Genomic DNA, 230,686 nt, shown 5'->3' with positions numbered 1-230,686 from the left:
GGTCTTGAATACAATGAAACCTTAAGCTGTGACGTTAAAGCGCATAAAGAGCGGGAATATGACAAATTGGCAGATGAGCTCCGCAAATCTCTCGATATGAAGTATATTTATAAAATTATTGATGAAGGTGTTACTCTATGAACGGGTTGATTCATATTTATTGCGGCGACGGGAAAGGGAAAACGACAGCAGCGTTGGGACTTGCATTGCGTGCCTGCGGCAGCGGCTATAAGGTAATTCTGGCTCAGTTTTTAAAGTCATGGAATACAAGTGAATTGAACATTTTGGATAAAATGGAAAATGTATTAATTTTAAGAAGTAAAAAACCGGGCAAATTTACTTGGCAATTAAACGATGAGGAGAAAGCGGCACTTAAAATAGAAAATAACAGAATCTTTGAAAAAGCTATTGAAGTTATATCATGTGATAAAAAAATCCTTATCATATTCTACGAGCTTATTGGAGCAATAGAAAAAAACCTTATTGACAAAGAAGCAGTAGTGGACTTTCTGAAGACCAAGCCGCTCCATGCCGAAGTAGTTCTTACAGGGAGAAATCCTGATGGGGAATTGCTTGGTTTGGCCGATTATATCTCTGAAATTAAAAAAATCAGGCATCCATTTGATAGTGGTGTTAAAGCACGAGAGGGGATTGAATATTGATGAAATTGTATAGACCCGATGAAATTGAAAAGAGAAGCTTTAAAATAATAACTCAGGAAATTGGAGATATTGAACTGGACGCGAAGGTTGCGCCTATTGTTAAGAGAGTAATTCATACTACTGCGGATTTTGATTATCTTCATAATCTTTGCTTTTCCGAAAATGTAATAAATATTGCGCTTGAAGCCATTAAGAAAGGGGTTGACATTGTAACAGACACCAAAATGGCTTTATCCGGTATCAACAAGGCTGCTTTGGCAAAAGCCGGCGGCAAGGCATATTGCTATATGGCAGATGAAGATGTTGCAAGAAAGGCGAAAGAGCAAAATTCAACCCGTGCGAGTGTATCTATGGAAAAGGCGGCAGAATTGGACAAGCCTCTTATTTTTGCTATAGGCAATGCGCCCACAGCCCTTATCAAGCTGGATGAATTGATAAAAAGCAATAAAATAAAACCTGTTTTAATTATTGGTGTACCAGTAGGCTTTGTGAATGTCGTCGAGTCAAAGGAGCTTATTATGAAAAGCGGTGTTCCTTATATCGTTGCAAGAGGGCGAAAAGGCGGCAGTAATGTGGCGGCGGCAATTGTAAATGCTCTCTTGTATATGGCATATCCACGTGAAAGCTAAAGTGTTAGGAGGAACTATGCAATGAAATAGACAAAACAGCTATTATTGGTGCATCAAAAGAAAGAACTAATTAAAAATCTATTAGTAAATATTGACTTTCAATTTATGGCATAGTAAAATACTGTCAATGACGTTTCGATTTTATAATTTTATAGCGTTTAAATTTTGCTGTTTTATGGCAAAAAAATTATTCCTTAGTCTTAAATAATGTATTTACCATTGTGGTACTTCCTGTCATCATCTCCTTTCGTTCCTTTAGACGATAACTTTCACCTTTAATACTTACAACTTGACAATGATGTAGAATTCTGTCAAGAATAGCGGAGGCAATAGTTATATCTGAGAATACTTCATTCCATGCTGAAAAAGCTTTATTTGAAGTAAATATGGTTGTATTTCTTTCATATCGTTTGGCTATTAATTGAAAAAATAAGTTTGCACCTTGAATATCCATTGGAAGATATCCAATTTCATCAATGATTAGTACCTTGTATTTGGCAAAGTTCTTCAATCGTTCCTGAAGTCTATTTTCATAATGGGCTTTATTCAACTGCGTAATTAAGTTATGGCAGTTAATATAATAAGTGGAATATCTATGCTCTGCAGCAATCATTCCAAGTGCTACAGCAAGATGTGTTTTGCCAACACCAGGAGTACCTAGAAAAACAACATTTTCTTTATTTTCCACAAAGCGCATGGTCGCAAGTTCCATGATCTGCTCTCTGTTAATGCTAGGTTGAAAATCAAAGTCAAACATGTCAAGTGTCTTTTTATATGGAAATCCTGACATTTTAATTTGATTTTCCACAGCTCTTGATTTCTTTGACTTGGCTTCTTCTGTGAAAATATGATCTAAGATATCGACGATATTTCTCTTTTCATGAATGGCTTGCTCTAAGTAATTATCAATAATCGTAAGTGTATTTCTCATTCCTAATGTTTCAAGGTTGTTCTTGATTCTTTCGTAAGCTAGTTCACTCAAAATGTTACTCCTCCCATCAGCTCATCATACTGTTTAAGAGAATGTTTTGGAGATGGAAAATCTACAATATCTGGATTATGTAGAAGTGTGTTTTCTATATCAAAACTCTGTTTAACCAACATTGTTTTATAGTGTTCTTTGTTGACGTTTAAGGTGTTTTTACTGTATGATAATTTATGAATTGATATTTGTTTTCCTTGAAAATATGCAGCTAACATATTTTGAAGGACAATGACTGCCACATCTTTGCCTACATATTCTGCTGGTACAGAATACTTATTACCGGCATAGCTGATAAGGCAGTCTTTTTCAACTCTTCGAAGATTAATTTTGTCTATTATGTATTCTCTTTTTAATGGAGATAACATCTCATCTCTCAATCGATCAATAGGACGTTCATTGGTAGTTCCATGAACCTTGCTGTTAACCTTATTACACCATGCATACGCCTGTCCATTTAAGTCATCGAGAGAAGCGTATTTTATACCTGTCATAAAGTTGTCTCTAACATACGCAACGGTTCGTTCTACTTTTCCTTTTGTCTGTCCGCGATATGGTCTACATAGAACAGGCTTATATCCATAAAATCCTGCAAAATCTTCAAACTGTCTATTGAGTTCACTGTCAGCTTGTTTTAATAATCGCTTTACAACAACTTGTTTCATATTGTCGTATAATATTTCTTCAGGATATCCTCCAAAATATCGAAAAGCATTTACATGACAACGTATTAGTGTTGAAGTACTCATATCTGTTACAAATTCAATATATCTCATTCTAGAATACCCTAAAACCATGAGAAAACAGTAAAGCTTTTTATATTCTCCATTTTCCAGTACCTTATAGTTTTCAAAGAATCCCCAGTCAACCTGTCCCTGAAGTCCAGGCATCGTTTCAAATCGGACAGTGGCTTTTTGATTTAAGTCCTGTTTTTTTGATGAAACATACTCACGGACTATGGTATATTTGCAGTTACAGCCTTGTTCTAGAAGCTTTTCATGAATTCTTACTGCACTAAATGGTGCTTCTTCTAGCCATAAATCGATCTGGTGCTTGTAAGAGTCTAATTTAGAAGGTTTGGGACCAGTAAGCTGATAGACAGGTTTTATATCTGATTCTGCATATTTCTTTGCAGTACGTGGATCCATATGATATTTCCTTGCAATCTCTGTGTAAGATAATCCTTTCTTGCGATCATTTCGTATTTCCATCCAGTAGTTTCCTTTCATTCTTTGTACACCCCAAGTTTTATTTGAAGTGTATCACAAGTTATTTTGTTACCACCATATACATACAAAATTTAACCGCTGTTTTCTTACATTTTATCACCGTCATTGACACATTTTTAAAGAGACTGAGCCATTAGAACAGTTTGACATTGAGTTGTATTTTAATCTGGTGGAGAAGATAACAGTCTATGAGGATTCCAGATTGATTGTTAGTTTGCTGGATGGAACGGAAGTTGAGTGTGGAATTTAAAAACACCCAAGAACACCCCTTCTGTGCCTAAGGGAATAATTTTATGTGCTAGATCTCAGTTCTATTGATACCATAAAATTTCAAAAACAGGCTAGATAATCTCCAAATTTTACAATATAATTTACAAGTATGTAAATTAATGGTAGCATAGTAATAGAATTACACATATTATACTTTGGAAAAGGGGTCTAACTAGATGAACAAAAGCAATTTTAGAGTTAGTAAGAAAGCTAGCATTGTGGTACTTGTGGTAATTATTACGTTAACTTTTAATTCGTTAGCATTTGCTACGACAGCAACGAATTATAGTCAGAGTGCTCAACTGTGGGGAATTGGTGAATATGAAGAAGGAGGATCGGCAATAATTGCATGCACTGCAAATTGTTTGGTAAGAGTTACATGTGAATATGTAAAACCACAATCAACAATGTACAGTATAAGCAGGCAATCAGTCTTTGCATGTGCTCAAAATTGGAATGGTGAATCTCCTTATTATTCTTACGATTTAAACGTTACTGCTAGTCCCAAAATTACTTATAGTAGTGGTAGTACTAGCCTTGGATACCAATCTTTATCGTATGATGGCAATGTATTAGTTGATCCTGATTGGATTTGGGATTGCCAATCAAAAAATACAACCGTGACATTCCCATATTCACCTATGACTGCTTCATCATATGGAACCTTTTGGGCTCCAGATGCAGTTATTTTACCGCCACTTTATTTGCAACCTAGCACAAGAACAATTAATGTGTCAGTAAATTTTTAGTACAGTACTTATTATATAATGTTTGGAGGAGTGTCTATTATGAAAAGTAATAATAATAAAAAAGTGGTAATTAGCATAGTGGTTACAGCAGGTATTTTAATATGCGGTGTAGTCGGGTATACATCTGCAAAAAGTGAGAGTGTTGCGAAACTCTTTGGAATAGAACAATCACAGGCTTTATCTAATGCTGGTAAAGACGTAGTTGCAACTATTGATGGGGAAAAAATAACAAAAAAAGGGTTTGACTCGTACAAATTAATAATAGATTATGAAAATAAACTATCAGATGAGGAAATATTGAATAAAATAGTTGATCGCCAAATAGTTTATAAGCAAGCTATTAAGGAGGGGTTTCTTGTATCTGACCAACAGGTTGAAGCTGCTATAAAATCAGCTCAGGAACAAATAAAGATGGACAGTAAACAATATGAAGCATTTAAGGAATACTTTAGCGGGTTAAATATGAGTGAGGATGAATACTGGGAAAGTGTCAAACCTGCTTATAAAAAGGCTTTGACATGCGGAGCATATAAAAATGCATTAAAGCAAAAGTTTAAAAAGGATAATAAGATAGAAGATCAAAATGAGCTTAATTCTAAATTCTCTGAATTTTATAATCAGAAAGTAAAAGACATAAAAAGCAAGACTAAAGTACAGTCATTCTTAAAATAATTAAACAATAAGAAATGCTTGTGATTATCGTAAATGAAAATCCTTCAGTTTAACTTCAACTGAAGGATTATTTTTGTACATATTAAGGTAACTAGGACAATATTAACATCGAACGAATTTTAAATCCCTTTGCCATGTAAAGACGTGACATCGATAGCAGAATATCCTTATATGCTTCAGCACGCACATCTAAAATTAATGCGAATTGAATTTAATTAGATAACCATAAATATCACACTTGAATTCCTCAAATTAGTACGGTAACATAGCACTACTTTTTAAAAGAAGAGGAGGAGAGAGTAGTGAAGAAAGTCTGTTATTGAAGCAAGCAATTGTGAGAGCGAAGCGGCTGATAATAGGAAAATACGAGTTTATGCATATTACAGAGTCAGTTCCATGCATAAGGAACAGCAAAATTCATTTGAAGCACAGTCAAGCCATTACACGAAATATATTAAAAACAACGACCAATGGGAGTTTTTTAGAATTTACTCAGATGAGGGGATTAGTGGAACCAAAAAGGAAATAAGACCTGAATTCATGGACGCTGTAAATAATTTTGTGTATGAAACATAGGAAATACTCTTTTATGGTTAAGAATTTAAGTATTAACCAGAAAGGAGTATTTTTTATGAGCGTATTATCAAAAGAGTTAGTACAGGAAATAATTGCGGAGAATGATTTTAAAAATCCCGGAGAAATAATCTCCTTTTTAAAGGAGGCATTTAAAGATGTTCTTCAGGAAATGCTTGAAGCCGAAATGGATGTTTCTCTTGGGTATTCCCGAGATGAGTCAAGACATAAAATTACCGACAACAGTAGAAACGGTTACTCAACAAAAAAACTAAAGAGTGAATTCGGCCCTGTACAGATTGATATTCCAAGGGACAGAAAAGGTGAGTTTGAGCCTAAAATAGTTCCCAAGTACAAAAGGGATGTATCAGGAATTGAGGATAAGGTGATTTCTCTTTATGCCCGAGGCATGTCTACCAGAGATATTCACGATCAGGTTAAAGAGCTTTATGGAATAGATATTTCTGCTGAAATGGTTAGTAAAATAACTGAAAGAATCCTTCCTGAAATAAAAGAATGGCAAGGTAGGCCCCTTGAGGCTATCTATCCTTTTGTATTTATGGATGCTATCCATTACAAGGTAAGAACTGATGGACAAATAGTAAATAGAGCTGCTTATGTTGTTATGGGTGTAGATATTTCAGGTAAGAAAGATATCCTTGGAATATGGATTGGAGAGAACGAATCCTCCAAGTTCTGGTTAGGTGTGTTAAATGACCTTAAAAACAGAGGTATAGAAGATGTACTCATATTCTGTGTGGACGGACTTACAGGGCTCAAAGAAGCTATTGCAGCTGCTTTTCCAAAGTCAGAAATTCAAAGGTGTATAATTCATCAACTAAGAAACTCATTTAAATATGTTTCATATAAGGATTTGAAGGCTTTTTCAAAGGATTTTAAAACTGTCTACACAAGCCCCAGTGAAGAAATAGCATTAAACCGGTTTGAGTACCTGAAAAACAAATGGGGCAAGGATTATCCATATGCATTTAAAAGTTGGGAAAACAATTGGGAAGTTTTATCACCATATTACAAGTTCCCAGAGCAGATAAGAAAAATAATATATACAACCAATATAATTGAAGGATTGCATCGGCAGTTCAGAAAAGTTACTAAGACAAAATCCGTTTTTCCTTCTGATACTTCTCTTGAAAAGATGCTTTATTTGGCATCAATGAATGTAATAAAAAAATGGACTCAACGATACCGGAATTGGGATCAGGTCATGAGTCAATTAATGATTATGTACGATGGGAGACTGGATAACTATATTTAAAACATAGAGCAAAGCCCCCACCGCCCTGAAGGGCTCGTCCTCATTGCCGGACGGGCTAGACCTTCAAAATACAGGTATAAGCATAGAAATACCATTATTAAATAATTATTGCCAGATTTAATCTAAATAATGCATAAAAATAGAATAATCTGGCAATAATTTGAAATATAGTATTAAATTTTTGAGAGTAAATACTTTGGAAATACTTAGCCATCATTGAGTTTGAAAGGCTTCATACACAAAATTATTTACAGTCCCGTTCAAATTGTTAAGTATATCTGTTACCAAATTTGTGAACCATGCGAACACGTCCTCTCAATAAAGATTTTAATGTGTCATACTTTTGGTGTCCACTTTATGTTGCTAATTTTAGATTGACGGGCATTATTTGGGCCCAGTATCTATTGGACTAACTATTCCAGTTGGAATTTTCTTTATTGCTTGAGTTGATTGAATAATTGATTTAGTTTTCACTTGTTTCATTCCAGTAACGGTATTACAATACTCATCTTTAATTGTAGTTTCTTGAGCAAATTCTGGGGAATTTGTTATCTACTTTAAATAAAAAAAGATGAGATATTTATTGATTAACTATAATGAAATGTTGTAAATCATATCAAGGATTAGTTGACAAGAAGTAAGTAATATAGGATAATATTGGAAGTTGACCAATATGTATACTTTTACAATAAAAGGTAAACATTGCTAAAATTTAAGTTTAATTGTCGACAGATTAGGCTAAAAAACAGGAGGTCAGTTATGATACTGAAAAAGAAAATAGCTACTCTTGCAGTAGCAGCAACATTACTGGTAAGTAGTCTTTCAGTTTACGCAGAGACACAATCAGAGAGTCCTACACATGATGGGCAAACAGTAACATGTAGACTCAGTTGTGACTTTGATCTTGGTGGTACAGATACAGCACAAGCTTCTACAAGTTGGAGTGGAAGAACTGCTCATAAAATTGGAGTATACCTTTTCCAATGTCAGAACATTACTGACAGCTATCACACGGTTGATAGCACTACAGGTGATACGTCTGCTTCTGTAAGAGGAGCGGTAATAGGCGTGTGGAAATATAAGTCAGACCACAGGGTTTATCATATGGATGGTACTAAGATTACATCTACAATTAGTGTCTGTGAAATGACTGATTGGTAAGGAGTTTGTACATAAAATTTACGAGGGCGGTTTATTACCGCCCTTTCAAATGCAATAAGGGGTATATTTGGTATGTATGGAATCATGATAACAACTTTTAAGCGTATAAAAGGAGCACCTGTAACAGCGTGTTTCTTACTATTTGGTCTTATAATATCTATGCTAATGATATCAATAGGTACAAGTTTTGTGTCGGAAATTGTTAATATTCAATCGGATAAAATGGAAAGTGCACCTCCGAACGCACTTATGTTTATTTTAAATTTGAATAGTGAAGATATAGTTTCAATAAAAGACACCACGAATATATTAGGAAGTTTAGAAAAAGGTACTGGTGCTTTTATGAATAGCATGTTATTTAATATTGACAATGCAGGAGTTGATAATTATTTTGAAGTAAGTGCTGAATGGTTTCGTGGAGATACAGGATGGCATTACCCACTCTCCCAAGGAAGATATTACACTCCTGAAGAAGTACAAAGGGGGTCGAAGGTAGTACTCATAGGTAAACAGATAAAAAAATATGTACAAAAAATAAACGGACAAAGTTTTGTGCAAATTTATGGAGATAAATATAAGGTAATAGGTACTGTGGGGTTTAAAGATAAAAAGTCGTTATGGGATTCAAGAGTTTTTATGCCTTTGGCTTCACTACCAAAGCTTGCAAGCAGCAAATATATAGAAAGTGGGAATGGTTCATTTGTTATTTATAATAGCAAAAAAGATACACAAGATGAAGTCAATAATATTCTTTTAAAAGCCAAAAGTATTTACCCCAATGCAGAAATATTAGATGTAAAGAGATTAGGCAGTGAGAATATGATTTACCAAATGGCTCTAAATCCTGATATTCTTCTTATTATTAGTATATTAGGATATATTGTTTCGGTAGTATATGCTATAAATATGGTTTCTTTTTGGGTTGAACAAAGGCGTTATGAAATTGGTGTTAGAAAAGCTTTTGGACATTCGAACTTCACCATCGCTTTGCTTATATTTCAGGAAATGATAGGAATATCCTCACTTGCATTTATAATTGGACTTATCATTCAGGCAATACTAAATCTCTACATAAATCAAATTATGGGTTATACAATAATTTTGTATATACAAAATATAATAGTGGGTTTAGTCGCCATAGTTTTAACAGCAATTTTAACATCGGTTTGGCCTGTGCTAAAATCTCTGAAGATCCAACCGGTAGAGGCAATGAAGCTCTAGGAGGCAGGAAATGAATAATATTAAATTGGTCATAAAAAGTCTATCGAAAAGAAAACTTTCAGTACTATTTGTGTCTTTACAAGTGGTTACCTCTATATTATTTCTAATAAGTATTGCGTGTACTTTTCAAAAAATATTTTATTTTGACATAACAGTTCACAAAAACATAAAACCGAATGCAAGCCAAATTATACATGTGAAAATTAATGCTGACTCAGCTACTCCTGAAAAATACTTTTCATTCAGAGGGCAAATATTAAAACAATCAGGTATTGATTCAATGGGGTATTTCAATACTAATAATACAGTAATTTTTAGTACTCTTGCCAACAGCCCTGAATTAAAAAAGATGAAGAGTGAGCAAAAAGATATTCTTGGTATTCCGGAAGAATTTTCAGCAGTTAAGATAGAAAAGGGATTACAAGAGTTAAAATCATTACAAATAGTCGAGGGACGAAACTTTGAGAATACTGACTTTTCATCGGATAACTTGATTGTACCTATTCTTGTTGGGTACAATTTTATAAAGTATAATGTAGTAAATATTGGGGATGAATTATATGATAGCAACAATAAAAAGAAATATAAAGTAATTGGTGCTCTGAAAGAACGTAGTACTTGGTTCATGTCTTCTCTATCAGATGGAGTGTTAGAATACTTGGATAATAAAATTGTTATTGCTTCAAACGATGGTGACTACTTCCCATTTATACAGGGGATGATGAAATCCAGTTATTATTGCATTGTAAAAAGTTCAAAAACAGTTCCAAAGATTATGACAAATATGATTGAGATTGCAAATAAGGAAGGACTCTCAGTTGAAGTTAGGACTATTAGCGATGAACTTAAAAAGTACCAACAGGAAATTATTAACGAAAATATAAAGTGGCTTATATTTTCACTATTTTTTATATTAATGACTTCACTATGTATAGCTTCTGTTATGATGTCATCATTAGTTTCAAGATTGAAGGAAATTGGAATAAGGATTGCAGTTGGATATTCAATTAATCAAATACAAAAACTTTTCATCACCGAAGTATTATTTATTATTATAATGTCATCTTTGCTGGCTTCAATATTTGCAGTATGTACAATTAATCTATCATCCTCACTTTTGTCAGATTTGGCTCCAGATGGATATTATGTATCATTTCCTATTATTGTAGGAGTTTTAGGTATTTCACTTCTAATGAGTTTGCCACCTGTTACAGCGATTGTTTATAGACTAAAAAGATTACAGCCACGAGAATTGATTGGAGGTAAGGAGTAAATGTCAATTATTGAATTAAGAAATGTTGTAAAAATATATGGTAAAGGTGAAAATTCAACAATAGCTTTAGACAACATTAACCTAAAAATTGAAAATGGAGAATTTATATCAATAATGGGGCCATCCGGCTCAGGTAAATCAACGTTACTTAATATTGTTGGATGTATGGATATTCTAAGTAGCGGTGAATATTTGCTTAAAGAAAAGACTTTAAAGAATTTATCTAATAAGGACTTAAGCAAAATAAGGAATCAAACTGTCAGTTTTGTATTTCAGCATTTTGCTTTACTCAAGGACTATAATGTATATGAAAACATTGACCTACCTCTCACTTGCAGAAAAATGTCTGGAAAAGCAAGAAAAGAAAAAATAAACTATTATATGTCAAGATTAGGTATAGAAAAACTTGCAAAGAAAAAACCTGCCCAAATATCTGGTGGCCAGCAACAAAGAGTCGCTATAGCAAGAGCACTTGTAAGTGATGCAGATATTATTCTGGCTGATGAGCCAACAGGTGCACTTGACCAAAAAACTGGTAAAGACCTGTTGGGGCTTCTTGGCGAAATAAATAAAGAAGGTAAAACTGTAATAATAGTTACACATGACCCGGATATTGCTGATTACACTAACCGTAGGATAGATATAAATGATGGGAAAGTAGTTAATGATGTTTTGATAAGAGGATAGAAGTAATATGACCCTTACCCAATTTGATGGACACAAAAAACTCGTGTTATACTAAATACAAAGAAAGGGAGATAGTAAACATGAGTAAGCGACAATATAGTTCAGATTTTAAAATTGAAGCAGTAAAAAGATATCTTAAATCTGGGGAGCCTTTAACAAGGGTAGCAGCAGAATTAGGAATAAAGCCTACAACATTTAATGGTTGGGTAAGCAAGTACAAAGAATCACCAGATTCAGCATTTCCAGGTAGTGGGCATCTTAAGCCAGAAGATGAAAAATTGAGGAAATTAGAAAAAGAAATTAAGGATCTAAAAGAGGAAAATGAAATACTAAAAAAAGCGGCAGCCTACTTCGCCAGAAATCAAAAATAAAAAGATTTCAGTTTATCAAGGCTAATTGTTATAAATATAATGTTGCGAAGCTGTGCAAGGTACTTTGTGTTTCAAGAAGTAGCTACTATGCATGGGATAAAAGACCCGAAAGTCAAAGGGCAATAGAGAATAAAAAGCTGTTAGCGGAAATTCAAGCTATCCACAATAAAAGCGGACAAGTATATGGTTCTATTAAGATTGCCCAAAAGCTTAATTACAAAAGTCCTAAACCTGTTAACCATAAGAGAGTAGAACGTATTATGCGTGAAAACGGAATAAAATCAAGGGTTTCAAAGAAATTTAAGGCTACTACTAATTCCAATCACAGGCTTCCAGTAGCAGAAAACATTCTTAATCGTGATTTTACTGTGGATAAGCCTAATGAAAAAATGGTAAGCGATATTACATATCTGTGGACAGATGAAGGATGGCTATATATAGCAGGAATAATGGATTTATGTGGGCAAAAGTTAGTTGGACTGTCAATGAGTGAAAGAATGACAAAGGAATTAGTAATTAACGCATTAAATGATGCATATCAACGTGCTGGAAGACCAACAGGTGTCATCTTACATTCTGATAGAGGGTCGCAGTACTGCTCACACGATTACCAGTTATTGCTTAAAAAGTATGGTTTTATATGCAGCATGTCTCGCAAGGGAAACTGCTGGGACAATGCTCCAATGGAATCATTTTGGGGAAAAATGAAATGCGAATGGCTTTATGGGAAGCATTTCACAACCCGCCAAGAAGCACGAGCAGCTGTGTTTGAGTATGTTGAGATATTTTATAATAGGCAGAGAATACATGCCTCCAATAACTATTTGACACCTGAAGAATATTATAATAATACATTGCAAAAAGCAAAAGTAGCATAAAAAATGAAATATTACGATACCCTATGAAAAAAGAAGAAATAACGAGTTTCAGGTGTCTAGTTTATTGGGGAAAGGGCAATATTAAGGTTCTAGTAGATACCTCTTATATTTATCCTAAACCTCCAAATTGTAAGATCTATACCATTTTGGAGGTGTTTTCATTTGTAATAAGCCTTTCTGACAAAATAGAAGTCAGATAATAATTGTAAGCGTTATATAAATTGTTTTCATTTGTATTAATATCAATGTATTGATGAAAAGCACCCCTTTGTAAAAACTATTTTATAAAGGGGTGTAGTTCCCAAAAATGTTTAAAAACAAAAATTTTTTCGACGTAAATTCATGTACTCTACAAGACTTCTAATACCGCATTTAGGTTTCTTTATGTAAATATCTTTATAATGATTACGGTCCCGCATTTTTGGTAATTACTTTCCACCAATCAGTTAAATCGTTTATTTTTCTCTATCAAGTATGAATCTATAGAGTAATCCCGCAGCAGCCATTTGAGTAGTTGCTAACATGGCTTTGGTAGGTGCGAAAGCACTTGAGCTGTCAAAAGAAAATATTCCTTTATTACATGCATCAATGTTTGCTCTAGCCGCACTAGACCAGTCATCAGCCATTTTTTTAAGCGTACTGTTATTGACATAATCGTAATAGGACGATGATGATTTCGATATTAAAAAACTACTAATGTTTTGATCAACCCAATCTTCATACTGTGTATGCTTGGATAATACTGCAATTTTATTGGCAGCGTGGTGAGGTGCGTTTAAGTCACTTAAATAATGTAAAGCCATTCCTAATTCACGATACGCTGTTAGTTTATCCCCTGACTTGTATTTTGTAACTGCATTATAGTAGTGATTATTGAATCTCTCGTATGCAGTGGGGGATGAATTACCTAGATAGTTTACTCCGCCCTCTCCATAGAAGTGACCTAAATAGGAGGATGAATCATTCTCAAGATCATCGGTAAACCAACTATAATACAGTATCTCATCAGTGCCAAGATAATAAATTCCTTCACCGGGGCAGTACTCCTCTAATTTACTTCCAAAAGTTGAACCTTTATCATTTTTAAGTATTGTTAATGCTTGTTCTACTATATTCCTATGTGTATTATTGCCAGATGTTCCCCACACAAGTTTAATTTCTGTTTTATGAGTGTTCAATTTTTTGGATTCAGTGTGAAGCTTGACACCAGCCGATAACAACTTATCAACATATGTCTGCGTAATTTCAATGGTTCTAATTGGCTGAATTCGCTTCGTAAAGTTACTTGCAAATATGTTGGAGGTTAAAGAGAGTGTAATGCACGCAATTAAAATCGATGAAACTAAGCATCTTGATTTAAAAGAAATTTTTTTCATAATTAACATTGTTCCCTTCTTTTTTTACATTTTCTAAATTCTTCACAACCAAAACCTTTAAGAAAATAGAAAACTAATTTTTATACTTATATTTAAAGTACTTTAACATAGTAGTATAGGGCCCTTAATACTAACTATGCTATTTCCAATAAAGCTAGTTTTATGAAACTATTTTTGATTCCTTAACGAATTCTAAGTTTGTCTTTATTAACAAATTAGAGTTATTCAAAATGTTTATTAATCTCTGTTAAAATAAATACTTCTTACTATTACTTTTATTAAATTAAAACTGCATTTATCAAGCAGCTTCCTTCTATACTTATTTATGGTAATTTATTACATATTATAACACTCATGTTTGTAAAAGTATAGCAAATAATTACATAAAATTACATTTGCTGAGTAACAAATATCGAGTAGGTCAGAATGAATTTAAAAGAAAGTGAGTCATAATTAGGATATACTGGAGAGCACTCTTTAAGCAGCATCAGAAATATGTTGGTAAACTATAAGTATAGGTAGCTGCCTTACTTCATTTGACTATAAAATTATTTTCTATGGAAATCGTATAAACTAACTTGTGAATATTGCGGAGCAGAATTCAAATCATTAGGAGCAAATAGCCGAAAGTACTGTAGTCAGAAGTGCTATATCAGGGATAGATTCTGGCGGGAAGAGGATGCAGCAGAAGTGATAAATAAAATTCAGGAGTATAAAAAAGTGAGCTGCTTGGCGAGATGGCTCAAGGATTTACTATTGTCGGGTACTTGATTTTACGGTGGGTATGCACTAATTGGAAACGCGCGGGAAAAAGTCAGAGAGGGTATGCGCGAATCAATTTTTGGAGAGTATAGGTTTTATATAAAACCGTAAAACTCTCTAAAACAAATAGTTACAGAAAATATAAGAAATTTTACGGTATAATAAAATTATCAGAATTTCGACCCCCGGGGGTCGTTTTCTTAAAAAAAGAAAGCATTTCGCGTTTTATTATCATCAACGACGTCTCAAGGCAAGAGGAAAGTCTTTCCATAAGTGTAAATTCTAAGTGGGGCATTAGGAGGCGCTTTGAGCAAGGTAAGGTCATAGTAAACCATAAAAAATTCGTGGGCTATGACAAGGATGAAAACGGAAACCTCGTTATAAATGAGAAACAAGCCAAAATCGTCAGAAGGATATATACTGATTACCTAAATGGAAAAGGACCAAACAGGATAGTCAAAGAGCTTGAGAGGGAAGGCGTACCCAACTGGAACGGCTTGGCAAAGTGGTACGAAAGCAGCATACGAAAGATGCTGTCAAATGAGAAGTACAAAGGGGATGCTTTGCTACAGAAGACCTATACAGTTGACTTTCTGTCAAAGAAAAGAGTCGTAAACAACGGAGAAGTTCCACAGTACTATGTGGAAGAAAGCCATCCTGCGATAATTGAGAAGGAAACGTGGGAAGCAGTGCAGCTTGAGAAGGAGAGAAGGCGAGCCTTTGCCGAAAAATATGGCTTGAAGAGGGGTGACTATGCTACAACCGATAATCCTTTCGGTGGAAGAATAATATGCGGCTGCTGTGGAAGCGTTTATGGCAGAAAGGTATGGAACTCAACAAATGAAAGACTAAGAAGGATAGTGTGGCAGTGTAATAATAAGTATGCAACTAAAGGAAGAAGGGGCTGTGATAACAGGCATATTAATGACGAGGTTCTTTATATTGCATTTGTCAGTGCTTTTAATGCAGTACTGGAAAACAGTGAATACTTTATGGACAAATGGGGGGAACAGGTTAACAGGGGCGATATTCTTAAAAGAGTCACCGCCAAAAGATTAGTTGACATTTTTAAAGATGCTGAGCCATTGGAACAGTTTGATATTGAGTTGTATTTTAAGCTGGTGGAGAAGATAACAGTTTATGAGGATTCCAGGTTAATGGTTGGTTTGCTGGATGGGTCGGAAATTGAGTGTGGAATTGAATAAAACCTTTTAACAATACTATTTATTTGCAACAATTTTTATTGAGGAGAAAAGATGCCCGAAAAACTTATTACTTTTTTCTACTGAAATATGTATCTATCTATATGAATTATTATTTTCGTTTATAATTCTAGGTGTTGGTTCTTGAACGATTGACATATTGATGAATGATAGTGTACAATTATAAATAACAAAAATATGAATAAAAGTAAAATACTAGAAAGGGTAAATACATATGAAAAAAGTAATTGCTACGTTTACGTTATTGTTATGCTTGTTATTGATATCTTTAAACACTATTGCTGCTAATGATAATTTAGAAGTAAAGGACAAGAATGGAACGACGGTTAATATCGAAGAATTAAAGAAATCACTAAATTATCAAACTACAATAGATAGATACTCTATTGATAAGCTCCTTGATTATGCAAATATACAACAAATGGACAAAAAGTTAATAGATTTTGTTAAACCATGGAACGATTTAATTTCACTTAGTGCAACTGCAACAACATACGGTTGTGCTTGGCCTTATTCTGCAATTAACACTGCATCTCCTAATTGCTATGGTTACGCTATGGCATTTAATTTTGCGCTTAATCCTGGGGATCTTTCAAACCCCAATGGAGCATTACCGCCAGGCTACACTCAATCTCAGATAAGAAGTTACTTTGACGTAAACAATATAGCAAATAATGTTGTTGCTGATTTACAAAAGCTTTATAGAACTGCCAGATTTATCACTAGTGCTACTTCAACAATAAGTTCTTCTGAACGAAGGATAGCTGTTAGAACTGGCATGCATGATTTCGATGGTGATGGGAGTATATTACAAGAATATGGTGAAGCAGATTATCACTTTATGTTACAGCACAGTAATGGAGATTGGTCAGAAAAACACGGCTCTAACCCATCGATAAATGATGGACAAATAAATCCAAGCACATTTAGTTGGAATGCTGCGGGTTACTCAAATTATTATAATAGTGCAACTGTTTATATTGCTGTATCAAATTAAGTATATCTTTTGAACCCCAAATATTTGAGGGAGGTTTTAAATTGATATGAAAATTAATAGAATTATAATTTTTGCAGTGGTAATAAGTTTAGCCCTTTGCGGATGTGGTGTTAATAAGCATACAAGTCAAAGTACTAATGATATTAAAGAAAACACAGATAATTCTGAACAATACATGAAAGATGCGGAGAAGAAAATACCTGACAAGATAAACCTCCCATATGAGATAAGACGAAGTTTATCTTTTGTTAACAAAAAAGATTCGATACAACATTTATATGGTAATCCTGACATTGTACGATCTGCCGATGATTATTCATATGAAATTAGGAATATGGATGATGAAAGTAAATTGTTTGTTTTTTATGATAAGGATGGTATTGTCAGAAACATATGGAGATTAAAAAAGCTTTTTAACCGTGAAGAATTTAATAAAATAAACATAGGAAAAAGTACTGGCGATGATGTTAAAAATATTGATCCTTATTGTGTAATTGCAAATGGATCGAAAAAAGATGCAATTAGTGAACACAAATTGCAAAATAATCAAATTGTTAAAATTAAGTACACTAAAGATAACGATAAGTGGATTGTCAATGGTATTGAATACATAGAAAAAGATCCGTCAGAATTTGCGTCGATGCTTTTACCTGAAGATTTAAAAAGTTTGCAAAAATAGTATATCAAATGTAATTAGGATAATATTTCTACCTGATAGGTATTAAGTTTTATTAATTAGCAATGCCAATTTCAACTGCACCCCAAAGTCAGAGACTATTATAAAATAGTTTACTAAGGGGTGCTTCTCTATGTCAATCCTATAACTAATCGGATTTTTTTTACCTCAGTAGACCATACAAGTCAAATTGCAGATCATTCGGCAACTTCTCGTAGATAAGCAAATCGTTTCCCCAAATTTTCCATTCCATACTCAGCAGTAATTTTAGCAAATTGCATTAACTAAATAGAGGCATATATATTTAACTTGAATTCCCCAAATTAGTACGGTAACATAGCACTACTTCTTAAAAGAAGAGGAGGAGAGAGTAGTGAAGAAGGTTACTGTTATTGAAGCAAGCAGTAGGGAGAGTGAAAAGGCTGATAATAGGAAAATACGAGTTTGTGCGTACTGCAGAGTTAGTTCCATGCATAAGGAACAGCAAAATTCATTTGAAGCACAGGTAAGCCATTATACAAAATATATTCAAAGCAACTCTCAATGGGAGTTTACTGGTATTTACTCTGATGAAGGGATTAGTGGAACCAAAAAGGAAATAAGACCTGAATTCATGAGACTAATTAATGATTGTGAAAACGGCAGAATAGATATGGTGATTACAAAGTCCATCTCAAGGTTTGCGCGAAATACCGCTGATTGTATAGAGACTATAAGAAAGCTAAAGTCTTTAGGGGTTACTGTATATTTCGAGAAGGAGAATATCAACTCTATGTCGCAAGAGAGTGAACTCATCCTTTCTGTCCTCAGCTCCTTGGCGCAGGAAGAGTCAGCTTCAATGTCATCAAATATAAGGTGGGCTAACCAGAGAAGGTACAAGCAAGGAAAGTTTCAATTAGCAACTGCAAAATTCATGGGCTATGACAAGGATGGAAATGGGGATCTGATTATTAATCAAGCTGAAGCAGAAATTGTAAAAAGAATATTTAGAGAATATATTGGAGGTAAGGGAAGCGCTGGGATTGCTAGGACTCTAAATGAAGAATATATACCAACTATTACTGGTACGAAATGGTATGGCTCAACAATTAGGAGGATGTTGGGTAATGAAAAGTACTGCGGGGATGCTTTGCTTCAAAAAACAATCACAGCAGATAGTGTTACATTTAAAAGAAAACGCAATAATGGGGAACTGCCTAAATACTACATAAAAAACAACCATGAGCCAATTATATCAAGAGAGGACTTTGAACGAGTAAAGGAACTAATTGAAATAAGAAAAAAGGAACAAGGTATAGATGGGGAAGTAATAAAAAAGATGAGAAAACGTTATCCGTTGACTGGAAAGATTATATGCGGAAACTGCGGAAACCATTACAAAAGATCTTTAAACAACCCCTCAAAGAAATATCAAAGTGTGGCATATGTTTGTGCATCCACTGAAGCAGAGAAGATACTAGAATGCAACTCAAGACCAATCATGCAAAAAGGACTTCATCAAGCCTTTATAAATATGAACAACAAACTGTATTCAAATTGGAGAACACTTCTATTACCACATAGGACATATCTAAAAACACTTGTACAATCTACAGCAGACCGGACAGAAATAAATAATATAGATAATCAGATAATTGAGTTGGCAGAGCAAGAAAGTATGCAACAAGTACTTCTGTCAAAGGGATGTATTGAGTCTGCTCTTTTTAACCAGAATATCAATGGGATTACTACAAAAATTAATGAACTTAAGGCAAGAAAGCAGGCCATTTCAACGAATATGGTTAACCAAGATATAGCACTTATGGAAACAGAGAAAAGTATAGAATTCATCCAAAATCATGGTCTTATAGATAAATTTGATGAAGCTTGCTTTAATGCTATAGTTAAAGACATAGTTGTAAAATCAAAGAACAACTTGTGCTTTAGACTAAAAAACGGTATGGAGCTTGATGAATTTATGGGGGGTGAAGACGATGTTCTGTAAGAACCTACCGTTTGGATATACTCGTGGGAATAATGGACTACCAGTTATTGATGAAGAAAAAGGAGTATATATTAAAAAGATATTTGAAATGGCTAGCGAAGGGATAAGTGAAAGTGGAATCATATCATGGTTAAACCAAGAAGGTGTTAAAACCGCCACAAACAAATCAAAGTGGGGGAGAGGTGTAATATATAGTATTTTGGAGAACAAAAAATATGCAGGTGACGAAATTTTTCCTGCGATAGTATCAAATGAAACCTTAGAAAAATTGAATAAAATAAAAAGGGAAAAATATATCCGATATAAAAAGAATAGTATAGCAAATTGTACAGAGCAAAGAGCAAATTATTCACTTAGTGGAAAAGTTATATGTGAGGTATGTGGAGGTACATTTACAAGAAAAAATCGGAAAACCAAAACTGCTATATTTCACTTATGGAGGTGCCGGAACTATATCAAAGGAGGAAAGGTTTATTGCAGGAGTATAGAAATTGAAGAAAGTGAGTTAGAACAAAAATTTATCGAAGTATTAAATCAGCTTAAAAAGAATTTTAATAAATATGTAAAAGACATGTCAAATCCTTTCAAACCTGCGAAAAACGAAACGATAACCGAACTGGACAAGGAGATACAAGGAAAACTCGATGACTTCCATAAAGCACAAAGTAACCAGTCGGATGCAATGAGGGTGGGAGAAAAAATCCATGAATTATTGAAAAAAAGAACTAAGGAGATATGGAAGGCTTCAGATATAGATGATTTTGATTATTGGAATGAAAAACTTCAAAAAGAGCTGATGACATACAAAAAACAGCAGGTAGAATTCGACGGAGAATTATTTAAAAGAGTAGTAAAACAGATTACCTTTACAAGTCATAATACTTTACTGTTCCAATTTATAAACGGAATTAAAATTGAAAAAGAAATAATGATATATGAACCAATGAAAAAGAAGAACTAATCAAATAATATTTGCTTGGTGTTATTAACAAACTTCACATGTAAAAAGTAAGGGCTATACATAACTAAATAGCAAACTAATGGACAACTGATCCTTCAACCGAAGCTACTTCAATTGGGGGATTTTTATTGTACTTTACTTAAACGCTTCAAAAATGTACCTTCAAAAAACATGAATATATCTAATTTAAAAGAAACATAAATGTCATACTTGAATTCGCAAAATTAGTACGGTAACATAGCAGCACTACTTTAGAAGAAGGGGAGGAAATAGTAGTGAAAAATGTTACTGTTATTGAAAAAAGTAATACTGAGAGCGATGCATCTAGTAACAGAAAAACTAGAGTTTGCGCGTACTGCCGAGTCAGTTCCATGCATAAGGAACAGGAAAATTCATTCGAGGCACAGGTTAGCCATTACAAAAAATATATTAAAAGCAACGACCAATGGGAGTTAGCCGGGATTTACGCAGACGAAGGTATAAGTGGTACCAAAAAAGAAATAAGGCCTGAATTCATGAGACTAATTAATGATTGTGAAAATGGCAGAATAGATATGGTGATTACAAAGTCCATCTCAAGGTTTGCGCGAAATACCGCTGATTGTATAGAAACCGTAAGAAAGCTAAAATCTTTAGGAGTTACTGTATATTTCGAGAAGGAGAATATAAACACCGTATCGCAGGAGAGCGAATTGATCCTTTCTGTCCTCAGCTCCTTAGCGCAAGAAGAGGCAGCTTCAATATCATCAAATATAAGGTGGTCCAACCAGAAAAGATACAAGCAAGGCAAGTTTCAAATATCACGTATAAAATTCATGGGCTATGACATGGATGAAAACGGAGATCTGGTTATTAATCAAGCTGAAGCAGAAATTGTAAAAAGGGTATTTAGAGAATATCTTGGTGGTAAAGGAACAGGTAGCATTGCAAGGAGTTTAAATGAAGAAAATATAACAACTATAACAGGAGTGAAATGGCGTTCGTCAACAATTGGAAGAATGGTAACCAATGAAAAATACTGTGGTGATGTTTTACTTCAAAAAACAATCACCGCAGATAGTGTTACATTCAAAAGGAAACGTAACAAAGGTGAACTGCCTCAATACTACATAAAAAACAACCACGAGCCAATCATATCAAGAGAGGATTTTGAACGTGTAAAGGAACTGCTTGAAATAAGGAGAAAAGAAAAAGGTATAGATGAGGAAGCAATCAAAAAGATGGCAAACCGCTATCCGTTAACTGGAAAGGTTATCTGCGGAAATTGCGGGAGAACCTTTATAAGAATGACTTGCCAATCAACAAAACAATATAAGTATATAGCATTGATTTGCAAAAGCAAGTACAGTGAGTATTTAGAATCTTGTGAGATGAGTGCAGTAAGAGAGGATAGAGTTATTCTAGCATTTATAGACATGTATAATAAACTATATTCAAATTGGAGAACACTTCTATTGCCTCATAAGACATATCTAAAAACACTTGTACAATCTACCGCAGACAGGACAAAAATATATGACATAGATAATCAGATAATTGAGTTGTCAGAGAAAGAAAGTATGCTACAAATGTTGCTGGCAAAGGGACATCTTGAGCCTGTTCTATTTACTCGGAAAATCAATGAAATCAAAACAAAACTTAATGAGCTTAAGACAAGAAAGCAGACAATTTCAATGGATATGGTTAACAAAGACATATCACTTGTGGAAACGGATAAAAGTATAGAATTCATCAAAAACCATAGTCTTATAGATGAGTTTGATGAAGCTTGTTTTAACGCAATTGTTAAAGATATAGTTGTTAAATCAAGAAATAACTTATGCTTTAGACTTAAAAATGGTATGGAGCTAGACGGGTTTATAGGCGGTGGGACGATAAACAATAGGCACCTGCCATATGGATATACTTTAGGGAATAATGGACTACCAGTTATTGATGAAGAAAAAAGCGTATATATTAAAAAGATATTTGAAATGGCATGCGAAGGAGTAAATGAAGATGGAATCCTATCATGGCTAAACCAAGAAGCCGTTAAACCTTCCGAAAACAAAACAAAGTGGACAAAAGGTCCATTATTCGGTATTGTGGGTAATGCAAAATATATTGGTGATGAAACTTTTCCTGCAATAATCTCAAAAGAAACCCTTGAAAAAGCAAACCAAATAATAACGGGGAAAAATATTAGATATAAAAAGTATAGTTTAGCAAATCGTGCAGAGCAAAGAGCACAGTATCCATTCAGTGGCAAAGTTATATGTGAGGTGTGTGGAGGTATATTTAAAAGACAAACCAGTAAAAGCAAAACAAGTATACGACACTTATGGAGGTGCACGAGCTATGTAAAAGGCGGGAAGGTTTATTGCAGGAGTATAGCGCTAGAAGAAAAGCAGTTAGAACAAAAATTTATCGAAGTATTAAATCAAGTCAAAAAGAATTTTGATATATATGCAAAAGACATATCGAATTCTTTCAAACTGGTGATAAACGAAAAGATAACCCAACTGGATAAGGAGATACAAATAACACTCCGTGTCTTCCAGAAAGCACAAAGTAACCAATCGGAGGCAATGAAGGCGGAAGAAAAAATCCGAGAGCTATTGAAAAAAAGAGTTGATGAGGTATGGAGAGCTGCAGCTATAGATGATTTTGATTACTGGAACGAAAAGCTTCAAACAGAACTGACGATATACGAAAAGAAGAATCAACTAGAGTTCGATGGACAATTATTTAGAAGAGTGATAAAACAGATTACCGTTACAAAACATAATACTTTATTATTTCAGTTTATAAACGGAATTGTAATAGAAAAAGAGCCTAAGTAAATTATATAAATACTCGGGGGAGGTACTGAGCCTATGCCACTTTATTTACTGGCATGGGCATAACAATGAAACAGAAGAAGCTACGAGTTTGTGCATATTGTAGAGTAAGTACAGAGCATGAGGAACAGCAAACAAGCATTGAAGCACAAGTATCATATTATACTGAATATATAAAGGAAAATGACAAGTGGGAATTTGCCGGGGTTTATGAAGAAAAAGGAATAAGCGGAACAAATGCAAAAAACAGACCGGAATTCAATAGAATGATCAAAAACTGTATGGATGGCAAAATAGACATGATCATAACAAAATCAATTTCTAGGTTTATGCGTAATACACTTGAATGTATCAAGTATATCAGGTTATTAAAAGAAAAAGGAGTATCAGTATACTTTGAAAAAGAGAACTTGGATACCAAGGATTCAAAAGGAGAATTCATAATAACATTACTTGGGGGAATCGCACAGGAGGAATCGAGGACTTTAAGTTCAAATACAAAATGGGGTATAATTCACCGTTTCCAGCAGGGAAAAATAAAAGTAAACCATACCCGTTTCCTCGGATATACGAAAAACAGATTTGGAGAGTTGGTAATAATACCAGAGGAGGCAAAGATAGTAGAAAGAATATTCAAAGAGTATCTTGAAGGCAAAGGATCAAAAAAAATAGCCGACGGTTTGACTGCTGATAATATCTTAACTCCTGCAGACTGTACGAAATGGTATCCTTCAACAATAATAAAGATACTTGGAAATGAAAAATATATGGGGAACGCACTCCTCCAAAAAACAATTACGTTAGATTTCCTGACAAAGAAACGAATAAAGAATACCGGGCAGGAACGACAGTATTATGTAGAAAATAATCATGAGCCTATAATCACAAAAGAAGTATACATAAAAGTACAGCAAGAAAAGCTGAATAGAAGAAGTACTATGGGACTAAAAAAGAAAGATCAAGGAGTCTATAAATCTGAGTATGCTTTAAGCGGTAAAATAAAATGCAGCCAATGTGGGAAAACGTATCACAGGTGTCATTGGACTATTAAGAAAGAAAGGATAATAGTTTGGCGGTGTGGTAATCGACAGCACAATGGGCCGAAAGCATGTCAAGCACCAACAATTTATGAAAAGGATCTTCTTGAAGCAATTGGTATAATATTCGATACACTAATCAGAAAAAAAGAGCTCCTAATAAAGGAGATGGAAGACACTCTCACAAAAGAAAAAGAATTAACAGACCTTAGCCAGAAGACGAAGGAAGTTTGTAATTTAAAGGATCTGGAATGGGATAATAAGAAGCAAAGGTTAAAAGAAATGGAAGAGATATTTGAAACATCAAAACAAGAGCTTACAGAATACAACGATTTTTATTGCAGACAGCTTATAGAGAAAATATTGGTTATATCAGAAAAAGAAATACAAATAGAATTTAAATCAGGAATTGTACTAAATGGAAGCATTACCACAAAGAATTAGCTAGCACATTTGACTTTATTGGAACGAGTTTCTTCATTATAATATACCTAAATTATCTCTACAGAAAAAGTGAATAAAAGTACAACTATAAATCGAAGTATTGAGTTAGACCGCTCTTACTTCGGTTTTGTTTATTTTATAAGGATTTCAGGGTGGGGGTCGGAAATGTAACAGGGGGGTCGTTTTCTTCAAAAAAGAAAGCATTTCGCGTTTTATTATCATCAGCGACGCCTCAAGGCAGGATGAGTCCAGATCTGTTTCAGAGAACAGCACATGGGGAATCAGGAGAAGATTCGAACAGGGTAAAGTAACAGTAAACCATAAAAAATTCGTGGGCTATGACAAGGATGAAAACGGAAACCTCGTTATAAATGAGAAACAAGCCAAAATCGTCAGAAGGATATATACTGATTACCTAAATGGAAAAGGACCAAACAGGATAGTCAAAGAGCTTGAGAGGGAAGGCGTACCCAACTGGAACGGCTTGGCAAAGTGGTACGAAAGCAGCATACGAAAGATGCTGTCAAATGAGAAGTACAAAGGGGATGCTTTGCTACAGAAGACCTATACAGTTGACTTTCTGTCAAAGAAAAGAGTCGTAAACAACGGAGAAGTTCCACAGTACTATGTGGAAGAAAGCCATCCTGCGATAATTGAGAAGGAAACGTGGGAAGCAGTGCAGCTTGAGAAGGAGAGAAGGCGAGCCTTTGCCGAAAAATATGGCTTGAAGAGGGGTGACTATGCTACAACCGATAATCCTTTCGGTGGAAGAATAATATGCGGCTGCTGTGGAAGCGTTTATGGCAGAAAGGTATGGAACTCAACAAATGAAAGACTAAGAAGGATAGTGTGGCAGTGTAATAATAAGTATGCAACTAAAGGAAGAAGGGGCTGTGATAACAGGCATATTAATGACGAGGTTCTTTATATTGCATTTGTCAGTGCTTTTAATGCAGTACTGGAAAACAGTGAATACTTTATGGACAAATGGGGGGAACAGGTTAACAGGGGCGATATTCTTAAAAGAGTCACCGCCAAAAGATTAGTTGACATTTTTAAAGATGCTGAGCCATTGGAACAGTTTGATATTGAGTTGTATTTTAAGCTGGTGGAGAAGATAACAGTTTATGAGGATTCCAGGTTAATGGTTGGTTTGCTTGATGGAAACCAGATAGGAGTATAAATTCAATGGGGATATTCGATAAAATTTAACAAAACCGTACACAGTAAGAATAAATCAACCATATTTTATTATAATATTAAAAAAATGTAAATTTTTACAATAATTATTAGAAACTAAAACAGTAAATGGTAAAATATATAAGTCGTGAAAATATACGTATATTAGTACATGGACAGATACAATAATTTAAATTTTTAAGGAGGTATACTATGAGCGAACAGGAAAAGCAACACATCGCAGAATTTGAGCTAGCTGCAGAAGAAACTGAAGCAGCGGACTGGGCAGCAACAGCAGACTGGGCAGCAACAGCAAACTGGGCAGCAACTTCAGATTGGGCAGAATAAAGATAGGTATGGTAAAATCTGCACTTGTTATCAAGTGCAGATTTTATCCTAATTTATGAAAAAAACAAGAATACATATGAGGTGCAATATGAATTTTGCAAATTTATTTAGTATTAAGAATAGGAAGGTCATTATTACAGGAGGAACTCGAGGAATAGGAAAAGCAATTGTTCAGGATTTAATTGCAGACGGGGCAGAGGTTACAGTCGTGGCATCAAATGAAGAGGGTCTTCATAATCTAAAGGATGAATATCCTGGGGTTGATACATATAGGTGTAATTTGCAAAATGAAAATGATATAGATGGTTTTTGTAAAAATTATTTGAATAAAAATGAGTATTGTGACATCTTGATTAATAACGCAGGGATTGACTATAAGACACAGGTAGATAATATAAGTAATGAGGATTTTTATAAAGTATATCAAGTAAATCTGTTTGCACCATTTCTACTTATTAAGCAATTTCTTCCGTCAATGAAGAAACGCAGGGCGGGAACTATATTGAATATAGCAAGTACCTTGGGAACGCGTGCCGCTCCCGGCGTAGCAGCCTACTCTTCTTCAAAAGCGGCACTGATACATTTTACAAGATGTCTTTCAATAGAAGTAGCACCTTTTAACATAAGAGCAAATTGTATATCACCGGGTTTTTGTAAAACAGGATTAAATTATGAATTCTTTGAAAACGAAAGTGGTTCCAATTTTATTAAGAGTAAAATACCTATGCAGAGACTCCTGCAGGAGGATGAAATAATCCCTATAATCAGGCTCGCTATCAGTGATGCAGGAAGCTACATGACTGGAGCCAATGTTATTGTGGACGGGGGCGTTGGTAATTGGTGAATTTGAGACTGGATGAAACTGTTGTCTTAATAACAGGTGGGGGAACAGGTTTAGGGCTTAGTATTGCACATGGTCTTTTTTCTTGTGGTGCAAAAATTGCATGTATATCAATGGAATACGAAGTAAAATATCCGGAAAACTGCTTGACTTTTAAAGGGGATATTTTTGATGATAAGTTGGTGGATGATTCTATAAATACAATTATTAAAAAGTTTGGGAAAATAGATATATTAATAAACAATATCGGATTCGGGATGAATGAGAAATGTGAAAACCTTGAACTTGAGGACTTTTCAAAAATGTTCAAGCTTAATCTGTATAGTCAGAATATGATGATAAATAAAATAAAAAAGTATAAAAATAACGGTCTTAAAAAAGTAATAAATATAAGCTCAACTTTTTCTAAAGCTGCAATCCCCACACTGGCAGGATATGCAAGTACAAAAAGAGGTGTTCTGGAGTTAACAAAACAATTAGCACTAACAGATGATTCTATTTCCTATGCTTGTGTTTGTCCCGGTTATTTTCAGCATAAAAAGCACGTTGAATACTTCTCAAGAGATGCAGGAAAAAGGTTTCTTGCCACTAGAATTCCTTTGATACGTTTAGGCATTCCATATAAGGAATTGGTACCGGCAATTATAACTTTATGTTTGCCTATGACACGTAATATTAAGTATACAGAGCTGATTATTGATGGGGGATTATCATCATATGACGGAAAGGAGTAGTTTTAATTTTGAATAATAGTGTAGTTGAATTAAACAATGTTTACATAACGAAAAGACTTGACAGATTTCTGGTGGTATCGTCGGAATTCGGTACATGGATTACGTGCAACGAAGACACTGTAAACATATTAGAGACTTTTAGAAACAAAAAAACTTTTAATGCAGTATTTGAAAAAGCCAATATTCCAAGAGAGATTCTTATTTCAAGAATAAAGGAATATTTCGAAAAGGGCCTGCTAAAGATAGATGGTCGTAACAGATTTAATAGTATAGATGTAAATTCCATGGTATTAAAAGCTAATCCTTCACCACAGTTATGTATATTACATGTTAGTAATATATGTAATTTATCGTGTAAGTATTGCTATGCCCACACGGATAAAAGTGAGAAAAGTACAATGAGTCTGGATGTAATGCAGAAGAGCATTGACAGATTTATGGAATTACCGACTAATAGCTTAACAATTGAGTTCCATGGAGGAGAACCGTTAATGCAATATAGAAAGATTGCATTGGCTTGTGAGTATGCAAATAATTTAAAAAACAAATATAATAAGTCCGTTACTTTTGCTATGCAATCCAACATGACATTTCTCAATGACGAAATCTTGGACATGCTTAAAAAGTATAAAATATTGATAAGAATCAGTCTTGATGGATTAAAGGATATGAATGATAACTATAGAGTAGATAAGGAAGGTAGGGGCTCATTTGATAAAATAGTTAACAACACACAGACACTTGTAAAGAATGGAATACGCCCCGAGGTGGTTTCAGTTGTTACAAAAAAGAATGTCGATTATTTGAGGGAAATATTCGAGTTTTTCAGCAGTATAAATTTAAAGAGAGTGAGACTTATGCCATTTTGGGTACAGGGAATGGGAAAAGAGATTGATGATGATGTAGTTGAACCTGAGTACCTGGCAGATAAGTATCTTGAACTGATAGCTTGGATAGCTGACCACAATAGGAAAATTGAAGATAGAAATGACCACATTAAAATGTTGGTTCTATCTAAAGAGTTAGAAGCATTACATACCTTTAAAAGGAGCTTTATGTGCTTGCGTTGTCCCTGCGGGGCCGGAATAAACATGGTGGATGTAAGTATTAATGGCGATATTTATCCATGTGAAGAAATGAACGAAATTGCTGAATTTAAGATTGGTAATATTAGAACACATTCGATTATGGATGTATTGAATAATTCAAAAGTAGTTAAGGAATTGTCGGAAAGAAATCCCGATAACATAGAAGATTGCAGTGTATGTGCATGGAAACGCCATTGCCAATCAGGGTGTGCAAATAAAAATTATCAGAATTTTGGCAGTTTTGAAACAAAGTCTGAAAAGTGCCAATTTTATAAAAAATACTTTGAAAATCTAATCTGGTACTTGGATAGTAACAGGGATGCATTGAAATATTTGGTGTAACTTATGAATATATGGGATGAAATATCAAAGGTACATAATGAAATAGAAAACTGTAAAGAAAAGAATTTAAAGATAGTAAACATAACTGACAGTGATACTGAACATGAGGTATATGGTTACAAGTGGGATAATAAATCAGCTCCGGATTACCTTACCATAATAGGTTGTTCACATGGTAACGAACCAATTGGCATATGGTTTTGTATTCATTTACTAAAACAGATTTTAAATAGTAACAATGCTTTTCTGGATAACATTAATATGAGTTTATTTATTATCCCTGTTCTGGATGTGGAAATTGCACAGAAGAATAGGCACTGGTTTAATCATGAGTTTAACTATAAGGAATATTTTAGTTATAGTTACTTGAATCCTGTTTTTGAACAGTTGGAGTTTTCATATCCAAGTAATAAGGAAATGATACAAAATATTGTTATACGTAAATTAGATGAAGAGTTGAAGAAAACTAATACCCCAATTATACTATCCTGTCACCAAACACCTTCAATATATGGGGGATACTATTATACAAATATTGGCGATGAGAAAATGCATAAAGAAATGCAGTACTTGTATCTTTCTAAGGGAATACCTATTGAGATACTACCACAAGGGATTGGCGTACAGTCATATGCAAATGGTGTATTTGGTAAATTCAGCAGTTTGAATTTGGGGCAATTTCATAACGAGTTTAAGCCACTTGAATGTAGTCAGACTTATTTTGATGATACCTTAAAAGTCCCATATTTAGTGCCGGAAATTCCTTTTGGCTATTCTTTATTTCTATACAATAAAACAGAAATTGGCATAAAAGAGTATCTGACGGATATAAACGCTATCTTGGATGCCAGTAGCAGACTTATTGATTATTTAGATAATAAATTCATAAATGAAGATTTTAATTTAGAAGAACAAAGAAAGATATATAGGGATAATAGCGGATATTATTGGCTGAAATCATTTCAGGCCTCTGACAGGTATATGAGCAGGATTTTAGAAGCAGAAAGAAATATAAGAAAACACGATTTCTGCCAGATTGTCAGGCAGATATTCTATAAAGCTCAATTCGTGGGAATGCTAACGAGAAATCCAGATAGTAAAGTAAAGCTTAAAGCACAGTCCCTGTTGGAGCAAATGATGAATTTTTTATCAGTTGCATTAAATGTTATTGATATTAAGTGGATAAACCCCAAGCTGGGAATACAATTATTGTATAATTGTCTGGGGTTATTAATAAAAAACAAGGATGATTTATATGGAGCTTCAGGAACATATATTCAAGGAAAAAAGTAGAGAAGAAAAAGTAATTTTTGTAAATGGCCGATACATAAAGCAAATGGAGAGAAATAGTGTTGGTTCTTCAAAATATAGTGCTGTTGGTGGCATTAATACTTATTCAATTTCTCATGAATATGATGAAAAGCTTGAATTCTCACATAAAGACAACAGGCTGTTAAAAGAGTATTGTACAGATTTATCAAACAAGGTAAAGCGATTATCCAAAAGTATATTTTTTTACAGATTAACATCACGACACTAAACCGTAATATTACTACAAAACTTCCAACGGGGGATATAGTTAACTCTGGCAGGTATCACGGAAGGGTTTTTTTTGAAATAGGTTTTAAAAGTAACGATAATATATTTGTAACGGTTTACGATAAGGGATACTCTCAATTAGATACACCTTTAGGAGAAAAATGGTGGGAAGATGTTCCGGAAGATATTATTCTCAATAAATTCAGTGATTTGGAACGGCATCTGTACAGAGAGAACTTCGAAAGCGGAAGCTATAATGTCGTACTGTCGCCTTATGTAGCCGGGCAACTGGCGCATGAGGTTTTTGGACATATTTTTGAAGAGGATAATCGTTACTATAACGAGAATATTGTTAATCAACTTTCTAAGGAGCAATATAATCAGGAGTTAACGATAGTAGATGATCCGCAAGTTTCGAGAGGATGGGGCTCTTTAAGGGTTGATGACAGCGGACGGGAACAACATAAGTTAAGTATTGTTGAAAATGGAGAATTATCAGAACAGATAAAAAGCGGTGAACGCATTAATAGATTAATAAGGCAGGATTATAAACATAACTTATTAAGTAGGGTATCTAATACTTTAATTTTATCTGGAAGTAAATCAGTTCAAGAATTATTATGGGAAAGTGACAATGGTATTTATATTGAAAATGCCGGGAAGTGTTATTGTGATCCGATAACAGGAGAAATAATAATACCTGTATATGAAGCATATAAAATAAGAGGGCATAAAAAGGTAAGCTGTCTTAACAATTTTATTCTCTATGCCAATGCTAATAAAATTTTGCAATCTATTCATGGAATTGGTAGTGACTTTGAGCTTAATGGTGTGATTTGCGGAAAAATGGGACAGAAGATACCTGTCGGCATTGGAGCTCCTTCACTATTATTAAAGGACATAGATTTATATTTGTGAGGGTGCTGATATGTTTGAAAATACTGATACAAAGGTTATATGTGAAAAGAATAAAATTTGTCAAATAAATGCAAGTCAACAATTAAATATGGTGAAAGATAATGAAGTATTTCAATTTGGGAGTAATTTCGAAAGAAAAAAGATTGATGTAAATGAGCAGCTTTTTATAAAACATGCAAGTTTCTTTAAGCAGATAAAGGTGAATGAAAATGGTGGCAATAGCTTTATAATTGATATTGAGAAAATTTGTTTTGACTATTTTAATACAAATATTATCCAGTCAAAAATTATCCATGACCAAGTTTGTCTTACAGAATCTTCTGAAACAGCCATTAGATATATATACGATGAATGGTCAACATTGTCGTTTAGAAATTATATAAAAAACAATGATAGTTACATTATCTGTCAGGATTTATTTATCACAGCTTTTATGCCTGTGGAAGAGGATATAAAAAGAGCAATTTCCAGACGTTGGTGCTGGGTTGATAAAATAGGGTCAAAGACCATTAAGTTCCACAATATTGCTAAGTTAAAGCCAAATACAATATTAACCTTTAATCCTTATATGACGTCATTAATATTGAGTATTTTCGATCAGTGGGCATCTATAAATCACAAAGATAATAGATTTAATATATATAGAAGCCTAAAACTTCGCTATAAAGAGTTTCAATTTAAATTCATAGACGATGTCATGAGCGATGATAGCTCCACTAATAAAAATGGTAATATTAAGTATACTTTAGACAGTCGGAGTAAGGCCCATTGTGAAACGTTATTTAAAAATGTGGGATATCAAAGGAGAGAATTGGTTGCCGAGAATACTAAATATAATGAACTAAACTTTAATAATACTGCTTTAATATATTATTCTGAAGGAAACCATACATTTGACACGAAAACCGGGAATTGCTCCTTTGTATTTCATGCTGTGCAATTTATAAACTCTGTACCTGCTTCCATTTACAGAATACCATTGACTTATAATATACAAAGCATTTTTACAAACAGTTTTGAGTTTATATATTACAATGATGAATTATGGCTTGTAGCCAATGGGTTTTATTAAAACTAATAATTACATATTAAGGATGTGGAAGTATTATGAATTTAAAAACAATTAAACATTTTTATGTATATAATTTCTTTTCCTCATTTCTCTTGTTTTTGCCAGTACTACTGATGATATATAATGAGAGAAAGATAACAGCCAGTGATATGTTGCTTATAGAGGCTTTTTATTATTTTACGATTTTTCTATTTGAAGTACCTACAGGCTTTTTGGGCGATAAAATAGGGCATGACAGACTTGTTATAATAGGACTTGTTGGAACCATATTGTCATATGTGATGTTTGCAGTATCCTTCAATTTGGTAATGATAATTCTTTCACAGGTTCTTCTCGGAATATTTGGCTCTTGTATTAGCGGTTCCGACCATAGCAGTTTATATGGTTATTTTGAAAAGTATGGAGAAAAGAATAGTGCTATATATCAGGATAAAATTTATAGGCTTTCAATTATAAGCATGCTAACAAGCTATATTTTATCAGGTGTTGTGTTGAAGCTGGATGCAAGTGGTACATTAACCTTTTTACTTACAGCTGCAACATACTTAATAGCTGCAGTTTTTTATGTGTTATTTGTTTTTAGTAAGAATGATGAAGTCAATGACAAAAAAGAAGTGGTTGATAGCCAAAAAATAAAGCTCGAATTGAAGTCCAGCATTTATATTGACAAAGATGTAATCATATGTGGTACATTGATTGGTATTATGTCAGGTAGCTATGTAATTTCACAAATTTTTTATAATAATTTAAAGATTGATCCTTATATGATAGGAATATTGTATTGTGCTGGTAATATATCAACACTTATACTAAACAAATTGAAGTTTAAATTTAATAAAGTTCTGATGTTTTTAATGCCTTTAATATACTTAATAACAATAATTGAGAATAAAGTTGCTGTAATTTTATTTATCTTTATAGTTTCTTTAATTAACTCCAAAGTTAGACCGTTTATAAATAATTATGTGTTGACTAATTCAAATGATAATAAAGCATATAATATGTCATTAATGAGTTTAGTTTATAACATAATCAATGTCATTTTAATGGTTTCATTATCGAGAATCATCAATATGTTTGGTTATAATAATGCGATCATTCTTATTACAATAATTACTTCAATACTTCTTTTATACATTTATTTTAAAAGTAGCGATAAGTATAAATTAGAGATTAATGGATAAAAGTTTATAGTTTATTTACAAAGACTAATAGCTTTGAACAGATATATTAGTTACAGAAAATATAAAAAATTTTACGGTATAATAAAACTATCAGAATTTCGGCCCCTGGGGGTCGTTCTCTTCAAAAAGGAAAGCATTTCGCGTATTTCTATCATCTTACAGCCTCAAGGCAGGAAGAAAGCCGCGCGATCAGTTCTAACAGCACATGGGGCATCAGAAGACGCTTTGAGCAGGGTAAAGTAACAGTAAACCATAAAAAATTCGTGGGCTATGACAAGGATGAAAGCGGCAACCTTATTATAAATGAGAAACAAGCCAAAATCGTCAGAAGGATATATACTGATTACCTAAATGGAAAAGGACCAAACAGGATAGTCAAAGAGCTTGAGAAGGAAGGCGTCCCAAACTGGAATGGATTGGCGAAGTGGTATGAAAGCAGTATCAGGAAAATGCTGAGTAATGAGAAATATAAAGGAGACGCTTTGCTTCAGAAGACCTATACAGTTGACTTTCTGTCAAAGAAAAGAGTCGTAAACAACGGAGAAGTTCCACAGTACTATGTGGAAGAAAGTCATCCTGCGATAATTGAGAAGGAAACGTGGGAAGCAGTGCAGCTTGAGAAGGAGAGAAGGCGAGCCTTTGCCGAAAAATATGGCTTGAAGAGAGGCGACTATGCTACAACAGAAAACCCTTTCGCCGGAAGAGTAATATGTGGCTGCTGTGGCGGAGTCTATGGAAGGAAGGTATGGAACTCAACAAATGAAAGACTCAGAAGGATAGTGTGGCAGTGTAATAATAAGTATGCTACTAAAGGGAAAAAAGGCTGTGACAATAGGCATATTAATGACGAGGTCCTTTACATGGCATTTGTGAGTGCTTTCAATACAGTACTGGAAAACAGGGAGCACTTTATGAGCAAGTGGAATGAACAGATTAACAGTCAGGATATTCTTAAAAGAGTTACTGCAAAGAGATTTATTGACATTTTTAAAGATGTTGAGCCATTACAACAGTTTGACGCTGAGTTGTATTTTAAGATGGTGGAGAAGATAACAGTTTATGAGGATTCCAGATTGATTGTTAGTTTGCTTGATGGATCGGAGGTTGAGTGTGGAATTCGATAAAAACCAAGAATAATATTATACTAATCGGCAATTAGCTCGATATTCCTCTGGAAAATATTAAATTTAGTTTATTCGGTACTGCCAATGTGGTGTCTCTCTATGTCAAACGTACGCCTCTCTTTAATCACCCCTGGGAGGGGTAGACCCTAAAATTAGCTCACAGGATCATTCGGGAGTTAATTTTTATAAAGTGCTAATCACTTATTAACGAGATTGGTACTTTTTTTAAAATTATGGGCTTTAGCCTGTTCAGCATGAGTTAGTTTCTCAATAGAGAAATGAGTCATGCAAAACAATTAAACACCTTCACATTTTACGGGTGGTCTTGACTTTCATTGTACGGTTTTACCCCAATAGTGGAAATAAAACCGTACGATATGTAACTTTCTAAAGTCTTTAAAGTAATTATTAATTATTCGAATGAAATATCAAAATTACCACCATTTCCACCGGGGAGCCTGTGAAGAAAAGTCTGTAAAATCAGCTTTCTATGATAAAATCATATTATCATAGGAGGCTATTTTTTATGGCAAGAAGAAAGAATTCGATGAGCGAAGGAAAAAAGAACATTATTGCATCCCTACTTCAAGAGTATGACATCAAGACTGCAGAAGACATCCAGGAAGCACTTAAAGACTTGTTAGGGGGTACCATTCAGAGCATGTTGGAAGCCGAGATGGATCAGCATTTAGGCTATGAGCCATACGAACGTTCCAATAACACCAATTACAGGAACGGAAAAAAATCCAAATCAATACAAAGTACATATGGTAAGATGGAAATTGACGTTCCACAAGATCGAGAATGTTCCTTTGAGCCACAAATCGTGAAGAAGCGTCAAAAGGATATCTCAAGCATTGACCAAAAGATCATTGCTATGTATGCAAGAGGTTTGACAACTCGCCAGATCTCTGACCAGATCGAAGAAATCTACGGATTTGAAGTTAGTGAAGGCATGGTATCCGATATCACAAACAAACTGCTTCCAGAAATTGAGGAATGGCAACAACGTCCACTATCCAGCGTTTACCCAATTGTATTCATAGATGCTGTGCACTTTTCTGTTAGGGACAACAATGTCATCAAGAAGCTGGCTGCATACATCATTCTTGGAATCAATGAAGAAGGCCAAAAGGAAGTGTTAAGCATTCAGATAGGCCAAAATGAAAGCAGTAAATATTGGCTTAGTGTCCTAAATGAACTGAAGAACCGTGGAGTCAAGGATATTCTTATACTTTGTGCAGATGGCCTGAGTGGCATCAAGGAATCCATTGCTGTAGCTTTTCCGGAAACAGAGTATCAACGCTGCATAGTCCATCAGGTAAGAAACACACTAAAATATGTTGCAGACAAAGATAAGAAGGAGTTTGCTAATGACCTGAAGACAATCTACCATGCCCCTACAGAGGAGACCGGATATGAGCGTATGATGCAAATTACGGACAAGTGGCAGGACCGTTATCCTAACGCCATGAAGAGTTGGTCTACGAACTGGGATATCCTAAGCCCGATTTTCAAGTTTTCTACGGATGTTCGCAAGGTAATCTACACAACCAATGCTATAGAAAGCCTGAACAGCACATATCGTCGTCTGAATCGTCAAAGAAGCGTATTTCCAAGTGACACAGCCCTCTTAAAGGCCCTATATCTAGCAACCTTTGAGGCAACCAAGAAGTGGACTATGACTCTCCGTAACTGGGGTAAAGTCTACGGTGAGTTGTCCATCATGTATGAGGGCAGGCTTCAGCAATAAAATCAGGACAATCAAAAACACCCTTTTGGAAGGGTGCTATTGACATGCCATTAATTTACTATTATATTGTAGACAAGTTATGAAAGCCAGCATCTGGCCTTCACAACTCTAATAAAATTATCATAGAAAGCTATTTACAGAGATTATTTCACACACTCCCACCGGGCAATAAAAATCTAAAATTTGCTGTTGAGCTAGTTCCTATACTTTTTAACCAACAAGCACCGTTATAAATAGTTGTGCCAACTGTCCATGGACCATTATTAATACTGTATACAATGCTTGCTCCGGGCCTGATACCATCCCAGCGTGGAGTGATTTTAATATTTTTTCCCGCAGCGTTGGTAACTGAGATATTATATATAACACCAAAATTACCAGCATTTACAGCTAAACCACCGTCTTTGTAGGATATAACCCCGGCATATTCATTAGTATTATAGGTTATTCCATGTGGAGCCCATTCACAAAAAGTTGTTGTATTACCAGAAGTTGCACTAAGTGTCGTATTTTTCTGAGTATAACTTAATTCACCGCAAAAAAATGATCCACTTACAGCAGCTGGTGTTGCTACATCAAAAATTTGATCAGCTGTCTTGGATTGGCCAGCTGCAAAAATCCTCATCCATACGCCTGATGAAAGGCTGGATTTGAATTGAGCTCTTCCATATACAAACTTACATGAATCCGATTTGAATTGCCAGTCTTTAGACCAGACAATTCTTTTCTCCCCTGGTTGAAGTGTTATCGTACTATAAGATGAATCAAGAAAATTCTTTAAAACAGATGGACAATTATTTATAGCTCCTATCGTAGAACCATCGTCTATAGCAATACTATTGCCTTTATATGTTATTGTTGCTGTACTACTACTTTGGTTCCATAATGCTACACCAGTTCTACATAAACCTGTTCCAAGATATGCATTCCAATAACGGTTATAGATTTCAACGTCCTTATAGGAAGTACTTAAACTTGCACCATAAAGCCATACCAAAGAGTCAGGACTAAGATTGAAGGATTCGGGATTATCAGCATATATGAAATTATTACCACTGGATGTAAAAGTTGTTCCGGTTATAGCGAATGCTGGAGTACAAAACATCATACTTAAACAGAGAACAATTGAAACTATACTTAATTTTTTTGCAGTTTTCATAAGACCTCCACAATAATTTTTTTAGTATAATAAAAATTACGATTTATATAATCTTTTCCTAGCAGACCCTTGCAAGGTGATTGAGTACTCATAGTCAAGCTATTAAAAAATTATAGCTATAGTGAAAATAAAAAATTAAACAAATAATACCAGAAAATTACATTTAGAACAAATTCAGTTTATTACCAGCAACATACAAAAGTCAATATATATACCATTATTGTAATAAAATAGTAATATTAAGCTATTAAATGTAAAAAAGTGTTTTATCTCTAGATATTAAATATTACTTAGTCCATTTGAGAAAATAATACATTTTTGCAATTATTTAATGAACTACAATTGATTTACTATTTTTTTATGGTATAATTTTGGAAGCTAAGATAGAAAGTTAAGGTGAAACGTAATGAAAACTAGAAAATTATTATCTGTAGTAGTTCCCGTTTATAATGAACAAGAAGTGATAACTGAAACCTATAGAAGACTAAAAGCATCATTAAGTAATTTGGATATGGATATTGAATACATATTTATTAATGATGGTAGCACAGATAATACATATTTAAAACTTAAGGAACTAATAGTAAATACTGATGTAAAATTGATAAACTTTTCAAGAAATTTTGGACATCAGATAGCTATTTCAGCAGGAATGGATTACGCAAAAGGTGATGCAGTTGTGGTAATTGATGCTGATTTACAAGATCCGCCTGAAATTATATCAGAAATGATTGAAAAGTGGAAAGAAGGCTATGAAGTAGTGTATGGAAAAAGACTACATAGAGAAGGTGAAACTTTATTTAAGAAGCTTACAGCAAAACTTTTTTATAGGGTAATTGATAATATAACAGATATTAAATTACCGGTGGATGTAGGTGATTTTAGATTAATCGATAAAAAAGTATGCAATTCTATGAAGAGTTTACCTGAGCGAGCCAGATATGTAAGAGGTTTAGTAAGTTGGGTAGGGTTTAATCAGACGAGCATTGAGTATAAGAGGGAGAAACGATTTGCTGGTAAAACCAAATACCCATTAAGGAAGATGATTAAGCTTGCGACTGATGGGATTATCTCTTTTTCTTATAGACCATTAAAATTAGCAACTTTTTTGGGAATGACTGTTTCAGCCTTAAGTTTTATATATTTGATTGTTATTTTACTTCAAAAATTTTTTACTAATTCAACTGTAGAAGGCTGGGCATCAACAATGGTGGTATCACTTTTTTTTAATGGTGTAATGCTAGTTGTAATTGGTATTATGGGTGAGTATGTTGGTAGAATTTATGAAGAAGTCAAGTCTAGACCATTATATGTTATAGGCGAGCTAATAAACTTTGATGAGGGAAATAAAACTAATGAGTATACAAAAAGATAAGATACAGATTGGTGAAATAATACCTCAAAAACTTGATATGTTAACAAAATTGGTTCTCTTGATTTTCACGGCGTACATTATGTTTTTAACATTATTAAATATTTGTTATGTATCTCATCTCAAAGGGACTTTTAAATACATAATTATAGTTGCACCTGTTTTTGTCGCTTGTATATTTATTGCAAATAAATTAAGGATATCACCAAAGGCATTCTTAATATGCATTTTTATATTAGCATTTTGTACTAAAGCATTGATAGCTATAACTGCTAGTACGCGTCCAGTATCAGATTTCAAAACATTTTATGATTGTGCTGTAGCTTTACAAAGTGGGAATAAAAGTTGGAGTAAATGGGCATATTTTAGTGATTGGGCTTACCAGACCGGTCCAATTACTTATTATGCAATATTAATCAAGATATTTGGAACTGGATTGCTTCCATTAAAGTTATGTAATTGTGCTTTTATGGCTGGAACGAATACATTAATTTATCTTATTGCAAGAAAAATAACAAATGAGTATGCTGCTCGTTCAGTAGCACTTCTTTATGTGTTTTATCCGGCTCCATATTTTCTTGCATCAGTTTTGACTAATCAACATTTTGCTGCATTTATGTTTTATGCAGCTATTTATGTTTTAATGATAAGTAAATTCAATTTTTTGGTTAGAGCTTTATTGGGTGGAATAATCGCAGCATTAGGCAATGCAGTCAGACCACTTGGGACAGTTGTTATTGCAGCGGCAATAGTCTGGTGTATTATTGAATTGATAAGGACTAAAAAAGTTGTAACATTAGGTTTAGTCTTAATAATGATAATAACTTACTCCACAGCTTTATGGGGTATTTCATCGTACCTTATACATGAAGATATAAGTCCCTATGGCTTATCAAATAATTTTCCATTGTGGAAGTTTGTTGTTGGCCTAAACGAAAAAACTTCCGGGCAATACTCTTTAGAAGATCAAAGTAACATATTTTATATTGATGATAAGGATAAGAGAGATACAATAGCGAAAGCTACAATAAAGGAACGAATAAATATTGGCCCTAAAAGAATGCTAAAATTCATGGTTAAAAAGCAGGAAGTAATGTGGGGAAGTATGGACACCCTTAGATGGGGATTTTATATTTACAAGAATAAGCAATTAGTACCGCCAGCAGATTTGAAAATAATTGAAAATAGACTGTTAAAAACTGAGAAAGTATACTATTTATTTGCGTTATTAGTCTTGGCATTAGGTACGATCAGTTTGATACGACAAAAGAAAAATATTAATTCAGTCGCACTATACGTTATATTACTTTTGATGGGATACTTTTTTGTGCATATGTTAATTGAGGTTCAAGTCAGATACCGATATTTTGCAATGATTTCTGTATTTATATTGTTAGCTTATGGGGTGCAATATCTTGTAGATAAATATGCAGTACTCAAAAACAAGAAGTAAACTATTAAGGCTTCTAAATTATTACTTGTACAATTCGAAAGGATAAAAAATGGTTAAAAGAATTACTTATGTAGATGTATTAAAAACTCTTGCAATATTTGGTGTTATTGTAATACATATTTCTGCAGGGATGCTAGCAAATATAAAAATAGCTTCTACTAATTGGTATTTTTATGTATTTTGGGCTTCGATTGTAAGGTGGAGTGTGCCGGTTTTCTTTATGTGTAGTGGGGTATTATTTCTAAATCCAAATAAAGAAATTTCGTTAAAACTGGTTTATACAAAGTATTTATTGAGAATTGTCCTTGCTCTAATTTTTTGGGGTTGTATGTATGAAGTGTTTGATATTTTTAAGGTATTTGTTAGTACTGGTAGTATAAATACCAGCATAATTAAGAGTTCAATAAAACATATAATTACCTGTAACACGCATTTCCATTTATATTATTTGTATATTATTGCACTGATATATGTTGTAGTACCAATAATAAAGGGAGTTACAACCAATGACAATAAACAGTTAATTGAATATACTTTAGTAGTGTGGATTTCTTTGGGGCTATTATTCCCATTTACTATAAAGTTTTATCCGTTTAACTTATTAAGAGGAATGGTTCTACAATATGCAATTAATATGGCTTATTCATCAATCGGATATTTTATTATGGGGTATTATCTTCATAGATATTCTTTATCAAGACGAACAACCTATTTTATTTATATACTTGGTACCAGTGGCTTTATATTAACGGTATTTGGTACGATTAAATCGTCTTCGCATACTATAAATACATTGTTCTTAGAAGGAATGTCGCCTAATGTTGCATCGATGGCCATAGCACTATTCTTATTAATAAAGAATCTGTGTTTACATAAAATTAATGACAAGACTAGTAATCTTATAAAAGCAACTAAATATATATCAAAAGCTAGTTTTTGCATCTACCTTATACATGACTTTTTTAATATTACTTTTAGATCCTTTGGTTTAGATAAAATAATATCAAGTGTTTTCATAACTATACCTCTTTTATCGTTATTAAATCTTATTTTGAGTTTTCTTGTGTACTTAGTACTGTCAAAAGTACCTTATGTAAAAAAGTATCTGATATAAAATTTTTTTGTTCTTGATTGTCTGTGTAGTGTGTTAGTGATTTTCCAAATTAATTATTGTAACCGCTTTCTGGTTACTGTTTTTCATAATAAGGAAATCTTGACGTTTATTAGTAAAGCCGAAAAGTGATTAGTTTTAATCATCTTTCCGGCTTTTAAATGCACATTATTATTTGACACTTATGAATAATAAAATACAACCATAATGTAAAACAATTTTTTACACAACAGAGTAAATCATTCTATTTTAAAATTGATGTTACAACAATTCCCACCGGGTAAAATAAATTTGAAAGCACCATTGCTAGGTATACTTTTATATACGTAGCATCCACTTGAGGTGTTAGTAAGGGATATTTTTTCCCAACTAGACCCATTATAAAAAGAAATAGCTTCTAAGTCCACGGCACTAGAACCATGAGATGCATAATCATATGTAATTTTTATTTTATTTTTTGTACCGTAATTTGTTAATTGAACATCATACCTTACACCATAATTACCAGCTAATTGTGATGGACCTCTTCCAATAGTTCCAACGTCACCATAAGGATTAATATAGTCTGAAAGTTCATTAGTATTTGTAGAACTATTATAAGCAGCTAAATAAAATGAATTGGTTGTTGAATTACCAACATCAAAACTTACTGATCTTGAATCTTTAGCAAATAATCCTGTTGTGTGCGTGGTATCATTATTTTGACTACATCTTGCACAGCTTTGTATAGTGCTTTGAGAGGCTGAAGAATTTGCAAGATATATTTTAAGACCTAAACTAGAACTATTGGCTTGTACTTTCACTTTGCCATTTCCAACATTATTAGCAGGAATTGAAGTTTCTACATAATCTATTATTCTGGATTCTCCTGGCTGTAAAACATAGGTTTGATTATTTGTACTATTTTGATAGCTATTTTGCATATAGGCATGAGTTGCTCGGTCGCCATTAGGAACCCTAGTTGTTTTTGCATAATTTTTAACTGTGAATTGGGCAGTAGTAGAACCGTTATTAATTACGATGACACCTGCACGTAAAGTACTACCAGTATAATTAATATGGTAATACTCTACATCGTAAGTATTTCCACTTGTTAATGTGGTATTTATTGTATATGTAGCACCAGTACTTCCCAAAACACTTGAATTTACAGATTCAGGACAGTTAGAGTATATGTAATAGTGACCTCCTGGAGTCATTGTCAATGAATCATATGGAAGTGTAGTAGCGTAAGAGCAAAATAAAAAACACATTACCATTGTTATTACTAAAACAAATGAAATTATTCTTTTTGAAATTTTCATAAAACCTCCATCAAGATTAAAATGTAATTTAATAGTTAAAGATGCAGTTTTATATATAAAACTATAATTAATACAATATTCGAATAGTACAAATATTAACATATATTTAATAAAATGGGAATTTCTAAAAAAATACATAAGTAGATAAATATTTACAATTAATTACAATATAAATATAAAAAAGATTTTATTAGATAAATTGGAACAATTTTAAGTCTATTTTTAATACACCTTTTAATACTAAAGAAAATTATTTTTGGCACATTTTTTTGTAAAAGCTGCTAAGATATCTATGTTATGACATAACATAAAGATAACCTTACAAAAAGTATGATAAAAACTGTTAGCACTATTTGTGGCATTTACGTATTATTTTATCATTAAAGGATTTGAAGTTTCTACACAGAATGATTGTCATAAATCAGAGGAAAGAGCCAGAAGTACCATCCATGATTGCAAACATTATATTCATTTGACTTTGTACCTACTAGTACAGTTACATTTGGGCTTTTTCGGTATTTTTAACAGAAATAGATGAAATTGCAAGAGAATTTGTTGTATTCAAAGTCATAAATAATTAATTTTTGGACTAACCTTAAAGTAGTATATAGAGGTAATGTCAGTTTCATTTTATAGGGGGCACATCTTTACACAAAATCAATATTAACGCATAATAATATCATCCTACTGTCGCAACACACGTTGAAGCGATAATTCTGATGACAAGATGTGGTTCGGAGGATAAAAATTAGGGTTTGACCACAAGATGTAGTGGTTTTGGAGTGAAAATTGAGCAAAAATCGGGGCAAAAAAAGTGCCGTTTTTGAGCCTGAAAAAAGGGCAAAAATATAGATGACATAGATAAAAAGTGGGGAAATCCGGGAGTTGAGGGGAGGATTAAATATTTTGTGTGAGGTACGATATGACTAAAAAACAGATTGAAAATTCAATAGCCTATTGTGGATTGGTATGTGGACTATGTAGACCAGATGGTGGTTGTAATTGTAAATCTAATAATCATTGTGGGAAAAGGTTGTCACCGAAAGGCTGTTATCAATACAATTGCTGTAAATCAAAAGGATTAAATGGATGTTGGGAATGTGTAGAAGCTCCATGTGGAGTGGATATGCTTGCGCCTGAAAAAATTAAACTAAGAGCTTATATAAGATGCATAAAAGAGAATGGTATTGAACAGTTTTCCGAATACATAATAAAAAATGCAGAGAACGGTATTATTTATCATCGTAGTGGTATCATTGGAGACTATGACTTGGGTTCGGAAGAGGCTACATTAAATTTGCTTAGAAACCAGGCAAATAGTAAGGAATACAAGAAGATCAACTCTAAGAGATGAGGAAGGTGCTTTTAAATAAGTAAATGATTTTACTTATTTAAAATGTAAAGGAATATACGTTGGCGTGGACATGCTTTGAGCTATTAAATGTATCAAATTACCAAGCAAGATTATTTTACCAACAAGAATCCATCAATTCAAATTGGTCTGTACGTGAACTGAGAAGGCATTTTTTACACTTACAAAGCATTCTAAAAAGTAAGCACATAAACGAAAAGTGCGATGCAGAGATGGTATGTATGACCCTTACCCAATTTGATGGACACAAAAAACTCGTGTTATACTAAATACAAAGAAAGGGAGATAGTAAACATGAGTAAGCGACAATATAGTTCAGATTTTAAAATTGAAGCAGTAAAAAGATATCTTAAATCTGGGGAGCCTTTAACAAGGGTAGCAGCAGAATTAGGAATAAAGCCTACAACATTTAATGGTTGGGTAAGCAAGTACAAAGAATCACCAGATTCAGCATTTCCAGGTAGTGGGCATCTTAAGCCAGAAGATGAAAAATTGAGGAAATTAGAAAAAGAAATTAAGGATCTAAAAGAGGAAAATGAAATACTAAAAAAAGCGGCAGCCTACTTCGCCAGAAATCAAAAATAAAAAGATTTCAGTTTATCAAGGCTAATTGTTATAAATATAATGTTGCGAAGCTGTGCAAGGTACTTTGTGTTTCAAGAAGTAGCTACTATGCATGGGATAAAAGACCCGAAAGTCAAAGGGCAATAGAGAATAAAAAGCTGTTAGCGGAAATTCAAGCTATCCACAATAAAAGCGGACAAGTATATGGTTCTATTAAGATTGCCCAAAAGCTTAATTACAAAAGTCCTAAACCTGTTAACCATAAGAGAGTAGAACGTATTATGCGTGAAAACGGAATAAAATCAAGGGTTTCAAAGAAATTTAAGGCTACTACTAATTCCAATCACAGGCTTCCAGTAGCAGAAAACATTCTTAATCGTGATTTTACTGTGGATAAGCCTAATGAAAAAATGGTAAGCGATATTACATATCTGTGGACAGATGAAGGATGGCTATATATAGCAGGAATAATGGATTTATGTGGGCAAAAGTTAGTTGGACTGTCAATGAGTGAAAGAATGACAAAGGAATTAGTAATTAACGCATTAAATGATGCATATCAACGTGCTGGAAGACCAACAGGTGTCATCTTACATTCTGATAGAGGGTCGCAGTACTGCTCACACGATTACCAGTTATTGCTTAAAAAGTATGGTTTTATATGCAGCATGTCTCGCAAGGGAAACTGCTGGGACAATGCTCCAATGGAATCATTTTGGGGAAAAATGAAATGCGAATGGCTTTATGGGAAGCATTTCACAACCCGCCAAGAAGCACGAGCAGCTGTGTTTGAGTATGTTGAGATATTTTATAATAGGCAGAGAATACATGCCTCCAATAACTATTTGACACCTGAAGAATATTATAATAATACATTGCAAAAAGCAAAAGTAGCATAAAAAATGAAATATTACGATACCCTATGAAAAAAGAAGAAATAACGAGTTTCAGGTGTCTAGTTTATTGGGGAAAGGGCAGTAATCCTTTGAGCCATAATATGAATTACTGTCTTACTATTTGTAACCAGTATGATATAATTGTCATAACGTTAGTGTGTAGAATTTTACTATGAAATGAGGTGCAATCTTGGATTTTAAAAGAATATTAGAAAAACAAAAATTGTATGAAGCGGGAAAAGATACACTTCATGAAGTTACAATCGAATCTTATAATAATGCGTTTGAAGTTGAATTTACTCATAACTCTACTGCAATAGAGGGAAATACCCTTACGCTTATGGAAACTAAAGTGGTATTGGAAGACGGTATTTCTGTTGGCGGAAAAGCACTTAGAGAAATATACGAAGTAGTAAATCATAAAAAAGCCTTCCGTTATGTGAAGCAATGTATCAATGAAGGGCTTCCTTTGAGTGAAAAAATAGTAAAAGACATTCATGCACTTGTCACGGAGAATATCATAATCGGTGGTATATATAGAAATGAAGAGGTTGTTATTAGTGGTGCCAGCCATATACCACCTGCAAGAAATGAAATGTATATTCAGATAAAGAATTTCTTTGCAGATTTAATGTATAAGAAAGATTTGAATCCAATTGAACTAGCAGCATGGACACATGCAGAGTTTGTTAGAATTCATCCGTTTCAGGATGGTAATGGTAGGACATCAAGACTGATTATGAACTATCAACTGATGAGCTATGGTTTTTTACCGATTTCTATAGCTAAAGAAAACCGATTGGATTATTATAATGCATTAGACAAATATGCAGCTCAAGGTATTCTAGATGATTTTGAAAATATGATTGCAGAATTGGAAGAAGCACAGCTTGATAAATATATCTCTATAATACCGGAACAGAACCAATCACATCAAATACAGCAAATTTAAAAAGTATGATAGCAGAAAGTATCAGGCGTATAGGTTTGGTACTTTTTATGATTCTGGTGAAAAAACAACGGATTACTACCTACCGTAAGAAGAAAAGGGTAGACTTCAAAGCCATAATATTGAGATAGTGTTATTAAGAGAAGCGATGAAAAGAAATTGGCTTTAAATAATCAAAAATTACCAATTATTGTTGAAATTATACGACACAGCAATGTAATAATACAGAGAATACCAATACTGATATTAGTAACATTAATACCATCCTTTTATTCAGAAGGAATGAAGAATGATAGATAGAAATCAAGATGGAGGTGCAGGCATGAATATAGAGGCTTATGACCTTGACTCGCTTAGAAAAATAGTGCGAACTCTTCAAAAAGAAAATGAAGCCTTGAAATCTCAGCTGAAAATGACGCTGTAAATAATTTTGTGTATGAAACATAGGAAATACTCTTTTATGGTTAAGAATTTAAGTATTAACCAGAGAGGAGTATTTTTTATGAGCATTTTGTCAAAAGAGTTGGTTCAGGAAATAATTGAGGAGAACGATTTTAAAAATCCCGGAGAAATTATCTCCTTCTTGAAAGAGGCATTTAAAGATGTTCTTCAGGAGATGCTTGAAGCCGAAATGGATGTTTCTCTTGGATATTCTCGGGATGATTCAAGACAGAAAATTTCAGACAATAGCAGAAACGGTTACTCGACTAAAAAACTTAAGAGTGAATTTGGTCCTGTGCAGATTGATATCCCAAGGGACAGAAAAGGTGAATTTGAGCCTAAAATAGTTCCCAAGTACAAGAGAGATGTATCAGGAATTGAGGATAAGGTGATTTCTCTGGTTCTGTTGCAAATAATACTTGGACAGGAATGATTTTTGTAATAGACGAAATGACTTTTATTTCACTAATATTTTATGCAATACCCAAAAGCTGGTTAATCAATATAACTTCATCTGTTATATTTGATGTGCCAGCTTGTCCTTTATGTATCATGTGAAGGGTTTCAACTCCAGCAATAATCGAACAGGCGGAGCTGAAGTTCTTAAAACCAAGCATAGAATTGGTGACTCGTTTGATGTGCCTGTGATCCTGTTCGATTATATTGTTTAGGTATTTGACCATGCGATGCTCTACTTTGCAGGATAAGTTACCAGAATATTGTTCTTCTATAATAGCAACTTCTGTGGCAACATATTTATCTGTTGTGATAACTCTTGGCATGGAGTTATGAGGAGAGGAAAGAGCTCTTTTTAGGAACTTTTTGGCCGATTTTTTATCGCGGTTCATAGACAACCAAAAATCTATAGTATTACCAGAGGAGTCTACAGCACGATAAAGATACATATCTTTACCACGGATTTTTAAATAAGTTTCATCTAGACGCCATGAATCATTGCTAGGTTTCAGGTACTTTCTAATATTTTTGATCAAAATAGGGGAATATTGAAGAACCCAGCGATAGATAGTGGAAGGATGTATCATTAGGCCTCTTTCTTGCATTATTTCAGCTAAATCTCGAAATGAGAGACTGTATTTCAAATACCAACGAACGCACAAAATAATGATGCTCGATTCGTAGTGTTTCCATTTAAATAGATTTGATTTCATAAAGCATTTACTCCTTACCAAATAATAGGATATGATTTTAACATAGGTGTTGTAGAAGAGTCAAAAGTTTTTGCAACAGAACCTCAAAATAGAGTAGGATATGAGTTCAGTATTAATTTTAATGGGCAAATTTTATTTATACCTTTTTATGACTTAGGAGTATGTGTAGAAACAGAGCGCGGATTTACCAGTTATAATGAAAAATCAAAAATATCAGAGACTTTAAATTTTGAATTTCAGTCTTCATTGAATTTGCTTAATCAAATCCAGTTGATAGAGTTTAGAAATGAAATTTTAAGTCTTAGTGATAGAGTAGTATCTTGCTGTATATCTAAGATTAATACCTTTGATCAGGTATTAATACTACCAATAGAAAGTGAAACCGTAAGAGATGTAAGAAAGTATTGCAGTTTTCGAATGGATGTATCGATAAAAATTGATGATAAAATTAAAACATTTAATGTAGACTTAAATAAGTATAGCAAAGAAGATGTTATAGAAAAGTTTAAATTAATTCTTTCAAATAATAAATTAGTTAAATTTAAAAACAAAAAGTCAAATGTATTGTTTAATACGGGAACATTTGGGGTAATAGTTCATGAGATTATAGGGCATTTGTTTGAAGAAGACTTATTCCGTAAGAGTCAAAATCCATTTAATATTAAAAGAAAATTTAATTCTGGGTTTACAATAATCGAGGGCAGAAATCAAAATGTCTTTTCAAAGAATTACAATAGGTTTGATGATAGAGGTTTAGAATATAAAAAGAGCACAATATTCTATAAGGGAAAGTTTCATGAACTTATTGTACAGAAGAGAAGGGAAAATTACAGGTCCTTTGCTATTCCGCGTATGAATTGCACATACCTTGATTACGGGTCACATAATAGAGATTACATTTTAAAAAATATTAAAAATGGCATTCTTGTGAAAAATATAATCGGAGGATACATAGAACCGGATACATTTAAAGTCTATCTTTATATAAATGAGGCATATAAAGTATCACATGGTAATATTTGCGGAATATTTGAGGATTTCGTTATACAGTCCGATGTTTATACAATACTAGATAATGAAGCTTTAGTATGTGAAGACTTAACTTTTACGGAAAGTACATGCCTAAAAAAAGACCAACATGTTAATTTGTTTTATGGCTCACCTAGTGTGTTATTGCAGAATATTCATTTTTAAAATAGAGGTAAAATCTTATGCTAAGCAATACGGTTCAACATATCAGGACTTATTTTGACGGTAAATATGATTTTGAATTATACAATGAAAAGTCCATTATAAAAACCAGAATACGAAATAGTGATGCTGGTTTTGAGGCTATTGAAAACTCAGATCAGGGATTCTTTGTCAGGATATTGAGTAAAAATCATATTGGATTTTTTTCATCAAGTGGAGACCCTTATTTTGAAATTCCAAATGTATTAAATTCAATATTGTTGTTTCCTGATATAAATAGCCTTAGATTTAGTGATAATAATAATTTTATTAATCGCGTCCAAAATTTTGATATTCCAATAGAAAGTATACAAGAATATTTATATGCTTTGTTTCCTGAAATTATATTTGATATATACATAGTAGAAATTTCTAAAAATATGAATTTAGTAACAAAACACTCATTTATAGATAATAATCTTAAATTTATAAAAATATTGTTGATTGATAAAAAAAATAATCTGGAGCATGTTTGTATTACAGATGCAAACTACAAAGAAGATATCAATAAGCATCTACTATATAAAATATTAAAGAAAAATTATAACTTACAAAGTTACAAATATTTAGAAATATCACATCAGGCATATGGACATTTGATTCAGGCATTCATTAGGCAGAAATTATTTGATAAATCACAGGAAACAAATATCCCTAAAGACTTAATCATCTTTGATGACGGTGATCAAAACATGTTAACAAAATATCCTTTATATGATTATGAAGGTATAAAGAGAGCAAAAACCAATATAATTTATGGTGGAAAATGGTATAATGATCTTACTGACTTAGGCGAAGCTCAAAATAAAGCATCCTCAGGAAATGCATTTAGAAGGCATTATCAATACTTGCCAACAGTGGAGCCTTACTGTATTACACATCTAATAAGTCGAGATAAATTCGAAAAGAATATGGGTAAAATTATTAGAATAGTAAAATTTTTTAATTCATATAGTAACTTTAGTTTGTATACCGGTGATTATTATGGTAAATGCCTTATAAATTTAACATCAGAAACTGAAGAATGTGTAGTTGCAGATATTAAATTTAATTTATATCAGTTACTAAATAGTATTGAGGGGTACGGGGCTAATAAGGTTTGCAATCAAAGTCATACTAATATGCCGTCATTAATAGTATCTACCAAGTTATTTGAAATTTCTCAAGAATAATTTTATAAAGATAACATAGAAAAATGGAGGTAAGGCATGATAGAAGTAAAGAATCTATCTAAATATTATGGTGAATTTCAAGCTTTAAAGAATATTAGCTTTTCAATTAAAAAATCGAGTATTGTTGGTTTGATAGGCAGTAACGGAGCTGGAAAAACTACCATAATAAAGAATGTGGTAAAACTGCTTGAACCTGATTCGGGAGAAATTCTGTTAGATGGTAAGAATATATCTAAGCTGAGTGAATATCCCGTTTCATATATCCCTGACGAACCGGTTTATTTTGAAGAGCTTACTTTATATGAAAATTTACTGTTTCTGTGTAAAATTTATAAGTCAGACAAAAATAAAATATTAGAATTATCCGATAGATTTAAAATTTCAGAGTATTTTAATAATTTCCCTTCTCAATTATCAAAAGGAAATCAACAGAAAATGATGATTGTTTTTTCTATTCTTAGAGGATTTGATTTATTAATTGCTGATGAGCCTTTTAATGGATTAGATCCTGAACAAATTAATGAGTTTAAAAATTTGCTAATATCATTAAGAAACGAGGGAAAAACCATCATGCTTTCTACACATCTATTGGATTTAGCAGAAACAATTTGTGACTCCTTTATTTTTATTAATAAAGGTATGATAGTAGCTGAAGGTACTAAAAAAGAATTACTGGATTTAAGTAAATCTTCAAAGAATTCTTTGGAGGGTATCTTTATTGATTTAGTTAATGAAAGAGGTCACATATGACATTAATGTTATTGAAAGAAAAATTTAGATTATTTTTAACCTTTAGTCGGAATCTATGGTATTTCTATTTTATACCGATTTTAGCCATTGGTACGTTATCATATCTTAAAATAGAACTTTCATTGAACTCAGTGAATCCTTTACTGGTAAAGACATTAGTAGCAAGTTTTTTACTTTATAAGGTCTTTCAATATCTTCCTTCAGTAAGAATTTCCGGGCCAATTATTTTTATGACCCTTAATACTAATCAAATTCATCGCTTGATTAAGCAAAAATATGTAGCCATTGTTATAAAATGTATTTTAATGTGTTTGACAATAATGCTTATTCAAGAGACAGAGTGGAATACTTATGTACAGTATTTTTTATTAATTTATTCGTATTTTCTAATATCTGTAAGCGGATATTTTATTTCTTGGATAAGGTATAACGGCGACTTTAAAAATTACATTTTTTTAGTTAGTTCCTATTTAGTATTAATGATTTTATTATTTGTTAACCAAACTATTATAATTTCTATTATAGGAACTGTTTTGTTAATTTATGAAATTTATTATTTAGTACATAAACTAAAGATTAACTGGGACAAATACTATAGTGATATGAAAATTTCATATGTTGCACAAATTAATGCCTGTAAAAATGATATGGCAAGGATGCAGATGCTTTCATTAACATACAATCAAAAAAAGTCCTATAATAAAACTTCTATAACAGTATTAAAAAGAGCGAATAATACCAAGCAAATACTATTTGTAAAAGCAATGCTAGTTATTTTCAGAAAATCAAAAATAGAATTTCTATATTCATTTGCACTATTTATTTTGGGAGTCTTTTTTTTAAAAGAGAACAAATACTTATATGTATTTTTATATACAATAGGAATTACAAATTTACTTAATATATTTAAAAAACCCATAATTCAAATCATGGATAAAAAGAGCAAGGGATTATATATTCCGATTTCTGATAAATATATAACTAACTCAACATTGGGAATAACTTATGTTGCTGTCAATATAGTACTACTTGCAACAGCTTTTTTTACAAAGTTGGCACTGCCAGAATTTGCTTCCCTATTAATAGTAGTCAATGTACTTATAATAATTTCACTTAAATATTTGGCCGTGAAGAAGAATACAGCAATAAAATATATAGAACCAATAATTCTTTTCATTATATTTGCTATAATATATTTATAAATTGAACCGGATACCTTTACATAAAATCAGAGTTCTGCGTATTAATATCATCCTATTGTTGCAACACATGTTGAGTGTGTGGTATTGATGTGTGCGTCCAGCTAAGCTGGCAAATGCTAGCAGGTGAAAGTCCTGCAGTGGTAAAGGTAGGGCAGCCACTTAGTCAGTAACCAGCGTATGGAGTAATCTATGCGTTGAAGCGTTATGGAATGTTCCGAAAGGAGCAGGCAAACTGGCGGGTTGTAACATAAAGTGAATACTGCCGCACCGTTATTTACATTCCCGAAAGGGAACAACAGGGAGTCGAGCTGCGACATCAACAGCGAAGACAGCAGACGGTATGAAGAACCCTAAATGCAATACCTAAGAACCCTGCGGTGTAGAGGTAACGACACGTCAGGAAAGTATTTGTCAGAACTGGAGAGAGCCTGCTTTGCACAGGAAACTGTAAAGAGGAAGCATATAAGCGAAAGCGAAGTTGCTTTCTGCAAAGAGGCAGTCAGAAGTGCTCATAGTACCAAGGATTGTACAGACAACAAAACTGTGCATAGGGAAGGGGCACAACTTTATTCAAGTCTGTAAAGGAGGTAGGTACCGGTGATTGCCGAAAAAGCTATAAACACCCATGAAAAAGTACGAGACTTTCAAAACAGACTATACCTTACAGCCAAAGCTGACCGAAAGAGAAGGTTCTATGCGTTGTATGACAAGATATACCGTAATGATATCTTAAAAGAAGCATGGAAACGGGTAAAACAGAATGGTGGAACAGGCGGTATTGACAAAGTCAGCATTGGTGATGTGAAAACGTACGGCGAAGAAAAACTGCTGGGCGAAATAGCGGAAGAATTGAGGACTGGGAAGTACCGGTGTAAGCCTGTCAGACGAAGTTATATTCCAAAACCAGATGGGAAGAAAAGAGCATTAGGAATACCTACGATTAAGGACAGAATAGTACAGATGGCGGCAAAGATAGTGATAGAGCCGGTGTTTGAAGCTGATTTTCAACCCTGTTCGTATGGATTTAGACCGAACGAAGTGCTAAACAAGCAATGGACAGGATATTTGAAGCTTCCGACAAAGGTGGTGCACTATGGGTAATAGATGCTGACATAAAAGATTATTTTGGTAGCATCAATCATGATAAGCTACTTTTGCTAGTCAAACAAAGAATAACTGACCGTAGAGTGTTAAAGCTGATAAAAGGCTGGTTAAAAGCGGGAGTATTGGAAAACGGTAGGTACAGTGAAAGTACACTAGGAGCACCGCAGGGAGGAGTTATTTCTCCACTATTGTCCAACATATATCTGAACTATTTTGATGTATATTGGAATAAAGCCTTTGGACATCTAGGTGAATTAGTGCGTTATGCAGATGACTTTGTGATATTGTGCAAGAGGTTATCTCATGCAGAAGAAGCCTTACGCGCTGTGAAGTGGATTATGGGAAAGCTGGAACTAACACTACATAGTGAGAAGACAAGGCTAATTGATATGTATTTCGGAAAGGATAGTTTTGATTTTCTTGGCTTTAACAACAGATTTCAGCGTTTTAGAAATAAAAACTGGCAGTGGTATTGGACATTACAACAGATACCATCTAAGAAGACTATGAAGAAAATGAGGGCTAACATAAAAGAGATGTTTGCCAGCCCAAGCAAGCTGCTGTTAAATATGGAAGAGATGGTGAAGTTACTCAATCTTAAAATCATTGGCATGAGAAACTATTATAGCAGATGATTTACCAGACCATGGTTATGGAAGATAGATAAGTATATCAATTTCAAGTTTACTCGGTGGTACAATCGGAAGAGACAACGCAACTACAGGCTAGGAAATGCGGCAAAGGTCAGAGAATTGACTAAACAGGCAGGACTAGCAAGTATGTGCGGCTGAATGCTGAAGGAAGAAGAATATCGGAAAGCCGTATGCGGGAAAACTGCACGTACGGTTTGATGAGGGGACGGTGGTAACCCCACTGTTCTACTCTATCAAGGGTTAAAGAGTAAAGGTGTGAAAAGCTCAGCAAATAAGGGATTTTCAAGGTTTGAGAGACAATATCCGATGTACTAAAATCGTTAAAATATCACTTTGTGGAAACAAGTCCAAAGGCGTGATTTTCAGCGTGACAGAACGATTTAGGTGTCAGTGTTTGATGAGTGGTCGATTTGGATGTTTTTAAATTTGACTAGCTTGAGAAAGCAGGATAGATGTTATAGAAGGAGGAGAAAAATATGGAATGGATTCAAATAATTACCAATGTGGTACTTGTTTTTCTGTTAGGCTTGATTATAAAGAATTATCTTCCTTCATACATGGACGAAAAGGGGAAAAATCTTGCAACCAAAGAAGATATACAAGAAATAACAAGAAAAACCGAAGAAGTGCAGAAAGAATTTAAAGAAGGGTTCGAATATTTTTCTTCAGATCTGCAGTTCAAGTATAATTTTTATTATAAACAATATTCCGAATTGTACAGTAAACTTTATGCAATTATTATTCAGTCAGAATATGTAAGACGCTTCATTTTAATTACAGATGAGCAGGAACACTCTTTTGAAGAAGTCCCTTTCTTCGAAATTACACCAACGCGCAGGGTAAATCAACAGTTGAAATTTGAAGCTGGAAAGCCAGTGACACTTAGTCAAAGCACTGAAGAGATAGAAACACCTATTTCGCAATTTAATAAAAAGCAGTTGTGCGATTATATAATTGAAAATGGTGAGTATGCGACACAAGAATTATTAAAAATAGCTGTTTCATATCGATTTGCATATAGCCACTACGAAGGCAATCCAGACGTGAAGAATTCTTCTTGTGAAGATGCTGCCAATGATGAAGAGTTCAGATTGATTCGTGAAATGGTATGTTGTATCGAGCAGTTGATTCTTTTGGAAAGACAATAGATTTTTTTGTATCAGAGAATAGAGATAAAAAGACAGCTAAAGAGTTTTTTTAGAAAAGCATTAGGAGCAAGCCCTAACCAACAACCGAGAGTCATTACAACAGACAAGTATGGAGCTACGGAGGTAGCAATTACCGAACTAATTTACAGTGGTGATATTTCAAGCAAAGTAACTCATATAATGGTAAAATACCTAAATAATATAATCGAACAAGATCATAGATTTATTAAACGAAAAATCAAGCCAATGCTTGGATTTGGGAGTTATAGAAGTACTAAGAAAACAATAGCAGGAATTGAAATAATGCATATGATTCGAAAGGGACAGATTGAAGAAATTCGATGTGTCCTATCAGAGGTTGAATTTATAAACAAGATAATGGGTGCGATGGCTTAATAGACTAGCTTTCTGGTGATGAGTATATTGATTTTGAAGTATTTGCACCAGAACCTAGTGGAGGAAGCATATCACAATGCCCGCTTTTAATAATTTAATTTTAACATGATGGTGTGACAATAGTATTTCTCTAAATATATATTGTAACCCTTGATATTAAAGGATTACAAAAAATGACAGAGCGCAATAAATTGTAATATAATATTTTAATATTTTATAAGGGCAGTGGGACAAATTATAAGGGCAGTGGGACAAATTATAAGGGCAGTGGGACAAATTGTGCAGGGGGAGTCAAATTGAATTCTTTAAATAAATATGAGAATTTTTTGTGTAACATATTTTCAGATTCTTCAAAGTACATAGTCGGCGAGGAGTTAAGCGATTTACTTCAAAAGCAATTTGGTATTTCTGCTGATAACTCTAGAAAAGTTATACAAAGAACTGTTACAAAAGGTATTATTCGGTCTAGTTCACCCTTAACTTTCGGTAAAAGACAATATGTGTTTTTTGGGAAGAATATAAAACTAAATAAGGAAACAGTAATAAAAATAACTAAACAGTATAGACCACCAGTGTATAGGTTGTTATCATTACTTGATATTAATGGATGACCTTGCCTCAATAAAATAGACAGCAAGAATCACTATTTATCTCATTAATTCTTACAATATCTATGATATTTCCTTCAGCACGAATGGGGGAATATATCCATTTGCTGAATGAGTCCTTTTACGGTTATAAAACAGTTCTATGTATTCAAAAACAGCCTTTTTAGCCTCAGCTCTGGTCTCAAAATTATAATCATTTAGCCATTCCATTTTAAGTTTGCCCCAAAAAGATTCCATAGGGGCATTATCATAACAATTGCCCTTTCTGCTCATACTGCATACAAATCCATATCTTTTTAGCAGATTTTGATAGTCATTACTGGCGTATTGAATTCCCCGGTCAGAATGAATTATTAATCCTTCTTTAGCACCGGTTCTTCCAATTGCTTGATTCAGAGCAGCAGATACCAACTCCGTTCTCATATGGTTCGCCATAGCCCATCCTACAAGCCTACGTCCATAGAGGTCCATTACACCAGCAAGATAAAGCCAACCTTCTTTTGTAGGAATATACGTAATATCTGATACCCACTTCTGGTTAGGTCTACTGGCAGTAAATTCTCTATTAAGAATGTTATCTGCCACAGGAAGACTATGATTTGAGTACGTAGTCGCTTTATATTTCTTTGACACTTTGGAACGTATACCGTTTGCCTTCATTAACCTTGCAACACGGCCTTTACTGGCTTTCTGATTTTCCGGAAGATTCTTTGTTATCTGAGGAGCACCATAAATTCCATGACTCTTTTTATGGATTTCTTTAATAGTTTCAAGGAGCTCTCTATTTGACTTGCTCCGATTACTTTCGCTACGTGAAAAATATGCATAATAACCGCTTCTTGATACTTGAAGGGCCTGACACATCTTTGCAATCCGAAATATGAAGCGGTGTTTATAGATAAAATTAAACTTGTTTATTTCTGATTTTTCGCAAAATAGGCCGCGGCTTTTTTTAATATTTCATTTTCCTCTTTAAGGTTAGCTAATTCCCTGCGTAATTTTCTTATTTCATCATCGTCAGGCTTAAGGTTACCACTGCCTGGAAAGGCACTTGAACCATCCTTTTCATAAGCGATTAACCAGTCTCTTACTGTTGAGTAGTGCACTCCAATTTCTTTTGCCATTAAGCTTGCTGTTGTTTCACCTGCCAATATTTTTTCAACGGTCTGTTCCTTGAATGCTTTATCAAACTTTTTTCTCTCAGCCATTTGAATCCCTCCATGTTTTTATTATATAGGGATTCCTTGTGTCCATCAAACTGGATTAAGGTCAATGGAATATTTTAAGAGGATTTATCATCTTGACGCTGTCAGGAAGGAATACTAATAAAATGTAGACTTGTTTCCACAAACAACTTTTTCAAAAATGGCCGAAAAACCCATTGATATGTTCCCGCGTACAGAGACTATAAAAAATGCCCTCAGACATCAATCCATCAGCTCGGGCCACGTTGAGGCGGTTGATTTGATAGAGGCATTGAAAGCTTAGTGAAGAAGAGGCTATAGAGTCTGAACTTAGTTAAAAAGCCCGCATTACGGAGCATAGCGGAGTAATGTGTTCATTAAATTACAAGAGGGGAGAGTCCTTAGAAAATCAAATTACATATTACGGAATCCTCATATCATCCAATGCCGAATATGAATTAATCGGTATATTTGCAGACAAGGGTATAAGCGGAACCATAGAGAACAGACCGAAATTTCAAAAAATGCTTGGGTTATGCAGGGAAAGAAAAATAGACCTGATAATTACAAAATCAATATCCAGATTTGCAAGAAATACGGCAATAGTATTAAAAATAGTCAGAGAACCAAAAGAATTATATATTGAGGTCATATTTGAAAAAGAGAATATATCAACATTATCAAAGGACGGAGAGTTTATGCTTTCTGTCCTTTCTTCATTTGCAGAGGAAGAAAGCAGAAGCATAAGTGAAAATACAAAATGGAGAGTCATAAAGCTGAAATCGTAGAGAGGATTTATTCAGAATATCTGTCGGGCAAGGGAACATTTACAATTGCAAAGCAGCTTGCTGCAGATAATATACCTACAGTAGCAGGTGGGAAATGGTGTGAGAGTACAATTCTTGGGATACTTAAATGGTGCATCAGAAGGCGCTTTGAGCAGGGGAAGCTGCCCAGTTTATGAGGATTCCAGATTGATTGTTAGTTTTATGGATGGGTCAGAGATAGTATGCTTATTTTGATTAAAACTGATTTTACATGCCATTAATATATAAAATCAAGGATTACTCTGTTTGAAAATAACAATAATATGAAAAAAGCGATATATGTGTTCAATGTTATACAATTATAAAAGTTAAACACCTCAAAATTGATCTAATTACGTATATTTACAAAAGAGTATTAATGTGGTATACTTGAGTTGATTTTCAAGAAATGTTTAATAAATTATACGTTTACAAATTAAGTATTAGCACAACGATGCTAAGTAAGAAATGTAAAGTCAAAGAATGAAAGGTTTTTAATAATTTGAAGTCGTAAGAAGAAACTGTAACGTTTTGCTGAATTTTGCTAATCTTATTATTCCTAAATTATTTTTTCGTGTGTATTTTCAAAATTTTAATGCTTCAGTGGAAAAATGATAATAATGTGAAAGTAATATTTTAACATTACTTGCGCCTTGAAATTGCAAATTAAGAAGTCAAGTAAGAATTTTGCGACCCATTTGTGATTGCTATTGACGAGTTTGTGTCCAAGGTATTAGGTAATAAGAAGAATTATGGATTTATTTATATCCTAATACCATAGAAAACACTAGTGGGTTATTTTGTATGCCATACATAAAAATATAATACTATATTTTTTCAATACACATAGGTAAGTTCAAATAAGTTAAATTAAAATATTATGAACAGAAAGTACGTTAAGGGAGAGTTGAAATGATAGAATTTAAGAATGTAACCAGAAGTTATTTAGTTGGCAAAGATGAAGTTAAAGCATTAAGTAATATTAATTTTAAAATTAATGATGGTGAATTTATTGTCGTATTGGGGCCCAGCGGTTCCGGGAAAAGTACTCTTTTAAATCTTTTAGGTGGTATGGATCGTTCAACAAGCGGGCAAATAATTGTTGATAATCAAGATATTTGTACATATTCAGATAAGAAATTAACAGTTTATAGAAGAGAATGTGTAGGATTTGTTTTTCAGTTTTATAATCTAATACCGAATCTGACAGCTTTAGAAAACATTGAAATGGCCTGCAAACTTGGTAAAAGTCCGCTATCAGCAAAAGAGACAATAGAAGCAGTAGGCTTAGCAAAAAGGGTAAACCATTTTCCAGGAGAAATGTCCGGGGGGGAATTGCAAAGAATATCCATTGCAAGAGCACTATGTAAAAATCCGAAGTTGCTATTATGTGACGAACCCACCGGGGCATTGGATAGCCATACTGGTGCAAAAGTCTTAATGCTTCTGCAAAAAATGTCAAGGGAATATAAAAAAACAGTCATAGTTGTAACACATAATGCGGCTATCGCAAAGTCAGCAGATAGGGTTATTCAATTAAAGGATGGCTGTATATCCTGTATTGAGGATAATTTGAATCCAATATCAGCAGAAGAGGTGACATGGTAATGATATATCTTTTTCGTAAAATGAGAAGGGATTTGGTTAAGTTATTTCCACAGTTTATTGCTGTTTTCCTTATGGCATTTATAGGCGTTTTATTGTATACAGGTGTTGAAGGGACCTGGTACGGTATGAGTCAATCATTGGACAAGTACTTTGATTCCACAAATTTACCTGATGCGTGGGTATATACAAAAAATGTTACCCAGGAAGAGTTGAAGCAGATTAAGGCTATCAAAGGTATACAGGACATTGATAAATCCATGATATTGCCTGCTCAACTTAATACTGAGGAAGACCGTAAAATAAGTGATATACCTGACTTGAAGGTTATGACGATGAACTCTGAGTCAATGACAAAGTTTCAGGTTATTCAAGGTAAGGGATTTGAAGAAGATACAGGTATCTGGCTGGATTCTGATTTTGCAAAAGCACATAATTTGAAGGTTAATGATACTTTATCACTAAAGATTAATCAACTGACGATCAAATTTAAAATATCAGGGCTAATATTACATCCGGAGTATGTTTATTACACTACATCAAATGACGAAGTAATGCCGAACCACTTTAATCATGGTTACTGTGTAGTGAGCGAAAGTTATATTAATAAATTACTGGGCGGAATAGTTTACAATAAAATAACATTAAAATTAGATAAGAATATCGATGAAAACTCTTTAAAACAAAGTATTCAGGATGTATTAAAGAAAAATTACCTTGGGTACGTTAATCAAGAGAATTTCCAACCGGTAAAAGCACCTAAAAACAAAATTGCTCAAGTTAGAATGATATCTATCATGTTTTCATCGGTTTTTCTATTGCTTGCATTACTAACTATACAAACTACCATGAGAAGGCTTGTAGAAAACCAGAGAAGTCAAATAGGTACACTAAAGGCACTGGGTTTTCACGATGCCACCATTATGCTGCATTATTCGTTGTATGGGTTAATAGTAACTCTTATGGGTTCAGTACTTGGCTTAATACTTGGTCCTTATCTGTTATCACCAATTCTTTTAGCAGCCCAATCTAAATCTTATAGCATACCGGATCTAAAAAGCGAAATAATGGTAGTCTCATATATAGTAGTTTGCGTTGTTACGATAAGTTGTACTTTTGCTACGGTATTAGCAACCAGGAAGGGCTTGAAGGGAATGCCTGCAGAAACAATGAGAGGTTCCGCACCCAAATCCGGTAAAAAGATACTGCTTGAAGGATTGCCGAAAATCTGGAGAAGTATGTCCTTTGATTGGAAATGGTCCTTCCGTGATATAGCCCGTAATAAAATTCGTACAATTATGGGAATGATCGGGGTAATAGGTTGTATGGTACTGATAATAGCAAGTCTCGGATTGCAGGACTCTGCTAATAGTGCAAACTCATACCTTTATGGAACTGAATATACTTATGATAAAAAAGTTTCGCTAAGTTCAAATGACCAATCTGATGCATTAAATGATTTATCAGATGAAGTTGCTGTTCAATTCGTTCAAGAGAATAATGTGGAGCTTTTCTTTAATGATAATAAAAAGATGGGTGTTATATCAGTCGTCGATAAAGGTAGTTATGTAAATATTGAAAATACCAATGGGGAATTTGTTAAATTGCCGTCCGAAGGAGTTTTATTATCACATAAAATGGCGGCTAAGCTGGGAGTTCATAAAGGGGATGAAATTGAATTTAATCATAATGAACAGAAATATAATATAAAAGTAACGGTTGTAGATATTGCAAAGATACCATCTCCGCAAGGTATTATTGCTTCTAGGGATTCGTGGACGAAATTAGGGTTTAGCTTTACACCAACCGCTATTTTGACAAATGAAGAAATGGAACCAGAGATTTTAAGTAAACTTGATGAGAACACGAAATCTATATCACGAGATTCCCAATTGGCTAGTGTTGAAGAACTAATGGATAGTTTCAAAATGATTTTTGCTATGTTGATAGCTGCAGCGGTACTACTTGGCGTTGTAATACTTTATAATTTGGGGCTGCTTAGTTATACCGAAAGACTACGTGAGTATGCCACCTTGAGAGTTTTAGGATTTTACCAGAAAGAAATAACGTTATTTGCATTACGTGAAAGCATGTTAACTACAATAGTAGGATGGATTATTGCTATTCCAATAAGTTTTATGTTTCTCAAATTTTATGTAAGTGTAGTCTCAGTAGACGCTTTTGAATGGTTTTCAGCATTGAAGCCTATGAGTTTTATAATTGCTACAGTTATAACTATCGGTTGCTCGATAAGTGTAAGTTTTATATTGAGCCAAAAGGTCAAAAAAATCAACATGATCGAGGCGTTAAAGTCTGTTGAGTAGTTAATGGTAGTAAAGGTAATTTAAATAAAATAAATAATTATAAACATAAGGAGGTGGTTTGAATGAATAGTGTAGAGTCAAAAATTATTAATCTTTTAAAGCAAACGATTAAAAGAGACCTAGACTTTGAAATCACGGGTGAAACTAATTTGATTAAGGATATTAGTATTGATTCCCTTGATCTACTGTTGCTATTCGGTGAAATTTGTGATGAATTTGGTATTGATGTTGATGAAACAGAGTTAGCATCAATTGAAACTGTAAATGACATTGTCAGTAAAGTAACCGCAAAATTAAATGAACAAAAGGAGAAAACATATGAGACGTAGAGTAGTAATAACGGGAATAGGACCTGTTACGGCTGCTGGGATAGGTAAAAAAGAATTTTTCAATAGTATATTGGAGAAGAAAAAGCTTTCTTTAGAGATTCCAGAAGAATTTGAAAAAGGCTACTCATTTAAGTCTCGACGTTATGTTCCTCTGCCGGAGGTAGATTTTAATATTTACCCCGAATTTAAAAAACTAAAGTACAGTACCTCATTAGGAGTAAATATTGCTATACTTTCAACTATCTTAGCACTCGAAGATGCAAAAATAAATGACATTGAGAAGTCTACTTCTGTTATTATGGGTGTTGGTATAGGAAGCTTAGAGAATACTTTTTCAGCGTATAATGCACATACAAGCGGTAAAAAATTTAACAGAATGAGTATATCATTATGTATGCCAAATTCTATTTCTGCTTGGATTTCCATTGCCTATAAGTTACATGGAGCAAGTTATACAATAAATACAGCTTGTGCTTCATCTACTAATGCAATAGGAGAGGCATATCGTAAAATTGCCGATGGCTATAATGATGTTGTAATATGTGGAGGGGTGGAATGTCTTAAAGATAACTCGGGAACTACGATGAGATCATTTGATGTTTTATCAACGCTGACGAAAGACCCAGAAGGAAACCCAAAGCCTTTTACAAAGAATAGAAGTGGATTTTTATATAGTGAGGGTGCTGCATGTACACTTATTTTAGAAGAAATGGAACATGCATTAAAAAGGGGAGCAGATATTTACGCTGAGATAGGTGGTTATGCGACTAATTGCGATGGATACAATATTATCATGATGCCAACAGATGGTGATAAGTGCAAAGAGATGTTGATGCAATTGATAAAGGATGAAAAGATTGATTATTATAATGCACATGGCACAGGAACTATTTTGAACGATCAGGTTGAAGAAAAAGTAATCAAGGAGATTTTCGGTGAGGTCAATAAACAGCCATACATCAATTCTACAAAGGGTATACTAGGTCATAATATTGGTGCCAGTGGTGCAATAGAAGCGGCAATTTGTGCAATTTCAGTTAAAGAAGGAATAATTCACTGCAATGATTTGGATGATCCTATTGAAGGGCTAAATCTAGTAAACGACAACTTGCATGTAAATGTTAATACTGCAATATCTGCTTCCTTCGGTTTTGGCGGACATAATGCAGGACTTCTGTTTAGAAAATTTAATGTTTGATAAACAGTAGAGTTTAAAACTATATTAGTAGGAAGTGCTATGAAGTATGGAAAATAAGTACAAATGTCTAGAAGTAGACGACAGTGAAATATACAGGTTAAGATATCAAGTTTACGTCCAAGAAAAGAAATTCATTGATAAGGATAATAAGAAATTTATTAAAGATAATATGGTAACTGATGATATTGATAAAGTTTCGCACCAGTTTGGCGTATATTACGAAGATAAACTGGTGGCAACTGCAAGATATAATTGTAATGTCAATTCTCAAATAGAAACCTTGAAATACTTTCCCGAATATAACGAAAACTATCTAAAAAGCTTATCAAATACCAAAAAAGATCATTTAGTTCTGATTGAAATCACAAGAATCGCTCTCGATATAAATTTCCGCAATAGTTATGCAAGTGTTATTTTATTTTTCACTATTTTTGAGCATGCACTAAAGAAGTATGCTGTTGATGGAATGGTATTAAAACTTCGTGAAAGAGAAAAGCAATTGGAAAATCTATATTTAAATTTTGGGTGTAAAATACTGGATGAAAGCTCAAAGTTGATAAATATATATGGAAGCGGTGACGGGGATATTTACCGATACGGATACATGTTACTAAGCGAATTTCCGGAAGATTTGTCAAACTTAAAGGCTTGTAAGGTATTGGGTAGGATCTGTGATGGCTATTATAAAGAGAAAGTTGATAAAGTATTGGAACGGATAAGGAGTTACAACGGGTATACGCAATGTTAATTCGTTGAGGGTTAAAATCTTTAATTAACAGGTGAAAGGAGATGTAACATGAGTATATGTAAAAAGTGTATTTTGCCAGACTATTATCCTGGTATTAAGATGGACGAAGAGGGTGTTTGTAATTTTTGCAGAGATCATGTGCATATTGAAAAACTAAAGGAGGAGTTGGAGTCAAAAAGTTATGAGCTAGACGGAATTATAAGTGACGCCCGGAAAAACAGAATAGCTAGTAATGGTGTCTATGATGCTATTGTACCAATTAGTGGGGGGAAGGATAGTGCTTATGTCGCTTATGTTTTAAAGAAAAAGTATAACCTCAATATATTGGCTATTACATATGACAATGGGTTTTTATCGGGATATGCAAAGGATAATGTTTGGAATATTGCAAATAAGCTGGACATTGATTTGGTGGTTTTAAAACCTAAATGGAGTTTGATGAAAAAATTATTTGCTTCAATGATGAGGGAGACAAATGAGTTTTGCAATGTTTGTAATTCCATGGGATATCTTTTAGTTGCATCCTATGTTATGAGAATGGCAAAAGTGTGGAAGCATATTCCCTTAACTGTATTGGGTTGGGTGAAGAGATACGAAGCTCAGCCGGGAATTCAGTCATTTACAATTGCTGAGTTTCTTAAAATCATGGAGAAGCAAGGGGTCATAGATGAACTCTATAACGATTCGATGATGGATAAGGATGTAATTGATAAATTTTTAAAGATTGGGGATCCAAGAAAAGTAAGTATAAGTGAATACAAGGAGAAAGCCGGCTATAATGTTTTGCAGTTAGCCGAATATATTGACTGGGATATAGATAAAGTAGTAAGTACACTAAAAAAAGAATTGGATTGGATAGTTCCGGAAAACTCCATTCGTTCTACACATTTTGATTGTGATGCTGCAGAGATAAAAGAGTACCTTAAGTACAAAAAACATAAAATTACACAGAGAACAATTATTAGTAGCCATTTAATTCGAGATGACAGATTATCCAGAGAAGATGCACTGGAAATCTTGAATAATGAAAATCACGAAAAGCCAGAATTTTGGGATGAGTTTGTAAGGAGACTGCAAATAGAAGATGTCCAGATATAAAATATTTGTTAGGGGGATACTAAATTATGTTTGAGCATGTTTCAAGGAATTATCCGTTGATAACAAGAGAAGAGCAAGAAATACTGGAGAATTCTACAGTAGCTATCGCAGGAGTAGGAGGGATTGGTGGATGGATTGCAGATACATTGGTCAGAATGGGTGTCGGGCACATTAAGGTATCAGATTTGGATAATTATGAGATACATAATTTAAATAGACAGGCTTTTTCCAATATGGACGTTTTAGGCGAGCCAAAAGTTCACGTAGTTGCGCAGGAGTTAAAGAAAATTAACAATAATCTTGATATTAAAGTATTCGATGAAGGTGTCAATGAAAAAAATATTGAGAATTTTCTTGACGGTGTAGATATTGTAATCGATGCCGTGGAATATTTTGAATTTAAGGTAAGGCGTATGATTCAAAATGAATCAAGGAAGAGGGGCATTACAACATTTTTAAATGTTGTGGCCGGATTCAGTGTAGGATTATTTATATTTTCTCCCGAGAGTATGGAATTTGATGAGTACATAGGGTTCAAAGATTCATCAAAAAGTGAAGATGAATTTGTAATGCCATTTGAAAGGACGATACCAGTTTTTCCTAAATACATGATGAATTATTGTGATATGGATTTGGCAAAGCAGATATTTTCAAGACAGGAACCAATTACAAATCTTTGTGCACCTGTCGCAATTGGAGCCCTGCTGGCAGCAAATGAGGCAGTAATGAAGCTCCTGAACAGAAAGAAAATGGTTTTGGCACCCAATAGCCTTATACTTGATTTGTATGAAAATAAATATAGTATAGTTAATGCCGTTGATAAGCCCTTATGGAGTAAACAAGATCTAATTAGAGAGAGTGTTGTACAATGGGATTAAATAAAATCGGTAATATCGTAAATTTACTGGCGATACGACCACGATCATTTAAATCATATAATTCTGTTCTAAGAAAAAGAGAGAAGCAAATAAAAAAAATTGTAATATATGCATATTATCACTCCGAGTTTTACAGGAACTTATATAATCTACATAAAATTGATATTAATAACTTTAAAATTCAAGATTTACCAATTGTTACAAAGAATGATATTCTTACGTACTATGATAAAGTATTAACCAATAATGAAATTTCATATGAGGAGGTATGTAATTTTGTTAATAATGGTGAAACTTCATTACTTAAGGGAAAATACGGGGTTTTTTCATCAGGTGGCTCTAGCGGAGTAAGATGTCATATACCGTATGATGAAAAAGGCCTATATACTGTAAATGCTTTAACAGTGCTCAGAAGTGGATTGGTTAAGCTGGGATTGAGACAAAGAATCGCTTTTTTGGGAGGTGTGAACCACACTAATAACACGGGTAGCCTCAAGAAAAACGGTATATTTAAGAATCAAGTACAAATTGAAACTTTGCCTTTGTTTATTTCAGAAGATGAAGTAATAGAAAGACTGAACCAATTTCAACCCAGTACTATTGCAGCGTATTCCTATATGATTAGAAATTTGGCTGTTCAAAAAATAAGTGGAAAGTTAAGAGCTAATCCATCAAGATTACGCTGCGGAGGTACGCCATTTTCTCAGAATGATAAGCAAATTGTTAAAGAAGCATTTGGAACTTTACCATATGAAAATTACGGAGCATCAGAGTCTTTGCTTATCGCAAGTGATTGTAAAATACATGAGGGGATGCACATAAATGAAGACTGTTATTTTGTAGAGTTCCTTGATACTAAAGATAAAAGTTTAGGAGATTTAAGATTATCAGAAGGAATACTTGTTACCAATCTATATAACAAAATTTTTCCTCTTATTAGGTATAAATTTGATGATAGGATTGTGTATAGTGAGGGAAAGTGTAAGTGTGGCAGTAGTTTTAGAAAAATAGTTACTGTCAAGGGGCGTGAAAATGATTTTTTTGTTTTCTATAGTAGTGATAAGAAGGAACACCAAATCCACCCTATAGAATTTTCAAACAGAATTTTGAAAATCCCCAGCGTAAAAGAGTACAGATTAATACAGGACAAACCTGACGGACTGGTGATTCATATTAGTGCTAAGGAGGTAAATGAATGTGGAGAGTTATCCAATACAATAACAGATATAATATCAACATATCTTCTTGCCACCATAGGAAGAAAGGTACCCATTGAAATAAAATACTTTAACGAATTGAAAAAGGACTCCGTTTCGGGTAAATTGGTTCCTTTTATAACAATGAGTAAGTGGAGATTCTTTCAAGATAAAATTGAGCAAACTTTTTCACAGAGGCACATACAGTAGATGAACACCGATTAAGTCTTGGAGATTTGCTTTGAATAGGAGAGTTATGAATATAAAATGTATACCGATTGGCGGTACTAACTGTTATCTGGTTAATTCTAATGAAAAATACTACTTAATTGATTCGGGTCCGCCTTCACATGGAAAATTACTTTTAAAACAGTTGGAAGCTTTGGGAGTCTCAGATAAAATAAAGCTGTTAATATTGACTCATGGGCATAAGGATCATATAGGAAATGCGGCTGAACTAAAAAGAAAATTAAATATAGAGATACTGATGCATAAAGACGATTTAGAGTTAATAAATAAAGAGGACAGTGAATTAAAGGCCAGATCTGTTATTGGACATATAGGCCTAAAGCTTTTACCTAAGGGAGTATCGGATCAATTTGAAAGCTTTGAACCAGATATGATATTTGATGGGGATTTATGCTTAAGAGAGTATGGTTTTGATGCAAATTTAATTCATGTTCCGGGACATACGAACGGTTCTGTTGCAGTATTAGCAGAAGATAAATTATTTGCAGGCGATTTGTTTATGAATATTTTTTCTCCTTCAAGATCACTCTTTGCAATGGATTTTTCTTTATTGGATGAAAGTGTTGAAAGAATTGGCAAGTACAATGTGCAAAAAATTTTTCCAGGTCACGGTAAATATTTTTTATTAAATAAACCAATATGATCACTGCATAAGTTTTAGTTAAAATATTCAGCATTCATAAGAATAACAATAGTTATATATTATGTACCTTTATACGGAAACCAAAATTCGCGTTTATTTCATCAGCGACGTCTCGGGCCACGTGGAATCCATAATCCTGTTGCAAAACACCAAACACTGATGTATCAAAAGCTCTGAACAATAGAATAAAAATCTAAAATTGTGACGTGAGAGGGATGATTTTCACGTCTATTTTTTAGGATATCAATGGTAAGCGGTAAACCATGAGTACCTATACAAAAATACCGCCTTTCGGCGGATATAATTTTGCTAATTTTGAGTTGCTTTTCTGCATTCTTCAGGCAAATCTTCTGACCAAGGAAGCAGCTTGTCTATAAAGGATGTATCCTTATCATCCATATGTTGGGGAAGCTGCTGCAGTAAATATTTAAAGTAATGGTATGGTTTTAAGTTATTAGCCTTAGCTGTTTCTGCAATACTGTAAATTATTGCGCTTGCCTGGGCTCCTTGAACTGTGTCTATCAAATGCCAATTGTTTTTTCCTATGCAGAAGCCTCTGATAGCTCCCTCTGTAGCATTGTTATCCAGAGGTACGTAACCATTTTCAAGAAATGTTCTCAGATATTTTTCTTGATTTAGGCAATAGGTAAAGCCTTTGCCTGTTTCTGATTGTGATGGAACATCACTTCTATGCTCTTTAACCCATGCAAAGAAAGCTTCTACTTGTGGCTTTACAAGAAGCTTACGTCTAGCGACTCTTTCTTGTGGAGATAGCTCCACAAGATCATTATCTATTTTATATATCAAAGCTATTTGTTTTAATGCTGCATATGCTAATGTATCTTTAGCGGTTTCTTTGTCCATTGTCTTGACAACATCCGCAAACCTACGACGGGCATGACTCCAACATCCTGCTATCTTTATGTCTGGTTCTTCTTTCTCAAGCTTGTGGTAAACTTCATATCCATCGGTTACAATAATCCCTTTATACCCCTTGAGAAATTCTCTTGGATGATCAGCTTTACGCGTTTTCTGGTAATCATACAGGATAATGGGCGGAGCCTCGTACATTTTGCCCGTACGATATACCCACATGTAGCTTTTAGAACCGGCAGATCTACCATCCTTTGAAACAAGCACTGGTGTCTCATCAGCCTGTGATACGCTGCACTGATAGAGTTCCTGATGCATTCTATCATACAATAGTGACAGGTACCTCTCGGCACATTGTATTGTCCAGTTTGCCATTACCTGTCTGGATATATGTATGTCATTTCTCTTAAACTCCTGTTCCAACCTGTATAGAGGAAGAGCATTTATATATTTTCCATTTAGTATACCAGCTGCCAGAGTTGGCGTTACAATACTGTTGCGCAATAGATCAACAGGGCGGTTTGCCTTTACAATGGTTTGATTGTCCTTTCCTGCATATACTGCAACATGATGCTCTTCCACCTCAAATGTAGCAGGGTGAAATTGAAGGCGCTTGTACACTTCATCAGGCAGTCGTTTCCATGTGTCTCCGAAAATAGATCTTAGCTCATCGTCATTAAGAGTATGTTCAATGATACTGACAGGCAAATCCTTTAAGTCCTCATTACGTTTTCCTTTTGCTTTTTTTCGCTTATATGGCTTAGGACATACTTCATCAAATTCAGGTTCTTCAATAAGCTTTCCGGCAGCAGTTACTTCTGCTTCGTTAAAGCACAGTTCCATCTGCTCATCATATACCATCTTTTCAGATGAACGTCCAAATCTTTTCTGCTTTCCAATTTTATTTGCTTCTATCAGAAGAGTGATGTTTTTATTCATTTCTTCTAATTGAGTGCTTTGTTTTTCAAGTATGGCCTGCTGCTTCAGAAAAAGCTGAACAATATCTTTTTTACTATATTTAGTTAATTCCAGTTCTGTAAATGTTTTATCCATGAATCTACAATATCATGAAAAAAGACACAATGGAATAGAAAAGTCTCAAGTTTTAAAAGTCGTGGATAATTACGGAAAATATGTGAGGTTTTGCACAATTTCAAAAGAGTTATCCACTAGATAATACGGCTGGGAGACACTTTCTTAACAGCTTTTGCTTGCTCAATGGCAAGACCTTCTGTTAGCCATCGGAATTGTTTAGGTGTGATTTCTTTCATTTCTGCTTCACTGCGAGGCCATTGAAATCTTCCGCCTTCTAAACGCTTGTATAGTAATACAAAACCATCACCTTCCCAAAGAAGACCTTTTATCCTTGTTGTTTTTCTTCCGCAGAAAAGAAACAGGATATTTTGAAAAGGATTTAAATGAAATTGATTTTGAACCATCCCAGCAAGGCCATCAATTCCTTGGCGCAAATCGGTATAACCACATGCAATGTAAATCTGGTCAAAACCAGTAGCATTATTAAACATTTTGGAGTACCTTCAGTACTGTCTCTAGCAGCTTAGGGCTAGTATCATTATTAATTTGTAATTGGCAGCCTCCAACGTTAACAATCATCTCTGTGCTAAAAGATACTTCTTGCAAGGACTTATTACGGGAATTCGTGAGTTGAACGGGTGCGAAAGTGATTGACGAATCCTTTGCTGAATTATCTACCGATGAACAGAGTTGCTTACGTATTTTACGCTGCCAATAAAAAAATTGAGCCATATTCACATTGTTTTCCAAGCACCAATCCTTCACAGACATTCCGGTAGCACGGCATTCCTGAATAGTAGCAGCCCATTTTGAAAGAAGGTACTGTTGTTGTACTTTTTTAGTCTCCATTGATAAAACCTCCTTGAAAAACTTTATTAAAGTTTTTCAAGCTAACTTTAAAAAGTTGTACAATTTTTTAAAGTAGCTTGTGAAAACATGGAAGAATTATCTCATATTAAAGAGAGTCTATCGAGGTACTCATGGTTTACCGCTTACTATCAATGCATTATAATTAAAGAATGTCAAAGAAAAATGTAAGACTTATTCCTGCTAAGCCTAAAGAAAATAAAAAGCTCAGAGTTGCAGCATATTGTCGTGTCAGTACTAGTAGACCAGCACAAATGCGTAGCCTTGAGCTTCAAATTTATACATATGAAAAGCTTATTATGGATAGTAATGATTTATATGGTACCAATAATATTACAAAAAGAATTAATAAATAAAGTTTGGTCATTAATATATATGAAAGGAACAAAAAAATGAAAAATATAGTAGAAACTGCAATGAATGAGATTAATGGAATGACCAAGGAGATGGGATTAAAAACATCCACATTACGAAAGGCATCTGCCAAGATATACCACTACCTTGGAGATAAAAAAATCAATACCGTTTTTAATCTCTGTGAGCAATTAGGGTACAAATATGGAAGTAATGAAAATCCTATGATATGAGGCATTTCTATCACGGCACAAAAGAGAACATAAATCTAGGATACTGGAGCAAGAATTCAACGCTAATTATATCGAGAGAAAGAAGGTAATTGAAAGCTTAAACATAGTAGATAGTCGACTATACTGTGCACAGATAGTCGGATGGGTAAGCGCATCCTTTGATAATATTGATGATGAAAGGAGGTTGTTTGATGGATTCGTTAACTAGTATGAATAATGCAATGGTATACATTGAGGAGCACTTAACTGATGATATTGATTATAGTGAAGTGTCAAAAATTGCTTGCTGCTCAGAGTATCATTTTAAAAGGATGTTTTCTTTCTTATCAGGAATTGGTTTGTCAGAATATATTCGAAGAAGGAGACTAACGCTGGCTGCCCTTGATTTGAAAGATACGAATTTGAGAATAATCGAGGTCGCTGTCAAATATGGTTATGATTCAGCTGATTCATTCTCCCGTGCGTTTCATTCTATGCATGGTATTCTACCTTCTGAAGCAAGAAGTGAGAACACACAGTTAAAAGCCTATCCTAGAATGACCTTTCAATTATCAATTATAGGAGGATGCGAAATGAACTATCGTATTGTTGAAAAAGGACCTTTTAAGTTAGTAGGATTTAAGAAGAGAGTTCCAATTATTTTTGAAGGTGTCAATCCAGAGATTGCAAAAATGACCGAACTTTTAACACCGGAGGTTATTAAACAATTAAAAGCAATTTCAAATATAGAACCAACTGGCATTATTAGCGCTTCTGCTAATTTTTCAGAAGGTAGAATGGAAGAGAAAGGAGAATTAGATCATTACATCGGGGTATTAACATCAAGTAATGAAACTGCAGAATTTGATGTATTAGAAATTGATGATAGTACATGGGCTGTATTTGAATCCATTGGACCATTTCCGGAAACACTTCAAAATGTGTGGGGAAGGATATACTCAGAGTGGTTTCCGTCTTCAGGGTATGAGGCAGCCCCAGGTCCTGAAATTTTGTGGAACGAGAATCCAGACACTGGAAATCCAAAGTATAGAAGCGAAATCTGGATTCCAGTAAAGAAAAAAGACTATTAATCAGTAGCTACTTATGAAACATCATTAGGAGAAGCACATTACTTTGTTGATCCTAATTATTTGTTTTTGGCAGAAGAACTTATCCAATATGGAGAAAAGGAATTGCTGCAGCAATCATATCAGAAATGATCCGGCGAGTATCACCACTTGGAGCAAATTATATAACCGGTGGCTCGTCGGTTTTCTATTCCGCAATTGGTTTTGAGGTTGCAAACATTGATGAATACTGGAGAAAAGACAAAAATGCTCAATACAGTTGATAGCTTCCCATAATGGAGACATCCATGATGAGCACTCGGGCCATGTGGAGAGTGTAGTTTTGATGTGTGCGTCCAGCTAAGCTGGCAAATGCTAGCAGGTGAAAGTCCTGCAGTGGTAAAGGTAGGGCAGCCACTTAGTCAGTAACCAGCGTATGGAGTAATCTATGCGTTGAAGCGTTATGGAATGATCCGAAAGGAGCAGGCAAACTGGCGGGTTGTAACATAAAGTGAATACTGCCGCACCGTTATTTACATTCCCGAAAGGGAACAACAGGGAGTCGAGCTGCGACATCAACAGCGAAGACAGCAGACGGTATGAAGAACCCTAAATGCAATACCTAAGAACCCTGCGGTGTAGAGGTAACGACACGTCAGGAAAGTATTTGTCAGAACTGGAGAGAGCCTGCTTTGCACAGGAAACTGTAAAGAGGAAGCATATAAGCGAAAGCGAAGTTGCTTTCTGCAAAGAGGCAGTCAGAAGTGCTCATAGTACCAAGGATTGTACAGACAACAAAACTGTGCATAGGGAAGGGGCACAACTTTATTCAAGTCTGTAAAGGAGGTAGGTACCGGTGATTGTCGAAAAAGCTATAAACACCCATGAAAAAGTACGAGACTTTCAAAACAGACTATACCTTACAGCCAAAGCTGACCGAAAGAGAAGGTTCTATGCGTTGTATGACAAGATATACCGTAATGATATCTTAAAAGAAGCATGGAAACGGGTAAAACAGAATGGTGGAACAGGCGGTATTGACAAAGTCAGCATTGATGATGTGAAAACGTACGGCGAAGAAAAACTGCTGGGCGAAATAGCGGAAGAATTGAGGACTGGGAAGTACCGGTGTAAGCCTGTCAGACGAAGTTATATTCCAAAACCAGATGGGAAGAAAAGAGCATTAGGAATACCTACGATTAAGGACAGAATAGTACAGATGGCGGCAAAGATAGTGATAGAGCCGGTGTTTGAAGCTGATTTTCAACCCTGTTCGTATGGATTTAGACCGAAACGAAGTGCTAAACAAGCAATGGACAGGATATTTGAAGCTTCCGACAAAGGTGGTGCACTATGGGTAATAGATGCTGACATAAAAGATTATTTTGGTAGCATCAATCATGATAAGCTACTTTTGCTAGTCAAACAAAGAATAACTGACCGTAGAGTGTTAAAGCTGATAAAAGGCTGGTTAAAAGCGGGAGTATTGGAAAACGGTAGGTACAGTGAAAGTACACTAGGAGCACCGCAGGGAGGAGTTATTTCTCCACTATTGTCCAACATATATCTGAACTATTTTGATGTATATTGGAATAAAGCCTTTGGACATCTAGGTGAATTAGTGCGTTATGCAGATGACTTTGTGATATTGTGCAAGAGGTTATCTCATGCAGAAGAAGCCTTACGCGCTGTGAAGTGGATTATGGGAAAGCTGGAACTAACACTACATAGTGAGAAGACAAGGCTAATTGATATGTATTTCGGAAAGGATAGTTTTGATTTTCTTGGCTTTAACAACAGATTTCAGCGTTTTAGAAATAAAAACTGGCAGTGGTATTGGACATTACAACAGATACCGTCTAAGAAGACTATGAAGAAAATGAGGGCTAACATAAAAGAGATGTTTGCCAGCTCAAGCAAGCTGCTGTTAAATATGGAAGAGATGGTGAAGTTACTCAATCTTAAAATCATTGGCATGAGAAACTATTATAGCAGACGATTTACCAGACCATGGTTATGGAAGATAGATAAGTATATCAATTTCAAGTTTACTCGGTGGTACAATCGGAAGAGACAACGCAACTACAGGCTAGGAAATGCGGCAAAGGTCAGAGAATTGACTAAACAGGCAGGACTAGCAAGTATGTGCGGCTGAATGCTGAAGGAAGAAGAATATCGGAAAGCCGTATGCGGGAAAACTGCACGTACGGTTTGATGAGGGGACGGTGGTAACCCCACTGTTCTACTCTATCAAAAAAAGATAAATAAGAGCCATAAAATGGCATATTTCCGGGCTTTTCGGAAGTTGGGACAAGAAGCCTGACTGCTGAAAAGCCTTGGTTATTTTGTAAGGAAACATATCAAGAATATGAGATATGCAAGGTTGTGGCTTTGGATTAGATAACGCAAATTGAGTGTGTGGATTAGATGTTAGGAGGAGTGAAAAGTGACAGATATAAAATATCTATTGAAATTTGGAAAAAGAGAACATTTGGAGAGTCTTGTAAATGGTAATTTATACTGTTCAAACGCGATTACTTTCTGGGGAATTGAAGATGAATTAAAAATTAAAGGGCAAGGTGACATTTTAGAAGCTGGAACAAGAATGTTTGCTCAGAAAATGACAATGCACCATCCGGACACTAATGAAATTATTGCAGAGTATGGAAAAGCAAATGGTTTGGTTAGAGTTGAACCAGCAGCAAAAATGCCAGTATTCTGTATGTTTGCGGTGTATGAAGATGATTGCAAAGAAGATGATGACGGAAAGATAATGATTAACCTTTCCGATGAAAAAAAGCAAACTATCAGAGAGCATTTTCCAAATGCTGATGCAGTAGCGATAATACCAAATCCAGAAGTTTTTATCGAAGATATTAGAGACAGTATCGGTACAGAGATAAAAGCTGAAAATGTTCATTATTTTCATATTGATAAAGGATGTTAATGTCAATCAAAATTTAGGCCACTTACCGGAGTAAAATCAGGCCACCATTTCATAAAAAATCAGTCATTATTTGCCTGCTTGGAAAGAGCCTGCTTAAACCTGTAGCTTTCACCATTGATGTTCAGTATGTGTGCATTATGGGTCAGGCGGTCAAGCAGGGCAGCTGTCATTTGTTCATCGCCTAACACCTCCGTCCATTTTGGAAATTCTAAGTTTGTAGTTATGATCAGGCTGCCTCTCTCATATCGGGAGGAGCAGAACTGGAACAATAATTCAGCTCCGACTTTATTGAAGGGCACATAGCCCAATTCGTCAAGGATCACTAATTGCGGCGCCAGCCATTGCTTTTCGAACTTGTTAAGACGATATTCCTGCTGTGCTGCAAGCAATTCATTTATCAAACCAGCTGCCGTATAGAATTTGACCTTCATACCCTGCCGACAAGCCTCGTAACCGAGCGCAGTTGCAATATGGGTTTTCCCTACTCCGGAGTTGCCTATCAAAATGACATTTTCTCTTCTTCGGATATATTCTCCCTGCATGAGTTTCAATACCCGTGGTTTGTTCAAAGAAGGTATGGCAAGGAAGTCAAAGCTTTCAATCGTTTTGATTACGGGGAAGCCCGCTTGTCGTATCCCTCTCTGAATCCGGTTGTTCTCCCGCTGGTGTACTTCCTGCTCCAGCACACACAGCAGATATTCTTCATAATCCAGATTGTTGTCTGCGGCTTCTCTTGCCAGGGATTCATAGGTTTTTGCCACCTGAGGCATTTTTAGCTTCTTCAAGTAAGTTTCAATAAGCATTTTATTGACCGGCATTATTGCCCACCTCCTGACATGAGAGCGCTGTATTTGCTGAGATCAGGAGGTATTACAACAACCTCGGGGATGCCCTGAAGCTTGTCTTTGCTGACAGGAGCCGTCTTAGGATTGCCTGAGACCAGCAGCTGTCCTAATATGTTAAATAAACCGTCATAACTGTATACATTGTATGCCATAGCTATTTCAATAGCTTCTGTCACCAGTGCCGTAGGGTAATCCCTGTGCAGCATAAGTATCTTTACGAATTCCCTGTTGCCTCTCGGACTTCTTGCATTTAAGCTTCGACGATACTGCTCATAAACGGGTGCCAGCATCTGAGGTTTATATACTTTTGTGTTGCCCAGGGCGCGTGATTTTTGCAGCAGCAGTTCCAGATAGTGATCAAGCTTTATCTGCTCCTGGTATCGTCCGTATATCCTTGGATGGCTTGCTATCATTGTCCCTTTGTATAGTATTTTTACTTCATCTGCTGTAGCTTTAACAGTGACTTTCTCTCCCACATATATCGTGGGAACAGAGTATCGGTTAGTTTCAAACTGTACCATAGAATAGCGGTTGACCTTTGCTTCTTTATACCTCGCGCCATCAAACCTTACTGTCGGTAATGGCCTCAAAGCAGCCCTTTCCGCCTCCCATTTCGGATTACTTTCCAAAATCTTTATGCATTCGTTGTGCAGATATTCATTCAACTCCTCAAAGGAATCAACCTCAGGGTAGGGTACGAAGAACCTTCGCACAGCCTCTTTGCCTGCATTCTCCACACCGCCTTTATCGCTTCCCTTTGCTGGCCGGCAGAATGAAGATTCATAAAGGTAATGGGTACGTAAGGCGATAAATTGCTCCTGTTCTTCTCTGTTGCTGCCTTCGAGTATCTTCTTCACTGCCGTTTTTAGATTGTCATATGCTATCTTGTATGGTACACCGTTCATAAACTCAAAGCATTTGATATGCCCATCAAAAAATGCTTCCTGTTTCTCAAAAGGGTATGCTCTTACGTAGAATCCGCCTGATCCTCTCAACTTCATTACAAACAAATGTGCCTTGGTTTCTTTGCCTTTCAGATAAAAGTATGCTTCTGTCCAGTCCACTTCTGCATAGGCCCCCAGTTCGAACTCCAATGGCAGGAAAGCTTCCTTTTGCTTTCTGTATTCCTTCCTCAGGTAATCCATTACAGTATTGTATCCGCCCAAGAAGCCTTCTTTTTTAAGTGTCTCAAATATTTTAGTCCCTGTGTGACGCTGCTTACGATGCCTTGTTTTATCGTCTTCTATTATTTGCTTGATCATTGGTATGTATGGGCCTAATACCGGATGGCTACGTTCTTTTGTCAACTTATATTTCGGCGGTTTTGGTTCATCCATGGAAATATATTTTGAGATCGTATCCCTGTGCATTCCAGTTCTGCGGCTTATTTCCCTGATACTTAGGTCTTCCATGAAGTACATTTTTCTGATATCCTCTAATTGTGCCATCTTAATCATATCCTTTCCTCCTGTACGATGATGCTGTCAACATAATCATACAGGAAATTTGATTAAGGTGGCCTAATTTTTTACCGGTATGTGGTACAATTTTAGAGTAGCACTAACAGGATTCGATACTAAAGACGGACAGACAGCAATGGATATGGAATATATGAAGTATCTTATGCAGGACGTTCCACCTGTCAAAGATGATAAAGGAACAAGATATACTTTTTGCGCAGATTATGCTTTTAGAGTGTTATTCTGTAAGGATGTGTTCTTTGAGAAAGAGCAGGAATATCGAATTATTCTTCCAAATGAAGTGATTGAGGATGGGAAGAGTTACCCAATAAAACTTTCTGAGGAATATGAGATATGTGATTTAAACACTTTCTTTGAAAACTAAAATCGGAGGAATAGAAGATGATTTCAGAAGAATTTAAAGGAATAGTAGATAAGTTTAAGGAACAAGGAAAGATGAATTTCTTTGATGAGACAACCGAAGAAAAGATATTGGTCTTTGAAAAAGAAAAAAGTGTTACACTTCCATCAAAGTACAAAGAATGGTTATTGTTTTCTGATGGAGGAGAGCTTTTTCTTCCAGCAGGTGTTCAATTATATGGAATTGAGCATAAACCACTTATAGATGTGAATGATAATTCAAGACCGAGTGACGACTATATTGTAATAGGTTCGTTTGCTTCAGGAGATCCAATTCTATGTAAAAAGGCAGAAGAAACAATTTCTATATACAATCAGGAAATTGGAGAAATTGATGAAGAATTGGTATATCCGGACTTTGTAGCCTTCCTAAATGATTTATACGAACTACTTGGCATAGGAGAGTGATTCTATGGCGAAGAGTAGTTTTGTAGAGCGAAACAAAGCAGTACGAGAAGCATGGAATAAAGAACTTGAACTTGTGCAAGAAGGTAAAGGTACAAGAGAATGGACGCCTGAACAACAAAAGGACATTCTTGAAAAAGGGCGAGCTTATGATGAAAATGGCAAAGCCTTTGAAGGTCAGCATATGAAGAGTGCCGAAATGTATCCTGAGTATCAGGGAGAACCCGGAAATATACAATTCCTTACAAGAGAAGAGCATTTAGCGGCTCATGATGGCAATTGGCAAAATTCAACAAATTGGTACTATAATCCGGTTACAAAAGAAAAGTTTGACTTTGGTGATGGGCCATTCATTCCATGTGAGATAATTCAATTGCCAGAACCTATTATTTTATTAACGGATGACTCTACCACTATACAGGAAAGTATTACAGAAGAGAAAGAGGAGTTTAGTAAGGGCGAGAATGTCTTGAAACAATCCGCAGAAACAAATAAAAACATATAGTAAACCCGAAACATCAAAATCTTCTAAAGTTCAAGTTGAAGTTCCTAAAAAAGCAAAAAATATGTTTGTTAGTGGCTTGAAATCGGTTGGAAAATTTGTTGTTCAGCATCCGATTGAGTCTCTAGAAATAGCTGGAGTTGTAATTGTAGGCGCAGCCAAAGTAGTATCATCCATTAAAGGAAGAGGGGGTAGTAGAACACATGACACAGCATCTGCAACAAGTAGTACAAATTCTTCTTCTGTTGCAGAAAAAGTTGTAGACATTGTAGAAAAAGCAAGTAGGTCTCTACCTAGTGAAAATGATGTTTCAGGGCACAAACAACGTTATCATACGAAAAGTGGAGTTGTTTGGAAAGATAAAGCTCCATATCATAGAGGCGGTAAATAGCAAAAATCACTCCCCATCACAGGTATCATACCAGTGGTGAGGAGTATTTTTATGTCCATATTACATTTAAACATCTACACTTACCCCAGATTTGAATTCCACTGTGTAGTAATCATCGTAAACAGTTACTTTTTGCAGCAGGCGTCTTACGAGTGGCTCATCAAATTCGGCAAGTTCGGTATGCGGATTTTGAGTGATGAAGTCATGCAATTCGGAGATTCGCTTGATGTGTTCATCTCGGGTGACACCTTCGATTTCGGATTGGTGTTTTAACTCACGGAGGCGGAAGATTTCATCGGCAATGGTATCGTAGGCTTCTTTGTTGTTGGCTTTGGAGATGATTTCCTTTTGGAGTTCCATAAGCCTTTGGTCGATAGCTTCTTCTGAGGCAGCAGTGCTTGTTTTGATGACTGTTGTGATATTTTCTTGTAAGACATCAAGGTAATTTTGCTTGTCAGAAAGCATTTTGTTGATTGCTTGGACGATTACCGATTGTAGCACTTGTTCGTTTACGGTTCTGGCTTTACAGGCTTCGGTTGCACTTGATGGTTCAAGGCGGCTGACGCATCTCCAAACGATAGATTTGCAACCTCTGTTGTTCCAATGGATGCGACGGAACATGTTCCCGCAACAACCACAGTATACTATTTGTGAGAAGACGTGATTGCAACTGTAAGTATGGCGTTTGCCGGAGGAGTCGACTTTTACGGCTCGTCTGCGAATAAGTTCTTCTTGGACTAGCATGAAGAGTTCCTTGGGAATAATGGCTTCATGGTTATTCTCGACATAGTATTGTGGAGCAGTACCGTTATTCTTGATTCGTTTCTTGGTAAGGAAGTCTGTGGTAACGGTCTTTTGCAAAAGTGCATCTCCCATATATTTTTCATTTCGTAGTATCTTGTTGATGGTACTAGTGTGCCATTTTTCTTTTCCTGCTCCGGTTAATATACCGTCTCTTTCAAGTCCGGCAGCAATCTTATCCATGCTGTATCCTTCCAGATATTCTCGGTAAATACGTTTTACGATTTCTGCCTGTTCGTGGTTAATGATGAGGTTGCCGTCTTTATCTTTGTCATATCCTAAGAAACGATTATGGTTGACCTGTACTTTGCCTTGTTGATAACGATATTGGATGCCCATTTTTACATTTTGGGAGAGAGACTGGCTTTCCTGCTGTGCAAGAGAGGCCATAATGGTTAGAAGTACCTCTCCTTTGGAATCCATAGAGTTAATATTTTCTTTTTCAAAATATACAGGTATATTTTTATCCTTGAGCAATCGGATGTATTTCAGGCAATCAAGTGTATTTCGTGCAAATCGTGAAATGGACTTGGTGATTACCATATCGATGTTTCCGGCTTCGCAGTCGGCAATCAGGCGATTGAATTCTTCACGCTTTTTTGTGTTGGTGCCGGAGATACCATCATCAGCATAAATGCCTGCAAGTGCCCATTCTGGATTTTTCTGTATAAATTCTGTGTAATGCTCAATCTGTGCCTCATAAGAAGTGGCTTGTTCATCGCTGTCGGTACTAACACGGCAGTACGCTGCGACTCTAAGTTTTGGTTTCTCAGACTTTGTAACATTGTTGCCTGCTTTGGGTCTGGCAGGTATTAGCATGACATTTGCCATTATATCGCCTCGCTTTCAATTAAACTGTAAAGGTATTCTGCATGCTTTAATGGATCGGGAAAGTGATTTGTAATTTCTTTCATAGTAAAGTTGGTAGGCGCAACTTTGATAGGAAGAACAGTGACTTTATTTAGTCGTCTCATAGTGGTGGCTCGTGCGGTAAGTTCTGCATTTGCTCTTTTGTAGGTAGTCGTATCGATAATAGCAGGGTAGAAGTTATCGCCGATGTAATGTCTGTTTTGCAGCATACGTTTTACGGTTCCGTGATAAGTATCAATCCCGGATGCTTTTGCAGCAGCTACAAGTGCCAATCCACTTAGGTAATTGGTGTATAGAGTTCGTATCTTTGTGGCAGCAGGTTCATCGATAACTGCTTTGCCGTTTTCTATTTTATAGCCATAAGGTGTATGTCCCATAATCGTCAAATCCTTTCTTTTAAGGTTAATCCGCATTTCAATTTAAATCCTAGTTCATTTCGGGAGTAAACGATGACCTTATTTACATGGGAGTCAAATAAAGATTCGTCAAAAGTAGTAAGCATTTCGGAGTGTTCGGTAAAACATAGTAATTCAGATAATGCGGTAATTATTTCAGAATCTAAGTTGCATGATTTTTGCATGCTATCAATTTCTGTTTTGTAATTGTCTGCCAACATGAGAAGTTCATTGTTTTCTTTGTTGTAAAGAACTTGGTCGATGTAACCCTGTGCCATTAATTTGGTAAGAGTTTTTCGTTGCTCTGTGTTTTGAAGTAGTAGCGTTTGCAGTTCCTGTTCTCTTGTTGAGGACTTACCACTATTCGTATTGTGTAAATGGGTGAGAAGAGGACGTAGAATTTGCTTGTGTCCATATATCAGCTTGTTCATCATGGTAAGGAATGCAAGTTTTAAGTCATCGTCTCGAATATATAGCATGGAGCATCTGTCCTTGTCAGTGAGATGCGTGTTACAACACCATGCGATATATTTATGTTCTTTGCATGTGTGTACCCTGCGTTTGAAGGTGTTGCCACATTCGGAGCAGATGATGTTGCCGGAGAAACAATAGCGATTTTGGTATTTTTCCTGTCCTTTTTGAATGCCTTTCTCTGATGCATGTTGTGCAATCATTTTTGCAACGGCTTCAAAATCTTCACGGCTTATAATGGGTTCATGATGGTCCATTATCATGTACTGGTCTTTGTCTCCGTAATTTACATGGCGGTTGAAATGGTAGTCGGTGTATGTCTTTTGAAAAATGACATCGCCTACATATTTTTCGTTGATAAGCATGCCACGAATAGAAGTTCCAGTCCAACGCCCGCCTTTCTTGGTAGGAACAGCTTCGGCATTTAATTCATTTGCAACGGCTTGTGAACCTTTTCCTGCAAGAGTCTCTGCAAATATTCTTTTTACAACGGCAGCTTGTACAGGATTGATAACCATTTCTGTGCCATTCCAGTCATAACCGTAAGGGGGATAGCTGATTTTAAATGTGCCATCCCTAAAGCGTTTTTGAATCCCCCATTTGTTGTTTTCGGAAATAGAGTGCGATTCACTCTCTGCCATGCTACTTAATATGGCAAGAAATAATTCACTTTCCATTGAGCCTGTATTGATATTTTCTTTCTCGAAGAAAATGGGAATCTGCAAATCTAGCAGAGTTCGCACCATATCGAGGCAGTCTGTGGTATTTCTTGCGAAACGGCTGATAGATTTTGTGATAATAAAATCAATTTTGCCATCTTTGCAGTCTTGAATAAGTTTGTTTAATTCTGGACGTTTTTCCTTCTTGGTACCGGATATTCCTTCATCAAAGTAGAGTCCGGCGAATGTCCAATCATTATGAGCGGTTATATAATTTTCATAATGCTGCTTTTGTGCTTCAAGACTTTCTAACTGAGCATCGCTGTCAGTAGATACTCGGCAATAAGCTGCGACTCTAAGTTTTGGACGAGTGCTTTGAAGATTGCGGTTTTCTTCAATTTTGGTAACTTTCTTCATTACTCGAAACCTCCTTTCGTAGTGTCACATATTACCGCTGGTTCTGGTGGATAGCAACGAATAGAGGGCATAATTTCGGCTAGAAATGGTGAGAAATATTGGCGGTTTAATTCTGTTATTTTGTCAAATTCCAACAAGGAAATAAGTCCTGCGGAAAGCAATGATTCAAGGATTTTTTGCGAGCGATAGTAGTCAAATTCATTTTGGATGTTTATGTCCATAACAGGTATCTCCCTTCGAGTGTAATTCCCTCGGATTGGCAATTTTTGACTCGAAGGGATTCCGTATTAGGGAATCCCTGTCATTGACTGTGATTGACTAATTTTGACTGATTTTATTCTGATTGACTTTGATTTTTATTTGATTTTACTTTGATAGATTTGACTGCTTCTGGAAGTACTAGTTTGGCATCTACACGCTGAGAGGCTTGATATCCAACAAGACCACGGTCTGCATAACGTTCGGAAAGGCGCTTGATGTGGCGTTTTCCTCTGTCACCAATCCAGTAATAACTGAAGTCTCCATAGAGGATAGGAGTGTTACCGTATTCGCTGTTGAGGTATTTGGTAACGAAAACTGTATGTCCCAATAATTTGTCCGGCTCACTTTCCGTGAGACTAGACTCCCAAGCTGGCTTTCCGTTGAATGTCTTTATCTTGCGAAGATGGAAATATGCTTCTTCTGACATAATACAGACTGCATTCTTGCGGTAAGGCTGCTTTAAGGAATATTGAAGATCGACGACATCATCCAAGGTGATGGAAGAGAGTGTATTAACTTCTAAGGCGGCTTCCGTTTGGTGGATAATTCCCACAGGCTTACCTTTGCCATTACCTGTAAGGAACGCTTCTTCCTCGGCATCACCAAGTGCATCGGCAAAGGAACTCTTAATGTAGGCTTCTAAGTCGATACCAGAGTCTTCTAACATTTCATCCGATACCAGGATTACAACGGCAAGTTTATAAGCATCGATTTCAATCTGTCCGAAACTTTCATTCGTAAAGGAATATGATTCACCTTCTTCTACCCAGAATGCTTCGCCATGAGCATCAACAACCGGGATTTTCAGATTGGTAGTTGTGGAGATGATTTTACCGAGACGGCGCATTAGATTTTTGTCACGGAGGGCCTGTACAAGTTCCTCTTCGTAAGTATCGGGTACAAGATATCCGCCTGTACCGTCACTTCCTTTCTTGAGAACATTGGATACTAATCCTGTGTGCAAATGATCGAGGAAAGCATTTCTGTATGAGATATCAGTAGTTTTGTTTTCTGTGGCACTAATATTTGTACCTGCAAATTTTGCCGCCATTTCATCAAGGCGAGCTCTTAACTCTTCGACAGAGTTGATAGTAAGATTGTTATTATTCATATGATTTTTCCTCCTGAAATTAAATGTTGTGGGCTTCACGTGCGCGAAGGAGTCTTTCCATCGCATCATCCTGGGGAGTTGGCCCCTTAAACTCCACAGAGCAGTTCTCTTTTACAATCTGGTATATTTGAAACCAGGCTGCATTTGCTTGTTTCATGTATTCTCTGCCCATAATGACATAGGGAGAGGAGATAACAGTGCCAGTAGGCTTCTTGGCAAGGAAACCAAACTGACTGACAGCTTCCTCACATTGAATCCAGCGAGCAATGGACATAGCATACTGTTCAATCTGTTGTGGTGTGACAAGCTGTTCACACTTACGTTCACAGAGCCATTCCCAAGTTTCTTTGAATATTTCTTCGGCACAGGTGTATGTTCCGTCTTTTTGCTTTGCCTTGAGATATTCTTTTACTTCCGGCATTTCACAGCCTTCTAAAGTAGCACCTTCAAATTCTACTACAGTTAGTTTTCTGCCTCCGGGATTACCGTTGGCGTATTTTTCTGCGGTGGCTTTCGGTTTTCTACCCGCACCTGCACGGGCGCCACCACGATTTGTACCATCTTTTGACATGATAGTTCCTCCGTTTCGTTTGATTAATAGGTTTTTTGTGTTTGAATTCGCAAAAGTTGTGCGTGCGACCCCAGCACCGTTGTCCTTATTATTAGCTGTAGGGATAAATAGGGGCCCTGGGGGTACACTGCAGCTGATTTGGGTTATAGAGAAGAGTATTTCTGATATAACTTATCAGCAACGCTTCCGATATCATCACGTGAGACTCTGTAGACTTTTTCTACAATGTGTTTCTTGTCTTTCCAGACGTAAAGAGTAGCTTTACGTTTGAGACTGGAAGTGTTGACACCGCTGATTTCCAGATCGTAACCATTACCAAAGTCTCTGCGGATAACGTGTTCTAGGTCGATGATTGTGGTTTCGTAATCAGGACCTAACTGTCTGCACAGCTTTCTTAAGTGTGGACTTAATGGTTGCATACGCATAAGAGTTGTGACCCTTACCCAATTTGATGGACACAAAAAACTCGTGTTATACTAAATACAAAGAAAGGGAGATAGTAAACATGAGTAAGCGACAATATAGTTCAGATTTTAAAATTGAAGCAGTAAAAAGATATCTTAAATCTGGGGAGCCTTTAACAAGGGTAGCAGCAGAATTAGGAATAAAGCCTACAACATTTAATGGTTGGGTAAGCAAGTACAAAGAATCACCAGATTCAGCATTTCCAGGTAGTGGGCATCTTAAGCCAGAAGATGAAAAATTGAGGAAATTAGAAAAAGAAATTAAGGATCTAAAAGAGGAAAATGAAATACTAAAAAAAGCGGCAGCCTACTTCGCCAGAAATCAAAAATAAAAAGATTTCAGTTTATCAAGGCTAATTGTTATAAATATAATGTTGCGAAGCTGTGCAAGGTACTTTGTGTTTCAAGAAGTAGCTACTATGCATGGGATAAAAGACCCGAAAGTCAAAGGGCAATAGAGAATAAAAAGCTGTTAGCGGAAATTCAAGCTATCCACAATAAAAGCGGACAAGTATATGGTTCTATTAAGATTGCCCAAAAGCTTAATTACAAAAGTCCTAAACCTGTTAACCATAAGAGAGTAGAACGTATTATGCGTGAAAACGGAATAAAATCAAGGGTTTCAAAGAAATTTAAGGCTACTACTAATTCCAATCACAGGCTTCCAGTAGCAGAAAACATTCTTAATCGTGATTTTACTGTGGATAAGCCTAATGAAAAAATGGTAAGCGATATTACATATCTGTGGACAGATGAAGGATGGCTATATATAGCAGGAATAATGGATTTATGTGGGCAAAAGTTAGTTGGACTGTCAATGAGTGAAAGAATGACAAAGGAATTAGTAATTAACGCATTAAATGATGCATATCAACGTGCTGGAAGACCAACAGGTGTCATCTTACATTCTGATAGAGGGTCGCAGTACTGCTCACACGATTACCAGTTATTGCTTAAAAAGTATGGTTTTATATGCAGCATGTCTCGCAAGGGAAACTGCTGGGACAATGCTCCAATGGAATCATTTTGGGGAAAAATGAAATGCGAATGGCTTTATGGGAAGCATTTCACAACCCGCCAAGAAGCACGAGCAGCTGTGTTTGAGTATGTTGAGATATTTTATAATAGGCAGAGAATACATGCCTCCAATAACTATTTGACACCTGAAGAATATTATAATAATACATTGCAAAAAGCAAAAGTAGCATAAAAAATGAAATATTACGATACCCTATGAAAAAAGAAGAAATAACGAGTTTCAGGTGTCTAGTTTATTGGGGAAAGGGCATTGACCTCCTTTCGTGTGGAATATTCTATTTTTACTCTGATTGGAATTTTGTCTGAGATTGTCTTCGATTTGAATGTTTGACTTTGATTGACGTAATTTGACTCTGATTTTGATTCGGCAATAAGTTTGCCGATGAATTGTGTCCGTTGTGTCACGTGTACCGTCAGCATAAAATTTTAAAAAGAGAAGAAAATATGCTTTTCTTTCTTTTTATTGTGCTATCTCGATACAGAAAGGACATGTGACGAAAAGGACATAAATCAATCCTGTGTATCATATAGATGTGGATTGACAAGATATATGGCTGCCGGACGTCTTCCTTTGCCGGAATAATTGTCGGCATCCTTTAATGCGATGTAACTATATTCTACCAAGTGGTCAAGAACAGGTTGTACATCCTCTGCCTTTTTGAGACTACGGCAGAGTCGCATGATGTCTCTTCGGGTGAACTCTGTAAGTCCTGCAGACTTGATTGCTTTTAAGACATATTTGCAAGTATTGATGGTGTTGTCGGCACCCATCAGAGAGAATGCGGCTTTGGCATGTTCCAGATAATACTTTCCAATGCATATGGCATTTCCCATGGTTTCTTCAGTTACCACTAGCGGCTCAATATCAGCAAGAAAGTCATGACTTCTATATACAGATGTTCTGCAAAGTAATGCGGAGATTCTTGCAATATTACCGACTAACTTACCTGCCCAGTCTTTGATGTCTGCGTATTCGGTATTTAGTTTTGGTTCCAGTTCGTTAGCAAATTCCTCGATGAGGATATCTGCTTCCGGGGATAATGTAATTTCTTCCAATTGGATAGGATACTCGTCATCAAGCATGTTTCGAATGATGTTTTCATATCGTCTTTGTACATCCGTAGGAATCGGATTGGAGCGGTATTTACGCTTTCCAATAAAGGACTTTGGCATACAATAGAGAAATCTTGCAGTAAGTCCCCTACCACGGAAGGTGCTGTTACTCATAATTCCTGATAACATATGAGGCTGTACCATAAGCATCATGGTAAGAGATGGGTTCATAACCGTTTCGCTATTTCTTCCGATTCGGTCCACACGGATAGGGTCACCAGAGTAGCCTTTTAGAATGGCATCGATATTTACATTTCTGGTATAGATACCTGCAAGAATATCGAAGATACCACCTTCGGTAGAGAGAATGGCAGCGTGTCCATCGTTTTCTGCCATTACAGAAGTTACTTTTTCTGTAGTGACATCATCCATATACAGTTTTAAGGGTTTCTTTTCCTTGAAGTTTGCGATTTCTTCAGCAATTTTATCAAGGTCGGAAAGTTCTGCTTTTCCTTTAGCAGCTTGATCTTCCAACACCTTTTGACGTTTCTCCAAGATGCGTTTTCGCATTTTGCTGGATTCGATGGCAGGTGCGTTGATGCGATTATACTCTGCTTCGTATTCGTGAAGAACGTAACTGGTGCCATTTAAGTCGGCAGATTTTCTTTCTGATGGTTCTAAGATACACAATAGGAATATGTTTGGTTGTTCCTTCCATCCGGGTTTGATGGTTATTACATATTTTTTTTGCATACAGATACTGGTAACAGCAAGTATGGATGTAGCAGCCATATCAACCGGAGTTTGTGTATTCTCTGCCAATGCGATTGCATAATCCCTAATGTCAGGAGGGAATGCTTCAATGGGAAAGATGGGAACTGTTAAGGTATCAAAGGGAATAGGTATTTCCCATACAAGTTCTTTACTTCCATTGTAGACTTCCGGTGCTTCATAATCTGGGTTTGTTAGTATCTTAGCTTTGTAAAATTTACAAGCACTGTTCCAGATGGTTTGAAGCTCCTGGTCTGCAAGAGGCGGAGAGCATTTGTCTGCTTCTTGTAAGTATTTTGTTTTGCTTTCTTCGGTATTCCCATAACGCTTTAGGAGACATACAGCTTTTTGGTGCATTGTGGTATTGCGACTACCTTCTGCAATGTGCTCCCCTATGTTTGCAAAAGCACGTTCAGCTTCGTCTTGCTTATCAAGGTAGTCCATGATGCTTAATCTTCCATCGTGGACGAATACTTCGGTATCAGGATTAGCAAAGAAGAATCTTGCGGCATCCAGAGCATTTGAGTCAAAGATTGGTAAATCTGACTGTATGCGGGTAATAAGTTTTGTATACTCTTCAGGAGAGTAAAGTGTTGCACCTACCCAGAAGATAATGTGAAATCTTGGTCTAGGTGACTTATTACCTTTCTGTTTCATATGATTTCTGCTTGTAACAATGATGTGTTTTACATCAGAGTATTTGACGTGGATATCATCTACTGTGTACCAATCGTCTTCGTTCTCGGAATGGTCGTTATCGCAGTCTACCGTGATAACAGAGATACTTTCAAAGTTATCAAGGCTTCTATGATTCCCTTTGAATTGAATGAAAGTATGGTCATAACTTAATTCTGATTTTAGTGACGAAGCATCGATAGGAGCAGTTACAATTGGATAATTGTTGTTACTTACATTTCCGCGACAGTTGGCGCGATAGAGTGTTATAGGAAATGGAAGATTATTGTTCTGTTGCAACGGTTCCACCTCCCTTGGCTTCATGAGCAAGCCACTCGTGAAGACCATCTATCGGAATAAGAATGCGTGTACCGATACGAACTGTGGGAAAGTCGGGTTCTTTCACAAGAGCATAAGCCTTGGATAATCCGATACCTAATTGACTTGCCAGTTCCCGTACACTTAGAGTTGTTTTGTTCATGGTCTGAGTCCTCCTTCTTTTTATATTTATCAAAGTAATGATATAAGCATACTTTGATAATCGCATTCTATATGAATGGTCAATACAAGTCAATAGATTTTAATAGCAAAAAATACTAAAAAACAAACTTTGTAAAAAATAACCAAAGTAACGATAGTGGTTCATCTTTTAACGATAAAATAATTGACAAAGTAGTGATATTAGCATACTTTTATATAGAAGGAAGGTGACAGACAATGACAATGGGAGAAAGAATTAAAGCACTTCGTAAGGAATATGGAATGACACAGCTTGCTCTTGCAAATGCGCTAGGTATAACTAAAGGAACGGTATCTACTTGGGAGAATAATAGCAGAACACCAGGATTTGAGACGCTTAGCAAGTTAAGTGATATATTTCAAAGAAGTATCGAGTACATCATGGGAAAATCGGATGATGCTACACCACCAGTATGGGATGAAAGCGTAATGGATGAATTGGCATTGTCGCAGGTGGAGGATGATTTGACAGAGTACGCTTTGAAATATGCTAGACTTGATCAGTTCGGAAGAGAGGCTGTAGAAGCGATTATTAGAGCAGAATATAACAGATGTAGGAATCAGGACGAACTGGCTCCGGCAGGGAAGTATTTTGGAAGAATCTCGGTGAGAAGAGATATGAATGAAGAATAGGTAGATGAAGAGACACCATCTTGTGCTGTTTGGAAATGGCATGAGGTGGTGTTTTTTGTAAAATGCTAGGAATGAGTTCTCAAAACAACAATGTAAATAGGCGTAAAAAATATTCGAGAAATCGAAGAAAGTATTTTACAAATTACGAATGAATGATTATAATGAAATAAGATGGGCTAATTGTAACCAAAAGTCGAGTGTGGAGGAAGTTATGGCAGTATCATACAACAATTTATGGAAATTAATGATTGATAAAAAAATTAATAAAAGCGAATTATGTAAAACTGTAAAAATTAGTAGTAGTACCATGGCGAAGATGTCTAACGAAGAGATGGTGGCAATGCCGATTTTGGAGAAAATATGTGCAGAATTGGAATGTAATATTGGAGATATTATGGAGTTTACAGAACTCGAAACTGTAAGGAAAAAACTGCACGAAGAATAAAGTCCTTATTATGGGACAATTATTATGAGATGATAAGGTAGGATAACCATGAATGAAACAGGTTTAAGCTATATTGATCTCTTTGCTGGTGCCGGAGGACTTTCTGAGGGCTTCATTCAAAGTGGATATCAACCTATAGCACATGTAGAGATGAATGAATATGCGGCTAAGACAATAGAAACACGAATTGCATATTATCATTTAAAAGAAAAAGGACAGTTAGATAGCTATTATCAGTATGAAAAAGGATTGATAACACGAGAGGAATTGTTGAAGTTAATTCCAGAACAAGAATTAAAAACTGTCATCAATAAAGAAATGTCTGAGGCTACAATTAAGAGCATTTTTGAAACGATTGATACGATAAAACTGGAAAAGGGAATTGAACAGGTTGACGTGATTATAGGCGGTCCGCCATGCCAAGCATATTCCTTGGTTGGAAGGGCACAAAGCAGTCATATGCTTATTCCAATGGAAGATGACCCAAGGAATGAATTATATAAAATGTATGTTCAGTTTCTAAAAAAATATAAGCCTAGAATGTTTGTATTTGAAAATGTAGCTGGAATAAAAACTGCACGAGGTGGACAAGCATTTAAGAATCTTCAAATGTATATGAAGAGAGTCGGATATGAACTAGATTATCATGAATTAAATGCGAAAGATTTTGGTGTATTGCAAAGTAGGAAAAGAGTGATAATTGTAGGATGGCTTAAAGGAACAGGATATGAGTATCCGACATTTGAAATTATCGAGAGCAAGGCTAAAGTGTGGGATTTGTTGGAAGACTTAGCACCACTGACACCAGGAATAGGTGCCGATAAATATCATGTATCTGATATGAGAAAAGTCAAGAAATATGCGAAAGAAAATGGAATTAGACAGAAAGAAGATGTTCTGACGGCACATATAGCAAGACCACATACAGCGCAGGATATAGAAATATATAAAAGGGTAATCGATTTGTGGTTCAATAATGAACAACATGAGCGATTGAAGTATGATGATTTGCCGGAAGAATTAAAGACACACAAGAATAGAACATCCTTTGTGGACAGATTTAAAGTTGTGGAAGGGGATATGGATTATTGTCATACTATCTTGGCGCATTTATCCAAGGATGGACACTACTTTATACACCCGGCAATAGAACAGCATAGATCAATTACAGTACGAGAGGCTGCAAGATTACAGTCCTTTCCGGATAGTTATTATTTTGAGGGACCACGAACCTCACAGTTTGTACAGGTAGGAAATGCGGTGCCACCTATGATGGCAAAGCAAATAGCTGAAAAGATTAAGGTACAATTAACGAAGAAGTAAAGGAGAAGTGCAAATGGGAATCGTAGAAGCTACTTATGCGGAGTTAAAGCAGCAGGAATTGCAGAAAAATCCATATAGTTGTTTGCATATGGCCGATATTGATATTAATCCACACCAAGTTGAGGCATTCACATTTGCGCTTGCATCACTAGAAATAGGTGGTGCCATTCTTGCTGATGAGGTTGGTCTTGGTAAAACGATTGAAGCAGGTCTTGTAATCAAGTACTTACTACAGAGTGGTAGAGACAAGATATTGCTTATTATGCCTTCCAATCTTAGAAAACAATGGCAAGTTGAACTGGAAGAAAAGTTTGATATTACATCCTTAATTGTAGATAGTGCGAATTGGGATGATTATCTAACAGAGATAAAGAAGAAGCAGTCCGTAATTATTGTATCGTATCATTTTGCCTCCAAAAGAAAAGAGTCCTTAGGAAAAGTAGCATGGGATTTTTGTGTATTTGACGAAGCGCATAGATTAAGAAATGTTCATAAAAGTGGTTCAAAAATGGCGAATGGTTTATATGAATTGACAAAAGGCATTCCAAAGATTCTCTTAACTGCAACACCTATGCAGAATACTTTACTTGATATGTATGGGTTGGTTCAATATATTGATGAGCGTATTTTTTATAGTAAATCAGTATTCTCCGAGAGATATATGAGAAATGAGAATTACTTGGCACTTAAAGATAGTTTAAGTACAGTAATACAAAGAACATTACGAAAAGAAGTAGCAGAGTATATTCAGTTTTCAGAACGAAAAGAGATGACAATAGATTTTGAATTGTCACCAAGGGAAATTGAATTGTATGTAATGATTAACAACTATCTTAAAAAAGAAGTGTTGTATGCATTGCCAAATTCACATAGAACTTTGATTACATCGGTAATACGAAAACTGCTGGCATCTTCTAGTATGGCTGTTGCAGAAACCTTTAAAGTATTAAAGGGGAGATTAGAGATATTGAAGGAAACAACAAGGAAAGAAACTGCCGATGAGAGTATTGATTTCTTTCTTAGTTTCTTTGATGATGATGAGATTGAAACAGATGAAGAATGCAAACAGGATGAATTATATACGAGAGAAAAGGTAAATGAATTCATTCAGCATGAAATAGATGAAGTCGAAGCTATTATAAATAAGACAGAAGGCATAAATAAGAATGCTAAGATGACAGCATTAAAGCAGGCTGTAGAAAAAGCATTTACATTTCAGAGTGAGGCTGGTATTGCACAAAAAATAGTTATTTTTACAGAGTCTATAAGAACACAGCAATATATATTTGATGAATTGTCAGCTGTGGGATATGAAGGGCAGATTCTCAAGTTTAATGGTAATGCCAATGACAATATTACTAAACAGATTTACAAGGCATGGAAAGCAAGAAATTATGGAAAATACCTAGGCAGCAGAAATGTTGAAATGAAGAATGCCATTGTAGAGGCGTTTAGAGATGAATATAAAATTTTGCTTGTAACAGATTCGGGTTCAGAAGGTTTGAATTTGCAGTTTTGTAATACCATTATAAATTATGATTTACCTTGGAACCCACAAAAGATAGAGCAGCGTATTGGAAGGTGCCATCGTTATGGTCAGAAAAATGATGTTATAGTAATAAATCTTCTCAATACGCAAAATGTTGCAGACAAGCGTGTTTATGAAATTCTTTCCAAAAAATTTGAACTTTTTCAAGGTGTATTTGGTGCATCGGATAAAGCTATTGGACTTTTAGAGAGTGGTGCAGATTTTGAGAAACGAGTAACACAGATTTACCAAGAATGTAAAACATCTTCTGATTTTGCTAAAGAATTCAAGGCATTAGAAAAGGAACTTGATAAAAAGAGAAATAAGAAGATGGAAGAATTGAAGAATTTGTTTATTTATAAAACAGAGGAGCAACATAAACAAAGGTTTAATCAGATTCTCCAAGAGATAGCACAATACGATTCACAATGTGAATATTGGATGAATAAGACTATTGAACATAGTAAAGTTAACTATCCTTTATATTATGAAACGAATAAAGTGTTAGATATTCCGGGAATTAAACATGGATATTTATTATTAGGAGTATCTAGCGTTGATGCAGATATGCAGGAAGTTGTTTTTGAGATAATTGACAGTAAAGAGAAAATGTATGGAGTAAGTGACCAGTTGGCAAGAAACTTGTGCGAAAAACTGCAAGATGATGAATTGCTGGATAGAAGTCCAGATAAGCAGAAGATTTTATCTTACATAGATATGGTTACAAAGTATATACAGCAACACTATATAACTTCAAAGCAAGAACTAATTCAAAAAAATAAGGATAAGTTATCTAATTGGTTGATGCTTAGAAAAGAGGAATATGTGCTAAAAGCGAAGGACTCTTCAGAACTTGATGCTATAAAAGAACAATATGCAGCAGAAACAGATTTTAGACAAAAGATTGCGTTGAAAAAGCATATGGAGTCGTTGGAACAGCAACAAAAACAAATGATAGAAGCGTTTCACGATGAGATGACATCGTTGGAAGCGGAAGTAAATGTTATGCAAAAGGAATTCGAGGAAAGGGTGTTAACAACACCACAGTTTATACCCAAAATTGTTATTAAATTTTAGGAGGAAACCATGGAAAAAAGAGGCAAATTAGAACTGACATGGGTTGGTAAATATGAGGAAGAAAAATTGGAACCAAGAATTCTGATTGAAGATAAATCAAAATCGTATGGAAACTCAGATACAGAGAATATGTTGATACATGGGGATAATTTATTGGCATTGAAAGCATTAGAGCAGGATTATTCAGGAAAAATCAAATGTATATATATAGATCCGCCTTATAATACGGGAAATGCATTTGAACAGTATGATGATGGATTAGAGCATTCAATATGGTTGTCAATGATTAAAAGAAGAATAGAAATATTATACAATTTGCTTTCTGATGATGGTAGTATTTGGGTTAGTATTGATGATGATGAACAAGCATATTTGAAGATAATTTGTGATGAAATATTTGGCCGACAAAATTTTGTCGCAAATGTAATATGGGAAAAAAAGTATTCTCCACAAAACGATGCAAAATGGTTATCAGATAGTCATGATTTTATACTTGTATATGCAAAGCATAAAGATATTTGGAGACCCAATTTGTTGCCTAGAACTGAGGAAATGAATAAAAGATATAAAAATCCAGATAATGATCCAAGAGGACCATGGAAATCTTCAGATTTTTCTGCGAAAACATACAGTAAATCAGGGGATTATGAAATAACATTACCAAGCGGAAGAATTGTGAGACCACCAGCTAGTAGAAGTTGGATAACAAATGAGGAGAAATTTAAGGAATTGGTTAAGGATAACCGAATATGGTTTGGTGATAAAGGAAACAATGTTCCATCGCAGAAAAAGTTCTTGTCTGAAGTAAAGCAGGGAAGTACTGCAATGACAATCTGGAAATATACAGAAGTAGGCCATAATCAAGATGCGAAGAAAGAGGTAAAAGTTTTTAATGAAAAGGAACCATTTGCAACTCCAAAGCCAGAAAAACTCATTAATAGAATAATTGATTTAGCCACCAAGGAAGGTGATATTGTATTAGATTCATTTTTAGGATCAGGAACAACTATGGCAGTTGCACATAAAAAGAATCGAAGATGGATTGGAATTGAATTAGGCCGACATTGTTATACTCATTGTAAAGAAAGAATAGATAAAGTTATTGATGGTGAACAAGGTGGTATTTCAAAGGATGTGAACTGGCAAGGCGGTGGTGGCTACAAATTCTACGAACTTGCAGAACCACTTCTTGTTAAAAATTCAACATTGCCTATTTATCAACTTAATCCAACATATACTTGGAAAATGGTATGTGAAGCAATTTGTAAGATAGAAGGATTTACATATGCACCGTCAGGTGAGTTTCATGGGTATTCTTCGGAGAACAGATTTATCCATATTACTGAAGAATTTGTGAATACAAAGTATGTGATGTCGGTTATGAAAACATTAGGAGAAAGACAGAGTTTGTTAATTTACTGCAAGAAGAATCAAGCGGACATGATGTTGCCTGAGAATGTGGAAGTAAAGAAGATACCGAAAGATTTGTTAGAAAAGTGCAATTTTGAAAGTGAGGTGCAGGAATAGTGAGTTCAGTAGATAAGATTAAATGGGCTATGAGCTTGCGTGACCCTCAGTACGAAGCACTGAAATATTTTGATGCCATTAGTTCTAAGATAGAGTACCGAACTGTTTCTAAAGCAGAGGCAGAGAAGATTGCATCTGAGAATTGTCAAGATCCGCACAATATTTCAGTGGATAAGGAATTTGATTTTCCATCTTTTTGTTTTGATATGACAACAGGTATTGGTAAATCACGTCTGATGGGGGCTTGTATTTATTACCTGTATAAGACAAAAGGATATAAGCATTTTTTCATTCTTGCACCAGGAAATACCATTTATGACAAGATGCGTAGAGAATCTGTGCCAGGACATCCAAAGTATATGTTTAAGGGACTTGAAGCAGAAATGGGAAGACCTAAGGTATATGATGGTGAGAATTATTTGTCATATCCGGTGAAGTATGTGCAAGAAGAGTTAGTAGTAGAGAAGACTTCGGATATTCAAATTTTCATTTTTAATATTTCGAAGATTTTTACTCGTGGTGATTTGGAATTTAAGTTCCATAAATTTAATGAGAACTTAGGCGGCTCCTTTGCAGAAGTTCTTCGTTCCTTTGATGATTTGGTTATCTGTATGGATGAAGCACATAGATATTATGCTCCGGCATCAAAGGTTGCTATCAATTACCTAAATCCTGTCCTCGGATTAGAATTTACAGCAACTCCTAAGAGTACCAATAAAAATATCATTTATCATTATGGATTAGAAGATGGTGCGGGTAAGTTTCTGAAAATCCCTGTGGTTATGGGAAGAACTAATACTGCTGGATATTCGGAAGATGATATTGAAGAAATGAAATTGAAGGATGGAATTAAGCTTCATGAGAGAAGAAAATCCATCGTTTATAAATATTGCATAGAGAATGGAGTGGAACAAGTAAAACCTATTGTTTTAGTTGCATGTAAAGATACAACTCATGCTAAGAAGATTAAAGATAAGATTGATTCAGACTCTTTTTTTGGTGGAAGATATGTGGGAAAAGTAATTGAAATCGACTCTAGTACCAGTGGTGCTGAGACGGAAGAAAACATTCAGAAGTTATTAACCATTGAAAAGAATACGAATCCGATTGAGATTGTATTGCATGTTTATAAGTTGAAAGAAGGATGGGATGTAAATAACCTCTTTACAATTATTCCGTTGAATGCTGCAAAGAGTGACATATTAGCATTGCAAACTATTGGAAGAGGTCTTAGATTACCGTTTGGAGAAATTACAGGGATTGAAGAGTTAGATACACTTGATATAGTGGCACATGACCATTACCGTGAGATTATTGACGATATTAAGAATAATCCGGTATTTAAAAAGAAAAATCTGGATGAAGAAGAAATTCCTGATACAAAGACTGTACAAGTTGAGCCAGCAGTAGAGAATAAGCAGATTTCGTTGTTTGATGAGGCGCTTAAAGAAAGTGGCATAAAATCATATCAAGACTTGAATAATCAAAGTACGGTAGAGAGTCTTTTTGAGGAATATCAGAAAGCGTTTGTAAAGAAAGCTACAACAACGAAGAAGACCGATGAAAACAGTGGACAAATGTCTATTTTTGATTTGTTTGGAAATCAAGCTTCTGAAGAAGGTCCAAGGACAGATGATATAGCGGAACAACAGTCGAACAATGGTGGAGTTGCCACTAATGGAATGACAGTAGTTCAGCCGGATAATACGACTTTGCAAATTGACATTCAGAAGAGTTCGGGAAGTAAAAACGTGCTTCCTTATGCAAAACAGGAATTTATCAAGAAAGTGGAAGAACTGAAAAAAGTAGCTATTTCTGTGCCTAAAATAGGAATTAGTTATAGTTCTACTATTGAATTTAAGCCATTTACGGTTAAGCGAACAATTCAAGATTTTGATATTGCTGCATCACGAATTGAGAGATATGACACCATTAATGACAGATTGTTACAGGTGCTTGATGCAGATGCATTGATTGTCGAAAATCCGGAAAATATGTTGGCAGTTTCACTTTTAGATAGTATTCCGGAATTTGATTCTGATGATGCAGAATTTATATTAGATGTTGTGGATCAGTATTTAGCTTTGATAGATGGTTCTGATGAGGATAAAAAGAAGATTGTCAGAAGATATGCCACTGTCATTGTAAATGATTTGAGAAATCAGATATATGCATCGAAAGAGGAAAGCACGGAGTTTGTATTTAAAGTGCAAAAAGATCTTATTGTATTTGGCTCATTTGTAAAAAATATGAGAGCGGATGGAAGGCTTCATTTCAAGAAAGAAGTACCAGATAAAAAGAATATCAAACACTATTTGTTCGAAGGATACAAGAAGTCATACTATCCAGAGAATGCTTTTGATAGTGATGATGAAAGACGTTTGTCCGTAATTTTGGAAGAAGATGACGAAGTTGTACGATTCATAAAGCCACCACTTAACCAGTTGGGCTTGTTCTATAGAGCAGCAAAGCAATATAATCCGGACTTTTTAGTTGAAACGAAGGATAAGAAGTACATGATAGAAGTTAAGGCTGCTAATCAGACAGAAACTGAGGAAGTACAAGAAAAAGCAAAAGCTGCAGTGAAGTGGTGCGAATGTGCATCTAAAGTAGATGCTGATGGTAAGGTATGGGAATACCGATTGATTCCAGGAGACAAAATTGTTGTTGGAAACACATTAAAATACGTGGTTGGTTTAGCAGTACCAATTTCGGTAGAAGAATAAAAATGGGAGGCTGTAAATGGCAGATATAAAAGATTTTAAACATGCTATTGTACGCCAGAAGATTCTGGAGGCTGTTAGAAAAGATTTAATAGGTCCGTCTTCTGTGTGCGAAGAACTGAATGAAGTACCGACAAGTAGTTATATTACGGGATTATTATATCCTGCTGATACAGCTGTAACAGAGGATGAGAATTACTTCGATGTAGAGTTTACGGAGAAAAAATTCGATGCTGATGGTGAAACTATGGAAGCGGGGATTTTTGAAGAGGAAGAACCAGAAGATAGATTTAAAGGTGGATTTCAGAAACCGTCTTCAATAGGTATTTCATTTTATGTTGCTGATGATGTATCTAAATTAAATGCATATATCAACTGGGGAAAATATCATGCAGAGCAGATTCAAGGTGAAGTTGTTGATGGAACTTTGGAAGAGGATGCAGAAAATAAGAAAAAGAAGAAACATACTGTGTATGTTAGAGAGCAAATGCAGGATGTTGTGGAAATTGAATTAAACAATGGAAAACGTTCTGAAATGATTCCTTTAGAGTCCAACAGTAGTATATACGTCTATGTAATGAAAATGCAGTTGGATAATGGACATAAAATGGTATCTGTATATCTTCACAATAATGATAAATCAGATGGTGAAGAGAAAGAATATGAAAAAGTTATGTTCCAAGTAGAAATGCTTATTGCGGATGATTTAATGAGTCCTATTTTTGTGCCGGAATATGTATGTAGAAAGGTAGAACTTGAGGATGAGTATTACTATAAGGGAAGACCTGTCTATGCGAGAGGTAGAGGATGTGCTGCAACGTGGGATGCTGTAATTGACGAAGTTAACACAGCATCAGTAAGAACGGCATTTATACCAGATTACGAAATTCCAAGCGTAAGTGCACAGATAGAGGATATGCCAGAGCATGTATTCTCTATGTTACAAATGGGTTCACCAAAGAAAAAGGACGAGGTAATAGAGAACTTACGTCTATTGACATCTATGTACGGAGATTGGATTACGGATGTTTTAGTAAATGATGTTTCTATGCAAGAACAAAAGTTTCGTGTGACAGGACAAACTATCATAGATAAGTGCAATGATGCGAATCGTAGAATGAATGCGGGTATTGATTTGATTGAGCGTGATGACAAGGCATATCAAGCATTTGTGTTTATGAATCAAGCAATGTATTTGCAGAGAAGTATTACATCGTTTTCTAAAGAATATGGAAGTGGAATCCCTTGTAACCTTACGGATTTTATGAAAGATATGCCAGAAAAAGGTAGAAAGAAAGATCACAGCGAGTGGAGACCTTTCCAGATAGCATTTGTATTATTAAATTTGTGTGGAATTATGGATGGCGAATCACCGGAAAGGGAAATTGTTGATTTGCTTTATTTCCCTACGGGTGGAGGCAAGACAGAGGCATACTTGGGGTTGATAGCATTTACGATTGCATATCGTAGATTGACAGCCAAGGAAGAAAATGAGTATGAAAAAGATGGCGGAGTAACGGTATTTTTACGTTATACTCTTAGATTGCTTACTACACAGCAAAGGGATCGTTTGATGCGACTTATTGTTGCGATGGAACAGTTAAGAGAAAAAAATACAGAGTTGTATGGCAAGGAAAGAATTACCATTGGATTTTGGGTTGGAGGAAATGTTACGCCAAATAAATTTAGTGATTATAGTGACACTGACCAGTTTAAGAAAAAGGAATTCTTGCGCAAACTGACAAAACAGATTATCAAGTGTCCTTACTGTGGTAAGCCGATAGAACGAGATGATTACATAATAAATGAAAAAGGAAAATCAGTTCAAATTCATTGTTCTGATGAATTTTGCATGTTTTCAAAGAGAACAGGAAGAACAATTCCTGTATATTTGGTAGATGAAGAAATTTATGCGAAATGTCCGACTGTAATAATTTCAACTGTTGATAAATTTGCGAGATTACCATGGACAGAACAGGTTGGTTTGTTGTTTGGTAAAACAGACAGATGTTGCTCGAGATGTGGACATATCGCAGTAGGTGAAAAACATCCGGGAAGACATAACGCAGATGTGGCAGCAGGTTTGGATAAGGCTGTAACAACAGAATGTAAACCATTTTATCCACCGGAACTTATTATTCAGGATGAGTTACATTTGATTACAGGTCCTTTGGGGACTATTTATGGAGGTTATGAAACTGTTGTAGAAGAAATGTGCTGTATCGAGCGAAATGGTAAGAAGATTCGTCCTAAGTATGTAGTTTCGACTGCAACAATCAAGAATGCGGGTGAGCAGATAAAGTTCTTGTATGGTAGAAATGATTTCACCCAGTTTCCACCAAGCGGATTTGATACTAGAGATTCGTTCTTTATTCGAGAGGTTACATTGCCAAAAGAGAACTTAGCATCTGCATCAAAGGAAAAATTACAGGAATTAATAGCAGATGGGCAGAAACCATTCCGACAGTATGTAGGTATTTGTGCAAGCGGTCAATCAGTTAAAACAACACTTATCCGTTTGTATTCTATTATTTTACAAACAGCATTAGATTTGGCAAAAGAGCCGGAGTTTGAAGACTATATAGACCCATATTATACCTTAATTGGATATTTTAACAGTATTCGAGAACTTGGCGGTGCAGTTCGCCTTTTGGACGACGATATTGCAAGTAGGATTCGTGTAGTTAAGAATAAATATAATAGTCCGGCACAAAGATATATTGGTATCGATGGCAAGAAAGAGATTACATCTCGTATTCCATCATGGGAGATTGCTCAGGTACTCGAAAAGTTAGCCATTTCCTATGATAAGAAAAAGGAAAGACAGAATTGCTATGATGTTGTCATTGCCACAAATATGATTGCTGTTGGTATGGATGTGGACCGTTTAGGCCTTATGACGGTGGTAGGTCAGCCGAAACAGAACTCCGAGTATATTCAGGCAACAAGCCGTGTAGGACGCCAACATCCAGGTATCATTTTTACAGTTTATAATCCATATAGACCACGAGATCTATCAAATTATGAAAACTTTGTTGGATTTCATTCTCAGATGTATAGATATGTGGAAGGCACAACAGCAACACCGTTTGCAGCAAGAGCGAGAGATAGGGTATTACATGCATTAGTAGTGTCATTGCTTCGCTTACAATTTGAAGAAATGGCGGATAATGGCGGAGCTGCTAATATCAATGAAATCTCTGATGAGGATGTAAAACGAGTAAAAGAAATGATACTCGAGAGGGTGAAGGTAACAGCACCTTCATCTTATGCAGATACAGAAAAAGAAATAGAAGAATTTATCAGTACATGGAAGAACATTGCGAAATCGGACAAATTGTATTATTTTGTCCCTTCGGTAGCAGATGACAAAAAGAGGTTGCTCACATATTATGGAGAATATTATGGTGATAAAGAAAAGCCTACATTAAGTTCGATGAGAGATGTTGAACAGTCATCTACAGTATTTTATTGGGAGGGCATATAATGAATTTTTATAAAAAACTGGGCGAGATACGTCCAAATCAATTGATAACTACATATGGCCCAGGCTCAATTATGGATGCGGTGAATGACTCGTTAACAGTGTTGGACATCGAATACTGGGATAATAATAACATTGGTAAAGAAATTAGAGATGCCAGATTAGCAAGCTATATGAATGTAAGGAAATTTTTTATGCCAAAAACTGGTGGTAAAGAAGATATTCCGGTTATTTCATTTCCCTACTATCATGTGTGTTCAAAGGGGACATGTAAGTTCCTGTTTGATATGAGAGAATACTTTGATGCAGAACAGTATAGAAATGCGCAAGGAGAAGTGAAGTGTCCTAAATGTGGTTTTCCTGCATATCCTTCCAGATTTATTACAGTATGTGAAGAAGGACATATGGATGATTTTCCATATAGATGGTGGGTTCATCATGGAGAAACAAGTTGCAAAGAGGATATGTTTCTGAAATCAATGGGAAATACATCATCACTTGCAGAACTTCGCGTGGAGTGTGCATGTGGAGCAAAAAGAGTAATGTCAGGAGCCATGCAAAAAGAGAAATTTGCAGGACTGAGTTGTTCGGGAAATCATCCGCATAGACCTGGAGCAAAGCCTAAGATTTGTAAGAAGAGTGTGGTTCCGAGTCAAAGAGGTGCATCAAATGTGTACTTTACAGTTACAAGGAATGCAATCTCCATTCCTCCTTGGACAAACCCTATTAATGATATTATGAGTGCACAGCGAGCAACCATTGAAACTTTAGTAGAGGCTATGGGTGAAGAAGATGGTTTAAGCTTTGCCTATAATAAGTATTTTGGAGAGAAATATTCGTGGGATGATTTTAAGGCTGCATATGACAGATTAAGTCAGAATATTAAAGAGTTTACAGAGTTAAAAGAGATGGAGTATGCGGCAATTACACACCATGAAGATGTGGAATATCAGCACGATGTAAAATATTTTAAGGCTCAAGAAGTGGAGATTAAGGATAGTCTTAAGGAGTACATTTCAAGAGTAATTAAGATACATCGCTTGAGAGAAGTAAGAGTATTGACTGGTTTCACGAGACTTGAAGCGCCAGAGCCGGAAATAGAAGAACAATCACATATTGTAAAATTAAAATGCGGTTCAGGAGAGAAATGGCTTCCGGCAGTAGAAATTAACGGTGAAGGTGTCTTTATTGAATTGAACAGAGAGAAAATCAATCAATGGATGCAGATTGAACAGGTTAAGACCCGTTCAGATAAGTATGCCGGATGCTATGCTGCATATTGCGAGAAGAAAGGGTGGGAGAATTTCAAACCAAGAAATGCAGAATATGTGTTGCTACACACACTATCTCATATGTTAATAAAGGAAATGGCAATGCAGTCTGGATATTCTTCATCTGCGTTGCATGAAAGAATTTATAGTAGTGAGAATATGTGCGGTTTGCTTATATATACTGGTGCTGCAGATAAGGAAGGTTCTCTTGGTGGACTTGTAGAACTGGGTGGAATGAATAAATTGTTACCACTATTAAAAGGGGCATTAGAAAATGGTCTTACTTGCACCACTGACCCAGAATGCTTTATGAAGAATCCAACTAGTGACAGATTGAATGGTGCAGCATGCCATTCTTGTACAATGATTTCAGAAACAGCATGTGAGAATGGAAATAGATTATTGGATAGGGCATTAGTTGTTCCGGTTCCTGAACATGAAGAAATGGGCTATTTTAGAGGCTTGGTGAGAGATTTATGTGGAATTCAAGTATAAAAATTGATTACATTGCTGGCTTGATTGCGGATGCATTGGATAATTACTCAGTGAATGGAGTAAATGCTTCATTCACTAAAGTGATTGTTGAACTTAAGGAACATTTTCCGAATTGTAGCGACGAAGAAATAACCGATATTATTAACTTGTGTATGCAATTGTATTCAGCAAAGAAAACAGAACGTGCAGATTTGGTATTAACTGCACCAGACTCTTTTAGGGTAAAAGCATTACGAACTAAGGAGACGTTACAAAAGTTGATAGAAGGTACGGAAAAGAGTCTTACTATCACAGGATATTCTATTTCGGATTATTTTGCAGATATGTTGGATGTGATTATAAGAAAGAGCCAGCAGGGAGTGTATGTCAGATTATATGTGAATGATATGGAAAAGCAGAAATCTGCATTAGATAGACTGATGGCGTATAAGTCTCGTTTTCTTCAAGTTTATGAATATCAAAAGCAAGAAGATGACAAGATGGCGGCGTTGCATGCAAAATTATTAGTTTCAGATGCAAAGAAATCGTTAGTGTCCTCGGCAAACCTTTCATACCATGGGATGCAAGGAAATGTAGAAATGGGATTTTTGATCGAATCACCAGAGAAGGCAAAGCAGATAGAGGAAGTTATGAAAGAGATGGTTCGGATGAAGGTATTTGTGAGAGTGTAATGAGTTTGTTTTGAACTTTTGGAGAATGAGAAAGGACTTAAAAATGGATAAAATCGAATTATCAAAACATATAAAGCAAGGTGATACATTTTATACGCCATTTACAGATCCAAATGGAATGGGAGCAACATTAAGCCTTTCTAGTTGGGCAAAATGCTGGTTGCCAGAGTTTTTATGGATTGCTCTAATTATCCATGGTCAAGGAAGAAAACGAGGGTTTGAAAATTTATATCACATAATAGAAGAATTGCAAAATTCTGAAATAGCGGTACCACAGTTATCCAAAGTATTTAATTTGAGTGAAGATAAACAGAAAATGTTTTGGAGAATAGTAACAAAATACGTAAAAAAAGATATATTGGCCCCTCTAACAGTAGTAGTTACACCAGATATTAATACTGTGTACTACAATCATTTTTTTGATTTTTCCATGAACATAGATGATAGTATATCGATGCTTTTGGAAATTGTTAAGGAGTGTAATAGATTCCATGATGAATTAACAACGGATATATGTTTTATTGTTGATTGGTTTTATGTGTTAAATGGAAGATTACATATTTCCGCTGATTTGGATCTTCCTAAGGCATTAACCGAGTACTATCAGCATTCTCATGAAGACGAGGTAATGAAAATGTTTAGACCGATGATTAGGTCGACATTTCAGGGGTTGTGCAATTTGGATTGTAGTAAAGATTTTGCAAGATGTATATGGAAGGTAATGGGAGAGATTTCGGAGTGTAATCCTTTAGTAATTGTATGGGAAGAGGAAATAACGATGGATTTTTATAAAATAGCAACAGATGTGATGGAATATCTTGCAGCAACAAATGAAGATAAGAAAATGGAAACTAAGTATGCTGTGATTATGGGATTAACTTGCTATATATATCGTATATATCAAGAGATTGTAGTAAAACAGTTACAAAATGATATTAGTGGAAGAATTCTATTTAGAACTATGCTTGAAACATATATTAACTTGAAATATTTGATGAAACAGGAAAGCGAAGTGTCGGATATTTATGAAAGATTTAAAGCATATGGCAGTGGTAAATATAAATTAGTAATGGCTAAAATAAGAGAAGGAAAATATTCTCTTTCAGAGGATTCTCAGATTGATAAAAAAATCATGGAACTGATTGTAAACGAAGATATGGATGAAGCTTTTGTTAACATGAGTGTTGGATACTTTGACAAAACAGGTTTTAGAACTAAATTTCAAAAGTGTGGGGAAGATGAACTTTATGAAATATATTATGAGTATGCAACGAATTTTGCACATGGAATTTGGGGTGCAATTAGAGAATCGTCAATGCTAATTTGTGACAACCCAGCTCATGCGTATCATTCAGTACCGGATTATCATAATGAACAGAATTTAAGAAATGTACTTGGGGATAGCGAAATGGTTATGAAAAAAACATTTGCTACGATTGCGACTTATGTAGAATTACCAGATTTCTATGCTGTTTAATTGACGGATTGAAGAGGTGTGGATAATGATTGAGTTAAAGCCTATACAACGAATGATGAGTGAGTACAAAATATTGCTTGAAAAGTATGAACCGATTTTAGAAGAACTTACTATTTCCGAGTATAAAAGATTAATTGGTGAGATAAAGATGTTCTGGTATCGTAATCAAAAATATGTGGATTATTTTGTTTCACATATTACAGAGGATGATGAAGTAGCTTTTCTTGCAGGTGCGGTTCGTTTGGATATTGTGAATAATGGACATTATGAATACATTTTAGTAGGAAAAAAGAGGCTGATAAATGACCCTTTACTAAAAATGGCTACTTTTTATGGTGGTACAGAGGACGAAATTAACTTTGAGTATACAAACAAGTATTTAAGAGAATGCATACAAGATATGCTGTTGCTGCTTAGGGAATATACTGATGATTTTTATATTTTACCGACAGAATTTATTAAAACTATGGATGGAGATGAATACCACACTGTATTGGTGAAAACTGCAGAAAATATGATACTATCTATGTTTTCTGTAAAATATAATAATGTCCAAGAGTTTTATGCAGAAAATGGTTCATACGAAGATATTGAACGGAATTTATTGCCGTATATAAGAGAACAGCTGATTTTTAATGGGTTAGAGGATGTAAAAAAGCCGTTGAGAGATAGATGTGCTAATTATTTGAAGGAAAATGGTGATATTATGCCAATCATGAAAGGAATGGGAGAAGCACAATTGTTTTTCTTGTCGGTATCTCAGTATTGTATGCAAGCAATTGGGATTGTGATGATGATGAAAAGTTACCATATGATCCCTTTTATTAGAAATGATGTTGTTTTTCAGTATTTTACCTTATTATTTCATTCTAGTATATCAGATGAGTTTTTGGAAAAGAACTATTTGGATACTTATATTCCATATGTGGGACAGAAAGCGTTTGATTTTTCAGATAAAGCGTATGCTTTTGTACGAGATTGTATAGGGAATGGGAAAATGATAAATGTAGTTGAAAATTCGTTTGAAAAGGGAAAGATTCCAACACCAAAAGAAATTGTAAAATGTGTTGAAGCATATATCAAGTGTTTTTAAGGAGGGATTTTATGTTGTTTATAGGCTACCCAAAATGTTCAACTTGCCACAAGGCTAAGAAATGGCTAGATGAACATAATATAGAATATACAGAGCGTCATATCGTGGAGGATAATCCAACTTATGACGAATTGAAAAAATGGTATGTTACAAGTGGACTTCCCTTGAAGAAGTTCTTTAATACCAGCGGACTTCTTTATAAAGAAATGAACCTTAAGGACAAGCTTTCTACTATGAGTGAAGATGCGCAGTTAGAGTTACTTTCTACTAATGGAATGTTGGTAAAACGTCCATTGATTGTAAAAGGAGATGCTGTATTGGTGGGCTTTAAGGAAGCAGAGTGGATTGAAAAATTGAATTGATATATAAGCTAAAATGTTTTATGTGTATTAGGTAATTGCGAAACTCTCATTGAACTAAAGATTATAGTCACCTAGATTTAGAAAGTTAGTATTTTTTATTTCTCAAGGTCCATTTTTGATTGCATTATACAGCATAGGAAAAATAGAGTACTAAAAAGAGGCTCCTTTTATAAGAACCTTTGAGATATATGAAATCATAGACAATGTCTATGCAATCAATGGTTTTAAACTTCTAATTAATTGGTGTTGGTGTATTTTATCAGCAAGTACAACAGTCATAAGCTGTGTTATTCCTGAAATCAGTAGATCGGCATGAAGTGTTTTTTCATTCTGTGTTTTACGGCCTGCAATACAGTAACTATCCTTAAAGTGGTTAATTGATTTTTCAACAACGCCACGTATTTTATAAGTTTGCTCCCATTCAGGAGTGCCCCGTAGTACACCTGGATAGGTTCTGTAATTCTTTTCGGGATAAACGTAAACCATTCTACCACATGAGGATGAAGTGCATGGATTCTCACAATGAGTGACCCGACGATACTTTCCATCTTCACATTTGTCCCAACTCATTTTGGGGCATACAAATTTAAAGGTTTTTATTCCACATCGAAGGTGCGATGTATTCCCTTCCGATTTCATTGGAAGTGTTTGGTCATGCGGACAGCAAGGAATCCCGTCCTCGTTGAGAGTATAATCCTCATATTTTAAATCGGATCGTTTATTTAGTGGAATATATGCTTTGTCGAAGCCTAAAAAATCATTTGTAAATAGAGCTTTGTAGATTTCAATGGTATCAAACGCAGAATCGCCCAAAAATGTTTTTGGATTAATCAACGGATGTTTTTTAAAAAATCTATTAACACAGGAATTAAAGCTTTGGAATCCGACAAGGACTTATCTTCATCTGGTGAATCACTTTTCTTTTCAACAACGATGTCCGGATGAGCGGCTAGGAAATCCTTGTTGTAAAAGGTAATGTCTCTGACAATGCCTAAACCATTAGTAATTAACCCGAATTTATAGACATAACAAAAATGCCCATTGATGTATAGCTGTTTAATCTCAGGGTTAGCGGATGAGTGAGAAGGCATATTTTTATAAGCAGCTTTGTAGGGATCATAACTACTATCAAATCCCTTTGATTTAGCAAAAGCTTTTAACTGCGCAATGATACGATTCGCAAACTTAGGGTTATTTTCAGTAACAAAAGCTTCAATACCTGATGTATCAAAAATAGTCATAGAAGCAAGATCAACATCAATCTTTTGGCATATCGGTTCGGTAACATCAACAAGTTTATCAAACATAGATTGTAAGTCCAGTAAGAAATCTTGTTTGAATCGCGTGAATTTAGAGGCATCTGGTACTTTTGAAAATCCAAAGAAATCACGAAGTTCCTTCGAATACTTAAGGAAAAGAATCAAAAGAGAATCGGTTGGAATAGAAAAAATACGTTGTATAAAAAGAGCCCAGATAAAGGATTCCAGATGGTATTTGCGGTGTCTTCCGGTAGAGGCGTAAAAATGATTTCGAAATGAAAGTGGAATAAACTCATCGAGATTTATGTTTTGTTCAAGTAAAGATAGAAAAGAATATTTATCTTCTTCAAATTTTTCTTGGCAATTTTAAAAAATTTCTGCCAAAGAAAGCTGTTTGTATGGTATCATATAGGTACAACTCCTTTCTTGGTGTATGGTATGGAATTTTTGTTCGCACTTAAATTTTACCATAAATCAGTGAGGAGTTGTTGTGTTTTATAGCAAAAAATGTCCCGTATTTATGCGGGTTATGGCGTTTCGCAAACGCCTATTTATGTGTATAGAAGAAAGGAGGCAGCAGATGAAACTTACTGATATGACAATTGAAGAAATGTGTACGACTACAGAGAAGCAGTCATTTGATCGTAAGAGTGCAAAGATAGATGCGACAGCAATTGTTACTCCGATGATTGCATTTGCAAATGCGGATGGCGGACTTCTTGCTGTAGGAATTGAAGATAATGGCGAGATTACCGGAATAGATGATTATGCGAAGAATATCAATGAAATACTCCGTGCCGGATATGATTTTTGTCAGCCATCTATTTTCATTGAAAAAGAAACCGTAGACTGTATTGATAAGAATGGAAATGCAAATCATATTTTGCTCATAAAGATTCCACAGAGTGCAGATATGCATGTGAATCATAGAGATGAGGCTTTCTTGCGTGTTGGTGACAGGTCAAAGAAACTTACTTTTGATGAGCGTATGGAACTTATGTATTCTAAAGGGATGCGTTTCTATGAGGACGAGCCTGTATATCGTAGTACTTTGGATGATATTGACATGGAATTTGTTGCAAAGTATTGTGAGAAGATTGGCTACGGAAAGACTCCGGAAGAGTATATCCGACAGAATAAGGATTACATCGTAAATGTGGCAGGACGCCAAGAAATGAGTGGTGCTGCTATCATGATGTTTGGAAAAAATCCACAGAGATTTTTCCCAAGGTCAAGAGTACGTTTTATTCGATATGAAGGTACTGAAGCAAAAGTCGGTGCAGAAATGAATGTAATTAAGGATAAGATGTTTGGAGGGCGTATTCTTGATTTGGTGGAGCAGACCATTGAATATGTGCGAACACAGATTAAAGAGCATACCTATCTTGGGCCAGATGCACGTTTTGTGACAGAACCAGAATATCCGGAATTTGCATGGAAAGAGATTATTGTAAATGCTATTGCGCATCGAGATTACAGCATAAAGGGGACGGACATTCAGATTAAGATGTTCGATGACCATATTACGGTGGAGAGTCCAGGAACGTTGCCGGGAACAGTACGTCTTAACAATATGCGAGAAATACATTTTTCAAGAAATCCGAAGATGGCGCAGCTTCTTCATGAGTATGAATATGTGCGTGAGTTTGGTGAAGGTGTAGATCGTATGTATCGTGAGATGGAAGAAGCAGGTTTGCCTGAACCAGAGTATAAGACTGCCCTTTCCCCAATAAACTAGACACCTGAAACTCGTTATTTCTTCTTTTTTCATAGGGTATCGTAATATTTCATTTTTTATGCTACTTTTGCTTTTTGCAATGTATTATTATAATATTCTTCAGGTGTCAAATAGTTATTGGAGGCATGTATTCTCTGCCTATTATAAAATATCTCAACATACTCAAACACAGCTGCTCGTGCTTCTTGGCGGGTTGTGAAATGCTTCCCATAAAGCCATTCGCATTTCATTTTTCCCCAAAATGATTCCATTGGAGCATTGTCCCAGCAGTTTCCCTTGCGAGACATGCTGCATATAAAACCATACTTTTTAAGCAATAACTGGTAATCGTGTGAGCAGTACTGCGACCCTCTATCAGAATGTAAGATGACACCTGTTGGTCTTCCAGCACGTTGATATGCATCATTTAATGCGTTAATTACTAATTCCTTTGTCATTCTTTCACTCATTGACAGTCCAACTAACTTTTGCCCACATAAATCCATTATTCCTGCTATATATAGCCATCCTTCATCTGTCCACAGATATGTAATATCGCTTACCATTTTTTCATTAGGCTTATCCACAGTAAAATCACGATTAAGAATGTTTTCTGCTACTGGAAGCCTGTGATTGGAATTAGTAGTAGCCTTAAATTTCTTTGAAACCCTTGATTTTATTCCGTTTTCACGCATAATACGTTCTACTCTCTTATGGTTAACAGGTTTAGGACTTTTGTAATTAAGCTTTTGGGCAATCTTAATAGAACCATATACTTGTCCGCTTTTATTGTGGATAGCTTGAATTTCCGCTAACAGCTTTTTATTCTCTATTGCCCTTTGACTTTCGGGTCTTTTATCCCATGCATAGTAGCTACTTCTTGAAACACAAAGTACCTTGCACAGCTTCGCAACATTATATTTATAACAATTAGCCTTGATAAACTGAAATCTTTTTATTTTTGATTTCTGGCGAAGTAGGCTGCCGCTTTTTTTAGTATTTCATTTTCCTCTTTTAGATCCTTAATTTCTTTTTCTAATTTCCTCAATTTTTCATCTTCTGGCTTAAGATGCCCACTACCTGGAAATGCTGAATCTGGTGATTCTTTGTACTTGCTTACCCAACCATTAAATGTTGTAGGCTTTATTCCTAATTCTGCTGCTACCCTTGTTAAAGGCTCCCCAGATTTAAGATATCTTTTTACTGCTTCAATTTTAAAATCTGAACTATATTGTCGCTTACTCATGTTTACTATCTCCCTTTCTTTGTATTTAGTATAACACGAGTTTTTTGTGTCCATCAAATTGGGTAAGGGTCAGACAGTTGCGTTTATGGTGCATGCTACGATTAAGAATAAGAAGTATCTTGTGGGTTCTGAAACGACAACTCCACAAGTTAACCAACAAGATAAAACACAAGTTACTCCACAAGATAAAATATTGGAATTTTGTAAAATTCCACGAAGTAAGAATGAAATCGTTGCTTATATGGGCTATAAAGATCCAAGATATTTTACGAAAGAGTATATGAAGCCGTTACTTAAAAATGGGGAATTGGTAATGACAATACCAGATAAACCTAATAGCAAAAATCAAAAGTATGTGACTAAGAAGTAGCATTGTATCTAAGAAACATTTGCAAAAAGGTGTGATTAAAAGATGAAACTTGATGAAGAAATATTTAAAGGAAAGCAATATATCGATAAATTGAGACGAGAATATATTGAGAATCATACTCGCTTTCAGGAACGTGATGAACTTATTGCTGAAAACAATATAGAAAAAAGAGATATAAAGGGATATCATGGACGCGAAATACTTGAATTATTACAAAATGCAGATGATGCTTACCAAAAGAGTATTGATAAAGGGGAGAAGCCTCAATGTGAGCTTAAAGTAACTATTTGCTATAAGGGGAATGTTTTAACTGTTACAAATACAGGAACTTGCTTTGATGAAGCAGGAATTAAGGCAATTGTACAAGGAAATAATAGTCCTAAATTAGGAAAATACATTGGAAATAAGGGGACAGGATTTAGATCTGTCTTAAATTGGGCAGAAAAGGTTAGAATATTTTCGGGGAACTATAATGTTGAATTTTCTAAAGAAGTAGCGGCGAAAATTCTTGAAGAACACAAAGAGAATCCTCAGATAAAAAAGCAAATACAGAAGAACAAGAACCTCTATATTCCCATGTTGGCAGTTCCGGTTTATATTGAGAATGGTAGATATAATGACACCACAACTATAGAGGTTGTTATTGATTCTACGAAATTAAATGATGATTTTTCTGTGTCTAGGCAAATTGAGAGTATAGACCTTAGAATACTGTTGTTTCTTCCTAATATTAGCCAGATTGAAATTATTACGGATGATAATTGTATAGTTTATAGAAGAAATAATAATCAAGGTGTTGCAGAGAGTATTACCTTGGAAAAAATTGTTGATGAAAACGTGGAAATGCAAGAGGAGTTTTACCTTTATAGAAAAGTAATTACTAATGCAATTGAGGAAGATGAAGTCTTGAAAGATATTCAGCTTTCTATTGCAGTACCTCTTGACATGGATACATTTATGAGCAGATATATTTATTCGTACTTTCCTTTGTTAGATACGGAATCACCTTTTAATTGCGTTTTGCATGCATCATATGCACTTGGAGATCATAGGAACACGGTTAATGTTAGCAAAGAGAATAAAAAAATAATAGAAGAGCAGTTATTGTTTTTAGTTGAGGTTGCTAATCAATTTGTAGATAAAGAACAGTATGATATTGCATATAATCTTTTAATACCTACTAATTTTTCAAGTAACAAGTGGAGATTTACTTCTCCATTTGCAAAGTTTGAACTAGAGGATTACTATTTGGAAATATTATCAGAACAGAAAATTTTCCGAACTGTAAATGATGAAAATATTTCAGTTAAAGATAAACCTAAGATGATAAGAGGAAATTATCCAGAGTTTTTCAGAGATAAAGGATTTGAAGGTTTATTGAACTCCTTGTTAGACAACAGGATGATATCGTTGATTGAAATACTAGCAAAGAGAAAAGAAATTGATTTATATTTTGAAGAGAAAGAATTGCTACAGATTATTAATTCGCTTTCTAATGATTGGGATATAAAAAAACATGTTGAAACATTTGTGTGGTGGAATTCAAGATATAGAAAGTCAATTCCTAATTTGTTAAAAACACAAGAGGATAAATGGCTAAAATATCAAGATGAATGTTATTTTCTAATCGGTGATTTTGATGAAAAAGGGTTGCCATCTTGGGTTAAAATACCGGCACTACATAAAGAATATCAACAAGAATTATTCAACATGGCTGAGGGAGTACAAGAAGTAATAAATGTAAGAGAGCGGGATAAGGAACCACAAATCTCACGTATTATTTGTCAAAATAATATATTTCCGACAATTAATTTTAAATACAGAGATCGTAGCAATATCATATCAACAGTAAATTCATCTGTGGACACATACAATAAGGCGATTGATTTTGTAAAATGGTTATGGGGAAATTATAGAAAAGAAGTTGATTGGAATCCACCGGGGCGTACAGAAGGAACAAGATTTAAATATAATTTTCCTAATGTGAGAGATAAGAGTACCCAAGATAGTGAGAAATTATTTTGGGGATCACAATATAACAATTTTTTAGCGGAAAAATTGTTTGATAATAGCTTTGGACAGTTTCCTCAAATAGATGTTTTTAATATTAGTGTAGAGGAGAGAACTGCGTTTCAAGAATTTATAAGCAAGTTTGGTGTTAGGAAATATCCTGCAATAGAAGTACAAGAAGTGTTTCCATTAGATTCATATTGTATTGATTGCGAAAATGCAATAAAGTCTTATGGCGAAGTGGGGGCATCAACATCCTTTGATTGTAGATATCGTCTTCCTTATATTAATAAACTTGAAGATTTGCTTAGAAAACTATCAACCTTAGATATTATTGAATGGATAATTAAAGACCAGAAGCTTTATGCCTATTTATGCAATCCATTCTATTTTTCGGATGCAAAAATAACGTATTGCGGCAATCTACAGCAATACTATCGAGAGTATTATGGCAGAATTAAGAACTATATTTTGGAGGTGTTTAATGAGGTAAGATGGATTGAAATTGATGGAAGAAGGTATTCGCCGAGGCAAATTTTACAGAATTTTAGAACAAGAAATAATCAAAAGTTTGCAGATCTTGTTCCTGTCATTAACATAGAGATGCTTGAAAAAATTGCTGTGAGTTTGAATGTGGATTTTAATCAGATGCTTGATGTATTCAATAAATTTAGTTTTGGAGATAAGATTACAGATTTGAGCTCGGAAGACTTTTATGGTTTAATGCTAAGACTTCCAGAATTAGATTTTTCGTATAGTACTGAATTGTCAAAATCTATATATAGAATTATTGAGCAACCAGCATTTTCAAAGAAGTTTGAAAAATCAGATAGCAAAAATAGGTTTTTTTCTGAAGGTAAGATACTGGTCAAATATAAAGGACAGTTGCAGTATGTTTTGGCAAAAAATGCTTATCTTCCTAGTTCAAAAATAATAAGTAAGAAGAATGTTCCAATAGTTGAAAAGGGACAAAGAACTAATAACAGAAATTTTGTCACATTATTTGGATGTCAGGAGTATACCAAGGAGTATACAGTTGACTCTGGTAGTGTTTCCATTAGTGATGCAAACAGTAGTTTTCAACAATATTATCAAGAGTTTAAAAAGTATGCTCGTGCTTATGGTGAAAATAATGATAATATAGAAAAGTATGGTAAGAATCTGAATATTACACTAGTGAATAGAATTGTGATATTAGAAGTTGGGAATCGAGTCACAATTGATGAAGAATATATGTGCATTCGTGATACTATAACTAATTGGTACATAACTGTGTTTGATAAAGAATTTGATGTCAATACTGTCTCTGAAATAATAGAAAATATTTATACAAACATAGCGAATACACCCGGTTTTGAGGCGAGTAAGCTAGGTGAATTATTTAGAACAAAAGATAATAGTAACAGGGAGTTTTTGATAAGAAAAGATTTTGGTTCATTAAGTGTTATAGAAGATGCATCTTATCAAAATGAAATTAGAAATAACTTCATAAAAGTGCTTAAAATTATTGCACCAACATATGAGATTGATAAAATCACGATTGATTTTGAAAATTTCTTTAGTAATAAAAATGGTGCTTGTATTATTGATTTATTCAAAGAAATAGAGACAGACATTGAAGAATTTAGAAATAAGGGATTTGCGTATAATTTGGATTTGGTTCCATATTTTTGCGAAGTACTTAAAGATTTTCTTCAAACCGAAAAGAGAAGGTTTAAAGATTATTTGTTTACACGAGCAAAGCTGGATGACAAGCTACAAAAGTCCTTTGTTAGTACAGTTTATAGATTTGAGCAATTTTCAATTTCTGAGTATATAAATTCTGTTATATTTAGTGTTGAAGATAAAGTTGTTGAGACTTTTGGTGAATGGAGAACTTCGGATGATTTATTTTCTGCGGATGATGAGTATGTAAAAAATTATGAAAAAATGAATCCTCAAAAGCTGTATGAAGATGAGATTTCTAATGATGTGAATGCGCAACAAATGATTTACTTTGGGAAAGAAAAAGCGTTCAATGAATGGGTAGAATCACACAAAAAGTTAGAGGGAAGAAATAATATGTCGGAGAATCCTTATTCAAGATATATAGGGGTGGTACCTAAGGTTAATGAGGTTTCATATCATCAAGGCACAAGTGCTACCGGAGGAGCTAATACTGGTAACAGGAATAATAAATTAACAGGAACTTATACTCAAAGCCATGATGAAAAACGTAATAGAAACAAAAAAATACTCGGTAATAAAGGTGAGTTGTTAGTTTATAATTTGCTTTGCAAACGAGTTGGAAAAGCAAATGTGTTTCCTAGATCAGAAGCTTTTGTAGAATTGGGAATCATAAAACCAGGTCAAGCCGTATCCGGAGGATATGATATTTCATATTATGGTGAAGATGGAATAGAGTATTTTGTAGAAGTAAAAACTGGCGATGAGAAAAGTTTTATTATTTCACCTGGAGAACTTCAATATGCGAAAGATAATGCAGAGAAGTATAAGCTGATTATTGTTTATGATGTAGATGCGGAGGAACCTAAGTGTATGGAATTACCAATGAGGTTTTGGGAAGATTCAAAATTTAGAAAGAGAGAAATTGTAGAAAGAATCGAATTTGAATTTTAGGTTTCTCAAAAGCGTGATGATTCTAAGAAATAGAGTGATGTTGAGGCATATGTTCCCGACATTAATATCGGGAACATACCTTGAGTGCATGGCTCACACACCTCGAGTGTATGGGAGAAATCAAGGAAATAGCGAACATACACAACTATAGAAAGAACCACTTTCTTCGATATGTTCCCTTTAACAGTAAAACCCCTTGATTTATTCCCTTATACTTCGGTACAATAAATCAAGGCAGACATCAAATCGGAACAATCGAGCCATGTTGAGTGTGTCACATTGATGTCGCGGCTGTAAGCCTTGATTTTACTGGGTTTTCGGAATTACATCCAAGTTGTCTACTCAACCTAAAGAGGCGAAATACGTACATGGAAACATATCGAGGGGGTACTTTTGGAGCGAAATTTTTGTCATAAAAATTAGGTAGGGTTGAGTTGACGCTTAAATAACGCATAGGTTGAAGAGATAGGATAGATGTTGTATAAACTTGATTCTTATCCTTGGAGTTTTCGTGCTTTTTGAATTTTACAAACGATTCCAATATTATCTTGACAATTATGCTTTTATAAATTATAATTTAAGCAAAAATGTCAACAAGGGATGATATGATGACTGGAACAGAAAAGCTGGATGCATTCATTAGAAACTGTAAAGGCGTAATCACTTCAAAACTGGCAGCTGATCATGGTATTCATAGGGAGTACTTGAGTGAATTTGTCAGGCAGGGCAAGCTTGAACGTATTGCTCACGGTATATATATTACACCGGATGTATGGGAGGATAAAATGCTGATTCACCAATTACGTAAAAAAAATTTGATATACTCCCATGAAACCGCTTTATTTTTACATGATTTAACTGATAGAGATCCGGTTGCTTATTGCGTGACGGTTCCAACAGGATACAATACCAGCAAGCTAAAGCAAGATGGGCTTATTGTATATACCATCAAAAAAGAATTGCTTGAACTTGGAATCTGTACTAAGAAAACCACCTTCGGAAACGACATAAGAACATATAATATGGAACGCACTATTTGTGATATTCTTCGGGATAGAAAAAATCAAGATGTTGCAGTAGTATCAGATGCACTCAAAAGATATGTACGAAGATCGGATAAAGACCTTAACAGATTAATGAAATATGCCGGTATATTAAGAATTGAGAAAGTTTTGAGAAATTATTTAGAGGTGCTGCTATGAACACGTCAACTCAACTGAAGGCACTGATACGAAATATAGCAAAGGAAAAAAGTGTGCAAGCTGAAATTATATTAAGAAACTTTATGCTTGAGAGGCTATTGGAAAGGATATCTCTGTCCTCCTTCCGTGATAAATTCATATTGAAAGGGGGCATGCTGATAGCTGCAATGGTTGGTATTGATACCCGATCCACAATGGATATGGATGCTACTATCAGGGGTATTCCGCTCTCCGAAGCGGCGCTGGCGGAAGCGATGAAAGAAATATTAGCTTGTCCTGTAGATGATGGAGTGAAAATGACCCTAATAGGATTCGAAAATATTAGGGATGAATCAGAATATCCGGGGATCCGGGTATCAATTGAAGCAATTCTTGATAAAACAAGACAAGTCATGAAAGTAGATATTACAACAGGCGATAAGATCACTCCACAGGCAGTTGAGTATTCTTTTAAGCTACTATTTGAAAATAGGAGTATAAATATTTTGGCATACAACCTTGAAACGGTTCTGGCGGAAAAGCTTGAAACCATCTTATCAAGAAGTACCGCCAACACAAGAATGCGGGATTACTATGATGTCTATATATTGACAACACTAAGGGCACAAGATATCAACTGGAGTTTATTTCCTCAAGCTTTAAAAAATACAGCAGAAAAAAGAGGCAGCTATAGTCATCTTTTGGAAACCGGCGATGATATCATGGGAGAGATAGAGCAGTCTCAGGTGCTTGCTGATCTTTGGAGCCGGTATAAGCAGAAAAACAGTTATGTAGATGATTTGACTTGGAGACAAGTGATAGAAAGCGTAAAAATGTTATACATCAAAGCCTTTGATGTAGCAAATAATGTGTGACGAATATCATATGAAATTGGAGGCTTACATATGAAAGTTATTTATAAAATTACTTACCCAAATAGAAAAATTTATATTGGAAAAGATTTAACTGACAGTATTAATTATTTTGGAAGTGCCAATAGTAGATTAATCGAGAAAGACTTTACAAGGGAGCAAAGAAAAGATTTCACAATTAGGAAAGAAATATTATGGGAGTCAGAAACAGCTACAGACGAAGAAGTTAGTCGCAAAGAAATAGAATACATAAAGTATTACAATTCAAACAATCCGAGCATAGGGTATAATCAATGGCCTAAGTTTAAACATGATTAAAGATTCCTTTACAAAAAAAATTATTCCGTTTCTAAAGCAGTTAATACTAAAAAACATTGACATGTTCCCGCGAACGATAGTTTTTCAAAAATGACCGAAAAATCTATTGACATGTTCCCACAAACACATGCTATACAAAAATGACCTGCAGACATCAATTTCATCAACTCGAACCACGTTGAGGCAGTAACACAGCTTGTGAGGAAGTTAAACGACTGAAAGAAGCTGATGTACCACCCGTGCAAGGCATGTCCATGAAGCCGAGATGAAGACGAGGTTAATATTTCTATTTGTAAAATTCTGATTGCTTGTTAGATATGTTATCTCGCATTATAATATAAACGTAAACATATTATGTTTCCTTGTTAAGAAGGAGGTAACAAAATGAGCAAGACGAAAGGTGCACAAACTATTTCTTTAATATCGGGTAGAAAAATTGTAATGTCTGGAGCGATAGGAAAGACTAATGCTGATGAGATTGAATGGTTGACCGATACAGTTTTGGAAAGCGCAAATGCGTGGAAAAGAGTCGGTTGGGCTTATATTGCAGACTGTTCCAAGATGGTACCAGTTGGTCCGGGAGAGATTGGGGCGCTTGTTAAAATGACAAAAGCATTTGTTGATGCCGGATGCAAAGCATTTGCATTTGTTGAAGGTTCTTCTGTTTTGTTAAAGATTCAAACAAAAAAGAATACTGAACTCTCAAAAACAGGTGTTTTAGAATGGCATTTTGCTAAGCTTGAAGAAGCGTTAGAATGGTTGCAAAATGAAGTTAAGATTTGATTTTTGATAAAGACGGAGAATGAGTGTATTGGGGTTTAAATTTCATAATCAAACTAATTATGATGGTACTGTATAAAGGTGAATCCCTAAACTTATGTTAATACTGTATACACAAAAATACCACTTTTGTTATCTCAGGGCATGTGTTCTGATGAAAAGGAAAGAAAAATAAATAATAAATAAGGTTTGAATATAGACTTTCCTAGGGTAGGAGTAGAAAACTCTGGTTCTTGGATTATGGGTAAATCAGAAAAATAATATATACAACCAACATAATTAAAGGATTGCACCGACAATTCAGAAAAGTTACTAAGACTAAAGCAGTTTTTCCTTCTGATACCTCGCTCGAAAAAATGCTTTATCTGGCATCAAAGAATGTAATTGAAAAATGGACTCAAAGATAAGCATAGAAATACCATTACTAAATAATTATTGCCAGATTTAATCTAAATAATGCATAAAAAATAGAACAATCTGGCAACAATTTGAAATATAATATTAAATTATTGAGAGTTAATACTTTGGAAATACTTAGCCATTATTGAGTTTGAAAGGCTTCATACACTAAATTATTTACAGTCCCGATTTATCTTACTTGCAAAACTTTATCTAATAATAAAATATTACCTGAATAATCAGAGATATTGTTATTTTGTCTTACCGTAGTTATTGCTGGAGTATTGTTTGCATTTGCTTTTATAGATAATACCACTTCATTTTTATTTACAGCATTTGAAATAGATGTTACAGTATATCCCTCAACGGCAAATGTCAAAACAGAAAGAGAAAATTCTAAAATTGGTTCACTGAAGGATAAAGTTATTGTTCCGGTTGTATTCTTTGCTACTTTACCATCAACCATAGAAGTTAAAATATTACCGGATAAAACTACCTTTTCTACCGGCTCCGTTAAAGGATTTGAATCATGGTCATATTTGATTAATTCTGGAGCCACCATGTCATTAATGGAAATAGTTTGTGATGGAGACAATTTACATCCTAAAGCTGACATAGAGTTGCAATCTTCTTTGGTAACAGCTGATACAACAGAACCATTGTATTTTACATCAGTGCTAAGTTCTTTGTTAAGAACTAATACTACTTCAGTTTTATCTTTGTCGTTATTTATCATTGACTCAATATTTTGCACACTTATTTCACCGCTAGTAACACCAGTAAATGAAATGTCATCGGCATTAAATGATTGTAGTATACGGCTAAAAGTAACCTTAACCTTGTTTTTTGCTATTAAATTTGCGGATTCTACACTTAATATTTCCTCTTTTATATCCTTTATATAAACAGGTGCTATTGAGTTATACAATCTTGTTCCGGATAAATCCATAATAGGTGCTAGCATGACGCTGGGGGAATTTACCGTTTTTGACATTTCAATTAGAACTGACCTGTCTGATAATTTAGAAATTTTATCACCAGTTCCTAAAGAAGCATAAATGGCATCAGGAGTTGTAGCAACTTTGTAACTGGCTTTATCAAGCATCTGGGCTTCGTTCATCGGTTCGCTGAAATATATAATGATTTTGCCCTCATTATTATTAGTACGGCATTTATTTACTTCTACAGATGGACTTGAATGCTCACCATTAGTAAATTCTAACTGAATATCTGAAGCTGTCTTGTTTCCAGAAATGTCTTCTGCATTTCTAACAACTACGTTATATTTTGTATTATCGCGAAGACCTTGTGGTAAATATAATTCTACACTTTTACTATCATTGCTTAATGTAGGTAAAAAGGATACAGTAGTGTAATTGTCAAAGGTTTTGAAGTCATAATTTGCGAGGTTCTCAGCAAATGATTTACTTACTTGTTCATTAAAGAATATTTTGAAAGTGTTATTATTGATTAATTCAGATTTTGTAACATATGGTGGGTTTTTCTCAGGTGTTACATCAGCAACCAGAGTCTGGTCCGGAACATATTCACCATATATATTAAATGCTTTACAGCTTGGGTCAGAGCTGTTTACAAGGAATAAATCAGTTGTACCCACAGGAATTTTGTCAGGGAATTCAAATGTAATTTCAGCTACAAAGGTTCCTTTGTTTATAGAAACTGGGGTTGACATGTTTGATGCCATAGATTCATTTGTATGGAACAGTTTTAAGTCTGTTGCTGTTACTGGTTTTGAAAAGCTTAATGTCACCATATCTTGATCGGCTTTTTTTACAGTAACCTGTGAAGATGTATCTCCCGTTTTTACATAATTAAACGTGATTTCACAGTTAGATAATATATTGCCTGCATAGTCCTGAATAGGGTTTTCCGTTATGGAGTTATTTATATGAACCTTTAAGTTACCTTCAGAAAGAGCTTCTGTTAAGGTCAGAATTATAGTGTCTCCTAACAATTCTGCACTTTGTACGGTATATGTATAAGTTTCGAAAAGTTTAATACCTGCAGAAGTTAGATCTTCAACATAAGCTGGTTTTAAATAATTAACTCTGAAGTTTTCAATATTAAGGAAGCTGTTATTTGTGCCATCACAAACAGGCTTTGAAAAAGAAAGCTTAAGTGTTTTTTCGCCGGTTACTTCACAGCTTATACATGTAGGAGCTATAAGCTCCTCAACCTTGACATTCGATGTAATATCACTTGCTAGTTCTGTGCCGTCAAGAGCTTTAATTCCTCTCTTGACAGTAACTTTTGCTGTTGTATTGTAAGTGAGTCTGTTACTGTCACTCAGCGTGATGACTGCTGTTTTTGGATTGGTAAGCGTAACTGCTCCTGCAGTAAGAGTAATTATTTTAGTACCCTTATCCTTTATTTCATAAAAGCTTATGTCCTTCGCTGATGCTTCATTTAATTCTTTGTTAAATACTACCTGTATTTGATTTGCATTTATGGCAGATATTGAAGTTACAGACAATGGAGCTTTGGCTGGAGACTGTGGATTGGACGAGTTAGTATTTTTCCATCCGATGACTTTTACATTTTGGGCGTTTATCAACATATTCCTTACAGTGGCACCATCTGCTATAAAAATAAAAGAATCCTGTGCAGTTTTATTAAAATTAACGGAGGAAATTGTTGTTTTTCCTTCAATTGAAATATAAGCACCCGCAGCCTTTACGTTAACCGAACTTACGGTAGCATCCTTTACTACGACCGGTGTGTCTGTTTCAACGATTATTTGATTAAAGATGCCTTCCAGAATAACATCATCTTTTCCGTCATCTACATAAACATGCTCAATCTGTACGTTTCCCTCTGTTTTTATGCGTATTGCTCCCGAGCCTGTTTTGCTGATGATCACATTACCAACGGCACTGTTGTTTTTGATTAGTATAGTGTTTTGACCGCCGCCACGGGCTAATAATCTGCCTTCAATTTTTGTGTTATCTAATGTTATGTCACCATTGCCAACGCCGTCACCAAGGATTAAGTCGCCTTTTATAATACAGTCTTTTATTACAACATTCGGGCAGTTTACCATAACATTGCCTTCAGCGGAGAAAGTATATGTACCTGCGCTAGTAATGTATGACTTGATGATATTATGCATAATCTGTACAAGCTCTGCACGAGTTATTTCGCTGTTTGGGTTTAATTTACCATTAAAGCCCGATATGTAATTGTTTTCTGCCAATGCCGCTAATGATTCCTGTGCCCATGTAGCTGTATCATCCTTATCACTGAATCTGTCTAAAGCTTCAATGTTTGTGCTGCTCAGTTTCAAAGCATGAGCAATAACGCAAAATACTTCTTGTCTTGTTGCGTTCTTCAACGGCAGCAGCTTATTGCCTGTGCCTACAAATGTTCCCATTCTAAATGCCATGGACATATCTTTGTAATACCAAGCTTTTTCTGATACATCTGTAAACCTGCTTATATCTGCTGTGTCAATCGCTCCGAACGCACTGTTTATAACTGCGGCAATTTGTGCGCGGGTTGGTTTGCCTTCAGGGGTTATTTTATTGTTGTAACCCTTCAGCAGACCATTGTCTATGGCGCTTTTTAGTGCATTGTAAGACCAATGGTTTTCATCGGGCATATCAATGAAGCCATTATCCATTCCATAGACCGATGTCACAGAGGAGAATAATAATATAAATACTAATAGAAATGAAACTATTCTAGTTGACATGATAAACCGTACCCCCATAAATGGTTAATATAGCAATATTCCACCATTAATATACTGATACGTGAAGAGTAGTCTTTTATGCTACATTTTGTTGTGAATAATTTTCTATAATAGTACAATTCGCAGTTTAGTATATAATATTGATAGGGTATTGCAAGATAAATATGAATAACAATTTAGATAATAAACATAAGCTTTTCTTTGTGAATGAATGCAACTAAAGATAACAAAAATTATATATTTCTGACAATTTGGGTTGGTGGAAGTTAAGGCAACTGAAAGTTACAATATCCATATCATTCATATTTATCTTATTTTTCAATTTGGAGGGAATTATGACTGTTGTATCAATTCAGAATTTGACCAAGAACTACCCATCCTTCAAGCTTGATGGTGTAGGCTTTTCTCTTAAAGCGGGACGAATAGCAGGTTTCATAGGACGAAATGGTGCGGGGAAGACCACTACTATCAAATCTATGCTGAACCTTGTTCATCCGGATAGTGGAGAGATGAAGTATTTTGGTTTGAAGCTTTCGGGAAACGAGGCTGAGATAAAGAAGAGAATAGGGTATTCAACGGGAACCGTAAACTGGTATCCGAGAAAGAAGATTCGTGAAATCGTTGATGTTACAAAGGATTTTTATGACAGCTGGGATGATGTTGCATATAGAAAGTACCTTGAGATGTTCAAACTTGACGAGGAGAAGACTCCGCTCGAACTTTCCGAGGGTATGAAAGTAAAGGTTAATCTGATGTTGGCGCTTTCTCATAGGGCTGAGGTGCTAATCCTCGATGAGCCCACAAGCGGACTTGATCCCTTCTCTAGGGACGAACTCTTGGAAATCTTCAGAGAACTTAAGAAAGAAGGTGTTGCCATATTCTTCTCTACGCATATCATAACCGATATAGAGAGGTGCGCTGATGACATCATATATATTTCTAATGGTAGGATAGTGGCTGCCTTACCAAAGGAGGATTTCGAAAGTAGGTACTCTCAGGCGGGGGAAAGCCTTGAAGAGACTTTCCTGAGACTGGAAAGGGGTGAAAGTAATGAGTAATATACTTAAAAAAGAAATGAAGCTCAGTGCGTCAATTCTGTCATATCTGTTCATAGCCTTCGGGCTGATGTTCTTCCTGCCGGGTTACCCTGTGCTCTGCGGACCTTTCTTCGTTTGCCTGGGAATATATCAAAGCTTTCAGAACACAAGAGAAGCGAATGACATAGTATTTTCGGCTTTGCTGCCGATACCCAAGAGAGATGTGGTAAAGGGAAAGTTTGAATTTGTATGCTTCATTGAGTTTTGTGGGATTTTAGTAATGTTTATAGCAACTTTGGTTCGTATGACGGTGCTTTCAGACTCGTCAGTGTACCGTGCGAATGCTCTCATGAATGCAAATCCCTTTGCACTGGGAATGGCGCTCGTTATCTTTGGCGCTTTCAATTTGATATTTGTAAGGGGCTTTTTTAAAACCGCCTACAAATTCGGCAAACCTTTTGTGTACTATATCATTGTAAACTTTGTAATAATAGGAATTGCAGAGACACTTCATCACATCCCCGGACTGGCTGACGTAAACTCATTTGGCTTTGAGAATTTTGGACTTCAGCTTGCGCTTCATGCAATCGGAGTTTTGGTTTATGTAGTACTGACCTTTACGGCATTCAAACGTTCATGCGAAGACTTTGAGAAAATAGATCTATAGAAAAGGAGAATGAAATGCTCAGTGATAATCTAATCATGCTAAGAAATATTCACGGTCTCTCACAGGAGGAGGTGGCTGAGAAAATTGATATCTCCAGACAGGCTTATGCCAAGTGGGAAAGCGGAAAGACCATTCCGGATATAGAGAAGTGCAGCAGATTGGCAGAGCTATACGGAGTTACTCTCGACAGCCTGATTAAGACCGAACAGTTGGAAGACGGCAGAGTTATTACTCCACCACCTAAGGGAAAGAACATCTGGGGCTCAGTTACAATCAATGAGCGTGGACAGGTGGTTATACCAAAGGCCGCCCGGGAGAAATTCAACTTGGTTCCGGGGCAGAGATTGATACTCTTAAGCGAGGACGGCGAAGGCTACGCCCTGGTTCCGGCTGAGATATTTGAAAAGAAGATGGAAGAGATGAGAAAGTTTGCTTCCACTAAACTATAGAAGTTATAAATTAGAATATAATTAATTAAGAAGAAGCACGGCTTGAACTGCTGAGTGCGTAGTTTTGATGTGTGCGTCCAGCTAAGCCGGCAAATGCTAGCAGGTGAAAGTCCTGCAGTGGTAAAGGTAGGGCAGCCACTTAGTCAGTAACCAGCGTATGGAGTAATCTATGCGTTGAAGCGTTATGGAATGTTCCGAAAGGAGCAGGCAAACTGGCGGGTTGTAACATAAAGTGAATACTGCCGCACCGTTATTTACATTCCCGAAAGGGAACAACAGGGAGTCGAGCTGCGACATCAACAGCGAAGACAGCAGACGGTATGAAGAACCCTAAATGCAATACCTAAGAACCCTGCGGTGTAGAGGTAACGACACGTCAGGAAAGTATTTGTCAGAACTGGAGAGAGCCTGCTTTGCACAGGAAACTGTAAAGAGGAAGCATATAAGCGAAAGCGAAGTTGCTTTCTGCAAAGAGGCAGTCAGAAGTGCTCATAGTACCAAGGATTGTACAGACAACAAAACTGTGCATAGGGAAGGGGCACAACTTTATTCAAGTCTGTAAAGGAGGTAGGTACCGGTGATTGCCGAAAAAGCTATAAACACCCATGAAAAAGTACGAGACTTTCAAAACAGACTATACCTTACAGCCAAAGCTGACCGAAAGAGAAGGTTCTATGCGTTGTATGACAAGATATACCGTAATGATATCTTAAAAGAAGCATGGAAACGGGTAAAACAGAATGGTGGAACAGGCGGTATTGACAAAGTCAGCATTGATGATGTGAAAACGTACGGCGAAGAAAAACTGCTGGGCGAAATAGCGGAAGAATTGAGGACTGGGAAGTACCGGTGTAAGCCTGTCAGACGAAGTTATATTCCAAAACCAGATGGGAAGAAAAGAGCATTAGGAATACCTACGATTAAGGACAGAATAGTACAGATGGCGGCAAAGATAGTGATAGAGCCGGTGTTTGAAGCTGATTTTCAACCCTGTTCGTATGGATTTAGACCGAAACGAAGTGCTAAACAAGCAATGGACAGGATATTTGAAGCTTCCGACAAAGGTGGTGCACTATGGGTAATAGATGCTGACATAAAAGATTATTTTGGTAGCATCAATCATGATAAGCTACTTTTGCTAGTCAAACAAAGAATAACTGACCGTAGAGTGTTAAAGCTGATAAAAGGCTGGTTAAAAGCGGGAGTGTTGGAAAACGGTAGGTACAGTGAAAGTACACTAGGAGCACCGCAGGGAGGAGTTATTTCTCCACTATTGTCCAACATATATCTGAACTATTTTGATGTATATTGGAATAAAGCCTTTGGACATCTAGGTGAATTAGTGCGTTATGCAGATGACTTTGTGATATTGTGCAAGAGGTTATCTCATGCAGAAGAAGCCTTACGCGCTGTGAAGTGGATTATGGGAAAGCTGGAACTAACACTACATAGTGAGAAGACAAGGCTAATTGATATGTATTTCGGAAAGGATAGTTTTGATTTTCTTGGCTTTAACAACAGATTTCAGCGTTTTAGAAATAAAAACTGGCAGTGGTATTGGACATTACAACAGATACCGTCTAAGAAGACTATGAAGAAAATGAGGGCTAACATAAAAGAGATGTTTGCCAGCCCAAGCAAGCTGCTGTTAAATATGGAAGAGATGGTGAAGTTACTCAATCTTAAAATCATTGGCATGAGAAACTATTATAGCAGATGATTTACCAGACCATGGTTATGGAAGATAGATAAGTATATCAATTTCAAGTTTACTCGGTGGTACAATCGGAAGAGACAACGCAACTACAGGCTAGGAAATGCGGCAAAGGTCAGAGAATTGACTAAACAGGCAGGACTAGCAAGTATGTGCGGCTGAATGCTGAAGGAAGAAGAATATCGGAAAGCCGTATGCGGGAAAACTGCACGTACGGTTTGATGAGGGGACGGTGGTAACCCCACTGTTCTACTCTATCAAAAGTGAACACTCCAAAGGCATAAAAGATATTGATTTCAAAGGCTTATTCAGGCACTATCGTTAAATGATAGATTTTGCCCTGGATGGGCCTTTATTATTATCTAAAACTCTTGAATAAGCAAAGAACTCTGAGAGACATTGACTATTAACTAACTGGACGATGTTCAGTATTTTATTATTGGACGTTGTCCAGTTTTTGCGATTGGGAGTATGATATGAATCAGAGAGAAAAAATAATCGAGGTAACAACGGAGTTAATTATTGAGAGTCAGGGAGACCTGTCGCAGGTTACTGCGCGAAAGATAGCAAATAGAGCTGAAGTCGGATTAGGTCTTATCCATTATCATTTCGAAAGCAAAGATCAATTGATTACGGAATGCGTTCAAAGGATAATTAATAAAGAAATCAGAACCTTTGTTCCGCAGGATACGGAATATAGTGATAATCCTATTGAGGCTGATAAACAAAGGCTTGCGTACTGGGCAAAACAAGTATTTAACTTTTTTTATGCGAATAAGAGTATTTCTAGGGTTTCAATACTTGGGGATTTGCAGAACAATCTTACAAATTCCAATTCAGAAGATACGCAGCGTGGATTTTTGAGGGCGTTAACAAGTGATATTGATGATGAAAAAAAGAAATTTATGATATTTTCCCTGGTATCAATAATGCAAGCGGCGTTTTTACAAGATAATACAGTAAAAAACAGATTGGGATTAGATTTAGCAAAACAAAGGGATAGGGAGTTATTCATTGATTCAGTGATTGAGGAGTTATTTCATTTTTCTTAGACTTTAGTGTTAAATATGGTACTGAATGCAGAATGGATAATATATGAAAAGAAGAGGAGAGAATAAGCAGATGTTAGAGGTTACATATTGGGAATTGGTTACAGTCATATCAATTGTATGGGTGATTATAAGAGTGCTAATGGGAATAAAAAATAAAAAGGTATCTTTTTCCCGAGAAGCACAAATGATGATGGTGTATATATGTATCATTGTGATTACAAGAATCGTGAATTTTCCATGGCATCATGTTAATGGACAGATTGGAACTATGAAGTTTGATGTTTCAAAAGCTATTCCACCATGGATTAATCTGTTTCCAATCGTACATCTTTTTGAGACTTATGATGGATGGCAAATGAATATCATTGGAAATATAACAATGTTTATTCCGGTTGGAATAGTTTGGCCAATATGTTTTAAGAGAATAGACAACATAGAAAAAACAATTTTTGCCGGAGCGGGATTTTCTCTATTAATCGAAATAACTCAATTGTTTTTTTATGAAAGATGCAGTGACATAGATGATATTATTTTAAATACTGCGGGTGTAGCAATTGGTGCTTTGATATATTTTGAATGCAAGAAAATGCGCGCAAGAAAGCTAGGATGAGAAAGATATAATGAATATATATAATAGCAAAGCTTTATTCATTGATGCATTGACCGTGATAACATTTATTGCTATGATTAGCTTCTAAGACATATTTGTTGTAACTTTTACCTTTTTAAGTAGCAGCTAACTAATCGGAATGTTTTTATAAAACTTGGTTATAACATAGTCTTAACTTTTATTTTACTATAGGTGAGTATAAATGAAAGAATTCGAAAAAGTAAAATTCGAAACTGTAAAATTTATGCGCGGTAAATATCGTTTGGATGAAGTTGCAGGAATGTATTACGACATCCCATGTATAAGGTTTCGCCAAGGAAAGAAAACCATTTTGTCCATAAATCTGCACGAGGATCATTACGACTTTCAAGTTGTTCTTGGTAAAGCAGAAAGAGAAAAGTTTGAAGCAGTAAAGCATGAATTCCCGCTTGAGATACAAGAGCTATATGACCGTGAACGTACCCTGCACGATGGTAAATGGCTCTTAATTCGTGTAGAGGATTTAAAAACTTATGAAGCTGTCAAAAAGCTGATACTTATTAAGAAAAATCCGAACCGCAAGCCATTATCAAAAGAGAATGCGGTATATGGCAAGTGCGGACATAGATGTGATTTGTGTGTGCATTACACTGGCATTACAGAAGAATTTAGAGAAATGCTCATTCCCCATCTAAATGCGGTATATGGCGTATCTGAATGGGATATGCGTTGCAGTGGTTGCGATACCCCAAATTGTCACTGCTATCAAGATAGATTGGAGTTATGTGAGCCGCTAAAATGTTTACATATAAAACAGCTTGATAATTGCTTTGGTTGTAAAAATTATCCTTGTGAACAAGCAACCGTTGGATACAGGCAGTTAGAACACAAAAGTATTTCTGCCGATGATGTTACATGGGCGATTTTACCTTATGTCCCATATCAATATGAACAATAATACTTATTATGTACAAACTGGAAAGTTTGTGTACTACTATGGAGAGTAAGATGGCATTACTTCAAAAAATGACAACATACAATGGAAAACAATCAAATTCAAAAGTATATTTTGACTTCAAGTCGTGACACTAAACTTCAAAATACTAAAGTAAATGAAAGGAAGAGAACATATGATTTCATCACAATATAAGATAACATTACCCGGCAATTATGATATGAATATTATTAAAAAAAGAGTCAAGGACAACGGTCATAAAACAGATGGATTCGATGGTTTAAAGTTCAAATTTTATTTAATAACAGAAAAGGGAGTAAATAATTGTATTCAAAACAGTTATTCTCCGTTATATTTTTGGAAAGATTGTGAAGGATTAAATAAATTCTTATTTGAAGGATTTTATGACAATATTTTAGACTCATTTGGATGGCAGAATGTAAATATCGGAGTTCCGTTAGTTGATGAGACAACGGAAAAAGTGAAAGACACAAGCTTTATATTTGAAGTTATAGGAGATATAGAGCCGAAAGAAAGTTTGAAAAACTTTAAAAAGAAAATAAGAGACAAGATTCCGAAAATTGATGCAGAGTATATCATTACTTATAATCCAGAGAAGTGGAGATATCATGTTTATTATTTTGTGAATGACTTAGAAAAAGTAAAAACAGAAAAGGGTGTGACATTCACCATTCTTCATATATCATACTAAAAAATATTCTATGTAATATCAAAAAGCTGGTTAATCAATATAACTTCATAAGTCAAGCAATTGACTTTGTTGTATTTGATGTGCCAGCTTGCCTTTTATGTGTCGTAAAAAGGATTTTTAGAGAATATCTAGAGGTAATAAAACTAAGGAAAGGAAATATGGTATGAACGTATTTAATATACTTGATAGAATACAAGAGCTATCCCCTTGTGCTGCCGTTAGATACAGAATAAAAAGAATACAAAAGCAAGAGATTGACTTGAAACTCTTTGACGAGTTCTATAATAGCAAATGGGTTGAGTTGTTAAAAGCAAACCAACTTGATGACGGTGGGTATGGGAGGTTTCATTCCCGGAACTCAAAAATAAAGCAGAAATTTCCTACTACAGAATTAGCTATTGATTCAATGAAAATGTTAGATATTCAACGTGGAAATTTTTTAGTAGATAAACTATGTGACTATATGGATAAAATATTAAAGCATGAAATTGAGTGGCCGGATGGTTTTGAAAAAAATAAATGGTACAGGCCAGCTCAACCTCTGTTTGTTGCATCCAAACTCTCAATATTTGGCTCAAACTGTAAGGAGTATCTAGAAATATTCAATTGCTGGCATACTATTTTAAAAGAAGCATTTGCAGATGGTGAATATAACAAGGACAGGACAAACAAGATATCAAAAGAATTATTGGATTGTGATATTGATGGAAGTTATATTGGACTCAATTCAGTCTATCTCATTGAGTTATTCGGCAACATGCAAGCAGGAATAAGTGATGACTTGAAACACAGTTACCTAAAATGGCTGCATAATAATGGAAAAGTCATTTGCTATACAAATGTTATATTAAATCGAGGCTTCAATAATAATTTTTCTGAACTGTATAAGGTATATTTTCTTCTTTCCAAATTTCCTTCCTTCAAAATAGAATTTGAAGAAGAATTGAGTAGTCTGAAAGATAAAAGGAATCAGGATGGGTTTTGGAATTTTGGTAAGGATTTTTCATGTCAGAAATTATCCGATGATTGGAGAAGTAAAGATAAAATGAATATTGATCATACTATTATGGCTTTACTCTTATTTGACAATAAGTAATCCATCTGAGATTATTCGCTCTGCCAATGATTATTCATATGAAATTAGGAATATGCTTGGAAATAGTGGATGTATTAGATGATGATAGCATAGTCAGTTAGCTTTCCCCCAGTACTTCTTTATTTATATATTTACATAACAACTATAATCTATTTATTTAAATTGGTAAATCCACGCAAAATAATCGGTAATAGTTACCACTATAATAAAAATAGTTATACAATTATCAAAAAAAATGTCGAAAAAAGAAGTATGGTTTTTGCAAAGTGCTTTACTTAAACAAAGGGGGAAATAAAATGCGAAAGTTTTTGAAAAGTAAGAAAGGTATTAAAAGCAAGAAAAGTTTTAAAAGTAAGAAAAGTATTAAGAGTAAGTTAATTTTTAATTTTGTCTCTATATTGACAGTTTCATTACTATTTTTTCTACCGTTGAGAATCTAAGAAATATGGCTAAAGATATGATTGAACAAGTAAGTAAATTTAAATTAAATTAAAAAGGCAGTTCATTAACTTTCCAAAATAAGATGAATTAAAATTGAAAATGTGTTGAATAGGCTCATCTGTAAATGAAACCTCTAAAGTAGACATGATAAATAATCAAATCTACTTTAGAGGTTTTTTGTGCTATTTTCAATCTAATACTATATATAATATGTAAAAATTACAAAATAAATTAACATTAAATTGATTGAGAGGTAAAATATGTAATACAACTTCGTGAAGGAGGAAAATATGATACTAAGAGGTAGTACTTTTTCAAAAATGCTAGAAATGGAAACTGGAATAACAGTTGTTGCTTCAAATAAAATTAACATGGACGAAAGCTGTAAAGTAGTATACCTTCTCCATGGACTTTGCGGTAATAATGGTGATTGGACAAACTACACTATGTTACCAGTTTATGCAAATGACTATAATGCAATTTTCATTATGCCTGAAATCGCGAGAAGCTTTTGCTCTGATATGAAATATGGTCATAAATTTTTCAGCTATATAACAGATGAATTACCGAGCATATGTAAGAGAGTTTTTAATATATCTTCAAATAGAGATAATACTATAATAATCGGTGATTCAATGGGTGGATATGGCGCCCTGAAATGGGCATTATCCAAGCCGGAACAATATGGCTATTGTTGTGCATTTTCATCTCCGTGTTTATTTTTAAGGGAGGATTTAAATAAACATGGGAGTGCTGAAAAATTTAGAAAGGCTTACGGAGAGCATATGCTCAGAGATTTTCAGGGGATTTTTGGGGCAGACTTACAGTGGAGTCATGAGCATGAGATATTGGAATTAGCTAAAAAAGTAAGTAAAGGACCTGTTAAACCTAAAATATATTCAGCATGCGGGACTGAGGATTTTTTGCGCAGTGATAATGCAAGGTTTGATTTAGAAATGCAAAAACTTGATTTGGATTTTGTTTATGAGGAATGGCCGGGAAAGCATGACTGGTATTTTTTCAATGAAGCATTGAAAAGAGCATTTAATAAGAGTGTTGAAATAAATTTTTCAATTAAATGCTATCGTGTTTTTTATTTATGATGAAAAGAAATGATAAAATTGCATTGGTTGCGGCAAATGGCATAAGGAAAACAACTAGATTTTTCTTTTACCCAAGTGCTATGCTCCAATTGCCCTATAAACCCAAGTGGCTCGTGCCATGCTAAGTGCACCTGTAAGCTTGTCAGAGAAGAAGGGTAATACGGCGACGAGAGCAAACAATCCATGTGGAGTCAATGGTACTGATGCAAGAGCCTATTGCTGCAGAATAGTTTAAATATTTTCTCCTTGACTTTTACTATCTATAATAGTACTATTGATAATAGTAAAAGGAGGGGTGCAATGATGTCGTCAATTGACCTGGTAATACTTGGCATGGTGCTAGAAAAGCCTCAAAGTGCATATGACATACAAAAGGATGTAGACTATCATCAGTTTCCACGGTGGACGAAGATAAGCGTTCCATCTATATACCGGAAAGTTATACAGCTTAACGAAGAGGGTTATCTCGAGAGCAATATTGTCAAAGGAGATAAATTTGCTGATAAAGCTGTGTATTCCATCACGGAAAAAGGACGCGCTTATTTTGAGGAACTAATGAATACTTACGCAAGTCAGCAGGTATCATTTTTATTTGATTTTAATGTTGTTATTACCAATCTAAACAAAATGAATAAGGAACATGCTTTGGATTTGGTAAAGAAGCTGCGAGACAGCATTACCGCTTCGGAAAAGAACAATGATAAATATTCTGCCGCATATGCCGATATCCCTCTTGTTGGAAGAACCATTTTTGAGCAACAGCGGATGCTCTATAATACTCTTTTGGAATGGCTTGATAAATTTGAAAGCCAATTTAAAGAAGATTGATATCATGAGAATCAAGAGCAGCCTGACCATTTTGTTTGAAAATATTTTTTGGATTGGCCTGTATGAGCGTATTGAAGGTGACAAATATGAGGCCAGCAAAATAATCTTTGGTGCAGAGCCAAAGGATTATGAGGTATATGATTTCTTGCTGCAAAACTGGCATAAGCTAAAATTCAGTCCACCCATCGAAGCAGATAAGATTGAAGAGCGTAAAATTAATCCCAAACGCTTGAAACGGGAAATTAATAAGCAACTAGAAAATAAAGGGATTGGTACCAAAGCTCAGCAAGCTTTAAAGCTGCAGCTTGAGCAGAGCAAAATTGAGAGAAGGGTCAAAAGGTGTGAACAGAAAGAGGCTGAAAAGGAGCGTAAATTTGCTCTGCGGCAGGAAAAGAAAAAAGCAAAACACAAAGGGAAGTAGTATTTTAAGATAAAAGTTAATGGAACAGAAATTGGAGATATAACTTATGAAAACTCACCCCGGAGATGCATTTTTCATATATTGATGAACAGATTTGCTATCTTATTTCTATCTTAATTTGCTAGCGAGCTATTGATATTCTTTGCTGATGTATATAGAATTATTATGCCTAAGTGAATGGAGGAGGTATATTTCTTGAATACGCAAACAATATTGATAGTTGATGATGAGACAGATATTGCTAACCTTATTGAAAACACACTGATGCTTGAGAATTTGAAAAATATAATAAAGGTAGATAGTGGACTAAAAGCAGTTAGTACCTGCCGTGAGGTGAATCCGGATGTGGTTATTTTGGACATAATGCTTCCTGATATTGATGGTTATGAGGTATGTAGACGTATCAGGCAGTTTTCTAATTGCCAGATTATGTTTTTGTCTGCTAAAAATGATGAACTTGATACAATTCTGGGGTTAGCAGCGGGTGGGGACGATTATGTAACAAAACCATTTAGCCCTAAAGAATTAGCGTTTCGTGTAAAGGCACAACTACGTCGTGCAGGATTTCAGAAAACATCTATTAGGCCTTCTCATATCAAGATAGGAGACTTGACAATAGAACCGGAATGTGGAGTGGTCACAAAAGCTGGGAGAGATATTTCTTTAACGGCACGGGAATTTGAAATTCTTCTTTTTTTGTCCCAAAACTTAGGACGAGTGATTAGCCGTGAACGATTGTATGAAGCAATTTGGAAAGAAGATTGTTTTGGATGTGATAATACGATTATGGTACATATTCGTCATTTGCGAGAAAAAATAGAGGATAATCCAAATGAACCTAAGTATATTATTACAATGAAAGGTCTTGGATATAAAATGGTAAATGATTATGAAAAATAATTGGACAAAGAATCCAATAAAGAGGGTATTTGTAATCTTTTTAAGTATGGTTTGTATTTTTATTATTGCAGGTATTGGCTTTTTTTACTGTGTATTTTCCATTCCAGAGCCTGAGGGGATTAGCTTAGCTTCATGGCCAAATACGTTTACAGACAATTTTTCCATTTGGATGTCAAATGAGGGAGAAGCACTTAAAGTTAATGAAATAGGAATCCAGCGATTAGATAAATATGGTCTCTGGTTACAAGTTTTAGATGAAAATGGACAAGAGGTTTTTTCATACAAAAAGCCAGAGACTTATCCCAAAAAGTATTTTGCATCTGAATTGCTAATGCTGAAAACAAGTAACTATAATAACGATAATACGATTTTTACAAATAGTTTTGAAGATGGCGGGAAGACTTGGAATTACCTAATTGGTTTTCCGTATGCCATTGGTAAGACAATGCTTTATTATAATGGTGAGGTGGTGCCAAGACTATCTCCCTTATTAAAAACGATTGCTCTTGCCGGTTTAGGAATGTTTGGCGTAGTTTTCATAATTTATGGATTTTGGCTAACAAGGCAGATTGGAAGAATTGCTGTTGGAATAGAAAGAGTTTCAAACCGTACATATAGCAAGTATTCTAATGTGGGATTATTTGGAAATATTTATCAAGCACTAAATAAGTTAAACGATGAGATTTGTAGAAATGATAAGCTTAAGGAAGATATGGAGAGAGCACGTCGAGAGTGGATTTCTAACATTACTCATGATTTAAAAACACCCCTTTCTCCAATTAAGGGATATGCAGAATTGCTTGCAGATAATGCAGAAATAGATGGAGCAATTGCTCGGGAATATGGTTCTATTATATTAAAAAATACTAATTATGTTGAAAAGCTAGTGAATGATTTAAAGCTTACCTATCAACTAGATTTAAGAGTAATTCCTTTCAGAGCTGAGAAGGTAAATATTAAGAGGTTTTTAAAAGAATTAATCATTGATATTGCAAATAATCCAAGCTTTTCAAATAGAGTTATAGAGTTTGAAAGTGATAAGGAAGAACTTTTTGTAAATATAGATTCATCCTTGTTAAGTCGTGCAATAGAGAATCTGGTAATAAATGCACTTATCCATAATCCAATAGATACAAAGGTGATTGTAAGCATAATTTCAGAATCAGAAAAGACATTGCTTATATCAATCCAAGATAATGGAGTTGGGATAAGTGAGAAAGATAAAGAAGAATTATTTACCCGTTATTATAGAGGTACCAATACAAAAGAAAAAACAGAAGGAAGTGGACTTGGCCTTGCAATTGCAAAGCAAATTGTAGAATTACACCACGGTAAAATCGAAGTAAACAGTGAGCTTGGGGCAGGTACTGTATTTTTGATTCGTATTCCAGCAAATTAAGTTAAGGATAAATTAAGATACGCAAAATATAGGGATAAGATGGATGATTTATGATTACAACATAGGTCATCCATTTTTTTGTACTGATAGAAATTAACAAGGAGGTCTCGTATGGATTTACAAATACAGAATTTACAAAAAAAATACGGTGATAAATGTGCTGTGGACAATGTTAATATTAATCTGATTCCAGGTGTGTACGGATTGATTGGAGCAAATGGTGCAGGAAAGACTACCCTGATGAGAATGATTTGTGGTGTATTATCGCCAACATCGGGAAATATTTTACTTAATGGCAAAGCAATACAGGAACTTGGGGAGCAGTATTATAGTAACATAGGTTATATGCCACAAAATTTTGGCTTTTACCCAGACTTCACGGCCCGTGAATTTATGCTTTATATGGCAGCTGTGAAAGGACTAGAGAAGGGAGTAGCAAAAATTAAAACAGAAAAATTATTAGAAATGGTAAATCTATCAGACATGGCAGACAAGAAAATCAAGTCCTTTTCAGGGGGAATGAAGCAACGTTTAGGAATTGCACAAGCTGTGCTGAATGATCCTTCTATATTAGTATTGGATGAACCTACGGCAGGGCTTGATCCAAAAGAAAGAGTACGTTTTCGAAATATCATTTCTGACTTTTCCAGAGAAAAAATTGTAATGTTATCAACTCACATTGTTTCAGATATTTCTTATATTGCAGATACAATTCTAATGATGAAAAACGGAAAAATCCTGTTAAAAGAGTCTATGGTTACTGCGACAGATATCATGGAAGGCAAGGTGTGGGAAGTGCTGGTCAATGAGGACGATACAGAGGCATATACCAAGAAATTTCCGGTTGTCAACTTACACCATGAAAATGAAATGGTACGTTTACGTATAGTACATGAAACGCCTCCGATTATGGGAGCTGTGACTGTTGCTCCTAGTTTAGAAGATTTATTTATGTACTATTTTGGAGAAGATGGGCTGGTAGAAAGAGGTGAATACGGATGTTAATTAAGTATGAATTACTAAAAAGATTACGAAAAAAATCCACGTTGATTGTTATGGCAGTAAGCTTGCTAATAACAGCTTTTCTTTTCGGGCTACCCGTTATTCAGTTTCAAGCATACAACCAGGATGGAGTTATTAAAGGACTAAAAGGGATTGCCTTTGAAAAAGAGCAATATTCTGACCTTTCAATATATTTAACAGATGAGTATATAACAGAAACAATTGGAGAAGTACAAGAGCTTTTTGAAAATCAGGATAATGTGGGATATGATGGAAACGAGAAATTTTTGATAGGAGATGTGTATTGGAATTATATTGCTCCGAGAGAAAGTATGCTTGATATGATTGCACTTAATTACGTAAATCCAGGATTAAGTGCAGGATATAATAAGTTACCAGAAGTAGATGTTTCAAATGGAGCAAACTTTTATCGGACAAGAGAAATGAAGATTGATGCATTGCTTGAGTCACCATCACGTAATTTATCCAAGGAAAAAATAGATTATTGGAAGGATATGAATGGTAAAGTCAAGGAACCATTTCAGTATGGTTACCATAAAGCATGGACCACCATTATCAGTTGTTTTGAACTTTTAATATTTCCTATTCTAGCAATATGTATTGCAGTTGCACCAGTGTTTTCTGGTGAGTATCAAGCAGGAATGGATGCAGTACTGCTATCAGCAAGATATGGAAAAACTAGGCTTGCTACAGGAAAAATAATAAGCTCACTTTTGTTTGGAGTACTTGCCTTCACTTTTCATGTAATAGTCGCATTTGGAATACCTATAGCCGCATATGGAGTAGATGGATGGAATCTGCCATTACAGATTGCAGGTACAACGATACCTTATCCATTTTCATTCCTTCAGGCTGTTATTCATAATCTGGCCGTAATCTACATTGTTTTAATTGCTATAATCAGTTTGACACTGTTCTTATCCGCAAAATTGAAAAGCACATATATTGTGCTGGCAATTCTCGTTCCGGCTCTTTTTATTCCAATATTCTTAAGTCCAAATGGAACAGAAGGACTTTATAATTTAATATTGTTTTTGACAACATATCGTTCTACTATGCCTGAGTTTGGAAAATTCATTTCATATCAGTTTGGTGGGATTATAATGGATGTATTTACAGTAAGAATGATATTATATGTGCTACTGGCAGCCGTAATGTTACCATTTGCAAGAAGATGCTTTGCAAAACATCAAGTGGTTTAAGAGAACGAAAAATTTGGAAGTAATATAATTGGAGTATTATACTATTAAACTACAATAGGGCATAAAATTTATGAATTGCTAGCAAATATTAAAGATGAAGATATAGAGAAATATTTTATTGACTATCTTGTACAAAACGATAAAACTCATCCTGAAGTTGATAAAATCATAAATCAATACTTTGAATTATACCAATTAACATTAGATTTCGAGCATCTGTTTAAGACACAGGTGCTTTTTTATACCAGTACAGGGGATTTCTTTTGGTGTTTAGCATGTATAGTAGGAGTTTATCAAATATGTTATATTTAATACGTGTTTTTGTGCACTGTTTGTCGTAATTTGTTGTTGCAAAGGAGAGAAATTATGGAGGTTGCAGTGTTTCACGGTAGCCCACGAAAGGGTAATACCTATAAGGCTACAAGAATCTTTTTAGATGAGCTGACAAAATACAGAGATGTTCAATATAGAGAGTTTTTTCTTCCTGAAGCCATGCCTAAGTTTTGTACAGGGTGTCAACTGTGTTTTAGCAACTCATATGAAAAATGTCCTCATTCGCAATACGTAACTCCAATTTTGAATACAATAATTAATTCTGATGCACTGATATTTACTACTCCGCACTTTGGTGCTTGCAGTATGTCATCTTGTATGAAAAACTTATTGGATCATCTGGATTTTTTAACAATGAATGTTGCACCTAGAGTCGAACTTTTTACAAAGAAAGCATTTATCATTAGCACAGGTTCAGGTTCTACTGCAGCCATAAAGCCAATTAAGAAATATCTTAAGAATTGGGGTATTAATCGTGTCTACTCGCTTGGGTTCAGGATGTTCATTGATAGATGGGATAAAATGACGCAGCGAAAACAAATGAAATTTGAAAAAAAGCTACGTAAAGCTGCAAATATATATTATCATGCCCCACAAAAATCCCCATATATTTCTACGATTTTCATGTATCATATATCAAAGTTCATCGTAAAGAAATATGTTGGTATAGGCAAATATCCATATGAATATTGGAAGGAAAAAGGTTTTTTTAATAATTGATGTACTTTATAAACATGATTACATAATCAGGATGTTGGAATGTAATAATAGGTATTATAAGAAAAAAAGGAGGAATATCATGATATTAATATGTTATCCAAAATGTACTACTTGCCAGAAGGCTAAGAAATGGTTGGAGGTTAACTGCATAGCATTTGAAGAAAGGAATATTAAAGAAAATAATCCAGCAATAGAGGAAGTGAAAGACTGGCATAAAAAGAGTGGTCTTCCACTAAAGAAATTCTTTAATACCAGCGGACTGCTGTATAAAGAACTGAAGCTGAAGGACAAGCTCCCAACCATGAGTGAGGAGGAACAGTATAGTTTGCTGGCATCAGATGGTATGCTTGTAAAGCGTCCAATTTTCATTGGTGACAATTTTGTACTAGTAGGATTTAATGAAACTGATTGGAAAGCTGTACTTGATATCGAATAATTAAATAAGCCCATACATAAAGAAATTAAGAAGGAAGATGTACTGAGTATAAAAGAGAAACCGTACCAACAATAGTTGGCACGGTTTTTATAATCCTTACGAGAATTTCTTACATATTATACAGCTTATAGAGAAATACCGCGGCTTCTGCTTTGGTTGCATTTACAGTCGGATTGACTTTGTTATTACTACCTACTATCAACCCTTCCTTAACCATGGTAGCTACGCTATTAACCGCATAAGAAGCAATTTTGGACTTGTCGGAGAATTTATCCAGATCCGTAGCGGTACCTTGCTTGTTCAGACTCTTAACAAGATTCAAGGCTCTTTCTGATAACACCATCATGTCCTGCCTTGTGATCTTGTTGTCGCTACCGAATTTGTTGTTGCCTATGCCGCTGGTAATGCCAAGAGCTTTAGCAATTGCGATTTCATTATAATAGTAAGTATCTTTCTGCACATCGATGAAATTGCCATTTGTCTTCGTAGTCAATCCAAGTGCCCTAATAAGTGAGTAAAGGAAATCTGCCCTTGTGATATCGGATGTGGGATTGAATACATTACCCTCTGTCTTGAGAATATCCTTTGATACAAGTACTTCGACTGCTTTCCTAGCCCATGCAGCCTTTTCAAGATCTGAGAATGTCTTAGATACGTAAGATATAGCATAGTCACCGAAATGAGTAGTTGTGAAGGTTACCACACCGTTAGTGGGATCATAGCGTCCGCTTGGTATTGTTATAATATTTCCGATTCCGTCAATGTACCAAACAACAATCATTTCAGGATTTTTCAATTCCTCCGTAGTCGGCTTGTAAGGCACGGATACAGTTACTGGTGCGTTAGGATTGCTCCAGATAGTTTCTTTTTTGTCTACCGTCTGGGAGAGCTTTATGCTTGGCCTTTCGCCGAGAGACTCCTTCACTTCAGGCGGGAGATTGGACTTGTCGCTTTTACCAATTTCCAGTGTTACTTCCTTGCTGCTACTTTCAGCTGTGCCGGTTAACATGTCACCAGATATTACAATTTTACCTAATTCGGTGGAAAGAGTGAGCTTGTCATCCTTTGTTCCACTGGTCAGTACAGCAGTAGGCAGGCCTACCGAGTAAGAATTCACTCCTTGTACCGCTGGTATGTCTATGGTAACATCTTTTGCTAGAAATTCCTTTGCTTGTTCCAGAGCTAATGTCGGAATGTATGCAATTCCATCCTTCACGGTCGCCTGCATGGTTACTTTTTGATCCTGATCAACTGGCACTTCAGGTTCGGTCGGTGTTGAAGATGGTGTTCCGGTGCTGGGAGAAGACGGAGTTTTGCTATTTGTTACTTTTATGGTATAAATCTTTACTCTACCATTTTCAGCTGTTACCTGTACCTTTATATTCGTTACTGTCCCAGGTGTCAAGGATATTGTTTCGGAAGCTGTACCACTGGCGACAGCCGTGCCGTTCACTTTAATTGATGCCTTGTTATCAGCCGTTGTCGCAGTCACCTTAATGTCGGTGGCATCCTTCAGGGAAATACTGTATTGGGTGGTTGCTGGAGTGAATGTCGGCTGTAGTGTTCCCACACTAAGGCACAAGCTGCTGAGATTTGCATTGGAGGATTTTGGTGTATACATTCCAAGGTCGCCAAGGTCAATTTTATAGCCGTCCTGGAGTTTCTCGTATTCATCTTTAAAGAAATCATTCAGGTATGAATGCCCAAGAATGAATCTGTCTGGATTTATGGCGCCGTAGTAACCGGCATTGGCATTGCTTTGACTATCAAAGAGCACATAGCTTCCCTGCCATCCTGAACCGGATACACCCCAGCTGATGATGTGATCTATGTATGGGGCGAACTTAGTGAACAGTTTATACATCAGAGCGTACTCATAACCAAGGGCGTCAGACTGTCTGACATTGAGGACCGCAGGAGCAATTGCACCACCTCCTGGGGCATTGGTCGGTACCTTAAGGTCAAGTTCCGAGTAGGAAATACCGGAAAGAAGGCCCCGGTCAACGAGAGATGCATAGAGGGCCATGGCATATTGATTATCGCTTGCAAGGGTACTTCCAATCGAATCATGTCCTTGAATACCGATGTCCTCGATAAGGGGTCTTCCGTCATACAACGGATCGGAGAGCCATGCGGTGTTCAGTTCGAGAACCATGTTGTATACAGTCCTTGCTTTGCTGCGAGTAGCAAGACCGTAATCGTTGTAGGTCAGTTTAGGCGGATTATCAACGATATAGGCATCAATGCTGCCAGCGGTGTCGTGCCCATCGAGCTTCATGTACTCTGGAAGACTGGCGTAGTTGGCTTTGTAAGCAGCCGCCATCTTGGCGTTGGGGGCCGCGATGTGTGCGTATTTGAACAGCAAGTAAATGTAATGATCTTTAATGTCGCCTCTAATTAAATCATCAGACATTGCAACAAGCCAGTTGGTGTGTTTGAGGCTTGTTCTCCAGCTATTCGCATCCTTGGGGATGTTTTCGCTGTGACGGCTCTCATGAACCTCTTCGTTGAGTACATCCCATGAATTGAAGGGGATTACTCCGCGGGATTCGCTTGAGCCATATTTCGTATCTGTACTTAGGAAGTGCCGCATCACATACATTGTGTGGTTATACTGCACTCTTTTGGCCATTTCTTTGTCTACTTTAACCGTGGTTGTAACGCCGTTGCCCAATCCGTAGAAATCGGTTGAGCCGTTATATCCATTGGGAAGGTTCTCAGGAATAATCTGTGTCATCCATGCAGGAGCTTGGTTGTACCATGCCAAAACATGTCCATGAGACTTATACTCTCCTGGAGTTCCGGAATCTCTGATGTCCTTATAAGAGTTGGTCGGGAAACTATATTCACTTATGCCAGGGGTGGTAGTTGCGCCATTCAGGGCATCACCAGTAACGCTTTTTAGCCAGTTTGGGCCATGCGGATGAGTTCCATCGGCCTTGAGATTGTTGCCGTCGACAAAGATTTCATAGTGATTGGCTCTTGTTTGGGTTACTGCTCCGGTTCCAATTGCACCCACCATAAATAGACCATTTTCTCTGTTGTAAACACTCTTTAAAGGTGCTACGGTACTTTGATTTTCATTATTGACTACGTTGGGAAGCGCAACGCCTTGGGGATCGGGTGCAGTTATTTTTATGTTTGCCACAAGAAGCATACCGGTTTCTGCGGGACGACCGGTCTCACCATGGAGTTCTAGAATGAAGTCTGAGGAATTTCCTGCTGATGCAGTAACGCTATTGTGAGCCATTAGCCAAGTTTCACCATTGTAGCTACCAACCCAGTCGGGGTTAAGGTTGTTGTACTGGTAATCCCTGAGATAGCTATCGATGTTAGAATCGGTATTTCTTATTCTCCACCGCATGAATTTGCCCTGCGCACTCTTAGGGTAGTACACATCAAACTCAATAGTGGAGCCTTCGGGAACATTTACAGCTGGGGACAACGGAGATTGAATGCTAATTCCGCCGAAGGTGCTGGTTCCGTTATGGACATAATTAATCTGGAGTACATCAGCTTTGCCTTCGGAATCTGAAAAAGGATATGGAATCATTTGGAATGTGCCACCAGCAAAGTCGGCGGGGACACGGCTGTCAAGTGGGGTTCTTGAGGTCCAGACATTTGTGGGCTCGGTAATTTTTACAGGTACTTTACCAGGGCCTGGGTCAAGTCGGAAATAGGGGTCTGAACCGTCAGCTTTGATATTTTCATTGAAACTTGCTATTGCGCCTTTAAGAGTGACTATAGCTTCATGGACGGGAGTGAGCTCATTACGTGCGTACTCAAGCGCATTATCAAGATCTTTGAGTTCGTTGGCATACACCCAAGGGAAAGCTTTGTTCACATCGGATCCGTCGTCAGTATGGCTAATCTGAAGTGGGAATTCTTCGTTGCCGGCTTTTAAAGCTTCAGCTTGTGCAATAAGGTTGTTCAGTTCAAGAGTTGATTCGCCTTCAGCCGCTGTGGCTGGGACGGGAGTAACTGCGAATAATGAGAACAGCATGATAACCACGAGGAGGCGGGATACGTTGATTAAGAGTTTTTTATCTTTCATCTTAGTTTAGCTCCTTTTTTAGGCAACCTCTAAAATCTCGTTTTAGAGTCGCCCGATTCTCAGATTTTGGATTTTAACAACTTTACAGATTATAATGTTGTGCTAGTTGAAGATTTTCAATTTTGACGAGTTAACTATTTAATATAGCTGCGTTTTGCACAGCGCACTTACCCATTGGGTTGCGTCGTATGTGGCTTGACGAGCATTACAAACACCTCCCGTTTGATATAGTATGTCAGATTCGACATATTTTTTATTGGCTATTGATACTATAATATGAAAATCTTATAATAAAATCCATGGATGTAAATTAAATCATTTGTATTTTTTTAGGAAATGGGGTATGTATATGGATTACAAAGATATTAATCCTAAAATAGAGTATTTTAATAATAGACACGCTACTCCAAACTGGTTTATTCAAGACTCTACAATTAACTTTATAGATTTATCCTACTTCTCAAGAGGGAAAGCCTTTTACAAAGTGAATGGCGAATATTATGAAGTCAATCAAGGCGATCTCATTTGTATTCCGAAAGGTAGCCAGCGAAGTGCAACTACGGATCCAGACAACCCTATGGAAACATTTTCTGTAAATTTCCAATTATATGACACTAAAGGGAATGATGTTGAACTTCCTTTTCCATTGTTATCACATGTTGGCACATCAGAAGAATTGTTATATTTATATAATGAACTGACACTAGTGTGGTTGAAAAAAAGTCCAGGGTTTGAAATAGAAGCTCGCGCATTGGTCTTGATGATTCTTCATAATTATTTCAAGCGATTCTATTATAGAAATAACGTTCATAATATGGACAGCAGAATCCAAGAAACCATCAGATATATCCTAAGTAATCTCTACAATCCTATCAAAGTAGAAGAACTCGCCAGAAATGCCGGCGTAACAACCGCATATTTCGGAACACTTTTCAAAAAGTATACAGGTTCTTCTGTAAAGGAATATATTAATAAGATGAAAATCAACAATGCTGAAAATATTCTTCTTAGCGGAGAGTTTTCCGTAAAGGATGTTGCATATAAATGCGGCTTTGAAGATATTTTCTATTTCAGCAAGTTATTTAAAAGAATCAAGGGATATCCTCCCTCCAAAATCCTATTAGATAAAAAGATGATAAGCTCTCAATATTAAGATATACCAGCAACCAAAGAGAAACTATGTCTAATATTGCTGGAAAGAAAATATAATAATTTAAAGAAATTTAAAAAATGTAATATTTTATACAGCAAAATTTATATAAAAAAAGGACTTGGGTTTGGTTTTGCCGAAATAATTAGATAAAATCTTTGAAGCAGTCTCAGAAGAATTCTAGGAGTATTTGCTTTAAGATATATGATATAGTTTTGATATTCAATGAAAATCAAGACTATAAAATATTTAATCTATCAGGAGGATTTGAGAGTATGAGAAATCTCAAAAAGCTAATTGCGATAGTCTTAGCAATATGCGTACTTGCAACATTTGCGATCCCTTCATTTGCTGTTGGTGTCACAAATACTGATGCACAGTATTTGGAAAAGCTCAATATAATTAAGGGCGATGGGAAGGGGGTAAATGCCGATTACCTTGCAAAAGGAACTACAAGAATTCAAGCGGCAGTAATCTCTCTTAAGTTGCGTGGATTAGAGACTGAGGCACTTAATTTTTCATCTCAAGAGAACTTTGTTGATGCTAATTCATTAGCATGGAAAGCAGGAAGAAATTTTTTGGCATATCTCAAGGCTAATCCTCAGTTGGGATGGGTTGGTATAAGTGGGGGTAATTTTGATCCTAACGGCCCGGCGACTGCTCAACTGATTTACAAAGTATTGCTTGAAGCATTGGGATACGAAACAGGAAAAGACTTTACATATGCAAATACAATTAAGTTTGCAGCTGAAAAGGGTCTTACTAAGATTAGTACTATAAAAGGTCAGATAAGTAATGCCGATTTAGTAACTGCAATTAAGGAAGCTCTTGATAAGCCAGTTGCTGGAGAAACAAAGACTCTTGCTCAGAAGCTTGGCTATGGTAGTGCAACTACTGAGGACCAAGAAACTCAAGAGCCTACAGGTAATGGTAACCAAGGAAATCAAAGAGTTAAAGTTGATGCCAATGGTTTTGATGTCAACGGAAGAGTTGTTGCCTACTATGGTGCACCGGATAATATTGACGGAGTCATTGAAGATGAATGGAAGCTTGCTGAACCAGTAAAATTTACCAAGGTAAGTTCCGGCAGTACTGATACAACAGCAACATTAAAAGTGCTGTGGGATGATAACGCTGTATACTTCCTTGCCGAAGTAAAGGATGCTAACCTATCCGATGCTTCAGGTAATGTTTATGAAAAGGATAGCGTTGAATTTTTCCTAGACCAAGATAATAAGAGAAATGGTATATATGAAGGGGACGATAGTCAGTTTAGAATCAATTTTAAGAATGAAAGATCCGCTGACCATGGTGATTTAACAAATCTATATTCAGCTGCAAAGGTAGTAGCAGGCGGTTATGTAATTGAAGGCCGTGTTGCGTTAACTGAAACTCCGGCCAATGGTAAGGTTATGGGTGTGGAAGGTCAGATAAATGATGCAACAGGAAGTACAAGAATAGCTACTTTGAATATATTTGATGCTACGGGTACTGCTTATCAGGATACAAGCAAACTTGGTCAAATGCTTTTAACTGGTAAAGGTATCAATTCTGTATCAAAGCCAAACTTTTATGATTTGCAATCCTTAGTTATTAGTGCAAAGGAAATTGAACTCAAACGTTATTCTAACGGAGATGTAGTTGACGAACTTATTAAGGAATCAGAAGCTGCCATTGCTGATAAGACTTCAACACAAGCTAAATTTGATGAATTGCTCAATATGTTGCAGGCTGCTATTGATAATTTGGTACATAACGACTTATCATTTGATGAAAAAGAGTGTAGAGATATACCAAAGGCATACAGAACATCAGACCCTGAGAGTATAAGGGGTTCGATCGTAAGAGTTGACTATAAAACAAATACTTATGATGCAGAGGCAAGGGATTTAGACAAGTATATGCTTGTATATCTTCCTCATGGATATGACGAAAGTGATACAACTAAGAAATATGATGTATTATATCTGATTCATGGTAATGCTGAGAGTCAGCACACTGCTTTTGGCGGAGTTGGCCAGAATACCGAACTTATGAGAGTAGTTGATAATTTGATTGCTGATGGCAAGATGAAGCCAATGATTATCGTTACTCCTACTTGGTATAATACAGCTCCATATTCAGCTGAAAGACAGAGTGAAGATGGATTGTTCCGTATTAAAAATTTCCATAATGAATTAGTGAATGATATAATACCTACTATCGAAGGAAAATATAATGTATACGCTCAGTCACTTAGTGAATATGACTTGAAGGCAGCAAGAAATCACAGAGCTGTTGGTGGTTTCTCCATGGGGTCAGCCTGCACTTGGTATAACTATATTTATGCTATAGATTATTTTAAATACTATGTTCCAATTAGTTTATGGTGCTGGCAGGATGTAGACTCAATAAAGAATGAAGGATATGCTTTCACAGGAACAGATGACGAGATTAAAGCTAAATATTTATCTGAAATCGCTAAAAGAGCAGGTTATACAAAAGATGATATACGAATCTTCTGTGCAACAGGTACTGCTGATTTAGCTTATGGCGGAATGAATTCCCAGATTGCTGAAATGAAGAAACTTACTGACATGTTTGTTTATTCCGCAGATCTTAGAAAAGGTAACTTCTATTACTTAACATTGGAGGGCGGAGCACATAACTGGACTTGTGTGAATCGTTATTTATACAATATCTTACCGGATTTGTTCTTTGATAACAAATAAATACAGTTTAGACAAAAACGATGCAGTTACGGTAAAGTAAAACAATCTTAAAAAAAGAACAGGGAGACAGAATTATTTTCTCTCTGTTCTTTTTGCATATAAACCATGGAATTAGGAATTAAATTGATTCTTAAAAAGTATAATTTAGAGGAGGTAACTATATGACATGTGGAAAAATGAGTACACTTATATTTATTATTATGGTTTTCTTCATAATAAGCGGATGTGGTCAAAAAAGCGTCCGTACCGCAACAAAAGAATCAGCAGAAACTATAAAAAACACTCAGGATAATTTTGAAGGAGTCACAAAAATTTCTTTTTCAAGTGAGGCACTAAAAAAAGAAATGAAGATTAATATTTATCTGCCTAAAGGGTATAGCAATAAGAATAAGTACCCGGTACTTTATTTAATACATGGATATACAGGGAATGAGGATTCATGGTTTCCAGAACTTCAAACGGATAAAAAGGCAAATGAGCTAATTGACAAAAAAGAAATTGTGCCATTAATCATTGTTGCACCACAAATTGATAATAGCTATGGAATAAATTCTCAAAATGATGAAAATAATTCACTGAATTATTTTGATACGGGTAGGTATGAAGATTACCTTTATAAGGAATTAGTCCCCTTTATTGATAAAACCTATAGCACCATTTCTTCCAGAGAAGGCCGCTATATTGGCGGAATATCTATGGGTGGTTGGGTGGCATTACATATGGCATTTGCGCATACAGATATGTTTAGCAAAGTGGGTGGACATAGCCCTGCAATTTTTTTAGACGGCAGCACAAGTCCAGTCAGATCCTTTTTGCATCCAACTGAAGAGCTAAAAAATGAGGGAGATCCCATTCTAGTAGCTCAAAATAAAGACCTTACCAACTTGAAGGTATATCTGGATTGTGGTGATCAAGATAGTTATAGATTCTATGAGGGCTGTGAAAAGCTGTACAAGATATTATATTCTAAAGGTGTAGATTCCCAGTATTACCTTAATAAGGGGAAACATGAAGGAGCATATTGGGATGCAAATATTGAAAAATATCTTAAGTTTTATGCTGGCAGCAAATAACTCCAAATAAATAAACTAAACAGGTATTTGTTTAGGCAAATACCTGTTAGTCTGCTATTTAAGTCTTAAATTTTGATTGAAGTTTTAGTTGTATTTTCTTACTATATATTTTCCAATTCCTCATATTTTGTAATGATTTTATTTACTATTCCGTATTTAATGGCTTCCTCTGCACTTAACCAAAAATTCCTATCAGTGTCTTTTTCCACTTTTTCAAAAGGCTGACCTGTTGCATTACTTATAATCCTATTTATTCTCTCACGTATTCTTATTACCTCATCAGCTTCAATCAATATATCAGAAACAGCACCATTCACTCCTCCTAATGGTTGATGTATCATATATCTTGTATTAGGTAAGGAATACCTATTTTCTTTTTCTGCTGCCAGATAAATAGTAATACCGGCACTTGCAACCCAACCAGTTCCTATTATAACTACTTTTGGTTTGACTAACTTAATCATATCATGGATTGTATCTCCAGCCTCAACATGGCCTCCCTGACTGTTAAGAAATATCTTTATTGGTTCATTTCCCATTTCTTGAAGTGAGAGAAGCTGCATAGTTACTTTTTCGGCTAAAGCTTGGTTAATTTCTCCTGAAATAATTATTGATCTAGTCTTTAATAGCTTCTCAAGTAACAAGTTTGGGTTTTTTGAGTCTTCACCTTGTGCTAAATCTTTATCTTTCATATTATCACGCTCCTAGTTTTTTATACAGTGATACAGATATTATAGTTAACATTTTGTATAATTATAACATAATTCCCATATTTGTGAACACTTATTTAGTTAAGATAAATAAATGATTTATATATAGAGCTCAGACCATGGCAAATTCATTGTTTCATCTCTATTATCTGGAATGACTTACAGTTTAGATTTCCTTATTAATTTCCCGTATATACTGAAGCTATTATAGATTAATTTAGGCAAAAAATAAAGCTCAAATATCAAATAACGACAAAAAAATCACAAAAATTATAATATTATATAAATATGGATATTATTGTAATACATTCGTGCTTTATTTAGTCAAAAATGACGATTTACAAAGGGGTGCCATCGGAATGATTGCTGACAAAGATGAAAATCAACTGGAATTTATGTCTTTTGATGACTTTATTACCAAAAATGAACCGTTAAGTTTGTTTCAAAAAATTCTTCTAGCTACAGATGGCACAGTTACAGATTTACTTAGACTATATACAGGTGAGTCTATCACTGTAGAAAAGTTGGAACAACAATTTACATTCAGCGGTGAAAAAGAAAAATCTCTATGCTCCAATAATACAAAAATTCTTAAAAGGAGCGTTTTACTAAAGAGCAATCGGCAGAATTATGTTTATGCTGAATCTATTTATATGTATGAACTTCTTTCTCCATGGAGCCAAGATAAATTACTTAATACTGATATGCCTATTGGATTGCTATGGAAGAAAGAAAAATTAGATACGTATCGAGAAATAATCGGATATTGGACTGAACCATGTAATTCACTGGCTCAATATTTTGGTACTCAAGAGCAATCATTGTTGTTATCTAGAGCCTATTTGGTTAAGCACAGTCAAAATATAATCGGACGAATTATTGAAAAGTTTCCAATCACCTATTTCCAGAGTAGATAGAACTGAATAAGAATATTGTACGGAGGAACGCATATGAAATTACATAGCTTTGAGCAAGAGCTTACAAGTACGCCGTGGCAGGTGTTTTCTAATACCTGTATGCAATTTCCGGAAAAGAATATGTTTGTTTTACAATCAGATAATCAGTCTTTTCTGACAGGGACATCTTTACTACTTAAATCAAGAATCTTAGGCAGTAAACTGCAGGAAATGCCACCACAATCAAAGGCAATACTGTTATTACCAACGGGTCTTGAATATATTAATGCATTACTTGCCTGCTGGTATGCTAATATTGTAGCAATACCAATGGCCATAACGGACTTATCCCAGCCGGAACAGGCTTTTGAAAAAATTAAGACAATTTTGGAAGATTCGCAAGCTGCTTGTATTATCACAGCTTCAATTTTTATGGAATTCTTAAATAGTAAACAGGATATTAAAAGCATAAAAATAATAAATATTTCTGAATTAGACTTGAGTAACCACATTTATCTTGAGCCAAGAAAGCAGAAACTCCAGGATTTGGCCATGCTGCTTTACACATCCGGTTCTACCTCTCAGCCAAAAGGGGTTATGCTAACCCAAGCTAACGTAGTATCTCAAGCATTTTTAGGCTCAAATCAGTGGAAAATAAACAGTGAAAGTTGTATTGTCACATGGATGCCACAATTTCACAATTTCGGACTTTTCTTCAATATACTTGGACCGCTTTTGAAAGGTGCAACAAGTATAATACTATCTCCAGACAGCTTTGTTAAAAATCCTGAGTTATGGTTTAAAGCTATTAATCAGTGGTCTGCAACGCATACCGCCGCACCTAATTTTGCTTTTGATTTCTGTTGCTCTGATGTTGATATTTCTGAAATCAAAGACATTTCACTTAAATCACTTCAGGCAATTATATGCGGTGGTGAGCCTGTTAGTAAAGCAACTTATGAAAAATTTACTGAGAAATTTCAGCCTTTAGGATTGAAAAAAGAAGTATTCTGTCCCCATTATGGCTTATCGGAATGTGGTTCAGTAACTACCAAAAGACCGGGTGAGGCATTAAGATTTATTCCTGCAGATGTTTCAAGCTTAGAGCTTGATATTATTAAAAAAGCTGATAATGATAGTACAAGAAAGTGGTTAGTGAGCTGCGGAGAGATTGAAGCTCCAAACAAAATAGTAATTGTGAATCCTGAAACAAATGAAATTTCTTCAGGAGATAAGATTGGAGAAATATGGGTTAAGTCTCCATCAGCCGGTATCGGGTATTTGAATCGGGATATTGAAACGGAGCAAACCTTCAAAGGGAAATTAAAACATAGCAAAACAAAAAGTTTTTTACGTACAGGAGATCTGGGTTTTATAGAAGATAATCATCTCTATATTGTTGGTCGTAGTAAAGAGGTAATAGTAATTCATGGTAAAAACTATTATCCTGTTGATATAGAATGGACAATAAAGAAAAAAGTTCCTACCCTTACATTGCCATTGGCTGTCTTTTCTTATGAGGTTAATCAGATAGAACATGTAATGGTGGTACAGGAAGTCTCTGTTTCAGATGATATTGATTATCAGAAAATAGTAGATGGGATATTTGCAGCTGTAACAGAGACACATCAACTGGAACTGGCTAAAATCGTTCTGGTTAGACCGGGAAGTATACCAAGAACAGGCAGTGGCAAAATTCAAAGAAGGCAATGCCGCAATGACTACATCAATAATAAGCTTCAGATACTATACGAGTATAGCCACAGTCATCTTGAGGAGCAGAGTACTAATAAAGGGCAGAGTTCAAATACTTATAATTTAGAAATGGATTCAGAGTTAAATAAAATAACTTCGTATATTACTGATTTTTTGAAAGACAAGTTAAAAATAAAGCAAGATAGAATTCACATGGAAAAAAGTATCCAAAGTATTGGTTTAGATTCTATTAATATCCTGAGATTAATCAGGGGGCTAGAGAAGAATTTTCAAATAAGGCTTACAATTCGTGAGATATTTGAACATAAAACTATTTTGTCGTTAGCAGATAGTATCGTTAAAAAAAGAATAATAAAGAGCAGTGATACTTTAGATATCAAATCAGCTTCAGCGTCACAATCTGCTGATAACTCCGTTTCCGGACAAGCATATTCTATAAATCTTTCTGAAGGACAGAAAGGTTTATGGATGCTGCAAAAAATGTTCCCCGATATGAGTGCCTATAACGTACCAATTTGCATTCGTATCAGTGGTGACATAGATAAAATAAAGTTCAATAAGGCATGTGACTTGGTTGTTAAAAAACATCCAATTTTAATCAGTACCATTATTGAAGAGAGTGGAATGCCTTTTATAAAGATAGAACCAGCGAAAACCGTTACGGTATATGAAGAAGACATATCTTCTTTGGAGTATTGTGATATTATTCCGTATATCAGAGAGAAGTCTAAAAAGCCTTTTTTAATGAAAAATGATTCTTTGATGAGGATAAGCTTCTTATCATATCAAGGTAAAGAGCATTTTGTGCTTATTACCATTCATCATATTATATTTGACGGCAGCTCAATGCTTTTGCTGGTTACAGAATTATTAAATACATTTAAAGCACTACTTAAAGGAGAAAATGTTACAATAAGCACTTCTTTACCAGATTGTTCCAGTTTTGCCAAGTGGGAAAAGGATATGCTGGAAAGCCCTGAGGGAGAAGAACACCGTTTATACTGGAAAAATCAATTATCAGGAATATTGCCGATACTGGAGCTTCCCAGTGACTATGGAAGGCCCTTGGTTCAAAGTTATGCAGGAGAGGTATATACCCACCATCTTACAAAGGATTTGATAAACAGAGTAAAGCTATTTGCCAAAGACAATGATTTTAATTTATCAGTAGTTTTTTTGGGAATCTTCAAACTTTTGTTATATACTTACTCTGGGCAAAATGATATTATCGTAGGAATGCCTGTAGCAGGACGTCCGGAGGAACGGTTTGAAAAAGTTATTGGCTATTTTGTAAATATGATTGCTATACGGAGTCAGATATTATGTGAGGATACACTCATTGATTTCATGAGAAAGCTGCAGTTTACCTTGATAGACGGACTGGATCATGCTGCATATCCTTTTCCAATTTTAGTTCATGACTTAAATATTCCTCGCAGTTTAAGAAATAATCCTGTTTTTCAGGTTACTTTCGCTTATCAAAATTTCTTCCAATCAAATGGATTACATGAGATTCAGGAGAGTTGTCGCGATGTTTTTCCTATAGAATTCGTTGAGGAAATACATCAGGAGGGAGAATATGAATTAGCATTGGAGATTTACGAGGAGACAGACGATATTACCCTTAACTTAAAGTATAATCCTGATTTATTTAGTGCGGTCAATATAAGTAATATGATGGAGCATTACTTAAAGCTTTTGGAGGATGGAATAGAAAACCCGGGATTAGCCTTGGAAAAATATCAGTTAATATCAGAAAGGGAGAAGAAGGCCATTTTGGCTGACTGGAATTCAAACAGGGTAGATTATTCTGACAAGTGCATACATGAATTGTTTGAGGAGCAGGCAAAAAAAACACCGGATGTTATTGCTGTAAGTTGCGGTGAAAAAACACTTACATATGGAGAATTGTCTGAAAAAAGCGATAGTATTTCTGACTATTTGCTATCTGTGGGGATAACAAAGGAATGCATGGTTGGTCTTTGTATGGAAAGGTCAGTTGAGTTAATTGCAGGGATTTTAGGAATACTTAAAGCCGGAGGTGTTTACCTTCCTCTGGAACCCAGGAATCCTTCTGAGCGTTTAAAGTATATGATAAAAGACAGTGGTGCTTCAGTTATACTGACCCAGTCAAAACTCATTAATACAGTATTACAAATAACTGATGATGATACCAAAGTAATCACAGTTGATTCCGACATTGACAAATTTAAATTAGAGAATCATAAGGATAATAAAAAATACATTACAAATAAAATCAAATCAAATGATTTAGCATATGTAATTTATACATCAGGAAGCACTGGTATGCCTAAAGCAGCTATGATTGAGCACAAGGGAATAGCAAATTTAAGTAAGTTCTTCACTGACAAGCTTATTATAACTGAAAAGGACAGGGTAGCTCAATTTGCCAGTATTTCTTTTGATGCTTCGACTTTCGAAATATTTATATCACTTCTGGCGGGAGCCTCATTATGTATAATTCCTCAAGAAAAAATAGATGATGTGAGGGAATTTGAAAATTACATGAATGAGAATAAAGTAACAATTGCTCTGTTGCCTCCTCCTTATTTAGCAGGTGTAGACCCGGAAAGAATATACACAATGGAAAAACTTATTACAGGTGGCTCTGAAATAGATTATAAACTACTTAAGAAGTGGTATAAAAAAGTTAAATACTATAATGCTTACGGTCCCACTGAAGATACTATCATTTCTACAGTTTGGGAATGCCCATATAATGAAGAGGATTTGCCGGAGGGGATTGTTCCTATCGGGAAACCTATCAATAATAAATGGATATGCATAATTAACCAGAACAATGAGCTACAGCCAATTGGAGTTCCGGGAGAATTGTGCATTGCAGGAGACGGTCTTGCCAGAGGGTATCTTAACCAACCTGACCAAACAGCGAATAAGTTTATTGAGAATCCATTTATACCCGGGACTAAGCTGTATAAGACAGGTGACTTGGCAAGGTATCGTACCGATGGTAATATTGAGTTCCTAGGCCGAATCGATTATCAGGTAAAATTCCATGGATTCCGTATTGAATTGGGTGAGATTGAAACTCAGCTTAGGTCTCATCCAGAAATTCAGGAATGTGCTGTAGTTTTAAAAGAGCAGGAAGAAATAAAGCATCTTGTTGCCTACTATGTACGTAAAAATTCATCAAATGAAGAACATGGAAATCCCATTAGTACAGAAATATTACGGAACCACCTGAAAGTACGTTTGCCGGATTACATGATACCTGCTTTCTTTATAGAAATTGAATCAATGCCACTGACTCTGAGTGGTAAAATTGACAGAAAGGATTTGATGAGTCGCAAAATTAAGGTGGTAAGAACAGAAGAGATTGCCCTGCCACAGTCTCAAATAGAAGAAAGGATATTAAAAATATGGAAGGAAACTCTCAAAATTGACGAAATAAGCGCAAAAGACGGCTTTTTCCAAATAGGCGGAGATTCTATTTTAGCTGTGATGGTCATAGATAGGATAAATGAGGAATTAGGAATTAATCTTAATGTCACAGTATTATTTAAATATTCCAACATAAAAGAATTAAGTGAGCATGTGACAACGGTTACATCAGAAGGGGTATCGCTATTGACTACCGAGACTAATACAAATACTGATTTGAACAGGGTAGACAAAAAGATGGATTATTCTGATTCTTACTCCGAATATCCTGAATATTACAATGATAGCCTGGCCATTATAGGAATTTCTGTTTGTGTCCCTGGTGCAAAAAATCACTATGAATTTTGGGAAAATATAAGATCGGGAAAAGAATGCTTCAAAGTTTTTAGCAGAGAAGAACTTATAGAAGCAGGGCTGTCTGATGATATTATCAATAAGCCGGATTTTATTCCTGTTCAAGGATGTATTGATGGAAAGGATTTATTTGATGCGGAATTTTTCAATATTTCTCCAAAGGATGCAGAACTTATGGATCCTCAAGCAAGGATGCTGCTTCTTCATTCATGGAAAGCCATAGAGGATGCTGGATACATCTCAAAGCAAATTCCAAATACAAGTGTATTTATGAGTACCAGTACCAATCCCCAACAGTTTGTAGGGACGGATGAGATAATGGGAGACTCTATGGGGTATTCATCAAGGATTTATGCCCAAGGCGGCACTATAGCCACAATGATATCCTATAAATTAGGGTTAAAAGGACCAAGCCTTTTTGTCCAGACAAACTGTTCTTCTTCATTGGCAGGATTAAATCTTGCTTATCAGAGCCTGATGGTTGATGATGCAAAATATGCGCTGGTTGGCGGCTGCTCAATATTTACCACATCAGGATATATGCATCAGGGTGGAATGAATTTTTCCAGCGATGGTCATGTAAAGACTTTTGACGCCTCAGCAGACGGGATAGTAGGTGGGGATGGAGTTGCAGTTATTCTCGTCAAGAAGGCAGTGGACGCTATAAAAGACAAGGATAATATTTATGCCATTATAAGAGGGGTTGCTGTTAATAATGACGGAGCTGATAAAGTAGGATTTTATGCTCCAGGAATTAAGGGTCAGAGTGAAGTGATTCAAAAAGCAATTAATATGACTGGTGTAAATCCCGAAACGATAAGCTATATTGAAGCCCATGGAACAGGTACAAAACTAGGAGATCCTGTTGAACTATCAGCATTGGATGATGCATACAGAAAGTATACTGCAAAGAAACAGTTCTGCGGAATTGGCTCCGTTAAAACCAATATTGGACACCTTGACACAGCAGCAGGTCTTGTGGGATGCATTAAGGTAGCACTAAGCTTATATAATGAAGAAATTCCCCAAACTCTTAATTATAAAATTCCAAATCCTAATTTTGATTTTAATAATTCACCATTTTATGTTGTAGATAAGCTGACGAGATGGGACAATGTACCTTTTCCACGTAGAGCAGCAGTGAGTTCCTTTGGAATTGGGGGTACAAATGTTCACACCATTATGGAAGAATACAAGAGGAATGGAGAATCCAAACAGAGTAAATATAATAATAGTAGTTCTTATTTGATTCCTATATCAGCCAGAAACAAGGAATGTCTAAAAGAATATGCAAAGGATATGCTTGCATATGTTAGAAAACAGGAATTTACAGGTTTAGATTTGGCATCTCTGGCTTATACCCTTCAAACCGGCAGAGAGGGAATGGACAGCAGGGTTATTTTTGTTGTAAATTCTATAGCTGAATTATGTGAAAAATTAGAAAAGTTTATTAATTCTAATGAAAATATTGAAAATTGCTTCCATGGAGATGCAAAGTCCGACTTTGTAAAATTATTTGAGGATAAGAAATCTCAAGAGTTAATTAAGGATTGGTTATTAAACGGTGATTTACTGAGGATTGCAGAACTGTGGGCTAAAGGTATTAGTATAGATTGGAATTTGATATATGGTAATGTTAGACCTTTTAAAATAAGTTTGCCAACCTATCCTTTTACACTGAAAAACTATAAAACTCCTGAAAATAGCCATGAAAAACGTGTAATAAAAGATGAATATTTCTCAAAAAACAGGATATTCAAGGCAAGTCCTGCACCAAAAGTGGTATTTTCCGGGGAAGAATTATCTGATCAGATAGTATTTGATTATGTAAAAGAAGTAGTAATGGAAACGTTATCTGCAACATTGAAATTAGATAATAATGTACTGGATGTAGAGCAATCCTTTGCAGACTACGGGTTGGACTCTATTTCAGGAATTAGTTTGGTTCATGCAATAAACGATACCTTATTAATTGACCTGGACGTAACCTGCACATATGAATATAGTTCGATAAATCAACTGTGTAAATATATTTTGTCAAAATACAAAAATAAGATTACTGGTGTTTTAAAACAAAAAACAGAGTTTAATAGTGAATTGATTTATAATGGAAAACAAGAAGAGCCATTAGACAATAATATTGGCTCCGAAGATTTTATTTCTTGCAATAATTGCTATAGCACAAGTAAAAAGATGGCGGATAACAATGAATCCAGGGAGCCCATTGCAATAGTTGGTATGAGCGGACGATTTGCTAAATCAGAAACAGTAAATCAATTGTGGGAGCATATATCAAATGGAGTAGACCTGACGGAAGAAGTAACTCGTTGGGATATATCAAATTATTTTTCAGAAAATGATAAGTACTGTAAAAAAGGCAGCTTCTTAAGCGGCATTGACCTATTTGAACCTCTATTTTTCAATATTTCAGGTTTTGAGGCTGCTTATATGGACCCACAGCAACGAATCTTTTTGGAAGAGTGCTGGAAGGCACTAGAAGATTCAGGTTATGCGGGAGCAGCAATTCAGGGGAAAAAATGTGGTGTTTTTGTGGGTTGTGCTACAGGAGATTATCAAGAACTACTGGGGGATGATTTACCTGCTCAAGCAATATGGGGTAACATGAGTTCGGTTATTCCTACAAGAATTGCGTACTATCTAGACTTGCATGGGCCGGCTATAGCCGTTGATACTGCCTGTTCCAGTTCCCTTGTAGCCATTCACCTTGCCTGCCAAAACTTATGGTCTGGGGAGAGTGAGATGGCTTTGGCCGGAGGAGTATACGTTCAATCAACACCAAAGAACTTTTTAGCTGCCAATAAGGGTGGAATGCTTTCACCTACCGGCTGTTGCCAAAGCTTCGATGAAAGTGCTGATGGATTTATCATTGGTGAAGGAGCAGGCGTTGTTGTTCTTAAACGTCTTAGTGATGCCGTAGCCCATGGAGATCATATATATGGAATTATTTCTGGAACTGCCATAAATCAGGATGGTACCACAAATGGAATAACTGCGCCTAGTGGGAATGCTCAGGAACGTTTAGAAAGATATGTATATGACACTTTTGACATAAATCCAGAGCAAATCCAAATGGTAGAAGCTCATGGCACTGGTACAGTATTAGGTGATCCTATTGAATTTCAGGCATTGACACGAGCGTTTTCCCACTATACTAATAGAAAAGCATATTGTGCCTTAGGTACAATAAAAACAAATATTGGCCATACTCAGCTTGTATCGGGAGTAGCAGGAGTAATAAAGATTCTTTTGTCATTGAAGAACAAAAAAATTCCTCCTACATTACATTTTAATTCTCCTAACCCATCTGTCCAGTTAGAGAATAGTCCGTTTTATATAAACACAGGTCTCCGGGACTGGGAGGTAGAACCTGATTCAAAACGCCGGGCAGTGGTTAGCTCCTTCGGATTTAGTGGTACAAATGCTCATATGGTAATCGAGGAGGCTCCAGAGATTGAAAGGAGTCATAGAGAAAAGAGTGGTTACCTAATTGTATTATCTGCACGTTCCTTTGAACAACTTCGTCGGCAAGCTGAGCGATTGGTAGAGTTTTGTGAAAACAATCCAAAAGTGAATTCTGGTGATATGAGCTACACCTTACTCCTTGGGAGAAAACACTTTAATCACCGCTTGGCCTGTGTAGTCCAAAATTTAGAGGAGCTTACAGTATTGTTGAAAAAGTGGTTGGAGAAGGGTAAGCATCAACAGGTATATGTATCTGAATTAGATGGGAATGACTTTAGAGAGCAGCCCGCTTTAAAACGTTACGGGAACCAATGTATAAAGTACTGTTCTGAAAACGATCAAGGTCAAAATTATATGGAGTATATGGCTACAATAGCAGATTTATATATACAGGGGTATAACCTTGATTTTGAACAGTTATTTATAAATGATGGATATTGCCGTATTCCTCTACCAACCTACCCATTTACCAAAGAGCGGTATTGGGTGGACGATACTCAGAAAAAGTGCAATAGCAATATAAAAGGAGAAGTATGTATTCATCCATTATTACATCAGAACACATCAGACTTTTCTGGACTGAAGTTTAGTTCTACTTTAACAAATAAAGAATTTATTTTAAGGGATCATGTAGTTAACGGTGAAAATATATTGCCAGGAGCAGCATATCTGGAAATGATAAGGGCAGCTGTAGAAAATGCTATTGATCTGTCAGAATTAAACATGCCTGTAATATGCCTTAAAAATGTGGTTTGGACCAGACCTATTACAGTGGGAAATGACCCTGTGAAAATTCATATTGGACTTTTGCCAACGGAAACAGGAGAGGTTTCATATAAAGTTTACAGCAAATCAGAAGAAGCTGGAATGGAACCTATAGTGTATAGTGAGGGTTTGTTCACGGTGAACTCACGTTCAGATGTTCAAACTTTGGATTTAATTGATATGAAATTAAAATATCAACAAATCTCATTTTCACCTGAAGAATACTATGGGACGATAAAAAAATTAGGTGTTAGTTATGGAAGTTCATATCGATGCATTACCGAAGTTTACACAGGGACAAATCAAGTGCTGACAAGGCTGAAATTACCTGTCTCACTAAATGATACTATTAATCAATTTACGCTTCACCCTTGTATAATAGATGCTGCTTTTCAATCCATGTCACTTATGCTAAGTACAACAGGGAATCTGGAAGACCTGAAGCCATCTCTGCTTTTTGCTTTGCAGGAGTTGGAGGTTTTAGGCACTTGCACTTCTGATATGTGGGCACTGATTAGTTATAGTGAGGGTAGTTCAGCTGGGGATAGGACAGTTAAGTACGATATTGATTTGTATGACGAAAGAGGTATGCTCTGTGTTCGAATGAAGAAGGCTTCAACAAAAACCTTAGGAGGATCCTCTAAGGATGATAAGGAAATGAAATCTACTGTACCGGCTCAAGACCCTACATCCCAATTGGTGGGAAATATTTCATTACTTCCGAGTTGGGATGTAATTCAGGTTGAGAAGTCCCAAACTCAGTTGAACCCTGACGAAAGGGTTTTGGTTATTGGTGGAACAGAGCAAAATATTAAAGCAATCAGCCAGTACTATAAATCTGTAACTTTATCAGATATAAAGCCAGAGGACAATATAGAGGATATGGCTGAAAAGTTGAATACATATGGTTCTATTGAACATTTAATCTGCATTTTCCCTTTGGAAATTTTACCTTCAGCCATGGATAACTGTATAATAGACGGACAAAAATTCGGGGTTATCCAAGTATTCAGACTAGTAAAAGCCTTGCTTAAACTGGGGTATGATAGTAAAGACATAAACTGGACTTTGATTACTTGTCAAACCCAGGCAATAAATAAAAATGAAAAGATAAATCCTACTCATGCTAGCCTGCACGGGTTTATAGGTTCAATGGCGAAAGAGTATTTCAATTGGAAAGTAAGGCTTGTTGATATGGAAGCCGAGTGTAGTTGGCCTTTGGAAGATATTTTCACCATGACTCCGGATTCTCGAGGAACTGCCCTGATTTATCGAGGTAATCAGTGGTATAGGCAGCAGCTGGTTCAGATTAAAAATCTGCCTCAAGAGGAGACCTTGTTTAAAAATAAAGGTGTATATGTTGTTATAGGAGGAGCGGGAAGCATTGGTGAAGCTTGGAGTGAATGCATGATTCGTACATACAATGCAAAAATCATTTGGATTGGACGACGAGTTAAGGATGAGGCTATTCAAGCAAAAATAGACAGATTATCAAAAATAGGATCAGAGCCTATATATATTTCCGCTGATGCTGCAAGGATACAATCTCTTCAACAAGCTTATGATAAGATTAAACAGCAATACCCTGAGATTTCCGGTGTAGTTCATTCGGCTCAGGTCTTCTTAGGTGGCTCCATTTCAAAAATAGATGAGGAGATATTTCAGGAGGTACTTTCCTCAAAGATTAATGTATGTGTGAATTTAGCTCGGGTGTTCCAAAAAGAACCGTTAGATTTTATGCTTTTCTTTTCCTCTATTAATTCATACCTTATGGCACCGGGGCAAAGCCCGTATTCTTCATGTTGTGTCTTTGAGGATGCATTTGCACATCAGTTGGCACAGGAATTAAAATGTGCTGTAAAAGTAGTAAATTGGGGATATTTCTTTAACAATGTAAAGGACAAAGACCGGCTTGCGCAGGCAGGTATAGGCTTGATTGAACCACAGGAGGCTGCTGATGTCTTGGACAGGCTGCTGGCCGGACCAATGCAGCAGATATCCTTTGTGAAAACAACCTCTCCTTCAGGTATGAGAGGAATGAGTATATCAAAGGATTTATGTACAATTTACACCAGGGATGCGGCTTTAGATATGCAGAAGCTGAAGGATAGGATTCTGATACCTAAATTGCCTGCAAAGCAGCTGAAAAAAATAGATGTAGAAATGAAAGAGATGGATGAGCTGTTATATAAATTACTATCGGTTCAATTGCAGAATATAGGATTATTTGTAGGAAAAGGTCAATCATTTGATACGTTAAAGACTAAAATTAAACCAGGCACTGTATTTGAACGCTGGCTGGAAGAAAGTATCAGGCTTTTAATACAGGCAGGCTATATTACATATAATGAAGGCACATATTCTGCAAAAGAATACGCTGCTTTGGATATTGAAACCTTATGGAAAGAATGGGAGATTAAAAAGGTTTCATGGTGGGAAGAACCAGAAATGAAGGCACAAGCTGTTTTGGTAGAGAAAACCTTGAGAGCTTTACCGGACATTTTAACTGGTAAAATGCTAGCTACTGAAGCAATGTTTCCAGATTCGTCAGTAGAATTTGTGGAGGCGGTTTATAAAAATAATATAGCCGGACACTTCTTTAATGAAATATTAGCTAACACAGTTGTTGCTTACATTGAAGAAAGGCTCCTTCAGGACTCTCAGTCAAAGCTTAAGATAATAGAGATTGGCGCAGGTACTGGCGGAACAAGTGCAGTGGTGTTAGAAAAGCTTAGAAAATATCAGAATAATATAGAAGAATACTGCTATACAGATATATCCAAGGCGTTTTTATTACATGCAGAAAAAGAATATGGAGCTAATAATCCTTATTTGACCTATAAAGTATTTAATGTTGAACAGCCTATTGATTCTCAAGGAATCATTGGAGGGGAATATGATATTGTAATAGCTGCTAATGTTTTGCATGCAACAAAAAATATCAGGGAAACTATGCGCAATGCTAAGGCAGTACTAAAGAAAAATGGTTTGATACTGCTTAATGAAATAAGTAGCAACAATTTGTTCAGCCATTTGACATTTGGACTATTAGACGGATGGTGGATGTATGAGGACCCAATTTTGCGTATACCAGGATGCCCTGGACTAGCAACTGAAACTTGGTATAGATTATTGGAAGAGGAAGGTTTTCATTCATTCTTACGTCCTTTTGAAAAATCCTTGAACTTTTTGCAGCAAATTATTGCTGCAAAAAGCGATGGAATAGTTCGCCAAAAACAGGTAGGAAACTCTGAAACGGGTAATATAAAAGTTGTAAGCAAAGTACAGGCAGATAAAAAATCGCATAACGAAAAAACCGTAGAAACTGCAATGAGTAAAAAGGAGAAAAGAGGTTCCTTCAAATCAAATAAGCTTGAGGACTATATAAAACTTACCATAGCCCAGAAGATTTCAGAAACATTAAAGGTTGATATGGACAAAATTGGTTATGGAGATTCATTATCAGACTATGGTCTTGATTCTATAATTGCAGTTAATTTGGTTAGGATAATAGGTCAGGCATTGAACATAGATCTTGATATTACAATAATGTTTGAATACAGTACAATTAATCAATTGGCCGATTACATTATATCTAAGTACGGCGAGGTGATAGGTTCATCTATAAAACAAGATACTCAACTTGCTAATATTGAGGACGAAGCGGCGGCTGCAGCAGAGACCAGCGAAATCGCCTTGAATAATACGATAAATTGGACTACAAAATTAAAGGTATTTTCACAGTCGGAAGAAGTTAAAAAACAGGAACAGATAAAAGAGATACAAGACTCTTTTGCTATTATTGGAATAAGTGGCAGATTCCCTAAAGGTGACAGTTTAAGTGAATTTTGGGATAATTTGATAAATGGAGAGGATTGTATTATTGAAATTCCTCAAGAGCGTTGGTCAGATTGGAGACATTGGTATAGCGATTATAAAGATGAAATGGAAGCTATGCAGAGCAAGCGGGGAGGCTTTATTAGTGGAGTAGCAGAATTTGATCCGCTATTTTTTGGAATTTCACCTAAAGAAGCAGAATATATTTGCCCTGAACAACGTCTTTTGCTGACATATATCTGGTACGCAATAGAAGATGCCGGTATTAATCCAAAGGCATTGCCTGGCATATCAACAGGAGTATTTATTGCTGCGACTCCTAGTGACTACAGGGGTGGAAAAATGGGGGCTAATACATCAGATAGTATGAGTTTATCTGCTAATTCATCACCATCAATGATGGCCAACCGCATTTCTTATATATTAAATCTGAGCGGACCTAGTGAATGCTGTGAAACAGGATGCTCCTCAGCTATGGTTGCTCTACATCGTGCAATTCAATCAATTAAGAATCACGAATGCGAGCAGGCTATAATAGGAGCAGTTAATCTGCTTTTGTCTCCAGTGGGATTTATTAACCTTGAGTCAGCGAATCTTTTAAGTAAGGAAGGGAAATCAAAATCATTCCAGAAAGATGCTGATGGTTTCGTAAGAAGTGAAGGAGTTGGAGCAATAATTATAAAACCTTTATCAAAAGCTATTGCTGATAATGATAGAATTTATGCTGTAGTAAAAGGAACATCCGTAGCCCATGGTGGTAAAGGAGTTTCCTTGTTTGCACCCAACGCATCTGGTATGAAAACTGCTATGATGCAGGCGTACCGCTCAGCAGGGATTGATCCTAGAACAGTTTCATATATAGAGGCTCATGGAATAGGGGGAACACTGGCAGATAGCATTGAAATTAATGCTTTAAAATCTGGATATCAAGAGCTTATAGCTTCAGCACAGGAAGATTCGCCAATACCAAACTGCTATATTAGTAGCTTAAAGCCCTGCATTGGACACGGAGAGATTTTTTCAGGACTTGCAGGACTGCTAAAAGTGATTTTGGCACTCCAAAAGCGGATAATACCCGGAATTCCTGGATTTGGATTTATAAATGAGGATATATCTCTGGATAGAAGTCCCTTCTTGATTTCATCGGAAAATCACAAATGGGATGTGCTGGTGGACAGTACAGGAAAACAACTCCCAAGGCGTGCCAGCATTAATTCTTATGGACTAGGTGGAGTGAATGCACATGTAGTTCTGGAAGAATATGTTCCTGAGAATGAGGAGCCTCAGCAGTGTTATTCTGAAAATACTTCTCATATTATAGTTCTTTCAGCAAAAAATAAAGAACGGTTATTAGCTGCTTCTAAACAGTTGTTAGAGTTTGTGCAATCACAGCAAGAGTATTCTCTTTTGGATTTGGAATATACACTTCAAACAGGCCGTCAGGCGATGGAAGTGCGATTGGCAATGGTAGTAAGAAACCATGAAGATTTGGTCAAAGCCCTTAGACAATATTTAGGACAGGCTACGGATAAGGATTTAAAGGGGAATACACAGAAAATATTTGAAGGAATTTTGGAAGAACAGCTAAATGGACTGTTTTCAGGAAAAATAGGGGATATCATGTTACAAGCACTTTTAGAAGAAAAGGATCCTGAAAAACTTGCACTTTATTGGGTTAACGGAAACGATATCCCATGGGAAGCATTACATGAAGGGGAAAAAACTCGTAAGATATCTGTGCCAAACTATCCATTTGAAAAGCAGCTTTATTGGATTGGCTCTGAACAAACCAATGAATTAGAACCGCAAAAAGCAATTAAATTGCTTGAGGGCAATGAGCATTTTAGTGAAGAAATATCCCTGTCAGAGTATATAGTAGATATAGTATCTAATTTACTGAAAATTGAAGCTTCGAAAATGAAGTTAAATGTACCTGTAGAGCAGTATGGAATTGATTCAATAATGCTGATGCCGTTGTTGCAGCAATTGCAAACCAGGATAGCTCCGGCAATTAATCTCACTGGATTACAGAAATGCAGAACATTACAGGATATTATAGATATGTCTGCTGAATTCGCAAAAAGCGACCCAGTGATGAAGGAAGTAAACACAAATAGAATAATGCCGACTGCTTGGACAGGATTTCCGGAACTTATTCACCTGAATAAAAGCTCTTATGGAACCCCTATATTCTGGATTCATGGGGCTCTAGGAGGCGTGGAGGCATATAAATTAATCGGAGAAAATATAGAGAGACCATTTTTCGGCATTCAAGCCCGGGGATGGATGACTAATCATACACCTCTTCATGGGATATATGCAATGGCTTCATATTATACACATATAATACAGACCATACAACCTGAGGGGCCTTATGATATAGGCGGGTTTTGTATGGGAGGTATTTTAGCGTATGAAATAACACGTCAACTTCAAGAACTCGGTCAGACAGTTAGTACCCTTGTGATGATAGATTCGCCTGACAATACATTCCAGGAGAGCTTAACCGGGTTCAACAAAAATGCAGTTAAAAATATTATTTTTCAAACAGTCAATATGATGCTGCTTTCTTCAGTTTTGCAGAATCATGGGGAATTAGAGAAAACCCTTATTCATAGGGATGAGTTGAATATAGACGTAAGTGATGAAGAATTTTTCAAGCAAATCATAGAATTGGCAAAAGCCCATGGTTTGTCTAAGACAGAAAGTCAACTAGATGTTCTGCTTAATCAGAACGTAAAGGTTCAGCTTGCTTATGAATTGGAAAAATACAAAATAACGCCTATAATTAATCAGCAAAATATTGATTGCTTTTACTTTAGAAATGGCGGAGGATTGTTTGAAGGTAATTTAAAACCATACCTAACTGTTACTAGAGATGAATTTTCCTTTGACCATGTAAACTATTGGACTGAGTGGAAAAACCAACTATCTAATTTAAAGATAATGGATGTAGATGCACCAAATCATATGATGCTTCTTAATGAGCCAAAATCAGTTACACCAATTATAGATTTTTGTTCAAAACTATATTCTAATAAGAAGTAATCAATTGTGGTTTAAATAGCATTTGGGACGAAAAATTAGATACTGTTTGCAGAATTGGCTGATATTCCAGTGTTTTAGGACGAGGGTATCAGCCAATTCATACATTCCACATCAAAATTTTTGAATGGGCAATATAACGGTCATAGTCGTTCCTACACCTACTTCACTTTCACACAAAATATTGCCATTTAGTAATTCAATAATCCTTTTTACTATGGATAGACCCAGCCCATTACCAAGCCTTTTGTGTGATTCATCACACTGATAGAATTTATCATATATTTTACTTAATTTTTCTTTTGATATTCCTATTCCTTCGTCCCTGATTGTAAACTTAAGAAAATTGTCTATAACCTTGGTTGCAATCCATATGGTACACTTTTTACCTGAATATTTTATGGCATTATCAATTAGATTAGTCCACAACTGAAAGAGTAAGTCATAGTTACTTGCCATACTGCATTTTTCAAGATCAAGTTCATATTGAATATCTTTATCACACCACTTTTCCTCCAGAAGGATTATACAACGCCTAATTTGTTCATCCACCTTGACTTCCTGTTTTAAGTCCACGATATTCTGATTATCCAATCTGGACATATGAAGCATGTTTTCACTCATACGAGAAAGTCTTTGTGATTCCTGATAGATATATGAAAGGTATTCCTTTTGTTCTTGTTCACTAAGGCCTCCATCCAACAGCATCTCTGAAAAACCTGCAATTGCTGCAACAGGCGTCTTAATTTCATGGGATACATTGCTCATAAAATCCTTTCGCATATAGTCCATTCCATTTAATTCCCGTGTCATTTTGTTAAAATTTTCTGCCATTACATCAATTTCATCTGAATATAACTCGTTTTTTCTTCTATGAATATTATTAAATGATAATTGTACTGTAAAGTCACCCTCGGCTACCTTTTGTATTCCTTTACTAATTTCAACAATAGGGTTCATTATATAGGAGGCTGAATGCCAAAGTGCCACACCACCCAAAATCATGGTTATGGCACAAGTAATAAGGCACATATATAGTGCAACTGTACTGGTAATTGGACCGCTGTATAGGTAGGAAAAGCCCATAAATACTATAAAATACGCGATTCCACAGGAAATAAAAAGGATTATAATGGATGCCAACGCAAGCTTTAATCGTAGAGATATTTTGCTCTTTCTAATTTTCGTCGTCATTGGAATTATGAATCCTTTCCTATATTTTTGATTTATACCCTAGTCCCCGAATGGTAACAATTTCAAAGTCAGAACAATGTTCAAATTTTCTGCGAAGCTTCTTAATATGAGAATCGATGGTACGGTCATCCACCTCTGTGTCCAACCCCCATATTTCATCCATTAATTCTTGTCTTGTAAATATCTTATTTGGGTTACTCAAAAGCTTAAAAAGGAGATAGAATTCCTTAGGTGGCATTTCGTAGATTTCTTCATTAACCTTAACTGTCAAGGCATTATAATCAAGTAAGGTACTACCTACTACTAACTTTTTTTCATTTGCTATTTGAGCTCTCCTTAACAATGCCTTCACTCGGAGTACTAATTCTCTCATACTAATTGGCTTAACCATATAATCATCTGTTCCAGCACGAAATCCTTTTTCCATATCTTCAAATTGATTCTTCGCTGTTATCATTAGAATTGGAATTGTATATTCTGCATCCCGAAGCTCCTTAGCTAATTGGTATCCATCCATATTTGGCATCATTATATCGCTGATAATCAAATCGATATGTTCCTTGTCCAGCAGGGCTAGAGCTTGTTCTCCATCGTATGAAGTAAACACACGATAGGATTCTTGCTGTAACTTTGCACATATCATCTTATTTAGTATCTCATCATCTTCAACAACAAGAATGGAGAACATGCTATCACCCGCTTTCAATTAATGATTTACTACTTTTTTCAATTCAGCATTTTCTAATCGATATACAACATCCACAAGGTCTAATACTCTTTCATCATGAGTTACCATGATAGCTGCTTTATTGTGCTTTTTAACTTCTTTTCTAATTAATTCCACTACCTGTCGGCCTCTTGTTCCATCTAGGCTTGCTGTAGGCTCATCAGCCAGGATTATATCTGGATTATTCATAAAAGCTCTTGCAATTGCTACACGTTGTTTTTCACCACCGGACATTTTTGCAGGATATTTATTTGCACATCCTGACAATCCAAGGTCTTCTAGCATATCATCTGCATTCATTTTAGTTTTCCCATTCTTTTTATTCATATCAATTACAAATGTAAGCTGTTCTTTTGCTGTTAGAAAAGGAAGGAGGTGATGACTCTGAAATATAAATCCAATCTTTTCCCTGCGGATTTTAACCAATTTTTTGCTTTGCTTTTTTAAAACCTTTTCTCCGCCAACTACAACGCTACCATCTGTTGGTGAAAGTAATGCACCGGATATGGATAGAAACGTACTTTTACCTGAGCCGGAAGGACCAATAATTGCAACAAATTCACCCGGTTTTACTTCTAGGGAAACATTTTTTAATATGTTATTTTGTTGGTCACCATCTTGATAAGATTTTGATATATTATTTAACTGTAATGCATATTCATTATTCATTATTCATTTCCTCCTATAATTATAATCGGGTCTACTTTTGCAACTTTTCTTATGGAGACTAAACTGGTGAGTAAGGAGATTGCTATAAATACAATAGATATAATAATCACCATAGGCATTTCAAGAGCGAAGGGCATACTACTTGGGAGCATAGAGGCCATACCAACGGCAATAAGATTGCCGACAAGTACACCAAAAGCTGAAAGAATTAGAACTTGATGCATAATATATCTTGCAAGTTCTGACATCTTCATTCCTATGGCTTTAAGCACACCGAACTGTTTTTGCTTCTGAATAGTAATTACGTAGAAGAATACACCTAATACTGCTGCAGATATTATAACTAGTACCCAAAGAATCATTTTAATAGTTAACTGCTCAGCGGCGTACCCCGGAAGATTATCAATCACTGTTGCTTTATCTACCACTTCTAATCCTTTTATATTAATATTTTCGATATCCGAGCCCTGCACTGCGATTGCATTATACTTTTCAGTATAAGAAGAATTTACCTTCAGATTAAGAGTTGTAAATGTATCTGCTCCAATAAAGCCTACAGGTGAGTGACCATAAATCTCATCATGGGTAAAGCCTACTACTGTTAAAGAAAGTCCAGTTACAGAATCCTCTATTACATCTCCAATGTCTATATCTTTTTCCTTAAAGGAATCATCCAATAGAATTGGATACTCTGCTGAGGAATTTGATAATGCTGTCCCTTCAGTTGCATCCGGAGAAAGAAAACTTGATGGATTAATAACAAAATAGGTGATATCTAATTTCTGCTCATCCTCTAATGTGTTAATATTGGACCTCTTGATATTAAGATTTGTTACATTGTTACTTGTTTGAGATGCTACTTTTTCCAATACATCTGTGTTTATATTGGATATGGAGATTAATTTTTCGGCATCTGTACTCATTACGAAATACTCCGCATCTCTCTTTTCAATGGAGGCACTAATGGCCCAACCAAGTCCATTTGCCAGACCAGATAAAAATACAACCATAAATATCATCAGAATAAGGATGCTCTCTATTAATACATATTTAGATTTGCTATGCTTAATTTCTTTCCATGCTAGTTTCATAACTTTACCTCTTTCATAATTTTATTGTCGATGTACCTAATATAAATCCCGATTGTGACCTGAATATGACCAAAAAATAAATAACAGTAGTTAATTATTTAACTAGTGTTTCCCTCTATATATGAAATAAACGGAGACTGATTCGATAAAATTATTCGTTTTGGAAACAGAAAACCGGGGAAAGATGTTATTAAGTACAATATCAAATCGGTGAGCAAAAAGGAGATGACCATATGTCAAAAATGCCGATGGTGTTTGTAGGACATGGTTCACCTATGAATGCAATAGAAGATAACCAGTATACAAGGAACTGGAGAGAAATAGCAAAGAAAATTCCTAAGCCTGAGTCAATAATATCAATCTCAGCACATTGGTATACAAAAGGCACTAGGATTATGAATGAAGAGAATCCCAAAACTATATATGATATGTACGGATTTCCTAAAGAGTTATATGAGATTTTATATAATAGTCCCGGGAATCCAAAACTTGCCGAGCATACGAAAAGTCTAATAACCACTCCAAATATATTTGATAATACTTGGGGCATCGATCATGGTACTTGGTCTGTGTTGGTTCATATGTATCCCGAAAGGGATATTCCAGTATTTCAAATAAGCATAGATGCCACTGCGCCACCTGAGGTACATTTCAAAATAGGCAAGGAGCTAAAATCATTAAGACATCAAGGTGTTCTTTTATTTGGCACGGGAAATATTGTTCATAATCTGCTTTTAATTGACTGGGGAAGGCAGGACAATGGCTTTGACTGGGCCCATGAATTTGATGATTTTATTCAAGAAAATATAGAAAATAAAAAACATGAGAATGTTATTAATTATATAAGCTTAGGAGAAAATGCAAAATTATCCGTGCCTACGCCGGAACATTTTTACCCCATTTTATACATCCTTGGTGCTACTGACGGAGAGGACAAGATATCCATATTTAACAAGGGCTACACAATGGGCTCCTTGTCTATGACCAGCTACTTATTTGTTTAATAAATGGCTTAGTTAAATAGTAATATTTTACCATGCGGTGCCGTCATTATATTACTTGATTAGCTGTGGGTATGCAGGAAAAGTGCTTGAACAAAAAGAATAAAAAGTATAGTTGAAGAAAAAAGATAAATTTGAATTTATAGAGGGATAGATATGCTTGAAATTACAACTTGGATGGATGATTTTCTACTAGCTTTGCAGAAAAACTTCAGCCATAGAGTTTGGTTTGTTGGATTGCAGGGAAGCTATGGACGTGGGGAAGCATCTGATCTTTTCCAATTCTATAACGATACAAAGCCTATAAAGGGCAGCCTTGATGAGCTACTACCCAAAATAGATGCTAACGCCATTGACAGAGCAATTAAAATTGGCACTTGCAATATCTATCATGGATGCATCCATAATATGCTGTACGAAAAGAATAATGAAATTTTGCGAGGACTTTATAAATCTGCATCCTTTGTTGTGCAGGCCATCGCTTTCAAGGAAACTGGAAAATATACAAAACATCTAAGAAACTTAATTGAAGTTGTAAACCACAAGGAAAAAGAGATTGTTTCTACATTTTTAACTCTTAAAAACGGCGGTGAAGTGGAGTTTGATGCAATGTCGGAAGATTTGTTTAGCTGGGCAAAAGAATGGATTGTAAAATAAAAAGACAAAATATTGTTGCCACTGCCATTAAGTTCGATGGAACACTAGAGGATTACGCAGTTACAATGCAACTTTGGCACTTCAGAATTTGGGCTTTCAATACGTTATTAATATCACAGGCAGCTTTTTAGGAATCTCTTTCTATGAATATTATAATGACAAAATAAGTGGAAGAGAAAGCATTGCCACGGAATTCAATTTCACATAAAGTAAACAATAGCCTATGTGATTTAATCACAGTATAAAACCGGAATAGAAGTATTATGATGGAGGATTTTATGATTGGAAATTTAACAGGGACAAACAGTGTGAGTTTTATACTTGTATTTATAGAAGGAATATTATCCTTTTTTTCTCCTTGCGTAATACCACTAATCCCGGTCTACATGGGATATTTGGCAGGTAATGGGAAAAAGGTTTTAGAAGATGGTACTATTGAATATGAAAGAAAAAAAGTGTTTCTAAATACCATATTTTTTGTTTTGGGAATATCCTTCAGCTTTTTTATATTAGGTATGTCATTTACTGCTCTTGGTAGCTTTTTTAGTAGCAACAAGCTACTGCTTACCAGAATTGGTGGTGTTTTAATTATATTATTAGGATTATTTCAGATTGGAATTTTTAATCTTTCATTTTTGCAAAGAGAAAGAAAAATAAAGATGAATCTGCCTGATAAAAAGATGAATCCTGCTATAGCACTTGCTATGGGATTTACCTTTAGTTTTGCATGGACTCCCTGTATAGGACCTGCATTATCCTCTGTTCTAATTATGGCTTCCGGTGCAACATCATCAGTAATGGGCAATATACTTGTATTTGTTTATGCTATTGGTTTCTTAGTGCCTTTCCTGCTTCTAGGCTTGTTTACTACGCAAGTATTGAATTTACTAAAGGCAAAACAAAAGCTCTTAAAATACACCGTAAAAGTTGGAGGAGTTATTCTCATAATAATGGGTGTTATGATTTTTACAGGATGGATGAATGGTGTATCAGGTTATCTAAATTCAATAAGTAATAATCAACAGAATAATTCACAGGTAATACAAGATAAATCAGAATCGAAGAACACTTCGGACACATCAGAAAATCAGGCTACTGAAAAAGACGGCACATCGAGTGGGGAGAAGAGAGTGATTCCCGCTTTTGATTTTACCTTGACAGATCAATATGGCAAAAAACATAAGCTGTCTGATTACAAGGGTAAAGTCGTATTCCTTAATTTTTGGGCAACGTGGTGTCCTCCGTGTAAAAAGGAAATGCCGGATATTGAGGAACTATATAATAAATATAATCTGAACCGGGACGAAGTAGTATTTCTAGGGGTTGCTAATCCTAAAAGCGAGGAGTATCCAAACAATCAAGATGTTAAAAAAGAAGAGATAAAATCATTTTTAGAGGATAATAAATATACTTTTCCAACGGTATTTGATGAAACGGGAGAAATATTCAGAAACTACAACATATCAGCGTTTCCAACAACCTTTATGATTGATAAAGAAGGAAATGTTTTGGGCTATGTACCGGGAATGATGACGAAAGACATAATGATTAATGTAATTAATCAGGCTATACAGGCAACGGAATAAATCCAGGGTACCTGTGTTATAGGAGAGTAAGTCAGAACTATGTTGAAGTCGGTGATGAGATAGTTATAAGTCCTGCCAAACTGGCAGGACTTATAACTCATAATCAATACTCATCATAAAAAACCGTATCGGACAGAGGCTTGATATTGGAATGACTTGGAGATGGCTTTGCATCCTCCGCCGGATATCCCATAGCAAGAATACTAACAGGCTCATAATTATCCGGCAATTGAAATTCTTCACGAATAGCCTCCGGAATAAAGTGCATAACCCATGTGGAACCGATTCCCAGATTTGCGGCTTCAAGCATCATATGAGTTGTGATAATTGCAGCATCGATATCTCCGCTTGTTTTTCCGTCATATTCTCTTGTCCAGCAAAGTGACTTATCGTAACATGTGAGGATAGCAAGGGGAGCATTAAAGTGACAGACTGTACATTTTCTATATTTTTCTAAAGCCTCCTTGCTCTTAATTACCAGTATCTTCTGAGGTTGAAAATTACAAGCTGTAGGAGCTACCTGACCGGCTCGTAATATTGCATCAATCTTTTCTTGTTCAATCTCCTTATCTGCAAAGCTTCTTACAGAAAAACGTTTCTCCGCCAATTGTAAAAAGTCCATTACTTATCCCTCCCATAATTTTAGATTCATATGAATAAAGTCTACCATAAATATTGATTTTTGGAAATCTATTGAACAGGTTAAGAAAGATAAGAAATAGTTGGAATGTTTTTTTCTTTAAAATCATAAAATAGGTGAAAATGCAGAGCATTTTTAAGGAATTATATGGTATAATGTGGGAAAAGTATCCTGAGACTTATATCATTCTAAATCTTTTAATGATTAGACTTACTTTGTTATAATTAATAAAATATAATTGAAATAGGGATAAAGAGCACTGTGCAAAAATAGATTTATCAAGCAAAAGTAAAATGATATTACATAGGGAGAGGGTTAAATGGGAATTTTTAGAGAAATATTTGGACCAAGTAAAAAAGAAATCTGGAAATCATTAAGTGATCAAATTGGTAGTGAATTCGTAGAGGGTGGCTTTTTTTCAACGGACAAAGTTGTTGCTCAGGTAAAAGATTGGACTGTTACTTTAGATACGTATACTGTTTCAACAGGAAAATCCAGTACTACTTATACAAGAATGAGGGCACCTTATGTAAATAAAGACGGATTCAGATTTAAGATTTACAGAAAAGGTATTTTTAGTGAGATTGGAAAATTTTTAGGTGGACAGGATGTTGAAGTTGGATTTCCTGAATTTGACGAAGATTTTATTATTAAAGGCAATGATGAGCAGAAACTACGCACATTATTTTCAAATAGTAAAATCAGAAAACTGATTGAGTTTCAACCAAATATCAGTCTTGAAATAAAAGACGACGAGGGATGGTTTGGCAAAAGTTTTCCCGAAGGTGTTGATGAGTTATATTTTTGCGTAGCAGGTGTGATAAAAGATATTGATAGGTTAAGAGCTTTATTTGATTTGTATGCAGAAATTCTTAATCAGATGTGCTTAATGGGCTCGGCATACGAAAGTAACCCTTGCGTAGAACTATAACACAATGTAAGATAGGAAGTTCTCTTGAAGGCATTATCATTAATTCTAGTATGACCTTGCTCCAGTTTGATGGACACGAAGAATCCCTACATAATAAAAATGGAGGGATTCAAATGGGAGAACGAAGAAAATTTGACAAAGCATTTAAGGAGCAAGCAGTATTGCGAATTTTATCCGGTGAAGCAACTGTTAGTAAAATAACTGAGGAACTTAATGTTCATTATACTACAGTCAGGGATTGGGTAAGGAATTACAAAAATGATGGTAACAACGCCTTTCCCGGTAGTGGCAACTTGAAGCCGGAAGATGATGAAATCAGAAAACTTCGCCGTGAATTGGCTGATCTCAAAGAGGAAAACGAAATACTAAAAAAAGCCGCGGCCTACTTTGCGAAAAATCAGAAATAGTAGAGTTCAAGTTTATCTTTGAACATCGCTTCGTATTTCGGATTGCAAAGATGTGAAGCGGCTATTATGCTTATGCATCCAGAGGAGAGAGTAAACGAACCACTGAGAATCGTAAGCTACTGAAACCAATCAAAGAAATTCATGAGAAGAGCCGTAGAATCTACGGTGCACCTCAGATTACTAATAATCTGCCTGCTGACCATAAGGCAAGCAGAGTTCGAGTTGCCAGAATTATTAAAGCAAATGGTATCAGGTCAAAAGTAACAAAGAAATACTAGGCAACAACCAACTCAAAGCACAATCTACCAGTCGCTGATAACATATTGAATCAAAATTTCCACGGACAAACCCAATGAAAAATGGGTATCTGATATAACATACATACCAACAAAAGAAGGTTGGCTATACTTTGCAGGAGTAATGGATCTATACAGTCGTGGCTTGGTTGGCTGGGCTATGGATAGCCGTATGAAAACCGAGATTGTATCACCTGCTCTCAAGCAAGCCATCGGACGAACCGGAGCAAAGGAAGGATTGATAGTACATTCAGATCGAGGAGTACAATATGCTAGCAAAGAGTATCAGAAATTACTTGAAAAGCTCGGCTTTATCTGCAGTATGAGTAGAAAAGGCAACTGTTACGACAATGCACCAATGGAATCCTTCTGGGGCAAACTAAAAATGGAATGGCTGAATGATTATACCTTTAGTACTCGAGATGAGGCAAAAAAAGCTGTCTTTGAATATATAGAGTTGTTCTATAATCGTCACAGGACACATTCAAACAATACCTCAAACATACGAGATATGGAAGAAGAAAAGCTTCAAGAAAGATATCAGCAAGCGTGAAAATATGCATTATGATGAAGAGAAAGATGAGTATACGTGCCATAATGGAAAACAATTAAAAATGTCAGGAACAACTCATAGAAAATCAGCAACAGGATATCGTTCCGAGATTAGCATATATGAATGTGAAGATTGCAGTAATTGCCCCTATAAGTCTAAGTGTACAAAAGCCCAAGGAAATCGCAAAATGCAGGTATCTAAGACATTTGTAAAAAAGAGACAAAAATCTTATGAAAACATCTTGACGGAGAAAGGCATTCTTCTAAGGGTAAATCGTTCCATCCAAGTTGAAGGAGCCTTTGGAGTTCTAAAAAGTGATTACAATTTCAGCCGTTTTTTAACACGAGGGAAAAACAGTGTTAAAACCGAATTTATCCTGCTGTGTTTTGGCTATAACATAAACAAATTACACTCCAAAATTCAAAATGACCGATGTGGAAAAGAACTTCATGAAGTAAAAGCCTGCTAAAATTCCAACGAAATCTAATAGGCCTATTAAAGTGCGCTCAAATTCCACAAAATAGGGAATTAACTACAGAGTAATCAACAATTTAACATCTAAAAATATTGGAGCAAAAGAAGGGAGCACCGCTGACTACTTTTTAAGTAGTTTTGCGACACTCCCTTTTAGTATATTGATTTCGTAGCTTATTAGCCCAATCAACGATGATTTTATTTAACAGAGACTCAAAAAATAAAACATTTTCTCATAATAGTTGAATATTTTGGTTGACTTTAATTAATGAGTAATAACATAAAATATGCAAAAAAATAACTGGGATTTAATAAAATTAAAGGTAAAAATACTATATATTGTATTTTTTGACGAATTAAATATTAGTAATTACTAATTAAATTAAAAAGAAAGTAGGAAGTAGAAATGTACACGCTAATAACTGGTGGTACCGGATTTATTGGAAAGCGGCTAATAAAGAAGTTATCAGCGGAAGGAAGGCAGATCAAATGCCTTGTTAGAGAAAAATCTGACACTTCAATTATAGACTTTCCAGATGTTAAGTTTGTAATCGGTGATGTTAAAGACCCTGTCTCTGTGAAACTAGCCTTGGAGGACGTAGATGTAATTTATCACCTTGCGGCTAGAGCCCATCCTAGCCTTATCAAACCTTACAAGCATTATGAAGAAGTTAATGTACTAGGAACAAGAAACATACTTGATACTGCCATTTCTAGTGAGGGAATAAAGAAGATTGTCCTTATGAGTTCTATAGCAGCGACAGGTCCGTCAAGAGATGGAAAACTTCTTAATGAAAATAGTCCATTAAAACCAATAACAAATTACGGAATCAGTAAAGTTGAAGTAGAGAAGATTGCTAGTGAATATCACAAAAAATACAGTCTTCCTATTGTTGTAATACGTCCGCCTATGGTGTATGGAATTGGGGATAAGGACTGGGTTGGCTTCTTTAAGATGATTAAAGAGGCAAGTGTATCCGGTAAGTCACTACCTATACCTGGCAGCCATGAAAATCTATTTGATTTCTGTTTCGTTGATAACCTTGTAGAAGGGTTAATCGGAGCAGAGAAGAGTGAAAAAACAATTGGACAAACATACTTTCTATCAGATGGGCGTCCATACAAGATAAGTGAGATCTTATCAGAGATTACGAAATCCTTAAATACAGGATATCCTAAGAAATTTTGGCCAAAGTGGTGGACGATGACTTTAAGTACTATCCTGGAGGGGATTGGATATGTGTTTCGATTTGATCCACCATTAGCAAGAAGAGATGTTAAATGGATGACATCAAACTATTGGGTGTGCGATTGCACCAAGGCAAAAAAAGACTTCAGGTACAACCCAAAAATCTCTTTGGAAGAGGGGATAAGAAGGACATTAGACTGGGCACAAAAGCAAGGTTTAGTATAGGGGGGATAACCAGGTCTATGATGCATATGTTTGTAAATACACGTAAAATAGCTGCTAGTAAGGATAAGGCTTATGAGCTTATTGTGGATTCGGAAATGTGGCCAAATTTTATAAAAGAGTGTAAGAAAGTATCTATATTAGAGAAAAAAGGTAATTCATTTATAAGATACATGGAGAGTACTGTAAATGGACGCTTTATTTCAATGGAAACATATTGTGAATTGTTCCCAGATGAGTATAAGGTGAAATTTAGACAAATAAAAAGTCCATGGCCAATAAAATCAAATTCAGGGGAATGGTATGTACGTGAATGTAAAGACGGCACACTTGAGATGGTACTTATCCACTGCATTGAAGCTAAATACGGCTATATTGGAGATCTTCTTGTAAAACTTATAATAGGAAAACACTTTGTGTACAATCATGCTGAACTTGTTTTAAGTGAATTCAAACATAAACTTGAAAGTGACAATTAAGAATTGACGTTAAAGAATACATGAAAAGGGAGGTTAGTTATGCATTATACCGAAAGTACCATAGAAATAAAAGCAGATGCTGATGAAGTTTATGAAGCAATAAAAGATGTAAGCAGATGGCCAGAAATATTTCCACCATGTCAAGCCGCTAAGATTCTTAAGGCTGAAAAGAACAGAATAGAAGTTGAAATGACTGCAATTACAAAGAACAAAGAGTTCAAATGGAAATCGGAAAGAGTTTATGATGATGAGAAGAAAATTGTAACTTTTAGGCAATATGAACCGGCAAAGCCTTTAAAAAGTATGAAAGGTGAATGGATAGTTGAGAAGAAATATGGGAAAACCATAGTCCGACTAACACATACATATGAAGTTAAATTTAGGATTTTCAAAGGTCTTATATCGCACATAGCAAAGATATTTTTTATTGACTCTAATAGTGAAAGAGAGTTAAAAGGACTTAAGCTTTATCTTGAACGAAAGAACTGTGTTGTACAAGGAGATAAGATTACATGAAATTTAATCATCAATATTTTATACAAGCTCCAGTAAGTGAAGTCTATAAACGACTTTACGAAATAGAAAAGTGGCCAGATTTACTTCCTCATGTAGAAGAAATTAAGCCAATAGTTATTAATGACAAAGAGCAAAGAGTTATTATGACCATACGTAATTCAAATGGAACTGAGAGCATTGAAACTGTAAGAACCTTTGAAAAAGATAAGTACATAACTTTTAACCAACCAAAGCCTCCAAAACCGTTATCTGTACATAACGGAATATGGGTTTTAGAAAAGTTGAATAATGGAACATTAGTAAAATCAATACATGAGATTGATAATAACACTCATATAATAAGTCGCATAGTATCTTTGATTGCATGGAATCTTTTCATAAAGAAAAATAGCTTACTTACACTTAGGTCTATAAAGTTAGACCTTGAGTATTCAAATCATTCGATAACTAAAATAATTAAAAATTCATGCTTTGTTAATCATTCAATTGATATAAATCTATCAGTTAATGAAGCGTTTGAAACCATTGGCAACCCAGAACTTTGGCCAATTTTGTTTCCTACAGCAATCAATGTGAAGGTACTTAAGAGAGAACCAAACTTAATTGAATTTGAACTGAATGAATATGTAGGAAAGAATGTTTTTCCTTCTCATATACATTTTCATTTAGATAAAGAGAAAAAAGCTATTTATTATCAGCATTATCCACCTACGTTCCCAGTGAAATATATGGTGATTAGATGGATATTTAAAGACCTTGGGGATAATAGGTGCAGGTTCAGCATACTCAGGGAATATGACATAAGGATACCAATTATCGGTAAACTTCTTGCAAAAACTGTAGCAAAAAGGGTCATTAAACAGCACGTAGATGATTATCATAATGATTTACGTGGTTTTGTTAAGTCTGTAAATGTATTTAAGTGGGCAAAAAAATCTAATTGGCTATAATTGTAGAACAATCTAAAATGAAAGAAAATTGAGAGAGTGGAGTATATGAAAAAAAGACGTGTAGTTGTTACGGGGATGGGGGTAGTTTCCTCTCTTGGAATATCTGTTGAAAACTGGTGGGAAAACCTCATTAAAGGCGATAGCAAGGTTGACTATGTTGATAGAATAAGTCGACTTGGAGTAAGAGCATTAGGGGCAGAAATAAAGGATTTTAAATTCAATGAGCATTTCTTAGAACATGATACTTATGAAAAGTATCTAGACAGAAGTATGAAGTATGGATTTGTAGCTGCAAAGGAAGCCTATGATAAATCCAATATTGAAGCTGCAAGAGAGTTGTTTGAATCAGATAAATTTGGGGTTTATGTCGGTACAACAACTGGTGGTATTGAATCTGCTTATAATGAATCGGCAAAATATTTAGGAACAATAAACAACTCTGCAGTAAGTCCAGAAATTATCTATTCTTTTCCTCCGGCATCATGGCCGTCATTATTAGCACATTATTTTAAGGCAGATGGAATATTAAGGTCTATTGGGACAAGTTGTTATGCGGGTGGCGAGTCGGTAGGTAACTGCTTCAGAGATATAAGAGACGGATACATAGATGTAGCTATTGCGGGTGGACTCGATGCACCTATGGTTATAACAAATTATTTAAGTTTCTATATTATTGGAGCTACATCAAGATGGAAAGGAGAACCATCATCAGCATGCAGACCTTTCTCAAAAGATAGGACAGGTATGGTTTTTGGTGAAGGAGCAGCTTTCTTTATACTTGAAGACCTTGAACTGGCTTTAAAGAGAAAGGCTAAAATCTATGCGGAGGTGTTAGGCTATGCTGCAACTACTGATGGTGACCATATGGTTCATCCATCAGAACATGGTACAAGGTGGTCAGATGCTATTAAAATGGCTTTAAAAGAGGCAAATGTGTCTGAGGATATGATTGACTATGTAAGTTGTCATGGCACAGGCACACTTGCAAATGATAAGGCGGAAGTAAGGGCTATAAAACAAGCACTTGGTGAGCATTCAAAGAATATAAGCATTGGGTCAATAAAGTCCATGATTGGTCATGCATTCGGTGGAGCTACTGCAATTGAGATTGTACAACTCATAAAGAGTCTAGAGACAAAGATTGTGCCTCCAACAGTAAATTATGCTGAACATGACTCTGAATGTGACCTTGATTGCGTACCTAATAATGCTAGGAAACTTTCTAGGTGTAATGTAGTGCTTAAAACTGCTACAGGCTTTGGAGGATCTAATATGGCTATGGTACTTAGAAACTGGGAAGGGGAGTGCGATTAACTATGAAAAGAATTGTTTTAACAGGTTTTGGATTAGTGACTCCAGGAACCAGCTATTCTGAAAAATTATGGTATAATTTACTTAATAAAGAATCTTTATTTGAAGAAGTAGAATTAAGTGAAGGCGTAAACCTAACTATCGGAAAGAAGCCCGACTTTGATATTTCAGAATATGATATTGAGAAGAAGAAGTTAAGGTATTTGGATAAACAAGTGATTTATAGCCTTGTTGCAGCGATTGAGAATGTAAAGGTAAGTAACCTTGAAAAAAAATTAAGCGACGAAGAAGCATCCAAGAGGATTGGCGTTGTAATGGGGTCGATGTTTGCACAAATAGATTTTGGTCTCCAACAGGTGAAAAAAGTTGTGGTAGATAGTTCACCTAAGATTTCACCTTATACAGGGCTTGCATTCTATTATGGTGCTAACGTAGGTGAGATATCAGTTACATTTAAGACAAATGGCGAGAATTGTGCGGTAATGTCTGGATCAAATACAGGTATTGATGCAGTAAACATTGCTGCTACTATGCTGAAAAGAAATATCAATGATGTTGTTTTTGCAGGAGCAGGAGAAAATATTGTATTTGATATTTTCTTTAAGGCACTGAATGAGAAAAATAAGTTATCCAAATCTCGCTATAGACCTTTTGATATTAGAAGAGATGGCTCGCATATATCGAACGGAGCTGGAATTTTGACTCTCGAAACTGAGGAGTATGCACTGAAGAGAGAAGCAGAAATTTTTGGAGAGATTGTTTCCTTTCACTCGGTAAACACTTCAAGCTGCACATTCAAGCTTAACGAAGAAATCATAGACAGCATGTGTAAGGTTATAACAAGATGTATTGAAGATGCAAACATGACTTCTGAGGGAATAGATCTTGTTTTGCCAACTGCTGACGCTTCGGAAGATGGAGATTACTATGAAATGTTAGCACTTAAGAGAATTTTTAAGGGTAGAGAAAATATAGTATATACTCCAAAACCAGTTGTTGGATATTGTTTGAGTTTTAACAGTATAGTTGATATATTTGTAGGTTCAATGGCTATAAAGCATGGTCTTATACCAGGTCATCCAGAAAGATATGACTCTGGTGATGCTGAGTTTAACAAAATGCTTGTAGGAACTGAAACAATAAAACGTGATGTTAAAAATGTACTTGTGATTCATAGAAGTTGGCTTGATGGAAAAATTAGTGCATTGATGCTGAGAAAGTACATGCAATAGGTAGGAAGGTGTAAGATGTCACTAAAAATAATAGACCTCAGTATGCCAATAGAGAACGATATTCTTTCTGAGGAAGTAGCTCCTAAGATAAATTATATCAGTCATACAAAGGGGGCACTTTATTTAGGAATGGGCCTTTTATGGAAGGGGGAAAATTTCTTAAAGAAATTAATAAATGCCATAAAAATACTAATTAGAGGCAGGACGTTGAAACCAGCAGATTTTAAAGATAATATGGGGCTTTCAACTGAGTTTGTAAAGTTATCTACCCATACTGGGACTCATGTAGATTCACCTTATCATTATGGTCCTCTTGGTAGAGATATTAGTGAGATACCTTTAGAACCATTCTTTAATGATGCTGTTGTTTTGGATTTTAGTCAGAGAAATTCTTGTTTAGAAATTTCAAAAGAAGAAATAGAAAAGAAACTAAAAGAAATAGGGTACTTACTTAAAAAAGATGATATTGTGCTTTTAAGAACAGGTGGCGAAAAATACTGGGGAAGTTCGGATTATACAAGTAAGTATGTTGGCTTATCTGTAGAAGGACTGGATTTTTTATTAGATTTAGGTGTGCAGGTAATAGGAACAGATGGATTTGGATTGGATCAACCTTTTCAGTGGATGCATGATAACTACATTGAAAGTAAAGATAAAAGTTATCTGTGGCCAGTACATATACATGGAAGAAAAAGACCTTATTATATGATTGAAAAGTTAGGTAATCTACAAAGTCTAGATAATCCATTTGGATTTAAAGTCGCTGCCTTTCCGGTAAAGGTAAAAAAAGCAAGTGCTGGATTGGCTATAATTGAAGAAAATTAATAATGAATGAGGAGGTTACAATGGAAAATAAAGTATTTTTAGAAGAAAAAGTATATGGGAAAAAAAAGATTAACCAGTTCCTGTTCTATTTTATTACAATAGGTGAAGTTGCTGCTTTGGCAGTATTTTATTACTTTTTTGACCGTACATTTAAATATTCACAGATAGTAGGTCAAGCCCTAATACTTGCTGTAGGGGTAACAGTACTTGGTCAGATGTATGGTAAAAGAGAAAAGTATATTAGAAAATTTGGCAAAGGTGTTGCTTATAGAAAGGCTTTTTACAGGTTCCATGTAACTACTATGCCATGCATATATACATCAGCATTGCATCCTATATTTGCTTATTCAGAGTCAGGTTCGATTATAAACATATATGTGAGAGCAATAATTGCAGCATATTTCGTGGTTTCAGCTGTACTTCTCCATAGAAAAACTATTAAAATATTTGGTGTGGATAACCTCTTTATGTACTATGTTTATTTTCCAGAAGAGAGTGTAAAAACTGAGTCAATCATTCACTCCATAATAAGGCATCCTGTTTACTCTGCTATGTCAAGAATCTCTATTGGTCTCGGAATATTAAGGGGTACCCCGGTATCAATTATTCTAGGATTTATACTTCCAATATCTCAAATATTCTGGTTCAATATCTTTGAAGAGAAAGAATTAGTTGAGAGATTTGGTAAAAGCTATATAGATTATAAGAAAAACGTTTGGGCAATATGGGTTAAACTCCAGAGCTTGCCAAAATTCTGGTCATTTTTGATTGGTGTAAGTAAATAGTTATTATTAAAATTTTTATATAATAGAGGTGTGCTATGAAAAAGAAAGTTATATTAAATTTAAAAAAGTCAATGTTTCTATTAATTACATGTATCAGTTTAGTTTCTCTTATTTGTGGATGCAGTCATATTAATAACAAACAGAAATATACACTAAGTGGTACAATAGAAGCTAATACGGTAGATGTTGCAAGTGAAGTTGCAGGAAAAATAGTTAAAATTAATAAAAACGAAGGAGACAGTATAAAAAAAGATGATGTTCTATTCGAACTTGATTCTTCAGCTCAGAGTTTAATAGTTCAGCAACAAGAAGCAGTACTTAGGATGAAAGAGGAAAGAATAAATCAGTTAAAGGAAAATTCAAGACCTGATACTGAAATAAAACAGGCAGAAGCTGACCGTGATGCAACAAAGGCTCAATTAGACCAAGCTAAACTAGCATTATCAAAATTTAAAGTTAAGGCTAATTCAGATGGTGTATACCAACTTAGAATTGCAAATTTAGGAGACATAATTAATGCTGGTTCAAAAGTGGCTACTATTTCAGACCCAAACAATATGGAAGTTAAACTTTTTATTCAGCAGAAGTATCTTAATAAGATAGAACTTAATGATGAGATATCTCTACAATGTAGTGCTCTTTCAGGAGCAAATATTAAAGGGAAAATTATATATATTGCAGATAGGGCAGAATACACTCCCCAAAATATAGAGACAAACTTAGCCAAAGAAAATACTGTATTTGAAGTAAGAGTAAAGATTCTGGATAATCTTGATAAAATAAGGACAGGTATGACTGTAGAAACTGTGATTCAATAGGAGGCAAATTATGGAATTCGCAATAGAGGTTGATAATCTAACGAAAAAGTTTGGAAATCACATTGCAGTTAATGGTATAAGCTTTCAAATTCCTAATGGCTGTATATTCGGATTTCTTGGACCTAATGGTTCTGGAAAGTCTACTACTATCAGAATGCTCTGTGGCGTTTTAACTCCTACAAGTGGTAAGTTAACTGTATTAGGAAGAGATGTTGTAAAAGAAACTGAAGAAGTTAGAATGAACCTTGGGTATATGTCACAAAAATTTAGTCTATATGAAGATTTAACGGTAGAAGAAAATCTGGATTTTTACGCTGGTGTATATGGATTAAATAAAAAGATTCGTGAAGAAAGAAAAGCGGAACTTATTGCAATGGCTAATCTTGAAGGAAAAGAAAAAAGCCTTGCTGGTACATTATCTGGTGGATGGAAACAAAGATTGGCATTAGGATGTGCACTAATACACAAGCCAAAACTTCTTATATTAGATGAACCAACAGCTGGTGTTGACCCAGTGTCAAGAAGAATATTCTGGCAGATACTTCATGAGTTAACTAAACAGGGTATCACCATACTAGTTACAACACACTACATGGACGAAGCAGAGAGCTGTGATATAGTTTCATTTATACTAAATGGAAATATTATAAAAACTGCTCCACCTAAAGAATTAATAGAATCTGAAAAAGAAAAAAATCTTGAAAATGTATTTATAAAATACGTTGAGCTAGTTACTAAGAAGAAAGTTAATGCAACCTTTGATGAGATGAAGTTTATTAAAAATAACAATTAAACAAGGGGGGAAGTAAATGAAAAAAAGTAGAGCTAAATTCAATTTAACTAGATTTCGTTCTATTGTACGTAAAGAGTTAATTCAGATAAAAAGAGACTCTATAAGCTTGAGAATAGCCATTGTTATGCCTATAATGATGATGCTTCTTTTTGGGTATGCAGTAAAAACAGATGTTGATCAAATACCTACTGCTGTTTTTGACCAAAGTATGACTCCTGAAAGCAGAGAGTATATGGACAAATTTATCACATCAAATTATTTTGAAGTTGATTACTATGTTTCAAGTGAAAAAGAGTTATCCGATCTTATGGATTCTGGTAAGATAAAGGCGGGAATAGTAATACCTGCTGATTACGCAAAAAGTTTAAAGAAAAATGAGATTGCACAAACTCAATTGATTATAGATGGTTCTGATCCTACTGTGGCTAGGACTGCACTAAACAGCGGACTACTTGTTTCAGAAATGTATTCTAAGAAATTAAAAGAAGATGGTTTAGAGAAGATAGGAAGCTATATTTCTTCTCTTGGAGGTATTACAATTAATTCCAAGGTTTGGTATAATCCTAATCTGGAAAGCAAAAACTTTACTATACCAGGACAGCTAGGATTAATTCTTCAGAACTTAACTATCATGCTTACAGCATTTGCACTAGTGAGAGAGAAAGAGAAGGGTACTATTGAGCAGTTGATAGTTACTCCAATAAAATCTTTTGAACTTATTCTTGCAAAGCTTATCCCAAATGTGATTATTGGTTATTTATCATTCATATTGGCACTAGCTATATGTGTATTTTGGTTTGATGTACATATTGCAGGGAGCATTGCCCTGCTTCTTGTTCTTGGTTTTTTATTTGTTATATGTTCATTGTCAATAGGTATGTTTATATCAACAATAGTAAAAAACCAAATGCAGGCGATGCTTTTGATGCTAGCTTTTATGCTTCCAAGCGTTTTGTTATCAGGTTTTGTTTTTCCAAGACAGGCTATGCCTCAAGTGGTTTCTGCCATAGGAAACATACTACCAGTTACATATTTTATAACAATAGTAAGGGGAGTTATGCTTAAGGGAATAGGACTTGATTATATAATAAATGAAGTTATAATACTATCTGGATTTACTGTTGCTTTATTATTTATATCAACACTAAGACTTAGAAAGAGACTTGATTAAAAGAATCAATAAACGCTTACTCATATTTGTGTCGCAACAAAAAATAAAAAGTCAAGCTTAGATAATGCAAAGAGTGTGTGAAATAATCTCTGTAAATAGCTTTCTATGATAATTTTATTAGAGTTGTGAAGGCCAGATGCTGGCTTTCATAACTTGTCTACAATATAATAGTAAATTAATGGCATGTCAATAGCACCCTTCCAAAAGGGTGTTTTTGATTGTCCTGATTTTATTGCAGAAGCCTGCCCTCATACATGATGGACAACTCACCGTAGACTTTACCCCAGTTACGGAGAGTCATAGTCCACTTCTTGGTTGCCTCAAAGGTTGCTAGATATAGGGCCTTTAAGAGGGCTGTGTCACTTGGAAATACGCTTCTTTGACGATTCAGACGACGATATGTGCTGTTCAGGCTTTCTATAGCATTGGTTGTGTAGATTACCTTGCGAACATCCGTAGAAAACTTGAAAATCGGGCTTAGGATATCCCAGTTCGTAGACCAACTCTTCATGGCGTTAGGATAACGGTCCTGCCACTTGTCCGTAATTTGCATCATACGCTCATATCCGGTCTCCTCTGTAGGGGCATGGTAGATTGTCTTCAGGTCATTAGCAAACTCCTTCTTATCTTTGTCTGCAACATATTTTAGTGTGTTTCTTACCTGATGGACTATGCAGCGTTGATACTCTGTTTCCGGAAAAGCTACAGCAATGGATTCCTTGATGCCACTCAGGCCATCTGCACAAAGTATAAGAATATCCTTGACTCCACGGTTCTTCAGTTCATTTAGGACACTAAGCCAATATTTACTGCTTTCATTTTGGCCTATCTGAATGCTTAACACTTCCTTTTGGCCTTCTTCATTGATTCCAAGAATGATGTATGCAGCCAGCTTCTTGATGACATTGTTGTCCCTAACAGAAAAGTGCACAGCATCTATGAATACAATTGGGTAAACGCTGGATAGTGGACGTTGTTGCCATTCCTCAATTTCTGGAAGCAGTTTGTTTGTGATATCGGATACCATGCCTTCACTAACTTCAAATCCGTAGATTTCTTCGATCTGGTCAGAGATCTGGCGAGTTGTCAAACCTCTTGCATACATAGCAATGATCTTTTGGTCAATGCTTGAGATATCCTTTTGACGCTTCTTCACGATTTGTGGCTCAAAGGAACATTCTCGATCTTGTGGAACGTCAATTTCCATCTTACCATATGTACTTTGTATTGATTTGGATTTTTTTCCGTTCCTGTAATTGGTGTTATTGGAACGTTCGTATGGTTCATAGCCTAAATGCTGATCCATCTCGGCTTCCAACATGCTCTGAATGGTACCCCCTAACAAGTCTTTAAGTGCTTCCTGGATGTCTTCTGCAGTCTTGATGTCATACTCTTGAAGTAGGGATGCAATAATGTTCTTTTTTCCTTCGCTCATCGAATTCTTTCTTCTTGCCATAAAAAATAGCCTCCTATGATAATTTGATTTTATCATAGAAAGCTGATTTTACAGACTTTTCTTCACAGGCTCAATGCAAAACATCTAAGCTTGACTTTTACATGCTTTTATTTTAGCCATCAATTGAAAGAAGACTTGGCAAAGAGATTTCATCCACAAGCTGTTGTAGCGAATTTTCATTCGATTCAACGCTGATAGGTTCAAATTCACATGCTGGAGTTTCACTTATTCCAACTTCATTATAGTTTTGTATGCTTTCCCTATAAACTGGAATCTTTTGCTTAAACCTATTTTTAATATGCTTTGTTTTCATAGCTGAATTCATTAACTCTTCATGTCTATCTTTCAAAAAATTAGTATTTACTTTGAGATTGATATATTGAGTATCTTCCATTATTGCCTTAAGGTAGTCAATATTTGTTTTTACACCTTCAATAATAAACTCATCTAATGCTCTGCTCATTCGACATATTGCTTCTTCTCTAGTATTTCCTCTTACAATTAATTTGGCAAGCATAGGATCAAAGAGATGACTAACACAATAGTTATGTCCTATTGCAGAATCCACCCTTACTCCCAATCCATGTGGCAGCTGACAATACGTAATCTCTCCTACTGAAGGCATAAAATTATTACTTGTATCTTCAGAGTAAATTCTACATTCTATAGCGTGTCCCCTGATTTTTATATCCTCTTGCTTTACAGGAAGTTCATAGCCTGATGCTATTAATACTTGCATCTTTACAATATCTATATCTGTAACCATTTCTGTAACTGCATGTTCAACCTGAATTCTTGTGTTCATTTCCAAAAAGAAAACTTCTCCGTTGCTATATAAAAATTCTATAGTTCCAGCACCGGTATAATTAACTTCCTTTGCAATAGAAACTGCATATTCAAATATTTTATTTCTTATATGTTCAGATATAATTAAACAAGGGGATTCTTCAACTACCTTTTGGAATCTTCTTTGGATTGAGCATTCTCGTTCACCTAAATGAAGTACATTGCCATGTGTATCTGCTAAAATTTGAACCTCTACATGATGAGCATCTGCATAATATCTTTCTAAGCAAACAGAATTATCATGAAATACTGACTCAGCTAAGTTTTGGCTCTTATAAAAAGCGCTCTCTAACTCACTTCTGTCATTCGCAATATTCATACCCTTTCCGCCGCCGCCTGCAGCGGGTTTTATCATTACTGGATATCCAACGGTGGAAGCAATTTGCTCTGCTTCCTCAAAGGTATAGATAACCTTTTTAGTTCCTGGAATCAATGGAATATCTAATTTTTTAATAATATCTCGAGCTTTAAATTTATTTCCTAGTGAACTGACAACTTCTGAACTAGGTCCTATAAAAACAATACCTGAATCTTCAACAGCTTTTACAAATGATGCATTTTCAGATAAAAAACCGTATCCAGGATGTATAGCATCAACTCCGGCTTCTACAGCAATCTTGATTATTTTATCAATATTCATATATGTTTCTTTTGCAGTATCTCCCTCTAAAGGGTAACTATAATCTGCATATTGAACAAACGTACTATCCTTATCATTATCGGAATATATAGCAACAGAAGAAATTCCCATTTCGCGAAGTGTTCTGAAAATTCTTATTGCAATTTCCCCTCTATTAGCTACAAGTACTTTTTTAATCACTAATTATCACCTTCTTTTTTAATTTGTATTTCCTTGTATATTTTAATTTACTACTATTGCATTTTTCAGTATTTTAAAACTCTTACATCATATAATTGGATTAAATTTTTCTTAGGTATTATTTTGCTTTTTTAACAATTCTACCAATTACTTTGTTGATTTTCAAGTAAAATATATCAATTATAGCCATTATACCATATTATGCTTATAGTCGTGAAATATATGACAAAAATACTTCATTTACTAAGTGATAATGAAGGAGCAAATAGTAAATATAGCCGTCCGAAGAAATAGTTCTCATTATTGAACGGCTATACACTCAAAATCATGAACAATTAATTTAATGAATGAAATAGAATTTATGTAACTAAAACATTACTCGAAAGTAGTTCCTGTAAAATCAACAGCAGGGAAGAGAGTAGGATTAAATGGGCTGTTATTTTTGAATTTACAATTTGTAAATTTAACGTTATTAGATAAGCTTACAGATAAAATATCGCTTGATGTATTATCAGATATTTCGCATTTGTTGTATACTATACTTGTTGAAGAATAAATTTCAATCAACTCATAGTTTTCACACTTTCTGATTTTACTATTATCAAAGGCGAAATCTTTGCAGTAATTTAAAGTCATTGCTCCGTATGTACACTCCTCGATAATGGAATTACTAAATTTTAGGTGTTCAGTATCTTCTGCTATAATTCCATAGGTTCCACATCCATATAAAATACTGTCTGATATATCTATATCCTTTGATAAATTAAATTTGAATACGCCCCCTACACAGGAACCCTTCTCAATGGTATGTCCGGCTTTAATATTCTTTATAGCTATTTTATTTGAATTTTTAAATGTCAGAACATTTGCATATCTTGGCTCAACAACTAATTCAACAGGGCTATCTCCCAAACCTTCCAATGTCAGATTACTTATTTCATCTAGAATTAATTCATTGCCGTCGTACACGCTTTCCCAATATATATTTTTACTTTTAATGTAATCTTGATTCAAATCTGAAATATTGTAAGTTCCTGGTTTCAGCTTAATATGTTTATTAGAGCCAAGTGCGTCAAAGAGTTCATTAACATTAGAAACCGTTACTTCTTTAGCCTTTGAAGCAGGTTGTTTTCCTATATAAATACTCTTTGTCTTTCCATCCCAACTAACATCTTTTCCCAGGGCCTTACTTAATGCTGATACAGGCAAATAGGTAATTCCCTTTGAAATAAAAGGTTTAATATCGTTACCATTAGAGTCCTTAGGTTGGAAAAGGGTCCCATCAATATAGATTTTAATGTTATCATACACAACTGATAGCTTGCTTTCTATAGGTGCTGCAAAAACTGTTACCCCCAATGCAAATGCCCCTATGATTGCTGAAAATATAATTCCTGAAAAAAATCCTTTAAGTTTATCTTTGTTTTTCATGAAGACACCTCCGTATTTAATGGTTATTCACATATTACCACATAATGGAATATTTGGATAGGAACAAAATTGTAATAAACTTTACATAATAGAAACAATTTACTATACACTAATGAAAAAGTATATGCAATTTTTGGATAACATTAAATACCAGAAAATTTTTCTTGGATGCATAAAAGTAGCGTAGCAGCCACAAAACCGCTACGCTAAAAGAAACTAACTTTAGGGTTAGATTTATTTGTCCTATAAATTAGGTTTTAGTCCAAGAACTACTTGTTTCAAAATAGCAAAATCAATTGCATTTATATCCCCATTATCATCAACATCAGCTGCTTTAAGCTGTTCAGCAGGCAAATCAAGTTCTCCCATTAAGTACTTTTTCATATATGCCAAGTCAATTGCATTAACATCTCCATCTCCGTTTACATCACCTTTTTGTAATGTTTGATTAGGATTGCTATCTATCTGAAGCAAGTAAGCCTCCAACTGGTTGATTTGCTCATCGGTAAGGTGTGAAGTCTTTCCATGTTTGTCATCTGGATTCATTGTTGTCAATACTTCGCGAAGTGTTGCAGCAGAACCATCATGCATATAAGGAGCAGTCCTCCACAATTCCTTTAGTGTTGGGGTATAATAGAATCCATCGGGATCAAGGTTATCTTTTGAGCCTACATCGTGAGCCTTCAAATCTGTATACAGTGGTCCAGAATGACAATATGAACAATTTGTTTCCGGGCTTTCAAAAATTGCTTTTCCTGCAGCAGCATCTGCTGTCATTGTACCTTCATTGGAGTATGGACTAGGTTCTTCAGAGAGACTCTTGATATAAGCAGCAACATCATCAAGTTCTTGTTGGGTAGGCTCTTTAAACTTTATGTATTTGAAACCAGCTTTTACACCAACATGGGCATCATCCCTTACTCCACGCCACATTGCTGGAGGGGTGTCAAAAACATATAGCATTGATTTAGTGTTTTTAGTATTGCCTATACCATCATTTGGCATATCCCAATTTAGTCCATCAGCCCTGCCATCAGGATGACAGGAAGCACAGCTGAGCCATTTTTGTGTAGTAGTTGATGCATCATGGAATATACGTTCGCCACTTCTAACTTGGCTTTCTTGGGGTTGAATACCGAGTTTTACTGTATTTTTTAATACATTTCCTGTTGCATCTATAAGATATACTTCTCCTGCAAAATATGCACCTACGGCTACAGTTTTACCGTCTGGTGATAATGATATACCTCTTGGCCCCTGACCTGGTAAATCTATCTTTTTTAGTAGACCTGCTCCCCATAAGGCTCCAAGATCGTATTTAAGGTCACTTTTTTTTGAAGGATCAGCTTTGATTTGTAACCAGATATCTGAATATGGTTTATCAAAACCTGATTTTGAACGATTTAATAATGAATAATTGCCGGAATTTGTGGCTCCAGCCACTGATATTTTCCATTGCTGGCTCAAACTTGTGCTGCTGCTGTTTGTTACTAAACCAGCATTATTAGCAACGGAAGCACCACTTACGTCTAAATATTTCTGGCTGGATTTCACCTGAAGCTTAATATATCCATTACCAGCGTCAATTATCTTCCATTTCTGATTATTTGAAGAAGTCACATCCCATTCAACCACAGCTGAATTATCAGAGGTAGCACCTGCGTTGTCCAATGCTTTATTAGTTCCTTTGTTGATAATGGTATAATATCCTTCTGAATCAGCGACAAACCTATATTGCTGATTATTGTTGCCAACATCATCCCATTGTATCAACTGAGTGTTGTTTGCTGGATTACCATTTGGTATATCAACTGCTTTTCCACTATTTCTGTTTACTATTTTGTAGTATGTGTTAGGATTGATTTGCGAGCTATCACCACCGTTTAAATTTCCTTGTAAAAGCTGGTGAAGACCATTTAAATCGATTTTCAGCACCTGATGAGTTCCTGACACACTAACCCACATGGTTTTACTGTCTGATGATATTGTTAGCCCCCATGGGTCTGCTGCTCCCTCCATCATTCTGTCCAATAAGAATGTGGTATATATTTCTTTATTTGCTATATCAATTATGGTAACTGCATTTGTCATTGTCCACCCTCTAGTAATTTGGGTAGTAGGGAGGGAGGTTTTTCCAAATGTATGAAGAACATATGCCCACTTGCCGTCTGGTGAACATTTAATTCCTCTTACATTTGATGAGCCCTGTGGAAGTACTATGTTTGCAGCTTCACTATAGGTGTTCATGTCAATAAAAGTAACTGATGCAGCATACTTGGATTCTGAAGCATTTCCTGATGGTAATGCATGTCCAACTACTGCATATTTACCATCAATAGTACTATCAATTAAGTAGGGATAATCTCTCACAGCAATATTTTTTTCAACACTACCGGAGGATAAATCAACAATAGATACTTTCTTAAGGCTATAATCAGATACAATAAGTTTATTGTCTACTACTTTTACTCCCAGAGGGTTCGCCCCTGTTGGAAATCGTCTTGTTACTTCTCCTGAAACAGGATTTACTTCGGCAACAGTTCCTGCTCCGTACTCTGAAACATATATGTTTTTATTCCCGTTCCATGCAAGAGCTTTTGGCTGTCCATCCAATTGTATAATCTTTTGGATTTCACCATTGGATGCATTCAATATCTCAATCTGTCCTTTAGTTGAATCTGATACCGCAATCACGCTGCCATCGGGAGAATATGCAGTATCAAAAGGTGAATAATATGAATTTTGAGCCGTATAACCAATATTGCTTTCTGGAAACAGGAAGCTTACTATAGTAATAACTATTGCTATGGAAAGAATCATGGGAATAAATTTTTTCTTTGTATGCCTATTCATTTTTAACACTCCCATCCATTATTTATTTTTAGGCTATGGAATTAATCCAGAGAAGGTTCAACCTGTTCTCCTCTTAACTGTGCATCAATATTCTTATAGTCTCCGAAGAACGGTGCAATTCCTGAATCCAACCATATGATAAATGAGTGAAGCTCACTTTGTGTAAGATTACCATGTCCGCTCTTAAGCTTCTTATATAAAGTTGATGCTCTAGCACCAAACTTGCCAGGTTCAGTTCTTGGGTAAACATGATCCCAGTTAGCACCTGGATACATTACATCAAATAAAGCAACATATGGTTTCAAGTTTTTATATGAGCTAAACCATTTTGTTTGAGAGTCTATATTTCCCTTTCTAAGGTCAGGCACCTGTGAACCATTGTGACATGATATACATTTTTTATCCAAGATAGGCTGAATAAGCCTTGGGAAGCTCATTGGCCTTGCTCCTTCGGATGGATCTGGTGTAATTTTTGATGGTGCCCTCCTTAATGCAAGGGGAACACTTTCAGGATTCTCTGCAGCTTTACGGGCAGGTTCGTGGCAGCCTTGACATAACAGCCGATTTTGTCCGGGAATAAGGAATGTATCAGATCTCATAGTCTGAACAGCAGTTCCATCTTGGTCAATAGCTTGGAAAAAAACAGCTTTTCCAGGGGGGAGATAGAAAGATGCACTTCCATCTTCTTCAACGGGTACTGTTCCTAAGAGTCCTCTGGTATTTCTTCCTGACCACAAGCTTTCAGTTCCTTCATAGCTTACTATAGGGTCTGTTGCTAGAGGTGTCGTCTTTGGATATACCTGCCATATTCTCAGCTCTTTAATCTTTGTTCCTGCAGGGAAAGGTAGAAGTGAGTCATAAACGTTCATTACTGATACAACTCCATCCTGAGCCTGTCCAGTGGGTATGTCCGAGCTCGGAATACTATTTGGCACGGTACGCGGCTTTAATGGTATCGGGCTGTAACAAGAAAAATTAGGATCGCTATATAGCATTGTCTTGTTTCCTTTTGAATCTATTGCGTATATGCCATAGCGCTTGTTTGCACCATTAGTATTTGCATTTGGATCATATACACACAAAAAATAATCCTCACTCAAAGGGTAGGGTGTTCCATATTTTTGATCAGTTGTAGTTCCTGTTTCGGATTCAGGATACTTTGCATCAGGTGTAATTTTTGTAATAGTAGAAAGATTGTCATCATCCTCAACATCAGGATCAATTACAATTAGTGGTCCGTAGTTTTGAGCATGGTGAGGGGCAGCTGTTGCAACATATTTGTTTGAATTAGGAATTGCCCGTAATGAATTTTGCATTAAAGGTACATTGGTCCACCAATCTTTACCCGAGTTTGGATAGTTTAAGGTAATAGCTCTTGCATCAAGGCCGTCTGGTGTGGTTATCCACGCAGAATGTGCATGATTAGCTCCTCTGTCCATATAGTCCCAACGAGTGTATACAATCATACCGTTGTTATCTACGCATGGGCTCCATTCATTAGTTTCATGGTAACTTATGCATCTGATATCACTTCCGTCTGCATTCATTGTATGAAGGTTAAAGGTTGGAACTGTACGCTGATGGCAACGTCCATAACCACCTCTTCTTTCTGATATAAATACAATTCTTCCATCCGGAAGCCAGCGTGGATCAAAATCATTTACATTTCCGTCAGTCAGCTGTGTAAGATCTGTCCCATCCACATTTACCTTGAAGATATGGTAAGTTGTGTTTTCATTCCAAACACCGTAGGAGTTCTGAGCATCTGTATAGGCAAAAACAATCTGCTTCGCATCATAGCTCAGATCAAAGGAATAGAAGGCTCCGCCTGTAAGCTTCTTTCCTGCGTAACGTCCGTTTTTACAGATAGAGTTTTGCAAAACATTAGTTACAGTAGGATTCCCTGAAAAGGCATTATTGAGGATATACAATCCACCGCCTTTTACAGCTGTAAATCCAAAGTTCCCATCAATCATATGGTTCTCATAACCTGAGTATGGCTGATGTTTGGTAAAAACGATTTTGTCAAAGTCAAACTCCGGCTTTGATAAATCAATAGTTCCAGACCGTACTGAAGAAATTTGAGTAACCATAAAAATTGCTGTTATTGCAATAACAACAATAATCTTGTGAGATAGATTTGATACCTTAGTCATTTTTATACCTCCTGTTCTAAAATATTTTTTATGAGTATCCTTGTTTTTTTATTTTCAGAAAAATAATAGAGGATTGTACCTATAAGCAATAAAATACTGCCTATCCATACAAGACTAACAAACTTTACTATTTTAACTTTTAATGTGATATTGTCTTTGTCGTCTATTCCTTCGAAAATTATGTACAAATCTTCACCAAGCCCTGATTTTATAACTGCTCTGGAGTGAGATATTTTCATTTTCTGATAATATGAAAGTTCGGGCTTTAGTTGGAGTTTTCCTTTAGGACCGCTAACACCTATAACAGAAACAGCTGTTGTTTTCCCTGGTTCTTCTTTCCAATATAGGTTTCTGTATTTTACCTCATATTTTCCCACAACCGCAGTATTGCCCTTTTCGATAGTTACATCAGAATTTAAAAGCATACCCATAGACCCTGCAAATCCTACTACCATTATTATCAGTGGAGCATGTAGCAATAAAACTGCCACACTTTTCTTATTACCAATGTGCTTTTTATAATTAAATGCAAGTTCTATAATTAAATTTACTGTCAGCATGGCACAAACAGCTAAAGACAATTTTGTAAGGAAGCCATAATCACAAAGAAATAGCATTAGAGCTAATACTGCTAATCCACATACGCTACCTGGAATTAAAAGAACTTTCCTTGTATATAAGCTTGGATTAATTGCAAGAATTAAAAGTACCAGTATACCAAATACACCGAAAACGTACTCATAGAAACTTATTGGCGTATCCGATACAGCTTTGAGAAAGAGCCCTCCATACAAAGGGAATGTAGTACCTCCGAAAATTAATACGGCTGTTATAATACTTAGTATAGAAAACAGATTGCCAGACTTAATTATGCTCAGAAATGATTTCTTAGTATTATTTTTGGGATGTAATCTTTTAATTTTGAAGTAATAAACAATGAAAAGCAGTACGAGTACCACTAATACCACACCGAAAACCACTGTGACACCACGGCTGCTGTAAGCATGTACCGAATTTAATAATCCGCTTCTTGCAATGTATGTTCCAACAAGTATAGTGAATACAGTTAAAAATATCAAAAGGAAATTCATTCTTTTGTTGTTATTGCTTTTACCTCGTAAGCTATGGAGAAAAGCTGTTGCAAATAACCAGTTAACCAAAGATGAATTTTCTATTGGATCCCATGCCCAGTAGCCACCCCAACCAAGCTCAGTATATGCCCATATACCGCCTGTGATAATTCCAAAGGTAAGAAGTACCCAACCCCACATTGCCCATTTCCATGTAATATTTATGTGTTCCTCAGTGTTTTTTCTGATGTCAAATAATTGATACCCAAAAGCTATGAAGAAAAAAGAAAAGGCGATAATTATCACAGGTGGGTGAAAGACCATACCTAGACTTTGGAGCGAAGGATTAAGACCAAATCCGTCACTTTGTTCTGACACTGCTTTAAATGGATTTTTTATGAATGTTACAACGAACATAAAAAGTGTCATAACAAACAATAAAACACCAGATATAGTTTTGGTTGAACTTTTTTCCTTATTTCTAAGAAAGACTATAATTAGAAGAACAGCCAATACAGAAGTCCAAATAAGCATTGAACCTGAACTCCCAGACCAGAATGCCGATATTTTATATATTAGCGGAAGTGATTTCTCTGTATTATGATACACATATTCAATTGAATAGTTTCCACTTACTAGAGAATAAAGTAAAAGGAGCGATGATAGAAGAACTCCAAAGCTTGCAACTATACCCGTTAGTATTCCAAGATTCTTATTTTCTTCTTTTTCTTGTTTAAAGGCAATGAGCAGAAACGATATAAGACCACATGTAAAAGCAAATCGCAGCATCCATGTACCCAAAAAGTTCATTTAAAATTCCCCCACTTATTAAATTTTTTATTATAAAAGCCTTTTAGCTTGCTTTATCAGTCACACAGTTTAATGGAATAATTATTTCTAAGTAAATAAAGGTATAGTGATTCTAAAGGAAGTGTGTTGCAAGAATGATTTTTTGAATAATTGCAATTGCTGAAAAGAAATATATTTGACTATACGTAATTTTAGCATTATTTTATGTATTTGTTATACGTATGTTAAAAATTGACAAAAAAACTTTAATATTCTCGAAAAAAATTAACATCTTTCCGAAAAAAGATTTCAGTTATTAAGCAATTTTTAAACAATTTATATGAAATGGAAAAATATTTACCATACATGGAAAAGAATACGATTATAAAAAAAAAAGCATAAAGACATAAAGTTTAATATTATTGGGTAATTAGTATAATAATGATATAGAGTTTTTCGGCAAATAATTCAAAATAAGAATGTGAGGTAATAATAATGGCAGACATACTTAAGAACTTACAACCTGTTGATGTATTTAAATACTTTGAAAAGCTTACGCAGATTCCAAGAGGGTCAGGAAATGAAAAAGAGGTTAGCGACTATTTGGTATCCTTTGCTAAAGAGCATAATTTGGAGTATGTTCAGGACTCTGCATTAAATGTTGTTATAAGAAAGAAAGGGACACCGGGATTCGAAAACAGCCCTGCTGTTGTTTTGCAAGGGCATATGGATATGGTATGTGAAAAAAATAAAGATATAGAGCATGATTTTACAAAAGATCCGATAAAGTTACGAGTAATTGATGACATGATATATGCAACTGACACAACTTTAGGGGCTGATAATGGAATTGCAGTTGCCATGGGCTTGGCAATTTTGGCTTCTGATAAATATCAACATCCACCAATAGAATTACTTGTTACTACTTCTGAAGAAACTGGAATGGATGGAGCTATGGCATTGGAGCCTAAAAATATAAAAGGAAGAATACTTATTAACATAGATTCAGAAGAAGAGGGTACCCTATTAGTAAGTTGTGCAGGTGGACGTACAGCTAGAACGACAATTCCGGCAGTATGGGAAGCCACAGATGCAAACCTTGTGCCATATATAGTGAAAATTAGGGGGCTAAAAGGTGGACATTCGGGAATGGAGATAGATAAAGAAAGAGGAAACTCCAATAAACTAATGGGTCGTATACTTATGTATATTTTATCTGAGGTTGAGTTTAGGCTTAGTTCATTAAATGGGGGTTCAAAACACAATGCAATTCCACGTGAGTCAGATGCTGTAATTTTAGTAAGAGCGGATGATAGAGCCTTAGTTGAGAAAAAAATATCTGAATGTGAAAAAATGTTTAAAACCGAATTGAGAAAACAAGACCCGGATGTAAGAGTGGAATTTGAAGCTTTACCTGACAGACCTCAGGAAATGCTTTCGAAAGAATCAACTATTAATGTAGTTAATTATTTATACTTGCTGATAAATGGAGTTACTTCCATGAGCATGGATATTAAGGGGTTAGTGGAAAGCTCCTTGAACCTTGGAGTAATTACAACTTCGAAAGATTCTATAGAATTTATAAGCTCAATCAGAAGTTCAGTAAAAAGTTTAAAGAATGAATTAACTAATAGAATTATTGTAACTGCAAAATTAAACGGTGGAAGTGTTGTTACAGAATCAGATTATCCTGAATGGGAATATAATCCTGGTTCAAAAATAAGAACAGTTTTCGAAGATGTATATGAAAAAATGTACAAAAAGAAGCCTCATATAACTGCAATACATGCCGGTCTGGAGTGCGGTTTGTTTGCTGAAAAATTTGATAAACTTGATGTAATTTCATTTGGACCAAACCTATATGACGTTCACACTCCCAATGAACACATGAGTATTTCTTCGGTTCAGAGGATGTGGGAATATTTATTGGAAGTACTAAAGAATATAAAATAATAGAGGTATGTACTATGGATAAAAAATTGTCTAAAGATGCTTATGGTGGCATAAACGGAAAAGACTATGTACCATATGTTTCCGATGAATCTAAATCAGGAGGGAATATTGCTGTATTAATAATCGGTGTTATTTTAGCTGCATTATTCACAGCTTCTACTGCCTATTCTGGTATGAAATCCGGACTTACAGTTGCAGCTGGTATACCTGGTTCCATAATAGGTTCAGCATTTATAGCGGTATTTGCCAAACATAAAGGTATTCTTGCCAAAAACTTGGTGCAGGGAATGTCAAGTGGAGGGGAATCAGTTGCTAGTGGTGTTATATTCGTTTTACCCGCAGTTCTTTTAATAGGTTTTAAAATTACATTTCTAGAAGGATTTATTGTTAGTGCGGGAGGAGTGTTATTTGGTGTAGGAATAGCTGCTCTTGTTCATAATTATCTTATTGTTGAGGAACACGGTAAATTAATGTACCCGGAGTCACTGGCTATATCAGAAACCCTAGTTGCCTCAGAAGGTGCCGGGGAATCAATGAAGTTTATGGGCATTGGATTTGGTATAGGCGGGATATTAACTGTTATAACCGGTTCATTTTTGAATGTAGCCAACAATGTTATAAGCTATGTAAATGAAAAATTCTACAAGTGGAAATTTGAAATCGAAGTAAACCCTCTTTTATTAGGAATAGGATTTATTGTAGGAATGGATGTTTCTGTGGCTATGTTTGCAGGTTCAATATTATCTAACTTCGGTATTACACCTTTAATCGGGTATTTTGCTGAACTTGGAAAAGAAGGCGCAAATGTATGGAATAACCCTGATGTTGCTATTAATAGTATGCAGGTTACACATATTGCTGGTAGTTATGTAAAATACATGGGTGCAGGCATGATGCTTTCAGGGGGATTAATAGGTGCTTTAAAACTTATTCCTACAATAATTTCATCTATAAAAGAAACCCTTAATGCAAAATCTTCTAAAAGCGGCGAGTCTTCATCTATTGAAAGTTTGATATTAATTGGAGGAATAGTAGTAGGGTTTATAGGAGGTTTTATAATTTCAAAAGGTAATATATTAATGGCAATTACTGCATCTATTTTGTCATTTTTCTTATCGTTACTTTTTGTTATAGTTGCCGGCCGTTTAACTGGTACTATAGGAACATCTAACCTCCCTGTATCAGGCATGACCATAGCTTCTATAGTTATTGTAACCTTGTTATTTGTAGTCATGGGATGGAAAAATACTGAAAATAACAGGTCCTTACTTTTATTTGGTACATTTATTGTTACCGCTATAGCAATGGCTGGAGGTTATACTCAATCACAAAAAGTTACTTTCTTAATTGGTGGCAGTAAAAATGAAATGCAGAAATATTTTACTATAGCCGGTGTAGCTGGTACTGCTGTAGTTGTTGGCACTATATTATTACTTTCAAACCAATTGGCAGCGACTGGTGATAATGTTGCTTTCGCACTGCCTCAAGCTAATTTAATGGCAACTCTGACGGCGGGTATAATGTCTGGGGAATTGCCATGGGTTATGGTTATAGCTGGTGCTGTTATGGGTGTCGTATTATTCTTGTTAAGACTTCCTGTAATGACAGTAGCTATAGGTTTTTATTTACCAATATCCACAACTTCTATAATTCTAATAGGCGCATTAGTTAGATTTTTTGTTGAAAAAGTCAGCAAGTCACAACAAGAAAAAGATGCAAGGGTTTCAAACGGTATAAGCTTATCTTCAGGACTTGTAGCAGGAGGGTCTATAGTAGGACTTATAGGCATAATACTTCAAGTTACGGGAGTTATAAAGGGAAATGGTCCAAGTGGATTTGCTGCATCTAACACAATTGCATTTATTATATTGATAGTACTGATAGTGGCCACTATACTACCTATTCTAAAGGCTAAATATATTGAAAAATAACGAAAGGCTTTATAGGATATTTTACCGAAAACCTCTAGCATTGGGTAGGTTTTTGCTACACAATGAATCATTGAGAATGAATGTGAGCAGCGGTAAAATATCCTTTTCAATTAATTACATTATTTACATAATATCTTGGTTCGAGGTGTTTTTAAATTCTATTAAATTAACACTCTGAATTTTACTTTAATAATTTTAATTGACAAATTTTGGATATAGTTATACTATAGATTATAGGAAGAATATTACAAAATATAAAAATACAGTAATTTATTCATGAGGTTAAAATGTTATTTACTAAAGATACCAATATTATACTAAAGAGAATTTTGAAACTCTTAAGGCCTTATATTAAAAAAATCAGTATTATTTTTGTATGTATTATTTCTTCTGCCGGTATCAATATGCTTTTTCCGCTCCTTAGCAAGGAGGTTATGGATAATGGTCTACTTAAAAGTAATTTTGGAATTGTAGTTAAATTTTCTCTTCTTACTTTTGCTTTGGTTTTAATTGATCAAGCAATTGGGTTACTTGAAACAAAATATTATTCTTATTTAAATTCTATGTTCCAGTATTCATTACAAAAGAAAGCGTTTAAACATCTTTTGAAGCTAAAACTGCAATACTTTAATAGTACAAATTTTTCTGAAATTATGAGTAACATTGGAATGGATGTTGGAAATATATCAAGAATATGCGATAAGGGTACTTTTATTATAATATCCCAGGTATTCAGAATTATCGGAGGTCTGGTGGGGCTTTTGATGATTGACTGGAAACTAACTATAGTAGTAATTTTGGTAGCTCCTTTTAGATTTTTTACCGTAAAATTTCTTGCAAAAAAGAGAGAATCTATGTTTAAGGAGTATCTGGAGTATAACAGGGAATATTCATCTTGGTACGGAGATACCATAACCGGTATTAAAGAAATTAAACTATTAGGGATTGACAGGGTAAAAATAGGTGAATTTATAAAAAAGCAAAAAAGTATTGTTAAAATGAATATAAAATTAGCTTTTTTAGATAAGTTCAATGAGTACTCTGAGAGTATAGTGTTTCAGGGAATTAATTGTGTTTTATACATACTTGGAGCATATATTGTTTTCCGAAATGGCGTTAGCATTGGAGGATTGTTTGCTTTTTTAACATATAGTGCTTATGTTATTGCTCCAATATCAGCAATATTGAATATTGGATATAATTTTTCTAATATAATTCCTTCTGCAAAAAGATTTTTTGAATTTATTGATATGGAAACAGAAACAGAGGGAAAGACTAACAACCTTGTAAGATTGGATGCAAGCAAAGTTAAAGGTAAGATAAAGTTTAATAATGTTAGCTTTTCATATAGAGAAGATGAGCAAATTTTAAATAATATTAATCTTGAAATAAATCCGGGAGAAAAAATTGCCATTATAGGGGCAAACGGCTCAGGAAAGAGCACATTTATTAATCTGCTGTTGAGATTTTATAAGCCTGACAATGGAAAAATTGAATTAGATGGAACAGATATAAGCAGTATTAACCTAAAGGATTATAGAAGTTTGATATCAGTAGTAAATCAGGATTTGTATCTTTTTGACACATCAATTGAAGAAAATATATGTATAGGCTTAAAAAAAGATGAATCACTGCTAAAAAAGGCTGCAAAGCGAAGTGGTGCATATGAGTTCATAAAGGACATGCCCTTAAAGTACAAAAGTGAGGTAGGCAGAAACGGTTCAAAGCTATCAGGTGGTCAAAGGCAGAAAATAGCCGTAGCAAGAGCATTTGCCAGAGAAGCAAAAATACTTGTTCTTGATGAGGCCACGGCAAATTATGATGCTGAATCGGAGGTTTATTTGAACCAGCTTTTGATGCAGGATTTTGATGACAAAACAGTTTTAATAATAAGCCACAAGCCTGATATTTTGACCAAAGTGGACAGAATTTTATTGGTCGATAACGGAAGTATACACCAATTCCAAAGCTATAAAGATTTTGAGAACGGATTCAAAGAGTATAGAGATTTTCTAGCTATGTAAGGAATGTACTAAATTAAATTTAAACTCACAAGGTTTATCCGCGGTAAAACTTAATGAGTTTAAATAAAGTAAAGCCTTGTTTAATAAGTTAGTATACATGAAAGCGAGGTGAAAAAAATGAAAAAGTTAGGTAAAAAACTACATAGCTATAAGGGAACTATAGAGGCATATGCTGGCTGTGATTGGTATGGCCCAACATGTGACCATACAACTGGAGGGTATGTGTATGATTATCTGAATAAGAGTAGGTAATCATAAAAAAATAACCGGAATATAGTCTTTATTCCGGTTATTTTTAATTAATAAGGAGGATGTGATAGTTTTGAATTCTTTCATACATCTGTTTAAAACCCCAGGAGGCCATTATTTGTATGACGTAAATAAAAATGTGATTCTTGACTTATCTGAAGAAGAATATAAGCTGCTTAATTATATAAATAGTGATGATACCGGTAATTGTACTATGGAGTTTAACGCACAAGCTAAAGAGTCAATAGATAATTTGCGTGATTTAGGTTTCTTATCAGAAAAAAGACCAAAGGAAATGTATCATCCTTTAAATGATACTATTTTAAGTCACCTTAATAATAAAGTTAATATGATTACATTGCAGATAACAAAGCAATGTAATCTCAGGTGTAAATATTGTATTTATTCAGGAGATTATGAAAATAGGGTTCATTCAAATGAGAAAATGACTCTTGAAACGGCCCAAAAGGCAATAGATTTTTATATTGATCATTCAAGAGATAATGATAAAGGCTTGTTGGCATTCTATGGGGGTGAGCCACTCCTTGAATTTGAATTCATAAAAAATTGTGTTGAGTATTTCGAAGAAAAAGCAGAAGGCAAATATATTCACTTTTCAGTGACAACAAATGCCACCCTTTTGACTGAAGAAATTGTAGAATATTTTCAAAAGCATAATGTACATTTGCTAATAAGTCTTGATGGTTCTTCTGAGATACATAACAAAAATAGGGTATATAGAGATGATAAAGGGACTTTTGAAAAAGTAATGGAAAATCTTGAAATGGTTAAAACTAAATTTCCTGATTTTTTAAGTAGTAATATTACTTTCAATGCTGTGTTAGATCCTCGGAATGAGTTTAGCTGTGTAAATAATTTTTTTACTGATTTTGAATTAGCAAAAGAAGCAAGCGTTATGGCATCAGAAATATCCAATTTATACAGAAAAGATACTGTAAAAGCATCTGAAAACTATATTTCCGAAATTGAATATGAAATTTTTAAGATATTTTTATCAAATCTTGGACATCTAGATGAAAAATATACATCTAAACTACTGTCAAAGGAATATGTGGAAAGGAAAGTTAGATACAGTCGATTGAAAATGAGAGATGAGATACCTGACAGATTTCATCATGGAGGACCATGCGTAGCTGGTGTTCAAAGACTTTTCACAGATGTTGACGGTAATTTTTACCCCTGTGAAAGGGTTAGTGAATCTTCACCACATATGAAAATAGGAAATATAAATGATGGTTTTGATGTTGATAAAATAAAAACTCTTCTAAATATAGGAAAATTAAGTGAAGATAAGTGTATAAACTGTTGGGCACTTATGTTTTGCAATTTATGTGCATCAGCAGCAGATGATATAGATGAATTGTCAGCAGAAAAGAAGGTTTCAAGATGCAGTAGTGTAATAGACACAGCTGATAGTATGTTAAAGGATATTTGTACTTTAAGGGAATTTGGAGCTGAATTAGTAAAAGCAGATATGTCAGAGCGGAAACTGTAATAATGGAGGGAAAGTTAACATGGGGAAAAATGAGAGACTTTTGATTTATCCATACAATATGGAGGTTACTCCGATAATAAGGCATAGGTCTTTACTTATGGGATATGAAATATCATGTCTTGTATCTCCCAATGGATGGGGATTTACAGGAAAGGATGCTGGCATTGCAGATAGAGGATCGGATATAGGTATCTCGGTATCCGGGGATTTTGAAAAATCACTGGACTTATGTGATACTGTAATGTTTGTTGAATCACATCTACCTTTTGATTTTGAAAAATATATATTTAGTAAGATTAAATTAGCAGTGAAATCCAAAAAAAATATAATATGCTCGTTAAAGTTGGATAAAGAGGTTATTGAAGAAATATCGTCTATGTGTAATTGCGAGGGAGTGTATTTTAAGTATTTTGATGAAAATCAGAATGTTTTGCCTGAGGGGATAGTTGCTGAAAACGAAAATATTGAAGAAATAGATACGCCTATTATTTTGACGGTTGGAGTAGCTGAAAGAACAAATAAATTTGAAATCCAGCTTGCATTAAGGGAAAAAATACAGAAATTAGGATATAAAGTAAGTCAGATAGGTACTAGGTCATACTGTGAAATGATGGGGTTCCATTCCTTTCCTTCATTCATGTATGGAAATGCATTTTCTGATGTCAATAAAGTGGTGATGTTCAATAGATTTATCAAGAAAATTGAAAATACAGAAGAGCCCGATGTTATAATAATTGGGGTACCCGGGGGTATAATGCCATTTAACAGAAAGATTACCAACAAATTTGGATTGCTAGCTTTCGAAATTTCGCAGGCGGTGCTTCCGGATGTTGTAATAGCAAGCTTATTGTATGAAGAATGTAAGCCTGAGGGACTTGAAGAGTATTCAAATTTGTTTAAATATAAGTTTGGATTTGAGGTTGATTTTTTCAACATTGCAAACATGCAATTTGATTGGCTAAAAGCAAATGAGGAATATGTGAAATCTTATATTTCATTAGATTGTAAGTTTATTGATGAGAAGAAAGTTAAATATAATGGTAATAAAATACCTGTACTTAATATATTAAATGAAAATGATTCCAACTATATGGTAGACAAAACTATTGATAGACTTATTGAGTACGGTAATGTAGAGATAGTATAAAGGAGAAACTTACGATGGACAAGTTACTAGTAGATAATATAAAAGAAGAGCTTATTAAAATTTTCAAAAAAAGATTTGATATTGATTTTACAAAATGGGACAAGGATTATTATAATAAAAACCTTTTAGGAGATGAGATACGTCTGCACGCAAGGGATTTACTATACATTTACTTTGATGTAAAGAGCCAATTCAACATTACAATTCCTCAAGAAGAGATTGCCAACGGGAAATTTGCAACCTTTGGTGGTATACTTGAAGTTATCCAAAATCAAATGAAGGAGAATGAAATAGCACTATAGGAATTTGAATATAGATATATTGAAAAGACTTCTATGCGTAGAACTTGAGAGGAGTGACACGTGGAAGTCTTTTATGCATATAAAACTACTTTTTATATAATCAAATTTACCACTTGATAAAAATAGGGTATCTTAATCGAGTTAACACCCCTTTTCTATGTTATAATACTACTTGTTGTTAATTTACAAGAAAATGAAAAAAGGATATAAGAAATGTTAACTAAGCAAGAGAAAGTATTACATAGCAAACACAGCGCATTACATGATTTTATTGACGGTTCAAAACAAAGCCTTCCTATAGCTTTGGGTTATTTTCCCGTATCCTTTACATTCGGGCTTATGGCTGTAAAGGGGGGAATACCTGTTTGGATAGTCATATTAATATCAATGACAAACCTAACTTCGGCGGGACAGTTTGCAGGCACAAACCTGATTATCGCAGGAGCAGGCCTGGCCGAAATTACCATTACAACCTTTGTCATAAATATAAGATATATGCTTATGTCCCTGTCACTATCCCAGAAAATAGTTGAGGGAATACCTGGATATAAGCGTTGGATAATGTCCTTCGGAATAACCGATGAAACCTTTACAGTAGCTGCCATGCAAAAAAAGGACATCACATTTTCCTATATGACAGGACTTGAAGTACTACCCTATATCGGGTGGGCGGCAGGTACTGCAGCGGGTGCTATAGTGTGTACCATACTGCCCGAATCTTTACAAAATTCAATGGGTATTGCTTTATATGCAATGTTTATTGCGCTTGTAATCCCGGCAGCAAAGAAATCAAAAGCTGCTCTGATTGTGGCAGGTTGTGCTATATTTATAAGCTCTCTAATAAAATGGGTACCTGTCTTTTCAGCTGTATCAGGTGGATGGAGAATAATTATAGCCACATTTATTGCATGTACAATAGGTGCAAAGCTTTTTCCAATGGAGGATACGGCAAATGAATAATACTTTGATTGCAGTACTTCTTATGGCATTGGTTACATATTTTCCACGGGTTCTTCCCATGGCTGTTATAAAAAATAAAATAAAATCTAGGTTTATAACTGCATTTCTTGGATATGTGCCTTATGCAGTTCTTGGAGCTATGATATTTCCTGATATACTTACATCTACAGGACATCTTTTATCAGCTCTAATAGGACTTGGTATTGCAGTTATATTGGCTTACTTTGAAAAAAGCTTGCTAAAAGTAGCTGTGTGTGCAATTGCTGTTGCTTATATTTGTGAGATGATAATTTCCAGAGTGTAGTAATATGTTATAATATTGATAACGAAAATGAAAGTAGAGCGACTTTGTGATTACAAAGGGGACGGATTTATGCACAAGAGATTTATTTTATCACTTGATCAGGGAACTACCAGTTCCAGAGCAGTAATATTCGACAGCTTGAACGGCAATATAGCTGGAATAAAGAGCGTACCTTTGCAACAGTTTTATCCTCAGCCTGGATGGGTTGAACATGATGCTGAAGATATTTTTAGAGACCAGATGGCTGCTATAACCGGAGCAATAAAAATGGCAGGCATAAGCATTGACTCAATTGCCTGCATCGGTATCACAAACCAGAGAGAGACTGTAGTTGTATGGGACAAAAACACAGGAAAACCCGTACATAGAGCCATTGTTTGGCAGTGCAGAAGAAGTTCCGAAATATGCGACAGTTTAAAGATGGCTGGATTGAGAGATAAAATAAAGTGTAAAACAGGGTTGGTAATAGATGCATATTTTTCTGGAACCAAAATCAAATGGATTCTGGATAATGTTAAGGGAGCAAAGGAAAGAGCTCAAAGGGGAGAGTTACTTGCCGGGACCATAGATTCATGGCTCATATGGAATTTGACTGGAGGTCGGAAGCACATCACCGATTATTCAAATGCCTCCAGAACCATGCTATATAATATAAATGATTTAAAATGGGATGAAGAACTGCTGGAAGAACTGGGAATACCGGCTTGTATGTTGCCGGAGGTAGTTCCATCATCAGGAGTATGTGCATATTCCAACGAAAAAATTCTGGGCGCCCAAATACCCATTTCCGGAATAGCCGGGGACCAGCATGCCTCTCTTTTCGGACAAGCCTGCTTTAAACAGGGTGATGCAAAAAATACATATGGTACAGGCTGTTTCATTCTGATGAATACTGGAAAGAGGCTTGTAGCTTCAAAAAATAACCTTCTCACTACAATTGCATGGGGTATAGATAATCAGGTTGAGTATGCACTTGAAGGTAGTGTATTCAATGCCGGAGCAGCTATTCAATGGCTAAGAGATGAACTTGGCATAATAAAAACTGCAAATGAAAGTGATATAGAGGCAAAAAAAGTTCCTGACACCGGAGGGGTGTACGTTGTTCCTGCATTTACGGGATTAGGGGCACCGTACTGGGATATGTATGCACGGGGTACGATTCTTGGGATAACCCGAGGTACGAACAGGAGGCATATAATTAGAGCCACTCTTGAATCTATAGCATATCAAAGCCGGGATGTACTAGAAGCTATGGAACTGGATTCGGGGATAGAGCTAAATGCACTCAAAGTTGACGGAGGTGCAAGTGCAAGCGACTTTCTTATGCAGTTTCAGGCAGATATACTGAATATACCTGTTCAAAGGCCTGTAATAAGGGAAACAACAGCTTTAGGCTCTGCATTTTTGGCGGGATATGGTATTGGTATATGGACTTCCAAGGAAGAGATAGAAAAAGCGTGGAAGCTTGACAAGACATACATGCCAATAGAAAACATAGAATACTTTAACAGTTTATATAAGAAATGGAAGATAGCGGTTGAAAAATCAATGAAATGGGATATATAGGAGGTAAGAATGGACATAAGACAATTATGTGAAAATGCCGGTAATGCATCTGTAAAAATGGCGGAACTTAGCGGAGAAGTTAAGAACAATGCACTTTCGAAAATAGCTGATGCACTACTTGCAAACAGTAAAAGAATTATAGAGGCAAATCAGCATGACCTTTTAAGAAGCGAAAAGGAGAATTTGGCTTCACCGCTTCTTAAAAGGCTTAAATTTGATGAAAAGAAATTAAACGATGTAGTTGAAGGAATTAAAAGTCTCAAGGCTCTTGAAGAACCGGTAGGTAAAACCATAATTTCAAATATGCTGGACGATGGCCTTGAGCTGTTCAAAGTAACCTGCCCAATAGGGGTTATAGGTATTATATTTGAATCAAGGCCAGATGCACTTGTGCAGATATCAACTCTTTGTCTTAAAAGCGGAAACTGTGTACTTCTTAAAGGCGGTTCTGAGGCAAAAGAAACAAATCAGGTTCTGACAGAAGTTATAGAAGAAGCTACCGTAGCAGCCGGACTTCCTAAAGGATGGATAAGCCTTCTGGAGAGTAGGGACGATGTTAATGAAATGCTGAAAATGGACGAATATATTGACCTGCTAATTCCAAGAGGATCAAACGAGTTTGTTCGTTATATAATGGATAATTCAAGAATACCCGTAATGGGCCATGCAGATGGTATTTGCCATGTATATGTGGACTCTGGTGCAGACTTGGAAATGGCAAAGAAAATCACAGTAGATTCAAAAACTCAGTATGTTGCAGTGTGCAATGCAACAGAAACTCTTTTGGTTGACAGGGCAGTGGCAAAGGAGTTTCTACCGGCATTAAAGGCTGAATTTGATAAAAAGAATGTTGAAATATTCGGAGATGAAGAAACAGTCAAAATCATTGAAGTTAAGCCTGCCAGCGACCAAGACTGGGCGACAGAGTATCTAGATTATATTATATCAATAAAGATAGTTTCCGGTGTGGATGAAGCTATAAAACATATCAATACTTATGGCTCAGGACATACTGATAGCATAGTTACAAAGGATAAAACGACAGCAATTAAATTTATGAATCTTGTTGATTCTGGAAATGTTTTTTGGAATGCATCCACAAGGTTTAGCGATGGCTTTAAATATGGTTTTGGTGCCGAGGTAGGAATTAGCACAAGTAAACTTCATGCCAGGGGCCCTGTAGGTTTGGACGGTTTGTTAAGCTATAAATACATGCTGATTGGAAACGGACAGATTGTGGATGATTATGCTACAAACAAAAAGCAATTCAAACATGTAAGAATAAATAAACAGATTGAAGATATATAAAAATAAGGAGTGAATAAGATGAATTTGGAGATTGTTTCAACTGATAAGGCACCTGCCGCAATAGGCCCGTATTCACAAGCTGTTAAATGCGGAAACGTTATATACACCTCAGGAGCAATTCCTGTAGATCCGGTTAGCGGAAATGTTGTTGCTGGAGGAGCTGCTCAACAGGCAGAACAAGCAATTAAAAATCTTGCAGAAGTTCTGAAAGGAGCCGGTGCAGGTTTAGAGAATGTAGTAAAAACTACTGTTTTCATAAAAGATATGAATGATTTTGCAGTAATAAACGAAGTATATAAAAAGTTCTTTATGGACAATTATCCTGCAAGGTCATGCGTAGAGGTTGCAAGACTTCCAAAGGACGTATTAATAGAGATAGAATGTATTGCGGCATTATAGATGAGGATTAAGGAATAAAAAGTACCAAGGGTTGCTGCAGTTTTGCAACAACCCTTCTTTAGTTTATAAACTTATTAAAAATCTCTGTAGAAAATCAAATTTGCTTCCATATCCTCGTCTATTGGGCCATTCTTAAATAATTTAGCATACTTGTTTGTAAGTGATTTTGCCATTTTGGCTCTTGTGGTATTCATCTGTATACACAAGTCTGTAAATGCAGGCTGTTTTGCAAGATTTGCCCTTTGCTCTTTTGGGAGAGGACAATACCTGAACAAAATAGATCTTGCTATTTTATTGAGCCTGAGGATACCCTTTGATTCATAATTTATCCAGACATCATAATCACTTGTGAAAATATCCTTCATCATGTTCCTGTTTTTCTGAATTTGCACCTTTATTTTTTCCTTAGCTTCTTCGGAAAGATCATGGTTTTTCTTATAGAACTGAATATAGTCTGTGTACTCAGAAGTTAATGATTTTTCAGTTATATCGTTCCATGCCACCCCCATCATAGTTCTGCACAGTTCCCATCTGAATGTACCAATAAGTTTCAGAACCATATCATATATGTTTTCATCGGTAAAGGCAGGGAATATAAATCTGCCGGGGGTATTTCTACTTCTTCCTGTTATCTCCTGCCACATGGACGCACGGGAACCGAAGGTAGGCACTATTATAATGTCAGGAAGGATTTCTTTCATTATTGGTTCTTTTTCTATATTCTTCTGTTCATTTTTATACCAGATTTCTCTGTAGAATACTGAAAAATCTGTTTCAAGGATATTCATAATAGCATCTGTAATCTTAAGAGGAGTCACAACAGATTTCTCCAAGTCACGAGTTATTATATCCTTGTGCAAAATAGGAAAGTAGCTGCTCATGTGACCATGGCACACTTTCTGATTGGTTTTTAACATGTTGTTTATTTCAAAGCTTACCTTGGCATTAAAGTCTTTTTCATATGCAGGCCTATCAAGGTCTGTAACAATTTTTCTCTTCTTCATATCTCTGAAAACATCGTAGTAATCCTGTCCGAAGTCATTGATAGAAGGTTCCTTGCGGTTATTGTAAATTTCCTGAAGCCATTTAACAGAACTATATATAGTAAATTGGGTTTTTGGATATTCCTTATCACATAGTCTGTATAAAGCTATGGCCTGTTCTTTTGTTACAAGACGTTCATCCATATAACCAAAATTTAAGAACATGCTTATAACTTTTGGATACTGGCCACTTTCCTGAGCTTTTTTGAAAGCAGTTTCATAAACAGTAAAGAAATCAGCTGTAAGTGAAGAACGAAGCTCTCTTGCTTCAGAATCACTGGAGGATTTGTCCTTCAAGGCTCTGAAATGACAGAGTCTCTTATTAAAGCTGTCTTTGAAATCCAAAGGAAAGCCGCATATTGTTAAAATCTTTTCAAGACTGTTTTCAAGTTCTTTTGGTAGCTCATTTCCTGAGTATGTGCCATCACTATTTTGAGGGATACTACTTATAGATACCTTGGCCTTAACTGTATTAACTAATTCACTAATATTTGAAACATTTATGGAGTTAAAACAGTCAAACTCATTCTGAAGCCTGCCAATACAATTTGCAATTATAGCAGCCGATTGTTCCATAATACTATAAAGAGTCAGTACTGCTTCTTTATCATCCTTTGAGTCTACTGCTATTTTTGCATAGGAAGACATAAGATTCACCGGGGCAGTATAGAGACAGCTTATGTTATTGTATAATTGAGACAGCTTACTCTTGATTTCACCCACTAGTGATTCCATAAGATCAGAACCCTTATTAATATGGTATTCGCAAATATAGTTTTCACTGTTAAAAAAGCCTTTTCTTTGATCAAGAGGTACATTAAGTAGCTTTGAAAAATACTCAAAACCTGCATCATCTATTTCGTTTTCGGTTTCTCCACAATTTTCACATATATATTTATTTGATAAAGAATCCGTATCAACTGGAAAGAAACGCATTCCATTATCTCTCGCTTCCTGATAGACATTTTTGTAGTCTTCCAGGTTCTCTATTTCAGGAGAGTATTTAAAGTAGTATTTATCCTTTATAGCCCAATAATATATGGATAGATTCTTTACCAATATATCTAGACTTCTGCATATGGGAAGAAGCTTCTGATAGGAATCATAGCTCAAGTCAATGAGTGTTGCCAGTGAAGAGACAATATATGTTGAATAGTCTTTTTGAGTATTCATGATATCTCTTATTCCATTTGCAGATGAAGCAGGAAAGCAGTAAAGATTACAAGATTGTTGAGATCTTAAACTAAAGGAATTCTTTCCGCTTTTCAAAATGTCATTAACACTTAGAAAAGTATTTTGCTCCAAGGTAAAAAGACGGCAGCTGTTATCGGCTGTATAGTTTTTATCATTTTGTACTGTATCAAATGGCGACAGTAAAACATCCAGCTTTCCCTGGAGCATTAAAATAACGGAGGATACTCTGTCACCTTCATAAATAATCATTTCATTCTGACCGGACAAATATTGTCCTGCGTAGTCTGATTTTATGGCCATTTTAATCTCCTTTACCTGTGCGAAAATTGAACATTAACATTTTTGTAAAAATTTGAACATAACAAAAAAAGCTAGGTTAATTACCTAGCTCATTTATCGGCACATTGTGCTAAATTATTTACTTAATTCTAAGAAAAATAGGTAATATTACTTATTTTGCATGAATATATCCTTGGGACTTTAGGTACTCTGCCATGAGTACACCACCGCCTGCAGCTCCTCGAACAGTATTATGTGAGAGACAAACAAATTTGTAATCATATAAGGTGTCTTCACGAAGTCTTCCCACAGTTATACCCATTCCGTTTTCAGCATCTCTGTCTAATTTGGTTTGAGGTCTGTTGTCTTCTTCAAAATATCTTATAAACTGCTTTGGTGCACTTGGTAAATCCAGTAGTTGAGGTTCACCTTTGAAGTTTTTCCATAACTCAAGTATCTCTTCTTTTGAAGGCTTGTTTTCAAAGGAAACAAATACTGCAGCTAGATGACCGTCAGTTACAGGTACTCTTATACACTGTGTAGTTATAAGGGGAGAGGAAGCCTTTACGATTTCTCCGTTTTCAACTTTACCCCAGATTTTCAAAGGTTCCTGTTCACTTTTTTCTTCTTCTCCGCCGATATAAGGTATTACATTGTCAATCATCTCAGGCCAGTCAGTGAAATTCTTTCCTGCACCGGATATTGCCTGGTAAGTAGTAGCAACTACATTTTTAATACCGTATTTCAATAATGGAGAAAGAGCAGGAACATAGCTTTGAATTGAGCAATTTGGCTTAACGGCAATGAACCCATATTTTGTTCCTAGTCTTTTTCTCTGAGCATCTATTGCCTTTACATGATCTGCATTGATTTCAGGTATAAGCATAGGAACGTCAGGAGTCCACCTGTGTGCTGAGTTATTGGAAACTACAGGGGTTTCATTTTTGGCATATTCTTCCTCTAGCTTCTTAATCTCATCTTTTTTCATATCAACTGCAGAGAAAACAAAATCTACTTCATCACATATTTCTTTAACTTGTTCTGTTGCATTTTTTATTACAATATTCTTAACGCTTTCAGGCATAGGCGTAGACATCTTCCATCTATTACCTACTGCTTCTTCGTATTTTTTTCCGGCAGATTTTTCACTAGCAGCAATGGAAACAACTTCAAACCATGGATGGTTTTCAAGAAGTGAAATAAATCTTTGTCCGACCATTCCAGTACCGCCGATTATACCAACTTTTAGCTTAGACATCCTTTATGCCTCCTATTCCTAGATTTCATATTATTGAAGGGATATTGAATGGAATTTTTTAGTTAAATAAAATTAGTAGAGTGTCCACCATTCAATGACATTTGTATTCGTACTGTGTATTTTAACACAATGACTTATAAAATTCAACAATAAAAAATTTTTACTAGACCTGCTGCTTGAATAGGGGCTGAGTTATACCCCAGTTCTTTAACTCGGTCTGAGAACCTACCCAGACAGGTGCTTTCATAGGAACAAGAGGATACAGTTCTTCTACACAGTAATTAGACATTCTTATACAGCCGTGTGATATGTATTTTCCAATTGAATAAAAGGAATTTGTGCCGTGTATTCCATAGGAACCGTCGGTTCTGTTTATTCCAAGCCATCTGCTTCCAAGTGGGTTTTCAGGAGTTCCTCCTTTTACGGGGGCTGCAAATCCTCCTCCACCCCAATCAGGGTTTATCAGTTTACTGGTTACAATAAATTTGCCGGACTTCGTAAGGGAAGCGGGGTTACCCACTGCAACGGCATACTTTTTTAAGACCTTTGTACCTTCATATAATGTCAGAACTCTTGTGGTTTTGTTTACGGTAATCCACTTTCCTTTAGTGGGGGTTTTTGTAACCTTGTCGAGATAAACAAACTTTTTACTGGACAATCTTTGTACAAGCATATTTTTCGTTGCTGTGTCATATGTACCGGTTACACTCATATTATGGTTGCTCTGAAATAGAAGAAGCGCATTTCTAATATTCAGGGTTTCATCACTTTTAGAGGCTTTTTTATAGTAGCCAAGCTGCTTAATGTATTTTAAATATGTACTAGCTGTAATATCTTTTTGTAACTGGGCAACTTTTTTCTGTAACTTTTCTGCTTCTTCTTTTTTCTTTTGAGCTTCCTGCTGCTTTTTTTGAGTATCCAGTGTTTTATCCAGTATGGCTGTATCAATTTTTACTGCTGACTGTGATACTCCGGGATACTGGTTTTTATCTTTTGCGTTTACTGCAACGCAAAGGGCTGTACTTTCAAATAGTATGGCAATAATTAGTGTACCAAGCAATAAAAGTTTTTTAACCATTATACAATCCACCTCTGATTTCTTATTATTACTATATTATAACTGGAAAAATATAGTATTGCATTAGTCATTATATTAATTTTACTGTCTAAATGAAAATTTCATTACTGTTACATTTTTGAGTAAAAGGCGAATATCACTAATAGGGGCTTTTTAAGTGTGTCTTGTTGATTATCAACAAGAAAATATTTCCCTTAACCGTACCAGTTGGGTTATTATAGGCAAAATGTAGAAAAATGACGCATTGTGACAAAATATTTATGCATCATATTGAATTTTTATACATAATAATTTATAATTGTACACATCGATGTTTTATTATGTAGAAAAATAATAGGGGGATTTCAAAATGAAGAAAGGATTATTAAAGAGGATATTCTGCTTGCTTATTGTTGCAACTATCGGAATATCCATTGCAGGCTGTGGTGGCGGAGAAACAATGAAGAGAATAGAAAAGACTGGTAAACTTGTTGTAGGTACAAGTGGAGATTATGCACCGTATGAATATCATATGATGGTAGATGGAAAGGATACTATAGTAGGAATTGATATTTCTATTGCTGAGGAGATTGCAAAAGATTTGGGAGTACAGATGGAAATTGTTGATACTGATTTCAACGGATTGTTATCAGCACTTAACACTAAAAAGGTGGATATTGTAATAGCAGGTATGAATCCTGACGAAAAGAGAAAAAAATCAGTTGATTTTTCAAAGATTTATTATGAAGCAAAGCAAGGTGTAATGGTAAGAGCTGAAGACAAGGACAAATATAAAACCATTGCAGATTTAAAGGATAAAAAAGTTGGTGCACAGTTGGGAACTACACAGGAGAAAATAGTAAAAGAACAGATTGAAGGTGCAAATCTTGTATCTTTAGGCAAGATTCCTGATTTGGTGATGGAATTGAAGAATAAAAAGATAGATGCACTGGTAGTTGAACTTCCGGTAGCAAACGGTTATGTTAAAAACAACAACGATTTAGCATTAACTGATATACCTGTAGAGGATGATACAGGAGGAGCTGCTGTAGCAGTTAAAAAAGGTAATTCCAACTTAGTTGAGCAGATAAACAAAACTCTTGACAGACTTATGAAAGACGGATTAATAGACAAATTTGTACAGGAAGCTAACGAAAAGAATGTAACAGCAGAATAATTGACATTATAATAAAGCCAAAGCAAAGGGGATGTCTACGGGCACCCCCTGTGTTTTGTTTTCGGATATTTATATAATTAGGTAGGGAGGAATTGGCTTGGATTTCAGTTTTTTAAGTGAATATTGGTACTATTTTGTAAGCGGTACCGTAAATACAATTGTAATTGCAATTCTTACCGTAATACTTGGTGTTATTATAGGTACTGGTATTGCATTGATGAAGATATCCCATAACAAGATTTTAAAGGCGGTTGCGTCATCCTATATTGAGTTTATAAGGGGAACACCCCTTCTCGTTCAGATTACGCTGTTTTTCTATCTGATTTCGCTGCCAAAACTTCGTATATTGGGACTGGATTTGGATAGATTTATACCTGGTGTTATTGCCATGTCAGTAAACAGTGGTGCATATGTGGCTGAAATAATTCGTGCAGGAATTCAGGCAGTGGACAAAGGTCAGATGGAAGCAGCAAGGTCTATTGGTTTTACACAGGGACAGGCAATGAGATATATTGTATTACCCCAGGCACTTAGAAACATACTTCCTGCTTTGGGAAATGAATTTGTTGTTGTAATAAAGGAATCTTCTGTACTGTCCGTTATTAGTATAAGCGAACTTATGAGAAACACAAATATTATACAGGGTGCAATTTACAGACCTTTTGAACCGTTAGCCGTTACGGCCGTTATTTATTTTATATTAACCTTCGGCCTTACTAGGCTTCTGGGGTATGCTGAAAGGAGGATGAGGACAAGTGATTAATGTAAAGAATCTACACAAAAAATTCGGCAGTCTTCATGTTTTGCAGGGTATAGATGTAACCATTGAAAAGGGCGAAGTAGTAGTTGTAATAGGTCCCAGTGGTTCAGGCAAGAGTACTTTTCTCAGATGTTTAAATTTATTGGAACAGCCCACTGACGGTGAAATAATTTTTGAGGGAATAAATATTACTGATAAGAATAATGATATAAACAAACAAAGGCAGAAAATGGGAATGGTTTTTCAAAATTTCAATCTTTTCCCACATTTATCTATAATTGACAATATAACTCTTGGACCCATAAAACTAAAAAATCAAACTCCTGAGCAAGCAAAAGAGAACGCTATGTCTCTTTTAAAGCGTATAGGATTGGAGGAAAAAGCAAATAACTATCCTGCACAGCTTTCAGGTGGACAGAAACAACGTATAGCAATTGTCCGTGCTCTTGCAATGTCACCGGATGTAATGCTTTTTGACGAGCCTACTTCAGCCCTTGACCCGGAAATGGTAGGGGAAGTTCTGGAGGTAATGAAAGAGTTGGCATCAGATGGAATGACAATGGTGGTTGTTACACATGAAATGGGCTTTGCAAAAGAGGTTGGAACAAGAGTACTATTCATGGATGGGGGCAAAATCAAAGAAGATGCTCCACCCGATGAAATATTCACAAATCCTAAAGATGACAGAACAAAGGAATTTTTAAGTAAGATACTATAGGTAATAAATGTAATTTCTTATAAGGCATTGGAGGCAGGTATGTTCAAGCTGTTAAAGGATGCAACAGTATATTCGCCAGAATATCTGGGGAAAAAAGACATATTGTTTTGCTTTGACAAAGTGGCTTTAATTGAAAACAATATAGACCCTACAGGGTATAAAGGTGTTGAAATAGTCAACTGTGACGGTAAAATAGTGTTTCCGGGCTTTATAGACCTTCATGTTCATATTACCGGCGGCGGCGGTGAAGGTGGATTTACTACAAGAACTGAGGAAGCAAAGGCAGAAGACATTCTTAAGTACGGAATAACAACAGTTGTAGGAGTGCTTGGAGCAGACGGTGTCACAAGAAGTATGCCCAATCTTTATGCTAAAGCACGTCAACTGGAGCTAGAGGGCCTTTCTACCTATATATATACAGGCTCATATCAAGTCCCGGTTATAACTTTAACAGGAAGCATACAAAACGACATGGTTTTTGTTGATAAGGTTATCGGTGTAGGAGAGATTTGTCTTGCCGACAGCAGGGCATTTGAGCCGTCATTTGATGAAATAAGCAGAATTGCAGCCCAAACTAGAAACGGTGCCATTATTTCAGGAAAAGCCGGGCTGGTGCATTTTCATCTTGGGCAGGGGGAAAGTGCTATGGGGTACATGTTTAGGCTTTCCAATGAAACTTTAATACCAAAACAGCACATTCTCCCTACACATGTTAACCGTACCAAGGCACTTTTTAACAGGGCTTTAGAGTATTTAAAACAAGGTGGCAATATTGACTTGACAGCAGGCTTTATTCCATCAGATACAGACAAAGAATGTGTTGCTACCTATGATGCTTTAAAGACTATCATGGATAATAATCTTGATTTTACAGGGGTGACAATAAGCTCCGATGCCTACGGAAGCGTACCTACCTTTGACGAAAATGGAAACGTGGTTTCTTCTGAGACTGTATGCTGCAAGATACTTTTTGATGAAGTTCGTACTGCTATTAAGGACAGAGGAATTCCTGTGGAAATGGCAATAGGCACTATAACAAAAAATGCTGCCCAGCGTCTAAAGATTGATGATAAAAAGGGTACTCTTCAGGTAGGAAAAGACGCGGATTGTGTTATATGTGACAGCGGACTGAATGTAGTAAGTGTTATTGCCAAGGGAAAAATGTATAAATATAGCTGATTAATACATTAAATTGCGTGGTACAATCATATAATTAACAGGTGGACATATTCCTAATAGTTAATTGGAGGTTGAGTGCATTGACCAAGGATTTTAGCAAGGTAATAATAGTATTTATCAGCCTGTTTATAATATTTGTGGCAGCTGTGACAGTATCTGAAATAGTAAATTACAACCATATTATAAAAACATACCCTCAAAGCGGGCAAATAGCTGTGCCTGACACTGTTCGGGTAACAATGCCTACACAGGCGGCTTTTGATTTTCATAAAAGTAAGATAATCACATGGCTCATAAGACTTTTTCTCAGCTTTGCAGTTCCTGCTTTTTTTATATTTTCAAAACTGTCAATTCATATTAGAAACTGGGCGGCAGGGAGAGCACGCCGTTGGATTTCAATAATTATTCTCTATTTCATTGCGTATTCAGTTATTGAAACTCTGATTTATTTACCTTTGGATATATATACAGGCTTTTTTAGAATGCATCAATACGGTTTATCAAACCAAAATTTTTCTCAATGGATAATAGATACAATTAAAAATTTCATTGTAAATACAGTTTTAACCTGTGCAATTATATGGGTTCCGTTTTTAATAATCAAAAAGTCTCCCAAGCGCTGGTGGTTATACATAGCATTAATATCAATTCCATATTTATTTATAGTTTCGTATATACAACCTGTGGTAATTGACCCTATTTTCAATCAGTATAAACCAATTGAAGATAGCCATCTGTCTTTGAAAATTGAGGATTTGCTGAATAAAACATCAATAGGCGACTGTCAGGTTTATCAGGTGGACAAAAGTAAAGAAACAAACCAGATGAATGCCTATATGACAGGAGTGTTCAATACAAAGAGAATTGTTTTATGGGACACTACAATAAATTATCTGGACACAGATGAAATATTGGGGGTCACTGCTCATGAAATGGGGCACTACCTTATGGGGCATGTGTGGAAATCAATTGTTTTTGGAGGGATAGGGAGTATTGTTATCCTATATCTGATTTACAGAATGTTGGGGTATATCCTGAAAAAAACAAAAGGAAAGCTTGGTTTCAGCAAGGTTTCGGATATAGCAGCTTATCCTCTTATAATTCTTCTTATAAACCTGATGATGTTTTTTACAGCACCTATTACCAACGCATATTCTCGGAGCATGGAAACGGAGGCAGACCGCTTTGAACTTGAGCTCACAAAGAATAATTTTGCTACTGCAACAGCAACAGTAAAACTTCACCAGCAAAGCCTAACCATGCCTGAACCCGGTATTGTCTATATGCTTTGGACCTATGACCATCCTACCTTTAAATCCAGGGTAGACTTTGCAAATGAATATAGGCCTTGGGAAAAAGGGGAGCCGCTGAAATATCAGAAATTTATCAAAGAAGGAAAATAGTAGGTATTGGTAGAAATAATAAAAGGTTTTTGATTTTTACGTTTTGGAGGATAAATAATGGAGATTTTAAAGGGACTTGGTATTTTAAATTCATCTTTTTTGGTTCCGGTTATTGTAGTTATACTGGTCTTATTAATTATTGCAAAGGTGGCAAAAAAACTGCTGAAACTTGGCATACTTATTGCAGTTATAGCGATAGGAGCAGTAATCTATTTTAACCTTCCAAGCTTTACAGTAGATAACGGTACAGCTACATTGAAGCTTATGGGACAGGAACATACAATAAATGCTAAAACTGCAAAGGTTATTATCGAGGATAAGGATGGTAAGAAACAGACAGTGCTTGTTTCAGGTACAGAAAGGATTGTTCTTCCATTCAGTAAAGACTTTGCGGAAAAATTTATAATGGAAAAGCTTAAAAATAGTAAATAATTTGTACGTAGTCTTTCTAATAGAGGGGTTGTCGCAAAACAGAAATACTTACTGTTTTAACACTGATACTTCCGTATAAAATTATATCAATGTTTGCTTCCAAGATATTTGCAAGAGTTTGTAGCGGCTCATCTTAGGATATTTTACCGACAAACATCTGCAAATATCTTTAACCAAGCTTTTCATTGATAAATTTTTACTCACGTACAGGATGAATAAAGATAAGAATTAGTTTTGCAATAGCCCCTTTTTTCTTAAACCCACCGAAATTTCTTACTCTAACAATGATTTATTATATAAAAAGTACAATCACTTATGTTGTAGCCTGAAATATAAACCAGCCATCCTTAATAGAAAACTGGTATATCCCTCCATGTTTTTCCACAATATTAACCATGCTTTTTGTACCAAAACCATGTCCCTGTTCTTTTGATACAGGAAGACCATGGTGAAATATTGGTTCTTCTTGATAACTGTTACGAATGTCAATACACAGCTTATTATTTTTGGAATATACACGCAGCTTAATATAGCGTTGATTGCTGTTTGCTACTTTTTCACAGGCATGCAAAGCGTTTTCCAAAGCGTTTGACAATAGAGAGCATAGCTCGGTGTCGCTAAGAGTCAAGGAGTCAGGTAGTTTTGCATCTATAGTTAATAGAATTCCCGATTGTTTTGCTTTAGAGGCAAAAGAGGACAAAATCAGATTAACAGTTTCATTTTTACAAAAGCGCACGGGTGTGATGTTATTCAAGTCTGACTGGGCAGTCTGAAGATACTCTTGGATCTCCTCTATGCGTTCCTGGGAGGCCATCCCCTGTAAAAGAATGAAATGGTGGCGCATATCGTGCCGATAGGCTTCGGCATTTTGCTGCATTTGCCTCAGAGATGAAAATTCTGTTTGTGCCTGATGTAACTGCGTGTACAGCATATCGCGATCTCTTTGTATACTTGCTTGTTTTTGCGTTTCTGAGTAGTAAAGCAGCACAAACAAAAAATAAAATGCCGACATTATAAATGGCATGAATTGCACAACTACGTGGGAACCACTGAACATAAGATCGGTATGAACAGTGGAGACATAGTCAAACAGATAGTAAAATGCCGGGATGGTGCCAAACATCAGGCAGGATTTAACAGAACGCTCCATCATATGTCGAACAGACTCTACCACATATTTCTGCAAGAAATAGTACATCAAAAATACAGTTGCTACATAACTAGCATGATTTATTGTAGCACTATCAAAAAAGCCACCTACGAAACTGCCCATCCAGCGAGGAAACTGACAACACAGGAAAGAAGCAAACACGCTGGTTACTGAAAGAAGTAATGAGCACTTTAGGAATATAACAATAAAAACAGCTACTGGCAAATGTGAAAGGAGCGGATATATTTTTAAGGTGACGGCCATACCAAAAAGTTTCAAAGTTATAACTTGTATAATAAATAAAAAGGCGATAAAACACCCAAAAACCAGATAATTTTTCCGTGTACGATGCATTCCGACAAAACTAACTGCAACCGCCGCGCCGAACAGCAATGCGAAGAAATAGCGAGAGAATTCAATGACAGTTGCTATCATTTAATCATCCTCCATTTGATAAGCTAAATACTGCTGCTTAATTTCCCGCACCTTACTCTGTGCAATGGGGACAGATGAAAGGGTTTGCAAAGTTACCTGATTATTATTAATTGTATTTATATATTGCATATTTACAATATAGGAACGGTGTGTTTTAATAAAACATTTATACTTTAGCAACTTATCGCAGACTGCAGAGAAGGATTCAGTGCACTCAATCACCTTGCCAGACAAAAGATGATAGAATACATTTCTTCCAATTACCTCAGCAAAAACCAAATTTGAGATTAGTATTTTTTGAATTCCTTCATTACTCTTTACGATAATTGCATCATCATTTTCTTTCATCTTTACATGCTCCAGCATTTCATCAAAAGTGAAGAAAAGTTTTTCTTTTGATATGGGCTTCAATACGTAATTAATTGCCTTTACAGAATAGCTTTCCAAAGCAAACTCGGATGAAGACGTAAAGAATAAAATTGGTGCATTCTTATCAAATGAACGGATTTCGTTTGCAACATCAATGCCCGTATAGCCTGGCATGATGATATCCAAACAATATATATCAAACCGTTTTCCTTTTTCTAATGCAGAAACCAACTCAAATCCATTTGAAAAGGCAGCGTAATCTAAGTTTATATTTTTTGATAATCTGTATTGGTTTATAAGCTGTACCATATTGGACAGTTCGTCTATATTGTCATCACAGACCGCAATCTGTAGCATGGACATTCCTCCGTTTCTTCATACTCATTTTAACATAAAAATCACTTATTCGACACCGGATTTCATGCAGAAAAAGCTGTGCTTCATGCATTGGACGGTTTTTTGTGGGAATTTTTTTGTAGATTAAATATAACAGAATAGTTCAAATACCATCAACAGAAAAAGGAGGGTTAGATAAAAAAATTATTGGTGATTATTATGTCAATTGTTATGATACTGAGCCTTGCAGCTTGCGGAGAGGTAAATACAGTATAATGTTATTTTGGAAGCAATGCCTGATTTAATTGCCAAAGTTAGTAAACCTTATGTAAAATAATAATAGACATTTTATTCAAGTGAATACAATGTAAAGTGTAATTTTAACAAATAGCAAAAGCGAATGAGGGTATTCCGCATTTGCCTTTCAAAAAGGAGGAAAATGATATGATAATAGCTTTAATTGTAATCATCGCAATTGTTGCAGTAATTGCTCTATGGGTAATTTCTACCCAACGTAAACTGGTGGTACTTGATGAGAATATTAGCAATGCCATGAGTCAAATTGGAGTACAATTATCAAGCAGATTTGACGCTCTGACAGCCCTTTTGGATTTAACAAAAGGCTATGCCAAGCATGAAAGCGAAACACTGATTGAGACAATCAAATCCAGAAGAAGCATGATTACCGCAAAATCCACGCCAAATGATGTAGTCCGCCAGGAAGGAGTTATTTCCGAAACATTGGACAAGATTTCCATGGTAGCTGAGCAGTACCCTGAATTAAAGTCAAACCAAAATTATATTAAGACTATGGATGCAGTGGAAACTTTTGAAAACATGGTGCGTACTAGTCGCTTAATTTACAATGACAGTGTTACAAAGCTGAACCGAGAAATAAGAATGTTTCCGGTCTCCTTAATTGCTGAGAGGTTAGGTTTCTTTCAAAGAGAGTACCTTGAGGAACAGATGTCTAAGGCTGATATGCCAAACATGAAATGAGGTGCCCAATGCGAAAAAAAATAAGCTGCATTATTATATGTTTTGTCCTGCTGACTGTTTTCGCTCTCCCTTCTTTTGCAGCAAATCAGGTGAATACCATAAATATTCAAGCTGTCATCAACCAAGACGGCTCCATGAACATTACCCAGAACTGGGAAGGGAGCTTTGAGGATGGAACAGAAATATACATTCCTATGAATGCACCCGATTATTTGACTATCAGCGAGTTGAAAGTCTCTGACCAAAATGGTAGCTATAAAACAGTTGAGGATTGGGACATTGACTGGAGCTTTAAAGAGAAGGCTCAAAAATGTGGTATTCATAATACTGACAGCGGTTATGAAATCTGCTTTGGTATCAGCCAATATGGTCAAAACCACTATACAATTGAATATAAATTGGACAATGTAATAGGCAGTTATACCGATAGAGACGGTGTAAATTTTCGTTTCGTAAATAGAGGAATGAATACTACCCCTACTGATGTAATGCTTCAAATTCGCCTTGCGGACGGTACCCCTATCACTGATGAAATTGCCGATATTTGGGGGTTTGGATTTATAGGTAAGGTGGAATTTGAGAATGGAAGCATTGTTGCCAAAACAGATACCAAACTATCCTCAGACAATCATGTGACAGTAATGTTTGCCATAGATAAAGGGATTATTTCTCCATCACGGCAGGAAACAGGAAGTTTTGAAGAAGTGAAGGCAAGAGCATTTGAGGGCAGTGATTACGATAGCTCGGAAAATGAAGATGTATCAGCATTTGCTTTGATTATTTCAGTACTGATATTTATAGTACTTCCCATAGTGTTGGTTGTATGGATTAGTAGTGTGAAAAAGAAAAGGGCAGTGAAAAAACTTATAAGCTTCTCCGAAAGATTCGGGTATTTTAGGGAAATTCCCAACGAAGGCAACTTAAGTGCTACATATGCTTTAGGAAGGCTTTTCAATATATGTAATGAAGGCTCAATTCTTGCTACAGGGATGCTTCGGTTAATCCAACTGGGCTGTCTGTCAGCTCTGGAAACCCAGGAAGTTAGCTTTATGGGAAAGACCAAAGAAACAGTTAGCTTGCGACTTATGGGCCAAAAACATCACCTAATGAATGAATATGATGAATACCTATATACGATATTGGAGCGTGCGGCTGGTTCGGATGCCATATTACAGGCAAGAGAATTGGGGCGTTTTGCTAATCAGAATGATAAACTCCTTCGTGCCTATATTCAAAAGCACGACAGTGCAGGCAAAACTTATTTGAATCGAAAAAATTGCTTAAAACGGTGGAATACCACTGTTAAACTAACAGACCTGACACCTAATGGTGAAAAGGAGTTGGGTGAACTGATGGGATTAAAACGGTATCTGGAGGATTTTTCACTGATTGCCGAGCGTGGTGTCAAGGAAATACCGATTTGGAGGGAATTGTTGTCCTATGCTATGCTTTTTGGCATAGCCGACCAGGTAGCGGAGCAAATGAAAGAGTTATATCCAGAGATGTCTTCCGAATTGTCAGATTACAGCCAGAGTATGGTTACAGCCTATTCGTATCAGCATTTACTTTACAGTAATATGATAAAAGCCGAACAACAGCGTGAACTGGAAAGACG

General features: G+C 35.4%; 189 protein-coding genes and 5 pseudogenes (2 of these 194 running past the window's edge). 153 read left to right on the top strand and 41 right to left on the bottom strand.

Annotation, left to right across the window (positions count from 1 at the left end; all coding sequences use genetic code 11):
• The 3 genes in view from K412_RS0105265 to K412_RS0105255 are tightly spaced (each overlapping or abutting the next) and all read left to right on the top strand, a layout consistent with a single transcriptional unit that may run on beyond the window.
• Positions 1-141: the end of a cobyric acid synthase gene (locus tag K412_RS0105265; RefSeq protein ID WP_024832141.1), read on the top strand. Its footprint begins 1,362 nt before the window's first position; the window shows 141 of its 1,503 coding nt (coding positions 1,363-1,503); its start codon lies beyond the left edge, outside the window; the stop codon is at positions 139-141.
• Positions 138-662 carry a cob(I)yrinic acid a,c-diamide adenosyltransferase gene (locus K412_RS0105260; protein ID WP_024832140.1) on the top strand — a complete coding sequence of 175 codons (525 nt, stop codon included), beginning with the start codon at positions 138-140 and terminating at the stop codon, positions 660-662. Before K412_RS0105265 ends, K412_RS0105260 begins: the two co-directional genes overlap by 4 nt.
• Positions 662-1,291 carry a precorrin-8X methylmutase gene (locus K412_RS0105255; protein WP_024832139.1) on the top strand — a complete coding sequence of 210 codons (630 nt, stop codon included), beginning with the start codon at positions 662-664 and terminating at the stop codon, positions 1,289-1,291. Before K412_RS0105260 ends, K412_RS0105255 begins: the two co-directional genes overlap by 1 nt.
• Positions 1,292-1,478: 187 nt before the next feature.
• Here the strand turns inward: K412_RS0105255 and istB (K412_RS0105250) are convergent, their stop codons facing one another.
• Complete coding sequence (istB, locus tag K412_RS0105250; protein WP_024831762.1) at positions 1,479-2,273, bottom strand: IS21-like element helper ATPase IstB; 795 nt, start codon at positions 2,271-2,273, stop codon at positions 1,479-1,481.
• Complete coding sequence (istA, locus tag K412_RS0105245) at positions 2,270-3,502, bottom strand: IS21 family transposase (RefSeq protein ID WP_024831761.1); 1,233 nt, start codon at positions 3,500-3,502, stop codon at positions 2,270-2,272. The genes istB (K412_RS0105250) and istA (K412_RS0105245) overlap by 4 nt, the downstream gene beginning before the upstream one ends.
• Positions 3,503-3,948: 446 nt before the next feature.
• Here istA (K412_RS0105245) and K412_RS0105240 point away from each other — a divergent pair, with 446 nt between their 5' ends.
• The 9 genes from K412_RS0105240 to K412_RS0105195 all read left to right on the top strand — a co-directional run bounded on the left by K412_RS0105240 (position 3,949) and on the right by K412_RS0105195 (position 12,633).
• On the top strand, positions 3,949-4,521 hold the full coding sequence (locus tag K412_RS0105240; RefSeq protein ID WP_024832138.1) for a hypothetical protein: 573 nt from the start codon (positions 3,949-3,951) through the stop codon (positions 4,519-4,521).
• A 39-nt stretch (positions 4,522-4,560) separates the two neighbouring features.
• A complete protein-coding gene (locus tag K412_RS0105235; protein WP_024832137.1) occupies positions 4,561-5,193 on the top strand; it encodes a SurA N-terminal domain-containing protein in 633 nt (210 codons plus the stop codon).
• A 318-nt stretch (positions 5,194-5,511) separates the two neighbouring features.
• Positions 5,512-5,769 carry a recombinase family protein gene (locus tag K412_RS20500; protein WP_340139733.1) on the top strand — a complete coding sequence of 86 codons (258 nt, stop codon included), beginning with the start codon at positions 5,512-5,514 and terminating at the stop codon, positions 5,767-5,769.
• Between the two features lie 55 nt (positions 5,770-5,824).
• Positions 5,825-7,042, top strand: coding sequence for an IS256 family transposase (locus K412_RS0105225; protein WP_024832135.1), 1,218 nt, complete (start codon positions 5,825-5,827; stop codon positions 7,040-7,042).
• Positions 7,043-7,801: 759 nt separating this feature from the next.
• The gene (locus K412_RS0105220) at positions 7,802-8,203 is read left to right on the top strand and encodes a hypothetical protein (protein ID WP_024832134.1); all 402 of its coding nucleotides are present in this window, start codon (positions 7,802-7,804) and stop codon (positions 8,201-8,203) included.
• 72 nt (positions 8,204-8,275) lie between these two features.
• A complete protein-coding gene (locus K412_RS0105215) occupies positions 8,276-9,424 on the top strand; it encodes an ABC transporter permease (protein WP_024832133.1) in 1,149 nt (382 codons plus the stop codon).
• 10 nt (positions 9,425-9,434) lie between these two features.
• Complete coding sequence (locus K412_RS0105210; RefSeq protein ID WP_024832132.1) at positions 9,435-10,697, top strand: ABC transporter permease; 1,263 nt, start codon at positions 9,435-9,437, stop codon at positions 10,695-10,697.
• Positions 10,698-11,384 (top strand): ABC transporter ATP-binding protein, encoded by a 687-nt coding sequence (locus tag K412_RS0105205; RefSeq protein ID WP_024832131.1) that lies wholly within the window; start codon positions 10,698-10,700, stop codon positions 11,382-11,384. It begins immediately after the preceding gene.
• Positions 11,385-11,464: 80 nt separating this feature from the next.
• A protein-coding gene (locus tag K412_RS0105195) for an IS3 family transposase (RefSeq protein ID WP_242835530.1) occupies positions 11,465-12,633 on the top strand; the annotation gives its coding sequence in 2 pieces (ribosomal slippage) (positions 11,465-11,726 and positions 11,726-12,633; 1,170 coding nt in all).
• A 455-nt stretch (positions 12,634-13,088) separates the two neighbouring features.
• Here K412_RS0105195 and K412_RS21340 read toward each other — a convergent pair.
• Entirely contained in the window at positions 13,089-14,018 is a 930-nt protein-coding gene (locus tag K412_RS21340) for a zinc dependent phospholipase C family protein (protein ID WP_024832130.1), read from the bottom strand.
• Positions 14,019-15,115: 1,097 nt separating this feature from the next.
• Here K412_RS21340 and K412_RS0105185 point away from each other — a divergent pair.
• From K412_RS0105185 to K412_RS0105095, 19 genes are all read left to right on the top strand, one after another.
• Positions 15,116-15,976: a recombinase family protein gene (locus tag K412_RS0105185; protein ID WP_024832129.1), complete on the top strand. Its 861-nt coding sequence runs from the start codon at positions 15,116-15,118 to the stop codon at positions 15,974-15,976.
• A gap of 277 nt (positions 15,977-16,253) precedes the next feature.
• Positions 16,254-16,991 (top strand): hypothetical protein, encoded by a 738-nt coding sequence (locus K412_RS0105180; RefSeq protein WP_054750327.1) that lies wholly within the window; start codon positions 16,254-16,256, stop codon positions 16,989-16,991.
• 46 nt (positions 16,992-17,037) lie between these two features.
• Positions 17,038-17,670, top strand: a complete 633-nt coding sequence (locus tag K412_RS20490) for a hypothetical protein (protein WP_024832127.1) — start codon at positions 17,038-17,040, stop codon at positions 17,668-17,670.
• 370 nt (positions 17,671-18,040) lie between these two features.
• Complete coding sequence (locus K412_RS0105170) at positions 18,041-19,651, top strand: recombinase family protein (protein WP_024832126.1); 1,611 nt, start codon at positions 18,041-18,043, stop codon at positions 19,649-19,651.
• Positions 19,641-20,612 carry a recombinase zinc beta ribbon domain-containing protein gene (locus K412_RS0105165; RefSeq protein ID WP_024832125.1) on the top strand — a complete coding sequence of 324 codons (972 nt, stop codon included), beginning with the start codon at positions 19,641-19,643 and terminating at the stop codon, positions 20,610-20,612. The genes K412_RS0105170 and K412_RS0105165 overlap by 11 nt, the downstream gene beginning before the upstream one ends.
• Positions 20,613-20,887: 275 nt before the next feature.
• Positions 20,888-23,434 (top strand): recombinase family protein, encoded by a 2,547-nt coding sequence (locus K412_RS21335; RefSeq protein WP_024832124.1) that lies wholly within the window; start codon positions 20,888-20,890, stop codon positions 23,432-23,434.
• Between the two features lie 65 nt (positions 23,435-23,499).
• A complete protein-coding gene (locus K412_RS0105155; protein WP_242835533.1) occupies positions 23,500-24,912 on the top strand; it encodes a recombinase family protein in 1,413 nt (470 codons plus the stop codon).
• A gap of 331 nt (positions 24,913-25,243) precedes the next feature.
• Positions 25,244-26,095 (top strand): recombinase family protein, encoded by an 852-nt coding sequence (locus K412_RS0105150; RefSeq protein WP_024832122.1) that lies wholly within the window; start codon positions 25,244-25,246, stop codon positions 26,093-26,095.
• A gap of 209 nt (positions 26,096-26,304) precedes the next feature.
• Positions 26,305-26,439: a hypothetical protein gene (locus K412_RS22890; protein WP_278244534.1), complete on the top strand. Its 135-nt coding sequence runs from the start codon at positions 26,305-26,307 to the stop codon at positions 26,437-26,439.
• An 88-nt stretch (positions 26,440-26,527) separates the two neighbouring features.
• Positions 26,528-27,283 carry an SDR family NAD(P)-dependent oxidoreductase gene (locus tag K412_RS0105140; protein ID WP_024832121.1) on the top strand — a complete coding sequence of 252 codons (756 nt, stop codon included), beginning with the start codon at positions 26,528-26,530 and terminating at the stop codon, positions 27,281-27,283.
• Positions 27,280-28,014: an SDR family NAD(P)-dependent oxidoreductase gene (locus K412_RS0105135; protein WP_157833816.1), complete on the top strand. Its 735-nt coding sequence runs from the start codon at positions 27,280-27,282 to the stop codon at positions 28,012-28,014. Before K412_RS0105140 ends, K412_RS0105135 begins: the two co-directional genes overlap by 4 nt.
• Before the next feature lie 8 nt (positions 28,015-28,022).
• A complete protein-coding gene (locus K412_RS0105130; RefSeq protein ID WP_024832119.1) occupies positions 28,023-29,444 on the top strand; it encodes a radical SAM/SPASM domain-containing protein in 1,422 nt (473 codons plus the stop codon).
• A gap of 3 nt (positions 29,445-29,447) precedes the next feature.
• Entirely contained in the window at positions 29,448-30,737 is a 1,290-nt protein-coding gene (locus K412_RS0105125; protein WP_024832118.1) for a hypothetical protein, read from the top strand.
• Entirely contained in the window at positions 30,700-30,984 is a 285-nt protein-coding gene (locus tag K412_RS22470; protein WP_024832117.1) for a hypothetical protein, read from the top strand. Before K412_RS0105125 ends, K412_RS22470 begins: the two co-directional genes overlap by 38 nt.
• A complete protein-coding gene (locus K412_RS0105115) occupies positions 30,909-31,901 on the top strand; it encodes a metallopeptidase TldD-related protein (RefSeq protein WP_024832116.1) in 993 nt (330 codons plus the stop codon). Before K412_RS22470 ends, K412_RS0105115 begins: the two co-directional genes overlap by 76 nt.
• Before the next feature lie 10 nt (positions 31,902-31,911).
• Positions 31,912-32,973 carry a hypothetical protein gene (locus K412_RS0105110; protein WP_024832115.1) on the top strand — a complete coding sequence of 354 codons (1,062 nt, stop codon included), beginning with the start codon at positions 31,912-31,914 and terminating at the stop codon, positions 32,971-32,973.
• Positions 32,974-33,008: 35 nt separating this feature from the next.
• Positions 33,009-34,157, top strand: coding sequence for an MFS transporter (locus K412_RS0105105; protein WP_024832114.1), 1,149 nt, complete (start codon positions 33,009-33,011; stop codon positions 34,155-34,157).
• Positions 34,158-34,420: 263 nt separating this feature from the next.
• Positions 34,421-35,281: a recombinase family protein gene (locus K412_RS20480; RefSeq protein WP_034847181.1), complete on the top strand. Its 861-nt coding sequence runs from the start codon at positions 34,421-34,423 to the stop codon at positions 35,279-35,281.
• Positions 35,282-35,807: 526 nt separating this feature from the next.
• Positions 35,808-37,034: an IS256 family transposase gene (locus K412_RS0105095; RefSeq protein ID WP_024832113.1), complete on the top strand. Its 1,227-nt coding sequence runs from the start codon at positions 35,808-35,810 to the stop codon at positions 37,032-37,034.
• Between the two features lie 148 nt (positions 37,035-37,182).
• On the opposite strand, the gene K412_RS0105090 is transcribed toward K412_RS0105095, so the two are convergent.
• Entirely contained in the window at positions 37,183-38,193 is a 1,011-nt protein-coding gene (locus K412_RS0105090) for a hypothetical protein (protein ID WP_024832112.1), read from the bottom strand.
• 406 nt (positions 38,194-38,599) lie between these two features.
• On the opposite strand from K412_RS0105090, the gene K412_RS0105085 reads away from it, so the two are divergent.
• Genes K412_RS0105085 through K412_RS0105075 form a run of 3 tightly spaced genes read left to right on the top strand, consistent with a single transcriptional unit; the run spans position 38,600 to position 42,132 of the window.
• Positions 38,600-39,568, top strand: a complete 969-nt coding sequence (locus tag K412_RS0105085; RefSeq protein WP_024832111.1) for a glycosyltransferase family 2 protein — start codon at positions 38,600-38,602, stop codon at positions 39,566-39,568.
• On the top strand, positions 39,549-41,018 hold the full coding sequence (locus tag K412_RS0105080; protein WP_051461014.1) for a glycosyltransferase family 39 protein: 1,470 nt from the start codon (positions 39,549-39,551) through the stop codon (positions 41,016-41,018). Before K412_RS0105085 ends, K412_RS0105080 begins: the two co-directional genes overlap by 20 nt.
• Positions 41,019-41,067: 49 nt before the next feature.
• Positions 41,068-42,132, top strand: coding sequence for an acyltransferase (locus tag K412_RS0105075; RefSeq protein WP_024832109.1), 1,065 nt, complete (start codon positions 41,068-41,070; stop codon positions 42,130-42,132).
• 236 nt (positions 42,133-42,368) lie between these two features.
• Here the strand turns inward: K412_RS0105075 and K412_RS0105070 are convergent, their stop codons facing one another.
• Positions 42,369-43,433, bottom strand: a complete 1,065-nt coding sequence (locus tag K412_RS0105070; RefSeq protein ID WP_024832108.1) for a hypothetical protein — start codon at positions 43,431-43,433, stop codon at positions 42,369-42,371.
• A gap of 922 nt (positions 43,434-44,355) precedes the next feature.
• On the opposite strand from K412_RS0105070, the gene K412_RS20475 reads away from it, so the two are divergent.
• The 5 genes and pseudogenes from K412_RS20475 to K412_RS0105040 all read left to right on the top strand — a co-directional run.
• Positions 44,356-44,787, top strand: a complete 432-nt coding sequence (locus K412_RS20475) for a DUF3795 domain-containing protein (protein ID WP_024832107.1) — start codon at positions 44,356-44,358, stop codon at positions 44,785-44,787.
• A gap of 312 nt (positions 44,788-45,099) precedes the next feature.
• Positions 45,100-46,268 (top strand): IS3 family transposase gene (locus K412_RS0105055; protein ID WP_242835530.1). Its coding sequence is split into 2 segments (ribosomal slippage): positions 45,100-45,361 and positions 45,361-46,268, totalling 1,170 coding nucleotides; the frame shifts between segments, so codons are not numbered across the junction.
• A gap of 187 nt (positions 46,269-46,455) precedes the next feature.
• Complete coding sequence (locus tag K412_RS0105050) at positions 46,456-47,217, top strand: Fic family protein (RefSeq protein ID WP_024832106.1); 762 nt, start codon at positions 46,456-46,458, stop codon at positions 47,215-47,217.
• A 286-nt stretch (positions 47,218-47,503) separates the two neighbouring features.
• Positions 47,504-47,638 carry a hypothetical protein gene (locus K412_RS22885; protein WP_278244533.1) on the top strand — a complete coding sequence of 45 codons (135 nt, stop codon included), beginning with the start codon at positions 47,504-47,506 and terminating at the stop codon, positions 47,636-47,638.
• Between the two features lie 78 nt (positions 47,639-47,716).
• Positions 47,717-48,055, top strand: a pseudogene (locus tag K412_RS0105040) (transposase); the annotation flags it as partial.
• A 73-nt stretch (positions 48,056-48,128) separates the two neighbouring features.
• Here the strand turns inward: K412_RS0105040 and K412_RS0105035 are convergent.
• Complete coding sequence (locus K412_RS0105035; protein ID WP_024832104.1) at positions 48,129-48,824, bottom strand: IS6 family transposase; 696 nt, start codon at positions 48,822-48,824, stop codon at positions 48,129-48,131.
• Between the two features lie 246 nt (positions 48,825-49,070).
• On the opposite strand from K412_RS0105035, the gene K412_RS0105030 reads away from it, so the two are divergent.
• The 11 genes from K412_RS0105030 to K412_RS0104990 all read left to right on the top strand — a co-directional run bounded on the left by K412_RS0105030 (position 49,071) and on the right by K412_RS0104990 (position 57,090).
• On the top strand, positions 49,071-50,018 hold the full coding sequence (locus K412_RS0105030) for a metallopeptidase TldD-related protein (protein WP_157833814.1): 948 nt from the start codon (positions 49,071-49,073) through the stop codon (positions 50,016-50,018).
• Between the two features lie 17 nt (positions 50,019-50,035).
• On the top strand, positions 50,036-51,226 hold the full coding sequence (locus K412_RS0105025; RefSeq protein ID WP_024832102.1) for a metallopeptidase TldD-related protein: 1,191 nt from the start codon (positions 50,036-50,038) through the stop codon (positions 51,224-51,226).
• Positions 51,227-51,262: 36 nt separating this feature from the next.
• Complete coding sequence (locus K412_RS0105020) at positions 51,263-51,976, top strand: ABC transporter ATP-binding protein (RefSeq protein ID WP_024832101.1); 714 nt, start codon at positions 51,263-51,265, stop codon at positions 51,974-51,976.
• On the top strand, positions 51,973-53,178 hold the full coding sequence (locus tag K412_RS0105015) for a hypothetical protein (protein ID WP_024832100.1): 1,206 nt from the start codon (positions 51,973-51,975) through the stop codon (positions 53,176-53,178). Before K412_RS0105020 ends, K412_RS0105015 begins: the two co-directional genes overlap by 4 nt.
• 354 nt (positions 53,179-53,532) lie before the next feature.
• Positions 53,533-53,760 (top strand): hypothetical protein, encoded by a 228-nt coding sequence (locus tag K412_RS20470; protein ID WP_034847170.1) that lies wholly within the window; start codon positions 53,533-53,535, stop codon positions 53,758-53,760.
• Between the two features lie 15 nt (positions 53,761-53,775).
• Positions 53,776-54,279 carry a reverse transcriptase family protein gene (locus K412_RS22670; RefSeq protein ID WP_242835532.1) on the top strand — a complete coding sequence of 168 codons (504 nt, stop codon included), beginning with the start codon at positions 53,776-53,778 and terminating at the stop codon, positions 54,277-54,279.
• A complete protein-coding gene (locus K412_RS22665) occupies positions 54,231-54,917 on the top strand; it encodes a reverse transcriptase domain-containing protein (RefSeq protein ID WP_242835531.1) in 687 nt (228 codons plus the stop codon). The genes K412_RS22670 and K412_RS22665 overlap by 49 nt, the downstream gene beginning before the upstream one ends.
• A 494-nt stretch (positions 54,918-55,411) precedes the next feature.
• Complete coding sequence (locus K412_RS0105000; protein WP_024832099.1) at positions 55,412-56,083, top strand: hypothetical protein; 672 nt, start codon at positions 55,412-55,414, stop codon at positions 56,081-56,083.
• Positions 56,044-56,136, top strand: coding sequence for a DDE-type integrase/transposase/recombinase (locus K412_RS23035; RefSeq protein ID WP_081741732.1), 93 nt, complete (start codon positions 56,044-56,046; stop codon positions 56,134-56,136). The genes K412_RS0105000 and K412_RS23035 overlap by 40 nt, the downstream gene beginning before the upstream one ends.
• The gene (locus K412_RS20460; protein WP_479691921.1) at positions 56,102-56,479 is read left to right on the top strand and encodes a DDE-type integrase/transposase/recombinase; all 378 of its coding nucleotides are present in this window, start codon (positions 56,102-56,104) and stop codon (positions 56,477-56,479) included. The genes K412_RS23035 and K412_RS20460 overlap by 35 nt, the downstream gene beginning before the upstream one ends.
• A gap of 296 nt (positions 56,480-56,775) precedes the next feature.
• Positions 56,776-57,090, top strand: a complete 315-nt coding sequence (locus tag K412_RS0104990; protein WP_024832098.1) for a hypothetical protein — start codon at positions 56,776-56,778, stop codon at positions 57,088-57,090.
• A 60-nt stretch (positions 57,091-57,150) separates the two neighbouring features.
• Here the strand turns inward: K412_RS0104990 and K412_RS0104985 are convergent.
• Positions 57,151-58,295 (bottom strand): IS3 family transposase gene (locus tag K412_RS0104985; RefSeq protein WP_278244529.1). Its coding sequence is split into 2 segments (ribosomal slippage): positions 57,151-58,031 and positions 58,031-58,295, totalling 1,146 coding nucleotides; the frame shifts between segments, so codons are not numbered across the junction.
• A gap of 344 nt (positions 58,296-58,639) precedes the next feature.
• Here K412_RS0104985 and K412_RS20455 point away from each other — a divergent pair.
• The 11 genes from K412_RS20455 (at position 58,640) to K412_RS0104925 (ending at position 69,345) form a co-directional block, all read left to right on the top strand.
• Positions 58,640-59,059, top strand: coding sequence for a recombinase family protein (locus K412_RS20455; protein ID WP_024832097.1), 420 nt, complete (start codon positions 58,640-58,642; stop codon positions 59,057-59,059).
• Positions 59,032-59,235, top strand: coding sequence for a recombinase family protein (locus K412_RS22660; RefSeq protein WP_024832096.1), 204 nt, complete (start codon positions 59,032-59,034; stop codon positions 59,233-59,235). The genes K412_RS20455 and K412_RS22660 overlap by 28 nt, the downstream gene beginning before the upstream one ends.
• A gap of 754 nt (positions 59,236-59,989) precedes the next feature.
• Positions 59,990-60,685, top strand: coding sequence for an ABC transporter ATP-binding protein (locus K412_RS0104965; RefSeq protein ID WP_024832095.1), 696 nt, complete (start codon positions 59,990-59,992; stop codon positions 60,683-60,685).
• Positions 60,685-63,006 carry an ABC transporter permease gene (locus K412_RS0104960; protein ID WP_198527696.1) on the top strand — a complete coding sequence of 774 codons (2,322 nt, stop codon included), beginning with the start codon at positions 60,685-60,687 and terminating at the stop codon, positions 63,004-63,006. Before K412_RS0104965 ends, K412_RS0104960 begins: the two co-directional genes overlap by 1 nt.
• A gap of 62 nt (positions 63,007-63,068) precedes the next feature.
• On the top strand, positions 63,069-63,335 hold the full coding sequence (locus tag K412_RS0104955) for a phosphopantetheine-binding protein (RefSeq protein WP_024832093.1): 267 nt from the start codon (positions 63,069-63,071) through the stop codon (positions 63,333-63,335).
• Positions 63,325-64,533 (top strand): beta-ketoacyl-[acyl-carrier-protein] synthase family protein, encoded by a 1,209-nt coding sequence (locus K412_RS0104950; protein WP_024832092.1) that lies wholly within the window; start codon positions 63,325-63,327, stop codon positions 64,531-64,533. Before K412_RS0104955 ends, K412_RS0104950 begins: the two co-directional genes overlap by 11 nt.
• A gap of 46 nt (positions 64,534-64,579) precedes the next feature.
• Entirely contained in the window at positions 64,580-65,281 is a 702-nt protein-coding gene (locus K412_RS0104945) for an N-acyl amino acid synthase FeeM domain-containing protein (protein WP_024832091.1), read from the top strand.
• A gap of 48 nt (positions 65,282-65,329) precedes the next feature.
• Entirely contained in the window at positions 65,330-66,379 is a 1,050-nt protein-coding gene (locus tag K412_RS0104940; RefSeq protein ID WP_024832090.1) for an adenine nucleotide alpha hydrolase family protein, read from the top strand.
• 26 nt (positions 66,380-66,405) lie between these two features.
• Entirely contained in the window at positions 66,406-67,257 is an 852-nt protein-coding gene (locus K412_RS21325; protein ID WP_024832089.1) for a ThiF family adenylyltransferase, read from the top strand.
• The gene (locus K412_RS0104930; RefSeq protein WP_024832088.1) at positions 67,248-68,663 is read left to right on the top strand and encodes a phenylacetate--CoA ligase family protein; all 1,416 of its coding nucleotides are present in this window, start codon (positions 67,248-67,250) and stop codon (positions 68,661-68,663) included. Before K412_RS21325 ends, K412_RS0104930 begins: the two co-directional genes overlap by 10 nt.
• 31 nt (positions 68,664-68,694) lie before the next feature.
• Positions 68,695-69,345: an MBL fold metallo-hydrolase gene (locus tag K412_RS0104925; RefSeq protein ID WP_157833812.1), complete on the top strand. Its 651-nt coding sequence runs from the start codon at positions 68,695-68,697 to the stop codon at positions 69,343-69,345.
• 309 nt (positions 69,346-69,654) lie between these two features.
• Here K412_RS0104925 and tnpC read toward each other — a convergent pair whose 3' ends face one another.
• The 3 genes from tnpC to tnpA form a co-directional block, all read right to left on the bottom strand.
• Positions 69,655-71,271, bottom strand: coding sequence for an IS66 family transposase (gene tnpC / locus K412_RS0104920; RefSeq protein WP_024832086.1), 1,617 nt, complete (start codon positions 71,269-71,271; stop codon positions 69,655-69,657).
• Positions 71,272-71,387: 116 nt separating this feature from the next.
• Positions 71,388-71,744 (bottom strand): IS66 family insertion sequence element accessory protein TnpB, encoded by a 357-nt coding sequence (gene tnpB / locus K412_RS0104915; protein WP_024832085.1) that lies wholly within the window; start codon positions 71,742-71,744, stop codon positions 71,388-71,390.
• Entirely contained in the window at positions 71,737-72,102 is a 366-nt protein-coding gene (gene tnpA, locus K412_RS0104910; protein ID WP_024832084.1) for an IS66 family insertion sequence element accessory protein TnpA, read from the bottom strand. The genes tnpB and tnpA overlap by 8 nt, the downstream gene beginning before the upstream one ends.
• A gap of 170 nt (positions 72,103-72,272) precedes the next feature.
• Here tnpA and K412_RS0104905 point away from each other — a divergent pair, with 170 nt between their 5' ends.
• The 6 genes from K412_RS0104905 (at position 72,273) to K412_RS0104875 (ending at position 76,700) form a co-directional block, all read left to right on the top strand.
• Entirely contained in the window at positions 72,273-72,476 is a 204-nt protein-coding gene (locus K412_RS0104905; protein WP_024832083.1) for a hypothetical protein, read from the top strand.
• 36 nt (positions 72,477-72,512) lie between these two features.
• A complete protein-coding gene (locus tag K412_RS0104900; RefSeq protein WP_024832082.1) occupies positions 72,513-72,707 on the top strand; it encodes a hypothetical protein in 195 nt (64 codons plus the stop codon).
• Positions 72,708-72,898: 191 nt separating this feature from the next.
• Positions 72,899-73,777, top strand: coding sequence for an AraC family transcriptional regulator (locus K412_RS0104895; protein WP_024832081.1), 879 nt, complete (start codon positions 72,899-72,901; stop codon positions 73,775-73,777).
• 589 nt (positions 73,778-74,366) lie between these two features.
• Positions 74,367-74,594, top strand: a complete 228-nt coding sequence (locus tag K412_RS20445) for a hypothetical protein (protein ID WP_034847170.1) — start codon at positions 74,367-74,369, stop codon at positions 74,592-74,594.
• Between the two features lie 15 nt (positions 74,595-74,609).
• Positions 74,610-75,908, top strand: coding sequence for a group II intron reverse transcriptase/maturase (gene ltrA / locus K412_RS0104880; protein WP_024832080.1), 1,299 nt, complete (start codon positions 74,610-74,612; stop codon positions 75,906-75,908).
• 291 nt (positions 75,909-76,199) lie between these two features.
• A complete protein-coding gene (locus K412_RS0104875) occupies positions 76,200-76,700 on the top strand; it encodes a hypothetical protein (protein WP_024832079.1) in 501 nt (166 codons plus the stop codon).
• A 59-nt stretch (positions 76,701-76,759) separates the two neighbouring features.
• Here K412_RS0104875 and istB (K412_RS0104870) read toward each other — a convergent pair whose 3' ends face one another.
• A complete protein-coding gene (gene istB, locus K412_RS0104870; RefSeq protein WP_024832078.1) occupies positions 76,760-77,518 on the bottom strand; it encodes an IS21-like element ISCth9 family helper ATPase IstB in 759 nt (252 codons plus the stop codon).
• Complete coding sequence (gene istA, locus K412_RS0104865; RefSeq protein WP_024831343.1) at positions 77,518-79,002, bottom strand: IS21 family transposase; 1,485 nt, start codon at positions 79,000-79,002, stop codon at positions 77,518-77,520. Before istA (K412_RS0104865) ends, istB (K412_RS0104870) begins: the two co-directional genes overlap by 1 nt.
• Positions 79,003-79,081: 79 nt before the next feature.
• Here istA (K412_RS0104865) and K412_RS0104860 point away from each other — a divergent pair, with 79 nt between their 5' ends.
• The 4 genes from K412_RS0104860 to K412_RS22650 all read left to right on the top strand — a co-directional run bounded on the left by K412_RS0104860 (position 79,082) and on the right by K412_RS22650 (position 80,723).
• On the top strand, positions 79,082-79,390 hold the full coding sequence (locus K412_RS0104860; RefSeq protein ID WP_024832077.1) for a hypothetical protein: 309 nt from the start codon (positions 79,082-79,084) through the stop codon (positions 79,388-79,390).
• 17 nt (positions 79,391-79,407) lie between these two features.
• Positions 79,408-79,833, top strand: coding sequence for an SMI1/KNR4 family protein (locus K412_RS0104855; RefSeq protein ID WP_024832076.1), 426 nt, complete (start codon positions 79,408-79,410; stop codon positions 79,831-79,833).
• Positions 79,834-79,837: 4 nt separating this feature from the next.
• Complete coding sequence (locus K412_RS22655) at positions 79,838-80,335, top strand: hypothetical protein (RefSeq protein ID WP_051461013.1); 498 nt, start codon at positions 79,838-79,840, stop codon at positions 80,333-80,335.
• A gap of 61 nt (positions 80,336-80,396) precedes the next feature.
• Positions 80,397-80,723, top strand: coding sequence for a hypothetical protein (locus K412_RS22650; protein WP_051461012.1), 327 nt, complete (start codon positions 80,397-80,399; stop codon positions 80,721-80,723).
• A gap of 66 nt (positions 80,724-80,789) precedes the next feature.
• On the opposite strand, the gene K412_RS0104845 is transcribed toward K412_RS22650, so the two are convergent.
• The 6 genes from K412_RS0104845 to K412_RS0104820 all read right to left on the bottom strand — a co-directional run bounded on the left by K412_RS0104845 (position 80,790) and on the right by K412_RS0104820 (position 86,279).
• Positions 80,790-82,355: a recombinase family protein gene (locus tag K412_RS0104845; protein WP_024832075.1), complete on the bottom strand. Its 1,566-nt coding sequence runs from the start codon at positions 82,353-82,355 to the stop codon at positions 80,790-80,792.
• Positions 82,355-82,807, bottom strand: coding sequence for an integrase (locus tag K412_RS0104840; protein WP_340139721.1), 453 nt, complete (start codon positions 82,805-82,807; stop codon positions 82,355-82,357). Before K412_RS0104840 ends, K412_RS0104845 begins: the two co-directional genes overlap by 1 nt.
• Entirely contained in the window at positions 82,777-84,336 is a 1,560-nt protein-coding gene (locus K412_RS0104835; protein ID WP_024832073.1) for a recombinase family protein, read from the bottom strand. The genes K412_RS0104840 and K412_RS0104835 overlap by 31 nt, the downstream gene beginning before the upstream one ends.
• The gene (locus tag K412_RS20435; RefSeq protein ID WP_024832072.1) at positions 84,336-84,557 is read right to left on the bottom strand and encodes an SHOCT domain-containing protein; all 222 of its coding nucleotides are present in this window, start codon (positions 84,555-84,557) and stop codon (positions 84,336-84,338) included. The genes K412_RS0104835 and K412_RS20435 overlap by 1 nt, the downstream gene beginning before the upstream one ends.
• 113 nt (positions 84,558-84,670) lie before the next feature.
• The gene (locus K412_RS0104825) at positions 84,671-85,708 is read right to left on the bottom strand and encodes a phage major capsid protein (protein ID WP_024832071.1); all 1,038 of its coding nucleotides are present in this window, start codon (positions 85,706-85,708) and stop codon (positions 84,671-84,673) included.
• Positions 85,709-85,727: 19 nt separating this feature from the next.
• Positions 85,728-86,279: a P27 family phage terminase small subunit gene (locus K412_RS0104820; RefSeq protein ID WP_024832070.1), complete on the bottom strand. Its 552-nt coding sequence runs from the start codon at positions 86,277-86,279 to the stop codon at positions 85,728-85,730.
• Between the two features lie 505 nt (positions 86,280-86,784).
• Here K412_RS0104820 and K412_RS0104805 point away from each other — a divergent pair.
• Positions 86,785-87,953, top strand: a protein-coding gene (locus K412_RS0104805) for an IS3 family transposase (RefSeq protein WP_242835530.1) whose coding sequence is annotated in 2 segments (ribosomal slippage) — positions 86,785-87,046 and positions 87,046-87,953 — 1,170 coding nt in all. Because the reading frame shifts where the segments join, the coding sequence is not laid out codon by codon here.
• 338 nt (positions 87,954-88,291) lie between these two features.
• On the opposite strand, the gene K412_RS0104800 is transcribed toward K412_RS0104805, so the two are convergent.
• Together K412_RS0104800 and K412_RS0104795 are read right to left on the bottom strand one after the other, a co-directional pair.
• Positions 88,292-90,580 carry a DUF3987 domain-containing protein gene (locus tag K412_RS0104800; RefSeq protein ID WP_024832068.1) on the bottom strand — a complete coding sequence of 763 codons (2,289 nt, stop codon included), beginning with the start codon at positions 90,578-90,580 and terminating at the stop codon, positions 88,292-88,294.
• Positions 90,564-90,761: an excisionase family DNA-binding protein gene (locus tag K412_RS0104795; RefSeq protein ID WP_024832067.1), complete on the bottom strand. Its 198-nt coding sequence runs from the start codon at positions 90,759-90,761 to the stop codon at positions 90,564-90,566. The genes K412_RS0104800 and K412_RS0104795 overlap by 17 nt, the downstream gene beginning before the upstream one ends.
• Positions 90,762-91,003: 242 nt before the next feature.
• Between K412_RS0104795 and K412_RS20430 the strand changes: the two genes are divergently transcribed.
• The 12 genes from K412_RS20430 (at position 91,004) to K412_RS0104735 (ending at position 108,908) form a co-directional block, all read left to right on the top strand.
• Positions 91,004-91,432 carry a helix-turn-helix domain-containing protein gene (locus K412_RS20430; RefSeq protein WP_157833811.1) on the top strand — a complete coding sequence of 143 codons (429 nt, stop codon included), beginning with the start codon at positions 91,004-91,006 and terminating at the stop codon, positions 91,430-91,432.
• Positions 91,433-91,643: 211 nt separating this feature from the next.
• Positions 91,644-91,877, top strand: coding sequence for a helix-turn-helix domain-containing protein (locus K412_RS20425; RefSeq protein ID WP_034847177.1), 234 nt, complete (start codon positions 91,644-91,646; stop codon positions 91,875-91,877).
• Positions 91,878-91,925: 48 nt separating this feature from the next.
• Positions 91,926-93,200 carry a DNA cytosine methyltransferase gene (locus K412_RS0104780; RefSeq protein ID WP_024832065.1) on the top strand — a complete coding sequence of 425 codons (1,275 nt, stop codon included), beginning with the start codon at positions 91,926-91,928 and terminating at the stop codon, positions 93,198-93,200.
• Positions 93,201-93,213: 13 nt separating this feature from the next.
• Positions 93,214-95,805 (top strand): DISARM system SNF2-like helicase DrmD, encoded by a 2,592-nt coding sequence (gene drmD / locus K412_RS0104775; protein WP_024832064.1) that lies wholly within the window; start codon positions 93,214-93,216, stop codon positions 95,803-95,805.
• A 9-nt stretch (positions 95,806-95,814) separates the two neighbouring features.
• Positions 95,815-97,332, top strand: a complete 1,518-nt coding sequence (locus K412_RS0104770) for a site-specific DNA-methyltransferase (RefSeq protein WP_024832063.1) — start codon at positions 95,815-95,817, stop codon at positions 97,330-97,332.
• Entirely contained in the window at positions 97,332-100,058 is a 2,727-nt protein-coding gene (locus K412_RS0104765) for a DEAD/DEAH box helicase family protein (RefSeq protein ID WP_024832062.1), read from the top strand. Before K412_RS0104770 ends, K412_RS0104765 begins: the two co-directional genes overlap by 1 nt.
• Before the next feature lie 16 nt (positions 100,059-100,074).
• Complete coding sequence (gene drmA / locus K412_RS0104760; protein WP_024832061.1) at positions 100,075-103,542, top strand: DISARM system helicase DrmA; 3,468 nt, start codon at positions 100,075-100,077, stop codon at positions 103,540-103,542.
• Positions 103,542-105,305 (top strand): DUF1998 domain-containing protein, encoded by a 1,764-nt coding sequence (drmB, locus tag K412_RS0104755; RefSeq protein WP_024832060.1) that lies wholly within the window; start codon positions 103,542-103,544, stop codon positions 105,303-105,305. The genes drmA and drmB overlap by 1 nt, the downstream gene beginning before the upstream one ends.
• Complete coding sequence (locus tag K412_RS0104750) at positions 105,287-105,976, top strand: phospholipase D-like domain-containing protein (protein WP_024832059.1); 690 nt, start codon at positions 105,287-105,289, stop codon at positions 105,974-105,976. Before drmB ends, K412_RS0104750 begins: the two co-directional genes overlap by 19 nt.
• 43 nt (positions 105,977-106,019) lie before the next feature.
• Positions 106,020-107,453: a DUF5677 domain-containing protein gene (locus K412_RS0104745; RefSeq protein WP_024832058.1), complete on the top strand. Its 1,434-nt coding sequence runs from the start codon at positions 106,020-106,022 to the stop codon at positions 107,451-107,453.
• 25 nt (positions 107,454-107,478) lie between these two features.
• Positions 107,479-108,546 carry a hypothetical protein gene (locus K412_RS0104740; RefSeq protein WP_024832057.1) on the top strand — a complete coding sequence of 356 codons (1,068 nt, stop codon included), beginning with the start codon at positions 107,479-107,481 and terminating at the stop codon, positions 108,544-108,546.
• Positions 108,547-108,557: 11 nt separating this feature from the next.
• Positions 108,558-108,908, top strand: a complete 351-nt coding sequence (locus tag K412_RS0104735; RefSeq protein WP_024832056.1) for an arsenate reductase family protein — start codon at positions 108,558-108,560, stop codon at positions 108,906-108,908.
• Between the two features lie 299 nt (positions 108,909-109,207).
• Here the strand turns inward: K412_RS0104735 and K412_RS20420 are convergent.
• Positions 109,208-110,575 (bottom strand): annotated as a pseudogene (locus K412_RS20420) (transposase).
• A gap of 172 nt (positions 110,576-110,747) precedes the next feature.
• On the opposite strand from K412_RS20420, the gene K412_RS0104725 reads away from it, so the two are divergent.
• Positions 110,748-111,905: an ATP-binding protein gene (locus tag K412_RS0104725; RefSeq protein ID WP_051461011.1), complete on the top strand. Its 1,158-nt coding sequence runs from the start codon at positions 110,748-110,750 to the stop codon at positions 111,903-111,905.
• 56 nt (positions 111,906-111,961) lie between these two features.
• Here the strand turns inward: K412_RS0104725 and K412_RS0104720 are convergent.
• Positions 111,962-113,130 (bottom strand): IS3 family transposase gene (locus K412_RS0104720; RefSeq protein ID WP_242835530.1). Its coding sequence is split into 2 segments (ribosomal slippage): positions 111,962-112,869 and positions 112,869-113,130, totalling 1,170 coding nucleotides; the frame shifts between segments, so codons are not numbered across the junction.
• Between the two features lie 46 nt (positions 113,131-113,176).
• On the opposite strand from K412_RS0104720, the gene K412_RS20415 reads away from it, so the two are divergent.
• The 7 genes and pseudogenes from K412_RS20415 to K412_RS22125 all read left to right on the top strand — a co-directional run.
• The gene (locus K412_RS20415; protein WP_024832052.1) at positions 113,177-113,500 is read left to right on the top strand and encodes a Fic family protein; all 324 of its coding nucleotides are present in this window, start codon (positions 113,177-113,179) and stop codon (positions 113,498-113,500) included.
• Positions 113,501-113,542: 42 nt separating this feature from the next.
• The gene (locus K412_RS0104705) at positions 113,543-118,129 is read left to right on the top strand and encodes a sacsin N-terminal ATP-binding-like domain-containing protein (RefSeq protein ID WP_024832051.1); all 4,587 of its coding nucleotides are present in this window, start codon (positions 113,543-113,545) and stop codon (positions 118,127-118,129) included.
• A gap of 605 nt (positions 118,130-118,734) precedes the next feature.
• Positions 118,735-119,331, top strand: coding sequence for a type IV toxin-antitoxin system AbiEi family antitoxin domain-containing protein (locus K412_RS0104700; protein WP_242835528.1), 597 nt, complete (start codon positions 118,735-118,737; stop codon positions 119,329-119,331).
• The gene (locus K412_RS0104695; RefSeq protein WP_024832049.1) at positions 119,328-120,185 is read left to right on the top strand and encodes a nucleotidyl transferase AbiEii/AbiGii toxin family protein; all 858 of its coding nucleotides are present in this window, start codon (positions 119,328-119,330) and stop codon (positions 120,183-120,185) included. Before K412_RS0104700 ends, K412_RS0104695 begins: the two co-directional genes overlap by 4 nt.
• 30 nt (positions 120,186-120,215) lie before the next feature.
• Positions 120,216-120,500 (top strand): GIY-YIG nuclease family protein, encoded by a 285-nt coding sequence (locus tag K412_RS0104690; RefSeq protein WP_024832048.1) that lies wholly within the window; start codon positions 120,216-120,218, stop codon positions 120,498-120,500.
• A gap of 384 nt (positions 120,501-120,884) precedes the next feature.
• Complete coding sequence (locus K412_RS0104685) at positions 120,885-121,283, top strand: hypothetical protein (RefSeq protein ID WP_024832047.1); 399 nt, start codon at positions 120,885-120,887, stop codon at positions 121,281-121,283.
• Between the two features lie 245 nt (positions 121,284-121,528).
• A pseudogene (locus K412_RS22125) lies at positions 121,529-121,684 on the top strand (transposase); the annotation flags it as partial.
• Positions 121,685-121,869: 185 nt separating this feature from the next.
• Here K412_RS22125 and K412_RS0104680 read toward each other — a convergent pair.
• The gene (locus K412_RS0104680) at positions 121,870-125,391 is read right to left on the bottom strand and encodes an S-layer homology domain-containing protein (protein ID WP_024832046.1); all 3,522 of its coding nucleotides are present in this window, start codon (positions 125,389-125,391) and stop codon (positions 121,870-121,872) included.
• 335 nt (positions 125,392-125,726) lie between these two features.
• Between K412_RS0104680 and K412_RS0104675 the strand changes: the two genes are divergently transcribed.
• From K412_RS0104675 to K412_RS0104580, 19 genes are all read left to right on the top strand, one after another.
• Positions 125,727-126,449, top strand: coding sequence for an ABC transporter ATP-binding protein (locus K412_RS0104675; protein WP_024832045.1), 723 nt, complete (start codon positions 125,727-125,729; stop codon positions 126,447-126,449).
• Positions 126,442-127,095: an ABC-2 transporter permease gene (locus K412_RS0104670; protein WP_024832044.1), complete on the top strand. Its 654-nt coding sequence runs from the start codon at positions 126,442-126,444 to the stop codon at positions 127,093-127,095. Before K412_RS0104675 ends, K412_RS0104670 begins: the two co-directional genes overlap by 8 nt.
• 14 nt (positions 127,096-127,109) lie before the next feature.
• Positions 127,110-127,544, top strand: a complete 435-nt coding sequence (locus K412_RS0104665; RefSeq protein ID WP_081741727.1) for a helix-turn-helix domain-containing protein — start codon at positions 127,110-127,112, stop codon at positions 127,542-127,544.
• A 334-nt stretch (positions 127,545-127,878) separates the two neighbouring features.
• Positions 127,879-128,106, top strand: a complete 228-nt coding sequence (locus K412_RS20410; RefSeq protein ID WP_034847170.1) for a hypothetical protein — start codon at positions 127,879-127,881, stop codon at positions 128,104-128,106.
• Between the two features lie 15 nt (positions 128,107-128,121).
• Positions 128,122-129,264: a group II intron reverse transcriptase/maturase gene (gene ltrA, locus K412_RS20405; protein WP_034847168.1), complete on the top strand. Its 1,143-nt coding sequence runs from the start codon at positions 128,122-128,124 to the stop codon at positions 129,262-129,264.
• Between the two features lie 470 nt (positions 129,265-129,734).
• Positions 129,735-130,310, top strand: a complete 576-nt coding sequence (locus tag K412_RS0104650; protein ID WP_024832042.1) for a TetR/AcrR family transcriptional regulator — start codon at positions 129,735-129,737, stop codon at positions 130,308-130,310.
• A gap of 43 nt (positions 130,311-130,353) precedes the next feature.
• Positions 130,354-130,920, top strand: a complete 567-nt coding sequence (locus K412_RS0104645; RefSeq protein WP_242835526.1) for a VanZ family protein — start codon at positions 130,354-130,356, stop codon at positions 130,918-130,920.
• Between the two features lie 202 nt (positions 130,921-131,122).
• Complete coding sequence (locus K412_RS0104640; protein ID WP_024832040.1) at positions 131,123-131,857, top strand: DUF3788 domain-containing protein; 735 nt, start codon at positions 131,123-131,125, stop codon at positions 131,855-131,857.
• Positions 131,858-132,029: 172 nt separating this feature from the next.
• Positions 132,030-132,566: a DUF4865 family protein gene (locus K412_RS0104635; protein ID WP_024832039.1), complete on the top strand. Its 537-nt coding sequence runs from the start codon at positions 132,030-132,032 to the stop codon at positions 132,564-132,566.
• 163 nt (positions 132,567-132,729) lie between these two features.
• On the top strand, positions 132,730-133,662 hold the full coding sequence (locus tag K412_RS0104630) for a hypothetical protein (protein WP_024832038.1): 933 nt from the start codon (positions 132,730-132,732) through the stop codon (positions 133,660-133,662).
• A gap of 731 nt (positions 133,663-134,393) precedes the next feature.
• Positions 134,394-135,206, top strand: a complete 813-nt coding sequence (locus tag K412_RS0104620; protein WP_024832037.1) for an alpha/beta hydrolase — start codon at positions 134,394-134,396, stop codon at positions 135,204-135,206.
• A gap of 300 nt (positions 135,207-135,506) precedes the next feature.
• Positions 135,507-136,034 (top strand): PadR family transcriptional regulator, encoded by a 528-nt coding sequence (locus K412_RS0104615; protein WP_242835524.1) that lies wholly within the window; start codon positions 135,507-135,509, stop codon positions 136,032-136,034.
• 4 nt (positions 136,035-136,038) lie between these two features.
• Positions 136,039-136,455, top strand: a complete 417-nt coding sequence (locus K412_RS0104610; protein ID WP_024832035.1) for a YjdF family protein — start codon at positions 136,039-136,041, stop codon at positions 136,453-136,455.
• Between the two features lie 195 nt (positions 136,456-136,650).
• Positions 136,651-137,355, top strand: a complete 705-nt coding sequence (locus K412_RS0104605) for a response regulator transcription factor (protein WP_340139720.1) — start codon at positions 136,651-136,653, stop codon at positions 137,353-137,355.
• Complete coding sequence (locus tag K412_RS0104600; protein WP_024832033.1) at positions 137,345-138,754, top strand: sensor histidine kinase; 1,410 nt, start codon at positions 137,345-137,347, stop codon at positions 138,752-138,754. The genes K412_RS0104605 and K412_RS0104600 overlap by 11 nt, the downstream gene beginning before the upstream one ends.
• 111 nt (positions 138,755-138,865) lie before the next feature.
• Entirely contained in the window at positions 138,866-139,759 is an 894-nt protein-coding gene (locus K412_RS0104595) for an ABC transporter ATP-binding protein (protein ID WP_024832032.1), read from the top strand.
• Positions 139,753-140,979: an ABC transporter permease subunit gene (locus tag K412_RS0104590; protein WP_024832031.1), complete on the top strand. Its 1,227-nt coding sequence runs from the start codon at positions 139,753-139,755 to the stop codon at positions 140,977-140,979. Before K412_RS0104595 ends, K412_RS0104590 begins: the two co-directional genes overlap by 7 nt.
• Before the next feature lie 366 nt (positions 140,980-141,345).
• A complete protein-coding gene (locus K412_RS0104585) occupies positions 141,346-142,032 on the top strand; it encodes a flavodoxin family protein (RefSeq protein WP_024832030.1) in 687 nt (228 codons plus the stop codon).
• 79 nt (positions 142,033-142,111) lie between these two features.
• The gene (locus tag K412_RS0104580; RefSeq protein ID WP_024832029.1) at positions 142,112-142,468 is read left to right on the top strand and encodes an arsenate reductase family protein; all 357 of its coding nucleotides are present in this window, start codon (positions 142,112-142,114) and stop codon (positions 142,466-142,468) included.
• A gap of 109 nt (positions 142,469-142,577) precedes the next feature.
• Here K412_RS0104580 and K412_RS21310 read toward each other — a convergent pair whose 3' ends face one another.
• Positions 142,578-146,522 (bottom strand): S-layer homology domain-containing protein, encoded by a 3,945-nt coding sequence (locus K412_RS21310; RefSeq protein WP_024832028.1) that lies wholly within the window; start codon positions 146,520-146,522, stop codon positions 142,578-142,580.
• Between the two features lie 349 nt (positions 146,523-146,871).
• Between K412_RS21310 and K412_RS0104570 the strand changes: the two genes are divergently transcribed.
• The 3 genes from K412_RS0104570 to K412_RS0104560 all read left to right on the top strand — a co-directional run bounded on the left by K412_RS0104570 (position 146,872) and on the right by K412_RS0104560 (position 151,456).
• Positions 146,872-147,675, top strand: a complete 804-nt coding sequence (locus K412_RS0104570) for an AraC family transcriptional regulator (protein WP_024832027.1) — start codon at positions 146,872-146,874, stop codon at positions 147,673-147,675.
• A gap of 272 nt (positions 147,676-147,947) precedes the next feature.
• On the top strand, positions 147,948-150,383 hold the full coding sequence (locus K412_RS0104565; protein ID WP_024832026.1) for a sugar-binding protein: 2,436 nt from the start codon (positions 147,948-147,950) through the stop codon (positions 150,381-150,383).
• A 161-nt stretch (positions 150,384-150,544) separates the two neighbouring features.
• Positions 150,545-151,456: an alpha/beta hydrolase gene (locus tag K412_RS0104560; RefSeq protein WP_024832025.1), complete on the top strand. Its 912-nt coding sequence runs from the start codon at positions 150,545-150,547 to the stop codon at positions 151,454-151,456.
• A 101-nt stretch (positions 151,457-151,557) separates the two neighbouring features.
• On the opposite strand, the gene K412_RS20395 is transcribed toward K412_RS0104560, so the two are convergent.
• Positions 151,558-152,148: an ATP-dependent Clp protease proteolytic subunit gene (locus tag K412_RS20395; RefSeq protein ID WP_034847162.1), complete on the bottom strand. Its 591-nt coding sequence runs from the start codon at positions 152,146-152,148 to the stop codon at positions 151,558-151,560.
• Positions 152,149-152,525: 377 nt separating this feature from the next.
• On the opposite strand from K412_RS20395, the gene K412_RS0104550 reads away from it, so the two are divergent.
• Positions 152,526-153,083, top strand: coding sequence for a chorismate--pyruvate lyase family protein (locus tag K412_RS0104550; protein WP_024832024.1), 558 nt, complete (start codon positions 152,526-152,528; stop codon positions 153,081-153,083).
• Between the two features lie 33 nt (positions 153,084-153,116).
• Positions 153,117-169,688 (top strand): non-ribosomal peptide synthetase, encoded by a 16,572-nt coding sequence (locus tag K412_RS22120; protein ID WP_024832023.1) that lies wholly within the window; start codon positions 153,117-153,119, stop codon positions 169,686-169,688.
• Positions 169,689-169,799: 111 nt separating this feature from the next.
• Here K412_RS22120 and K412_RS0104540 read toward each other — a convergent pair whose 3' ends face one another.
• Genes K412_RS0104540 through K412_RS0104525 form a run of 4 tightly spaced genes read right to left on the bottom strand, consistent with a single transcriptional unit; the run spans position 169,800 to position 173,366 of the window.
• Positions 169,800-170,879: a HAMP domain-containing sensor histidine kinase gene (locus K412_RS0104540; protein WP_034847159.1), complete on the bottom strand. Its 1,080-nt coding sequence runs from the start codon at positions 170,877-170,879 to the stop codon at positions 169,800-169,802.
• Between the two features lie 19 nt (positions 170,880-170,898).
• Positions 170,899-171,567 carry a response regulator transcription factor gene (locus tag K412_RS0104535; protein ID WP_024832021.1) on the bottom strand — a complete coding sequence of 223 codons (669 nt, stop codon included), beginning with the start codon at positions 171,565-171,567 and terminating at the stop codon, positions 170,899-170,901.
• Positions 171,568-171,585: 18 nt separating this feature from the next.
• Positions 171,586-172,275: an ABC transporter ATP-binding protein gene (locus tag K412_RS0104530; RefSeq protein ID WP_024832020.1), complete on the bottom strand. Its 690-nt coding sequence runs from the start codon at positions 172,273-172,275 to the stop codon at positions 171,586-171,588.
• A complete protein-coding gene (locus tag K412_RS0104525) occupies positions 172,275-173,366 on the bottom strand; it encodes an ABC transporter permease (protein ID WP_024832019.1) in 1,092 nt (363 codons plus the stop codon). Before K412_RS0104525 ends, K412_RS0104530 begins: the two co-directional genes overlap by 1 nt.
• A 233-nt stretch (positions 173,367-173,599) precedes the next feature.
• Here K412_RS0104525 and ygiD point away from each other — a divergent pair, with 233 nt between their 5' ends.
• The 3 genes from ygiD (at position 173,600) to K412_RS0104505 (ending at position 176,610) form a co-directional block, all read left to right on the top strand.
• Positions 173,600-174,370, top strand: a complete 771-nt coding sequence (gene ygiD / locus K412_RS0104520; RefSeq protein ID WP_024832018.1) for a 4,5-DOPA-extradiol-dioxygenase — start codon at positions 173,600-173,602, stop codon at positions 174,368-174,370.
• A 153-nt stretch (positions 174,371-174,523) separates the two neighbouring features.
• Positions 174,524-175,024, top strand: a complete 501-nt coding sequence (locus K412_RS0104515; RefSeq protein WP_024832017.1) for a hypothetical protein — start codon at positions 174,524-174,526, stop codon at positions 175,022-175,024.
• Positions 175,025-175,302: 278 nt separating this feature from the next.
• Positions 175,303-176,610, top strand: coding sequence for a cytochrome c biogenesis protein/redoxin (locus tag K412_RS0104505; protein WP_024832016.1), 1,308 nt, complete (start codon positions 175,303-175,305; stop codon positions 176,608-176,610).
• A gap of 103 nt (positions 176,611-176,713) precedes the next feature.
• Here K412_RS0104505 and K412_RS0104500 read toward each other — a convergent pair whose 3' ends face one another.
• A complete protein-coding gene (locus K412_RS0104500) occupies positions 176,714-177,232 on the bottom strand; it encodes a nitroreductase family protein (RefSeq protein ID WP_024832015.1) in 519 nt (172 codons plus the stop codon).
• Between the two features lie 337 nt (positions 177,233-177,569).
• On the opposite strand from K412_RS0104500, the gene K412_RS0104495 reads away from it, so the two are divergent.
• The 14 genes and pseudogenes from K412_RS0104495 (at position 177,570) to K412_RS0104425 (ending at position 190,202) form a co-directional block, all read left to right on the top strand.
• Entirely contained in the window at positions 177,570-178,181 is a 612-nt protein-coding gene (locus K412_RS0104495) for a hypothetical protein (RefSeq protein WP_024832014.1), read from the top strand.
• Positions 178,182-178,294: 113 nt separating this feature from the next.
• Positions 178,295-179,437 (top strand): annotated as a pseudogene (locus tag K412_RS21650) (IS3 family transposase).
• Positions 179,379-179,906: pseudogene (locus K412_RS0104480) on the top strand (transposase); the annotation flags it as partial. The pseudogenes K412_RS21650 and K412_RS0104480, both read left to right, overlap by 59 nt.
• Before the next feature lie 411 nt (positions 179,907-180,317).
• Positions 180,318-181,325: an NAD-dependent epimerase/dehydratase family protein gene (locus tag K412_RS0104475; RefSeq protein ID WP_024832011.1), complete on the top strand. Its 1,008-nt coding sequence runs from the start codon at positions 180,318-180,320 to the stop codon at positions 181,323-181,325.
• Between the two features lie 17 nt (positions 181,326-181,342).
• Complete coding sequence (locus K412_RS0104470) at positions 181,343-181,801, top strand: type II toxin-antitoxin system RatA family toxin (RefSeq protein ID WP_024832010.1); 459 nt, start codon at positions 181,343-181,345, stop codon at positions 181,799-181,801.
• 39 nt (positions 181,802-181,840) lie between these two features.
• On the top strand, positions 181,841-182,317 hold the full coding sequence (locus tag K412_RS0104465; protein WP_024832009.1) for an aromatase/cyclase: 477 nt from the start codon (positions 181,841-181,843) through the stop codon (positions 182,315-182,317).
• Complete coding sequence (locus K412_RS0104460) at positions 182,314-183,267, top strand: SRPBCC family protein (RefSeq protein WP_024832008.1); 954 nt, start codon at positions 182,314-182,316, stop codon at positions 183,265-183,267. Before K412_RS0104465 ends, K412_RS0104460 begins: the two co-directional genes overlap by 4 nt.
• A 45-nt stretch (positions 183,268-183,312) precedes the next feature.
• Complete coding sequence (locus K412_RS0104455) at positions 183,313-184,581, top strand: beta-ketoacyl-[acyl-carrier-protein] synthase family protein (RefSeq protein ID WP_024832007.1); 1,269 nt, start codon at positions 183,313-183,315, stop codon at positions 184,579-184,581.
• A gap of 2 nt (positions 184,582-184,583) precedes the next feature.
• A complete protein-coding gene (locus K412_RS0104450) occupies positions 184,584-185,810 on the top strand; it encodes a beta-ketoacyl synthase N-terminal-like domain-containing protein (protein WP_024832006.1) in 1,227 nt (408 codons plus the stop codon).
• Positions 185,811-185,825: 15 nt separating this feature from the next.
• Positions 185,826-186,635: a cyclase family protein gene (locus K412_RS0104445; RefSeq protein WP_024832005.1), complete on the top strand. Its 810-nt coding sequence runs from the start codon at positions 185,826-185,828 to the stop codon at positions 186,633-186,635.
• A gap of 20 nt (positions 186,636-186,655) precedes the next feature.
• On the top strand, positions 186,656-187,420 hold the full coding sequence (locus K412_RS0104440) for a methyltransferase family protein (RefSeq protein ID WP_024832004.1): 765 nt from the start codon (positions 186,656-186,658) through the stop codon (positions 187,418-187,420).
• A gap of 35 nt (positions 187,421-187,455) precedes the next feature.
• On the top strand, positions 187,456-188,238 hold the full coding sequence (locus tag K412_RS0104435) for an HlyD family secretion protein (RefSeq protein WP_024832003.1): 783 nt from the start codon (positions 187,456-187,458) through the stop codon (positions 188,236-188,238).
• 10 nt (positions 188,239-188,248) lie between these two features.
• Complete coding sequence (locus K412_RS0104430) at positions 188,249-189,031, top strand: ABC transporter ATP-binding protein (RefSeq protein WP_024832002.1); 783 nt, start codon at positions 188,249-188,251, stop codon at positions 189,029-189,031.
• 16 nt (positions 189,032-189,047) lie between these two features.
• Positions 189,048-190,202: an ABC transporter permease gene (locus K412_RS0104425; protein ID WP_024832001.1), complete on the top strand. Its 1,155-nt coding sequence runs from the start codon at positions 189,048-189,050 to the stop codon at positions 190,200-190,202.
• Between the two features lie 229 nt (positions 190,203-190,431).
• Here K412_RS0104425 and K412_RS0104420 read toward each other — a convergent pair whose 3' ends face one another.
• From K412_RS0104420 to ccsA, 6 genes are all read right to left on the bottom strand, one after another.
• A complete protein-coding gene (locus K412_RS0104420; RefSeq protein WP_024831416.1) occupies positions 190,432-191,658 on the bottom strand; it encodes an IS256 family transposase in 1,227 nt (408 codons plus the stop codon).
• Between the two features lie 112 nt (positions 191,659-191,770).
• Entirely contained in the window at positions 191,771-193,324 is a 1,554-nt protein-coding gene (locus K412_RS0104415; protein ID WP_024832000.1) for an acetyl-CoA carboxylase biotin carboxylase subunit, read from the bottom strand.
• Between the two features lie 375 nt (positions 193,325-193,699).
• Entirely contained in the window at positions 193,700-194,755 is a 1,056-nt protein-coding gene (locus K412_RS0104410; RefSeq protein ID WP_024831999.1) for a right-handed parallel beta-helix repeat-containing protein, read from the bottom strand.
• 243 nt (positions 194,756-194,998) lie between these two features.
• Positions 194,999-197,608, bottom strand: a complete 2,610-nt coding sequence (locus K412_RS0104405; protein WP_024831998.1) for an RICIN domain-containing protein — start codon at positions 197,606-197,608, stop codon at positions 194,999-195,001.
• Positions 197,609-197,649: 41 nt separating this feature from the next.
• Positions 197,650-199,764 carry an HzsA-related protein gene (locus K412_RS0104400; protein WP_024831997.1) on the bottom strand — a complete coding sequence of 705 codons (2,115 nt, stop codon included), beginning with the start codon at positions 199,762-199,764 and terminating at the stop codon, positions 197,650-197,652.
• Positions 199,765-199,766: 2 nt separating this feature from the next.
• Positions 199,767-201,644 carry a cytochrome c biogenesis protein CcsA gene (gene ccsA / locus K412_RS0104395; RefSeq protein WP_024831996.1) on the bottom strand — a complete coding sequence of 626 codons (1,878 nt, stop codon included), beginning with the start codon at positions 201,642-201,644 and terminating at the stop codon, positions 199,767-199,769.
• 474 nt (positions 201,645-202,118) lie between these two features.
• Between ccsA and K412_RS0104390 the strand changes: the two genes are divergently transcribed.
• The 12 genes from K412_RS0104390 to K412_RS0104335 all read left to right on the top strand — a co-directional run bounded on the left by K412_RS0104390 (position 202,119) and on the right by K412_RS0104335 (position 215,282).
• Positions 202,119-203,576 carry an aminoacyl-histidine dipeptidase gene (locus K412_RS0104390; protein WP_024831995.1) on the top strand — a complete coding sequence of 486 codons (1,458 nt, stop codon included), beginning with the start codon at positions 202,119-202,121 and terminating at the stop codon, positions 203,574-203,576.
• A 14-nt stretch (positions 203,577-203,590) separates the two neighbouring features.
• Positions 203,591-205,507: an OPT family oligopeptide transporter gene (locus K412_RS0104385; protein WP_024831994.1), complete on the top strand. Its 1,917-nt coding sequence runs from the start codon at positions 203,591-203,593 to the stop codon at positions 205,505-205,507.
• Between the two features lie 287 nt (positions 205,508-205,794).
• Positions 205,795-207,531, top strand: coding sequence for an ABC transporter ATP-binding protein (locus K412_RS0104380; RefSeq protein ID WP_024831993.1), 1,737 nt, complete (start codon positions 205,795-205,797; stop codon positions 207,529-207,531).
• Positions 207,532-207,648: 117 nt separating this feature from the next.
• The gene (locus K412_RS21645) at positions 207,649-207,783 is read left to right on the top strand and encodes a CLI_3235 family bacteriocin precursor (protein ID WP_081741723.1); all 135 of its coding nucleotides are present in this window, start codon (positions 207,649-207,651) and stop codon (positions 207,781-207,783) included.
• 61 nt (positions 207,784-207,844) lie between these two features.
• Entirely contained in the window at positions 207,845-209,296 is a 1,452-nt protein-coding gene (gene ccpM / locus K412_RS0104370) for a Cys-rich peptide radical SAM maturase CcpM (protein WP_024831992.1), read from the top strand.
• 19 nt (positions 209,297-209,315) lie between these two features.
• Complete coding sequence (locus K412_RS0104365; RefSeq protein ID WP_024831991.1) at positions 209,316-210,443, top strand: TIGR04066 family peptide maturation system protein; 1,128 nt, start codon at positions 209,316-209,318, stop codon at positions 210,441-210,443.
• 14 nt (positions 210,444-210,457) lie between these two features.
• Positions 210,458-210,745: a peptide maturation system acyl carrier-related protein gene (locus K412_RS0104360; protein ID WP_024831990.1), complete on the top strand. Its 288-nt coding sequence runs from the start codon at positions 210,458-210,460 to the stop codon at positions 210,743-210,745.
• Between the two features lie 213 nt (positions 210,746-210,958).
• On the top strand, positions 210,959-211,705 hold the full coding sequence (locus tag K412_RS0104355) for an AzlC family ABC transporter permease (protein WP_024831989.1): 747 nt from the start codon (positions 210,959-210,961) through the stop codon (positions 211,703-211,705).
• Entirely contained in the window at positions 211,698-212,009 is a 312-nt protein-coding gene (locus K412_RS0104350; protein WP_024831988.1) for an AzlD domain-containing protein, read from the top strand. The genes K412_RS0104355 and K412_RS0104350 overlap by 8 nt, the downstream gene beginning before the upstream one ends.
• A gap of 69 nt (positions 212,010-212,078) precedes the next feature.
• Complete coding sequence (gene glpK / locus K412_RS0104345) at positions 212,079-213,575, top strand: glycerol kinase GlpK (protein WP_024831987.1); 1,497 nt, start codon at positions 212,079-212,081, stop codon at positions 213,573-213,575.
• Between the two features lie 9 nt (positions 213,576-213,584).
• Entirely contained in the window at positions 213,585-214,883 is a 1,299-nt protein-coding gene (locus K412_RS0104340) for a glutamate-5-semialdehyde dehydrogenase (protein WP_024831986.1), read from the top strand.
• A gap of 18 nt (positions 214,884-214,901) precedes the next feature.
• Positions 214,902-215,282 carry a RidA family protein gene (locus tag K412_RS0104335; protein ID WP_024831985.1) on the top strand — a complete coding sequence of 127 codons (381 nt, stop codon included), beginning with the start codon at positions 214,902-214,904 and terminating at the stop codon, positions 215,280-215,282.
• A 74-nt stretch (positions 215,283-215,356) separates the two neighbouring features.
• Here K412_RS0104335 and K412_RS0104330 read toward each other — a convergent pair whose 3' ends face one another.
• The 3 genes from K412_RS0104330 to K412_RS0104320 all read right to left on the bottom strand — a co-directional run bounded on the left by K412_RS0104330 (position 215,357) and on the right by K412_RS0104320 (position 220,134).
• Positions 215,357-217,819, bottom strand: a complete 2,463-nt coding sequence (locus tag K412_RS0104330) for a hypothetical protein (RefSeq protein ID WP_024831984.1) — start codon at positions 217,817-217,819, stop codon at positions 215,357-215,359.
• Positions 217,820-217,970: 151 nt separating this feature from the next.
• Positions 217,971-219,056 (bottom strand): aspartate-semialdehyde dehydrogenase, encoded by a 1,086-nt coding sequence (asd, locus tag K412_RS0104325; RefSeq protein ID WP_024831983.1) that lies wholly within the window; start codon positions 219,054-219,056, stop codon positions 217,971-217,973.
• A gap of 163 nt (positions 219,057-219,219) precedes the next feature.
• Entirely contained in the window at positions 219,220-220,134 is a 915-nt protein-coding gene (locus K412_RS0104320) for a L,D-transpeptidase family protein (protein ID WP_024831982.1), read from the bottom strand.
• Between the two features lie 349 nt (positions 220,135-220,483).
• On the opposite strand from K412_RS0104320, the gene K412_RS0104315 reads away from it, so the two are divergent.
• The 6 genes from K412_RS0104315 to K412_RS0104290 all read left to right on the top strand — a co-directional run bounded on the left by K412_RS0104315 (position 220,484) and on the right by K412_RS0104290 (position 225,782).
• Positions 220,484-221,290 carry an ABC transporter substrate-binding protein gene (locus K412_RS0104315; RefSeq protein WP_024831981.1) on the top strand — a complete coding sequence of 269 codons (807 nt, stop codon included), beginning with the start codon at positions 220,484-220,486 and terminating at the stop codon, positions 221,288-221,290.
• A gap of 97 nt (positions 221,291-221,387) precedes the next feature.
• Positions 221,388-222,053 carry an amino acid ABC transporter permease gene (locus K412_RS0104310; protein ID WP_024831980.1) on the top strand — a complete coding sequence of 222 codons (666 nt, stop codon included), beginning with the start codon at positions 221,388-221,390 and terminating at the stop codon, positions 222,051-222,053.
• The gene (locus tag K412_RS0104305; protein WP_024831979.1) at positions 222,046-222,768 is read left to right on the top strand and encodes an amino acid ABC transporter ATP-binding protein; all 723 of its coding nucleotides are present in this window, start codon (positions 222,046-222,048) and stop codon (positions 222,766-222,768) included. Before K412_RS0104310 ends, K412_RS0104305 begins: the two co-directional genes overlap by 8 nt.
• 39 nt (positions 222,769-222,807) lie before the next feature.
• Complete coding sequence (iadA, locus tag K412_RS0104300) at positions 222,808-223,947, top strand: beta-aspartyl-peptidase (RefSeq protein WP_024831978.1); 1,140 nt, start codon at positions 222,808-222,810, stop codon at positions 223,945-223,947.
• A gap of 80 nt (positions 223,948-224,027) precedes the next feature.
• Positions 224,028-225,350, top strand: coding sequence for a M48 family metallopeptidase (locus tag K412_RS0104295; protein WP_024831977.1), 1,323 nt, complete (start codon positions 224,028-224,030; stop codon positions 225,348-225,350).
• 57 nt (positions 225,351-225,407) lie between these two features.
• Positions 225,408-225,782 carry a hypothetical protein gene (locus K412_RS0104290; RefSeq protein WP_024831976.1) on the top strand — a complete coding sequence of 125 codons (375 nt, stop codon included), beginning with the start codon at positions 225,408-225,410 and terminating at the stop codon, positions 225,780-225,782.
• Between the two features lie 313 nt (positions 225,783-226,095).
• Here the strand turns inward: K412_RS0104290 and K412_RS0104285 are convergent, their stop codons facing one another.
• Both K412_RS0104285 and K412_RS0104280 read right to left on the bottom strand, forming a co-directional pair.
• Positions 226,096-227,367 carry a sensor histidine kinase gene (locus K412_RS0104285; protein ID WP_024831975.1) on the bottom strand — a complete coding sequence of 424 codons (1,272 nt, stop codon included), beginning with the start codon at positions 227,365-227,367 and terminating at the stop codon, positions 226,096-226,098.
• Complete coding sequence (locus K412_RS0104280; RefSeq protein ID WP_024831974.1) at positions 227,368-228,093, bottom strand: LytR/AlgR family response regulator transcription factor; 726 nt, start codon at positions 228,091-228,093, stop codon at positions 227,368-227,370. It lies immediately after the preceding gene.
• A gap of 423 nt (positions 228,094-228,516) precedes the next feature.
• Here K412_RS0104280 and K412_RS0104275 point away from each other — a divergent pair, with 423 nt between their 5' ends.
• A complete protein-coding gene (locus K412_RS0104275; protein WP_024831973.1) occupies positions 228,517-229,071 on the top strand; it encodes a LemA family protein in 555 nt (184 codons plus the stop codon).
• An 8-nt stretch (positions 229,072-229,079) separates the two neighbouring features.
• Positions 229,080-230,686, top strand: partial view of a DUF2207 family protein gene (locus K412_RS0104270; protein WP_034847147.1) — the 5' portion only. The gene runs 82 nt beyond the window's last position; the window shows 1,607 of its 1,689 coding nt (coding positions 1-1,607); the start codon lies at positions 229,080-229,082; its stop codon lies beyond the right edge, outside the window.

The sequence above is a fragment of the Ruminiclostridium josui JCM 17888 genome, assembly GCF_000526495.1.
Classification (GTDB): Bacteria; Bacillota; Clostridia; order Acetivibrionales; family DSM-1351; genus Ruminiclostridium; species Ruminiclostridium josui.
The sequence above is the reverse complement of the archived record's forward strand: the minus strand, read 5'-3'. Positions and strand labels throughout refer to the sequence as shown.

Coding starts and splice junctions, on each gene's coding strand:
- K412_RS20470 (WP_034847170.1), top strand. CDS start 53,533: ATGCAATACCTAAGAACCCTGCGGTGTAGAGGTAACGACACGTCAGGA.
- K412_RS0104615 (WP_242835524.1), top strand. CDS start 135,507: ATGATGTCGTCAATTGACCTGGTAATACTTGGCATGGTGCTAGAAAAG.
- K412_RS0104820 (WP_024832070.1), bottom strand. CDS start 86,279: ATGTCAAAAGATGGTACAAATCGTGGTGGCGCCCGTGCAGGTGCGGGT.
- K412_RS20490 (WP_024832127.1), top strand. CDS start 17,038: ATGAAAATTAATAGAATTATAATTTTTGCAGTGGTAATAAGTTTAGCC.
- K412_RS0104525 (WP_024832019.1), bottom strand. CDS start 173,366: ATGAAACTAGCATGGAAAGAAATTAAGCATAGCAAATCTAAATATGTA.
- K412_RS0104565 (WP_024832026.1), top strand. CDS start 147,948: ATGAGAAATCTCAAAAAGCTAATTGCGATAGTCTTAGCAATATGCGTA.
- K412_RS0104365 (WP_024831991.1), top strand. CDS start 209,316: ATGGGGAAAAATGAGAGACTTTTGATTTATCCATACAATATGGAGGTT.
- K412_RS0104750 (WP_024832059.1), top strand. CDS start 105,287: ATGTGGAATTCAAGTATAAAAATTGATTACATTGCTGGCTTGATTGCG.
- K412_RS21325 (WP_024832089.1), top strand. CDS start 66,406: ATGTTTGAGCATGTTTCAAGGAATTATCCGTTGATAACAAGAGAAGAG.
- K412_RS0104385 (WP_024831994.1), top strand. CDS start 203,591: ATGGATAAAAAATTGTCTAAAGATGCTTATGGTGGCATAAACGGAAAA.
- K412_RS0104315 (WP_024831981.1), top strand. CDS start 220,484: ATGAAGAAAGGATTATTAAAGAGGATATTCTGCTTGCTTATTGTTGCA.
- K412_RS0104455 (WP_024832007.1), top strand. CDS start 183,313: ATGAAAAAAAGACGTGTAGTTGTTACGGGGATGGGGGTAGTTTCCTCT.
- K412_RS0104905 (WP_024832083.1), top strand. CDS start 72,273: ATGTCAAAGAAAAATGTAAGACTTATTCCTGCTAAGCCTAAAGAAAAT.
- K412_RS0104895 (WP_024832081.1), top strand. CDS start 72,899: ATGGATTCGTTAACTAGTATGAATAATGCAATGGTATACATTGAGGAG.
- K412_RS21340 (WP_024832130.1), bottom strand. CDS start 14,018: ATGTTAATTATGAAAAAAATTTCTTTTAAATCAAGATGCTTAGTTTCA.
- K412_RS0105075 (WP_024832109.1), top strand. CDS start 41,068: ATGGTTAAAAGAATTACTTATGTAGATGTATTAAAAACTCTTGCAATA.
- K412_RS0105225 (WP_024832135.1), top strand. CDS start 5,825: ATGAGCGTATTATCAAAAGAGTTAGTACAGGAAATAATTGCGGAGAAT.
- K412_RS0104420 (WP_024831416.1), bottom strand. CDS start 191,658: ATGGCAAGAAGAAAGAATTCGATGAGCGAAGGAAAAAAGAACATTATT.
- K412_RS0104690 (WP_024832048.1), top strand. CDS start 120,216: ATGAAAGTTATTTATAAAATTACTTACCCAAATAGAAAAATTTATATT.
- K412_RS0104795 (WP_024832067.1), bottom strand. CDS start 90,761: ATGAACAAAACAACTCTAAGTGTACGGGAACTGGCAAGTCAATTAGGT.
- K412_RS0104360 (WP_024831990.1), top strand. CDS start 210,458: ATGGACAAGTTACTAGTAGATAATATAAAAGAAGAGCTTATTAAAATT.
- K412_RS0104350 (WP_024831988.1), top strand. CDS start 211,698: ATGAATAATACTTTGATTGCAGTACTTCTTATGGCATTGGTTACATAT.
- K412_RS0104600 (WP_024832033.1), top strand. CDS start 137,345: ATGAAAAATAATTGGACAAAGAATCCAATAAAGAGGGTATTTGTAATC.
- K412_RS20410 (WP_034847170.1), top strand. CDS start 127,879: ATGCAATACCTAAGAACCCTGCGGTGTAGAGGTAACGACACGTCAGGA.
- tnpB (WP_024832085.1), bottom strand. CDS start 71,744: ATGTTTAATAATGCTACTGGTTTTGACCAGATTTACATTGCATGTGGT.
- tnpC (WP_024832086.1), bottom strand. CDS start 71,271: ATGGATAAAACATTTACAGAACTGGAATTAACTAAATATAGTAAAAAA.
- K412_RS0104280 (WP_024831974.1), bottom strand. CDS start 228,093: ATGCTACAGATTGCGGTCTGTGATGACAATATAGACGAACTGTCCAAT.
- K412_RS0104685 (WP_024832047.1), top strand. CDS start 120,885: ATGAGCAAGACGAAAGGTGCACAAACTATTTCTTTAATATCGGGTAGA.
- K412_RS0104955 (WP_024832093.1), top strand. CDS start 63,069: ATGAATAGTGTAGAGTCAAAAATTATTAATCTTTTAAAGCAAACGATT.
- K412_RS0104940 (WP_024832090.1), top strand. CDS start 65,330: ATGAGTATATGTAAAAAGTGTATTTTGCCAGACTATTATCCTGGTATT.
- ccsA (WP_024831996.1), bottom strand. CDS start 201,644: ATGAACTTTTTGGGTACATGGATGCTGCGATTTGCTTTTACATGTGGT.
- K412_RS0104285 (WP_024831975.1), bottom strand. CDS start 227,367: ATGATAGCAACTGTCATTGAATTCTCTCGCTATTTCTTCGCATTGCTG.
- K412_RS0104950 (WP_024832092.1), top strand. CDS start 63,325: ATGAGACGTAGAGTAGTAATAACGGGAATAGGACCTGTTACGGCTGCT.
- K412_RS0104495 (WP_024832014.1), top strand. CDS start 177,570: ATGGGAATTTTTAGAGAAATATTTGGACCAAGTAAAAAAGAAATCTGG.
- K412_RS0104515 (WP_024832017.1), top strand. CDS start 174,524: ATGCTTGAAATTACAACTTGGATGGATGATTTTCTACTAGCTTTGCAG.
- K412_RS0104900 (WP_024832082.1), top strand. CDS start 72,513: ATGAAAAATATAGTAGAAACTGCAATGAATGAGATTAATGGAATGACC.
- K412_RS0105025 (WP_024832102.1), top strand. CDS start 50,036: ATGCTAAGCAATACGGTTCAACATATCAGGACTTATTTTGACGGTAAA.
- drmA (WP_024832061.1), top strand. CDS start 100,075: ATGGCAGATATAAAAGATTTTAAACATGCTATTGTACGCCAGAAGATT.
- istB (WP_024832078.1), bottom strand. CDS start 77,518: ATGCCGGTCAATAAAATGCTTATTGAAACTTACTTGAAGAAGCTAAAA.
- K412_RS0104595 (WP_024832032.1), top strand. CDS start 138,866: ATGGATTTACAAATACAGAATTTACAAAAAAAATACGGTGATAAATGT.
- K412_RS0104460 (WP_024832008.1), top strand. CDS start 182,314: ATGAAATTTAATCATCAATATTTTATACAAGCTCCAGTAAGTGAAGTC.
- K412_RS21645 (WP_081741723.1), top strand. CDS start 207,649: ATGAAAAAGTTAGGTAAAAAACTACATAGCTATAAGGGAACTATAGAG.
- K412_RS0104540 (WP_034847159.1), bottom strand. CDS start 170,879: ATGACGACGAAAATTAGAAAGAGCAAAATATCTCTACGATTAAAGCTT.
- K412_RS0104585 (WP_024832030.1), top strand. CDS start 141,346: ATGGAGGTTGCAGTGTTTCACGGTAGCCCACGAAAGGGTAATACCTAT.
- K412_RS0105240 (WP_024832138.1), top strand. CDS start 3,949: ATGAACAAAAGCAATTTTAGAGTTAGTAAGAAAGCTAGCATTGTGGTA.
- K412_RS0104675 (WP_024832045.1), top strand. CDS start 125,727: ATGACTGTTGTATCAATTCAGAATTTGACCAAGAACTACCCATCCTTC.
- K412_RS0105080 (WP_051461014.1), top strand. CDS start 39,549: ATGAGTATACAAAAAGATAAGATACAGATTGGTGAAATAATACCTCAA.
- K412_RS0104840 (WP_340139721.1), bottom strand. CDS start 82,807: ATGCGGATTAACCTTAAAAGAAAGGATTTGACGATTATGGGACATACA.
- K412_RS0104780 (WP_024832065.1), top strand. CDS start 91,926: ATGAATGAAACAGGTTTAAGCTATATTGATCTCTTTGCTGGTGCCGGA.
- K412_RS0104640 (WP_024832040.1), top strand. CDS start 131,123: ATGAAAGAATTCGAAAAAGTAAAATTCGAAACTGTAAAATTTATGCGC.
- K412_RS0104465 (WP_024832009.1), top strand. CDS start 181,841: ATGCATTATACCGAAAGTACCATAGAAATAAAAGCAGATGCTGATGAA.
- K412_RS22890 (WP_278244534.1), top strand. CDS start 26,305: ATGAGCGAACAGGAAAAGCAACACATCGCAGAATTTGAGCTAGCTGCA.
- K412_RS0104390 (WP_024831995.1), top strand. CDS start 202,119: ATGGCAGACATACTTAAGAACTTACAACCTGTTGATGTATTTAAATAC.
- K412_RS0104470 (WP_024832010.1), top strand. CDS start 181,343: ATGATGCATATGTTTGTAAATACACGTAAAATAGCTGCTAGTAAGGAT.
- K412_RS0104635 (WP_024832039.1), top strand. CDS start 132,030: ATGATTTCATCACAATATAAGATAACATTACCCGGCAATTATGATATG.
- K412_RS0105000 (WP_024832099.1), top strand. CDS start 55,412: ATGGAATGGATTCAAATAATTACCAATGTGGTACTTGTTTTTCTGTTA.
- K412_RS0105090 (WP_024832112.1), bottom strand. CDS start 38,193: ATGAAAACTGCAAAAAAATTAAGTATAGTTTCAATTGTTCTCTGTTTA.
- K412_RS23035 (WP_081741732.1), top strand. CDS start 56,044: ATGTTGTATCGAGCAGTTGATTCTTTTGGAAAGACAATAGATTTTTTT.
- K412_RS0104550 (WP_024832024.1), top strand. CDS start 152,526: ATGATTGCTGACAAAGATGAAAATCAACTGGAATTTATGTCTTTTGAT.
- K412_RS0104535 (WP_024832021.1), bottom strand. CDS start 171,567: ATGTTCTCCATTCTTGTTGTTGAAGATGATGAGATACTAAATAAGATG.
- K412_RS22885 (WP_278244533.1), top strand. CDS start 47,504: ATGATAGATAGAAATCAAGATGGAGGTGCAGGCATGAATATAGAGGCT.
- K412_RS0104330 (WP_024831984.1), bottom strand. CDS start 217,819: ATGGCCATAAAATCAGACTACGCAGGACAATATTTGTCCGGTCAGAAT.
- K412_RS22650 (WP_051461012.1), top strand. CDS start 80,397: ATGTTTGTTAGTGGCTTGAAATCGGTTGGAAAATTTGTTGTTCAGCAT.
- K412_RS0104450 (WP_024832006.1), top strand. CDS start 184,584: ATGAAAAGAATTGTTTTAACAGGTTTTGGATTAGTGACTCCAGGAACC.
- K412_RS0104290 (WP_024831976.1), top strand. CDS start 225,408: ATGGAGATTTTAAAGGGACTTGGTATTTTAAATTCATCTTTTTTGGTT.
- K412_RS0104500 (WP_024832015.1), bottom strand. CDS start 177,232: ATGGACTTTTTACAATTGGCGGAGAAACGTTTTTCTGTAAGAAGCTTT.
- tnpA (WP_024832084.1), bottom strand. CDS start 72,102: ATGGAGACTAAAAAAGTACAACAACAGTACCTTCTTTCAAAATGGGCT.
- K412_RS0105255 (WP_024832139.1), top strand. CDS start 662: ATGAAATTGTATAGACCCGATGAAATTGAAAAGAGAAGCTTTAAAATA.
- K412_RS0105165 (WP_024832125.1), top strand. CDS start 19,641: ATGTTCTGTAAGAACCTACCGTTTGGATATACTCGTGGGAATAATGGA.
- K412_RS0105020 (WP_024832101.1), top strand. CDS start 51,263: ATGATAGAAGTAAAGAATCTATCTAAATATTATGGTGAATTTCAAGCT.
- glpK (WP_024831987.1), top strand. CDS start 212,079: ATGCACAAGAGATTTATTTTATCACTTGATCAGGGAACTACCAGTTCC.
- K412_RS0105155 (WP_242835533.1), top strand. CDS start 23,500: ATGAAACAGAAGAAGCTACGAGTTTGTGCATATTGTAGAGTAAGTACA.
- K412_RS0104645 (WP_242835526.1), top strand. CDS start 130,354: ATGAAAAGAAGAGGAGAGAATAAGCAGATGTTAGAGGTTACATATTGG.
- K412_RS0104745 (WP_024832058.1), top strand. CDS start 106,020: ATGGATAAAATCGAATTATCAAAACATATAAAGCAAGGTGATACATTT.
- K412_RS0105235 (WP_024832137.1), top strand. CDS start 4,561: ATGAAAAGTAATAATAATAAAAAAGTGGTAATTAGCATAGTGGTTACA.
- K412_RS0105215 (WP_024832133.1), top strand. CDS start 8,276: ATGTATGGAATCATGATAACAACTTTTAAGCGTATAAAAGGAGCACCT.
- K412_RS0104725 (WP_051461011.1), top strand. CDS start 110,748: ATGAAACTTACTGATATGACAATTGAAGAAATGTGTACGACTACAGAG.
- K412_RS20425 (WP_034847177.1), top strand. CDS start 91,644: ATGGCAGTATCATACAACAATTTATGGAAATTAATGATTGATAAAAAA.
- K412_RS22660 (WP_024832096.1), top strand. CDS start 59,032: ATGGAGAGTCATAAAGCTGAAATCGTAGAGAGGATTTATTCAGAATAT.
- K412_RS0104770 (WP_024832063.1), top strand. CDS start 95,815: ATGGAAAAAAGAGGCAAATTAGAACTGACATGGGTTGGTAAATATGAG.
- K412_RS22655 (WP_051461013.1), top strand. CDS start 79,838: ATGGCGAAGAGTAGTTTTGTAGAGCGAAACAAAGCAGTACGAGAAGCA.
- K412_RS0104705 (WP_024832051.1), top strand. CDS start 113,543: ATGAAACTTGATGAAGAAATATTTAAAGGAAAGCAATATATCGATAAA.
- K412_RS22665 (WP_242835531.1), top strand. CDS start 54,231: ATGGACAGGATATTTGAAGCTTCCGACAAAGGTGGTGCACTATGGGTA.
- K412_RS20455 (WP_024832097.1), top strand. CDS start 58,640: ATGTGTTCATTAAATTACAAGAGGGGAGAGTCCTTAGAAAATCAAATT.
- K412_RS0104355 (WP_024831989.1), top strand. CDS start 210,959: ATGTTAACTAAGCAAGAGAAAGTATTACATAGCAAACACAGCGCATTA.
- K412_RS0104560 (WP_024832025.1), top strand. CDS start 150,545: ATGACATGTGGAAAAATGAGTACACTTATATTTATTATTATGGTTTTC.
- istA (WP_024831343.1), bottom strand. CDS start 79,002: ATGATTAAGATGGCACAATTAGAGGATATCAGAAAAATGTACTTCATG.
- K412_RS0104425 (WP_024832001.1), top strand. CDS start 189,048: ATGAAAAAAAGTAGAGCTAAATTCAATTTAACTAGATTTCGTTCTATT.
- K412_RS0104845 (WP_024832075.1), bottom strand. CDS start 82,355: ATGGCAAATGTCATGCTAATACCTGCCAGACCCAAAGCAGGCAACAAT.
- K412_RS0105260 (WP_024832140.1), top strand. CDS start 138: ATGAACGGGTTGATTCATATTTATTGCGGCGACGGGAAAGGGAAAACG.
- K412_RS20475 (WP_024832107.1), top strand. CDS start 44,356: ATGACTAAAAAACAGATTGAAAATTCAATAGCCTATTGTGGATTGGTA.
- K412_RS0105015 (WP_024832100.1), top strand. CDS start 51,973: ATGACATTAATGTTATTGAAAGAAAAATTTAGATTATTTTTAACCTTT.
- K412_RS0104670 (WP_024832044.1), top strand. CDS start 126,442: ATGAGTAATATACTTAAAAAAGAAATGAAGCTCAGTGCGTCAATTCTG.
- K412_RS0105070 (WP_024832108.1), bottom strand. CDS start 43,433: ATGAAAATTTCAAAAAGAATAATTTCATTTGTTTTAGTAATAACAATG.
- istA (WP_024831761.1), bottom strand. CDS start 3,502: ATGAAAGGAAACTACTGGATGGAAATACGAAATGATCGCAAGAAAGGA.
- K412_RS0104680 (WP_024832046.1), bottom strand. CDS start 125,391: ATGTCAACTAGAATAGTTTCATTTCTATTAGTATTTATATTATTATTC.
- K412_RS0104570 (WP_024832027.1), top strand. CDS start 146,872: ATGGATTACAAAGATATTAATCCTAAAATAGAGTATTTTAATAATAGA.
- K412_RS22470 (WP_024832117.1), top strand. CDS start 30,700: ATGGAGCTTCAGGAACATATATTCAAGGAAAAAAGTAGAGAAGAAAAA.
- K412_RS20435 (WP_024832072.1), bottom strand. CDS start 84,557: ATGGACATAAACATCCAAAATGAATTTGACTACTATCGCTCGCAAAAA.
- K412_RS0104530 (WP_024832020.1), bottom strand. CDS start 172,275: ATGAATAATGAATATGCATTACAGTTAAATAATATATCAAAATCTTAT.
- K412_RS0104475 (WP_024832011.1), top strand. CDS start 180,318: ATGTACACGCTAATAACTGGTGGTACCGGATTTATTGGAAAGCGGCTA.
- K412_RS0104825 (WP_024832071.1), bottom strand. CDS start 85,708: ATGAATAATAACAATCTTACTATCAACTCTGTCGAAGAGTTAAGAGCT.
- K412_RS20430 (WP_157833811.1), top strand. CDS start 91,004: ATGGGAGAAAGAATTAAAGCACTTCGTAAGGAATATGGAATGACACAG.
- drmB (WP_024832060.1), top strand. CDS start 103,542: ATGAATTTTTATAAAAAACTGGGCGAGATACGTCCAAATCAATTGATA.
- K412_RS0104740 (WP_024832057.1), top strand. CDS start 107,479: ATGATTGAGTTAAAGCCTATACAACGAATGATGAGTGAGTACAAAATA.
- K412_RS20395 (WP_034847162.1), bottom strand. CDS start 152,148: ATGAAAGATAAAGATTTAGCACAAGGTGAAGACTCAAAAAACCCAAAC.
- K412_RS0104630 (WP_024832038.1), top strand. CDS start 132,730: ATGAACGTATTTAATATACTTGATAGAATACAAGAGCTATCCCCTTGT.
- K412_RS0104590 (WP_024832031.1), top strand. CDS start 139,753: ATGTTAATTAAGTATGAATTACTAAAAAGATTACGAAAAAAATCCACG.
- K412_RS0104735 (WP_024832056.1), top strand. CDS start 108,558: ATGTTGTTTATAGGCTACCCAAAATGTTCAACTTGCCACAAGGCTAAG.
- K412_RS0104945 (WP_024832091.1), top strand. CDS start 64,580: ATGGAAAATAAGTACAAATGTCTAGAAGTAGACGACAGTGAAATATAC.
- ygiD (WP_024832018.1), top strand. CDS start 173,600: ATGTCAAAAATGCCGATGGTGTTTGTAGGACATGGTTCACCTATGAAT.
- K412_RS0104665 (WP_081741727.1), top strand. CDS start 127,110: ATGCTCAGTGATAATCTAATCATGCTAAGAAATATTCACGGTCTCTCA.
- K412_RS0104430 (WP_024832002.1), top strand. CDS start 188,249: ATGGAATTCGCAATAGAGGTTGATAATCTAACGAAAAAGTTTGGAAAT.
- drmD (WP_024832064.1), top strand. CDS start 93,214: ATGGGAATCGTAGAAGCTACTTATGCGGAGTTAAAGCAGCAGGAATTG.
- K412_RS0104695 (WP_024832049.1), top strand. CDS start 119,328: ATGAACACGTCAACTCAACTGAAGGCACTGATACGAAATATAGCAAAG.
- K412_RS0104620 (WP_024832037.1), top strand. CDS start 134,394: ATGATACTAAGAGGTAGTACTTTTTCAAAAATGCTAGAAATGGAAACT.
- K412_RS0104340 (WP_024831986.1), top strand. CDS start 213,585: ATGGACATAAGACAATTATGTGAAAATGCCGGTAATGCATCTGTAAAA.
- K412_RS0104335 (WP_024831985.1), top strand. CDS start 214,902: ATGAATTTGGAGATTGTTTCAACTGATAAGGCACCTGCCGCAATAGGC.
- K412_RS0104445 (WP_024832005.1), top strand. CDS start 185,826: ATGTCACTAAAAATAATAGACCTCAGTATGCCAATAGAGAACGATATT.
- K412_RS0105125 (WP_024832118.1), top strand. CDS start 29,448: ATGAATATATGGGATGAAATATCAAAGGTACATAATGAAATAGAAAAC.
- asd (WP_024831983.1), bottom strand. CDS start 219,056: ATGTCTAAGCTAAAAGTTGGTATAATCGGCGGTACTGGAATGGTCGGA.
- K412_RS0104855 (WP_024832076.1), top strand. CDS start 79,408: ATGATTTCAGAAGAATTTAAAGGAATAGTAGATAAGTTTAAGGAACAA.
- K412_RS0104380 (WP_024831993.1), top strand. CDS start 205,795: ATGTTATTTACTAAAGATACCAATATTATACTAAAGAGAATTTTGAAA.
- K412_RS0105220 (WP_024832134.1), top strand. CDS start 7,802: ATGATACTGAAAAAGAAAATAGCTACTCTTGCAGTAGCAGCAACATTA.
- K412_RS0104860 (WP_024832077.1), top strand. CDS start 79,082: ATGTGGTACAATTTTAGAGTAGCACTAACAGGATTCGATACTAAAGAC.
- K412_RS0104275 (WP_024831973.1), top strand. CDS start 228,517: ATGATAATAGCTTTAATTGTAATCATCGCAATTGTTGCAGTAATTGCT.
- K412_RS0104400 (WP_024831997.1), bottom strand. CDS start 199,764: ATGACTAAGGTATCAAATCTATCTCACAAGATTATTGTTGTTATTGCA.
- iadA (WP_024831978.1), top strand. CDS start 222,808: ATGTTCAAGCTGTTAAAGGATGCAACAGTATATTCGCCAGAATATCTG.
- K412_RS0104410 (WP_024831999.1), bottom strand. CDS start 194,755: ATGAAAAACAAAGATAAACTTAAAGGATTTTTTTCAGGAATTATATTT.
- K412_RS0105095 (WP_024832113.1), top strand. CDS start 35,808: ATGGCAAGAAGAAAGAATTCGATGAGCGAAGGAAAAAAGAACATTATT.
- K412_RS0104960 (WP_198527696.1), top strand. CDS start 60,685: ATGATATATCTTTTTCGTAAAATGAGAAGGGATTTGGTTAAGTTATTT.
- K412_RS0104610 (WP_024832035.1), top strand. CDS start 136,039: ATGAGAATCAAGAGCAGCCTGACCATTTTGTTTGAAAATATTTTTTGG.
- K412_RS21310 (WP_024832028.1), bottom strand. CDS start 146,522: ATGAAAGATAAAAAACTCTTAATCAACGTATCCCGCCTCCTCGTGGTT.
- K412_RS0104700 (WP_242835528.1), top strand. CDS start 118,735: ATGATGACTGGAACAGAAAAGCTGGATGCATTCATTAGAAACTGTAAA.
- K412_RS22120 (WP_024832023.1), top strand. CDS start 153,117: ATGAAATTACATAGCTTTGAGCAAGAGCTTACAAGTACGCCGTGGCAG.
- K412_RS0105110 (WP_024832115.1), top strand. CDS start 31,912: ATGTTTGAAAATACTGATACAAAGGTTATATGTGAAAAGAATAAAATT.
- K412_RS0104440 (WP_024832004.1), top strand. CDS start 186,656: ATGGAAAATAAAGTATTTTTAGAAGAAAAAGTATATGGGAAAAAAAAG.
- K412_RS20445 (WP_034847170.1), top strand. CDS start 74,367: ATGCAATACCTAAGAACCCTGCGGTGTAGAGGTAACGACACGTCAGGA.
- K412_RS0105140 (WP_024832121.1), top strand. CDS start 26,528: ATGAATTTTGCAAATTTATTTAGTATTAAGAATAGGAAGGTCATTATT.
- K412_RS0104505 (WP_024832016.1), top strand. CDS start 175,303: ATGATTGGAAATTTAACAGGGACAAACAGTGTGAGTTTTATACTTGTA.
- K412_RS0104835 (WP_024832073.1), bottom strand. CDS start 84,336: ATGAAGAAAGTTACCAAAATTGAAGAAAACCGCAATCTTCAAAGCACT.
- K412_RS0104580 (WP_024832029.1), top strand. CDS start 142,112: ATGATATTAATATGTTATCCAAAATGTACTACTTGCCAGAAGGCTAAG.
- K412_RS0104435 (WP_024832003.1), top strand. CDS start 187,456: ATGAAAAAGAAAGTTATATTAAATTTAAAAAAGTCAATGTTTCTATTA.
- K412_RS0104320 (WP_024831982.1), bottom strand. CDS start 220,134: ATGGTTAAAAAACTTTTATTGCTTGGTACACTAATTATTGCCATACTA.
- K412_RS0105035 (WP_024832104.1), bottom strand. CDS start 48,824: ATGAAATCAAATCTATTTAAATGGAAACACTACGAATCGAGCATCATT.
- K412_RS0104650 (WP_024832042.1), top strand. CDS start 129,735: ATGAATCAGAGAGAAAAAATAATCGAGGTAACAACGGAGTTAATTATT.
- K412_RS0105105 (WP_024832114.1), top strand. CDS start 33,009: ATGAATTTAAAAACAATTAAACATTTTTATGTATATAATTTCTTTTCC.
- K412_RS0104405 (WP_024831998.1), bottom strand. CDS start 197,608: ATGAATAGGCATACAAAGAAAAAATTTATTCCCATGATTCTTTCCATA.
- K412_RS0105210 (WP_024832132.1), top strand. CDS start 9,435: ATGAATAATATTAAATTGGTCATAAAAAGTCTATCGAAAAGAAAACTT.
- K412_RS0105085 (WP_024832111.1), top strand. CDS start 38,600: ATGAAAACTAGAAAATTATTATCTGTAGTAGTTCCCGTTTATAATGAA.
- K412_RS0104930 (WP_024832088.1), top strand. CDS start 67,248: ATGGGATTAAATAAAATCGGTAATATCGTAAATTTACTGGCGATACGA.
- K412_RS0105205 (WP_024832131.1), top strand. CDS start 10,698: ATGTCAATTATTGAATTAAGAAATGTTGTAAAAATATATGGTAAAGGT.
- K412_RS0104965 (WP_024832095.1), top strand. CDS start 59,990: ATGATAGAATTTAAGAATGTAACCAGAAGTTATTTAGTTGGCAAAGAT.